197 protein-coding genes, 9 tRNA genes and 3 pseudogenes (1 of these 209 cut by a window edge) are annotated in these 229,084 nt (G+C 63.4%); 78 read left to right on the top strand and 131 right to left on the bottom strand.

Annotation, left to right across the window (positions count from 1 at the left end; translation table 11 throughout):
• Positions 1-354, top strand: partial view of a GNAT family N-acetyltransferase gene (locus tag JAB1_RS13990; protein WP_070280321.1) — the 3' portion only. It extends 126 nt beyond the left edge of the window; 354 of the gene's 480 nt are visible here — the last part of the coding sequence; its start codon lies beyond the left edge, outside the window; its stop codon occupies positions 352-354.
• Positions 355-358: 4 nt separating this feature from the next.
• Here JAB1_RS13990 and JAB1_RS29585 read toward each other — a convergent pair whose 3' ends face one another.
• The 6 genes from JAB1_RS29585 to JAB1_RS13965 form a co-directional block, all read right to left on the bottom strand.
• A complete protein-coding gene (locus JAB1_RS29585) occupies positions 359-547 on the bottom strand; it encodes a hypothetical protein (protein WP_139144553.1) in 189 nt (62 codons plus the stop codon).
• Entirely contained in the window at positions 525-902 is a 378-nt protein-coding gene (locus JAB1_RS13985; protein ID WP_175445061.1) for a DUF2750 domain-containing protein, read from the bottom strand. Before JAB1_RS13985 ends, JAB1_RS29585 begins: the two co-directional genes overlap by 23 nt.
• On the bottom strand, positions 892-1,164 hold the full coding sequence (locus JAB1_RS13980) for a hypothetical protein (RefSeq protein WP_070280319.1): 273 nt from the start codon (positions 1,162-1,164) through the stop codon (positions 892-894). Before JAB1_RS13980 ends, JAB1_RS13985 begins: the two co-directional genes overlap by 11 nt.
• A 1-nt stretch (position 1,165) precedes the next feature.
• On the bottom strand, positions 1,166-1,555 hold the full coding sequence (locus JAB1_RS13975; RefSeq protein WP_083299728.1) for an Imm1 family immunity protein: 390 nt from the start codon (positions 1,553-1,555) through the stop codon (positions 1,166-1,168).
• On the bottom strand, positions 1,552-3,192 hold the full coding sequence (sulP, locus tag JAB1_RS13970; protein WP_070280317.1) for a sulfate permease: 1,641 nt from the start codon (positions 3,190-3,192) through the stop codon (positions 1,552-1,554). The genes JAB1_RS13975 and sulP overlap by 4 nt, the downstream gene beginning before the upstream one ends.
• A gap of 67 nt (positions 3,193-3,259) precedes the next feature.
• Positions 3,260-3,829 (bottom strand): TetR/AcrR family transcriptional regulator, encoded by a 570-nt coding sequence (locus tag JAB1_RS13965; RefSeq protein WP_070280414.1) that lies wholly within the window; start codon positions 3,827-3,829, stop codon positions 3,260-3,262.
• 127 nt (positions 3,830-3,956) lie between these two features.
• On the opposite strand from JAB1_RS13965, the gene JAB1_RS13960 reads away from it, so the two are divergent.
• From JAB1_RS13960 to JAB1_RS13950, 3 genes are all read left to right on the top strand, one after another.
• Positions 3,957-4,943, top strand: coding sequence for an SDR family oxidoreductase (locus tag JAB1_RS13960; RefSeq protein WP_070280316.1), 987 nt, complete (start codon positions 3,957-3,959; stop codon positions 4,941-4,943).
• Between the two features lie 3 nt (positions 4,944-4,946).
• The gene (locus JAB1_RS13955; protein WP_070280315.1) at positions 4,947-5,822 is read left to right on the top strand and encodes a Ku protein; all 876 of its coding nucleotides are present in this window, start codon (positions 4,947-4,949) and stop codon (positions 5,820-5,822) included.
• A gap of 105 nt (positions 5,823-5,927) precedes the next feature.
• Complete coding sequence (locus JAB1_RS13950) at positions 5,928-8,249, top strand: PAS domain S-box protein (RefSeq protein ID WP_070280314.1); 2,322 nt, start codon at positions 5,928-5,930, stop codon at positions 8,247-8,249.
• On the opposite strand, the gene ligD is transcribed toward JAB1_RS13950, so the two are convergent.
• Positions 8,233-10,731 carry a DNA ligase D gene (gene ligD, locus JAB1_RS13945; RefSeq protein WP_070280313.1) on the bottom strand — a complete coding sequence of 833 codons (2,499 nt, stop codon included), beginning with the start codon at positions 10,729-10,731 and terminating at the stop codon, positions 8,233-8,235. The genes JAB1_RS13950 and ligD overlap by 17 nt on opposite strands.
• Before the next feature lie 213 nt (positions 10,732-10,944).
• Between ligD and JAB1_RS13940 the strand changes: the two genes are divergently transcribed.
• From JAB1_RS13940 to JAB1_RS13920, 5 genes are all read left to right on the top strand, one after another.
• Positions 10,945-11,253: a hypothetical protein gene (locus JAB1_RS13940; protein WP_034783132.1), complete on the top strand. Its 309-nt coding sequence runs from the start codon at positions 10,945-10,947 to the stop codon at positions 11,251-11,253.
• Positions 11,254-11,469: 216 nt separating this feature from the next.
• A complete protein-coding gene (locus JAB1_RS13935) occupies positions 11,470-11,811 on the top strand; it encodes a hypothetical protein (protein WP_070280312.1) in 342 nt (113 codons plus the stop codon).
• 223 nt (positions 11,812-12,034) lie between these two features.
• Positions 12,035-13,054 carry a serine hydrolase domain-containing protein gene (locus JAB1_RS13930; RefSeq protein WP_070280311.1) on the top strand — a complete coding sequence of 340 codons (1,020 nt, stop codon included), beginning with the start codon at positions 12,035-12,037 and terminating at the stop codon, positions 13,052-13,054.
• A 115-nt stretch (positions 13,055-13,169) separates the two neighbouring features.
• Positions 13,170-13,508: a hypothetical protein gene (locus JAB1_RS13925; RefSeq protein ID WP_070280310.1), complete on the top strand. Its 339-nt coding sequence runs from the start codon at positions 13,170-13,172 to the stop codon at positions 13,506-13,508.
• A gap of 42 nt (positions 13,509-13,550) precedes the next feature.
• A complete protein-coding gene (locus JAB1_RS13920; RefSeq protein ID WP_070280309.1) occupies positions 13,551-13,814 on the top strand; it encodes a hypothetical protein in 264 nt (87 codons plus the stop codon).
• A gap of 67 nt (positions 13,815-13,881) precedes the next feature.
• Here JAB1_RS13920 and JAB1_RS13915 read toward each other — a convergent pair whose 3' ends face one another.
• The 6 genes from JAB1_RS13915 to JAB1_RS29905 all read right to left on the bottom strand — a co-directional run bounded on the left by JAB1_RS13915 (position 13,882) and on the right by JAB1_RS29905 (position 21,826).
• The gene (locus JAB1_RS13915) at positions 13,882-14,400 is read right to left on the bottom strand and encodes a fasciclin domain-containing protein (protein ID WP_176386255.1); all 519 of its coding nucleotides are present in this window, start codon (positions 14,398-14,400) and stop codon (positions 13,882-13,884) included.
• A 192-nt stretch (positions 14,401-14,592) separates the two neighbouring features.
• Complete coding sequence (locus JAB1_RS13910; RefSeq protein ID WP_070258148.1) at positions 14,593-16,035, bottom strand: efflux transporter outer membrane subunit; 1,443 nt, start codon at positions 16,033-16,035, stop codon at positions 14,593-14,595.
• A gap of 44 nt (positions 16,036-16,079) precedes the next feature.
• Entirely contained in the window at positions 16,080-19,280 is a 3,201-nt protein-coding gene (locus JAB1_RS13905; RefSeq protein WP_034783119.1) for an efflux RND transporter permease subunit, read from the bottom strand.
• A gap of 2 nt (positions 19,281-19,282) precedes the next feature.
• Complete coding sequence (locus tag JAB1_RS13900; RefSeq protein ID WP_034783118.1) at positions 19,283-20,527, bottom strand: efflux RND transporter periplasmic adaptor subunit; 1,245 nt, start codon at positions 20,525-20,527, stop codon at positions 19,283-19,285.
• Between the two features lie 271 nt (positions 20,528-20,798).
• Positions 20,799-21,659 carry an alpha/beta hydrolase gene (locus tag JAB1_RS13895; RefSeq protein WP_070280308.1) on the bottom strand — a complete coding sequence of 287 codons (861 nt, stop codon included), beginning with the start codon at positions 21,657-21,659 and terminating at the stop codon, positions 20,799-20,801.
• The gene (locus JAB1_RS29905; protein ID WP_161789575.1) at positions 21,656-21,826 is read right to left on the bottom strand and encodes a hypothetical protein; all 171 of its coding nucleotides are present in this window, start codon (positions 21,824-21,826) and stop codon (positions 21,656-21,658) included. The genes JAB1_RS13895 and JAB1_RS29905 overlap by 4 nt, the downstream gene beginning before the upstream one ends.
• 189 nt (positions 21,827-22,015) lie before the next feature.
• On the opposite strand from JAB1_RS29905, the gene JAB1_RS13890 reads away from it, so the two are divergent.
• From JAB1_RS13890 to JAB1_RS13880, 3 genes are read left to right on the top strand one after another with little or no spacing between them, the layout of a single operon-like run.
• On the top strand, positions 22,016-22,978 hold the full coding sequence (locus tag JAB1_RS13890) for a LysR family transcriptional regulator (protein WP_034783117.1): 963 nt from the start codon (positions 22,016-22,018) through the stop codon (positions 22,976-22,978).
• The gene (locus JAB1_RS13885; protein WP_070280307.1) at positions 22,975-23,952 is read left to right on the top strand and encodes a D-2-hydroxyacid dehydrogenase; all 978 of its coding nucleotides are present in this window, start codon (positions 22,975-22,977) and stop codon (positions 23,950-23,952) included. Before JAB1_RS13890 ends, JAB1_RS13885 begins: the two co-directional genes overlap by 4 nt.
• The gene (locus JAB1_RS13880; RefSeq protein ID WP_139144551.1) at positions 23,949-24,407 is read left to right on the top strand and encodes a hypothetical protein; all 459 of its coding nucleotides are present in this window, start codon (positions 23,949-23,951) and stop codon (positions 24,405-24,407) included. The genes JAB1_RS13885 and JAB1_RS13880 overlap by 4 nt, the downstream gene beginning before the upstream one ends.
• A 3-nt stretch (positions 24,408-24,410) precedes the next feature.
• On the opposite strand, the gene JAB1_RS13875 is transcribed toward JAB1_RS13880, so the two are convergent.
• The 8 genes from JAB1_RS13875 to JAB1_RS13840 all read right to left on the bottom strand — a co-directional run bounded on the left by JAB1_RS13875 (position 24,411) and on the right by JAB1_RS13840 (position 29,815).
• Complete coding sequence (locus tag JAB1_RS13875; RefSeq protein ID WP_225317359.1) at positions 24,411-24,923, bottom strand: DUF1993 domain-containing protein; 513 nt, start codon at positions 24,921-24,923, stop codon at positions 24,411-24,413.
• Positions 24,920-25,408: a hypothetical protein gene (locus tag JAB1_RS13870; protein WP_139144550.1), complete on the bottom strand. Its 489-nt coding sequence runs from the start codon at positions 25,406-25,408 to the stop codon at positions 24,920-24,922. Before JAB1_RS13870 ends, JAB1_RS13875 begins: the two co-directional genes overlap by 4 nt.
• Positions 25,409-25,473: 65 nt before the next feature.
• Positions 25,474-26,349: a PHB depolymerase family esterase gene (locus JAB1_RS13865; protein WP_070280304.1), complete on the bottom strand. Its 876-nt coding sequence runs from the start codon at positions 26,347-26,349 to the stop codon at positions 25,474-25,476.
• Between the two features lie 76 nt (positions 26,350-26,425).
• The gene (locus JAB1_RS13860; RefSeq protein WP_070280303.1) at positions 26,426-27,649 is read right to left on the bottom strand and encodes a HAMP domain-containing sensor histidine kinase; all 1,224 of its coding nucleotides are present in this window, start codon (positions 27,647-27,649) and stop codon (positions 26,426-26,428) included.
• Positions 27,646-28,356: a response regulator transcription factor gene (locus tag JAB1_RS13855; RefSeq protein ID WP_070280302.1), complete on the bottom strand. Its 711-nt coding sequence runs from the start codon at positions 28,354-28,356 to the stop codon at positions 27,646-27,648. The genes JAB1_RS13860 and JAB1_RS13855 overlap by 4 nt, the downstream gene beginning before the upstream one ends.
• Positions 28,353-28,892 carry a GNAT family N-acetyltransferase gene (locus JAB1_RS13850; RefSeq protein WP_070280301.1) on the bottom strand — a complete coding sequence of 180 codons (540 nt, stop codon included), beginning with the start codon at positions 28,890-28,892 and terminating at the stop codon, positions 28,353-28,355. Before JAB1_RS13850 ends, JAB1_RS13855 begins: the two co-directional genes overlap by 4 nt.
• Before the next feature lie 15 nt (positions 28,893-28,907).
• Complete coding sequence (locus JAB1_RS13845) at positions 28,908-29,255, bottom strand: SMI1/KNR4 family protein (RefSeq protein ID WP_167468683.1); 348 nt, start codon at positions 29,253-29,255, stop codon at positions 28,908-28,910.
• Complete coding sequence (locus tag JAB1_RS13840) at positions 29,252-29,815, bottom strand: GNAT family N-acetyltransferase (protein WP_070280300.1); 564 nt, start codon at positions 29,813-29,815, stop codon at positions 29,252-29,254. Before JAB1_RS13840 ends, JAB1_RS13845 begins: the two co-directional genes overlap by 4 nt.
• 179 nt (positions 29,816-29,994) lie before the next feature.
• On the opposite strand from JAB1_RS13840, the gene JAB1_RS13835 reads away from it, so the two are divergent.
• The 3 genes from JAB1_RS13835 (at position 29,995) to JAB1_RS13825 (ending at position 32,157) form a co-directional block, all read left to right on the top strand.
• Complete coding sequence (locus tag JAB1_RS13835) at positions 29,995-30,762, top strand: CPBP family intramembrane glutamic endopeptidase (RefSeq protein WP_083299726.1); 768 nt, start codon at positions 29,995-29,997, stop codon at positions 30,760-30,762.
• Between the two features lie 41 nt (positions 30,763-30,803).
• Positions 30,804-31,457 (top strand): hypothetical protein, encoded by a 654-nt coding sequence (locus JAB1_RS29255; RefSeq protein ID WP_083299725.1) that lies wholly within the window; start codon positions 30,804-30,806, stop codon positions 31,455-31,457.
• A 193-nt stretch (positions 31,458-31,650) separates the two neighbouring features.
• Positions 31,651-32,157 (top strand): ATP-binding protein, encoded by a 507-nt coding sequence (locus JAB1_RS13825; RefSeq protein ID WP_070280298.1) that lies wholly within the window; start codon positions 31,651-31,653, stop codon positions 32,155-32,157.
• On the opposite strand, the gene JAB1_RS13820 is transcribed toward JAB1_RS13825, so the two are convergent.
• Together JAB1_RS13820 and JAB1_RS13815 are read right to left on the bottom strand one after the other, a co-directional pair.
• Entirely contained in the window at positions 32,154-33,299 is a 1,146-nt protein-coding gene (locus tag JAB1_RS13820; protein WP_070280297.1) for an alpha-hydroxy acid oxidase, read from the bottom strand. The genes JAB1_RS13825 and JAB1_RS13820 overlap by 4 nt on opposite strands.
• A gap of 94 nt (positions 33,300-33,393) precedes the next feature.
• Positions 33,394-34,353 carry a phytanoyl-CoA dioxygenase family protein gene (locus JAB1_RS13815; RefSeq protein WP_070280296.1) on the bottom strand — a complete coding sequence of 320 codons (960 nt, stop codon included), beginning with the start codon at positions 34,351-34,353 and terminating at the stop codon, positions 33,394-33,396.
• Positions 34,354-34,468: 115 nt separating this feature from the next.
• On the opposite strand from JAB1_RS13815, the gene JAB1_RS13810 reads away from it, so the two are divergent.
• Complete coding sequence (locus tag JAB1_RS13810; RefSeq protein ID WP_070280295.1) at positions 34,469-35,341, top strand: AraC family transcriptional regulator; 873 nt, start codon at positions 34,469-34,471, stop codon at positions 35,339-35,341.
• 55 nt (positions 35,342-35,396) lie between these two features.
• Here the strand turns inward: JAB1_RS13810 and JAB1_RS13805 are convergent.
• The 4 genes from JAB1_RS13805 to JAB1_RS13790 form a co-directional block, all read right to left on the bottom strand.
• Positions 35,397-35,473, bottom strand: a tRNA-Arg gene (locus JAB1_RS13805).
• Positions 35,474-35,633: 160 nt separating this feature from the next.
• Positions 35,634-35,710, bottom strand: a tRNA-Arg gene (locus JAB1_RS13800).
• A 78-nt stretch (positions 35,711-35,788) separates the two neighbouring features.
• Positions 35,789-35,865, bottom strand: a tRNA-Arg gene (locus JAB1_RS13795).
• Positions 35,866-35,947: 82 nt separating this feature from the next.
• Positions 35,948-36,024: transfer RNA gene (locus JAB1_RS13790), tRNA-Arg, on the bottom strand.
• 427 nt (positions 36,025-36,451) lie between these two features.
• Here JAB1_RS13790 and JAB1_RS13785 point away from each other — a divergent pair.
• The gene (locus JAB1_RS13785; protein WP_070280294.1) at positions 36,452-38,935 is read left to right on the top strand and encodes an ATP-binding protein; all 2,484 of its coding nucleotides are present in this window, start codon (positions 36,452-36,454) and stop codon (positions 38,933-38,935) included.
• Between the two features lie 351 nt (positions 38,936-39,286).
• A complete protein-coding gene (locus tag JAB1_RS13780; RefSeq protein WP_034783090.1) occupies positions 39,287-40,270 on the top strand; it encodes a diguanylate cyclase in 984 nt (327 codons plus the stop codon).
• A gap of 88 nt (positions 40,271-40,358) precedes the next feature.
• Here JAB1_RS13780 and JAB1_RS13775 read toward each other — a convergent pair whose 3' ends face one another.
• On the bottom strand, positions 40,359-40,754 hold the full coding sequence (locus JAB1_RS13775) for a hypothetical protein (RefSeq protein ID WP_034783088.1): 396 nt from the start codon (positions 40,752-40,754) through the stop codon (positions 40,359-40,361).
• Positions 40,755-41,063: 309 nt separating this feature from the next.
• Between JAB1_RS13775 and JAB1_RS13770 the strand changes: the two genes are divergently transcribed.
• Entirely contained in the window at positions 41,064-41,777 is a 714-nt protein-coding gene (locus tag JAB1_RS13770; protein ID WP_070280293.1) for an ATP-binding protein, read from the top strand.
• A gap of 27 nt (positions 41,778-41,804) precedes the next feature.
• Here the strand turns inward: JAB1_RS13770 and JAB1_RS13765 are convergent, their stop codons facing one another.
• Positions 41,805-42,404, bottom strand: a complete 600-nt coding sequence (locus tag JAB1_RS13765) for a hypothetical protein (protein WP_070280292.1) — start codon at positions 42,402-42,404, stop codon at positions 41,805-41,807.
• A 147-nt stretch (positions 42,405-42,551) separates the two neighbouring features.
• Here JAB1_RS13765 and JAB1_RS13760 point away from each other — a divergent pair, with 147 nt between their 5' ends.
• On the top strand, positions 42,552-43,067 hold the full coding sequence (locus JAB1_RS13760) for a DUF6265 family protein (protein WP_071653355.1): 516 nt from the start codon (positions 42,552-42,554) through the stop codon (positions 43,065-43,067).
• Between the two features lie 41 nt (positions 43,068-43,108).
• Here the strand turns inward: JAB1_RS13760 and JAB1_RS13755 are convergent, their stop codons facing one another.
• The 13 genes from JAB1_RS13755 to JAB1_RS13695 all read right to left on the bottom strand — a co-directional run bounded on the left by JAB1_RS13755 (position 43,109) and on the right by JAB1_RS13695 (position 56,821).
• On the bottom strand, positions 43,109-44,407 hold the full coding sequence (locus JAB1_RS13755; RefSeq protein WP_070280291.1) for an NAD(P)/FAD-dependent oxidoreductase: 1,299 nt from the start codon (positions 44,405-44,407) through the stop codon (positions 43,109-43,111).
• 15 nt (positions 44,408-44,422) lie between these two features.
• A complete protein-coding gene (locus JAB1_RS13750; RefSeq protein WP_070280290.1) occupies positions 44,423-44,914 on the bottom strand; it encodes a hypothetical protein in 492 nt (163 codons plus the stop codon).
• Between the two features lie 92 nt (positions 44,915-45,006).
• Positions 45,007-45,774, bottom strand: a complete 768-nt coding sequence (locus JAB1_RS13745) for a transporter (RefSeq protein WP_244965256.1) — start codon at positions 45,772-45,774, stop codon at positions 45,007-45,009.
• A gap of 77 nt (positions 45,775-45,851) precedes the next feature.
• Positions 45,852-47,507, bottom strand: coding sequence for a methyl-accepting chemotaxis protein (locus JAB1_RS30545; protein ID WP_275527769.1), 1,656 nt, complete (start codon positions 47,505-47,507; stop codon positions 45,852-45,854).
• A gap of 183 nt (positions 47,508-47,690) precedes the next feature.
• Positions 47,691-49,073 carry a copper oxidase gene (locus JAB1_RS13735; RefSeq protein ID WP_070280288.1) on the bottom strand — a complete coding sequence of 461 codons (1,383 nt, stop codon included), beginning with the start codon at positions 49,071-49,073 and terminating at the stop codon, positions 47,691-47,693.
• 2 nt (positions 49,074-49,075) lie between these two features.
• Positions 49,076-50,434, bottom strand: coding sequence for a TolC family protein (locus JAB1_RS13730; protein WP_070280287.1), 1,359 nt, complete (start codon positions 50,432-50,434; stop codon positions 49,076-49,078).
• Position 50,435: 1 nt separating this feature from the next.
• On the bottom strand, positions 50,436-50,777 hold the full coding sequence (locus JAB1_RS13725) for a hypothetical protein (protein ID WP_070280286.1): 342 nt from the start codon (positions 50,775-50,777) through the stop codon (positions 50,436-50,438).
• A 120-nt stretch (positions 50,778-50,897) separates the two neighbouring features.
• Positions 50,898-51,323 carry a hypothetical protein gene (locus tag JAB1_RS13720; protein WP_070280285.1) on the bottom strand — a complete coding sequence of 142 codons (426 nt, stop codon included), beginning with the start codon at positions 51,321-51,323 and terminating at the stop codon, positions 50,898-50,900.
• Between the two features lie 41 nt (positions 51,324-51,364).
• On the bottom strand, positions 51,365-51,901 hold the full coding sequence (locus tag JAB1_RS13715) for a hypothetical protein (RefSeq protein WP_139144549.1): 537 nt from the start codon (positions 51,899-51,901) through the stop codon (positions 51,365-51,367).
• 135 nt (positions 51,902-52,036) lie between these two features.
• Entirely contained in the window at positions 52,037-53,587 is a 1,551-nt protein-coding gene (locus JAB1_RS13710) for a sensor domain-containing diguanylate cyclase (protein WP_244965258.1), read from the bottom strand.
• Positions 53,588-53,753: 166 nt separating this feature from the next.
• On the bottom strand, positions 53,754-54,311 hold the full coding sequence (locus tag JAB1_RS13705) for an NAD(P)H-dependent oxidoreductase (protein WP_070280283.1): 558 nt from the start codon (positions 54,309-54,311) through the stop codon (positions 53,754-53,756).
• Positions 54,312-54,399: 88 nt separating this feature from the next.
• Positions 54,400-55,518 (bottom strand): alanine racemase, encoded by a 1,119-nt coding sequence (alr, locus tag JAB1_RS13700; protein WP_254672088.1) that lies wholly within the window; start codon positions 55,516-55,518, stop codon positions 54,400-54,402.
• Positions 55,519-55,531: 13 nt separating this feature from the next.
• The gene (locus JAB1_RS13695) at positions 55,532-56,821 is read right to left on the bottom strand and encodes a D-amino acid dehydrogenase (RefSeq protein ID WP_034783073.1); all 1,290 of its coding nucleotides are present in this window, start codon (positions 56,819-56,821) and stop codon (positions 55,532-55,534) included.
• A 105-nt stretch (positions 56,822-56,926) separates the two neighbouring features.
• Between JAB1_RS13695 and JAB1_RS13690 the strand changes: the two genes are divergently transcribed.
• Positions 56,927-57,427, top strand: a complete 501-nt coding sequence (locus tag JAB1_RS13690) for an Lrp/AsnC ligand binding domain-containing protein (protein WP_034754979.1) — start codon at positions 56,927-56,929, stop codon at positions 57,425-57,427.
• A gap of 148 nt (positions 57,428-57,575) precedes the next feature.
• Positions 57,576-57,923: a hypothetical protein gene (locus JAB1_RS13685; RefSeq protein ID WP_070280281.1), complete on the top strand. Its 348-nt coding sequence runs from the start codon at positions 57,576-57,578 to the stop codon at positions 57,921-57,923.
• A 25-nt stretch (positions 57,924-57,948) separates the two neighbouring features.
• On the opposite strand, the gene JAB1_RS13680 is transcribed toward JAB1_RS13685, so the two are convergent.
• Positions 57,949-59,601 (bottom strand): methyl-accepting chemotaxis protein, encoded by a 1,653-nt coding sequence (locus tag JAB1_RS13680; protein WP_070280280.1) that lies wholly within the window; start codon positions 59,599-59,601, stop codon positions 57,949-57,951.
• Positions 59,602-59,687: 86 nt separating this feature from the next.
• On the bottom strand, positions 59,688-60,764 hold the full coding sequence (locus JAB1_RS13675) for a GGDEF domain-containing protein (protein ID WP_083299724.1): 1,077 nt from the start codon (positions 60,762-60,764) through the stop codon (positions 59,688-59,690).
• Positions 60,765-60,937: 173 nt separating this feature from the next.
• Between JAB1_RS13675 and JAB1_RS13665 the strand changes: the two genes are divergently transcribed.
• The 3 genes from JAB1_RS13665 (at position 60,938) to JAB1_RS13655 (ending at position 64,638) form a co-directional block, all read left to right on the top strand.
• Complete coding sequence (locus JAB1_RS13665; RefSeq protein WP_139144548.1) at positions 60,938-63,040, top strand: sensor histidine kinase; 2,103 nt, start codon at positions 60,938-60,940, stop codon at positions 63,038-63,040.
• Entirely contained in the window at positions 63,033-63,677 is a 645-nt protein-coding gene (locus JAB1_RS13660) for a response regulator (RefSeq protein WP_070280276.1), read from the top strand. The genes JAB1_RS13665 and JAB1_RS13660 overlap by 8 nt, the downstream gene beginning before the upstream one ends.
• A gap of 100 nt (positions 63,678-63,777) precedes the next feature.
• Entirely contained in the window at positions 63,778-64,638 is an 861-nt protein-coding gene (locus JAB1_RS13655) for a tetratricopeptide repeat protein (RefSeq protein ID WP_070280275.1), read from the top strand.
• Here JAB1_RS13655 and JAB1_RS13650 read toward each other — a convergent pair.
• Positions 64,615-65,613 carry a helix-turn-helix domain-containing protein gene (locus JAB1_RS13650; RefSeq protein ID WP_070280274.1) on the bottom strand — a complete coding sequence of 333 codons (999 nt, stop codon included), beginning with the start codon at positions 65,611-65,613 and terminating at the stop codon, positions 64,615-64,617. The genes JAB1_RS13655 and JAB1_RS13650 overlap by 24 nt on opposite strands.
• A gap of 113 nt (positions 65,614-65,726) precedes the next feature.
• On the opposite strand from JAB1_RS13650, the gene JAB1_RS13645 reads away from it, so the two are divergent.
• A complete protein-coding gene (locus tag JAB1_RS13645; RefSeq protein WP_070280273.1) occupies positions 65,727-66,374 on the top strand; it encodes a cysteine hydrolase family protein in 648 nt (215 codons plus the stop codon).
• A 9-nt stretch (positions 66,375-66,383) separates the two neighbouring features.
• Here the strand turns inward: JAB1_RS13645 and JAB1_RS13640 are convergent, their stop codons facing one another.
• The gene (locus tag JAB1_RS13640; RefSeq protein ID WP_070280272.1) at positions 66,384-66,893 is read right to left on the bottom strand and encodes a hypothetical protein; all 510 of its coding nucleotides are present in this window, start codon (positions 66,891-66,893) and stop codon (positions 66,384-66,386) included.
• A 152-nt stretch (positions 66,894-67,045) separates the two neighbouring features.
• Between JAB1_RS13640 and JAB1_RS13635 the strand changes: the two genes are divergently transcribed.
• Positions 67,046-67,606: a YdcF family protein gene (locus JAB1_RS13635; protein WP_070280271.1), complete on the top strand. Its 561-nt coding sequence runs from the start codon at positions 67,046-67,048 to the stop codon at positions 67,604-67,606.
• Between the two features lie 2 nt (positions 67,607-67,608).
• The gene (locus JAB1_RS13630; protein ID WP_070280270.1) at positions 67,609-67,971 is read left to right on the top strand and encodes a hypothetical protein; all 363 of its coding nucleotides are present in this window, start codon (positions 67,609-67,611) and stop codon (positions 67,969-67,971) included.
• A 4-nt stretch (positions 67,972-67,975) separates the two neighbouring features.
• Here the strand turns inward: JAB1_RS13630 and glpK are convergent, their stop codons facing one another.
• The 8 genes from glpK to glpD all read right to left on the bottom strand — a co-directional run bounded on the left by glpK (position 67,976) and on the right by glpD (position 77,171).
• On the bottom strand, positions 67,976-69,469 hold the full coding sequence (gene glpK, locus JAB1_RS13625) for a glycerol kinase GlpK (protein WP_070280269.1): 1,494 nt from the start codon (positions 69,467-69,469) through the stop codon (positions 67,976-67,978).
• A 77-nt stretch (positions 69,470-69,546) separates the two neighbouring features.
• Entirely contained in the window at positions 69,547-71,274 is a 1,728-nt protein-coding gene (locus tag JAB1_RS13620) for an extracellular solute-binding protein (RefSeq protein ID WP_034779106.1), read from the bottom strand.
• A 72-nt stretch (positions 71,275-71,346) separates the two neighbouring features.
• Positions 71,347-71,649, bottom strand: coding sequence for a DUF2160 domain-containing protein (locus JAB1_RS13615; protein WP_240317573.1), 303 nt, complete (start codon positions 71,647-71,649; stop codon positions 71,347-71,349).
• A gap of 1 nt (position 71,650) precedes the next feature.
• Positions 71,651-72,454, bottom strand: coding sequence for a carbohydrate ABC transporter permease (locus tag JAB1_RS13610; protein WP_170846341.1), 804 nt, complete (start codon positions 72,452-72,454; stop codon positions 71,651-71,653).
• Complete coding sequence (locus JAB1_RS13605) at positions 72,454-73,338, bottom strand: sugar ABC transporter permease (RefSeq protein WP_034754965.1); 885 nt, start codon at positions 73,336-73,338, stop codon at positions 72,454-72,456. Before JAB1_RS13605 ends, JAB1_RS13610 begins: the two co-directional genes overlap by 1 nt.
• Complete coding sequence (locus JAB1_RS13600) at positions 73,338-74,438, bottom strand: ABC transporter ATP-binding protein (RefSeq protein ID WP_034779110.1); 1,101 nt, start codon at positions 74,436-74,438, stop codon at positions 73,338-73,340. Before JAB1_RS13600 ends, JAB1_RS13605 begins: the two co-directional genes overlap by 1 nt.
• Position 74,439: 1 nt before the next feature.
• Positions 74,440-75,528: an ABC transporter ATP-binding protein gene (locus tag JAB1_RS13595; RefSeq protein ID WP_070280268.1), complete on the bottom strand. Its 1,089-nt coding sequence runs from the start codon at positions 75,526-75,528 to the stop codon at positions 74,440-74,442.
• 74 nt (positions 75,529-75,602) lie between these two features.
• Positions 75,603-77,171 (bottom strand): glycerol-3-phosphate dehydrogenase, encoded by a 1,569-nt coding sequence (gene glpD, locus JAB1_RS13590; RefSeq protein ID WP_070280267.1) that lies wholly within the window; start codon positions 77,169-77,171, stop codon positions 75,603-75,605.
• Between the two features lie 192 nt (positions 77,172-77,363).
• Between glpD and JAB1_RS13585 the strand changes: the two genes are divergently transcribed.
• The 3 genes from JAB1_RS13585 to JAB1_RS13575 all read left to right on the top strand — a co-directional run bounded on the left by JAB1_RS13585 (position 77,364) and on the right by JAB1_RS13575 (position 79,985).
• On the top strand, positions 77,364-78,122 hold the full coding sequence (locus JAB1_RS13585) for a DeoR/GlpR family DNA-binding transcription regulator (protein WP_170846299.1): 759 nt from the start codon (positions 77,364-77,366) through the stop codon (positions 78,120-78,122).
• Positions 78,123-78,478: 356 nt separating this feature from the next.
• On the top strand, positions 78,479-78,982 hold the full coding sequence (locus JAB1_RS13580) for a MarR family transcriptional regulator (protein WP_070280266.1): 504 nt from the start codon (positions 78,479-78,481) through the stop codon (positions 78,980-78,982).
• A gap of 85 nt (positions 78,983-79,067) precedes the next feature.
• Entirely contained in the window at positions 79,068-79,985 is a 918-nt protein-coding gene (locus JAB1_RS13575; protein WP_070280265.1) for a pyridoxal-phosphate dependent enzyme, read from the top strand.
• A 3-nt stretch (positions 79,986-79,988) separates the two neighbouring features.
• Here the strand turns inward: JAB1_RS13575 and JAB1_RS13570 are convergent, their stop codons facing one another.
• From JAB1_RS13570 to JAB1_RS13540, 7 genes and pseudogenes are all read right to left on the bottom strand, one after another.
• Complete coding sequence (locus JAB1_RS13570; protein WP_083299721.1) at positions 79,989-82,004, bottom strand: diguanylate cyclase; 2,016 nt, start codon at positions 82,002-82,004, stop codon at positions 79,989-79,991.
• 4 nt (positions 82,005-82,008) lie between these two features.
• Positions 82,009-82,571, bottom strand: a pseudogene (gene cysC / locus JAB1_RS13565) (adenylyl-sulfate kinase).
• Between the two features lie 31 nt (positions 82,572-82,602).
• Positions 82,603-85,272: a nitrate reductase gene (locus tag JAB1_RS13560; protein ID WP_070280263.1), complete on the bottom strand. Its 2,670-nt coding sequence runs from the start codon at positions 85,270-85,272 to the stop codon at positions 82,603-82,605.
• A gap of 22 nt (positions 85,273-85,294) precedes the next feature.
• Positions 85,295-86,521 (bottom strand): FAD-dependent oxidoreductase, encoded by a 1,227-nt coding sequence (locus JAB1_RS13555; RefSeq protein ID WP_052139940.1) that lies wholly within the window; start codon positions 86,519-86,521, stop codon positions 85,295-85,297.
• Positions 86,518-86,871 (bottom strand): nitrite reductase small subunit NirD, encoded by a 354-nt coding sequence (nirD, locus tag JAB1_RS13550; RefSeq protein WP_070256593.1) that lies wholly within the window; start codon positions 86,869-86,871, stop codon positions 86,518-86,520. Before nirD ends, JAB1_RS13555 begins: the two co-directional genes overlap by 4 nt.
• Positions 86,872-86,883: 12 nt before the next feature.
• Positions 86,884-89,436, bottom strand: coding sequence for a nitrite reductase large subunit NirB (gene nirB, locus JAB1_RS13545; protein ID WP_070280261.1), 2,553 nt, complete (start codon positions 89,434-89,436; stop codon positions 86,884-86,886).
• 10 nt (positions 89,437-89,446) lie between these two features.
• A complete protein-coding gene (locus JAB1_RS13540; RefSeq protein ID WP_034779126.1) occupies positions 89,447-90,742 on the bottom strand; it encodes an MFS transporter in 1,296 nt (431 codons plus the stop codon).
• Positions 90,743-91,066: 324 nt separating this feature from the next.
• On the opposite strand from JAB1_RS13540, the gene JAB1_RS13535 reads away from it, so the two are divergent.
• The gene (locus JAB1_RS13535; protein ID WP_070280260.1) at positions 91,067-92,755 is read left to right on the top strand and encodes a CehA/McbA family metallohydrolase; all 1,689 of its coding nucleotides are present in this window, start codon (positions 91,067-91,069) and stop codon (positions 92,753-92,755) included.
• Here the strand turns inward: JAB1_RS13535 and JAB1_RS13530 are convergent.
• A complete protein-coding gene (locus JAB1_RS13530) occupies positions 92,739-93,677 on the bottom strand; it encodes a LysR family transcriptional regulator (protein ID WP_070280259.1) in 939 nt (312 codons plus the stop codon). The genes JAB1_RS13535 and JAB1_RS13530 overlap by 17 nt on opposite strands.
• Positions 93,678-93,805: 128 nt before the next feature.
• On the opposite strand from JAB1_RS13530, the gene JAB1_RS13525 reads away from it, so the two are divergent.
• The 4 genes from JAB1_RS13525 to JAB1_RS13510 all read left to right on the top strand — a co-directional run bounded on the left by JAB1_RS13525 (position 93,806) and on the right by JAB1_RS13510 (position 97,959).
• Positions 93,806-94,234 carry a RidA family protein gene (locus JAB1_RS13525; protein ID WP_070280408.1) on the top strand — a complete coding sequence of 143 codons (429 nt, stop codon included), beginning with the start codon at positions 93,806-93,808 and terminating at the stop codon, positions 94,232-94,234.
• A 129-nt stretch (positions 94,235-94,363) separates the two neighbouring features.
• The gene (locus JAB1_RS13520) at positions 94,364-95,008 is read left to right on the top strand and encodes a DUF4304 domain-containing protein (RefSeq protein WP_070280258.1); all 645 of its coding nucleotides are present in this window, start codon (positions 94,364-94,366) and stop codon (positions 95,006-95,008) included.
• 3 nt (positions 95,009-95,011) lie between these two features.
• Entirely contained in the window at positions 95,012-95,671 is a 660-nt protein-coding gene (locus JAB1_RS13515) for a hypothetical protein (protein ID WP_139144546.1), read from the top strand.
• Positions 95,672-95,853: 182 nt separating this feature from the next.
• Positions 95,854-97,959: a prolyl oligopeptidase family serine peptidase gene (locus JAB1_RS13510; protein WP_070280256.1), complete on the top strand. Its 2,106-nt coding sequence runs from the start codon at positions 95,854-95,856 to the stop codon at positions 97,957-97,959.
• 57 nt (positions 97,960-98,016) lie between these two features.
• On the opposite strand, the gene JAB1_RS13505 is transcribed toward JAB1_RS13510, so the two are convergent.
• Entirely contained in the window at positions 98,017-98,640 is a 624-nt protein-coding gene (locus JAB1_RS13505; protein ID WP_034779137.1) for a glutathione S-transferase family protein, read from the bottom strand.
• Positions 98,641-98,902: 262 nt separating this feature from the next.
• On the opposite strand from JAB1_RS13505, the gene JAB1_RS13500 reads away from it, so the two are divergent.
• Positions 98,903-101,620 (top strand): M1 family metallopeptidase, encoded by a 2,718-nt coding sequence (locus JAB1_RS13500; RefSeq protein ID WP_070280255.1) that lies wholly within the window; start codon positions 98,903-98,905, stop codon positions 101,618-101,620.
• On the opposite strand, the gene JAB1_RS29900 is transcribed toward JAB1_RS13500, so the two are convergent.
• Together JAB1_RS29900 and JAB1_RS13495 are read right to left on the bottom strand one after the other, a co-directional pair.
• Positions 101,617-101,793, bottom strand: a complete 177-nt coding sequence (locus JAB1_RS29900; RefSeq protein WP_175445060.1) for a hypothetical protein — start codon at positions 101,791-101,793, stop codon at positions 101,617-101,619. The genes JAB1_RS13500 and JAB1_RS29900 overlap by 4 nt on opposite strands.
• Before the next feature lie 323 nt (positions 101,794-102,116).
• On the bottom strand, positions 102,117-102,998 hold the full coding sequence (locus JAB1_RS13495; protein WP_070280254.1) for a LysR substrate-binding domain-containing protein: 882 nt from the start codon (positions 102,996-102,998) through the stop codon (positions 102,117-102,119).
• A gap of 111 nt (positions 102,999-103,109) precedes the next feature.
• Here JAB1_RS13495 and JAB1_RS13490 point away from each other — a divergent pair, with 111 nt between their 5' ends.
• A complete protein-coding gene (locus JAB1_RS13490; protein ID WP_070280253.1) occupies positions 103,110-104,006 on the top strand; it encodes an alpha/beta hydrolase in 897 nt (298 codons plus the stop codon).
• A 6-nt stretch (positions 104,007-104,012) separates the two neighbouring features.
• Here the strand turns inward: JAB1_RS13490 and JAB1_RS13485 are convergent, their stop codons facing one another.
• The 3 genes from JAB1_RS13485 to JAB1_RS29580 are packed head-to-tail and all read right to left on the bottom strand — an operon-like array spanning position 104,013 to position 120,086.
• Complete coding sequence (locus JAB1_RS13485; protein WP_070280252.1) at positions 104,013-105,041, bottom strand: OmpA family protein; 1,029 nt, start codon at positions 105,039-105,041, stop codon at positions 104,013-104,015.
• A 53-nt stretch (positions 105,042-105,094) separates the two neighbouring features.
• Positions 105,095-108,400 (bottom strand): hypothetical protein, encoded by a 3,306-nt coding sequence (locus JAB1_RS13480; RefSeq protein WP_139144545.1) that lies wholly within the window; start codon positions 108,398-108,400, stop codon positions 105,095-105,097.
• A 52-nt stretch (positions 108,401-108,452) separates the two neighbouring features.
• The gene (locus JAB1_RS29580) at positions 108,453-120,086 is read right to left on the bottom strand and encodes a DUF11 domain-containing protein (protein ID WP_175445059.1); all 11,634 of its coding nucleotides are present in this window, start codon (positions 120,084-120,086) and stop codon (positions 108,453-108,455) included.
• 587 nt (positions 120,087-120,673) lie between these two features.
• Here JAB1_RS29580 and JAB1_RS13465 point away from each other — a divergent pair.
• Entirely contained in the window at positions 120,674-121,417 is a 744-nt protein-coding gene (locus tag JAB1_RS13465; protein WP_070280248.1) for a YceI family protein, read from the top strand.
• Here the strand turns inward: JAB1_RS13465 and JAB1_RS13460 are convergent.
• Complete coding sequence (locus JAB1_RS13460) at positions 121,380-122,009, bottom strand: LysE family translocator (protein WP_034779141.1); 630 nt, start codon at positions 122,007-122,009, stop codon at positions 121,380-121,382. The two genes, JAB1_RS13465 and JAB1_RS13460, sit on opposite strands and share 38 nt — an antisense overlap.
• On the opposite strand from JAB1_RS13460, the gene JAB1_RS13455 reads away from it, so the two are divergent.
• Positions 122,008-125,058: a hybrid sensor histidine kinase/response regulator gene (locus tag JAB1_RS13455; RefSeq protein WP_254672087.1), complete on the top strand. Its 3,051-nt coding sequence runs from the start codon at positions 122,008-122,010 to the stop codon at positions 125,056-125,058. The genes JAB1_RS13460 and JAB1_RS13455 overlap by 2 nt on opposite strands.
• Here JAB1_RS13455 and JAB1_RS13450 read toward each other — a convergent pair.
• Positions 125,043-125,954 (bottom strand): alpha/beta hydrolase, encoded by a 912-nt coding sequence (locus JAB1_RS13450; RefSeq protein ID WP_070280247.1) that lies wholly within the window; start codon positions 125,952-125,954, stop codon positions 125,043-125,045. The genes JAB1_RS13455 and JAB1_RS13450 overlap by 16 nt on opposite strands.
• Positions 125,955-126,000: 46 nt before the next feature.
• Positions 126,001-129,138 carry an acetoacetate decarboxylase family protein gene (locus JAB1_RS13445; RefSeq protein ID WP_070280246.1) on the bottom strand — a complete coding sequence of 1,046 codons (3,138 nt, stop codon included), beginning with the start codon at positions 129,136-129,138 and terminating at the stop codon, positions 126,001-126,003.
• 210 nt (positions 129,139-129,348) lie between these two features.
• Between JAB1_RS13445 and JAB1_RS13440 the strand changes: the two genes are divergently transcribed.
• Together JAB1_RS13440 and JAB1_RS13435 are read left to right on the top strand one after the other, a co-directional pair.
• Complete coding sequence (locus tag JAB1_RS13440) at positions 129,349-129,897, top strand: phosphohydrolase (RefSeq protein WP_083299716.1); 549 nt, start codon at positions 129,349-129,351, stop codon at positions 129,895-129,897.
• Between the two features lie 363 nt (positions 129,898-130,260).
• Complete coding sequence (locus tag JAB1_RS13435) at positions 130,261-130,860, top strand: response regulator (RefSeq protein WP_083299743.1); 600 nt, start codon at positions 130,261-130,263, stop codon at positions 130,858-130,860.
• Between the two features lie 417 nt (positions 130,861-131,277).
• Here the strand turns inward: JAB1_RS13435 and JAB1_RS13430 are convergent, their stop codons facing one another.
• On the bottom strand, positions 131,278-131,499 hold the full coding sequence (locus JAB1_RS13430; protein ID WP_070280406.1) for a hypothetical protein: 222 nt from the start codon (positions 131,497-131,499) through the stop codon (positions 131,278-131,280).
• A gap of 219 nt (positions 131,500-131,718) precedes the next feature.
• Here JAB1_RS13430 and JAB1_RS13425 point away from each other — a divergent pair, with 219 nt between their 5' ends.
• Complete coding sequence (locus JAB1_RS13425; RefSeq protein WP_052139945.1) at positions 131,719-132,306, top strand: chromate transporter; 588 nt, start codon at positions 131,719-131,721, stop codon at positions 132,304-132,306.
• Positions 132,303-132,887: a chromate transporter gene (locus JAB1_RS13420; RefSeq protein ID WP_034779146.1), complete on the top strand. Its 585-nt coding sequence runs from the start codon at positions 132,303-132,305 to the stop codon at positions 132,885-132,887. The genes JAB1_RS13425 and JAB1_RS13420 overlap by 4 nt, the downstream gene beginning before the upstream one ends.
• 2 nt (positions 132,888-132,889) lie before the next feature.
• Here the strand turns inward: JAB1_RS13420 and urtE are convergent, their stop codons facing one another.
• The 7 genes from urtE to JAB1_RS13385 form a co-directional block, all read right to left on the bottom strand.
• Positions 132,890-133,588, bottom strand: a complete 699-nt coding sequence (gene urtE, locus JAB1_RS13415) for an urea ABC transporter ATP-binding subunit UrtE (RefSeq protein ID WP_070280244.1) — start codon at positions 133,586-133,588, stop codon at positions 132,890-132,892.
• 2 nt (positions 133,589-133,590) lie between these two features.
• The gene (gene urtD / locus JAB1_RS13410) at positions 133,591-134,421 is read right to left on the bottom strand and encodes an urea ABC transporter ATP-binding protein UrtD (protein WP_070280243.1); all 831 of its coding nucleotides are present in this window, start codon (positions 134,419-134,421) and stop codon (positions 133,591-133,593) included.
• Complete coding sequence (gene urtC / locus JAB1_RS13405; RefSeq protein WP_070280242.1) at positions 134,418-135,539, bottom strand: urea ABC transporter permease subunit UrtC; 1,122 nt, start codon at positions 135,537-135,539, stop codon at positions 134,418-134,420. Before urtC ends, urtD begins: the two co-directional genes overlap by 4 nt.
• The gene (gene urtB, locus JAB1_RS13400) at positions 135,536-137,137 is read right to left on the bottom strand and encodes an urea ABC transporter permease subunit UrtB (protein ID WP_254672086.1); all 1,602 of its coding nucleotides are present in this window, start codon (positions 137,135-137,137) and stop codon (positions 135,536-135,538) included. The genes urtC and urtB overlap by 4 nt, the downstream gene beginning before the upstream one ends.
• Before the next feature lie 122 nt (positions 137,138-137,259).
• Positions 137,260-138,513 carry an urea ABC transporter substrate-binding protein gene (urtA, locus tag JAB1_RS13395; protein WP_070280240.1) on the bottom strand — a complete coding sequence of 418 codons (1,254 nt, stop codon included), beginning with the start codon at positions 138,511-138,513 and terminating at the stop codon, positions 137,260-137,262.
• Between the two features lie 198 nt (positions 138,514-138,711).
• Entirely contained in the window at positions 138,712-139,500 is a 789-nt protein-coding gene (locus JAB1_RS13390; RefSeq protein WP_070254544.1) for a DUF4349 domain-containing protein, read from the bottom strand.
• A 16-nt stretch (positions 139,501-139,516) separates the two neighbouring features.
• On the bottom strand, positions 139,517-140,116 hold the full coding sequence (locus JAB1_RS13385; RefSeq protein ID WP_070280405.1) for a transglutaminase family protein: 600 nt from the start codon (positions 140,114-140,116) through the stop codon (positions 139,517-139,519).
• Between the two features lie 265 nt (positions 140,117-140,381).
• Here JAB1_RS13385 and JAB1_RS13380 point away from each other — a divergent pair, with 265 nt between their 5' ends.
• The 3 genes from JAB1_RS13380 to JAB1_RS13370 are packed head-to-tail and all read left to right on the top strand — an operon-like array spanning position 140,382 to position 145,614.
• Positions 140,382-140,960: a DUF2760 domain-containing protein gene (locus JAB1_RS13380; RefSeq protein ID WP_070254543.1), complete on the top strand. Its 579-nt coding sequence runs from the start codon at positions 140,382-140,384 to the stop codon at positions 140,958-140,960.
• Positions 140,957-142,828 (top strand): Hsp70 family protein, encoded by a 1,872-nt coding sequence (locus tag JAB1_RS13375; RefSeq protein ID WP_249936119.1) that lies wholly within the window; start codon positions 140,957-140,959, stop codon positions 142,826-142,828. Before JAB1_RS13380 ends, JAB1_RS13375 begins: the two co-directional genes overlap by 4 nt.
• 2 nt (positions 142,829-142,830) lie before the next feature.
• Positions 142,831-145,614, top strand: coding sequence for an Hsp70 family protein (locus JAB1_RS13370; RefSeq protein WP_070280239.1), 2,784 nt, complete (start codon positions 142,831-142,833; stop codon positions 145,612-145,614).
• A gap of 15 nt (positions 145,615-145,629) precedes the next feature.
• Here the strand turns inward: JAB1_RS13370 and JAB1_RS13365 are convergent, their stop codons facing one another.
• The 3 genes from JAB1_RS13365 to JAB1_RS13355 form a co-directional block, all read right to left on the bottom strand.
• Positions 145,630-147,171: a CHASE2 domain-containing protein gene (locus tag JAB1_RS13365; protein ID WP_070280238.1), complete on the bottom strand. Its 1,542-nt coding sequence runs from the start codon at positions 147,169-147,171 to the stop codon at positions 145,630-145,632.
• A gap of 118 nt (positions 147,172-147,289) precedes the next feature.
• A complete protein-coding gene (locus JAB1_RS13360) occupies positions 147,290-148,609 on the bottom strand; it encodes a serine hydrolase (RefSeq protein ID WP_175445058.1) in 1,320 nt (439 codons plus the stop codon).
• Positions 148,610-148,637: 28 nt separating this feature from the next.
• Positions 148,638-150,134, bottom strand: coding sequence for an alginate export family protein (locus JAB1_RS13355; protein ID WP_083299714.1), 1,497 nt, complete (start codon positions 150,132-150,134; stop codon positions 148,638-148,640).
• 209 nt (positions 150,135-150,343) lie between these two features.
• On the opposite strand from JAB1_RS13355, the gene JAB1_RS13350 reads away from it, so the two are divergent.
• Positions 150,344-151,486, top strand: a complete 1,143-nt coding sequence (locus JAB1_RS13350; protein ID WP_070280237.1) for a helix-turn-helix domain-containing protein — start codon at positions 150,344-150,346, stop codon at positions 151,484-151,486.
• Between the two features lie 142 nt (positions 151,487-151,628).
• The gene (locus JAB1_RS13345; RefSeq protein ID WP_070280236.1) at positions 151,629-153,437 is read left to right on the top strand and encodes an NAD(P)/FAD-dependent oxidoreductase; all 1,809 of its coding nucleotides are present in this window, start codon (positions 151,629-151,631) and stop codon (positions 153,435-153,437) included.
• An 85-nt stretch (positions 153,438-153,522) separates the two neighbouring features.
• Here the strand turns inward: JAB1_RS13345 and JAB1_RS13340 are convergent, their stop codons facing one another.
• Positions 153,523-154,089, bottom strand: a complete 567-nt coding sequence (locus JAB1_RS13340) for a YceI family protein (protein WP_034779171.1) — start codon at positions 154,087-154,089, stop codon at positions 153,523-153,525.
• A 322-nt stretch (positions 154,090-154,411) separates the two neighbouring features.
• Between JAB1_RS13340 and JAB1_RS13335 the strand changes: the two genes are divergently transcribed.
• From JAB1_RS13335 to JAB1_RS13300, 9 genes and pseudogenes are all read left to right on the top strand, one after another.
• The gene (locus JAB1_RS13335; RefSeq protein ID WP_081345513.1) at positions 154,412-154,939 is read left to right on the top strand and encodes a sigma-70 family RNA polymerase sigma factor; all 528 of its coding nucleotides are present in this window, start codon (positions 154,412-154,414) and stop codon (positions 154,937-154,939) included.
• Positions 154,936-155,946, top strand: a complete 1,011-nt coding sequence (locus JAB1_RS13330; RefSeq protein WP_070280235.1) for a FecR domain-containing protein — start codon at positions 154,936-154,938, stop codon at positions 155,944-155,946. Before JAB1_RS13335 ends, JAB1_RS13330 begins: the two co-directional genes overlap by 4 nt.
• Positions 155,947-156,047: 101 nt before the next feature.
• The gene (locus JAB1_RS13325) at positions 156,048-158,969 is read left to right on the top strand and encodes a TonB-dependent receptor (RefSeq protein WP_083299713.1); all 2,922 of its coding nucleotides are present in this window, start codon (positions 156,048-156,050) and stop codon (positions 158,967-158,969) included.
• Between the two features lie 35 nt (positions 158,970-159,004).
• A complete protein-coding gene (locus tag JAB1_RS13320) occupies positions 159,005-159,625 on the top strand; it encodes a biliverdin-producing heme oxygenase (RefSeq protein WP_092605932.1) in 621 nt (206 codons plus the stop codon).
• Positions 159,625-160,035, top strand: a pseudogene (locus JAB1_RS30540) (YbaN family protein); the annotation flags it as partial. The gene JAB1_RS13320 and the pseudogene JAB1_RS30540, both read left to right, overlap by 1 nt.
• Before the next feature lie 69 nt (positions 160,036-160,104).
• Complete coding sequence (locus JAB1_RS30640; protein WP_343215991.1) at positions 160,105-160,776, top strand: energy transducer TonB; 672 nt, start codon at positions 160,105-160,107, stop codon at positions 160,774-160,776.
• Between the two features lie 185 nt (positions 160,777-160,961).
• Positions 160,962-161,771 (top strand): methionine ABC transporter ATP-binding protein, encoded by an 810-nt coding sequence (locus JAB1_RS13310; RefSeq protein WP_034779177.1) that lies wholly within the window; start codon positions 160,962-160,964, stop codon positions 161,769-161,771.
• Complete coding sequence (locus JAB1_RS13305; protein WP_034779179.1) at positions 161,764-162,438, top strand: methionine ABC transporter permease; 675 nt, start codon at positions 161,764-161,766, stop codon at positions 162,436-162,438. Before JAB1_RS13310 ends, JAB1_RS13305 begins: the two co-directional genes overlap by 8 nt.
• A gap of 32 nt (positions 162,439-162,470) precedes the next feature.
• Positions 162,471-163,298, top strand: coding sequence for a MetQ/NlpA family ABC transporter substrate-binding protein (locus JAB1_RS13300; RefSeq protein ID WP_034779181.1), 828 nt, complete (start codon positions 162,471-162,473; stop codon positions 163,296-163,298).
• An 88-nt stretch (positions 163,299-163,386) separates the two neighbouring features.
• On the opposite strand, the gene JAB1_RS13295 is transcribed toward JAB1_RS13300, so the two are convergent.
• Positions 163,387-164,004 carry an OmpW family outer membrane protein gene (locus JAB1_RS13295; RefSeq protein WP_034779183.1) on the bottom strand — a complete coding sequence of 206 codons (618 nt, stop codon included), beginning with the start codon at positions 164,002-164,004 and terminating at the stop codon, positions 163,387-163,389.
• Between the two features lie 157 nt (positions 164,005-164,161).
• Entirely contained in the window at positions 164,162-165,058 is an 897-nt protein-coding gene (locus JAB1_RS13290; RefSeq protein WP_070280234.1) for a LysR family transcriptional regulator, read from the bottom strand.
• A gap of 237 nt (positions 165,059-165,295) precedes the next feature.
• Between JAB1_RS13290 and fur the strand changes: the two genes are divergently transcribed.
• The 7 genes and pseudogenes from fur to JAB1_RS28790 form a co-directional block, all read left to right on the top strand.
• Positions 165,296-165,736, top strand: a complete 441-nt coding sequence (gene fur, locus JAB1_RS13285) for a ferric iron uptake transcriptional regulator (protein WP_034756687.1) — start codon at positions 165,296-165,298, stop codon at positions 165,734-165,736.
• 79 nt (positions 165,737-165,815) lie between these two features.
• Positions 165,816-166,181 carry a MerR family transcriptional regulator gene (locus tag JAB1_RS13280; protein WP_070280233.1) on the top strand — a complete coding sequence of 122 codons (366 nt, stop codon included), beginning with the start codon at positions 165,816-165,818 and terminating at the stop codon, positions 166,179-166,181.
• 59 nt (positions 166,182-166,240) lie between these two features.
• Positions 166,241-166,831 (top strand): NAD(P)H-dependent oxidoreductase, encoded by a 591-nt coding sequence (locus JAB1_RS13275; protein ID WP_070280232.1) that lies wholly within the window; start codon positions 166,241-166,243, stop codon positions 166,829-166,831.
• A 172-nt stretch (positions 166,832-167,003) separates the two neighbouring features.
• Entirely contained in the window at positions 167,004-168,221 is a 1,218-nt protein-coding gene (locus tag JAB1_RS13270; protein ID WP_070280231.1) for a SpoIIE family protein phosphatase, read from the top strand.
• Between the two features lie 65 nt (positions 168,222-168,286).
• The gene (locus JAB1_RS13265; RefSeq protein ID WP_034756676.1) at positions 168,287-168,844 is read left to right on the top strand and encodes a SiaB family protein kinase; all 558 of its coding nucleotides are present in this window, start codon (positions 168,287-168,289) and stop codon (positions 168,842-168,844) included.
• A gap of 22 nt (positions 168,845-168,866) precedes the next feature.
• Complete coding sequence (locus JAB1_RS13260) at positions 168,867-169,265, top strand: DUF1987 domain-containing protein (protein ID WP_034779193.1); 399 nt, start codon at positions 168,867-168,869, stop codon at positions 169,263-169,265.
• Between the two features lie 3 nt (positions 169,266-169,268).
• Positions 169,269-169,991, top strand: a pseudogene (locus tag JAB1_RS28790) (GGDEF domain-containing protein); the annotation flags it as partial.
• 27 nt (positions 169,992-170,018) lie between these two features.
• Here the strand turns inward: JAB1_RS28790 and JAB1_RS13255 are convergent.
• The 9 genes from JAB1_RS13255 to JAB1_RS13210 form a co-directional block, all read right to left on the bottom strand.
• Complete coding sequence (locus JAB1_RS13255) at positions 170,019-170,732, bottom strand: transporter substrate-binding domain-containing protein (protein ID WP_230521042.1); 714 nt, start codon at positions 170,730-170,732, stop codon at positions 170,019-170,021.
• Between the two features lie 157 nt (positions 170,733-170,889).
• A tRNA-Sec gene (locus tag JAB1_RS13250) sits at positions 170,890-170,985 on the bottom strand.
• A 19-nt stretch (positions 170,986-171,004) separates the two neighbouring features.
• On the bottom strand, positions 171,005-172,960 hold the full coding sequence (selB, locus tag JAB1_RS13245; protein WP_070280229.1) for a selenocysteine-specific translation elongation factor: 1,956 nt from the start codon (positions 172,958-172,960) through the stop codon (positions 171,005-171,007).
• The gene (gene selA, locus JAB1_RS13240; RefSeq protein WP_070280228.1) at positions 172,957-174,366 is read right to left on the bottom strand and encodes an L-seryl-tRNA(Sec) selenium transferase; all 1,410 of its coding nucleotides are present in this window, start codon (positions 174,364-174,366) and stop codon (positions 172,957-172,959) included. Before selA ends, selB begins: the two co-directional genes overlap by 4 nt.
• Entirely contained in the window at positions 174,363-175,418 is a 1,056-nt protein-coding gene (fdhE, locus tag JAB1_RS13235) for a formate dehydrogenase accessory protein FdhE (protein WP_070280227.1), read from the bottom strand. The genes selA and fdhE overlap by 4 nt, the downstream gene beginning before the upstream one ends.
• A 109-nt stretch (positions 175,419-175,527) precedes the next feature.
• Positions 175,528-176,199 (bottom strand): formate dehydrogenase subunit gamma, encoded by a 672-nt coding sequence (locus tag JAB1_RS13230; protein ID WP_034779204.1) that lies wholly within the window; start codon positions 176,197-176,199, stop codon positions 175,528-175,530.
• A complete protein-coding gene (fdxH, locus tag JAB1_RS13225; RefSeq protein WP_034779207.1) occupies positions 176,186-177,109 on the bottom strand; it encodes a formate dehydrogenase subunit beta in 924 nt (307 codons plus the stop codon). Before fdxH ends, JAB1_RS13230 begins: the two co-directional genes overlap by 14 nt.
• 13 nt (positions 177,110-177,122) lie before the next feature.
• Positions 177,123-180,194: a formate dehydrogenase-N subunit alpha gene (fdnG, locus tag JAB1_RS13220; RefSeq protein WP_139144543.1), complete on the bottom strand. Its 3,072-nt coding sequence runs from the start codon at positions 180,192-180,194 to the stop codon at positions 177,123-177,125.
• Positions 180,195-180,480: 286 nt separating this feature from the next.
• Positions 180,481-182,625 (bottom strand): TonB-dependent siderophore receptor, encoded by a 2,145-nt coding sequence (locus tag JAB1_RS13210; protein WP_070280225.1) that lies wholly within the window; start codon positions 182,623-182,625, stop codon positions 180,481-180,483.
• 382 nt (positions 182,626-183,007) lie between these two features.
• Between JAB1_RS13210 and JAB1_RS13205 the strand changes: the two genes are divergently transcribed.
• A complete protein-coding gene (locus tag JAB1_RS13205; RefSeq protein ID WP_070280224.1) occupies positions 183,008-184,714 on the top strand; it encodes a methyl-accepting chemotaxis protein in 1,707 nt (568 codons plus the stop codon).
• A gap of 25 nt (positions 184,715-184,739) precedes the next feature.
• Here the strand turns inward: JAB1_RS13205 and JAB1_RS13200 are convergent, their stop codons facing one another.
• From JAB1_RS13200 to JAB1_RS13065, 28 genes are all read right to left on the bottom strand, one after another.
• On the bottom strand, positions 184,740-185,192 hold the full coding sequence (locus JAB1_RS13200) for a hypothetical protein (RefSeq protein WP_070280223.1): 453 nt from the start codon (positions 185,190-185,192) through the stop codon (positions 184,740-184,742).
• Positions 185,193-185,225: 33 nt separating this feature from the next.
• Entirely contained in the window at positions 185,226-186,713 is a 1,488-nt protein-coding gene (locus JAB1_RS13195; RefSeq protein ID WP_070280222.1) for a SulP family inorganic anion transporter, read from the bottom strand.
• Between the two features lie 279 nt (positions 186,714-186,992).
• A tRNA-Cys gene (locus JAB1_RS13190) sits at positions 186,993-187,066 on the bottom strand.
• A 42-nt stretch (positions 187,067-187,108) separates the two neighbouring features.
• Positions 187,109-187,184: transfer RNA gene (locus JAB1_RS13185), tRNA-Gly, on the bottom strand.
• 71 nt (positions 187,185-187,255) lie between these two features.
• Positions 187,256-187,331, bottom strand: a tRNA-Gly gene (locus JAB1_RS13180).
• Positions 187,332-187,423: 92 nt separating this feature from the next.
• Positions 187,424-187,499, bottom strand: a tRNA-Gly gene (locus tag JAB1_RS13175).
• 105 nt (positions 187,500-187,604) lie between these two features.
• Entirely contained in the window at positions 187,605-188,189 is a 585-nt protein-coding gene (gene pgsA, locus JAB1_RS13170) for a CDP-diacylglycerol--glycerol-3-phosphate 3-phosphatidyltransferase (protein ID WP_034749601.1), read from the bottom strand.
• Between the two features lie 127 nt (positions 188,190-188,316).
• Positions 188,317-190,197, bottom strand: coding sequence for an excinuclease ABC subunit UvrC (gene uvrC / locus JAB1_RS13165; RefSeq protein ID WP_070280221.1), 1,881 nt, complete (start codon positions 190,195-190,197; stop codon positions 188,317-188,319).
• Positions 190,198-190,221: 24 nt separating this feature from the next.
• Positions 190,222-190,617: a holo-ACP synthase gene (gene acpS, locus JAB1_RS13160; protein ID WP_070280220.1), complete on the bottom strand. Its 396-nt coding sequence runs from the start codon at positions 190,615-190,617 to the stop codon at positions 190,222-190,224.
• Positions 190,618-190,631: 14 nt separating this feature from the next.
• Positions 190,632-191,393 (bottom strand): pyridoxine 5'-phosphate synthase, encoded by a 762-nt coding sequence (gene pdxJ, locus JAB1_RS13155; protein ID WP_034779221.1) that lies wholly within the window; start codon positions 191,391-191,393, stop codon positions 190,632-190,634.
• A 42-nt stretch (positions 191,394-191,435) separates the two neighbouring features.
• Complete coding sequence (gene recO, locus JAB1_RS13150) at positions 191,436-192,284, bottom strand: DNA repair protein RecO (protein ID WP_070280219.1); 849 nt, start codon at positions 192,282-192,284, stop codon at positions 191,436-191,438.
• A 28-nt stretch (positions 192,285-192,312) separates the two neighbouring features.
• The gene (gene era, locus JAB1_RS13145) at positions 192,313-193,215 is read right to left on the bottom strand and encodes a GTPase Era (protein ID WP_034749612.1); all 903 of its coding nucleotides are present in this window, start codon (positions 193,213-193,215) and stop codon (positions 192,313-192,315) included.
• 1 nt (position 193,216) lies between these two features.
• Positions 193,217-194,032, bottom strand: coding sequence for a ribonuclease III (gene rnc, locus JAB1_RS13140; RefSeq protein WP_034749615.1), 816 nt, complete (start codon positions 194,030-194,032; stop codon positions 193,217-193,219).
• A gap of 92 nt (positions 194,033-194,124) precedes the next feature.
• Positions 194,125-195,042, bottom strand: coding sequence for a signal peptidase I (lepB, locus tag JAB1_RS13135; RefSeq protein ID WP_034749618.1), 918 nt, complete (start codon positions 195,040-195,042; stop codon positions 194,125-194,127).
• Between the two features lie 3 nt (positions 195,043-195,045).
• Positions 195,046-196,836, bottom strand: a complete 1,791-nt coding sequence (lepA, locus tag JAB1_RS13130) for a translation elongation factor 4 (protein WP_034749621.1) — start codon at positions 196,834-196,836, stop codon at positions 195,046-195,048.
• Between the two features lie 318 nt (positions 196,837-197,154).
• Entirely contained in the window at positions 197,155-197,400 is a 246-nt protein-coding gene (locus JAB1_RS13125) for a glutaredoxin family protein (RefSeq protein ID WP_070280218.1), read from the bottom strand.
• A 54-nt stretch (positions 197,401-197,454) separates the two neighbouring features.
• On the bottom strand, positions 197,455-198,957 hold the full coding sequence (locus tag JAB1_RS13120) for a DegQ family serine endoprotease (RefSeq protein WP_070280217.1): 1,503 nt from the start codon (positions 198,955-198,957) through the stop codon (positions 197,455-197,457).
• Positions 198,958-199,203: 246 nt separating this feature from the next.
• Positions 199,204-199,539 carry a sigma-E factor negative regulatory protein gene (locus JAB1_RS13115; RefSeq protein ID WP_070280216.1) on the bottom strand — a complete coding sequence of 112 codons (336 nt, stop codon included), beginning with the start codon at positions 199,537-199,539 and terminating at the stop codon, positions 199,204-199,206.
• 72 nt (positions 199,540-199,611) lie between these two features.
• Positions 199,612-200,235 carry an RNA polymerase sigma factor RpoE gene (rpoE, locus tag JAB1_RS13110; protein ID WP_070280215.1) on the bottom strand — a complete coding sequence of 208 codons (624 nt, stop codon included), beginning with the start codon at positions 200,233-200,235 and terminating at the stop codon, positions 199,612-199,614.
• Between the two features lie 66 nt (positions 200,236-200,301).
• Positions 200,302-200,850, bottom strand: coding sequence for a hypothetical protein (locus JAB1_RS13105; protein WP_070280214.1), 549 nt, complete (start codon positions 200,848-200,850; stop codon positions 200,302-200,304).
• 121 nt (positions 200,851-200,971) lie between these two features.
• Positions 200,972-202,222: a beta-ketoacyl-ACP synthase II gene (gene fabF / locus JAB1_RS13100; RefSeq protein WP_070280213.1), complete on the bottom strand. Its 1,251-nt coding sequence runs from the start codon at positions 202,220-202,222 to the stop codon at positions 200,972-200,974.
• 29 nt (positions 202,223-202,251) lie between these two features.
• Positions 202,252-202,491: an acyl carrier protein gene (acpP, locus tag JAB1_RS13095; protein ID WP_008449912.1), complete on the bottom strand. Its 240-nt coding sequence runs from the start codon at positions 202,489-202,491 to the stop codon at positions 202,252-202,254.
• Between the two features lie 178 nt (positions 202,492-202,669).
• The gene (gene fabG / locus JAB1_RS13090) at positions 202,670-203,413 is read right to left on the bottom strand and encodes a 3-oxoacyl-ACP reductase FabG (protein ID WP_070280212.1); all 744 of its coding nucleotides are present in this window, start codon (positions 203,411-203,413) and stop codon (positions 202,670-202,672) included.
• A 49-nt stretch (positions 203,414-203,462) separates the two neighbouring features.
• On the bottom strand, positions 203,463-204,404 hold the full coding sequence (fabD, locus tag JAB1_RS13085) for an ACP S-malonyltransferase (protein ID WP_035820249.1): 942 nt from the start codon (positions 204,402-204,404) through the stop codon (positions 203,463-203,465).
• Positions 204,405-204,436: 32 nt separating this feature from the next.
• Positions 204,437-205,435: a beta-ketoacyl-ACP synthase III gene (locus JAB1_RS13080; RefSeq protein WP_070280211.1), complete on the bottom strand. Its 999-nt coding sequence runs from the start codon at positions 205,433-205,435 to the stop codon at positions 204,437-204,439.
• A gap of 15 nt (positions 205,436-205,450) precedes the next feature.
• Complete coding sequence (gene plsX, locus JAB1_RS13075; protein WP_034779241.1) at positions 205,451-206,518, bottom strand: phosphate acyltransferase PlsX; 1,068 nt, start codon at positions 206,516-206,518, stop codon at positions 205,451-205,453.
• Between the two features lie 210 nt (positions 206,519-206,728).
• Positions 206,729-206,911: a 50S ribosomal protein L32 gene (gene rpmF, locus JAB1_RS13070; RefSeq protein ID WP_034749653.1), complete on the bottom strand. Its 183-nt coding sequence runs from the start codon at positions 206,909-206,911 to the stop codon at positions 206,729-206,731.
• A gap of 268 nt (positions 206,912-207,179) precedes the next feature.
• The gene (locus JAB1_RS13065) at positions 207,180-207,677 is read right to left on the bottom strand and encodes a DUF177 domain-containing protein (protein ID WP_034779242.1); all 498 of its coding nucleotides are present in this window, start codon (positions 207,675-207,677) and stop codon (positions 207,180-207,182) included.
• A 223-nt stretch (positions 207,678-207,900) separates the two neighbouring features.
• Between JAB1_RS13065 and JAB1_RS13060 the strand changes: the two genes are divergently transcribed.
• Together JAB1_RS13060 and JAB1_RS13055 are read left to right on the top strand one after the other, a co-directional pair.
• Entirely contained in the window at positions 207,901-208,509 is a 609-nt protein-coding gene (locus tag JAB1_RS13060) for a Maf-like protein (protein ID WP_070280399.1), read from the top strand.
• A 27-nt stretch (positions 208,510-208,536) separates the two neighbouring features.
• Entirely contained in the window at positions 208,537-209,286 is a 750-nt protein-coding gene (locus JAB1_RS13055) for an SAM-dependent methyltransferase (RefSeq protein WP_070280210.1), read from the top strand.
• Between the two features lie 70 nt (positions 209,287-209,356).
• Here the strand turns inward: JAB1_RS13055 and rlmJ are convergent, their stop codons facing one another.
• The gene (rlmJ, locus tag JAB1_RS13050) at positions 209,357-210,274 is read right to left on the bottom strand and encodes a 23S rRNA (adenine(2030)-N(6))-methyltransferase RlmJ (RefSeq protein WP_034749665.1); all 918 of its coding nucleotides are present in this window, start codon (positions 210,272-210,274) and stop codon (positions 209,357-209,359) included.
• Positions 210,275-210,551: 277 nt separating this feature from the next.
• Between rlmJ and JAB1_RS13045 the strand changes: the two genes are divergently transcribed.
• Positions 210,552-210,980 (top strand): thioredoxin family protein, encoded by a 429-nt coding sequence (locus tag JAB1_RS13045; RefSeq protein ID WP_070280209.1) that lies wholly within the window; start codon positions 210,552-210,554, stop codon positions 210,978-210,980.
• A gap of 6 nt (positions 210,981-210,986) precedes the next feature.
• Here the strand turns inward: JAB1_RS13045 and JAB1_RS13040 are convergent, their stop codons facing one another.
• A complete protein-coding gene (locus tag JAB1_RS13040; protein ID WP_070280208.1) occupies positions 210,987-213,260 on the bottom strand; it encodes a molybdopterin cofactor-binding domain-containing protein in 2,274 nt (757 codons plus the stop codon).
• A gap of 10 nt (positions 213,261-213,270) precedes the next feature.
• Positions 213,271-216,408, bottom strand: coding sequence for an EAL domain-containing protein (locus tag JAB1_RS13035; protein ID WP_070280207.1), 3,138 nt, complete (start codon positions 216,406-216,408; stop codon positions 213,271-213,273).
• A gap of 259 nt (positions 216,409-216,667) precedes the next feature.
• Between JAB1_RS13035 and JAB1_RS13030 the strand changes: the two genes are divergently transcribed.
• Entirely contained in the window at positions 216,668-217,174 is a 507-nt protein-coding gene (locus JAB1_RS13030; protein WP_034779265.1) for a DUF1993 domain-containing protein, read from the top strand.
• A gap of 107 nt (positions 217,175-217,281) precedes the next feature.
• Here JAB1_RS13030 and JAB1_RS13025 read toward each other — a convergent pair whose 3' ends face one another.
• Both JAB1_RS13025 and JAB1_RS13020 read right to left on the bottom strand, forming a co-directional pair.
• Positions 217,282-217,476: a DUF1289 domain-containing protein gene (locus JAB1_RS13025; protein ID WP_034779267.1), complete on the bottom strand. Its 195-nt coding sequence runs from the start codon at positions 217,474-217,476 to the stop codon at positions 217,282-217,284.
• Positions 217,476-218,048, bottom strand: coding sequence for a DUF1415 domain-containing protein (locus tag JAB1_RS13020; RefSeq protein WP_070280206.1), 573 nt, complete (start codon positions 218,046-218,048; stop codon positions 217,476-217,478). The genes JAB1_RS13025 and JAB1_RS13020 overlap by 1 nt, the downstream gene beginning before the upstream one ends.
• Positions 218,049-218,386: 338 nt before the next feature.
• Between JAB1_RS13020 and JAB1_RS13015 the strand changes: the two genes are divergently transcribed.
• The 5 genes from JAB1_RS13015 to JAB1_RS12995 all read left to right on the top strand — a co-directional run bounded on the left by JAB1_RS13015 (position 218,387) and on the right by JAB1_RS12995 (position 223,355).
• A complete protein-coding gene (locus tag JAB1_RS13015) occupies positions 218,387-219,799 on the top strand; it encodes a transglycosylase SLT domain-containing protein (RefSeq protein WP_034779271.1) in 1,413 nt (470 codons plus the stop codon).
• A gap of 103 nt (positions 219,800-219,902) precedes the next feature.
• The gene (fabI, locus tag JAB1_RS13010; RefSeq protein WP_070280205.1) at positions 219,903-220,691 is read left to right on the top strand and encodes an enoyl-ACP reductase FabI; all 789 of its coding nucleotides are present in this window, start codon (positions 219,903-219,905) and stop codon (positions 220,689-220,691) included.
• Between the two features lie 72 nt (positions 220,692-220,763).
• On the top strand, positions 220,764-221,042 hold the full coding sequence (locus tag JAB1_RS13005) for a hypothetical protein (RefSeq protein WP_070280204.1): 279 nt from the start codon (positions 220,764-220,766) through the stop codon (positions 221,040-221,042).
• A gap of 5 nt (positions 221,043-221,047) precedes the next feature.
• A complete protein-coding gene (locus tag JAB1_RS13000; RefSeq protein ID WP_070280203.1) occupies positions 221,048-221,566 on the top strand; it encodes an AlpA family phage regulatory protein in 519 nt (172 codons plus the stop codon).
• A 382-nt stretch (positions 221,567-221,948) separates the two neighbouring features.
• Entirely contained in the window at positions 221,949-223,355 is a 1,407-nt protein-coding gene (locus JAB1_RS12995; protein ID WP_070280202.1) for a DEAD/DEAH box helicase, read from the top strand.
• Between the two features lie 88 nt (positions 223,356-223,443).
• Here JAB1_RS12995 and JAB1_RS12990 read toward each other — a convergent pair whose 3' ends face one another.
• The 4 genes from JAB1_RS12990 to JAB1_RS29890 form a co-directional block, all read right to left on the bottom strand.
• Positions 223,444-223,902, bottom strand: a complete 459-nt coding sequence (locus tag JAB1_RS12990) for an acyl-CoA thioesterase (RefSeq protein ID WP_034750191.1) — start codon at positions 223,900-223,902, stop codon at positions 223,444-223,446.
• Positions 223,903-223,986: 84 nt separating this feature from the next.
• Positions 223,987-224,355 carry a hypothetical protein gene (locus JAB1_RS12985; protein WP_034779283.1) on the bottom strand — a complete coding sequence of 123 codons (369 nt, stop codon included), beginning with the start codon at positions 224,353-224,355 and terminating at the stop codon, positions 223,987-223,989.
• A 129-nt stretch (positions 224,356-224,484) separates the two neighbouring features.
• Entirely contained in the window at positions 224,485-224,622 is a 138-nt protein-coding gene (locus JAB1_RS29895; RefSeq protein ID WP_162483240.1) for a hypothetical protein, read from the bottom strand.
• 234 nt (positions 224,623-224,856) lie between these two features.
• Complete coding sequence (locus JAB1_RS29890) at positions 224,857-225,027, bottom strand: hypothetical protein (protein ID WP_175445057.1); 171 nt, start codon at positions 225,025-225,027, stop codon at positions 224,857-224,859.
• A 134-nt stretch (positions 225,028-225,161) separates the two neighbouring features.
• On the opposite strand from JAB1_RS29890, the gene JAB1_RS12980 reads away from it, so the two are divergent.
• The 3 genes from JAB1_RS12980 to JAB1_RS12970 all read left to right on the top strand — a co-directional run bounded on the left by JAB1_RS12980 (position 225,162) and on the right by JAB1_RS12970 (position 228,667).
• Positions 225,162-226,394 (top strand): glycosyltransferase, encoded by a 1,233-nt coding sequence (locus tag JAB1_RS12980; protein ID WP_070280201.1) that lies wholly within the window; start codon positions 225,162-225,164, stop codon positions 226,392-226,394.
• A gap of 187 nt (positions 226,395-226,581) precedes the next feature.
• Complete coding sequence (locus tag JAB1_RS12975) at positions 226,582-227,562, top strand: EDSAP-1 family PEP-CTERM protein (protein ID WP_070280200.1); 981 nt, start codon at positions 226,582-226,584, stop codon at positions 227,560-227,562.
• A 109-nt stretch (positions 227,563-227,671) separates the two neighbouring features.
• Positions 227,672-228,667 (top strand): EDSAP-1 family PEP-CTERM protein, encoded by a 996-nt coding sequence (locus JAB1_RS12970; RefSeq protein WP_083299711.1) that lies wholly within the window; start codon positions 227,672-227,674, stop codon positions 228,665-228,667.
• The last annotated feature ends 417 nt before the right edge of the window (positions 228,668-229,084 follow it).

Genomic DNA, 229,084 nt, shown 5'->3' with positions numbered 1-229,084 from the left:
TCACCCGTGCCGGACTCTTATGCCGCCATGCTGGCTGCGGGTGGCGGCATCGTGGCGATGCAGAACGAAACCATCGCTGGCTACGCCATGCTGGATGTAGATAAACACGAAGTAGACGCTGTCTTTGTCGACCCCTCGCGCGCGGGACTCGGCATCGGCAAGCGCCTGCTGGCGGCGCTGGAGCAACTGGCGCGCGGGCACGGCATTGCGCGCCTGCACCTGTCCGCGTCGCTCAATGCCGTGCCGTTTTACGCGGCTGCCGGCTTTACAGCCTTGCGCGAGCAAGCGTATGCGCACCCGAGCGGCATCAGCCTGGCCAGCGTGGCGATGGAAAAGGCGCTGGCGGCCACCTGAGCCGTCAATCGCCCGTCGCAGCAGCTTCGGACTCGGCCAGGCAGTGCTGCAGCTTCGCGATCAGGGCGCGCACTTCATCGCCGCCCAGGTCCAGCGGGTCGCCGTGCGCGCCAATTGCGATCAGGCAGATGGCCGAGCCGTCGTACCAGGCATCCAGGCGTTCCTTGCCCTCATTCATATTGCTCTGATTCATGTTGCAAATCCCTCAGTAAATCAGCCGGCGCCGCGATGCTGGCGCTGCCTTGCGGCACAGGGAAGACGGAAGCCAGCTGGCCATTCTTGTTCATACCGGGCAGCCACTTGGCCAGGAAATCGCCGAGCGCGACGGCGCGCGGCTGAAAATATTCCCAGTCGCCGCTGGCGCACGCCTGCGCAAACGCGGCTTCCGGCCAGAACGGGACGGCGACCTTGCCATCGACTTGCGCCGTGGCCCATCCATCGCGGTGCAAGCCCCACACTTCTTGCGTATCGGCCACCTTGCGCACGAAATAGCCATGGCGTTCGGCGGACGGCAGCCCCACCACCTGCTTGAACTTTTCAGGATGCATGGTCATCCCATACCCGCAATTGCGGCCCGCACCAGCCCGTCACCATGTCGAGGGCGTCCAGTATCACGTCTTCCAGCGGCCCTTCCTGCGCGCTGTCCTTCATAGACGGGCGCAGTTCCTGCAGCAAGGCGGCCACTGGCGCGGCCGTCACGCCGCTGGCCTTGTAACGCAGCAGGATGGCGCGCAGCGTGAGCAAACCTGCCCTGGCATCCAGCGCGGCCAGCAAGTCCCGGTCGATATCAGCGATGATGGTTTGCGGCATGTCAATCCGCCTCCCACGCGATGGCGGCCGGCCGCGCGCCGCCTGTCCTGAAAAACTCGGCAAAGGCACGCTGGCATTGTTCCACGTCCACGCACCATGCCTCGGGATACTCGTCCACCTGGCCATTCGACAGCAGATAGCTGCAGGCACCGTCTGCCTCCTCGTCGCCCAGCGAGTGAAAACTCAGGTCGTCCTGCCCCGACAGATACATCAGCCAGGCATTGCCACCATTGCGCAACATGCACAGGGCCGGGCCCTGCTCCGCGTCCGTGGCCAAGGTCAGCCACAGCTCGCACTGCGCCAGCGCGCGCGCCTCATGCAGCGCTTGCTCCAGCGCAAGAATTCCATCCACCACGCGCGGCTCGCCGTGCAGGTTCAGTTCCATCGTCATGCTTTTTCCCCACTTAAATCGGCCGTCGCCAGCGCCGTGCTCAGGTACAGCTTACCGCTCAGGTCTTGCAATAAACTGCTCTGGCGCAGGCGGTCCATCACGGGGCCTTTTACTTCGGCCAGGTTCAGGCTGATGCCGCGCTTGGCCAGTGTGCTGTTGAGCTCGATCAAGCCCAGCAGGGCCGTGCTGTCGATCTGGTTGACGGCCGACAACACCAGCACCAGATGGCGCGCCGTCGGGTGGCCCCGCAACTCGTCTTCCACGCGCTCCGTGACGGCTTCGACATTGCCGAAGAACAGGCCCGCATCGATGCGCAGCAGCAGGACGTCGGGCAAGGTTTGCGCTTCATAGCGCTCCACGTTGCGGAAGTGCTCGCTATTCGGGATGCGGCCCAGCACGGCGATGTGCGGGCGGCTGGCGCGCCAGATCAGGGTGCCCATCGACAACAGCACGCCGATCACCACGCCCGCTTCCACGCCCAGCACCAGCACGCCGGCCGTCGTCGCCAGCAGGGCCAGCGCATCGCTGCGGTCGTAGCGCCACGACAGTTTCAAGGTGTCCCAATCCAGCAGGCTGCTGACGGCAAAGATGATGGTGGCTGCCAGAACGGGCAGCGGCAGCAGGGCCAGCCAGCCCGTGGGGGCCACCAGCGCCAGCGCCAGCAGGCCGGCCGTGATGATGCTGGCCAGGGGCGTGTTGGCGCCCGCCTGGAAATTGACGGCCGAGCGGGAAATCGATCCCGTGACGGGGAAGCCGCCCGACAGCGCGCTGGCCACGTTGGCCGCGCCCAGCCCCAGCAGTTCGCGGTTCGTCTGCAGCTTTTCACCGCGTTTTTGCGCCAGGGTCTGGGCGGCGGACATGCTCATCAAAAAGATGATGAAGGCGATCAGGAGCGCCGGCGACAGCAGGGTGCGCCAATGGGCGCTCGAGGTGGCCAGGTTCAGGCCCGGCAAGCCGCTGGGCACGTGGCCCGTCGTCTGCACGCCCATCGCTTCCAGGCCGCCATAGGCGACCAGCGCGATGCCGGCCAGCACCAGCGCCATCGGCGCCAGGCGTGCGCCCACGTCGGCCGCCACCTTGTTCAGGCCGCAACGCTGCAGCAGGCGCGACAGATAACGCTTGGCCAACCACAGGAACAACAGGCCGGACAGTCCAAGCACGAGGCTGGGCGTATGCCAGTGGGGCCAGGTGGCACCCAGCAAGGGCGTGATCTGGCCCCAGATGATCAGGATCGCGGCGCCATTGCTGAAACCGCTGATCACGGGGCGCGACAGGAAACTGGCCATGAAGCCCAGGCGCAGCACGCCGCACAGCAACAGGACGAGGCCGCTGATGAAGGCCAGCTGGGCGGCCAGGACGATATACAAGGAGGAGCCGGGGTCGGCCAGCGGCGCCAGGGCGGCGGCCGTCATCAGGGATACGATGGCCATGGGGCCCACCGATTGCGTCATGCTGCTGCCGAACAGGGCGTACAGCACGGGCGGCAAGATGCTGGCATAGATGCCCACCACGGGCGGCAAGCCGGCCACCAGCGCATAAGCCATGCCTTGCGGCACCATCATCATGGCGACAACGATACCGGCAGTGATGTCTCCGGCCAACAGAGGACGCCGGTATTGCCTGAGCCAGAGCAGCATGGATGATCCCGAAATCTGAAAACCGAAGCCTATCATGCGACGAGGCCGGCTGACAGGGGGAACGCGTTCACTCTTGCAGCAATTGCGCCTTCACGGCATCGAGGATTTCCGCCGACAGGGCTTCGTCATCGACGGAACGGGCCAGCACCATGGCCCCCACCATGGCGGCAAACGTGGCGATCGCCTGCTGGCGCCGCTCTTCCGGGGCGCCGTCGGGCAGCAAACCCTGCAGCAAGGCGAACTGCTGCTGCGTGGCCGCCGTAAACGCGGGACGCGCGCCGGGCGACATGCGCGCCACGTCGACGCCCATGGCCGCCGCAGGGCAGCCGCCGCCGGGCTGGTCGCGGTGCCGGGTGGTCAAATAATTGTCGATAATGGCCGGCAACGCCCGCTGCGGGTCGCTGGCGACCTTTGCCTGCCAGCCTTCCAGCGATTTCTCCAGGGCATGCTGGCACGCCTCGATCATCAAGTCTTCCTTGGACGCGAAATGGCCATAGAAACCGCCATGCGTCAGGCCCGCGTTCTTCATCAAATCGGCCACGCCGATGCCGTCATAGCCCTTTTCGCGGAACAACTTGGCCGCCACCTCCACGATGCGCTCGCGGTTCAGCGCTGCCTGTTCCCTGCTTACCTTCATGCTGCCCTCCCACATTTATGTCAATCATCATATAACTTTACGCCTGTTTGCGCCACTCTGTTAGCAAGCGCACCGTTGGATGCGGTTGCCGCGCCGATACTGGACCTTCGTTTCCAGGGAGGCCAGCATGAACGAGAACAAGGACCAGTCCGCCGGTAACTTGCAGCGCAGCATACAGCAGGAGCAGGATCAGGAAGACAAGCAGCGCGATGCCACCAAGCAAGGCAAGGCAAGCAAGCCGCCCGTGCAGACGGGCCACCGCAACCAGCCGACGCCGCCCCTGCCCGCCCAGCACCTGGACAAGCCCGGCCTTGAAGCACAGATGGCATTGAAACCCCGTTTCCTGGCGCCCGACTACTGCGGCAGCGGCAAGCTGGCCGGCATGGTGGCCATCATCACGGGCGGCGATTCGGGCATCGGCCGCGCCGTGGCCGTGCTGTACGCGCGCGAAGGGGCGGATGTCGCCATCATTTACCTGAACGAACACGCGGACGCCCACGAAACCAAGCGCTACGTGGAAGCGGAAGGCCAGAGCTGCCTGTTGATTGCCGGCGACGTGCGCGACCAGGGCTTTTGCCAGCAAGCCGTCAGCCAGGTGCTGGACAAATTCGCGCACATCGACGTGCTGGTCAACAACGCAGCCTTCCAGGAACATGCGGAATCCTTGCTGGACCTGAGCGAAGAACGCTTCGACCTCACCATGAAAACCAATGTCTACGGCTACTTTCATATGGCCAAGGCCGTCCTGCCCCACTTGCAGCGCGGCGCGTCCATCATCAACACGGGCTCCGTGACGGGTTTGCAAGGCTCGAAGCATTTGCTCGACTATTCCACCACCAAGGGTGCCATCCATGCGTTTACGATGGCGCTGGCTGGGAACTTGCTGGATAAGGGCATACGCGTGAACGCCATCGCGCCCGGGCCGGTCTGGACGCCCCTCAACCCGGCCGACAAGTCGCCCGAGGACATCCAGAAATTTGGCCAGGACACGGACATGCGCCGCCCGGCCCAGCCGGAAGAGCTGTCGCCCGCCTACGTCTTCCTGGCCTCGCCCGCCTGTTCCAGCTATATCAGCGGCATCGTCCTGCCCGTCACCGGCAGCGTGGGGGACTAGGCGATGGCGCGCGCACTGTGGAAAGGCGCCATCAGCTTCGGCCTTGTGCACATCCCCGTCGAGCTGATTTCAGCCAGTCTCGACCATGAACTGGACTTGTCCATGCTGGACCGGCGCGACTTTTCACCCATCGGCTACAAGCGCTACAACAAGAAGACGGGCAAGGAAGTCGAGTGGGACGACATCATCAAGGGCTATGAATACAAGACGGATGAGTACGTGGTGCTGTCCGAGGAAGATTTACGGCAAGCCAATGTGAAGGCCACGCAAACCATCGACATACTGACCTTTGTCGATGCGCTTGAGGTGCCGCTGACCTTTTACGAGCACCCGTATTATTTGCTGCCCGCCAAGGGCGGCGAAAAAGTCTATGCGCTGCTGCGCGAAACCTTGCGCAAGGCGAACAAAGTGGGTATCGCCAGCGTGGTCATGCGTACCAAGCAGCATTTGTGCGCACTCGTGTGCGTGGGCGACGCCATCGTGCTCAACACCCTGCGCTACGCCGATGAAATCCGCCCCACAGACGACCTGGACTTGCCCGGCAGCACCCTGAAATCGGCCGGCATTTCCGACAAGGAACTCAAGATGGCCCTGTCGCTGGTGGAAGGCATGAGCGAAGCGTGGGAACCCGGGCAATACCACGACAGCTACCGCGAAGACGTGCTGGCACTGGTCAAGAAGAAAATCAAGGCCAGGCAGACCAAGACCATCACGCCGCCCGCGCCCGAACCAGCAGAAGAGCACGGCAGCAACGTGATCGACCTGGTCGCCCTGCTGCAGCAAAGCCTGGGCAAGAAAGCGTCCGCCGCGCCGGCCCGCAAGCGCGCGACCTCGTCCGCCGCCCGCAAGCCGCCGCCCGCCAGGCGCAAGGCGGCCTGAACCACCCCACCCGTTTAGCGAGACTCTGCCATCATATAAATGCATTGACTTTGATCCGGCTTCTCGCTACGTTATGCACAGGCCTGCCACCCGGCAAGCCCTGTCATGCGTGCGGAAAAAATGGATGCCGAGTTCGATCAGCTTATCCTCAGCAACGCCCCTGGCGGCGTTGTCATCACGAACGAAGAGCATGCCGTCGTGCGCTGGACAGCCGGGGCGCAGCGCATCTTCGGCTATGCCAGCGACGAAGCGCTGGGCCGCACGCTGTGGGAACTGATCTCCTTGCCGGGACAGGCAGAGGCACCCTCCCTGATTGACGAACAGCTGGCCTTGCACGGCAGCTACGACCGCGAATCGCTGCGGCGGCGCAAGGACGATGAGCTCATCTACGTCGACGTGGCATGCCAGGCCGCCCACGCGGCGCCGGACGGCCACCGCTACCTGATTTCCACCATGAAGGACACGACCTTGCTGAAGGCGGCGCGCGACGCCCAGTTCGTTGACGTGCGCTACCGCGTGCTGTTCGAATCGACGCCGGACAGCGTCATCATGGTCAATGCCACGGGCGCCATCGTGCTGGCCAACCAGCAGGCACAGCGCCTGTTCGGCTATGCGGAAGGCGAATTGAGCGGCAGGCAAATCGATAGCCTGCTGCCGCAACGCCTGCGCCATGCGCACGTGGGGCACCGCGCGCGCTATTTCGACCAGCCCCGTACGCGCACCATGGGCGCCGACCTGGAATTGCTGGGCTTGCGCAAGGACAACGTCGAATTCCCTGTGGAAATCAGCCTGTCGCCGATCCAGACGGAAATCGGCACCTTCGTCATCAGCGCCATCCGCGACGTCAGCGACCGCCGCCGGGCCGAGCAGAAGTTCCGCGGCCTGCTTGAATCGGCGCCGGACGCCATCGTCATCGTCAACGGCGATGGCGAGATCGTGCTCGTCAACTCGCAGACGGAACGGCTGTTCGGTTACTCGCGCGCGGAGTTGCTCGGGCGCAATGTGGAAGTGCTGATCCCGGCCCGCTATGCAACTGATCATCCGCATCACCGCCAGTCCTTTTCCGCGGCGCCGCGCGCCCGCTCCATGGGCGCGGGCCTGGAACTGTATGGCTTGCGCCGCGATGGCACCGAGTTTCCCGTCGAAATCAGCCTGTCGCCGCTGGAAACGGAGGAAGGCGTGCTGGTCTCGTCAGCCATCCGCGACATCACGGAGCGCAAGCGCATCGAGCGCACGCTGAACGAACAGAAAATCGAACTGGAACGGGCCAGCCAGGCGAAGGACCGCTTTCTCACCAGCATGTCGCATGAATTGCGCACGCCGCTGAACGCCATCCTCGGCTTCGCCCAGCTGCTGGCCAATGAAGCCCTGCCCGCGACCGTGCTGCAAAAACGCGCTTTCGTGCAAAACATCGTCACCTCGGGCCGCCACCTGCTCACCCTGATCAATGAAATCCTCGACCTGGCGAAGATCGAATCAGGCAGCCTGAGCCTGTCGATCGAGCCGGTGGCGCTGCCCGTGCTGCTCGAGGAAGTGCGCGTCATGGTGGAAGAACAGGCGCAGCAGCGCCAGATTCACCTGGTGTTTCCAGCCTGCGAGGCGCTGACGCTCAGGGCCGACCATACGCGCCTCAAGCAAGTGCTGCTGAACCTGCTGTCAAACGCCATCAAGTACAACCGCCCGGCCGGCAAGGTGGAGCTGGAAGTGTCGCAGCCCGGGGCGCAGCGCGTGCGCATCGCCATCCGCGACACGGGCAAGGGACTGGATGAGACGCAGATGGCGGAACTGTTCCAGCCGTTCAACCGCCTGGGACAGGAGGCAGGCAGCGAGGAAGGTACCGGCATCGGCCTGGTCGTCACCAAGCGCCTGGTTGAGCTGATGGGCGGCAGCATGGGCGTGCACAGCTGCGTCGGCGTGGGCAGCGTGTTCTGGATCGAACTCGACACAATGACCGCCCCGCCCGCCAACCGGCAGCCGGAATACCTGCCCGAGCCCGCCTGCGACGTCCGGGACGATGCCGGCGGCCAGGCCCTGCTGTTGTATGTGGAAGACAATCCGGCCAGCCTGCGGCTGGTGGAAGATATCGTCAGCTTCCTGCCCCATCTGCGCATGATCTCGGCCACCGACGCCCGCCAGGGTATCGCGCTGGCGCTGGAACGCCGCCCCGACGTGATCCTGATGGATATCAACTTGCCCGGCATGAATGGCAACCAGGCGCAGCGCATCCTGCGCAACGATACGCGCACGGCGCACATCCCCGTCATCGCCTTGACGGCCAACGCCATGAAGGGCGATATCCGGCATGGCCTGGCCGCGGGTTTTTTTCGCTACCTGACCAAGCCTGTCGAGATCACCCTGCTCAACGCGGCCATTGAGGAAGCGCTGCAGCTGGCGCGCGCCGTCCTGCCGTTCAAGCCGGAGGAGTAAAGGCTAGCTTTTTCATCGCCGCATCGATGCCCTTCGCGCTGCGCGCGTAGCCGTCCCATGGCGCGTTGCCCACGTCGAGACGGCTGTGGACATTGCCCACATTCCACTGATCGCCCGCCTTCAGTTTGTCGAGCTCATCCCAGGCCAGCGGCACGGAAATGCCCAGCCCCGACCGCGTGCGGGCAGACCACGCGCATACGGTGGTGGCGCCTCGGCCATTGCGCAAATAATCGATGAAAATCTTGCCGACGCGGTTGGCGGGGCCGCTTTTCAGGACGAAGCGCTGCGGAATGAGCTGCGCCATGTGCGCCACGATGGCTTGCGAAAACGCTTTGACCGTATCCCAATCGTGTTTTGGGCGGATCGGCACGACCACATGCAAGCCCTTGCCGCCGCTGGTTTTCAGCCAGGCGGGCAGTCCCAGCTCCGTCAGGAAGGCACGCAGCAATACGGCCGCCTCGCGGATGGCGGGCCAGGCCACGCCCTTGCCCGGGTCCAGGTCGAACACCAGGCGATTCGGCGTGTCATAGGCGCTGGCCAGGGCGTTTTGCGTGTGAAATTCCACCACATTCCACTGCGCCGCAGACAATAAGCCCTGTGTGCTGGCCACTTCCAGCATGCAGGCATGCTCCGGATCGAGGCCGGGATCGAGCTGTTTGACGCCGGGCATGCTGGACGTGTCCGCATGCTTCTGGAAAAACAGCTCGCCGCCCACGCCGGCTGGCGCACGCACCAGCGACACGGGCCGCCCACGCAAGTGCACGAGCATCAGCTTGCCCACCAGCGCGTAGTAGCGCACCAGGTCGATCTTCGTCGCGCCACTGTCCCGGTCGATCACCCGGTCCGCATGGCTGACCTTGAAACTGGCCGGCAAGACGCCGTCCGGCGTGGATTTGCTCTGCATCGTCTTCTCCCTGTCGATTCGCTGCGCCCGCTCGCGCACGATGGCGGCTGGCTGTTTATCCTCGCGCAAGCCGTGAAACACGGCATGGCGCACGGCGCCACCGCTGGTCCATTGCGCAAAGCTCACTTCGGCCACCAGTTGCGGCTTGACCCAGACGGGCTGGCGCACGCCGCCCGCCTTGCCTGCGAACGGACTCGTGCCGGCTGCCAGGGTGTCAAGCCGGCGCCGCAATTCGCGCAGGCAGGCATCGCCGAAGCCGCTGCCCACATTGCCCGCATAGAGCAGCCTGCCCTGGTCATCATGCACGCCCAGCAACAGAGAACCGATGCCTTCGCGCGCGCCCTGCGGCGCCGTATAGCCGCCGATGACGAATTCCTGGCGCAGCCCGCATTTGAGCTTGATCCAGTCGCCCGAGCGCCGCGTGACGTAGGGCGAACCGCGCCGCTTGCCGATCACGCCTTCCAGCCCCAGCCGGCAGGCGTGCGCCAGTATCTGCTGCGGCGTCGCGTCGAGCGCGGCGCTGAAGCGCACCAGGGGCGACGCTGGCAAGCTCTGCAGCAGCTGTTCCAGCAACGCCCTGCGCGCCTCGACAGGCTGGCCCCGCAGATCGTGGCCATCGAAAAACGCCACGTCGAACAGGTAATACACGATCTCGCTGGTCGTTTCCGCATCGAACGCGCGCTGCAATGCGCCAAAATCCGGGTGGCCGTTGGCGTCGTTGACGACGATTTCACCGTCATACCAGCCCGGCGGCAAACTCAACTGTTCCAGCGCCTGCCGCAGCTTCGGCAGTTTTTCCGTCCAGTCATTGCCATTGCGCGTGATCAAATTGATCCGTTCGCCATCGCAACGCGCGAGGATGCGGTAACCGTCGAATTTCACTTCGAAAAGCCACTGCTGCGCGTCTGGCGGCGGCGCATCGACCAGGGTAGCCAGCTGCGGCGACAGGGTGGCGGGCAATTCGGCATCCGGCGCTGCGGAGCGGTCCGCGCTCTTCTTGCGCTTGGGCATGGCCTTGTTCTTGACGCTGTCGGGAAACTCGTCCACGACAGAAAATTCCAGTGCCGGCCGGGCAAATGCGTCCTTTTCCTTGATCAGCAGCCAGGCAGGCTGCTTTGCGCTGCGTTTATCGCCTTTGCCTTTCATGCGCACCAGCACCCAGTTGCCATGCATCTTGTGGCCATGCAGGGTCAATTTCAGTTCGCCGGCCGCCAGCGCCTTGCGCGCATCAGGCGTGGCCGGCTGGGCCTGCCACGTCCCCTTGTCCCAGATGATGACCTTGCCCGCGCCATACTGCTTTTCGGGGATCGTGCCTTCAAAACCGGCATACGCAATCGGATGGTCTTCCACCTGCACCGCCATGCGCTTGTCGCGCGGGTCGTAGCTGGGTCCTTTCGGCACAGCCCAGCTTTTCATCGTGCCGTCCAGTTCCAGGCGAAAGTCATAGTGCAAACGGCTGGCCCAGTGCTTCTGGATGACGAAGGTGAGCGCCTCGCCCGCTTCCTCGCCGCCATCCGCAGGCTCGGGCGTGGCGGCGAAATTGCGCTTGGCTTGATAGGTTTTCAAGGCGGCTTTCATGGCGGACCCATGCGGTGACGATGGCATCGAGTCTAGGCCGCTGCCGTCCCTGGCGCGGTACGCCAGCTAACAGAGTACCTGCCCCGGCAAATGTAAGTGTTTGTAATTAGCCCGAATCGCTGTCAACGCTATTGCCGTACGGCGCGTTTTTGCCTCAGTGACAGGGGAAATGCATCTCCTGAACTACAACCCCACTTCTCGAGGAACTGCACCATGAAAAAAGTAATCGCTACTCTGATCGCCGGCTTGTTCGCTACCGCAGCCTTTGCTCAAACGCCAGCCGTGCCTGCCAAGGCCGAAGCCAAGCACACCAAGGAAGTGGCAAAAGCGGAAGCCAAGGAAACCAAGGCCGTCGTGAAAGCCGATGCGAAAGAAGCCGCCGTCGCCGCCGATGCGAAAGCCGATGTGGCCAGCGCCAAGGCCGACGCCAAAGCCACCAAGGCCAAAGCCCATCACAAAGCCACCAAAGCCAAGGCAAAAGCCGCCGAAGACAAAGCTGAAGCGACCGCAGCAGCGAAGTAATCGCCATCCCGCCATGGCGGGAGGCACCATGCAAAAAGACAGCTTCGGCTGTCTTTTTACATTTTCTCTCCTTCTTCTTCAATTAACGTCGCTCAAATCACCTGATTGTAAGAAAGTGTAAACCAGGTCAACCATTACCTTCCGGGCCGCGTTTTCTGCTCAGTGACACGGGAATCATCCCGGCACACCAGACAAACCACCACCGAGGACTGCACCATGAAAAAAGCAATTGTTACCCTGATCGCCGGCCTGTTCGCTACCGCAGCCTTCGCCCAAACCCCTGCCGCTCCAGCAGCATCGGTTCCCGCCAAGGCGGAAGCGGCCCACACGAAAGCCGTGGCCAAGGCTGAAGCCAAGGAAACCAAGGCCGTCGTGAAAGCCGATGCCAAGGAAGCCGCCGTCGCCGCCGATGCGAAAGCCGCTGTGGCCAGCGCCAAGGCCGACGCCAAAGCCACCAAGGCCAAGGCCCATCACAAGGCCAGCAAAGCCAAAGTGAAAGCGGATGCGGCCAAAGCGGCGGAAACCGTTCCCGCAGTGCCGGCAGCGCCAGCGAAATAAGCGCGAACGACGTCACGGGAGCGCGTCCGCCGGGTCTGCGCTTGCGTGACCACGCCGATTACCAGGGACAGCTTCGGCTGTCCTTTTTGCATGGCGCGGCGCCAAATGACATGGCTTCCTGCGCGCCTTCATGCAAACTTCATCGAACCGGCCAGCTTGCGCGCGACAAAGCGGTGCACATGGAGGACACTGGCACTTCCACCATCGCCGCGAAGCCTATCCCATGCGCCACCTGCCCCTCATCCTGACTACCGCCCTGTATCTGCCTTGCGCCGCCAATGCGCAAGATATCCCTGCCACCCTGGAGCAAGTCCTGCAAGCCCAGGACCGCGACAGCCATGGCGATTTGCGCGCCGTCGTCGTGCTGCGCGATGGCGCCGTCGTGGCCGAACGCTATTACAACGGCGAGACGGCCGATACCCTGCACGACATCCGCTCGGCCGGCAAGAGCATCACCGCCCTGCTGGTGGGCGCGGCCGTGGCGCGCGGCCAGCTGGCGACAACAAAAACGGTGGGCGACTACTGGCCCGATGTCGCCGGCAGCGCGGCAGGCAAGGTCATCCTCGACGACTTGCTGACCATGCGTTCGGGCCTGGCCGCCTTCGATGAAGACGAACAGTCGCCTGGCAATGAAGACAAGCTCGATGCGGCGCCCGACCCGGCCGCCTTCGTGCGTGCGATACCGGCTGCCACGGCGCCGGGCAGCATGTATCGCTACAACTCGCTGGGATCATATGTCGCGGGCAGAGTGGTGGAAAACGCCAGCGGCACCGACCTGGAAGACTACGCCGCCAGGGTGCTGTTCGCGCCAATCGGTATCACCCGCTGGAGCTGGGGCCGCGACGTGGCACGCCACCCGAAAGGCCAGGGCAATCTGTCGCTGCGCCCGCGCGACACGGCAAGGATCGGCCAGATGGTGCTCGACGAAGGCGTATTTGACGGCAAGAGGGTAATCGATGCCGCCTGGCTGCAAGCGGCGCTGGCGCCGCGCGTGGCCATTGGCGCCGTGGACCGCTACGCCGACAGCTACGGCTATTTCTGGTACGCGAAGACGCAGGACGTCGGAGGACAGAAGATTGCCGTGCATTTCGCCTCGGGCAATGGCGGCAACAAGATCTATGTGATACCCGCCCGTCGCATGGTAGTCAGCATCGCATCGAGCGCGTATGGCAAGGGGTATGGGCAGCGCCGTTCGGAAGACATCCTGAAGGCTATCCTGAAAGCGGATGCAACGCAGATGTAAGCGTTTGTAATGACCGTCAACGCAAGCGTCCGGGGGCGCGTTTTATGCTCAGTGACACGGGAATCATCCCGACACAAACAGACATACCAGACAAACCACCACTGAGGACTGCACCATGAAAAAAGTAATTGCTACCCTGATCACCGGCCTGTTCGCAACTGCAGCCTTCGCCCAAACCCCGGCAGCACCTGCGGCCGCTCCGGCAGCGCCCGCCAAAGTGGAAGCGGCCCACACCAAGGCCGTCGTGAAAGCGGACGCCAAGGAAGCGCAAGCCGTCGTGAAGGCGGATGCCAAGGAAGCGAAAGCCGTCGTCGCCGCAAAAACGGACGTCGCCAGCGCAAAAGCGGAAGCGGCCACCACGAAAGCCAAGGCACACCACAAGACCAAGAAAACCAAGGCCAAGGCTGACGAAAAGCTGGCATCGGCTACCGCCGAAGCGGCTCCAGCCAAGTAATTCCGACACACTTTACTGACCACGCATACCAAGGATCTTAAAATGAAAAAAGTTATCGCCACCCTGATCGCCAGCCTGTTCGCCACCGCCGCTTTCGCCCAGACGCCAGCCGTCGCGCCAGTCGCTCCAGTGGCACCGATTCCTGTCGTCGCCCCTGTCGTCAAGGCCGAAGCGCCGGCAGCCGCCGTCAAACCAGCGGCGCACAAGAAAGCCAAGCATCACAAGGCGAAGAAAGCCGCGCCAGCCGACAAGGCAGCGCCTGCGGAAGCAGCAGTACCGGCAACGCCAGCAGCGCCAGCCAAGTAATCGCGGCGGCACCATCAAAAAAGACAGGGTTTTCCCTGTCTTTTTTTTCGTCCGCTTTTTTGTGCGCTTATTTCGGCATCAGCACCGTGTCGATCACATTGATCACGCCATTCGACTGGTACACGTCATAGGTGCTGATATTGGCGCTGTTGCCCCCCTCGTCCATCACGACGATGTTGTGCATGCCGTTCATGGCGAACATCAGCTTGCCGCCGCTGGCCGTGGGCAAGGTGGCTTTACCGTCGTGCATCTTGATTTCCTTCGCCAGCGCCTTGAAGTCGTATTTGCCGGGCACCACGTGATAGGTGAGGATCTTCGTCAGGGTCGCCTTGTTTTCCGGCTTCACCAGGGTCTCGACGGTGCCTGCGGGCAGCTTGCCGAAGGCCGCATTCGTCGGCGCGAACACGGTAAATGGACCCTTGCCTTTCAGGGTGTCGACCAGGCCGGCCGCCTTGACGGCAGCGACCAGGGTCGTGTGGTCGGCCGAATTGACGGCGTTATCGACGATGTCCTTGGACGGATACATGCTCTGGCCACCCACCATGGTCGTCATGTCGGCGGCAAACGGGGCGCTGGCGGCCAGCATGGACGTAATGAACAATGCTGCGGGAACGAAGGTGCGCATGATGATATCTCCTGGATGACTGCGTTTGCGTGATTGCAGGAGTACTTACGCCGTCGTTCCGCAAACGGATTCAACTCGCTGAAAACAGAAAAAACGGCGCCGTGCAATGCACGACGCCGTTCTTGGCAGGCTCCCGCGTCGCGTGCCGGGAAACTAGTTGGCCGCGACCTGCGGCTCCGTTTCGCCCCAGCCGCCGCCCAGGGCGCGGATCAGCGCCACCGTGGTGACGGCGCGGTTGCCGCGCAGCTGCACGGCATTGCGCTCGATGGTGGCCAGGTTGCGCTGCGCGTCCAGCAGATCGAGGTAGCTGGAACGGCCCGCGTCATACAGCTTTTGCGCCAGGTCGGCCGAGCGGCGTGCCGAAACGACGGCTTCGTCGATCTGCTGCGTCTGGCCCGACAGGATGCGCAGGCCGGCCAGGTTGTCTTCCACCTCGGCGAACGCCACCAGCACGCTCTGGCGATACGTCGCCACCGACTCTTCCAGCTGCGCTTCGCTGCGGCTCACGGCAGCTTTATTGCGTCCGCCGTCGATGATCGGCATAGACATCAGGGCGCCCAGCAGCCAGGAGCGGCTGCTCCACTTGAAGATGTCCGAGAAGGTATCGGACGCGCCGCCGCCGGAGGCGTTCAGGGTCAAGGCCGGGAACATGGCCGATTTCGCCACGCCGATGCGCGCATTCGACGCTTCCATGGTGCGCTGCGCCGACGCGATGTCGGGACGGCGCTCCAGCAGGGACGACGGCATGCCGGCCGGGATCACGGGCAGGAAGCCGCTGTCCTGCAGCGGGTTGACGGTCGCCGTGAAACTGGCGGCAGGTTTACCCAGCAGGACGGCCAGCGCATGTTCGCTGGTGGCGCGCTGGCGCTGCAGGCCGATGGCTTCGGCGCGCGTCGTCGACAGCTCCGTGCGGGCACGGGACAGGTCGAATTCGCCGATGTCGCCCAGGTCGTAGCGGCGCTGGTTCACATGCACGCTTTCCTCGCGCAGGCGCACCGTCTGTTCCAGGGTCGCCAGTTCCGCATCCGTGGCGCGCAGCTGGAAATAGGTCTGCGCCACGTCGGCCTGCAAGGACAGCAGCACCGAACGGTATGTCGCTTCCACGGCCAGCGCATCGCTGCGCGAGGCACTGACGTTCGAAGCGACCCTGCCGAACAGGTCGACTTCGTAGCTGGCCGTCAGATTCGCCTGGTAGACATTCGTGGCAGCCACCGGCGCGCCGTTCGGCAAGCCGAGCGACACGGCGGAAGCGCGGTTGCGCTGGCCGCCCACGTTCACGCCCACTTGCGGGATGCGGTCCGCTTCGGCGATGCCGGCAATCGCCCTCGCCTGCTTGACGCGGGCGGCGGCGACGGCCAGGTTGGCGTTGGCCTGCGTGGCTTCGTTGATCAGGCTTGTGAGGGCCGGATCATTGAAGGCCAGCCACCATTCGCCGCGCGCCTGGCGCTCGGCGGGGACGCCCTGTTTCCAGCGCGTGCCGTCCGCCGCCGTCTGCACGGCAGGCGTTTGCGCTTCCTTGAACGCCGTCGGCGTCTCGATCTGCGGCTGCTTGAACTCCGGCGCCGCGCAGGCGGCCAGCAGCACGGCTGCGGCCATGGCGGTCAGCACGGGCTTGACGCGCCAGATGATTTCCTTGGTTTTCAATATATATCTCCTTCCAGGTTCAATGCTGGCGCGGCGGCAGGCTTGGCAGCAGCATCGGCTGGTTTTTTCTCAAAACGCTGCGCCAGGGTGCGCAGCAGTACATAGAACACGGGCGTCAGGAACAGGCCGAAGAAGGTCACGCCCAGCATGCCGGCGAAGACCGCCACGCCCATCGCATGGCGCATTTCCGAACCGGCGCCGTGCGAGAACACCAGGGGCACCACGCCCATGATGAAGGCGATCGACGTCATCAGGATCGGACGCAGACGCAGGCGGCACGCTTCCAGCGCCGCTTGCACGACGGTGCGGCCATGCTCTTCCAGTTCGCGGGCAAATTCCACGATCAGGATCGCATTCTTCGACGCCAGCCCCACCAGCACGAACAGCGCGATCTGGGTGAACACATTGTTGTCGCCGCCGGTCAGTTTGACGCCCAACAAGGCGCACAGGATCGACATCGGCACGATCAGGATCACGGCCAGCGGCAAGGTCCAGCTTTCGTACTGGGCGGCCAGCACGAGGAATACCAGCAGCACGCACAGCGGGAAGACATAGATCATCGTATTGCCGGACAAGATGTCCTGGTAGGTCAGCTCCGTCCATTCATACGCGATCCCCTGCGGCAGCACTTCCTTGGCGATGCGTTCCAGCGCGGCTTGCGCCTGGCCGCTCGATACGCCAGGTGCGGCGCCGCCATTGAAGTCGGCTGCGGCATACGCGTTGTAGCGCTGCACGCGGTCCGGACCATAGCTATCCTTCACGCGCATCAACGACGACAGCGGGATCATTTCGCCCTTGTCATTGCGTACCTTCAGCTGCGCGATATCCTGCGCATGCGAACGGAACGCCGCATCGGCCTGCACGCGCACCTGGTAGGTGCGGCCAAACTGGTTGAAGTCGTTCACGTACAGCGAACCGAGGTTGATCTGCAAGGTCTGGTAAATCGTTTGCAGCTGCACGCCCATCTGCTTTGCTTTCACGCGGTCGACGTCGGCGAACAGCTGCGGCACGTTGATCTGGTAACCCGAGAACACGCCCGCCAGTTCCGGCGTCTGGTACGCCTTGGCGGCCAGTGCCTGGGTGGCGTTGTACAGCGCGTCGTAACCGAGATTGCCACGGTCTTCGATCATCATCTTGAAGCCGCCGATGGTACCGAGGCCGTTGACGGGCGGTGGCGGGAAGACCATGATGAAAGCGTCCTGGATACCGCCCAGGCGCTTGTTGATCTCGGCCGCGATGGCGCCGCCCGACAATTCCTTGCTGCTGCGTTCGTCGAACGGCTTCAGAGTGGCGAAGACGATACCGGCGTTCGGCGCATTGGTGAAGTCGTTGATCGACAGGCCGGGGAAGGCGATGGTCGATTCGACGCCAGGCACCGACTTGATGACGTCGGACATGCGGCGCACGACATCTTCCGTGCGGTCCAGCGAAGCGGCGTCAGGCAATTGCGCAAAGCCCACCAGGTATTGCTTGTCCTGCGCTGGCACGAAGCCGGCCGGCACGGACTTGAAGGTGAAGATGGCGGCAACGACCAGCAGCGCATACACGCCCAGGGAGGCGCTCTTGCGGCCCAACACGCCTTTTACACCCGCTTCATAGCGGTGCGAAGCGCGGCCGAAGAAGCGGTTGAACCAGGCGAAGAAGCGGCCGAAGACCATGTCCATGCCGCGCGTCAGCGCGTCTTTCGGCGCATCGTGCGGTTTCAGCAGCGCGGCCGACAGGGCTGGCGCCAGGGTCAGCGAGCTGAAAGCGGAGATCACGGTCGAAATGGCGATCGTCAGCGCGAACTGGCGATAGAACTCACCCGACAGGCCAGGCACGAAGGCGATCGGCACGAACACGGCGCACAGCACCAGGGCGATGGCGACGATAGGACCGCTGACCTCTTTCATGGCCTGGATGGTGGCGTCGCGCGGCGACAAGCCTTCCTCGATGTTGCGCTCGACGTTTTCCACCACCACGATGGCATCATCGACGACGATACCGATGGCCAGCACGAGGCCGAACAGCGACAGCGTGTTGATCGAGAAGCCAAAGCCCAGCATTACGGCAAAGGTGCCGACGATGGAGACGGGTACGGCCAGCAGCGGAATGATCGATGCGCGCCAGGTTTGCAGGAAGATGATCACCACCAGCACCACCAGGGCGATGGCTTCCAGCAGGGTATGGATCACGGCTTCGATGGACGAGCGCACGAACTGCGTCGGGTCGTACTCGATACGGTATTCCACGCCTTGCGGGAAGTCTTTTTTCAGTTCGTCCATCTTGGCCCGCACGTCGGAAGACAATTGCAGCGCGTTGGCATTCGGCGCTTCGAAAATACCCATGCCGACGGCCGGATTATTGTTCAGGAGCGAACGCAGCGAGTAGCTGTTGGCGCCCATTTCCACGCGCGCCACGTCCTTCAGGTGCGTCACGGCGCCATCGGCATTCGTGCGCACGATGATGGCGCCGAATTCCTCGGGCGTCTGCAGACGGCCCTGGGTATTGACGGTCAGCTGGAAGTCCGAGTTCTTCGCCGGCGAAGCGCCGATGACACCTGCAGCCACCTGCACGTTCTGCTCGCGGATAGCGTCGACGACGTCGTTCGCCGTCATGCCGCGCGCCGCTACCTTTTGCGGGTCGAGCCAGATGCGCATGGCGTAGTCGCCGGCACCGAAGATCTGGATGTCGCCCATGCCGGGCAAGCGTGCCAGCTGGTCCTTGACGTTCAGCACCGCGTAGTTACGCAGATACATGTCGTCATAGCGCTTGTTCGGCGAAACCAGGTGCACGACCATGGTCAGATTGGGCGACGATTTGACGGTCGTCACGCCGATCTGGCGCACTTCCTCGGGCAGGCGCGGCAAGGCGCGCTGCACGCGGTTCTGCACCTGCGTCTCGGCCTGCTCGACGTTGGTGCCGATCTTGAAGGTCACGGTCAGCATCATCGCGCCATCGGACGTGTTTTGCGAGGACATGTAGAGCATGTTCTCGACGCCGTTGATCTGCTCTTCGAGCGGCGCGGCCACGGTTTCGGCGATCACTTTCGGGTTGGCGCCCGGGTATTGCGCGCGCACCACCACGGATGGCGGCACGACGTCGGGATATTCGGAGATGGGCAGGCCGAAAATCGACAGCAGCCCGGCCACGAATATGACGATCGACAGCACCGCCGCGAAAATCGGCTTGTCGATGAAAAAGCGGGAAAAATTCATGTTTATTCCTTGGAGGTCGATGCTGCTTTCGCGGCGATCTTGGCGTCTTTTACTTCAGGTTTTGCAGGGGCGGCAGGCGCGGTCGGATCAAAATCCATGGCCACCATCTGCGGCGTCACCGGGGCGCCGGGGCGCACGCGCTGCAAGCCGTTGACGACGATCTTCTCGCCCGCCTTCAAGCCTTCGCGCACCACGCGCAAGCCATCCGAGGCCGGGCCCAGCTTGACGGCGCGGTATTCGGCCTTGTTGTCGGCACCCACCACGTAGACGTATTTGCGGCTCTGGTCCGTGCCGACGGCGCGGTCGCTGATCAACAGCGCCGTGCTTTGCGCCTGCGGGCCGTTGCCGCCGTCGAGCTGGATGCGCGCGAACAGTCCCGGCACCAGCTGGCGCTCGGCGTTGGCGAAGGTGGCGCGCATGCGCACGCTGCCCGTGGCCGGATCGAGCTGGTTGTCGACGAATTCCAGCTTGCCTTCGTGCGGGAAGCCCGTTTCGTTGGCCAGGCCTACCTTGACGGTGACGGGCGTGCCTTTTTGCGCCGTGCCGGCCACGCGCAGGTAGGTATCTTCATCGCCGTCGAAGCTGGCGTAGATGCGGTCCGTCGACACCACGGAGGTGAGGATGGCGGAAGCGTCGATCAGGTTGCCGACGGTGATTTCCGCCTTGCTGACGCGGCCGCTGATCGGTGCCTGCACCTGCGTGTACGACAGGTTCAGCCTGGCCGCTTCATACGCGGCTTGCGCCGAGCGGGCGTTCGCGTCCAGCTCTTTCAGGCCCGACGCTTTTTCGTCGAATTCGCGCTGGGCGATGGCTTTTTCGGCCAGCAGCTTTTCAGCGCGCGACAGTTCCAGCTTGGCCAGTTCCGCCTTGGCGCGGGCCGAAGCGGCCGTGCCTTCGGCGCGCGAGACTTCGGCCTGGAATGGGCGCGGATCGATGACGAACAGCACGTCACCCTTTTTCACTTCGCTGCCCGGCTTGAAATTGACGGCCGTGATGAAGCCGCCGACCCGCGAGCGGATTTCCACGCGCTCGATCGCTTCCAGGCGGCCCGAGAATTCCTGTGTTTCCGTGATCTGTTTTTCAACGACGGCGGCGGCCGAGATGGGCGGGCCGCCGGCCGCTGGCGCGTCGGGCACCTTGCTATTGGCCGAATCGCAGCCAGCCAGGCTCACGGCCACCAGTCCTGCCAGCGCGAGCGAGGCAGCCAGGGGCTTGAGCAGAGTGGAAAATTGTTGAACGTTTTTCATTTTATTTCCCTGTTTTATGAAAATTTCTAATGGTATGGGCGGCAGGAAGCAACCCAACTGAAAAAGTGAATGGTGGTGCCATGGCGCCCGACGGCGCTCGATCAAAGGTAAACAGGCCGCCAGCTGCTTAAAAGCGGACGGGGACGACGAAGCTGGCTGTGCGAACGCACAACTCAGGCATGAAGGGAACTACACTGCGTAGTGTAGCAACCAAAACTCAAAAAGTAAACTGATTAGTGTAAGTTTTTTTGCGATGCCGCGGATGGCGGCGTCATGACTCGGGCTCCTGCCCCAGTCCGGCGACGAAACTGCTAATTTCGCTCAATACCTGCACCTTGCAAGCGCACTCATTGCGGGCGGTGGCGTCCTGCAGCGGCGCGGCGGCCATGCGCCGCACGGTGGTCTTGATGCCGCAGGCGATCAGTTTGCTGCCGTATTGTTCAGCCTCGTCGCGCAATGGGTCGTCTTCGCTGGACAGGATGAGCGCTGGCGGCAGGTTCTTCAGGCGGCTCGACTGCAATGGCGACGCATACGGATGGGTACGGTCAGCGGCATTCGGCAGGTAGCCGCGGTAGGCGGCGGCGCATTGATCGGCCACTTCCGCCAGGTCAGGACAGGTCGGCAAGTTGCGCATCGAGCAGGTCGACAGGCCGGGATCGAGCATGGGCATGATCAGCACCTGGCCCGCGAGGGGCGGTCCGCCCCGGTCGCGCGACATCATGGCGCATACGGCAGCCAGGTTGGCGCCCGCTTCGATGCCCGACACCACCATCTGCTTGCCCGTCCAGCCCAGCTTGGACTTGTTCTTTTTTGCCCACAGCAGCACGGCATGCGCGTCTTCCACGGCGGCGGGAAATGGCCGCACACGGGCCAGGGTGTAGTTCGCGGCCAGCACCACGTGGTCGGGGTTGCTCAGCACGAGGCAGCGCAGGAAGTCGTCCGCATCGTCCAGGTCGCCGTCGACAAAGCCGCCGCCATGGAAGAAAACCATCAGGTTCGGCTGCCTGGCACCCGGCATGCCGGCCGTGTAGACGCGCGCGCCGAGCGCATCCTGCGCGCCCTGCACCTGGATGTCGCGTATCTTCAACGCCTGGCCAGGTGCCAGTTCGGCCGCGGTGTCGGCAAAGCTCATTGCGCCACCACCGGCTGCACCGCAACATCGAGCACCGTGTCGTTCAGGCACAACAGGGCAACGCCGCCCACTTCATGGGTCAGGGCGCTATAACCGCTGGCTTCGCTTTGCGCCGCCATCGAATATGCATCCGTCGATACCATCGCGGCCAGAGCGAGCGAGCTCATAGCGAGAGCGAGCACTGCAAAGATTCCATTCCGATGACCCATGATTTTTCTCCTGTGAACTTCCTGCGGCAATCAATTTATGCTGCAGTACAACAACTATAGACTTGATCTACAATCTGATAAAGAGTGCAATGACGAATTGATTGTTCAGGATTCTGAATAATCACGCATAAAGTGATAGGAATTCAAGTGAACAAGCTGCAAGCCATGGAAGTTTTCATCCAAGTCGTCGATGCGGGCGGCTTTACGCGCGCGGCGGAAAACATGCAGCTGCCGAAAGCCACCGTGTCGACCCTGATCCAGTCGCTGGAAGCAAGCCTGTCGGTTAAGTTGCTCAACCGCACTACGCGCCATGTCAGCATCACGTCCGACGGCGCCGCCTATTACGAACGCTGCGTGCGCATCCTGTCGGACGTGCGCGAGGCCGAGGAATCGCTGTCGCGCACGCGCTTGAGTCCCAGCGGACGCCTGCGCGTGGATGCGCCCACGGCCCTGGCCAGCGAACTGATCATTCCCGCCCTGCCCGACTTCTTTGCCCGCTACCCGGACATCTCGCTGGAGCTGGGCTGCAGCGACCGTCCCGTCGACCTGATCGAGGAAGGAGTCGATTGCGCCGTGCGCGGCGGCGAATTGGGCGACCTGAACCTGATCGCGCGCCGGGTCGGCGTGCTGCACTTCATGACGTGCGCCTCGCCCGGCTACCTGGCGCAGCACGGCACGCCGCTGCATCCGGACGACCTGGCACAGCACAGGGGCGTGAATTTTTTCTCCGCCAAGACAGGCAAAACGTTTGATTGGGATTTCACGCGCGCCGGCGAACGCATCCAGATCGCCATGCCCAGCCATATCGCCCTGAACGATTCGAACGCCTACACAGCCGCCGGCCTGGCGGGCCTCGGCATCGTGCAAATGACGCATTTCATGCTTGCGCCCCTGATAGAACAGGGCAAAATGGTGGAATTGCTCGGCGAATGGGAATCCGACCCGTTGCCCATCCACGTGATCTATCCGCCCAACCGCCATCTGTCCGCCAAGGTGCGCGTGTTTGTCGAATGGGTCGCCGACATGTTTACCAACCACCCGGCCACGCAGCTCAAGGGCAAGAGCAGTCCCGCGAGCGCGCGCGCCAACCTGACCGAGGTCCAGCCATGACAACAGCAAGCACATCGCCGCAGCCGCACCGCATCGTCTTTCTCGACCGCGACAGCCTGATCGCCACCGTGCGCCCGCCCGCCTTTGCGCACGGCTGGGAAGAGTATCCGCACACCAAGGGCAGCGAACAGACGGTGTCTCGCCTGCAAGGCGCCAGCATCGCCATCACGAACAAGGTGCCGCTGCGCGCGGCCGAGCTGGCGCAGCTGCCGGACCTCCAAATGATCGCCGTGGCCGCCACTGGCACGGACATCCTCGACCTGGCCGCCTGCCGCGAACGGGGCATCGTCGTGGCGAATATCCGCGACTATGCGCGCGCCACCGTGCCCGAGCATACCCTGGCCCTGATGCTGGCCCTGCGCCGCCAGCTGGTCGCCTACCGCGCCGACGTGGAAGCGGGTCTGTGGCAAGCGTCCGACCGCTTCTGCCTGTTCGGCCACCCGATCCGCGACCTGGCCGGCAGCCGCCTGGGTTTGCTCGGCTACGGTGCGCTGGGCAAGTCCGTGGCGCAGCTGGGACGCGCCTTTGGCATGCAGGTGCAGGTACACAACCGCTCCCCTATCGATGAGGACGGCGTGACGCAAGTGACGTTCGACGAATTGCTGGCCACCTCCGATGTGCTGAGCCTGCACCTGCCGTTGACGGACAAGACGCGCAACATCATCGGCGCGGCAGAGCTGGCGCACATGCAGCCCACATCCCTCCTGATCAACACGGCGCGGGGCGGCCTCGTCGACGAGGCGGCACTGGCCGAAGCGTTGACCCGTGGCGTGATCGCCGGCGCCGGTTTCGACGTGTTATCCAAGGAGCCACCGCTGCCCGACAACCCGCTGCTCAATGTGCGCCTGCCCAACTTCATCCTCACGCCGCACACGGCCTGGGCCAGCGGGGAAGCCATGCAGAAGCTGGCCGACATCTTGATCGGCAACGTGGAAGCGTTCGAGCGCGGCGCGCCCACGAACGTGGTGGCATGAGCGTATTGCACGAACTCGATGAGCTGCTAGTCCTGGACAGCGGCGAGTATGACCGCCTCGACCTGTTTCAGGAGGCGGCTGAGCTGATCGGGCAACTGCAGCCCGCCGACGTGCCTGCACTGCTGGCCCTGTGGCAGGCGCGCCCGCTATCCTGGCAGCAGCGCTGCACGCAAGCGAGCACCAGCATCGACGCCGCCGTGCTGCGCGCCCTGCTGGCAGGTTTGCTGCAGATCAAGGAAACCACCCACGGCGTGTTCGAGCTGATGGCGCGCCTGCCGCCCGTGGCCGACGCCTCTGCGCTCAGCGAAGCGCTGCTCGATTACGCCGAGCAAGCCTGGCATGCGCAGGGGCCGGCCCGGCACCGGCAAATCCAGATCAGTTGCTGGAGCTGCGGGCTGTCGGGCCGGCTGTTGCAGCGGCTCGGTTTATCCTCATGGAAAGAAGCGGGCTTGTAGGAACTACGGCGCGGCAGGCCGCTCAAAGGAAAAGCCCGGCGCATACGCGTGATAACCGTCGAAATCGCCCTTGCCGATGGCCGCGCCGCCGCTGCGCGCGATCGCATACGCCATGCTGAAGTGAAAATAGAAATTCGGCAGGATGTACAAATTCAAATACTCATCGGCGGGCAAGGCGATATCGGCAAAGCCGGCGCGGTCGCGGCAGATGCGCCCGGGCGGCCCGTCAAAGCGTTCCGGGGGGATGGTCTTGAGGTAGCGCATGGTCTGCGCGATCTGCTCCTGCAGACTGGCGGCGGCGCTGAAATCGGCCACCTCCAGCCCCGCCAGCGGACAGCAGCCGCGCAGGGAAAAGCTCACGGCCGCGCGCACTTGCTGGGCGAACGGCAGCATGTCCGGGTGCAAACGCGCCGCCAGCATATGCGGCGCGGTGCCGGTCTTGTCGAGCATGGCGGAGAGCTGCGCCAGCGAGCGGCAAAAGATGGCGGCGGGGTGGATATGCGTCGCGTCCCTCATGCCAAGCCTTCCTGCTCGGCGACCTTCTTCAGCACGCGGATCAGCCGGCGTTCATGGCGGCCCACGGCATCCCAGTGCCAGGCGTCGGTCGGACCGAATTCCGGGTAATGCGGCTGCCATTTTTCCGCGCGCTTCTGCGAATTGGCGCCCACATGCGACGCCAGTCCCTTGCCGCTGGACAGGCGCAGGTACACGCGGATGAGGCCCCAGCCTTCGCACACGTAACGGTAGGTGAGGCCATCGCACTTGGCCGGGTCGAGCGCGATACGGCGCGGGGCAAACTGCCCGCCCATGTCCGGGTAATGCACGGCCAGGAACACCTCGCTGGCGCCTTCGGCCTCCAGCCTGGCCGCATACGCGCACAGTTCGGCAGGCGAATGAAAGTGCAGCGTTTCCTGTTCCGCCTCCGAATACGCCTGCGCCACGGCCGCGCCGGGCTTGGCGAAGATCGCCTCGGCCATGGCCGCGATACCTGCTTCTGACATTGCCACCATACTCCCCTCAAGTTGCCGCATAGCACTGCAGCGATGGCCGCCATCCTAGCATGGCGTCAGCGGCGATGGCGGCTGAAAAAGTCCCACATGACTTCATTCGCATCGATGGCGCGCGTGGTCTTGCCGATGGGCAGGCCGATATTGAAGGCATCGGCGCCCGGCCAGGTGTGGCCGCCGTCCTTGATGGTGAGCAAAGCCACCTGCTGCGCGCCATTGCCCTGCGCTACATGCGTCACTTGCGTATCGTCACCTGCCACGGTGGGTAGCAGGCGCGCCGGTGGCGCGGCGCCTTCGATGCCGTTGTGCCTGCGCCAGTAATCGAACGTGCCTGCTGCCGACAGGTAGCTGGCAGCCTTGCCTTCATGCAGCACGACCTTGTCGGCCGTCCCCTGTATCAACAGCATGCCGACCTTGTCCGTCTTTTTATGCTGCTGCAGCACCGGTTCCGGCATCGGCGCCCCCACCGAGGCGACGGCGGCGAAGTGCTGCGGCAGCTCGGCCGCCAGGCGCAGGGCAAAGAAACCGCCACGCGACAAGCCCGTGGCATACACGCGCTTGTCATCGATGCGGTGAGTCTGCTTGAGCTTGGCCAGCATGGCTTGCGTAAAGCCGACATCATCCGTGCCCGCCAGGTAATCCATGCCGAATCCCACGTTCCAGTCCTGCTTGATACCTTGCGGGTACACAACGATGAACTGGTGCCGTTCGGCCGTCTTGTTCATCTGCGTATACAGCATCTGCTCGGCCATGCTCATGCCGCCGCCATGGAAATTGAAGACGACGGGAAAGGCTTGCTGCGGCGCACTGTCGTAGGCGGCGGGCGTATAGACGATGTAGCGGCGCTTGTCTTCCTTGTGCTGCAGCGATTGCACCTGCGCCAGCACTGGCGTACACAGACAGGACAGGACGAACAGGCTGATGGTGATTTTCATGGGCTTCCCTTCAAATAAAAGAGCAGCCAGCATAAGCAAGACGAGGTGAAATCGCGGTGAAATCCGGCGACTTCTTTTATTGCGCCTGGACGGGAAGGATGGCGACACGGTACTGCGTCGCGCCGGGGTGGAAAACAATGTCCCATTGCATGGCTTTTGCCAGGCGCAGCAGCAGGTTCTGGCCATGCGCGAAACCGTGGATGCGCCGTGGATGCCCCGCCTGCACGGTATTGACGATGTTCAGGCGGCCTTGCGCAAACACAATGCTGATGCGGCAGTCGGGGCCGCCATGGAACAGGGCATTCGCCAGGCAATTATTGATGAGCAACATGAGCAGTTGCGGGTTGCCAAGCACCTCCAGCCGCTCGGGCAAGTCCAGGGTCAGCAGGCTGGCATCCCAGCGATGTTCGTCGAGCAGGCGCAGCAGGCATTGCTCGATGCAGGCGCGCAACTCCACCACTACACCCGATAGCTGTTCCGCCCGGGCCAGCGCGAACAGCACGTCGATGGTGGCGCGCATCTCGTCCGTGGACTGCCGCAGCTGCGCCTGCTCTTGCCCGCTTAAGGGCTGCGCATTCGCCAGCGCCAGGGTGTTATGCATCAGGGTGAGCGGCGTGCGCAATTCATGGCTGACGTCGCGGGTGAATGCCTGTTCGCGCCGCAAGACCGACTGCAGTTCGGCAAAAGTGGTTTCCAGGCGGCGCGCCAGGAAACCGATCTCGTCGGGGCGGTCGCGCTCGCTGAAATGGACGGCACTGCCGGGCGCCAGCTGGCGCGCTTCCTGGGCCAGACGCTGCAAGGGCAGCACGAGACGCCGCGCAAGCCAGTATGCCAGCAGCAAGGCCAGGGCGATCAGCGCCAGCGCCACGCCAGCCACGACACCACCCACTTCCCGCGCCAGGCGCGACACCACCAGCACGGGTGCCACGTCGGCCAGCAGATAGCAGCGGGCCGCCTTGCCGCCGGCAAGGACATCGAGCGCCAAGACATGATAATGCTGGCCCGTCGTGGTAAACACTTCCCCGCGCGGGGCGGACGGCGGCACTTGCGCGCGCACCGCCTGAGGCAAGTCAAGGTAACTGCCATAAACCGTGATGAGGTCACTGCCGGAAGGCGTAAGCTTGCCGTGCTGCTGCCAGCGCATGCTGACGGCCGCCGCTTCGCGCTCGAGCAGGCGCTGTACCAGCATGTCTTCCGTCACGTAGGCGATCACCAGCGCCAGGCCCGTGTAGCACAGGCACAGCAAGACGGTGAAGCCGGCCAGGGCGGCGAACAGACGCTGCCGGATCGACTTGCTCATGAAAACGCCGCGGAATCGAAAGCAAGGCGGTAGCCCAGCTGCGGTATGGTCACCAGCATGCCCGCCGCGCCAGCCCCGCCAAGCAACTCCAGCTGCTTGCGCAGCGCATAGATGTGCGATTTGAGGGCGTCGCTGTCGGGTGGCTGACTGCCCCACAAGTGTTGCAGCAGCGCCGAGCGCGAGACGGCATGCGGATGTTCGCGGCACAGCAGCAGCAAGATTTTAAAACCCGTCTGCGTCAATGGCAGAGGTGCGTCGCCATACAGGGCGCGCCCTGCGCGCGTCTGCAAGGTGAATGGCCCCACGCGCATTTCCTGGTGCACGTGCAACTGCTGCCGGCGCGCCAGCGCTTCGCAGCGCAAAGCCACCTCGCGCAGGTCGAACGGCTTGGTCAGGTAATCGTCGGCGCCGTCGCGAAAACCGCGCGCCTTATCTTCATACGCGTCGCGCGCCGTCAGCATCAAAATCGGCACATTGCTGGGAGCGGCTGCCTTGATGGCGCGGCACACTTGCAAGCCATCCATGTCGGGCAAGTTCAGGTCCAGCAGCACCACGTCATAGCTGTTGCACGTGGCCAATTGCACCGCCAGCGCGCCCGTGCCCGCATGGTCCGTCTGCCAGCGCAAGCCGTCGAGAAAATCGAGCACCTGGCGCGCGATGGCCAGGTGGTCTTCCACCAGCAGGATACTCAAGGGTAGCTTGTTCATCGCACGCCGGCAATGCGCGCATACAGCCAGAAATTGCCGGATCTTCCGCGAACTTGCCGGTAACAGCGCAGATAGCCCTCCCGCTCGAAAGCGCAGCGTTCGAGCACGCGGACCGAACGTTCATTGCTTTCCAGCACAGTGGCCTGGATGCGCAGAAAGCCAAGGCGCAGGAAGCCCCAGTCCACGACAGCGTTCACGACGGACGTGGCCACGCCCTGCCCCCATACAGTTGGGGCCAGGTCGTAGGCGATCTCCGCCGTGCGGTGCTGCGGAGAAATGGCGTTGAAGCCGATCGTGCCCACCAGCCGGCCACCCTCGCGCAGCACGACAGCCAGCCGTATGGACGAAGACGGTTCTGCCGATGCGTAGTCATCGAAATTGGCCTGCAGATCGTCGACGCAACGCAAGTTCCAGCTCGTGTGCTCCACGACGGCAGGGTCGGCCAGGTAGGCATACCAGGCGGGCGCGTCGCTACGTTCCAGCGGGCGCAAGGTCACCAGCGGGTGGCCTGAAGCTGGTAAATCAGCAGCTTTCATCGCCTTGCATCCTTTTTAGTCAAGCGGGCAATCGGCGGCCAGCCAGGACACGAAATCATCGGCGGCCAGCTCGAAATCATCGCGCTGCATCGAGCCATGCCCCACCAGGTAGACGGCGCGCTCAGCGCCATCGAGCGCCAGCATGACGGCGCGTCCGCCGCTGTCATCGCCGATGGTCATGTAGCCAGGACAGGATTGCTGCGTGTCATAAGTTTCGTTGCGTTCCCGCAAGCTTTCCACGCCGTACAGCAATACCTGCTCGCCGCGCAAGCCTTCTTGCCCGTCCTGCAGAAAGCGCAGGTAGTGCGCCGGCAAGGCGTGGCCCAGCCAGTGCTGGAACGCGTCGATAGCTTGCCCGCTCACGCGGCGCCCTTGCGCCGCGCTTCCCACTCACGGCGCAGCAAGCCGTACAGGGCCGAATCGCTGACCTGGCCTCCGACGATCCAGCGTTCGGGCAGAAAACCTTCCTTGTTGAAACCCTGGCGTTCCAGGGCGCTGGCCGAACCGGCGTTGTGCGGGTCGATGTCGGCTTCCAGGCGGTTCAGGTCGCGCTCGACAAACGCATACTCGATCAGCGCCGACAGCGCTTCGTGCATATAACCGTTGCCCCAGTACGGACGGCCCAGCGCGTAGCCGATCTCGGCGCGGCGGTTCTGGCGGTGCTCGGAAAACAGGCTGCAGCTGCCCAGGTATTCGCCCGTCGCCTTCAGCTCGACGGCGAAGCGGAAAAATTCCTCTTTCTCGAAAGCGGCGATGTCCTCGGCAATCTGGCGCGCGGCGCGGCTGGCATCGGTCCATGGTGGTTCGCTGAAATAGCGCATCACTTCGGGGTCGGAATGCATGGCGAATTGCGCCGCCTCATCCGATGGTTGCGGCTTGCGCAGGATCAATCGTTCAGTGGTGATGGTCTTGCTGTAGGTCATGGCGCTCCAGTCTGGCGGCAAACGGACGAATGCTTATTATTCCATGCAACTATAACGATGTGGCAATTTTGTCCGCCTGCTTTTAATGTAGTATGGCAATATTTCCACCATATCATTGATGCAACTTCATGATTCGCCCATGTACGCAGTAACCGACGCGGCCAACGCCGAAGCCAACCATGCCCTTCCCTAGAATCGCCCTCACCATGCCCGTCACCCTCATCGCACTGGCCATCTGGCTGGGCTTGAGCCTGGGCGGCCGCTGGCTGGAAGCGGCCGGCTACGCCTTGCCGGGCGCCGCCGTCACCGGCCGCATCGGCCTGTCGTGGGCGCTGGCCGCCCTGTTCGCGCTGGCGCTGCTGCTGGCCTCAAGCCGGCGCCGCGCGGCGGGCCTATGCGCGCCGCAGCCATGGAAAACGCTGTGGCTCGTCTGGCCGCCCCTGCTGTATGCGCTGCTGATGCTGTTGCTGGCCTGGGCCGGCGGCTGGCCGCAGCCGCGCGTGCTGCTGATCGTCGCTTGCAATGCGGCGCTGGTGGCCGTCTCGGAAGAGCTGATGTTCCGCGCCATCTTGCTGCAAGGCATGCTGGAGCGCTACGCCGTCTGGCCGGCCGTCCTGATGTCATCGGCACTGTTCGGCCTGGCCCACACGGCCAACGGCCTGGCCACGGGCGACGTCAGCGGCGCCCTGTGGCAAGCCGTGGCCGCCACCCTGCAGGGCGTCGGCTACGCGGCCATCCGCCTGCGCACCCGCTCCATCTGGCCCATGGTGCTCGTGCATGGCTTGTGGGACTACGCGCTGGTGACGGCCACCTTGCCCAACCCGGCCGAAGACGGCGCATCGATCCTGCCATATATCGCCCTGCTGGCCGTGCTGCCCCTGTGCCTGTACGGCGTCTACCTGCTGCGTCCCAGCCAGCGCGCCCCCATGTCGCAACTGCAACTATAATATTGCAACAAGATTTACCATCCCTATGTTGAGGAGTGTGCATGGCGTTTTTTTCCCGTGATTACGAAGTATTCCTGCTGCTGGCCGCGCCCGATGCGCCGCCGCTGTGGGATGCGGCGCAATGGATGCCGTTTGCCGCCAGCCTCGACGGGCTCATGGCGCAGGCAAGCGCGAGGGGCAAGCCCGGCGTGCGCAGCCATCAATACAATCCCAAGGGCAAGTCAATTCCCTATGGCCGCCTGGGCTGGGACGACAAATCGCACGCCAAGTGGACGCACACGCCGGAAACACGCGACGCCCGCTTCATGAGCCTGGAAGCATGGGCGCCCACCTGGACCATTTGCGAAAAGGACGACCAGGCGCCCGATGTGTTCCTCGCCCTGGCCAACGAATCGCTGCTGGGACGAGCAGGCAAGCCCTTGCAATTTGGCCAGCGCCTGGTGTGCGCCATCGCCACGGACATGGGGCCGGAAGCGAGCGCCACCTTGCGGCACGCCTTGACGCAGTTGGCGGCGCAGCAAGACGCCGTCGTCTTCGCCTGCACGCAACGCCAGTGGGGCCGCGCCGCGTACGGCGGTTTCACGGGCGCCATCCAGGATATGCTGATCGGCGGCCTGTTCCAGCCCGACGACCCGCATGCGCGGCCGCTCGATGCGGCCACGTTCCGCGAGCCATGGACGCGCATCGGCAATTGACAGCGCCAGCCATTCCATGGCATCGTTGCGCCATGCAATCGCCATTTCCTCCCCTGCCATCGATTATTGCCGCCATTCCAACGATGGTGGCTTAGCAGGACAGTGATTGCCAAAGCCGCCTGAAAGGCGGCTTTGATTTGCAGCAACTGGTCAAAACGTCTCGCAGGCTTTATGTCTTTTTTAGCGAGCGACCATGCAAGCCACTCCCCGCACCAGCGTTACCCCCACCCTGCACCTCGTGTGCGGCAAAATTGCCTCGGGCAAATCCACCCTGACCGCCCGGCTGGCCAGCGCGCCACACACCGTGCGCATCAGCGAAGACAGCTTGCTGGCGCAGCTGTATCCGGGCCAGATCGCCAGCCTGGCCGACTACGCGGCTTGCGCTGCGCGGCTGCGCGCGGCCATCGCCCCTTTGGCCCTGCAGATGCTGCAGGCGGGCGTGTCCGTCGTGCTCGATTTCCCCGCGAATACGCCCGCCAGCCGTGCCTGGATGCGCGAACTGTTCCAGCAGGCGGGCACGCCGCACGTGCTGCATTACCTGGACGTGCCGGACGAAGAATGCAAGGCGCGCTTGCGCCAGCGCAATGCCAGCGGACTGCACCCGTTCTCCACCAGCGACGCGCAATTTGATGACATCACGCGCCACTTCGTGCCGCCCCAAGCGTCGGAAGGCTTTGATATTGTGCGGATTACCGCTTAAAACGTGCCCGGCAGCAGGATCTTTTTATCCACGTGCTGCAGGTCGCGCAAGCCGCAAAAGGCCATCGTCAAGTCCAGCTCGTTGCGGATGATGTCCAGGCATTTGGTGACGCCAGGACCGCCCATGGCGCCCAGGCCGTACAGGAAGGGGCGGCCGATGTACACGCCTTTCGCGCCCAGGGCCACGGCCTTGAGCACGTCCTGGCCCGAGCGGATGCCGCCGTCCATGTGCACTTCGATCTGGCTGCCGACGGCGTCGACGATGGCGGGCAAGGCTTCGATCGACGATTGCGCGCCATCGAGCTGGCGCCCGCCGTGGTTCGAGACGATCAGCGCGTCGGCGCCGCTTGCCACGGCCAGGCGCGCGTCTTCCGGGTCCATGATGCCCTTGATGATCAATTTCCCGCCCCAGCGCTGCTTGATCCATTCCACGTCCGCCCACGACAGGCTCAGGTCGAACTGCTGCTGCGTCCAGGCCGACAGGGACGACATGTCCGACACGGATGTGGCATGGCCGACGATATTGCCGAAGCCGCGCCGCTTCGTGCCCAGCATGCCCGCCACCCAGCGCGGCTTGGTGGCCATGTTGATGATGTTGGGAATCGTCAACTTCGGTGGCGCCGACAGGCCGTTGCGCAAGTCCTTGTGGCGCTGCCCCAGCACCTGCAAATCGAGCGTCAATACCAGCGCGCCGCATTTGGCCGCCTTGGCGCGGTCGATCAGGCGGTTGATGAATTCGCGGTCCTTCATCACATACAGCTGGAACCAGAACGGTTTCGTCGTGTTCGCCGCCACATCCTCGATCGAGCAGATGCTCATGGTCGACAGCGTGAACGGCACGCCGAAACGCTCGGCCGCCTGGGCCGCGAGGATTTCGCCATCCGCATGCTGCATGCCCGTCAAGCCCGTGGGCGACAGGGCTACCGGCATCGATACGTGCTGCCCCACCATGGTCGAAGCCAGGCTGCGGTTTTCCAGGTTGACGGCCACGCGCTGGCGGAATTTGATCTTCGCGAAATCGCTGTTGTTGGCGCGGTACGTCGACTCCGTCCAGGAGCCGGAATCGGCGTAGTCGTAAAACATGCGCGGCACCCGTTTCTGGGCCAGCACGCGCAAGTCTTCGATGCAGGTGATGATACTCATGCGTTTCCTCGGTCGATGACAAGTCGAACCATGATCGTGCATTTGCCTGCAATTGTCTATCCGGCAGGCAATGCCACCGGCCCCCGCGCCACACTTACCAGTCGCGCGCGCCGAGGATCTGCTCGCCCAGCGCCGTCAACCGTGCCTGCGGATAACGCAGCTTTTCCTTTTCCTCGGGGTCGCCGGGAAACGCATAGCCCCGCGGCGCGCTGCGCTCGCGCCAGCTTTGCACGCGCCAGTCGCGCAAGGCTTGATTGTCTTCCTGCGCTGGCGTGAAGGAAATATATTGCGCCAGGCGCACCTGGTCCGCCGATGTGTTCGGGCGGATGCCGTGCGCCAGCAAGCTGTTGAAGATCAGCAGCTCTCCTTTCTTCATGGCGATGAATTCCATCGGGTACGGCACCGTCGCCAGGTCCGGCTGCCACGGGTTGCGATCGAGCGGCACCGTCTTGCGCCACGCCAGCAAGTTGTTGAACAATTCTGGATAACACTGGAAACCGCCGCTCTCGGGCGAGGTATCGGACAGGGCCAGCACGCCTTGAACGTTGACGGGCAGCGGGTCGAGCGTGGTGTCGGCATCCCAGTGGATGAAGCCGCCAAACTTGCGCTTACCGTTGTTCGGCGTGTTCAGGTTGGCGCGGTCGATGGTCACCCACAAATCCTGACGGTCCCAGATGTCGACAAAGGCGTCGTACACGCGCTGGGTCTGGCGGTTATCCCACAGGGTCTGGTTGTGGTAGGCCTCGACCATGCCGGAACCGTTGAGCTCTTTCATGGCGTGGTCGCGCAGCTGGTCCCGGTTCCAGGTGGCGGGGTCATGCTGGTCGAGTCCCTGGAATTCCCACAGGAAATCGGTTGTGCGGCGCACCTGTTCCGGCGGCACGGCATGCTTGACGATGACGTAACCGTAGGTTTGCCAGTGCAAAAAGTCGCTGTCGGACAGCACGCGCAGCGGCAGCTGTTTCTGGATGTCGCGCAACTGGGTTTGTTCCGTGTAGGCCACGGACGGGTTGCCGGGACGGTCTTCGCCGTATTGATATCGGTCTTCTTGCATCGCTGTCTCCTGTGTTGGTGTGAGACAGATTGTGCTTCGGCAGTGCCGTGTAAAATGGGTGCGCAGCAACCAATACTGATACTATCCTGACTATCGACTACCTTAAAACGTCACGATGACGCCTTTATTCGAACAAGTCACGATCCCGACGGGCCACTCCTGGGGCTTGCTGTGGCGCGAACTCGATGCCATTCCCTTCATCTGGCACTACCACCCGCAGTTCGAGCTGACCTTGACGGTCAATGCGCGGGGGCAACGCTACATCGGCGACCACCTGGGCGATTTCGAGCCGGGTGACCTGGTGCTGCTGGGGCCGAATTTACCGCACACGTGGTCGGCCAGCGAACGCATCGACGGCACGCAGCCCATGCTGGCCGTCGTCGTATGGTTTTCCCTCGAATGGGTGGAGCAACTGGCGGCCTGTTTTCCGGAGTTGCACAGCGTCCGGCAACTGGCGCGCCGCGCCGGCCCTGCCCTGCATTTTTCGCCGGCAACGAGCGCGCGCAACGCATCCAGACTGCTGCAATTGAATGCGCTGCCCGTACCGCAGCGCTTGCCGCTGCTGCTCGACGTGCTGCTGGATCTGGCGGGCGATGGCAGTGCGCAGCCGCTGGCGTCAACAGCGCAGGCGCCGATGCCCGATGGACAGCAAAAGCGCATGGAAATCGTGTTTGACTTCATGCACGCGCATTTTCGGGAAGAGATTGCACTGGAAACGCTGGCGCAGCGGGCGGCCCTGTCGCTGGGCGCCTTTCACCGCTGTTTCAAGCGCCACGCGCATTGCACGCCGGGCGAATACCTGGCGCGGCTGCGTATCGGCCGCGCCTGCCAACAGCTGATCGAAAGCAATCTCGCCATCGCCGTCATCGCGCAAGAGGCTGGCTACCGCAACCTCGCGCATTTCAACCGCCAGTTCCGCGCCGCCAGGCAAGTCACGCCGCGCGCGTTTCGCCGGCAATACCGGCGTGGCGCCACTGGCGCAGCGTAAATCCATTCAGAAACGAAAAAGGGGATCAGATTTTACAATCTGACCCCCAATATTCTGGTGCGGCTGGCAGGAATTGAACCCACGACCCCTTGGTTCGTAGCCAAGTACTCTATCCAGCTGAGCTACAGCCGCCTAAGACAAGATTATAGCAGGGCTTTGCAGAATGGCAAAGGGCGCCGTGCGGATATTTCACAATTGCCCAGGCCGCCAACATGCACCCTGCCCGCGTCCCGTCAGGACGAAAAAAAACCCGGAAAGCGAACTTTCCGGGTTTTTTCACTACTGCAAATACTGGTGCGGCTGGCAGGAATTGAACCCACGACCCCTTGGTTCGTAGCCAAGTACTCTATCCAGCTGAGCTACAGCCGCAAACTCTGACACACTTCGCCGGACGGCGCGAAGCTTGAAACTTTCATCAACATGAAGCGAACTCCATCTTGGCAATACTGGTGCGGCTGGCAGGAATTGAACCCACGACCCCTTGGTTCGTAGCCAAGTACTCTATCCAGCTGAGCTACAGCCGCAAAACTTCTACAACATTCCATCGACAGCATGGAGGTGAAACTTGTTACAACAAAACCAGGCAAAGTCTGATTTTCAGTATTCTGGTGCGGCTGGCAGGAATTGAACCCACGACCCCTTGGTTCGTAGCCAAGTACTCTATCCAGCTGAGCTACAGCCGCGCAGGCAAACATTATAGCGTATTCATTTCGCTTTGAAAAGTTCGATTTTTCAATCGCTTAGCTGATTTTGCAGAATACCGCCCCGCATGATCGACTACCTTTTCACTGCCAAAAAGCTCACGCCTTTTTATCGATGGACACTTCTGCTTTCACAGGAGCCTCCAGCGAATCGAGAAGTTGCTGTCTCGAAAGAAGCGGGATTATAGGGACTGCTTTCCAGCCTGTCCAGTGCTATCTGCAGGCGGCGCGCAAGCGTGCGGTGGCGGCGCGGCGCTTGGGGCTACAATACCAGTCAGACAGGGGCGCTTGTGCCTCCCCTAATTCATGACGGCGGGCAATTCCATCATGCTCCATTTAACTGAGCTTAGCGGCGGCGGCCCGGCGGGGCAAGCGCCCGTGCGGCAGACTCACTGTTGCAGGATTTCCGATGGCCAAGCATGACCGCGAGCAAGATCTGCTTCCCCCATCAGCGCCGCTGAGCCTATCCGACGAGCGGCTGGCCAACCTGCTGGAGGGCATCACCGATGGCTTTTGCCTGCTCGACCGCGACTGGCGCATCCGCTATATCAATACGCGCGGCACCGACATGCTGGCGCCGCAGCGTCCGCCTGGCGCCAGCCTGGCCGGCAGCAGCCTGTGGCAAGCCTGCCCGGAACTGCTGGGCACGGAACTCGAAACGCAGTATCGGCGCGCCATGGCGCAACAGCACGGCGGCAGCTTCGAACTGCTGTACACGCCGCTGGGGCGCTGGCTGGAAGTGCGCATCTTCCCTTCCAGCGATGGCTTGACCACGTATATCCAGGACATCAGCCAGCGCAAGGCCAGCGAAGAAAGCTTGCGCCACAGCGAGGAAGACTTGCGCGCGCTGGCCAATTCCATCCCGCAACTGGCCTGGATCGCCGGCTTCGATGGCACCATTGCGTGGTACAACCAGCGCTGGCACGACTATACGGGCACCAGCGCCGAACAGATGGCGGGCGATGGCTGGAGCATCGCCTATCACGCGCAGCACCTGCCGCCCATGCTGCATGCCTGGAAGGCCGCCTTGCGCGATGGCACGCCCTTCGAAATGGAGTTCCCCATCCGCGGTGCCGACGGCCAGTTCCGCTGGTTCCTGACGCGCGCCAATCCCGTACGCGACCGGGGCGGCCAGCTGCTGCGCTGGTTTGGCACGAGCACCGATGTCGACCAGGTCAAGCGCGCGCAGGAAGCCCTGCGCGATGAAACGCGCGTACTGGAGTTGCTCAACAATACGGGCGCGGCCCTGGCCGGCACCCTGGACTTGCCGGCCCTGCTGCAGGAAACCGTCGATGCGGCCACGCGCATCAGCGGCGCGCACTTCGGTGCCTTGTATTATGACGATGCGGGCGAGCTCCACGACAGCGCCGCCCCACTGCCCGCGGCGCGCGCCGTCAACGGCATCAGCCTGTGCGAGGCCGATGCCATTGCCACGGAACTGCGCCAGGGACCAGCCATGCGCCAGAACGACTTGCTGGCCGCGCCCGACGCCAGCGCCGGCGGCGCGCCGCCGCTACGCAGCTGCCTGAGCCTGCCCGTCAGTTCGCGCTCGGGCCTGTTGCTGGGGCGCTTGCTGCTCGGTCATCCGCAGGCGGGCATGTTCAGTGCGCGCAGCGAACGCATCGTTTCGGCCATCGCGGCCCAGGCCGCCGTCGCGCTCGACAATACGCGCTTGTACGCGGCCGCCACGCGCGCCGCGGAAGAGCGCAAGGTGCTGCTCGACAGCGAACGCGAGGCGCGCGCCGAGGCCGAGCGCACGAACCAGCTGAAAGACGATTTTCTCACCACCCTGTCGCATGAGCTGCGCACGCCCTTGTCGGCCATCCTGGGCTGGGCCCAGGTGCTGCGGCGCGGCACGCGCGACGAGGCCGACCTGCACCGCGGCTTGCAAAGCATCGAACGCAATGCGCGCGCGCAGGCGCAGCTGATCGAAGACTTGCTCGACATGAGCCGCATCACCTCCGACAAGGTGCTGCTCGACCTGCAAACCATCGTGCCCGCCAGCATCATCGCCTCGGCCATCGAAACCCTGCGCCCGGCGGCCGACGCCAAGCACATCGCCATCCACAGCAATATCGCCAGCGATGCGGGCCGCATCACGGGTGACCCCAGCCGCATCCAGCAAGTGATCTGGAACCTGCTGTCGAATGCCTTGAAGTTCACGCCACAAGGAGGGCGGGTCGATATCGGCGTGCATCGCGAAGCGACCCGCCTGGCCATCACGGTGGCCGACAACGGCGTCGGCATCAAGAAAGATTTCCTGCCCCACGTATTCGACCGCTTCCGCCAGGCCGACGCCTCGACCACGCGCCGGCATGGCGGCCTGGGGCTGGGGCTGGCCATCGTCAAGCACCTGGTGGAGCAGCACGGCGGCACGGTCACCGTCAGCAGCGCCGGCGACATGCAGGGCGCCAGCTTTACCGTGCGCCTGCCCCTGGGGACGCCGGCCGTTGCCGCGCGCCAGGCGGGCAGCGCCCCGTCCGCCAGCCATGACTTGCGCGGTGTCACGGTGCTGCTGGTCGATGACGAAGCCGATGCGCGCGAGCTGACGGAGCGTATCTTGCGCGACAACAATGCCGAAGTGCACAGCGCCGGCAGCGTGGCGCAAGCGCTGCAACTGCTGGAGCAGGTGCGCCCGGATGTGCTGGTCAGCGACATCGGCATGCCCGATGCCGACGGTTTCGACTTGCTGGCGCAAGTCCGTGCGCACGCCTCCCCTGAGGCGGCCCGGCTGCCCGCGCTGGCCCTGACGGCGTTTGCGCAACCGCAGGATCGCCAGCGGGCGCTGGCCAGCGGCTTCCAGGACTGGGTGTCGAAACCGCTCGACCCGGCCGAACTGGTGGCGGCAGTGGCGCAACTGGCCGCGGCGCGCGTGACCGGCTCGCCGCCTTGAACAGCGCCGCCAGGGCGGCAAGATAGTCCGCAAAAAAGATGATGCAAAGAAATACATAGTGCAGAACAAAATAACTATTTTGTGGTTTAGCCTTCCTACTTTCAGACGCGGCACTGTCCTACAAGCAACTAAGCTGAAGTTTGCTACACTGAAATGCAGAAGCACACCTGCATGGCAGGCTGGAGACCGTCGACCTTGGCTGCCGTCATTGGCAGAAGCGAGTTCAAGCGCTGTTGTGCGCCCTATCTTGTTGCAAAGCGCTACTATCATCCGACCGCCGTCAGCCGCGCCGCCAGCCTATTCGCTGCGGTAGAGGCCAGTGTTGCATAGACCGTATAACCGAGACCCTACATGCCCAGCCAAGATGAGATTTTGAAAGCCAAAATTTTGGTCGTTGACGATTCACCCGACAATGTCGACCTGATGCTGGAAATCCTGCGCGATGCCGGCTACACCAATGTTACGGCAACCATGCGTCCGGCGCAGGTCTGCCCCCTGCACCAGGAGCATTGCTACGACCTGATCTTGCTGGATCTGCAGATGCCGGAACTCAATGGTTTCCAGGTCATGAAAGGCTTGAAGGAAATCGAACATGGCGGCTACCTGCCCGTGCTGGCCCTGACGGCGCAGCCGAGTTTCAAGATCGCCGCCCTGGAAGCAGGCGCGCGCGACTTCATCAGCAAGCCCTTCGACCTGATGGAAGTGCACAAACGCATCCACAACATGCTGGAAGTGCGCCTGCTGTACAAGGAACTGGCGCAATACAGCAAGCAGCAGCAGGAACTGGCGCTGCACGATCCGCTGACGGGTTTGCCGAACCGGCGCCTGCTGGAAGACCGCATCGAGCATACCTTGCAGCAATCTGCCCGCAGCCGCGGCAAGTCCGCCATCCTGTACCTGGACCTGGACGGCTTCAAGGCCATCAACGACAGCTACGGCCACGGCTATGGCGACGATATCCTGAAAATGGTGGCGGGCCGCCTGGTGGGCGCATCGCGCAAGGAAGACACGGTGGCGCGCATCGGCGGCGATGAATTCGTCATCGTGCTGGGCAACCTGGCCGGCAAGGGCGACGCGCGCGAACCGGCTGCCAAGCTGATCGAAGTCATTTCCGAGCCGTATTTCATCAACGACCTGACCCTGCGCCTGTCGACCAGCATCGGCATCGCCATCTACCCGGACGACGCCAGCACCGTCGAATCCCTGCTGGGCGCGGCCGACACGGCCCTGTATGAAGCCAAGCGCGCCGGCAAGAACCGCTTTTGCTGCACGCCGCACGAAGTGATCGCCTCGCAGGTCAACATGCAGAAAAGCAGCATCCCGTCGATCGCCTGAAGTTCCGATCGCCTGAAGTTCTTTACTGAGCGGCACGTAAAAAAACCGGCAAGCCTCACGGCCAGCCGTTTTTTTTGCTTTGGATGCTTTATTTCTTGCCAGCGCTCACTTCATGCTGGCCCGCATGCTGGTGATCCGTTTGCGCATTGACGGTTTCGGGCGGCACTTCGATGCGCGTGATGCCGGCATCGACGGAAATCGGGTCGCTGGCAGGGAACGTCATTTCCACGGCGTCATCGAGCAATTCTTCCTTGGCCCGCTCTTCGCCGCTCATGCCCTCCTCATCGGCCAGGATGGCCAGCGCGCTGGCCCATTTGACGAAATTGAGGTTGGACAGTTCGCGCACGGTGTTCACGCCAAACGCTTGCTGCAAGGCCTTGGCATCCTTCGCGCTGACGCCGCGCAGGGCGCTGATGGGCGCATTGACGATGTCGCGGAAGCTTTTGTCGAGGTATTCCTTGTCGACGATGGTATCGATATTCATGGCATGTCCTTTCGTTTCGGTAAGCGGGCCTGTATCGCGCCCTGCGCCGCGGGGCGGCTATGCTGCATGGGGATGCACAGCCCCACTATGGCAGCGCGCAGCGTCCCGGTATGTGCGCAGCCGTACGTAACGACGGGAACTTTGCCCGCTGGCGAAAGCGATAATATTGCCTATCATATAAAAATGATGGAAGGAGATCAAAATTGCCGAAAAGACAGAAATTTTCCATCCATGCGCCCCGCGATGAAATCCTCATGTATGATCCACAACTTGAATTTGGTCCTCACCTTTCACCATTCACGGGGCGCTATGTCCGCACAAACAGATCCGAACAAGGAAGCGGCCCAGGCCGATGCGGAACGCGCCGCCGACCTCAGCGAGTTGCTGGGTCATGTCAACACCAGCTGGGACAATGAACGGCGCGCCCTGTCGCGCCAGTTGCACGACAGCCTGGGCTCCTCGCTGACGGCACTGACCATGCACCTGTCGCTGCTGACGCAAAAGATGCCGCAGGAAGCGGCTCTGCTCGACCGCGCGGCGACGATGAAGCAATTGCTGCTGAATGTGATCGAGACCAACCGCCAGATGCAGATGAAGCTGTGGAACGACAAGCTCGAGTTTCTCGGCGTGAATGTGGCGCTGGGCGAACTGGCCGCGCAATTTGCCGAACAGCACAAGATCACCGTGCGCTGCAGCCTGCCCGAAGATGAACTGATTTGCCCGCGCAACGTGGGCGTGGCCCTGCTGCGCACCCTGGAAGAAGCGCTCGGCAACATCGCCGCGCACGCCCACGCCACGCAAGTGGATATCATCATCGACGACAATGAGGACGCGCTGATGATGACCGTCAAGGATGACGGCGTGGGGCTGCCGAAGAGCGAGCCCGTCGAAATGAGCAAGCACGGCCTGCGTTCCGTGCGCGAGCGCGTGCATTACCTGGGCGGCACCCTGAGCCTGACGGCCAATCCGCAAGGCGGCACGGCCCTGACCGTCGTCTTGCCGCGCATTACGCCAAAAGAATAATTTCCCGCAGCGGGCGCCGTGCCCGCCTCAACGGGGCAGCGGCATCCCCTCTTCCGGCAACAGCAGTTGCGCCCCCAGCACATCGCGGCGCGCGCCATGCCCGGCCAGGCTGGTGCGATCGCCTGCCAGCACCTGCAAGAAATGTCCAACACGCAACACATCCGTCAATTGCGCCGCCAGGGCGGCATCGGCCGGAGAACCCGCCTGCCGCCATCCCAGCGCCAGCAGGGTTTGCCAAACGTCGGGCAATGCCGTGCGCCAGCCGGTCGAGGCGAGGAAGACGCCGACCGGCTGCTCCAGCGCTGCACAGGCCCGCGCCAGCAAGTCCTCGCGCGCCAGTTCGCCGGGCCAGCCGTCAAGCTCGGCGCGCCACAGGGGAAACGTGGCCAACGGCGCCGGCAACGCATCCAGGCTGCTGATGAAGCGGGACTTGCCATAGCCATCCGTGCGGAAACGCGCGACCTGTCGCAGGCTTTCCCCCGCTTCCCCCTTCGCCCTGCAGGCCAGCAGCAGCTGGTAAAAATCGAGCTGCTCCGGGTCCAGGCCCAGGCTTTTCAGGCTGATGTAGCGCTCGTCGAACTGGCCCGGCCTGGCGGCGCCGCGCGGCTGCGTGGAAGTGTCGTGCATGATTGTCCTTGGCGTGATGGTGGTGACGGTCGGCATCTTTCCCGAGTATAAAGTGTTTGCCGTGTGCAGCCCAGCATCGGCTACACTGGTCAGGCACGCCACCGGCGTGCCCTAGTGACCGCTAACATCGCAACGACAGGAGATGGCATGCAACGACTCGCAACGACCTTGCTGGCAGCGCTGCTGGCCATGGGTGCCGCCCAGGCCGCCGACAACACCGTGCCGCCGCCGGAAACCGTGGACAAGCTGGCCTGGCTGGCCGGCTGCTGGAACGTCGATGGCGCCGAGCCCGGCTCCGGCGAACAATGGAGCACGGCCGCCGGCGGCACCATCCTCGGCACCAGCCGCACCGTCAAGGGCGGCAAGACGACAGCCTTTGAATTCGTGCAGATCCGCCTCACGGAACCGGGCCAGCTGGCCTACATCGTGCAGCCGTCGGGCCAGCCGCCCGTGATCTTCAATCTGCTGCGCCAGGACAAGCCGAATGAATTCATCTTCGCCAACCTGGACAATGACTTCCCGAGCCGCATCATCTACCGCCACGACAGCGAGCGCATCCTGCATGCCAGCATCACCGGCACCTTGAAGGGCAAGCTCACCACCATCGATTTCCCAATGACGCGGGGACGCTGCGAAGCGGCGCCCATCGCGCGCGGCAAATAAAAAGGGGCCGCAAGGCCCCTTTTTGATGGGATAGCAACGGCTTAGTGCAGCTTGACCTGTGGCGTGCTGCGCTTGATCAGGAAACGGCCCATGGCCATGACGGCCGTGCGCACGCTGCCCAGCACGGCATTGTGGTGCATCAGGTGCAGGCTGACATACATCATGCGCGCGACAAACCCTTCAACGAACCAGCTCAGGCCCTTCAGGGAACCCATCAGGGTGCCGACCGAGGTGGTGCGGCCAAATGACACGAGCGAACCGTAGTCCAGGTATTCGTACGGCTTCGTTTGCGGCGGCTTGCCCTTCGCTTGCAGCAGGAACGTTTTCAGCAGGTAATCGGCTTGCTGGTGGGCCGCCTGGGCGCGCGGCGGCACCAGCTTGCCATCGGGCCCCGTGCAGGCGGCGCAGTCGCCGAGCGCGAAAATATTCGCGTGGCCCTGCACATTGAGCATGCCCGTCACTTCCAGCTGGCCGGCGCGGTTGGTCGGCAGTCCCAGCGTGGACAGGAATTCCGGCGCGCGGATGCCGGCGGCCCACACGCAGATGTCGGCCGCATAGCTGGTGCCGCTGGCCACCGTCACCTTGTCGGCTTCGATCGTGGTGACGCGCGTGTCGGTCACCACCGTGATGCCATGTTTATACAGCAGTTTCGAGGCGGCGATGGACACGCGCTCGGGCAGCGGCGCGAGGATGCGCGGCGCCCCTTCGAGCAGGGTGATGCGCACATCCTTGATGGCATTGAGATTCTGGAAACCATATGCCGCATACACGCCGCTCGCTTCGCGCAATTCGGCCGCCAGTTCCACGCCCGTGGCGCCGCCGCCGATGATGACGATGTCGACACCGGGGTGGCCCGCGTCGCCCTGGCGCTGCTCGGCCATGGCCAGCAGTTTCAGCAGGGTCAACCGGAAACGTTCGGCATCTTCCGTGGCATTCAGGGAAATCGTGTTTTCCTGGGCGCCGGGCACGCCAAAGTAATTCGAGGTACTGCCCACGGCCAGCACCAGCTGGTCGTAGCTGACAGTTCGCTGCGGCAGCAGCTGCTCATCCTTGTCGGTGGCGATGGCGCCCACGGTGAGGCTGTTCGACGCGGCGTCGAGCCCGATCAACGGACCATAGACATAGGTAAAACCATTGTCATGCGCCAGCATCTGGTACGACAGGCCCTCTTGATGAATGTCCAGGGTACCGGCCGCCACTTCATGCAGCGAAGGCTTCCAGATATGGTACAGCCGGCTGTCGACCAGGGTGACCTGGCCGGCGCCGAGCTTGCGGCTGAGTTTGCAGGCCAGCTCCAGGCCGCCTGCTCCTCCCCCTACGATAACGATTTTACTGTGCAAAGATCCTCCTGCGTGTTAATCCCTGTGCCCGTTGCCATTGCCGTGACCATTGCCATGGCCCTTGCCCGGCTTGTTGTCATGCTTGTCGCGCTTGTCATCATGCTTGTCAAAGTGCTTGTCATGCTTGTTGTCATGACGGCCGCGGTCACCGTAATCGGGACGGCCATGGTCGCCATGCTGCTGGCGGTAACGGGGCACATATTGGTTGTTATACCAACTATCCTGGACGAAATATACCTCTTGGTTACAGGCATTATACTTGCGGCAGTGCTTCGACCAGTTTTTCGCATGGCCGGGCGGCACGCGCAGATAAATGGGGCGCGCCGAATAGTATTGCGGGCGCTGCACGATGACGGGCTGGGCATAGATCAATTGCGGCGCTGGATAGTCGCCTATGTCGATGCGTCCGTAAAAGCCCGGCTGGCCGACGGTGACGGAGACGCCAACCTGGGCGACGGCAGCGGTAGCGGCCGACAGCAGGACGGCGGCGAGAATGAGGGTTTTCATGGGACACTCCTTTTATCAGTTATGCCGCAATTGTAGACCTTGTACAACCAACTGTTTGTTCGCAAGGACACATAAGGAAAGCCGTGGCAATCTCACCACAGCTTACCCAACGGCACGACCAGGCCGCTGAACAGCGACCAGTCCGGCGACGCCGCCGTCACACCGCGCGCCAAGCCGATATCGATGGCCAGCCGCGGCGTGGGACTGTAGGTGGCGGCCAACAAGAGCTGGGCCGTGGCCGGCACACCGCGCAAGCGCGTGCCCGACACTTCCGCCGTGGCGCCCCAGCGGTCGCTGACGGGCGTGGAAAAGGAGGTCGCCCAGCCCGTTTGCACCCTGCCCGCGCCAGGGTCCGATGCCCCCAGGCGCGTGGCGTTCAGGTTGGCATCCACGTGCACGGCGCCCAGGTCGCGGCTGAGAATGCCGTTCAGCGACACGTCGCTCTTGCCGCTGCCGATGCTGTCCTTGGCTGTCGGCAACTTCCAGCCCAGCTCCAGACCCAGGGCCGTGGCGCTGTCGAGCAAAAAGGCCCGCTTGAGCACGACCGTCGTGTCGCCCACGCCCGTTTCGCGCCGGCCCGTTGCGTCGCGCGCGCGCACGAAGCCCTCGCCTTCCAGCAGCACGCCCCATTCGGGCGTAAACGCCAGTTTGAACGTGTACGGCAGGCTGGCGCGGCGCGTGCCGTCCGTTTTCGACAGCAGGCCGCCGGCCTCGAATTCCAGCTGGCCCGGCACGGGCAGCTGGGCGGGACTGGCCACCGAAGGACGGTAAGGCAGGACGGGATCGCTGTCCTGCGCCTGCGCCAGGGGCGCCAGGGACAGCAACAGCAGAGGTAAGCACAGCAAGCAGGAAGACGGCATGAAAGACCCGGAAGTGGTAAACGCGCAATAGCGACAGCCTACCACCGCCGCGCCGATTGCGCCCGATCCCGCCGCCGTCAGGCCAGGCGCCGCACGCCCTGCCTGGCGGGTGGCGCCGGCCGGCGCAGCGGCGTGACGTTGCTGGACGCGGGCACGGCCATCTGTTGCGCCTGGGCATGCAGGCGGAATACGCCCACCAGTTCCGTCAGGGTTTGCGCCTGGTCTTGCAGCGATTCGGCGGCGGCCGCCGCCTCCTCAACCAGGGCCGCGTTTTGCTGCGTCACCTGGTCCATCTGCAGCACGGCCTCGTTGACTTGCTCGATGCCGGCACTTTGCTCGGCGCTGGCGGCCGTGATTTCCTGCATGATGTCGGCCACCTGGCGCACGCTGGCGACCACCTCATCCATCGTCTTGCCCGCGTCATGCACGAGTTTGGAACCGATCTCCACCTGCTCGACGGAGTCGCCGATCAGGGTCTTGATTTCCTTGGCGGCACTGGCAGAGCGCTGCGCCAGGTTGCGCACTTCGGATGCCACGACGGCAAATCCGCGCCCCTCCTCGCCCGCCCTGGCCGCTTCCACGGCCGCGTTCAAGGCCAGGATATTCGTCTGGAAAGCGATGCTGTCGATGACGCTGATGATGTCGACGATCTTGCGCGAAGACGCATTGATCGATTCCATCGTCTGCACCACCTGCCCCACCACGGCGCCGCCCTTGCCGGCCACCTCCGAGGCGGCACCGGCCAAAGCATTCGCCTGGCGCGCATTGTCCGCGTTCTGCCGCACGGCCGACGTCAGTTGTTCCATCGACGATGCCGTTTCTTCCAGCGAACTGGCCTGCTCTTCCGTACGGGACGACAGGTCGAGGTTGCCCTGGGCGATTTCGCCCGAGGCCGTGTTGATGGTGTCCGTTCCCGAGCGCACCTGGCTGACGATGCCCACCAGCTTGTCGCGCATGGTTTTCATGGCAAACAACAGGCTGGCGCTGTCGTGGCTGGCCGTGCGGATATCGACGGTGAGGTCGCCCTCGGCGATGGCGCCGGCGATCTTGACGGCATACGCCGGTTCGCCGCCCAGCTGGCGCGTCAGTCCGCGCGTGATCAGCGCGCCCAGCGCCAGGCCGGCGGCCACGCTGCCCAGCACCAGCGCGATCATGAAACTGCGGCTGGCCTGGTACACGCCCGAGGCTTGCTCGGAAGCGGCCTTGGCGCGCTCTTCTTTCTGCAATGATAATTTGTCGAGCACACCGTCGAGCTCATCGGCATGCAGTCGCGTCTTGTTGAGCAATTCGATCAGCTGCGCGCTGCGCTGGGCCAGCGGTTCGGCCGCGGCCAGCGTGAGCGCCTGCTGCATGGTGACGACGTACTCGGCTTCGACGGCGGCAAAGCGGGCAAACAGTTCCTTGGCGGCCGGCGTGACGAACAGCGGCTGGGCCTTGGCAAGATAGGCCCTGTTTGAATCGAGAAATTTGGCGATGTCGGCCTGGCGCGTGGCGCGTTCCTCGGCGGTCGTCGCCAGCAAGAAATTGCTGCGCGCGCGGCCCACCTTGATCAAGGCGATATTGGCTTCCTTGATATACGACAAGCCCAGCAATTCATGGTTGTACATCTGCCCCGCCATGGTATCGATCTTGCCCATGTTGAAGATACCGATGCCGGCCACGATGGCCCCCATTAGCGCGACGCAAAAAAAAGCCGCCAGCAAACGCGTTCCCACCTTCATCCGGTTCAACATGATTTCTCCCATAAGACTGGCCGATACTCGATGTAACTGGAGCGTACTGGCTTGAATATAAAGAAAAAACACGGAAAAAAATGCTCGGATTGTCACCAAACAACAATTCATTGATTTATAGCAACACACGAAACGGCTTGCCATGCTAGGCAAGCCGTTCAGGACGGTACCTGATTGCCCGCGTTAATGGCCCGAGTGGGCGCCAGGTTTACGCACCGTCATCTCGACGCCGCCTTTCACCACTTGCTTGCCCGCACCCTGGCCGCGCACGGGTTCCGGCAAGGCGCCCGTCCATTCATAGGCCACGCTGCCGGCCGGGTGCTTGTACCAGCCCGGGTCGCGGTAGTCGCCCGGTTTCTGGTCCTTGCGCACCTTGACTGTGGTAAACATGCCGCCCATGCCGATGGCGCCGAAGGGGCCGTCGCCCGCCATCATCGGCAAGGTATTGTCGGTGATCGGCATCTGCATCTCGCCCATGTCGGCCATGCCCCGCTCGCCCATCACCATGTAGCCGGGCACGAGCTGGTTGATCTTTGCGGCCACGCCCTGGTGGTCGACGCCGATCATGGTGGGCACGTCATGCCCCATGGCATTCATCGTGTGGTGCGACTTGTGGCAGTGGAAAGCCCAGTCGCCCAGGTCCGTGGCCGTGAATTCCACGGCCCGCATCTGGCCCACGGCCACGTCCGTCGTCACTTCGGGCCAGCGCGATTCGGGGCGCGTCCAGCCGCCATCCGTGCCCGTCACCTCGAATTCATGGCCATGCATGTGGATCGGGTGGTTCGTCATGGTCAGATTGCCCACGCGCACGCGCACCTTGTCGCCCTGGCGCACGACCATGGGGTCGATGCCGGGGAAGACGCGGCTGTTAAACGTGAAGAGGTTGAAATCCGTCATGGTCATGATCTTCGGCGTGTAGCTGCCCGGATCGATGTCGTAGTTGCTGAGCAAGAAGACGAAATCGCGGTCCACCTTCATGAAGTTCGGGTCTTTCGGGTGCGTCACCCAGAAACCCATCATGCCCATGGCCATCTGCGTCATTTCATCGGCATGCGGGTGGTACATGAAGGTGCCGGGCCGCTTGGCGACGAATTCATAGACGAAGGTCTTGCCCGGGGCGATGCCGGGCTGGGTCAGGCCCGTGACGCCATCCATGCCGTTCGGCAAGCGCTGGCCATGCCAGTGCACACTGGTGTGCTCCGGCAATTTATTGGTGACAAAGATACGCACGCGGTCGCCCTCCACCACTTCGATGGTGGGTCCTGGCGACTGGCCGTTGTAGCCCCATAGATTCGCCATCATGCCGGGCGCCAGTTCGCGCACGACGGGCTCGGCCACCAGATGGAATTCCTTGACGTTGTTGTTCATGCGCCAGGGCAAGGACCAGCCATTCAGGGTGACGACGGGGTTGTATGGACGCCCGTTCGGTGGCGGTGGCGGCGCCTTGGTGTCGGCGCCAGCCATGCTGACGGCTTCCGGCAACGATGCCGCACCGACTCTGCTGACAGCGGCGGCACTCAGGGCGACAGCGCCCGCGTTCATGAAAAAGTTTCTACGTGTAATCATCATTATTCCTTGTTGGCTGGGCCGCTGCCATTGATGGCGCCTTGCAGTTCGGTTTGCGCAATCCAGAAATCGCGCTGGGTCTCGATGGCGCTGTTGACGCTGGCAACCTGTTCGCGCGCATCGGCCAGCAGTTCGAACACGCTGGCCAGCATGCCGTTGTAACGCAGCAATACTTCATGCGAGATCGTCTTGCGCAGCGGCACAACTTCATCGCGGTAGTGGCGCGCCAGGTCATAGGCCGTGCGGTAGCTCGAATAAGCCTCGCGCACTTCCGAGCGGGCCCGTACGGCCGTGCCTGCCGTGCGCTGCAGCGACTGCTCGTACAACGCTTGTGCCTTGGCATTGCGCGCCGAGCCCCAGTCGAACAGGGGCAATTCCAGCGAGACTTCATAGCCATTTTCGCGCGGTGCCTCGCTGCTGCTCTTGTTGGTATAGCCCACGTCGAGCACGTTGACGAATCCCGTCACCTTGGCCAGGCCCAGCGCGTCGGCCGTGGCATGCGCGTCGAGTTTGCTCATCTGCACGTCGAGGCGCTGCTCCATCGCCTGCGCCTCGATATTGCCCGCCTCGGCTGGCTTGGCCGGCAAATCGGGCAAGCGCGACGGCAAGGTGAAGGCCGTTTGCTTGCCCCACAGGCCCAGCAAGCGCGTCAGGTGCTCGCGCGTGGCCGTGGCCTGGTGGCGCGCGCGGGCCAGGTCGCCGACGGCGTCCGCATAAAACACTTGCTGGCGCGCCTGGTCGAGGCGGCTCCAGTTGCCCGCCTGCTGCAAGCGCGTGGCCAGTTCGGCGCCCGCCTCGGCCGACAGCAGCGCCCGCTGCATGAAAGCTTCCGTCTGCACGGCGGCCACGGCATTGAAGTAGGCGCGGCGCGTGTCCGACGCCAGTTGCACGGCGCTATTGGCGGCCTGCAGCTTGGCTTGCTCGAAACGGCCCTTCTCGATGTTGACGCGCATCGGCATGGTCAGCAGGCCGGCCAGGTCGAAGCTGACGCCGCGGTCGATTTCATTGCCGTGACTGCCATGCGAGCGGCCGAACGACAGGCCGGGATTGCGCAAGCGCCCCGCCTGCACCAGGTCCGCTTCGGACGCGCCCAGTTCGGCCAGCGCCACCTTCATGCCGTGGTTGTTCATCAGGGCGATGCGCACGGCGCTGTCGGCATCCAGGGGCTGGGCCAGCAGGGCAGCCAATTTTTCCTCGCCGCCCTTGTCGGCCAGCGCTGCGGGAGCGCCCGTGCGGGCGTCGGCCAGCGCGGACACCGCCTGCATGCCGCCATCCTGGCTGAAGCTGGCGCAGCCGCTGAGCAGCAAGATTGCCGCCAGCGCCAGCGGCGTCAGGCAAGTTGATTTTGTGAAGCGGGCCATGTCAGTGTCCTTCATGCTGGTGTTGCGGGGCGGGCTGGGCATCCGGCTTGGGACCCGGCTTATCCATCGGCATCTTGTGCCCCTCCATCTTGTGGCCATCCATCTTGTGGCCATCCATCTTCATCATGCCCATGTGGCCGCCGGCCTTGCCGACTTTCTCGTTGACGGCGCGCCAGGCCTGGTCGGGCGTGGCGTCATCCTCGGCGGCGGGACGGTAGCCGAGGAAGGCGGAGCGGTAAGTGGTGGCAGGCACGGATGCCTGCGCCTCTTGCGGGGCGGACGGGGATTGCGCTGCGGCGGCCAGCGGCAGTACAGCCAGCGCAAGGCTGAACAGGTGTTTCATGGTATTCCTTGAATGACAGGGTGTGGCGCGGCGGGCGCGCGACTGGAACGCTGGCGCGGCCGGTGCAAGGCTCAAGATGCTGGGACGTGCGACGGCGGCACCGCCAGGTTCAACGGGCGGTCAGGCGGAGCGCGTGCTTCTCGGGGGACGTTCGGGACCAGGCGGGATATGCCCGGCGAACAGGGAATCGGGCGCCAGCGCGGGAGGCGGCGCGCGCAGGGTCAAGGCATGCAAGGCAGGCATGCCGGGCGGCGCCGTGGCGCCCACCGTACACGCGCCATGGTTGCTGCAATCGTGGCCGTGGTGCGTGACGCCGCCATCGTCCATGGCCATTTTCATCGGCTGGTCCTGCATGTGCATGCCGGCCATGTCGCCCATGTCATGGCACTGGGGTGCCGGCATGGCCTCGGCGGCAACCGTGACGGCGGCCACCAGCTCGTCCACGCAGCAGCTGCGCATGGCCGACGCAAAGCCCTGCATGGGCAGCGTGACGGCCAGCAGCCAGAGCAGCGAGCGGACGAGAAAGCGGAAAAAGGCACGGTTCATGGCGCCACTATAAACCTTCCCACATGAGGAAGGTCAAGCCCCTATTTGCGCCGGTAGCCGTGCGTCAGCCAGATGACATAGATGCCGTAGTAGCCCTGCCCTTCGAAGATGGCCTGGCCATCGGCAAAAGACACTTTTTGCACTTCATTGACGGTGAAATACGCGCGGGCATCTGCCGCCTCGACATCACCCCAGTAGCGTGCGCGCAGGGGCCGGTAGCCGCTGGCGCGCCCGATCGCGTCCATCAAATCGCTGATCATGAAGTCGTACAACATTTCGGCCAGCAGCGGCCGGTGGCCCGCCAGCATGGCCGTGATGTCGGGATAGCCGGCCTGCATCAGCTCGGGCAAGTCGCTTTCCTCGTCCTGCAGGTCGTCTTCGCGGCAAGTCTGGATAAAACTGTTAAACGGCTCGTCAAGCAGGCCCGCCAGCGCCGTTTCCGGCACGCTCAGGCGGAACGGATGCAGCGGCAGCACGCTGTGCTGGCCATAGTTGAGTCCGCGGCATCCGAGGAAGGCCAGCGGGTGTGGCCGCCCATTGACGTCGCAGCGGATACCAAGTTCTTGCTCAAACGTCATCAACATCCAACCCTGCCATGTCCGTTATCCTCGTTGTACCTCATCAGGGCTATATGGTAAGCGCTGGCAGGCAAACGGAACAGGCTCAGATGCAATAGAAAACAGCGTATCAGTTCATGCCGCACGGCCCGCCTGTCAGGCGGGCTCCGTGATGCCCACGCAATTGCGCCCATTTTCCTTGGCCACGTACAGGGCCGCATCGGCGGCGCGCAGCACGGCGTCCGTATTGCCCGCCTCCTGTTCCGACGATACGACGCCCAGCGATACCGTGACAAAGCCCGCGCCGGGAATCACGGCGGCGGCTACCTTGGCGCGCAAGCGCTCGGCCACCTGCATGGCCACGTCGAGGTCGGCATCGGGCAGCAGCATGATGAATTCATCGCCGCCATTGCGGCACAGTACGTCGGCATCGCGCGAACAGGCGCGCATCAGCTGCGCCAAGCGCAGGATGACTTCGTCGCCCACGGCATGGCCCCACTGGTCGTTGACTTGCTTGAAATGGTCGATATCGATGGCGATGACGGAAAACGGCCGCGCCTGTGCCTGCCACGCATCCAGCGCCGCCGCCATGCCGCGCCGGTTCGACAGCCCCGTCAGCGGGTCCGTCTGCACGTCGGTCTTCAACTTGCCGATCTTGTTCTGCAACAGCGCCAGGCCCTTCAGCAGAGCTTTCTTGATTTGCGCCGCCTCCACGTACCAGGAGCGGATGGCGGCGATGTGCTCGGCAGTGCCGGGCGCATCCATGCGCCGCGCGCCCTCGGCCAGCTGCACCAGGGGCCGCGAAATCAGGCTGGCCAGCCACCAGATGAATGGCAGGCTCAGCAAGGCAATCGGCAGGGAATGCCATACCGTGTTGGCCATCAGCTGGTTCAGCGGGGCCAGGGTCATGGCCGTGGGGCGCTGCGCCACGATGCCCCAGCCCGTCGACGGCATGATGGCGTAGCCGGCCAGCATGTCCACGCCCAGGCTGTTGTGCATGCGCCGGTTGCCGCCGCCCTGCTGCGCGATGATGGCGTCGATGACTTCATTGCTGCCGGCCACGTCGCCCAGGCGCTCGGGGTCCGGGTGGTACAGCAGGCGCCGGCTCTGGTCGACCACGTACAGGTAGGAACCGTCGCGGTAGTAATGCTGGCCCAGCATGGTGTACAGGATGTTTTTCTGTTTCAGGTAGATGCTGCCGCCCACATAACCCAGGTAGCGGCCATCCTTGCCGAGGATGGGATGCGAAATGAAGACCACCAGGTTGCCGGCCGAGGACACGTACGGCTGCGTCACCAGTGGGCGCCGTTCGCGCAACGCCTGCACGGCACCGGCCGAATCGAGCGTGCGGTTCTTCAAGGCCAGCGTTTCCGGCGACACGCCCAGCACCTTGCCCTGGGCATCGACGATGAGCACGGAATTGAAGCTGTTCGTTTGCAGGCGCAGGCGCTGCGCCTCGTCCGTCAGCCAGTGCTCGTCGCCCATGCGCGATGGCAGGCTGCCAGCGCTGTAGGCCAGTTGCTGGCGCGCCGACTGCAGGAAGTCCTCGGCCGTGCTGGCCAGTTTGCTCGCGTAAGCGTGGTTCGCTTCCAGGGTGGTATCGATCAGCAACTGGCGCTGGACGCTGTAGCTGGCATAGAAGGTATTGGCCAGGGACACCAGGGCGCTGGCGAAGGCCACGAGCACGATCAAACGGCGCAAATTCATGCGCAGAACAGGTTTAGTCCACATGGGTCGGCAAAAAATCGGAAAGTATTGCGCTAAAGAAAGGGCGCATTATACCGAGACACCCGTGCCAATATTGAAATGTTGGCATCCATGGTCAAAGAATGTGTACAAGCGGCAACGCAGAGCGCTGCCGCCTTGATATGCGTCAAGCGTGGATGGCGTGCTTGCGGACCCAGTCCGTGTAGCGCTGCATCCAGCCCTGGAAGAAACCGAGGCTGGCCGGGCCGATGCCGCCATGCTCGTCGAACAGGCCTTCCTTGGCCTGGATGAACATTTCCGGTTGTCCCAGCAGCGGCACGTCCAGGTAAGCGAGCACATTGCGCAAATGCTGCTGCGCCAGCGCCGTGCCCGTGGCGCCCACGGAAACGCCGAGCACTGCGCCCGGCTTGCCGCCCCACACGCTCTGGCCATACGGACGCGAGCCGTGGTCGAGGGCGTTTTTCAGCACGCCGGGGATCGAGCGGTTGTATTCGGGGGTGAGGAAGAGCAAAGCTTGCGAAGCAGAAATATCCGACTTCAGACGCAGCACCTGCTCGGACTGCGCGCCATCGTCATCCTGGTTGTACAACGGCAAGTCGCCAATTTCGATGTGCTTGAAGGAAAATTCGGGCGGCGCCAGCTTGACGAGCGCATCAGCCAGTTTGCGGTTGAAGGAATCCTTGCGCAGGCTGCCGACGATGATAGCAACGTTATATTGACTCATATAAATCCCCGATGATGATTAAAAAGAAGCCCCGGAGTGGAGTTCACACCGGGGCTATCTTGCCACACAATCATCGGTTTTGCGCTGCTTAGCGTGCGCCGCCAGCCAGGCCTCGATACTCGCGGTAATAGCGTCCGCCCAGGTTGGTCAGCACCTCATAGCCGATGGTATTGGCCATGGCCGCCACCGCGTCGACCGGATGTTCGGCGCAGATCAGGTCGACCAGGCTGCCCGGCGCGACGCGGTCGCCGGCGATGGCACTCACGTCGAGCGTGATGGAATCCATCGAGATGGCGCCGATCTGCGGCACTTTCACGCCGTCGACGATGGCCAGGCCCTGGTTGCTCATGCTGCGCAGCCAGCCATCGGCGTAGCCGACGGAAACAGTGGCCACCTGGCGCGGCTCGCTGGCCGTGTAGCGGCGGCTGTAGCCCACGTGGTCGCCGGCGGCAATCGTGCGCGTCTGCATGACCTTGCCTTGCAGGCGCACCACGGAGCGCAGGGGATTCGGTTCGCCGCCCTGCGGCCCGATGCCATACAGGGCCGCACCGGGACGCACCAGGTCAAAGTGGAAATCGGGTGATAAAAAGATGCCCGAGGAATTGGCCAGGCTGGCGCGGTACTGCGGCAAACGGGCGCGGATGGCGGTGAAACGGGCCAGCTGCTCGCCATTCATGGGGTTGCTGCGCTCGTCGGCGCAAGCCAGGTGGCTCATGATGTAGCGCACCTTGATGCCGTCGAGAAAATGCGGGTCCAGCAGCCAGGCGTCGATTTCCTGCGGCGACAGGCCCATGCGCGACATACCCGTGTCGACCTGCACGATGGCGTCCAGTGTGGTGCCCAGCGCCTTCGCATGCGCGCGCCAGCCGGCCACCTGGGGCTCGCTGTTGAGCACTGGCGTCAAGCCATGGGCCGTGAATTCGCCTTCCGTGCCGACGGGCGGGCCGTGCAGCACGAAGATGTCCGCATCCGGCGCCACATGCGGGCGCAGGCTGATCCCCTCTTCCAGGTGGGCCACGAAGAAATGGCGGCAACCTTCTTCATACAGGGCCGCGCCCACTTGCGCGGCGCCGAGGCCATACGCGTCGGACTTCACGACGGCCGAGCAGGCGGCAGGATGCGCCTTGTCGCGCAACAAGCGGTAGTTGGCGCGCACGGCGTCGAGGTCCACCGTCAGGATGGCGCCGCTACGCTCTTTCGGAGGCATGCTGGCCCCCATCTCAGGCCACCGCGTGTTGCAGTTTGCCATTGCCCTGTGCGCCGCTGTAGCGGCTGACGGACAGGTCGTCGGCCAGGATGGCCGGCTTTTTCGACGACATCAGGTCGGCCAGCAATTGGGCCGAACCGCAGGACATGGTCCAGCCCAGGGTGCCGTGGCCCGTATTGAGGAACAGGTTGCGCAGCGGCGTGCGGCCGACGATCGGCGTGCCGTCCGGCGTCATCGGGCGCAAGCCCGTCCAGAACGTGGCTTCGGCCGTGTTGCCGCCGCCGGGGAACAGGTCGTTGACGACCATTTCCAGGGTTTCGCGGCGGCGCGGGTTCAGGTTCAGGTTGTAGCCGGCGATTTCCGCCATGCCCCCCACGCGGATGCGGTCGTCGAAACGCGTCACGGCGATCTTGTAGGTTTCATCGAGGATGGTCGACACGGGCGCCTTGGCCGCGTTGACGATAGGCACGGTGATCGAATAGCCCTTCAGCGGATACACGGGGATGTCGAGCAGCGGCTTCATGAAGCCCGTCGAATAGGAACCGAGCGCCACGACGTAGGAGTCGGCCTTGACGATTTCCGCGCCACATTGCACGCCAGCGATTTCATCGCCCTGCGTCAGCAATGCATCGATGGCGACGCCATAGCGGAACTTCACGCCCAGCGCCACGGCCATTTCGGACAGGCGCGTGGTAAACAGCTGGCAATCGCCCGTTTCATCGTTGGGCAGGCGCAAGCCGCCGAACAGTTTATCCTTGACCGCTTCCAAGGCCGGTTCGGCGCGCGACAATTCGTTGCGCTGCAGCACTTCATACGGCACGCCCGCGTCTTTCAACACTTCGATATCCTTGGCGGCGTCGTTGTATTGCTTTTCGGTGCGGAACAATTGCATCGTGCCTTGCTGGCGGCCTTCATACGTGATGCCGGCCTCGGCGCGCAGCACCTTGAAGCAATCGCGGCTGTATTCGGCCAGGCGCACCATGCGTTCCTTGTTCACCGCATACGCTTCCGGTGTGCAATTACGCAACATCTGCCACATCCATTTGAGCTGGGCAGCGCTGCCGTCGAGCGAGATAGCCAGCGGTGCGTGGCGCTGCATCATCCACTTCACGGCTTTCAGGGGAATGCCGGGCGCAGCCCATGGCGAAGCGTAGCCGGGCGAGATTTGCCCCGCATTCGCGAAGCTGGTTTCCAGTGCCGGGCCCGGCTGGCGGTCGATGACGGTCACCTCATGTCCTGCCTTGGCCAGATAGTAAGCACTGGTGACGCCGATGACGCCGCTACCCAGAATCACGATACGCATAGTTTCCTCATTATATTTTTTAGGCTGACGCCAGATTAACCGCTATCATATTGGGAAAGAGCCAGTATTTGTTCACGTATAAATCGAGATATTCAGCAATAAATCATGAGAATCCTTAAAGAATCGGCACGTGGCCTCGACAAGCTGGATCGCCACATCCTGCGCATCCTGCAACAGGATGGCCGTATCTCGATGAAAGACCTGGGCGAACAGGTGGGACTGTCCATCACGCCCTGCATCGAGCGGGTCAAGCGCATGGAGCGCGACGGCGTCATTACGGGCTACCATGCCAAGGTGAACCCGGCCGCGCTGGGCGCCAAGCTGCTCGTCTTTGTGGAGATTACGCTGAATCAAAAATCCGCGTCCGCCTTCGAGCAATTCCGCCGCGAAGTGCTGCAGATTCCCGAGGTACAGGAATGCCACCTGGTGTCGGGCGACTTCGATTACCTGATCAAGGCGCGCATCCATGAAATGGCCGAGTACCGCAAGCTGCTGGGCGACATGCTGCTGCAGCTGCCCGGCGCCGCGCAATCGAAAAGCTATGTGGTGATGGAAGAAATCAAGGAAACCCTGGCGCTGTCGACCGACGTATTGCAGAGCCGGTAAAGGTACCGCCTGCCGGTACCGACAGCATCAAATTTTGCGCCTTTGTATAATCTTGTAGCACATTCGCGGCGACACAAGCACACTCCTGTCCTGACATCACGCCCGTCCCCTCTGAGATTGGAAGCAGTGATGCACACTGGGAGTCCATATGAACACATTGATAAAACTGGCAGCTTCCTGCCTCGCGGGCCTGGCCGTGGCCATGTGCACCGCCAGTGAATACAAGGTCAACCGCGCGCCGGACAATGGCGCCATCTATCAAAACATCAAGGTGGGCAAGACCACCCGCCTCGACCTCGACGCTGCCCTGGGCAACGCCACCGTCGTCAGCTTCGATCCCGGCTATGAGGTCTGGGTCTACAAGAACCAGCTGCAAGCACCCAAGATGACGCGCCTGATCCCCCTGCTGGGCGAAAAAGGCACGCGCGAAGTGGCCGTCATGTTCGACCAGGCGGGCATCGTCAAGAAATTCCGGATACACGAGCCGCGCAGGTAAACACCTGCTCCCCTGAATAAACGGCTCAGGCCGGGCATGGCGCGGCAACGGCGCCCAGGGCAAGCCTGCGCGCGCCGGCATCGATTGCCTGTGGACTGCCCGCCCCATCGCGCTCGTCGCCGAGCCTGAACGTACCGACCAGCGCCGCCATCTGGATGGCCTGCTCCTTCAACTGCTCGGCGGCGGCCGCCGTCTGCTCCACCATCGCCGCATTCTCCTGTGTCATGCGATCAAGCTGGCTCACCACCACATTGACCTGGCCGATCCCATCACTCTGCTCCCTGGCCGAAGTGCTGATTTCGCCTATCATGGCCATGACATGGCCGACACTGTCGACGATTTCATCCATCGTCACGCCGGCATCCTGCACCAGGCGGCTGCCCGACGCCACGCTGGCCACGGAGGCGTCGATCAACACCTTGATTTCCTTGGCCGCGACGGCACTGCGCTGCGCCAGGTTACGCACCTCGCTGGCCACTACGGCAAAGCCTCGTCCCTCCTCCCCCGCGCGCGCCGCCTCGACGGCCGCGTTCAAGGCCAGGATATTGGTCTGGAAGGCAATGCCGTCAATGGTGCCAAGAATATCGGCAATGCGCTGGGAACCCGCATTGATCGCATTCATGGTCTGCACCACCCGGGCAACGACGTCGGCACCCCGGCTGGCGACCCGCGAGGCGGAGTTGGCCAGCTCGGTAGCTTTCCTGGCCGCGTTGGCCGTATTGCCGACAGCACCAGTCAATTCCTCCATCGAGGCCGCCGTTTGCTCCAGGCTGGACGCCTGCTCCTCCGTACGCATGCTCAGGCTGGTATTGGCCATGGCGATTTCCACTGCCCCCGTGGACATCGCCTGCGACGCTTCGCGCACCTGGCCCACCATCGTCGACAGGGCAGTTTGCATGGCCACCAGCGAGGCCATGACACTGCCGCCCGGCGCCTGCACTTGCTCGCCTGCATGGCTCAAATCCCCTCCGGCAACTTTTTGAGCCGCCGCGCCCAGCAGCGCCGGTTCGCTACCCAAGGAACGGAACAAGGTGCGCACGATCCACAGCCCGGCGCCGCCGGCCGCCATGAAAGCGAGCAGGCAAACGCCGACGAGCAGATTGCGCTGGGCGGCAAACGCCTGCTTACCCGTCAGCAAGCGCGCCTCGGCCCTGGCCGCGGCATAACGCGCGTACTCATTGGTCGTCCTTTCCAGGCGCATCAGCAATGGCTGGCATTCGCGGTTCAACTTGTCGATGGCGGCAGACTTCTGACCAGTCAGCGCCAAATCGACGATGGACAACGCCACCGGCCCATACAGGGCTTCCACCGCTTCCATTTCCCGTATCAGTCTGGTCGCTGTCTCGGTGATCTGGGCCGATTGCGCAGCGCTGCGCTGCAATTGCCGCAACTGCGCCTGCACCCGGGCGTGGGCTTCGGCGACACGCTCCTTTTCCTGCGCGATATCTTGTGCATTCACAAACAGCAGCAAGTTGCGTGCGGCGATGGCCCGGCTATCAACCGCCTCCTGCAGTTTGGCAACCAGGACGGAGCGGGCATTCGTTTCGGACAAATAGGAATCGAAACGCGCATTCGCATCCAGCAGCGAGGTGATGGAAATGCCGGAAACGGCCAGCACCATCAGCGCCAGTCCGGCAAAGGCGATGGCCAATTTGCCCTTGATCGTACGGATATTCATATCATTTCCCCTGTGAATGGTATAGCCACGGTGGCCTGCGCACTTGCACGCGCATCTTCTTGCTTGCATTTCTTGAGGCACGGCGCCTAAGCTGGCGCTGCGTCGGGAAAAAAGACCACGCAATCCTTGCCGGACAGTTTCGCGCTGTACAGCGCCTCATCGGCCCTGCGGAAACTGTCCGCCACGGCATTTCCCTGCATGCGCGCGATACCGACACTGATCGTCACGCCCCGCCTGACAGCCGTCGAGCGCCGCACCGTGTCCAGCAGCTGATCCGCAATGTAGGCCACGCACGCCAGGTCGGCATCGATCAGCATGGCGAATTCCTCGCCGCCGATCCGCCCGTGCGGACAACCTGCCGCCGACGCGGCAATAATCTGGCCCAGCTCCCGCAGGACGATATCGCCGGTATCATGTCCAAATTCATCGTTAATCCTCTTGAAATCATCGACATCGGCCATTAACAGGTATGCAGGCGACGACTTGCCATCTCTCATTGCCGCATGCAGCGCATCGAGAAAACAGCGGCGATTGGGTATGCCAGTCAAATAATCGCGGTAAGCCATGTCTTCCAGGCGCGCCGTGGCGACATGGTGCATATAGCGCAGGCGAAAAAAACAGCTGCTGAAAAGCAGGCCGATCAACACCCCCGCCGCCGCATACATTACCGACCATTCGCCGCTGGCCAGCAATGCCTGCTCGAAACCGCCCAGCCCCAGTAAAAACCACACAACCAGTATCAGCACCAGATACGTCAATGGATCACTGGCGATGGCCGAAATGGAAACCGTCATCAAGACTCCGAGTGGAAACATCCAGTACCCGCTAATGCCGCTTGCCGACATGAGCACGCGAAAGCCGGCACAAGAAAAAATGGCAGTCACCAGGCCGCCAATATTCAGATACCGTAAATTTCCTGCCCTGCAGCTGATCACAATTCCAAGCAAGACTCCGGCTACACAAATCAAATACTCCTGACCCACCGCATAAGATAATCTGCCAGCCAGGAAATATGACGCGAGCATGCCAATAAAGGCCATGCATTGCAATGCCAGACTCGGCGTCTTCAATTCCAGATAAAAGTATCGCTGCTGCGATAAATCATACGCACCGGCATGAGGCACCCTGCATATTTCCGCCATTTTTTTGTGTAATGCACGCATCTCCGCTCCCACATCGCCATTATTTAAAAAATACTTACCGCTTAAGCAAGGGTGCGTTTTTTGTAAATTTTATTTTACTAATATTTCCTTATTCGCCATGCATTCATGATATTTCCACTTGGAAATCTAACCACGACACGGTACATTTATCCTGAAGCAAGCGATACTACACTTTGGTTCTATTGATAGCGGCACCCGAAATCCGTAGCATCTCGCTCGGCAACTTCAACCAAATCGTCTCACTGATGGAGATAACAGCAATGTTGCTATTTAGGGAATGTGAGGGAATTATTTTCAAAAGAAATTACTGGCTTCTCATTACCTATATTGTCTTTTCAATAGCAATCAGTGTCTTGGGATTTGCGGCGCATGTCGGGGCGCAAGGAAGGGAGACGATAGATGCCGCGCAGCCGACGAGCTTAGGTTTGCTCCGGCACTACCAGGCACTGGAAGACAGCAGCTGTGAACAGCCAGTCGATGCCGTCAGGCATAGCCCGCACTGGATCTCCGTGACGGGGGAGCCGCCCAACGTCGGCCTCGCTGGCGCTTGCCGGTGGATCAGGTTCAACCTCGACAATTCTGGCCCGCAGCCGGCGCAGGTGACGGTTGACCTGGGCACGCCCTTGCAGGATTTTGTAGACTGGCATGTGCTTGACAGGGCCGATGGACGCCTCATGACGAGCATCCAGAGCGGCGACCGGCGCAATTTCAACTTCCGCTACCAACAGTCCTGGACCTTGTCATTACCGCTGGCCATCGCTGCCGGACAACAGCTGGCAGTGTATGCCAGGCTTGCCAGCCTGGACGGTTTTCAGGAACCGCTTGCCCTTACCGTGCAGGCCAGCGATACGTTTTTCTTGCAGAAATCCAAGGAAAAACTCTTGATGGGAATGTATTTTGGCTGCCTGCTGGCCTTCTGCATTTACAGCATCTTTCTTTTCATCTCCACCAAAGACAATATTCATATCATCTACGCGGCATTTCTCGCCCTGCTGAGTTCCACCACATTCTTCTATTATGGCGCCAGCGCTGAATTTCTCTTTTATAGCAATCCCGAATTCAACAATTCACTACTGCCATTCCTCTTTTCACTGTGCATGTTCTTTTTTTTCATTTTCGCCAGATCCTATCTGAAAATGTCGGATCTTCCATCCAACAGTTTCATCACAATCTACAACATCATCACTGTCGCCATTTTACTGGAATCGCCGCTGGCATTCCTTATTGGCTATGCAGCCAGCTATACCATCAATACGATACTCGTGCAAACCAATATACTTGTCCTTCTGATTCTACTTATTCCTCTATGCCTGAACAAAAATATGAATGCCATTTTTCTATTGATTGCTTTCTTTCCGCTTGGAACAACACTTTCCTTAAAACTACTTAGCCTGGATAACTTCATTACCTCCCAGCATCTGTTTGAACATAATTTCCATATGGCGGAAAGCACGATTTTCTCCGTGATCGCCTTAAGTTTTTCCATCGCTTACTCCATGAAAATCATGCGGCAGGCGATGCAGGAGGCTAACTCGCGCGAAATGACATCCACGATCGCGCTGCAAGACAACGAGCTCAAACTGATGCACCTGTCGCGCGTCACCCTGGCCGGCGAATTGAGCGGCGCCATCGCCCATGAACTGAGCCAGCCGCTCACTTCCATCCTGGGCAATGCCCAGGCCGCGGAATTCATGATCAGGAACCGGCACTTCAATGAACCCGCACAACTGGCGATCATCCGCGACATCATCGATCAGACCAAGCGGGCTGCCACGGTGCTCACGAAAATCAGGAAACTGCTGTATCCCGGCAAGAAGTGCACGGAACGTATACGCGTCAATGACGTACTGACCAGCGTACGACAATTCATGCGGCACGACCTGGCACTCAAAAATATTCGCTTGACGGAATATTGCGACCACGAAATGCATGTCAGCGGAGACTTGGTGCAGATTCAGCAAGTCCTCATCAATCTGTTGGCCAATGCAATCGACGCGGTCAAGGACTTGCCCGACGAGCGCAAGTGCATCTACCTGTCGGTGCGCCACTATCTGGGCAAATATGCCCTGTTTACCGTCAGCGATACGGGGGTCGGCTTGCCGCCCGACCATCACGACAGGATATTCGATGCTTTCTATAGCACCAAGGAAGGCGGCATGGGCCTGGGCATGAATATTTGCAAGAAAATTATCGCTGCCCACTATGGCGAAATCTGGGCCCGCTCCGCCTATCCCTTCGGCTCCACCATTGAATTCACCATACCCATTGATGAATAACACCAGTGCCGCCGCGCCCTGCGTTTTCCTCGTCGACGATGACCCGTTCATCCTGCGCGCACTGGAAAGAATTCTTTCCTGTACCAGCCACCAGGTACAGTCCTTCTCTTCCGCTGAAGCGTTTCTGGCCGAGGCCGACCTGCAGCAGGCGGGCTGCCTCGTCCTGGACCTGTCCATGCCCGCCATGTCCGGTCCCCTGCTCCAGGAGCACCTGCTGCACTGCGAATCGCTGCTACCGGTGATTTTTCTAACAGGCAATGGCGACGTGGCAAGCAGCGTCAAGGCCATGAAGCTGGGGGCGGTTGATTTCCTGACCAAGCCCGTCGACGCCCTGCGCCTGTTCGATGCCGTGACACTGGCGCTCAAGCTGAATGGCAGGCTCACCGCGGACCGGGCGCTGCTGCGTTCCATCGAGCTGCGCCTGGGCAGGCTGACGAAACGCGAACACCAGGTCATGGAGCTGGTGGTTGCTGGCCGGCTGAACAAGCAAATCGCGGCGGAACTGGGAACGGTGGAACATACGGTCAAATTGCACCGCGCCAGCGTCATGCGCAAGATGCAGGCCGATTCTTTCTCCGACCTGATGACAACGATCAATACCCTGCGCCTGCTCAAGCCGCAAGCCAGCGGACGCTGATCGGGGCGAGTCAGGTGGGCCTGCCGTGCCAAGCCCGCCCTGGCGGACGCCCGGCGGCGTCCTCTTGTTCTACACTGGCGTTTTATTCTCCGGTGCCCCCATGCTATTACCCGCACGCCTCGCCCATATCTCGACAGACAAGGACTGGCAACACGACACGCCTTACCCGCCCCTCGGCTTCACCCCCTTTTCCGAAGGCGCCTTGGGCAATGGCGACACCTTCGGCCTGTACTGGCCCATCGGCCGCGAAGCGGCGGAACCGATCGTCGTCGAGACGTGGCATGACGAGTGGCGCATCCAGCCGCACTTTTCCAGCCTGACGACGTTCTTGCAAGCCTGCGCGGCAGCGGAGGACGAATATGTCGGCGCGCCATCGCTGGCCGACGACCCCGCTTCGCCGCGCGCCGCTTATCTGGAGGCCAAGGAATTGATTGCGCAGCGCAACCCGGACGCGGCCATCGCGCTGCTGGAAGCGGCGCTCGCCATCGTGCCCGAATATACGGATGCGCTGGTGCTGCTGCACGGCCAGTATGTGCGTGCGGGAAGAATCGGTGAAGCCGTCAAGGTGGCCATCCAGGCGATCATTTCGCCGCCGTCATTTGGCGGCCCGCCATTCAAGGCCTTGCAATGGCTGCGCACGCAGGCGGTGCCGGAGGGGGAACTTGACCCCATATGGCGCGCCTGCGGCCAGCTGTCGTTCAACTTTGGCGGCAGCAAGGAAAATGCCGATTACCCCGTGCTGCTGGCCGCCATCGCCACCTACCTGGAGCAAGGCAACCATGTTTCCGCCTCGACCCTGATGCAGACCTACGCCGAACTGATGAGCGCGGAAACCGTCTCCTTCCAGGAGCGCTACGCCTTCGAGCCGGCCGCCTTCCTTGCGCGGCAAATCGCCGTCAGCGCGAAGCTGCCGCAGGGCAGCCGCGACCCGGCGGCGCTATGGTCGTCCGGCAGGAATTAGCTGCTGCCGGAACAGCTTGCGATACGCCGATGGCGACGTCTGCAAGCTGGCGCGGAAATGCTGGCGCAGCGACAGGGCCGTGCCGAAGCCAGCCTCTTGCGCCACGACATCGATCGATGCCGCGCTTTTCTCCAGCAAGCCTTGCGCATGCGCCAGGCGCTGGTTCAGCAGCCACTGCTTGAACGAGGTGCCCATGGCCTGGCGGAAGTGACGCGTAAAGTTGCGCCGGCTCATGGCGGCCTGTTCGGCCAGCGCATCGATGCTGTGCGCCTTCCCCAAATCGGCTGTCACGCTGGCCAATACCTCGGCAAAACGCCCTTCGCTGCCGGACACGGGCAGCGGACGCGCGATGAATTGCGCCTGCCCGCCCTGGCGGTGCGGCGCCACCAGCAGCCGGCGCGCCACCCGGTTGGCCACCTCGGCGCCCGCCAGCTGGCGCAGCAGGTACAGGCAGCAATCGAGGCCGGCCGCCACGCCGGCCGACGTCAATACGCCTCCATCATCCACGTACAGCACTTCCCGGTCCACCCTGACCTTGGGATAACGGGCCGCCAGCCGGTCCGCCATGCCCCAGTGCGTGGCTGCGCTCTTGCCATCCAACAAGCCTGCCTGTGCCAGGGGAAACGCGCCCAGGCACAGGCCCACCATGCGCGCGCCGCGCCGGCTGGCCGCCTGCAGCGCCGCGACCAGGGGCGCCGCCGCATCGCGGCAATCGTCGTGCCAGGCGGGCATGATGACAATATCGGCCCCCTCCAGTCCTTCCAGGCCGAACTCGGGCGTGATGCCGAAGCCGGCCGCCGTGCGCAAGGGCGCGGGATCGGCGGCGCACACGCGCACGTGGAAAGGCGGCAGATCGGCCTCGTCCGTCTGGGCGCCGAACACGAGGCAAGGCACGGACAGGTGAAACGGCGTCATGCCGTCAAAGGCAATCACGGCCACGCTCAAGGGAGAGGCAGAAGCGGGAATAGTAGTCATGGCCCGATTTTATCGTAGATATGCCTTCGGGCCACTTTTTATTGACAGGATACGGGCAGACAATGACGGTATCGGGGAAGCCCTTCCCCGTTCAACCATGCCAGGAGTTATCCATGTCTGCCGCAACATCCACCACCCCGCGCCGCGCCCTGCTCGTCATCGATGTACAAAATGAATACTTCACGGGCGACATGCCCATCGAATATCCGTCCGTCGATATTTCCCTGCCGAACATCGTCACTGCCATGGCCGCCGCCCGCGCCGCCGGCGTGCCCGTGATCGTCGTCCAGCACGATGCGCCGGAAGCCTCGCCCATCTTCGCCAGGGGCAGCGACGGCTGGCAGCTGCATCCGCAAGTGGCCGCGTTTGCCGCCGACCACCGCATCAACAAGGTCATGGGCAGCGTCTTTGCGGGCACGGACCTGCGCGCCTGGCTGGAGGGCCACGGCATCGACACCCTGACGGTGATCGGCTACATGACGCACAATTGCGACGCCGCCACCATCTACCACGCCGCGCACGATGGCTTGCAAGTCGAATTCCTGCAGGACGCCACCGGCACCCTGCCCTACGCCAACGCGGGCGGCACGGCCAGCGCCGAGGAAATCCACCGCGTCTTCAGCGCCGTGTTCCACTCGAATTTCGCCGCCGTCGCCAGCACGCAGGACTGGCTCGCTGCCGTGCGCGAGGGCAAGCCGCTGGAAAAGGACAATATCTACTTGTCGAACCAGCGCGCGCGCAAGGCGGCCAGCGCCGCCTAAGTACGGAGATTAAAAGCGCCGGTGCCCGTCATCGGCGTCGCAGCGGCCGCTGAACTTGATCAAGCCATCGACCGTGATCACGCCGCTGCGGCGGTTGATCACGAGGGTAGGACGATTCAAGGCGTTCAGTTGGAAACGACCGCGGATTTCATCGTGACCGACGACCAGATCCATCACGTCCCACCAGCCATCGTTGCTGCCGGCATGAATCGGTGGAATCAGCTGCTTCGGCAAGCGGATTTGCGCCGCGCTGCCGTGAATGGAAACATTCACGGCCGTATCGAAATTGCTCTTGCCCGTCTCCAGCGTGGATTTCTGCACATACTTGTGCCTGTCGTTGTCCCACTCCATGCCGGAACGGTTTTCCATGGTGATCTTTTCCGCCTCGCCATAGCAAACGAGCTGGATATCGTCGCCGCGCCCGGCGGATCCGGAGCGGTCATACTGGTTCGATGGGTCGGACTGGCCCGCCTGCGCGGCAAAGGCCATGGCGATCAGGATGCTGGATACGGCTGTCATGCGGGTTCTCCAATATAGAGGGGTGGCACACAGGGTTGCCATATCGCCAAGCTTAGCATAGACGAATATCCCCCTGCGCTGGCTTGAGAACGCGCAAGTCATCTGCCATCTGCTACAGTCGCGCTCACGAAAAACCTGCTGGATGCATAGCGATGCGAACAATACGATGGACCGCCCTGCTGGCGCTGATCACTTTCCTGCTGTCAACCACTGCCCTGGTGCTGGCGGGACTCAACGACAAGCTGGCCCCCGCCGACGTGATCGTCGTACCGGGCAATACGATTGCGCCCGACGGCACGCCCAGCCCCCGCCTGCAGGCACGACTCGACGTGGCGCTCAAGCAATTCCAGGAACACCGGGCGCCGCGCATCCTCGTCAGCGGGGCGACTGGCAAGGAAGGTTTTGACGAGGCCGCTTCCATGGCCCGCTACCTGCAGTCGCGTGGGGTGCCGGCCAGCGCCATCCTTGAGGATAATCAAGGCTGGACCACGGACGCCACGGCCCGCAATGCGGCGGCCCTGATGCGCCAGCATGGCTGGCGCACGGCCATGGTTGCCACGCAATATTTCCACGTGCCCCGCTTCCGGCTGGCGCTGGAGCGCAACGGCATCGCCGTCAGCGGCAACGTACACGCGCCCTATTTCGAGCTGCGCGACCTGTATTCCGTTCCCAGGGAAACCGTGGGCTACCTTGTGTATTACGTGAAATCCTGAACATGAAGATACTTGCCTTTGCCGCCAGTTTTGGCCTGGTGGCCGCATGCACAGTGCCATCGATGGCCGCCGCCGATGCGGAGCCGATAGGCGCTGCTGCAAGCCTGTCTCTGTTTGGCGTGCTGATGCTGGGGCTGTGCATCGCCGCCTTTGGCGCACTGGCGCGGCGTGTGGACGTGGCCCATGGCCACTGGCTGTCGGCCTGCGCGGGCGCGCTGTGCGGCGCGGTGCTCTATGGCAGTTTCGCGCTGGCATTTGCAACGCAATCGATCACGGCGGGCCTAGCCTATGCCGCCAGCGCGGCCCTGTTGCTGCCGGGCCTGCTGAAGCGGGCGGCAAGGTTGATGGCAAGGCCAGGCCAGTAAGCAGTCACTCGCTCCAGTCGCGCGAGCGCTCCACGGCGCGCTGCCACTTGTGTAGCCGCGTCAGGCGTTCGTCGGCCGCCATGGCCGGTTCGAAACGGCGTCCCACCTGCCACTGGGCGGCGATTTCTTCCTGCGATTCCCAGAAACCCACGGCCAGGCCCGCCAGGTAGGCGGCGCCCAAGGCCGTCGTTTCCGTCACCACGGGGCGCACCACGGGCACATTCAGGATGTCGGCCTGAAACTGCATCAGCATGTCATTGCGGGCCGCGCCGCCGTCAACGCGCAGCTCGCTCAAGGCGATGCCCGCGTCATCCTGCATGGCCGACAGCACGTCCACGTTCTGGTAAGCCACGCCCTCGAGCGCCGCGCGCGCGATATGCGCCTTGCCCGTGCCGCGCGTGATGCCGATCAGGGTGCCGCGCGCATACGGGTCCCAGTACGGTGCACCGAGGCCCGCGAACGCGGGCACGAAGACGAGGCCACCCGAATCGGGCACGCTGGTGGCCAGCGCTTCCACTTCGGACGAGTCGCGGATGATGCCGATGCCGTCGCGCATCCATTGCACGGCCGCACCGGCGATGAAGGCGCTGCCTTCCAGCAAATAATCTGTCTTGTCGCTGCCCGCGCCCAGGCTCCAGCCCACCGTCGTCAGCAGCCGGTTTTTCGATGGCAAGGGGCGCTTGCCCACGTTCATCAGCATGAAGCAGCCCGTGCCGTAGGTATTCTTCGCCATGCCCGGTTTCAGACAGGCCTGGCCGAAAGTCGCCGCCTGCTGGTCGCCCGCGATGCCGGCGATCGGCACGGAGATACCCAGCAAGTCGGTATAGGTGTGCGCCGCCACGCCGCTCGAGGGTACGACATCGGGCAGCAAGGAGGCGGGAATGTCCAGCAGCGCCAGCAAATCCGTGTCCCACTGCAGGGTGTGGATATTGAACAGCATGGTGCGCGCCGCGTTGCTCGTGTCCGTCAAATGGGCGCCGCTCATTTTGTAGATCAGCCAGCTGTCGACGGTGCCGAAGGCCAGTTCTCCCCGTTCGGCGCGCGCGCGGGCACCGGGAACGTTGTCGAGCAGCCATTTGAGTTTGGTGGCGGAAAAATAGGCGTCCAGCACGAGACCCGTTTTTTGCTGGATCAAGTCCGCCTTGCCATGCTCGACCAGTTGCTCGCAGTAAGCCGCATTTCTGCGGTCTTGCCAGACGATGGCATTGGCGACGGGCTCGCCAGTGGCGCGGTCCCACAGCACCGTCGTTTCGCGCTGGTTGGTCACGCCGATGGCGGCCACGTCGGAAGCGGCCACGCCGCTGTCGCGCAAGACCTGCTGCAGCACGCCCTCTTGCGACGCCCAGATTTCGTTCGCATCATGCTCGACCCAGCCCGGCTGGGGGAAAATCTGGCGAAATTCGCGCTGCGCGCTGGCGTGCGGCCGGCCCGCATGGTCGAACAGGATGGCGCGCGAACTGGTGGTGCCCTGATCTAAAGCAAGTATGTATTTGGTCATTGTCTGGTGGTGCGAAAAGCGGGTAAAAACAGGCACGGAGGGTGTTCGCTCCGTGCCCTCAGGACAGCGCAGGCAGTTTACCTTACCTTGCCTTCTTTCCAGGCTTGCAGCAGCTTGTCGTAGGCAATCGTTTCACCCTTCGGCTTTTCATTCGCCAGCTTTTTCCATGGGGCGTGCTGGTCCGACAGATACTGGTTCGGATCGACCTTCGGATTGAGCTTGGGTGCGCACGCTTTCATGCCGGCCCGTTGCAACCGCGCCATGACCTGGTCCATTTCCTCGGCCAGGTTATCCATGGCGGCTTGCGGCGTTTTTTCCGCCGTGATGGCCGTGGCCACGTTCTTCCACCACAGCTGGGCCAGCTTCGGATAGTCGGGCACGTTGTTGCCGGTCGGCGTCCACGCAACGCGGGCGGGGCTGCGGTAGAACTCGATCAAGCCGCCGTATTCGTTCGCGTGTTTCGTGAAGTAATCGTGGCGGATGTCCGAATCGCGGATGAAGGTCAGGCCGACGATGGATTTCTTCAGCGACACGGTTTTCGACGTGACGAACTGCGCATACAGCCAGGCGGCGGCCTTGCGGTCATCCGGCGTGGACTTGAACAGGAACCAGGAACCGACGTCCTGGTAGCCATTCTGCATGCCTTCTTTCCAGTACGGGCCGTGCGGCGACGGCGCCATGCGCCATTTCGGCGTGCCGTCCTTGTTCACCACCGGCAAGCCCGGTTTCGTCATGCCGGCCGTAAATGCCGTGTACCAGAAGATTTGCTGGGCGATTTCACCCTGTGCCGGCACGGGGCCCGATTCCGAGAAATTCATGCCGTTCGCCTGCGGCGGCGCGTATTTCTTCATCCAGTCGATGTATTTCGTCAGCGCAAAGACGGCCGCCGGCGAATTGGTGGCGCCGCCGCGCGACATCGATGCACCCACGGGCGTGCACTTGTCGGCCGCCACCTTGATGCCCCACTCGTCGACAGGCATGCCGTTCGGAATGCCCTTGTCGGCTGCGCCAGCCATCGACAGCCACGCATCCGTGAAGCGCCAGCCCAGGGATGGGTCTTTCTTGCCGTAATCCATGTGGCCATAGACTTTCTTGCCGTCCAGCTCCTTCACGTCATTCGTGAAGAAATCGGCGATGTCTTCATACGCGGACCAGTTTTGCGGCACGCCCAGTTCGTAGCCATACTTGGCCTTGAACTTGGCTTGCAAATCCTTGCGCGCGAACCAGTCGGCGCGGAACCAGTACAGGTTGGCGAATTGCTGGTCGGGCAACTGGTACACCTTGCCATCGGGCGCAGTCGTGAAACTGATGCCGATGAAATCCTTCAAGTCCAGGCCCGGATTCGTGAATTCCTTGCCCTTGGCGGCCATGTAGTCGGACAGCGGCTCGACCGCGCCATAGCGGTAGTGCGTGCCGATCAGGTCGGAATCGGAAATCCAGCCGTCATAGATACTCTTGCCGGACTGCATGGAGGTCTGCAGCTTTTCCACCACGTCGCCTTCCTGGATGATGTCGTGGCGCACCTTGATGCCCGTGATTTCCTCGAAGGCCTTGGCCAGGGTCTTCGATTCGTAGACGTGGGTGTCGATGGTTTCCGAGACCACGGAAATTTCCTTGATGCCCTTGGCTTTCAGCTTGGCCGCCGCATCGATGAACCATTTCATTTCAGCAAGCTGTTGCTGCTTGCTCAGGCTGGATGGCTGGAATTCCTTGTCGATCCAGGTTTGCGCCTGCTTGGCGTCCGCCAGGGCCGCATTCGACACGAGCATGGCCGCAGCCGCGAAGACCGTGAACTTCAATTTCATCGTGAATCTCCTTTTATAGTTTTTACCGGCCGCCTGCTGGCGGTACGGCATCCATCAACACCGGCAAGCCGGTCATCCCCAACGCATTACAACCAACAACAAGACAAAACTGATCGCAGCCCCGATGGCTTGCTGCATTTCCGTGAACCCCGCCCACGCCAGATTGACATACGCGGCCGTCAACAGCCCGATGAACAAACGGTCGCCGCGCGTGGTCGGCATCGGCAGGAAACCTTTTCGTTCGATGCTGGGCGAACGGATCTGCCACACCGTCATGCCGGCCAGCATCAAGCCGATGCAAATGAAGAAGATGGCCACTTCCGGCGTCCACGCCATCCAGCCGAACAGGCTGGCTGTGCTATCGGTATTTTCCATATCACACCCTCCCCATCGCAAAACCCTTGGCAATGTAATGCCGCACGAACCAGATCACCAGCGCGCCGGGCACGATGGTCAGCACGCCGGCCGCCGCCAGCACGCCCCAGTCCATGCCGGCCGCCGACACGGTGCGCGTCATGGTGGCGGCGATCGGCTTGGCATTGACAGACGTCAAGGTGCGAGCCAATAACAGTTCCACCCAGCTGAACATGAAGCAGAAGAAGGCCGTCACGCCCACGCCCGATTTGATCATTGGCAAGAAAATGCGGATGAAGAAGCGGGGGAAGCTGTAGCCGTCGATATACGCCGTCTCGTCGATTTCCTTCGGCACGCCGGACATGAAGCCTTCCAGTATCCACACGGCCAGCGGCACGTTGAAGACCATGTGCGCCAGCGCCACGGCCAGGTGCGTATCCATCAGGCCCACCGTCGAATACAGCTGGAAGAATGGCACGAGGAAGACGGCGGGCGGCGTCATGCGGTTGGTCAGCAGCCAGAAGAACAGATGCTTGTCGCCCACGAAGTTATAACGCGAAAAGGCATACGCGGCCGGCAAGGCGACCGTGACGGACATCACCATGTTCAAGGCCACGTAAATCATGGAATTGATGTAGCCGCTGTACCAGGACCGGTCGGTGAAGATCGTGTGGTAGTTGGCGAACGTCAGTTGCTGGGGCCACAGGCTCAGCACGCCGACGATTTCCTCGTTGGTCTTGAGCGACATGTTGAGCATCCAGTAGATGGGCAACAATGACGCCAGCAAAAAGACGGCGAGGATGGCACTGCTCATTTTCTTGTGCATCATTTCTGGTCTCCCGTGCCGACGCGCTGCATCCACGTGTACAGCACAAAGCAGAACAGCAGGATGATGAGGAAATAGATCAGGGAAAAAGCGGACGCCGGCCCCAGGTCAAACTGGCCCACGGCCTTTTGCGTCAGGTATTGCGACAGGAACGTGGTGGCATTGCCCGGTCCGCCGCCCGTCAGCACGAACGGTTCCGTATAGATCATGAAACTGTCCATGAAGCGCAGCAACACGGCGATCATCAGCACATTGCGCAGTTTCGGCAGCTGGATGTAGCGGAACACGGCCAGGCGCGAGGCGCCGTCGATACGCGCAGCCTGGTAATACGCGTCGGGAATGGCGCGCAAGCCCGCATAGCACAGCAGCACGACCAGAGGCGTCCAGTGCCAGATATCCATCACCATCACCGTCAGCCAGGCGTCGAGCGAATTGCCGTTGTAATTGTAGTCAAAGCCCAGCTGGTTCAGGGTATAGCCCATCAAGCCGATATCGCCGCGGCCAAAGATTTGCCAGATGGTGCCCACCACGTTCCAGGGAATCAGCAGGGGCAGCGCGATCAGCACCAGCGCCAGCGACGCCTTCCAGCCATCGGCCGGCATGCACAGGGCGATCAGAATGCCCAGCGGAATCTGGATGGCCAGCACGGAGCCGGAAAACAGCAGCTGGCGCAGCAAGGCGCTGTGCAGGTCGCCGTCCAGCATGACCATGCGGAACCACTCCGTGCCCACGAAGACCTTTTGCGTGGGGCTCAGAATATCCTGCACGGAATAGTTCACCACCGTCATCAGCGGCAGGATCGCGGAAAAGGCCACGCACAGCAGCACGGGCAGGATCAATAGCCAGGCGCGGCGGTTGTTATCGGTTTTACCGTTATGTATCATCAGGCCACCCGCTTATCGTTGACATAGAACAAGGTGCGTTGCGGCGGAAAGCGCAGCCGCACGGCATCTCCCGCGACGGCATCGACGGCGCGCAGCTTGGCCGCCACCGTCGCGCCACCCAGCTGGAATTCCGCCAGGTAATGCGTACCCATGTTGCGCACGGCCGTGACCGTGGCATCCAGGCAGTGGTCGCCCCCTTCTTCTCCCGGGTACGCCTTGACGCACTCGACGAATTCGGGCCGCACGCCCACCGTGATTTTCCCTTGCGCACCCGACAGCGCCGCACGCGCGGCGGCGGACACGGCGAGTAGCTGCCCCGCCACGCGCACGCCGCCATCGTCCAAGGTGCAATCGAGCAAGTTCATGCCCGGATTGCCGATGAAATAGCCGACAAAGGTGTGCTCGGGTTCCTCGAACAGGGCTTGCGCGCTGCCCGTCTGCACCACCTCGCCCTGCGTCATGACGACCACCTGGTCGGCAAAGGTCAGCGCTTCCACCTGGTCGTGCGTGACGTAGATCAACGACAATTTCAGTTCGTGGTGGATTTCCTTCAATTTTCTGCGCAACAGCCATTTCAAATGCGGGTCGATCACCGTCAGCGGTTCGTCGAACAGCACGGCCGCCACGTCGGGACGCACGAGGCCCCGTCCCAGTGAAATCTTTTGCTTGGCGTCCACGGACAAGCCACTGGCGCGCAATTTCAGGTCGCCCGTCAATTCCAGCATCTGTGCCACTTGCTGCACGCGCTTTTTCACCTCGCTCTCTTTCCAGCCGCGATTGCGCAGCGGAAACGCCAGGTTGTCGTGCACGGTCATGGTGTCGTAGATCACGGGAAACTGGAACACTTGCGCGATATTCCGCGCCTCAGTCGGCAGCTGCGTCACGTCCTTGCCGTCGAACAGCACCTTGCCGTGCGACGGTTTCACGAGGCCTGAAATGATATTGAGCAAGGTCGTCTTGCCGCAGCCGGACGGTCCCAGCAAGGCATACGCGCCGCCGTCATGCCACTCCATGCTCATGGGCCGCAGCGCGTAGTCGCTTGGTGCCGTGGGGTTTGGTTTGTAGGCGTGGGCCAGGTCGACCAGTTCGATGCGCGCCATGTCAAGCTCCTCCCGGTGCAAACAGCAACCCGCCGTCTTGCGCGAAGATCAGCAAGGCGTGCGGCTGGCAATACACGGTGCAGGCGCTGCCGATCTCCAGGTTGTGCACGCCGCCCAGCTGCGCCACCAGGGCCAGCTCGCCGCGGCGCGCATGCACATAGGTTTCCGAGCCGCTGATTTCCGCCAGGTCCACCTGCGCCGCGATGGGCACGTCGCCATCGGACTGGGGAGACAGATGCAGGCTGTGCGCGCGCACCCCGAGGATCACCTCCGTACTGTCGCCCAGGCGGGCGCGCTGTTCGCCGCTCAGGTGTATCGACAGGCCGTCCGCCGCCTGCGCCACGCCGTGCGCATCCACGCGCGCGGGGATCAGGTTGATGGGCGGGTCGCTGAAGGTGCGCGCCACATCGATGGAATTGGGGGCATTGAAAACGTCCAGGGTCGGCCCCTGCTGCAGCAAGCGTCCCTCGTGCAGCACGGCCACGTGGCCGCCCAGCTGCAGCGCTTCCAGCGGCTCCGTGGTCGCGTACACGACCGTCGTGCTGCCGCTGGAAAACAGTTCCGTCAATTCGCGGCGCAATTCCTCGCGCAACTTATAGTCGAGGTTGACAAGCGGCTCGTCGAGCAGCAGCAACGATGCATCCTTGATCAGCGCGCGCCCCAGCGCCGTGCGCTGCTGCTGCCCGCCCGACAGTTCCCCGGGCGTGCGCTGCAGGTACGGCGTGATGTGCAGGCGCTCGGCCAGCGCCAGCACTTTCGTGCGTATCTGTTCCTCGGGCACCTTGCGCAAGCGCAAGGGCGAGGCGATATTGTCGTAGACGGTGAAGGCCGGATAGTTGATGAATTGCTGGTACACCATGGCCAGGTTGCGGCGGCTGACGGGCACGCCCGTCACGTCGACGCCATCGGCCGTCACGGTGCCCCCGCTGGGCTTGTCCAGGCCCGCCATCACGCGCATCAGGGTCGTCTTGCCGGCACGCGTGGTGCCCAGCAAGACGTTGATGGCGCCCGGCACCAAGGCCAGCGACATCGGATATAAAAAGTCGTCAGCCCCCTGCTTCCTGCTGATCTTGTCCAGTACCAGTTGCACGCGCTTCTCCTCCAGTGATGGTTTCTTATTCTTCGCCGCACCCTCTGCGGGGCGCGGTCGCCAACGTCTTGTGCTTACGGCAAAGGGGGCTGCAACAGCCAGGCATCGAGCCTGTCCGCCGTCTCGCGCGGCAGGTGCAGGCCCAGCTTGGAGCGCCGCCACAGGATGTCGGCCGCGCTGACGGCCCATTCATGGCGCCGCAAATAGTCGACTTCCGCCGCGTACAGGCCGGCGGCGATTTCCTCGCCCATGGCCGCCACGTCCGCCCTGCCCTCGAGCAGCACGTGGATGCGCGTGCCGTAGGCGCGCGCATAGCGCGCCACCAGCGCCGCCGGCAGCCACGCATACTCGCGCTGCAAGCCTTGCACGAACTGGCCGAACTCGCGCACGGCCCTATTCTGCGGCGTGCTGCCGAACACATCGCCGCCGGGCAGGCAAGCCTGCTCCGTCCAGGCCCGCCGCCGCTTGCCCGGCTCGGGCACCAGCAACGGCTCCAGCACATCGAGCGCTTCCTCGGCCAGCTTGCGAAAGGTGGTGATCTTGCCGCCGAAAACACTGAGCAGCGGCGCACCTTCCTGGTCCAGTTCAAAGCGGTAATCGCGCGTGACGGCCTTGGCGTCGGCCGCCGCGTCTTCCACCAGCGGACGCACGCCCGCATACGTCCACACCACATCGGCAGGCACAATGGGCTTGCTGAAATAGTAACTGGAAAGCTCGCACAAGTAACGAATTTCCTCGTCGTCGATTTCCACCTTGCCGCTGTCGCCGTGATAGTCGAGGTCGGTGGTGCCGATCAGGGTGAAATCGTGCTCATATGGAATGGCAAACACGATGCGCCCGTCCGGATGCTGGAAGATATACGCGTGATCATGCTCGAACAGGCGCTTGACGACGATATGGCTGCCCTTGATCAGGCGCAAATGCCGGCCCTGTCCGCCGGGCGCCGCCTGCTGCAGGAATTCGGCCGTCCACGGCCCGGCCGCATTGACGACGCTGCGCGCGCGCACGGACAGCTCACGCCCGTCGCCCCGCAGCAGAGTCGCCTGCCAAGAAGCGTCCGCACCCGCGCCGTCGCGCCACAGGGCCGTGCAGCGCGTCTGCGTCAGCACATGCGCACCGTTGTCCGCCGCATCGATGGCGTTCAGCACTACCAGGCGCGCGTCGTCGACCCAGCCGTCGGAATACACGAAGCCGCGCTTGAACTCGGGTTTTAACGGTTTGCCGGCCGCGTGGCGCGTCAGGTCGATGCCGCTGGAGCCCGGCAGGATTTCCCGCTTCGCCAGCATGTCGTAGAGGAACAGGCCGGCGCGTATCAGCCAGGCGGGGCGCTGGCCCTGCGCATGCGGCATGACGAAGCGCAGCGGCCACATGATGTGCGGCGCCGAGCGCAGCAGCACTTCGCGCTCGATCAGCGCCTTGCGCACGAGGCCGAATTCATAGTATTCGAGGTAGCGCAGGCCGCCGTGTATCAGCTTGGTCGATGCGGATGAGGTGTGCGCGGCCAGGTCGTCCTTTTCGCACAGCAGCACGGACAAGCCCCGCCCGGCCGCATCGCGCGCGATGCCGGCGCCATTGATGCCGCCGCCCACCACCAGCACGTCGCATGCCATCGCTGTCTCCACACCTTGCTGTGCTGCGGTCATCGGGACTCCGTGTATGTCGGGGACACGCTGGCGAGGAAAGACTAGGCATCGCCGGCGACTGTCGTTAAGATCACCATCTGGTAATACGCATGCAATATGAATAAGATACGCCAGAATGCGAACTCATAGCAACATATTTTCATCACTATTTGTTCGTTTCTGTTCGTTTATGATTTTTAAAGAGACAAATCCATGATTTTGAATCCCCGCCAGCGCCGCCTGCTCGAAGTGGTGCGCCAGAAGGTCACCATGTCCGTCGAAGAGCTGGCCCAGCAGCTGGGCGTGACGCCGCAAACCGTGCGCCGCGACGTCAAGCAGATGGAAGAAGCGCGCCTGCTGGCCCGCTACCACGGCGGCGTCGGCTTGCCCTCGTCCGTGGAAAATATCGATTACAGCCAGCGGCAGGTGTTCAACAGCGACGCCAAGCGGCGCATCGCCGCCGCCGTCGCCACGCAGGTGCCGCACGGCTGTTCGCTGCTGATCAATATCGGCACGACCACCGAGGAAGTGGCGCGCGCGCTGGGCCGGCACACGGGCTTGCACGTGGTGACGAACAACCTGAACGTGGCCGCCATCCTGGCCGACAACGCCGCCTGCGAAGTCATCGTGGCCGGCGGCGTGGTGCGCGGGCGCGACCGCGGCATCGTCGGCGAAGCCACCATCGACTTCATCCGCCAGTTCAAGGTCGACATCGGCATCATCGGCATTTCCAGCATCGACGAAGACGGCAGCCTGCGCGACTTCGACGCGCGCGAAGTGAAGGTGGCGCAAGCCATCATCGAGCAGTCGCGCGAAGTGTGGCTGGTGGCCGACCAGCATAAATTCGGCCGCAAGGCGCTGGTGCGCCTGGCCGACCTGGCGCAAATCGACATCTTGTTTACAGATGCGCCGCCACCGCCCCGCTTTGCAGAAGTATTGCGCGACGCGGGCGTGAAGGTGGTGCTGGCCTGAGCGGGCCGCATTTCTGCAAGAAAACCCCGCACTGTCGCGTGGGCAATACGCCGTGTGTGGGCAAGCGCACCGAATGATATGAAATATTTATCAATTCGGCAAAAATGCTGTTACCATTGATGCAACATGAGTTATTTTTTTAATCTTCCTCTCTGGCAATACGATTATTTGCTTGATATTGTTTTTTTATCTCTCCAGAGCAAGAAAAAAGGAAAAACTCTTTGCCGGTAAGTGATTTCCTGTGAAAACAGTGTTAAAACTATCTCAAGCACGATGATTGTTCCCAAACAAACCACTCGACAGCAAGCGTGAAGGCCTTAACCATGCCGGCAACGCCGCCCAGTGAAGGAAAAGAAATGAACCATAATTTTGAAGCGGCCGCCATGCCGCAATCCGCCCATCCCAACAGCGTCCCCGTCAGCGAGCTGGAAGCCCACCTCGGTTATTGGCTGCGTTTCGTTTCCAACCACGTTTCCCACAGCTTCCAGAAAAAAGCCGAAGCCAATGGCGTGACGGTCTCCGAATGGGTGGTGCTGCGCGAAATGTTCCGCCTGGGCTGCACCTCGCCCACGGTGCTGGCGCAAGTGTCCGGCATGAGCAAGGGCGCCGTATCGAAACTGATCGACCGCCTGGAAAGCAAGGGCATGCTCAGCAAGTCCATCCTGCTGGCCGACCGCCGCCAGCACTCGATCGAACTGACCACGGAAGGCGAGGCGCTGGTGCCCGTGCTGGCCGAGATGGCCGACCAGAACGACGAGGAATTCTTTGGCAAGCTGCCGCGCCAGCTGCGCGACGACCTGCTCGAAGCCATGAAGGAAGTGGCGCGCACGCATCAGCTCAAGAGCGCCCCGCTGAATTAACAGCAGCAACACTCCCTGCAAGGGTGACACGGTGGCGCGGGTGCTTCGGCTATGATGCTGGCCTGACTGTCTACCAGGAACACGCATGGCCCTGCACATCGAAACTCCCTTGCTCAACTCACGCGCCCTGAGCCTGCACAGCGAACGCGCCATCTGGCTCAAGCTCGAAGCCCTGCAGCCGCCAGGCTCCTTCAAGATCCGCGGCATCGGCCTCGCCTGCGAAGAATACGCGCGGCGCGGCGCCAGCCGTTTCATCTCCTCTTCCGGCGGCAATGCCGGCATCGCCGTCGCCTATGCGGGACGCCAGCTGGGCATTCCCGTCATCGTCGTCGTGCCGGAAACGACAAGCCAACGGGCCAGGGCCCTGATCGCGCAGGAAGGCGCCGAAGTCATCGTGCACGGCGCCGCGTGGCAGGAAGCGAACGCGCTGGCGCAGTCGATGCTCACGCCGCAGGACGCCTTCTTGCATCCGTTCGACGACCCGCTGCTGTGGCAGGGCCACGCCGGCATGATCGATGAAGTGGCGCGCGCGGGCCTGAAGCCGGACGCGGTGGTGCTGTCGGTGGGCGGCGGCGGCTTGCTGGCCGGCGTGGCCGAAGGCTTGCAGCGCAACGGCTGGGATGATGTGGCCCTGGTGGCCGTGGAAACGCAAGGCGCGGCCTCGCTGGCGGCGGCCGTGGCCGCGCGCGAACACGTGACCCTGCCGGCCGTGACGAGCATCGCCACGTCGCTGGCCGCGCGCCAGGTCTGCGCGCAGGCATTCGCCATCAGCCAGACGCGCCTGCTGCACAGCGTGGTGGTGTCGGACCAGGCCGCCGTCGACGCCTGCCAGCGCTTCATCACCGACCAGCGCCTGGTGGTGGAGCCGGCCTGCGGCGCGGCGCTGGCGGCCGTCTACGGCAAGGCGCCGGAACTGGCCCCCTACCGCAATGTGCTGGTCATCGTGTGCGGCGGCGTGACGGCCACCACGCAGCAGCTCGACCACTGGACTGCCACCCTGTAATACTCAGGGCGCCGCCTCGAGCAGCGCCACGCCATCGCGGCCCTGCCCCTTGGCGGCATACAGGGCCTGGTCGGCCAGGTCCAGCAACTGCGCCGCCGTCAGCGCGCCTTCGCGGAAGATGGCGATGCCGATGCTGGTCGTCACCGGCAGCGGGCCGCTGGCCAGTTCGAAGGGCTGGCGGATGGCGTCGATGATCTTGGCGCCCACGTGGCGCACTTCGGCCGCGCCGTTCACGCCTTCGAGAATGATCACGAATTCATCGCCGGCCAGGCGCGCCACCAGGTCGCTGGCGCGCACGCTGCGCACCAGGCGCGAAGCGAATTCCTTCAGCACCTCGTCGCCCGCCTTGTGTCCCAGGCTGTCGTTGATGGCCTTGAAACGGTCGATATCGAGATAGGCCAGCGCCATCGGCGCGCGCGCAGCCCGCGTGCGCTGCATGCTTTGCGCCAGTTGCTCGTCGAAGCGGCGGCGGTTGGCAATGCCCGTCAGGGTGTCGGTGGCGGCGGCAAACTGCAGCGCCGTGTGCATCGCCTTGGTCTTGGTAATTTCATGAATCAGGCCATACACGCCTTCCACCGTGCCGCTCTCGCCCACGTCAGGCACGTAGCTGGTCTGGAAGGCGCGCCGGCCGGCGTCCCCCTCGCCGCCGATGGTGAATTCATACTCGACCTCCTCGCCCGCGAAGGCGCGCCGCAGGTATTGCTCGCGCAGCTGGTACGCTTCCTCGCCCAGCACGTCGCGGATCGACTGCATCAGGCTTTCCTGCTGCGACCTGCCGAACCATTTTTCAAACGTCGCGTTGATGAACTGGTAGCGGTGCTCGCGGTCGATATAGACGATCACCACGGGCACGTGGTCCGTCAGCAGTTTCAAGCGCCGCTCGCTGTCGCGCGTCTGCGCCTCGGCGATTTCGCGCTCGGCCACCAGCGAGTAAAAGTCGCGGCTCAAGTCGCCGATCTCGTCGCGCCGCTCGATTTGCAGCGCCTCGATGCCCAGGCGCTGGCGGCGGATCTGGTGCACCTGGCGGCGCAAGCGCTCAAGCGGCAGCAACAGGCGCAGCACCACGCGCCAGCCGGCCAAGCCCGCCAGCGCCGCCAGCAGCACGGCGGCCAGCAGGATCTTGCTGCGGATGGCGTGCAGCGGCGCGAAGGCTTCGCTCATGGGATACACGGACGCCAGTATCCAGCCCGTCGAGGCGATGCGGTGGTAGGCGAACAGGGCATCGACGCCTTGCGTGGTGGTGCCCGTCAGCCAGCCCTCGTAACCCTGCATGGCGCGCCGCGTGGGCACGCTGACGGGGCCATGGGCTTCGATATGCTGCATGATGCGCGACTTGTCGGGATGCTCGACGATGACGCCTTCGCTGGTCATGATGTACAGATAGCCGCCCTGCCCCGGCTTGAGGGCGCCCAGACGGCCCAGGAAATCGGGCTGGCGCAGGTTGACGCTGGCCGCCAGCACATAGCGCACGCCGCCCTGCGCGTCGAACACGGGCTGCGTCACCACCACGATGGGCATGCCGGAAATACTGCCGTTCAGCGGCGCGGAAATCACCGAGCGCCGGGTCGCCAGCGTCTGTTCAAAGTACGGACGGCCCTTCACGTTCAGCCCCGCCTGCGGCTTGAAGGGACTCACGCTGGCCAGGACGTCGCCGTCGATGCCGACCACGCCGGCCGAATAGAACTCCATCCCCAGCACCGTTTGCGCGGCCAGGAAACGCTGCAGGCTGGCGCCGTCTTGCGCGCCGCTGGCCGCCAGGCTGTCTGCCATCGCGCGCAGCACATTGCGCTTCGCGTCGAGCTCCTCGTCGATGAAGACGGCGGCGCTGGCCAGCGATACGTACTGCTGGCGCCCCATCACGTCGCGCATGCCGCGTTCGGCCACAGCCAGGGTGGCCAGCGCCAGCGAAGCGACCGCGCCCAGCACGAGCAGGAAGACGACCACGCTCATGCGCGCCTTCAGGCTGGCGGGCAGGCGCCGGCGCAGCCATTTGCGCAATGTCCCTCTTGTCGCCGTCATGCCGTCACGTCCGCCGCTGCAAATACCGGTACAGGCGCTCGACCGACTCGTCCAGCGCCAGGGTGCCCGTGTCCAGGGTCAGCGCGGCCGCCAGCGGCGCTTCGTAAGGGGCGGAAATGCCCGTGAATTGCGCCAACTGCCCCGCGCGCGCCTTTTCATACAGGCCTTTCGGATCGCGCGCCTCGCACACGGCCAGCGGCGTGCTGACGTGGACTTCGATGAAATGCGCCGTGCCGATGATGGCGGCGGCCATGGCCCGGTCGGCGCGATACGGCGAAATGAGGGCGGCGATGACGGTCAGCCCCCCTCCGTTCATCAGGCGCGCCACTTCGGCCGTGCGGCGGATGTTTTCATGCCGGTCTTCGGGCGTAAACCCCAGGTCGCGGTTCAAGCCATGGCGCAGCTGGTCGCCGTCGAGCAGCGCCACGGCGCGGCCCTGCGCCTTGAGCCGGCGCGCCAGCGCATCGGCGATGCTGGACTTGCCGGCGCCGCTCAAGCCCGTCAGCCAGACCGTGTCGTGTTGTCCTGCTGTCATCACACTGCCTCTCCTCTTGTAGAGCTGGCAATATAACAAAGCCGCGCAGGAAAGGACAGATTATCAGGCAGCGCTGCGCGTCTCAAGCAGCAATTGTCGTATCTCCGGCAAGCAGGAGCCGCAATTGCCGCCCGCCTTGACGCAGGCCGTCACCTGCGCCGTCGTCGTCAACTGCTGTTCCACGATGGCCGCGCAAATGGTATTGCGTCCCACGCCAAAGCACGAACACACGGTGGGCCCCGCGTCCACGCCCTTGCCGATGGGCTGCCCCAGCAGCACGCCGGCGCGGTCGGCCGCATCCATTTGCGCGTGCGCAAACAGGCCCGCCAGCCAGCTGCGCGACGGCAGGTCGGGACGCGGCGAGACATACACGCATTGCGCGATGCGCCCCTCGTCCAGGTGCACGGCGCGGTACACGCCGGCACTGGCGTCCGCATAATCGAGCCAGTCGGCATTATCGTCCGTGACGCCCAGCAGCGCGCGCGCCCAGGCGCCCAGGTCTTCGATGCGCTGGCGGCCGGCCAGCTCGTAGCGCAGGAACTGCTCGCCCTGGATGCGCGTCCAGTGCGCCACGCCGTCGAGGTTCAAGGGCGTGCGGCTCAGGACAAACGCATGCCAGTGCACGCGGAACTGCTCGATGCGCACGGGCGTGTGCTTGAATTCCGGCTCGCCCGAGACAGGATCGACGACGGGGTTGACGACGGCGCCCACGCGCGCATCGGACGCATTGGCGTCGCTCCAGTGTATCGGCACGAAGACCTGGCCACGCGCGATGCCGCCGCCATGCACGACGCGCGCCACCATCGCGCCCCAGGCGCTGGAAATGCGCGCCAGCTCGCCTTCGCGCACGCTGTACAGCAGCGCATCCTGCGGGTGGATGTCGATGAAGGCTTCGGCGATGTGGCACGACAGTTTCGCCGCCTTGCCCGTGCGCGTCATCGTGTGCCACTGGTCGCGCACCCGGCCCGTGTTGAGGATCAGCGGATAGTCCTCGTCGGGCATGTTGCGCGGCGCGCGCGGCGCCGTGGGAACGAAGCGCGCGCGCCCGTCCGCATGCGCGAAACGGCCGTCGCCGAACAACCTCGCCTGGCCCTGCGGCCACTGCTGCGGCGCCAGGGCGTCATAGCGCGCCGCATCCAGGCCGGCCAGGTGGCCCAGGTTGAACAGGCGCGCCGTGTCTCCCGCGTTGCGGAAGGCGGACAGGCGCGCGTGTTCGTCGAAGATGGCCTGCGGCGACGTGAAATCGAAGCCGGCATGGCCCATGCGCCGTGCCACGTCGCACAGCACGTCCCAGTCGGCGCGCGCCTCGCCGGGCGCCGGCAAAAACGCCCGCTGGCGCGAGATGCGGCGCTCGGAATTGGTCACCGTGCCATCCTTCTCTCCCCAGCCCAGGGCCGGCAGCAGCACGTCGGCATGGGCATTCGTGTCCGACCCGGCGCTGATGTCCGACACCACCACCAGTTCGCATTTGGCCAGCGCGCGGCGCACCTGGTCGGCGTCCGGCATGCTGACCAGCGGATTGGTGGCGATGACCCACACGGCTTTCACCTTGCCCGCCTCGATGGCCTGGAACAGGTCCACGGCCTTCAGGCCAGGCTTGCTTGCCATGCGCGGGGAGCCCCAGAAGGTTTGCACGGCTTCGCGGTGCAGCGGCTTGTCCAGCTCCAGGTGCGCCGCCAGCATGTTGGCCAGGCCGCCCACTTCGCGCCCGCCCATGGCGTTTGGCTGGCCCGTAAGGGAGAACGGCCCCATGCCGGGCTGGCCGATGCGCCCCGTCGCCAGATGGCAGTTGATGATGCTGTTGACTTTGTCCGTGCCGGAGGACGACTGGTTCACGCCCTGCGAAAACGCCGTGACGACCTTGCGCGTGGCGACAAACGCCTGGTAAAACGCCAGCAAGGCGTGCGGGTCGACCTTGCAGATGGCCGCCACCTGCAAGGGGTCGCCGCAATCCACGTGGGCGGCCGCCAGCGCCTCGTCCAGTCCCGCACTGTGCCGCGTGACGAAAGCGTCATCGATCACGCCTTCGCGTGCCAGGTAACACAGCAAGCCGTTGAACAGCCACACGTCGGTGCCCGGTTTCACGGGCAGGTGCAAATCGGCCAGCTCGCAGGTGGCCGTGCGGCGCGGGTCGATCACCACCAGTTTCATGTGCGGCCGGCTTTCCTTGATACGTGTGATGCGCTGGAACAGGATCGGGTGGCACCAGGCCGTGTTCGAGCCCACCAGCACCACCATGTCGGCCAGTTCCAGGTCTTCATAGCAGCCCGGCACGATATCCTCGCCGAACGCCCGCTTGTGGCCCGCCACGGCCGACGACATGCACAGGCGCGAATTGGTGTCGATATTCGCGCTGCCCACATAGCCCTTCATGAATTTGTTGGCAATGTAATAGTCTTCCGTCAGCAGCTGGCCCGAGACATACAGGGCGACGGCGTCGGGGCCGTGCTCGGCGATGATGGCGCGCAAGCCGCCGGCCACCTGGTCCAGCGCGGCATCCCAGGAAGCGCGCTGCAGCACGCCATCGACACGCACCTGCGGATACAGCAGGCGCTTGTCGAGGTCCAGGGTGTCGCCCAGGGCCGAGCCTTTCACGCACAGCTTGCCCAGATTGGCCGGGTGGCAGCTATCGCCGGCGATGCGGATGGCGCCGTCGGGAAGGCGTGTCGCTTCCACGCCGCAGCCGACGCCGCAATACGGGCAAGTGGTTTTCACGGGCATGCAGCTAGTCATGAAAGTATCCTGTTGGTCGCTGTCAGGCGGCCTGGGCGCACAGCGCCTGGCCAAACAATAAATGGGTGCGCAGTTTGCTGATGTCGCGGCGCTGCTGAATCAGGTCAAAATACCAGGGACCGTCCTGCACGTCGCCATACAGCACGGCGCCGGCCAGGCGGCTGCCCTGCACCACCAGCCGCTTGTAGACGCCGCGGCGCGGGTCGCGCAGCACCAGGTCTTCGCTGCCCTCGCCGCCGATGATGTCGCCGGCCGAGTACAGGTCGATGCCCGTCACTTTCAGTTTGGTGGCGCTGGCCTGCTGCACGTAGCGGCGGTGTCCCGCGCCGGCCAGGTGCGCGCCGCACACGCGCGCCTGTTCCCAGATGGGCGCGACCAGGCCGAAGGTGGCGCGCCGGTGCTGCACGCATTCGCCCACGGCGTACACGCGCGGGTCGTAGCTTTGCAGGCAGTCGTCGACGACGATGGCCCGTTCGCAGTGCAGGCCGGCCGCTTGCGCCAGGGCGATGTTGGGGCGCACGCCGGCCGTCATCACCACCAGGTCGGCGGGGATGCTGCTGCCGTCCGCAAACTGCACGCCTTCCACGCGGGCGCTGCCCATGATGGCGGACGTTTGCGCGTGCATCAGAAAACGCAGGCCGCGCGCTTCCAGCGCCGATTTCAGCAGCATCGATGCGGGCGCATCGAGCTGCTGGTTCATCAGGGCGCCGCTCATGTGCACGACCGTGACGTCCATGCCCTGGCGCTGCAAGCCGTTGGCCGCTTCCAGCCCCAGCAAGCCGCCGCCGATGACCACCGCGTGGCGGTGCGTGCGCGCCGCCTGCAGCATGGTGTCGACGTCGCTGATGTCGCGAAAGCCGATCACGCCGGGCAGCGCATGGCCCGGTACGGGCACGATGAAGGGCGTGGAACCGGTGGCCAGCAGCAGGCGGTCATAGGCAACCGTGATGCCGGACAGCGACTGCACGGTGCGCGCCTTGCGGTCGATGCGCACGACGGGGTCGCCCGCGTGCAGGGTGATGCCGTTGTGCGCATACCAGTCGCGCGTATGCAGCATGATGTCGTCCACCGACTTTTCGCCGGCCAGCACGGGAGAGAGCAGGATGCGGTTGTAATTGCCGTGCGGCTCGGCGCCGAACACGGTGATGTCGTACAGGTCCGGCGCGAGTTTCAACAGTTCCTCGACCGTGCGCATGCCGGCCATGCCGTTGCCGACCACCACGAGCGCGGGACGCCGGGGCGGGTTCACAGGGCCACCCACACCATGTCCGCGAACACGCGCGCGGGCCAGGTGGCCACCGAATGCTCGGGCGCTTCGATGCACTCGCCGCTGGCCAGGTCGAAGTGCTGCTTGTAGATGGGCGACGCCACCACGACGCGCTCGCCGATGCTGCCCACGAGGCCCCGCGACAGCACGGAAGCGCCCGCATTCGGGTCGACATTGTCGATGGCGTACACGCGCGGCGCGGCATCGCCGACGCGGAACACGGCCACGTGGCGGCCACCGAGCAGCGCGCACACGCCCGTGTCGGGCACGATGTCGGTCAAGGGACAGATGGCTACCCAGTTGTCGGCGGTGGCGCCGGAAAGTTCATTCATGGCATTCATGGCTCAAACCTCCACGGCAAGGATGGGGATCACGGTGCTGCGGCGTTCCATCTCGGTGGCGGGGCGGATCTGGCCCCGCTCTTCGACGAACACCACGTTTTCATCGCCTTTGTCGCTGTTGACGAAATGGCGGAAGCGCTGGCGCACGGCGGGGTTGGAAACGGCTTCCTTCCACTCGCAGGCATACGTGTCGACCACGTGCTGCATGTCCGCTTCCAGCTCGTGGGCGATGCCCAGGCGGTCGGCCACGACGACGGCTTTCAGGTAATCGAGGCCCCCTTCGAGGTTGTCGCGCCACACGCTGGTGCGCTGCAGGCGGTCGGCCGTGCGCACGTAAAACATCAGGAAGCGGTCGACGTAGCGCACCAGGGTGGCTTCATCGAGGTCGGACGCCAGCAACTCCGCATGGCGCGGCTTCATGCCACCATTGCCGCACACGTACAGGTTCCAGCCCTTTTCCGTGGCGATCAGGCCGATGTCCTTGCCCTGCGCCTCGGCGCATTCGCGCGTGCAGCCGGAGACGCCGAACTTGATCTTGTGCGGCGTGCGCAGGCCCTTGTAGCGGTTTTCCAGCTGGATCGCAAACCCCACGCTGTCGGCCACGCCATAGCGGCACCAGGTGGAGCCGACGCACGATTTCACCGTGCGCAGCGACTTGCCGTAGGCGTGGCCCGACTCGAAGCCGGCCGCGATCAGTTCTTCCCAGATGGCCGGCAACTGGTCGACGCGCGCGCCGAACAGGTCGACCCGCTGGCCGCCCGTGATTTTCGTGTAGAGACCGTATTTTTTCGCCACCATGCCCACGGCGATCAGGCCGTCGGCCGTCACTTCGCCGCCCGGCATGCGCGGCACGACGGAATACGTGCCATCCTTCTGGATATTGCCGAGAAAATAATCGTTGCTGTCCTGCAGGCTGGCGTGCACGGGAGACAGGACGAAATCGTTCCAGCACGATGCCAGGATGTTCGCCGCCACGGGCTTGCACACGTCGCAACCCAAACCCTGGCCATGCGCGGACAGCAGCGCGCCGAAGCTGCGGATCTTGCCCACGCGGACCAGGTGGTGCAATTCCTGGCGCGAGTACGCAAAGTGTTCGCACACGTGGTTGTTGACGGCCAGGCCCTGCTTCTGCATTTCCGCCTTCATGATCTGCGTCACCAGCGGCACGCAGCCGCCGCACGCGGTGCCGGCTTTCGTGCAGGACTTTAATGCGCCGATGGTGGTGGCGCCATCGGCGACGGCCGCGCACAGCGCGCCTTTGGACACGTCATTGCACGAGCAGATTTGCGCCGACTCGGGCAAGGCATCCACGCCCAGGCCCGCCTTTTGCTGGCCGTCGGCCTGGGGCAGGATCAGGAACTCGGGCGATGCCGGCAGCTCGATTTTATTGAGCATCATCTGCAGCAAGGTGCCGTACTCGCTGGCGTCGCCCACCATCACGCCGCCCAGCAGGTATTTGCCGCAATCGGAAACGACGATCTTCTTGTAGATCTGCTTGCGTTCATCCATGAACTGGTAGGAGCGGCTGCCCGGCGCATTGCCGTGCGGGTCGCCCAGGCTGGCCACGTCCACGCCCATCAGTTTGAGCTTGGTGCTCATGTCGGCGCCCTTGAACGATGCTTCGCCCTCTTCCTGCAGCACGTGGCGCGCCGCGATGCGCGCCATTTCATAGCCGGGCGCCACCAGGCCAAACACCAGGCCGCCCCACAGCGCGCATTCGCCGATCGCGTAGATGTCCGGGTCGGACGTGACGCAGCTGTCATCGATGGCGATGCCGCCCCGCGGTCCCACCTCCAGGCCGCAGGCGCGCGCCAGTTCGTCGCGCGGGCGGATACCGGCCGAGAAGACGATCATGTCCGCTTCCAGGTGGCTGCCGTCGGCGAACTGCATGCGGTGCGTGGCCGCTTCGCCGTCGACGATGGCCAGGGTGTTCTTTTGCGTGTGCACGGTCACGCCCAGTTCCTCGATCTTGCGGCGCAGGACGCGCGCGCCGCCTTCATCGACCTGCACGGCCATCAGGCGCGGCGCGAATTCCACCACGTGGGTGTCCAGCTTCAAATCCCTCAAGGCCTTCGCGCATTCGAGACCCAGCAATCCCCCGCCGATCACCACGCCCGTTTTTGACTTTCCGCCCCAGGCCAGCATGGCTTCCAGGTCTTCGATGGTGCGGTAGACGAAGCAGCCATCGCGCTCCTTGCCCGGCAGCGGCGGCACGAACGGCGTGGAGCCGGTGGCGAACACCAGCTTGTCGTAGCCCAGCACTTCACCCGTGCTGGCGGTGACGGTTTTCGCCGCGCGGTCGATGGACACGGCGCGCGCATTGAGCTTCAGGACGACGTTGCCCTTGTCGAAGAAGCCGGGCGCCACCAGCGACAGGTCCTCGGCCGATTTTCCGCTGAAAAATTCGGACAGGTGCACCCTGTCGTAGGCGGGGCGCGGCTCTTCGCACAAGACCGTCACGGACAGGCGCGTGTTGTTCTCCAGCGCCAGGCGTTCGAGGAATTTGTGTCCGACCATGCCATGGCCAAGGACGACGATGTTCAAGGGGTGGTTCATTGTTCTCTCCTCAGGCCGCGGCCATGTTTGGTTCAGCCGCTTCGCGGGTAAAGCGCACGGCGATGGCGCACAGGGCCGAGATCACCACCAGCGCGCTGAGGATGATCAGGGTCTGGCGGATGTCGCCCGTGCCCTTCATCAGGAAACCGGCCGCCACGGCGCCCACATTGCCGCCGGCGCCGATGATGCCGGCCACGCCACCCAGGGCACGGCTGTCGATGAAAGGCACCAGCGCATAGGTCGCGCCGCACGCCATGTGGGTGAACAGGCCGAAGACCAGCATGGCGATGACGGCGTACGTGACGCTGTCGACCTTGGCAAACCACAGCAGGCCCACGCCTTCGCCGATCATCAGCATGAACAGCAGGGTCACGCGGCTGTTCAGGTTGCCACGCAGGGCCAATTTATCCGACATCCAGCCGCCCAAAGCGCGGGCAAACAGGGCCAGCAAGCCGAAGCTGCCGGCGGCCAGGCCAGCCGATTTCAGGGACAGGCCGAAATGGTCGACGTAGTACACGGCGGCGATGTTGTGGATGAAGATTTCGATGCCGAAGCAGGCACCGTAGGTGACGAACAGCAGCCACACGCGATAATTGCTGCTGGCGGCCTTGAAGCTGTCCCAGCCCCCCTTCTTGCCACCCTCGATAGGCACGCCGGCGGCGCGCAAGTCCGCGTAATTACCTTCCGGGCAATCCTGCGTATAGCGCCAGTAGAGGGCAGCCATCACCAGCATCAGCACGCCCGGCACCAGCAGGGCCACGCGCCAGCCCATCGATTCGGACACGCCCAGCATCAGCACGGCACCGAGCAGCAAGGGCATCAGCGCCTGCGCCGCGCCGCCGCCCGCATTGCCCCAGCCGGCTGCCGCCGCATTCGCCGTCCCCACTACGCGGGGCGCGAACATCACGGAGGTGTGATATTGCGTGATGACAAAGCTGGCGCCGACGGCGCCGATGCCCAGGCGGAAGAACAGAAAGCTTTCATAGCTTTGCGAAGCGGCCACGCCCAGCACGGGAATGGCACCCAGCAGCAGCAAGCCCGTGTAGGTCTTGCGTGGGCCGTAGCGGTCGCACAATGGTCCCACGATCAGGCGCACGAGGATGGTGATGGCGACGGCCGCGATATTGATGTTCGCCACTTGTGCCAAGGAAAGGCCGAACTCGCCCTTGATGACCGGCATCAGGGGGGCGCAGGCGAACCAGGCGAAGAAACACACGAAAAATGCCATCCACGTCAGGTGGAATGCGCGCATGGGTGGCGTGGCGAGGGAGAAGAGCGCGATGCTCGTTGCTTTTTGGCTGGCCATGATAGGTTCCCGAAATATCCCGTTGATAAAACAAAACGGCGCCCGCCCCCGCCGATGAGAAAAATCAGCCTGGGCGGACGCCGTTGTCCATGTGGTCCGTCGTTGGACCGTTGTGCGTTTATTCAGGGGATCGCCGTTGATCCGTACCTTCTGTTTAGCAAGTGCCGTGCCAGCTTGCCTGACGGGCACGCAGCATCATTCACACCGGCTTTGCGCCAGATCATGGCCAATCACGGTGCAAGCATGCCACTTGCTGGTGCATGCGGGAACCAGCAAATGGCATATCTTGTCTAACTGCCATCTGAAGCAGTACGGGAGGCCACGATGGTCAAGACATTGCGTTGGCTACGGCCGCCATGGCTGGCTGGCGTGTGTGCGGGGCTGCTGCTCATTACGTGGAATAACACTGCCGCCGCGCAAGAGCCGAAGGAACACAGCGAACTCGATGCCACCGTCGCCGCGCCCTTTCACGCCGCGCGCGGCGAGCGGGCAACGCAGGCGCGTGCATTTGTCGTGCGCCTCGCCTATCCGGGCGAAGGCCGCACCCATGCGGTGCGCTGGACATTGACCTTGTCCGGCCCGGGGCCGCAAGGCGCCGTGCTGCGGCGCTGGTCGGGCACGCAACAGGTAGGGGCCGGCGGCAAGAGTGTCACCTTGCCATGGGATGGCCGCACCGACGCCGAAGCGCCCAAACGGCGGGGGCTGGCGCCAGACGGCTTGTACCAGTTGCGCCTGCTTGCCGTGGCCGATGCGGGCACGCCGCAGGAAGCGCTGGTGGAGCAGCAATGGCCGATCCAGGTGCGGCGGCGCAGCAGCACGGCGCCCACGGTGCCCGCCTTCCAGGCCGGCTTGCAACAACTGCCCAGCCTGGAAGGCCAGCCCGGCTACCGCATCGTCTACGCCAACCTGCACAGCCAGACGCGCCACAGCGACGGCGGCGCGGCGCTCGATGCCTGCCATGGCGCGCAGGATCCGCAAACGGCGCCCTTCGGCCCCATTGATGCCTACAAGTATGCGCAGCAACATGGGCTCGACGCCCTGCTGACATCCGAGCACAACCATATGTATGACGGTTCCGACGGCACCAACCCAGCTGCCACCGCTGCCGAAGCGACAGCCCTGTACCAGACGGGGCTGGCCGAAGCGGTCGCGTATTCGGCCGCCCACCCCGGTTTCCTGGCCCTGTACGGCATGGAATGGGGCGTCATCAACAAGGGCGGCCATGTGAATATCTTCAATAGCGAGCAGCTGCTGGGCTGGGAACGGAATGCCCTGGGCGAGCTGCTGGCCGACGTGGAAACGCCGAAGGGCGATTACGCGGGCCTGTACGCGCTGATGCGCGAACGGGGCTGGATCGGCCAGTTCAACCACCCGGCCCAAACGGGCCAGTTTCTCGTCAATGGCCAGCCGCTGGGCTACACGCCGGATGGCGACGCGGCCATGGTGCTGTGCGAAGTCATGAACACGTCCGCGTTTTCCACCAACGACCAGGAAACGGAGACGCGGCGCAGCAATTACGAGGCAGCCTGCAACCGCGCCCTGTCGGCCGGCTACCACCTGGCCTTCAGCAGCAACCAGGACAACCACTGCGCCAACTGGGGCGCGTCGTATGGCAACCGCACGGCCGTGCTGGTGACCAGCCCGGCCGCCGGCACGCCTGTTTCACGCGACAGCTTCCTCGAAGCGCTGCGCGCGCGCCGCGTGTTTGCCACCATGGACAAGCATGCGCAGCTGCTGTTCACGGCCAACGGCAAGCTGATGGGCGAGCGTTTCGACAACCATGGCCCCTTGCACCTGGCCACCCATTTCAGCAACAGCGCGGGGCGGCAAGCGGCCGCCATTGCCATCTTCCACGGCGTGCCGGGAAGCAATGGCTCCGTGACACAGGTATCGGACCAGGCCGAGCTCACCCTCACGCCCGCGCCCGGCCCCCATTTTTATTACGCGCGGCTGGTGCAGGACGATGGCAATATCGTCTGGTCGGCGCCCGTGTGGGTCAATCAGCTGCCGTGACGGCGACAGTGACAGCGGGGACAGAATACCGGGCCATCAGTTCGGCCACCCAGTCGATAAAGACGCGCAGTTTCTTGCTGACATGGCGGTTCGGTGGATAGGCAAGATAGAGCGGCATGGCATCGACCGTCCATGCGGGGAACAGCGGCAGCAGCTCGCCCCTGGCCACGTGCGGCCGCGCCATGTAGTCGGGCAGCCACAGCACGCCCAGCCCCGCCACCCCGGCCGCCAGGTAGGCGTTGCCATCGTCGATCGACAGCACGTACTGGCCATGGATCTTGACGCTCTGGTCCTCGCGGTGCATCACGTACGGAAAGCCGTTGCCGCTGCTGGCCCAGCGAAAGCGCACGATACGGTGCGCGCTGTCCTGCAAGTCCAGCGGATGCAAGGGCGTGCCCACCCGCTGCAGATAAGCGGGCGCCGCATACACGCCCAGCGGCAAGTCGGCGAGCTTGCGCGCCATCAGCGACTGGTCGGTGATGTTACCGCCGCGTATCACGCAATCGACATTCTCGCCGATCACGTCGACCATGCGGTCGCTGGCGCCCATGTCGAGCACGATATCGGGATACCGCGCATGGAACCCGGGCAGCGCCGGCACCAGCAGCAAAGCGGCGAGCGGACTGGGCACGTCCACCCGCAACTGGCCCCGCGGCAAGGCGGCGGCGTGCGGCAAGCTCGTTTCGATTTCTTCCAGGGTGTCGAGCACCTGCACGATGCGCTCGTAGTAGGCGGCGCCATCGGCCGTCACATTGACCTTGCGCGTGGTGCGGTTCAGCAGCTTCAGGCGCAGCCTCGCCTCGAGCTGCTGCACCAGCTGCGTCACCGTGGTGCGGCTCATGTGCAAGGTCGCGGCCGCCCGCGTAAAACTGCCCGTCTCGACCACCCGCACGAAAGCCTTCATCGCATCAAACCTGTCCATCTACACCTCCGCCATTCGATTGTTTGGATTATACAAACAGTGCAGGCGATTCTGACCGCTTTATCAGCTGACTGGCAGCAGATAAAGTGTTCCCCAGGCAGCAACTTCGCTGCATCAACAAAGGAAAGCTGATGAAACGCGACGTCGTATTCCCTCCGGGCCGCCAAGCCCTGTATGAACAGAACCGCTATTCCCCGGCCGTGCGCGCCAGCGGCCTGCTGTTCGTCTCCGGCCAGGTCGGCAGCCGCGAAGACGGCACGCCCGAACCCGGGCTCGACGCCCAGGTCCGGCGTGCGTTCGACAACCTGAACGCCATCTTGCAAGCGGCCGGCTGTACCTTCGACGATGTGCAGGACGTGACCATCTTTATCGTCGACCCTCAGGCCAACTTCCAGCGCATCTGGGATATCGTGCAGGCCGGGTACTGGGGTCAGGCGCCGCACCCGACGGTGACGGCCGTGGGCGTGACGTGGCTGTATGGTTTCCAGTTCGAGATCAAGGTGGTGGCCAGGCTGCCTGGCCACCACGCAGACCCTGGAAGCGTGCAGGAAAAATAGCGGCAGGTTGTCCCTCGCACGATTGCCCGCCGCAAGGTGTGCTGGCACTGATCTGTGGCAACATGGCAGCGCCGTTTTGACAGCATGTTGACAGCAAGGCGGCGCAAGCAACCCATGCCAGGAAACCCAATGAAGCCAAAAGCGCTGATCATCGCCCATATCGAAGCGTTCTTGCTGGAGCCGCTGAGCGCAGCAGGCTTCAAGTTCTCGCCAAGCCAGCTGACGTTCAAGCGCACGCAGAACGAATTCGTCCAGGCCATCCATTTCCAGGCCAACCGCCATAACGAAGAGCATCTCTACGTGGCATTCTGGAGCCACTATCAGGTTTCGTCCAGATTCTATACATCGTGGCACAAGGCGCGTTACGCTCACGAACCTGCCAACAATATCGTTGGCGATGTGGCCGACTGGAATATCAGAAACTGGCAATTCCCTGTCATCGATGGCAAGGAGGACAAGGAACACCAGCTCGTCGATCCGTCCCATCGGACAACAGTCATGGCCTGCCTGCGGGACAATCTGCTGAAGTTGGCCATTCCCTGGCTCGAGCACCGGTCCAACTGGGAAAATGCGGCCCTGGCCCTGGTCGAAGCGCAAGGCTCGCATGCCAGGGCCTGCGATTTTTATCTGATGGCCGGCAAGCAGGAAAAAGCCTTGTGGGCCTTGCACGAAAGCATTGCCTACTGGGAAAGAAACCCCAAGGCATCTTATCCGCAAGAAAAAGAGGAGATCGCTTTGCGTATGGAACACTACTTCAATGCGACACCAATCTGAACCATGACAGAGATCACTTGCCCCTACGATGGCGACTGCGGGCACTCATTCGCCCCCAGCGCAATGGCAGCGTCGGATGGCGCGTTCTTAACAACGGCCATCGCCAAAAAGATGACGTTCATGTTCCTGCACTGCCCCGCATGTACAAGGATGTTCCAGTTCAATCCGGTCGCCTGGACAGCGCAGGCTTGCGAAGCCGCCGCGCCCAAGGCTGCCAGGGTCGCGAAGAAAAGCGGCAAGCAGCTGGACAAATTGCTGGCCAGGGACAAAGTGGCCCTGCCCCCCGCCTATCTCGATCACCTCCACAGCGGAAAGTCGCGTCGCGAGGTGGCGATTTGCAGCGATGAAGATCCCTTCACGCTGTACAGCCTGGACGAGCTGTGCAAAGAGGTCGATGTGGATGGAACAAGCTATCTGGCAGTCAGGCAACTGGCAGGCTTTGCCCAGGCCCTGGCGCAAGCGGCGGGAGCCGGCTCGAAGCAGGCAGCACCGTTCAGTCCTGCCGAGCTGGCGGCTTGCCTGGCCATCGGCGAGGAAAATACGCGCATCCTGTTCATCGACAGCCGCGACAACGAGGCATTGTGGATTTATCACCCCGACGGCGGCGATGTCGACAAGACACGGCTCACCGTGACCTCCCTGATTGGGCCTGGCGCCCCCTGAAGGGCGCATCACGCCGCAGATTCTGCGGCCTGCTTCCGTTCCAGCAAACAATATTGGAAAAGCATGTTATTTTTTAAATAGTCGTTTATAGACACTGGTTCCCCGCAGCAATCCATGGCACCATGGGTGCGCCGTTTTGACAGCAACACGGCACAACCGACCATCGTCAAGGAACCCTGTCCATGTCTTTTTATCGCAAGTTTGCCGGCAGCATGCTGCTGGGCCTGGCCACAGCGGGCGTCGCCCATGCCCAAGCCCCGGCGCCCGCCTCCACCCCTACCGATCCCCACCTTTGGCTGGAAGAAGTCCTCGGCGACAAGCCGCTGGCCTGGGTCAGGCAGCACAATGCCGTGAGCACCAGGGAACTGGAAAGCCAGCCCGGTTTCGCCGCCCTGCAGGCGCGCCTGAAAACCATACTCAATTCCAAGGAGCGCATTCCCTACGTGAGCAAGGAAGGCGAGTATTACTACAACTTCTGGCGCGACGCCCAGCACGTGCGCGGCATCTGGCGCCGCACCACCCTGGCGCAATACCAGCTGGCCGAGCCAAATTGGGAAACCGTGATCGACCTCGACCAGCTGGCCGCCGGCGAGAGTGAAAACTGGGTCTGGGGCGGCGCCACCTGCCTGTATCCGAAGGGCGAACGCTGCCTCATTTCCCTGTCGCGCGGCGGCGGCGACGCCAAGGTGGTGCGCGAATACGACGTGGCCAGGCGCGCCTTTGTCGACGGCGGCTTTACCCTGCCCGAAGCAAAAGGCAGCGCCAGCTGGATCGACCAGGATACCCTGTTCGTCTCCACGGATTTCGGCCCCGGCTCGATGACCAGCTCCGGCTACCCGCGCATCATCAAGCAGTGGCAGCGCGGCACGCCGCTGGCGCAGGCGCAAACGCTGTATGAAGCCAAAGCCGACGACCTGAGCGCGGGCGCCTACAAGGATTTCACGCCCGGCCACGAACACCAGTTCATCGAGCGGCAAATCGATTTCTACAGCGGCGAAATGTTCCTGCGCGACGGCGCCGAGTTGAAAAAAGTGCCGAAACCGGATGACGCGACGGCATTCACCGTGCGCGACCAGCTGGTCATCACCCTGCGCTCGGACTGGAAAGTCAACGGCAAGACCTATGCGCAAGGTTCGCTGCTGGCGACCGACTTCAAGTCTTTCATGCAGGGCAAGCAGGAACTGGAAGTGCTGTACGCGCCGACGGCCACGTCTTCGCTGGACAATGTCACGGCGACGAAATCGGCCATCCTCGTGACGACCCTGGACAAGGTCAAGAACCGCCTGACGGAACTGCGCCACGTGAACGGCAAGTGGCAGCGCCGCGCCGTCGATGCGCCCAAGCTGGGCACCCTGGCCGTCAGCGCGCTCGATCCCGTCGATTCGGACCAATACTTCCTGACGGTGACCGACTTCCTCAATCCGACCACCCTGTACCTGGCCACGGCGCAGAGCGACAAGCGCACGAAAATCAAGTCGCTGCCCGCCTACTACGACGCGGCGCCATACAAGGTGGAGCAGTTCGAATCGACGTCGAAGGATGGCACCAGGGTGCCGTATTTCGCCATCATGTCCAAGAAGACGAAGTTCGACGGCAGCAACCCCACCGTGCTGTATGGCTATGGCGGCTTCGAAGTGTCGCTGAAACCCAGCTACAGCGGCACCACGGGCGTGGCGTGGCTGGAAAAGGGCGGCGTGTACGTGCTGGCGAATATCCGCGGCGGCGGCGAATTCGGTCCCCGCTGGCATCAGGCGGCATTGAAGGAAAACCGCCAGCGCGCGTATGACGACTTCATCTCGGTGGCGCAGGATCTGATCAAGCGCAAGGTCACCAGCCCGCGCCACCTGGGCATCATGGGCGGCAGCAATGGCGGCCTGCTGACGGGCGCCGTGCTGGTGCAGCGTCCCGACCTGTTCAACGCCGTCGTCAGCCAGGTGCCGCTGCTCGACATGCGCCGCTATAACAAGATGCTGGCGGGCGCCTCGTGGATGGGAGAGTACGGCGACCCGGACGTGCCGGAACAATGGGCTTATATCAGCAAGTACTCGCCGTACCAGAACGTCTTCAAGGACAAGAAATATCCGCGCGTGCTGTTTACCACTTCGACGCGCGACGACCGGGTCCACCCTGGCCATGCGCGCAAGATGGTGGCGAAGATGGAAGAGCAAGGCCACGACGTGCTGTACTGGGAAAACACGGAAGGCGGCCATGCGGGTGCCGCCAACAACGACCAGCAGGCGCTGATGTGGGCGCTGACCTACACCTTCCTGCTGGAGCAGCTGAAGTAATGGAGTGGTGTCGGATTACGCATCCCGCCAATCCGACCTGCCCGGCTGCAGGATTGCCTACTTCGCCTGCGCGCTGGGGCGTTCGGCGATGCGGTCGCGGTAAGCCTGCAGGTTGGACAAGCCTTCCGCGCCGGGGCGGTACTTCATCAGGCCACGCGCAAATTCCAGCGCACAAAATGCCGTGATGTCGGCAATCGTGAACCGTTCGCCGGCGATGTACGGCTGGCTGCCCAGCACCTGGTCCAGCCATTGCGCCGTTTCGCGCAGCTTGCCCGCCTGCGCCGCGGCGAAATCGGGAAACTGCGGGTTTTCCAGCGCCACCAGGGCCGGATGGCCGTGGCGCACCCAGTTGGCGGTGGCGCTGAACAAATGCAGTTCCACGCGGCGGTCGGCCATTTCGATGAAGGCGCGTTCCTCGAAGCCTTCGCCCATCAGGTTCGGCTGCGGCTGCAAGCCTTCCAGGTAGGTGCAGATGGCGCGCGTCTCGGTCAGCACGCGCCCGTCCGCCAATTCCAGCACGGGCACGCGGCCCAGCGGGTTTTTCGCCAGGAAGGCGGGATCGCGGTGCTGCCCCGCCATCAGGTCGAGCGCCACTTCCTCGATGCCGGTGATGCCCTTCTCTGCGATGAACATGGTGACGCGGCGTGGATTGGGCGTGCGGGGGCTGATAGTCAGTTTCATGTGCAGGTCTCGTCTCGTTGTAGTGGTGGATGGTGGTTGACAATCAGGTGCGGCACCAGCCTGTGGCAATGCAGTCAGGCGCCCATCATACCAGCGCACCGTCGTGGTGCGGCGCTCCTGGCGCGTTGACTTTGCCCCCGTTTCCACTTAGATTGCTGTACGGGAACGCTGGCTTCCAGTTCCAGCGATGTCCCCCAACCGCCATCAACGCCCGCAGCCTACCCGGCCGGCGGGCGTTTTACCCATGAACGAAGGGCATACCATGCATCGCACACCGACTCCGCGTTTCCGCCGCAGCCATCTGGCCGCCGCCGTCCTGGCGCTGACCGCCGTCACCGGCTTCACCCCGGGCCACGCCGCGCCCGCCGCCAAATACGCGTCGGCCAGCCACGCCCTTGGCACCACCACGCAGCTGCCGCGCGGCGTCACGCCTTTGCACTACATCCTGTCGATCACGCCGGATGCCGCCGCCTCGACCTTCAAGGGCGAAGCCGCCATCAAGGTGGCCGTCGACACGCCAACGGCCAGCATCACCTTCAATGCCCTGAACCTGGCGTTTGCCGCCGCCGCCATCGAAGGCGCGGGCGGCAGCAAGCAGGTGACGCGCAAGATCGATATCGATGCGGACAAGCAGACGGCCACCGTGCATTTTGCCGAGCCGCTGGCCAAGGGCGAGTACCTGTTGCGCATCGACTACACCGGCAAGATCGGCACGCAGGCGACGGGCCTGTTCTCGCTCGACTACGATACGCCGCAAGGACGCCAGCGCGCCCTGTACACGCAGTTCGAGAACTCGGATGCGCGCAGCATGCTGCCATCGTGGGATGAACCGGACTACAAGGCCACCTTCGCGCTGGACGTGGTCGTGCCAAGCAACCAGATGGCCGTCGGCAACATGCCGATCGCCCGCAGCGAAGAGCTGGGCAATGGCAAGAAGCACGTGTATTTCGCCACCACGCCGCGCATGTCGACCTATCTGCTGTTCTTCGGCCTGGGCGACTTCGAGCGCGCCACGGCCATGAGCGACGGCACGGAAATAGGCGTCATCACGAAGAAGGGCGCGCTGGCGCAAAGCCGCTTCGCGCTCGACGAATCGGCCGCCCTGCTGCGCGAATACAACGATTATTTCGGCGTGCGCTACCCGCTGCCCAAGCTCGACAACATCGCCGCGCCGGGCCGCAGCCAGTTCTTCGGCGCCATGGAAAACTGGGGCGCCGTCTTCACCTTCGAATACGGCCTGCTGCTCGACCCGACCATCTCGACGCAGACCGACAAGGAAAACATCTACACCACCCTGTCGCATGAAATGGCGCACCAGTGGTTCGGCGACCTGGTCACCATGCGCTGGTGGGACGACCTGTGGCTCAACGAAGGTTTTGCGTCGTGGATGGAAAGCCGCACCACGGAGCGTCTGCACCCGGAATGGAACACGGCCCTGTCCAACGTGGGCGGACGCGAATCGGCGATGAGCCAGGATGCGCTGCGCACCACGCACCCGGTGGTGCAGCGCATCGCCACCGTGGAACAGGCCAGCCAGGCCTTCGACGGCATCACCTACCAGAAGGGCGAAGCGGTGATCCGCATGCTCGAAGCGTACGTGGGCGCCGACACGTGGCGCACGGCCGTGCGCAGCTACATGCGCAAGCATGCGTATGGCAATACGGTGTCGGACGACCTGTGGCGCGAAGTCGATGCGGCCGCGGGCAAGCCCGTCAGCGCCATCGCCCATGACTTCACCCTGCAGCCGGGCGTGCCGATGATCACCGTCGGCGCAGCCGTGTGCAGGAAAGGCAGTACGCGCGTGACCTTGACGCAGACGGAATTTTCCAAGGATCAGCCGGACAAGAAGCCGCTGTCGTGGAAAGTGCCGGTGATCGCTTCGACGGTCGGCAACGGCAAGCTGGCCAAGGTAGTGATCAAGAATGGCAAGGCGACCCTGAACGTGCCCGGTTGCGGCGCCCTGCTGGTGAACGCGGGCCAGAGCGGCTACTACCGCACCCTGTACGCGCCAGCCGGCACGCACGCGCTGGCAGGCAGCTTCGCGCGCCTGGCGCCGATCGACCAGCTGGGCTTGCTGGCGGACAGCCAGTCGCTGGGCATGGCGGGCTTGCAAGACCCGGCGGCTTTCCTGGAACTGGTGAAGGCCACGCCGCTGTCGGCCGACCCGCAAGTGCTGGGCCGGGTGGCCGGGTCGCTGAACGGCCTGTATGAGCAGTATGCGGGCGATAGCGCGGAAAGCAAGGCGCGCCAGCAGGCTTTCGGCCGCTTCGCCATGGCGCGCCTGGCGCCGATGATGGCGCAGACGGGCTGGGAAGCGCGCGCCGGCGAAGCGTCGAGCGTGGCGACCCTGCGCGGACGCCTGATTTCCATCCTCGGCGACATGGGCGAGCCGGGGGTGATCGCCGAAGCGCGCCGCCGCTACGCCGCCAGCGAACAGGCCGGTGAGCAAAATGCGGCCGCCATGCCTGCGCCGCTGCGCCGCACCATCCTGGGCGTGGTGGCGCAGCATGCGGACGCCGCCACCTGGGAGCAGCTGCACGCCAAGGCGCAGCAGGAAAAGACGCCGCTGGTCAAGAACCAGCTGTACGACTTGCTGGCCTCGACCGACGATGCGGCCCTGGCGCAGCGGGCGCTGGCGCTGGCGCTGACGGATGAACCTGGCGTGACCAACAGCCCGGCCATGATCTCGCGCGTTTCGCGCAGGCATCCTGAACTGGCCTTCGACTTCGCGCTGGCACACCTGGAGCAAGTCAATGCGCGCATCGACGCCAGTTCGCGCAGCCGCTACTTCCCGCGCCTGGCGGCCGGTTCGGCGCAGCCGGAAATGATCGCCAAGCTGGAAGCGTATGCGCAGGCCAACCTGCCGGCCAGCGCGCGCGGCGACGCCGACAGTTCCGTGGCCGGCATCAAATACCGCATCAAGGTGCGTGCCGAGCGCCTGCCCGCCGTCGATGCGTGGCTGGCCAAGCAAACGGGCTAAGCGCCCGCGCCCGGCGCCGCATTACGGCGGCGCCGGGTATTTTCCAGCCCTGTACGAAAATCCAGGCAAAAAAAAACCGGCTTCGCAAAGTGCGGTAGCCGGTTGAAACGCTGTTTCAGAGCGCAGGGATAAAGCAGGAAAACACATGAAAAAGTGGAAATCGTGCCGGTCATTGAGGTGTCCGGCAACCTTGCGCCCGGGGTTTCCGTGCGCCATGTATCCACTATGCCAGCCCTTGCCGGAAACAGGCTTAGGACTTCATTAAATCCCCGCCCGATCCCCGCATTTCCCCTGTCCCACCCTGCAATCATTACTATAAAACAAGTTTTACATATCTGGTGCCGATGGTTGAGCTCACCGGCTAAGCTGTTGAGTCATGCCTGCATCCTATCGCTCCCGGAGCGTAGTGATTTGCGCATTGCATGCTGTGTGCCAACAAAAGCATCATAACAGCGCCATATGACCGCCTTATGACGCAGGCTAAACATTGGCGTGCTCACGCGGCATGAAACTGGTGCCGCTGGCCCGCGCCGCGCACCGCATCGACGAGCGCCAGCACGGCGGGCGTCTTGTTGCGAGGAAACGCATAAAAGCGGGCGTCGGGCAGCGCCGGCAAGCCTTCCGCCGTGCCCAGGATGCGCAAGCCGTCACGCATCTGGCTGCGCGCCACCGGGGTGACGGCAAATCCGGCCAGCGCCGCCGCCACGCAGCCGGCCATGCTGGCACTGTCAAACACCAGCCGCCAGGCCTGGCCCGCCTGCGCCAGCGCCGCGATGGCCGCCTCGCGGTAGACGCAGGGTGCGGGAAACAGGGCCAGCGGCAAGGCCTGGCCGGCATCGGGCAGCCGCCCGGCCGCATACGCCCACACCAGCGGTTCGGCCCACAGCAATTCGCCTATGCCTTCCGTGCGGCTGCATTGCTTGCCGAAAATGACATCGATCTGCTCGTGCGCCTGGCGCCGCAGCAAGTCGGCCGTGATGCCCACCTTCAACTCGATCGACGCTTGCGGATGCCAGCGCTGGAAGGTGTGCAGCACTTGCGGCAGCCAGGTGCCCGCGAAATCCTCCGACGCGCCCAAGACCAGCCGGCCCTGCATGGATGCACCGCTGAGCCTGGCACGCGCCTCGCGTTCCAAGTCGACGATATTGCGCGCATACATATACAGCAGCTCGCCGGCGGCCGTCAGTTCCAGGCTGCGCGTCGTGCGCGCCAGCAATTGCTTGCCGGCGCTGTGTTCGAGGCGCTTGATATGGCCGCTGACGGCCGACGGCGTCAAGGCCAGGTTTTGCGCGGCCAGCGCGAAACCGCCCGCGTCCACCACTTCCAGCAGGCTGCGCAAGAGGACAATGTCCAGGGTGTTTGCTGGCAAGGCGTGCATGCTACGCTCCGATTCATCATGATCTACACATAATACTGATGAATTACTCACGAATCAAATGCATTGCCGGCGCTACCATGACTTCCTCACCTCACTTTCGTCAGGAATGCCATGCAAGACTATCAACACATCGCCACCCCGCTGCTGGACGTGGCTTACCTGGAATGGAACCCGGCCGGCAACCGCAGCGCCGTGCTCGTGCACGGCTGGCCCGACAGCCCGGAAAGCTGGACTGGCATGGCCACGCTGCTGGCCGCCGCCGGCTACCGCGTGCTGGCGCCCGCCCTGCGCGGCTTTGCGCCCACGCGCTTTCGCCACGCGGACACGCCGCGCAGCGGCCAGCTGGCCGCACTGGGACACGACCTGCTCGATTTTATCGATGCCATGCAACTGGATCAGCCCTTGCTGGTGGGACACGACTGGGGTGCGCGCGCCGTGGCGAATGCCTGCGGCCTGCGCCACGATGCGGCCTGCGGCCTGGTCATGCTGTCCGTTGGCTATGGCACGAACGACCCGCGACAGGAATTGTCGTATCAGCAGGCGCGCAATTACTGGTACCACTGGTTCATGGCCACGCCGCGCGGCCAGCATGCCGTCGAACACGACCGTCACGCGTTTGCCCGCATGATGTGGGATAGCTGGTCGCCGGCAGGCTGGTACGAGGAAGCCGATTTCGCGCAGGCCGGCCGCGCCTTCGATGGTCCCGACTGGGCCGCGGTGGTGCTGCATTCCTACCGCCACCGCTGGGCGTTTGTCGAAGGCGACCCCGCCTATGCGGCCGACGAAGCGCTGCTGCATCCGGCACCCGTCCTGCACCTTCCCACCCTGGTGCTGCACGGCGCGGCCGACAGCTGCAACCAGCCGGACAGCTCGGCCGGGCGCGAACGCCATTTCAGCGGCCCCTACCAGCGTGTGCTGCTGGAAGGCATCGGCCACTTCCCGCAGCGCGAAGCCCCGCAGGCCGTGGCGGGCGCCATCCTGATGTTTATCGACGGGCAGGTCCGCTAATGCCTGTCAATCCCTGACGGCGCTCTTGATCCCCGTCAATTCGATCTCCACGCGGCGGTTCGGCTGCAGACAGGCGATCAGGGCGGCGCGCGGCGCCACCTTGTCGCAGGCGGCGACGGGTTCCGCCTTGCCCTTGCCATACGCGCTGATGACATTGGCGATGCCTTGCTCGCGCAGCAACTGTTTCACCGTCAGCGCGCGCCGTTCGGACAGGGCCTGGTTGTAGCTGTCCGAACCCAGGCGGTCCGTGTGGCCCGTTACGGAAAGGGTATCGATCTGCACATAGCCCCGCTTCAGGCGCGCCGCCAGTTCCCGGATTTTCTCGACGCCCTGCGGCAGCACGTCGGCCGCACCCGCCTTGTCGAAGCGGAACAAGGCATCCATGTCCAGCGTGATGCGCTCATGCTCGATGCGCGGCGGCAGGATTTCCGGCGGCTTCGGCTTGTCGGCCGGACAAGCCGCGGCGGCGGACCGGGCGGCGGCCTGCGCATCCTCGGCCAGCTGCACGTAAGGGTTCGCGTGGCGCCAGCCCTGCTGCTTGTACTCATTGCCCGCATGCACCAGCTCCACTTCGCCGCACGCCACCTTCTGCGCCGCGCAGGCGAAGCCGGGCGACTCGCGCAACGTTCCAAAGCCGGACCACAGATCGTCGCGCAGGCGCGTGGCATCATTCACCAGCGGCGTGGCGTCGCCGGGATTGGGCGTGCTGCCGTCTTCCAGCGCGGCGACGATCTTTGCCGATTCCTGCAAGGCTTGCAGGGGAAAGGCCGAGCGATCGTTGCGCGTGTACTCATGGAAGGACACGTCGAGCCAGCATTGCGCCTTGGACAGGTAATAATCGCCCACGCGCACGCCGCCGTCGTTGAGCTTCTTGATGCGTTCCTGCAGCAGGCGGTAAGCCTGCTGGTCCGCGGAGACGGCCTGGTCGCTGATGCGCAGCTGGGGCATGGCCAGCGGCGCCGTCGGCAGGGTGGGCGTGGCCGCCTGGGCCAGTCCCATGGCCAGCAGGCTGGCGAGCGGTATCAGTGCGTTCATTGGTATCTTCGTCGGTGTCATCGTCGGTGTCATTTTCGGAGTCATGGTAGTTTTCATGGCCGGGCCAGGGTACGGTTGATGGTGGCGTCTTTGCCTTTGAACAAGTTTTCATCGAACTTGAAGCGCAGGCGCAGATAAGGGCCGCGCGCCGTGTAGTCGGCGCCCGTCAGGTCGCGGTCGGAAAAGCCCGACCAGTTGTGTCCGGCCGACAGCCACAGGTTTTGCGCCAGCAGATAGCCCACTTCGACGCCATTGGCCCACTGGCGGCTGCCCCCTTGCGGGCTGCCCATCACGGCCGCCAGCACGCCGATATCCCAGTGCTTGCTGATGTCGTACACGGTGCGCCCGGAAAACAGCCATGCCGTGTATTTCTCTTGCCCGGCAGGCAGGTTCTTGTCGTTGTTGTGTTTGGCGGCGACCCGGCCCGTGAACCACCACGGACGGCTGGGGTGGTAATCGAGATGCGTGGAAACGATATGCGCGCGGTAATTGTCGCCATCGATCTGCGACTGGTCGCGCACGGTCTTGTACTCGTAGCGGGCCAGGCCGTTGAAACGGTTGTCGTCCACGGGGCGCCAGGCAAAGCCCAGCTGCGCCCTATCCTGCAGCACGTTGCCGACAGGCGCGCCGCTGGCGTCGTCGTTGTTGCGCGTGTACAGCAGGTAATTACGCGCAAGCAAAGTCCAATCGCGGCTCAGCTTGCGCGCCCAGGCGATGGTATTGAGCCATTGATCCTGGCGCTGGTTGCCCGGCGCGATCTCGCTGTCGAACAATCGCCGGTACTCGAGCTTGACGGAGCCACGCCACAGGGGATTGACGGCATAGTCGAATCCCGCCGCCACGGCCACGGCTTGCTGCTGCTGGCCGTTCATGACTTTCAGGTATTCGATATTCGTGTTCGCCGCCAGCCCCTCGCCCAGGTTCCACGTGTTGCGCAAGCCGGACGCCAGCTGCAGGTCGCGCTGGTTGCTGAGGCTGTAATCCATGGCGTCGCGCATGCGGTACTCGCCAAACACGGTGCCGCCCGGCATGTAGCCCGTATCCGCGCCGGCGATGAAACTGGTGCTGCGGTCGGCCGGATTGAGCGAGTAGGCGGATGCCAGCCCCGTCTGGTTTTCATAGCGCGCGTACAGGCGGCTGCGTTCGGCCAGCTGGTATTGCGCGCCCAGGCCATAGCGGTGCTGGTCCGCATCGGAGACGCTTTTTTCCACGTCGCCATTCAGCGTCCAGCGCTCCGTGGCCTTGTATTGCGCCCCCAGGCGCACGGTGGTGGCGTCCAGCGGCGCCGTTGTGCCCGTGCCAGCGCCGGGATTGATCGGCGCAAACGTGGTGATGCTGCCGCCCGTGACGGGGTCGATGGCCGTATTCGCCGTGCCGTTGCCGAAGAAGCCGCCCGTGGGATTGAGGCCCGTGCCCAGCGGCGAGGTATTCGGCGCGATGCCGGCCGTCGACGGCATGCCGCCGCTCTCCTTCATGTGCTGGACGGACACGTCGAGCAGCCAGCGTTCGCTGGCGTTCCACGCCACGCCCAGGCGCTGCGCATCGCGGCGCGCATCCGTGCTGCGCTCGTCGCTGCGGATGGCCTCGCCATACACGGTGACGGCGGGACTGAGCTTGTAGCCCGCCTTCACGCCCGCCTCGCCCCGTCCGCCCGTGATGCCGGCCGCCGTATTGTTGAAATCCCTGTCGGAACGGTTCCAGTAGGCTTTCGCTTCCAGCTTGTCATCCTTGTGCTGCAACTCGACCCGGGCCGCATTGCCGCTGACTTCATCGCGCAGCTCGCCCGCCTGGCCGGATGGCGTCGTGTAGATGCTGCCGCCCGCGCTGTAGCTGGTGGACGTGGTGCGCGCCACTTCGAGCACCAGCAGGCTGTGCTCGCCAAAGCGCAAGCCCGCATTGACGCTGTGCAATTTATACGGCGACAAGGGGTTTTTATCTTCCACGGCCGAGCCGCCGAGCGACACCATCTTGCCCAGTTGCACCTGCCCATCCACGCCCAGGGTCCAGAATTTCTCGCCGCCCTGGTCCACCTCATAGCTGATGCGGATCGATTGCGGGTCGCCATTCGGCGTCAGCGCGGGGATCGCCTGCTTGAACAGGATGCGTCCGCTGAACGGCTCGAAGCTGTAATCCTCGAAACGGCGCAACTGCGTCACTTGCACGATATTGCCGTTCTGGTTCTTGTCGCGCACCACGATCTCGATCTTTTCCGAGTTTTCGATGGCGTTGTTGTTGCGCACGGCAAACGGTCCCGACGTGCCGTTCGCCCGGTATTCCTCGACGACCTGCTTGAGGCTATCGTTGATGGCGAAGGCATTCGCGACGATGCCATCCCGCTCGTAATGGCCGCGCCCGCCCGTGGCCGTGCGGTTGTACTGGCCCAGTTTTCTCTGCTGCAAGTTGGCCACGGCGCCGCCGCCCGTCATCTGGCTGAAGCCGTCGCCGGTGGCAAAGTCGCCGTACAGCACATAGCTTTTCTGCTGGTCGATGCGCACGTACAGGCGGTCGCTGGAGCGGGCGTCGAAATTGCGCACGGAACTGTCGCCGTAGACGGGATAAAACTCTTCCGGATTGACGTCGCGCATGAGACGCGCGCGCGTATCCTTGTCCGAGTCGTAGGCGGCCGTCAGCAAGGCGTCGCCACGGATCGTCCCTTTTAAAAACATCGCCGCGCGGCCCGCCACGTTGGCCTTGCCATTGTTGAAGGCGCGGCTCCAGCGCACGATGTCGCGTTCGAAACCGTCATTGAAACGCGACGGCGAAATGTCGCTGCTCGACAGGCTGCGCTTGCTGATGATGCCGTCGATCAAGCCCACGGCCAGCATGTCGCGCAATTCCGGCAAGAAACTGATCGTGCCCTGCGCCGCCACCTTGCCGGCCGACACGCGCAGCAGCACATCCTGCGGCGTAGCCGGAGCCAGCAGGCTGAAGCTCGCTACACCATCCTCCACCGTCAATTGGGTGCCAGGCGTGACCTTGTCGGCGTCGCGCCGCTCCGGGCCCAGTTCATCGGTCCGCGCGCCGGGCAGCAGGATACGCCCGCCGCTGGCCTCGATGGTCAGCAAGGCCGTGCCCGTCAAGGGCTTGTCCTGCGCGTCATACAGCCTGACCGTCACCTTGACGGGGCTCTGGCCATCGGCCGGTGCCTCGCCGTGATCCGTCTCGACGGCGATGCGCGCCACGCCCCGGTTGATGGCGTAATCGGTGCCGCCGACCTTGCCGGCGAGGAAGGACGGCGCCGCCACGACGGAGCCTGCCGCATGCTCCGGCAAGGGCAGTTGCGCCAGGCTGGCGGCCGGGAATGCCAGCAGGGCCAGCGCGGCGGCCATGCGCCGGGGCGCGGGGAGCGTTCTCTTCATGGCTTGTTTCTCTTTGGCGGCATTGGCAGGCGGCAAGTAGGGTAAAAGAGGCTTATTGCGCATGGCTGCCTCCATCGGCTGGCGTGACCAGGCGGGGCGCGACGACAGGCTGGTTGGCGCTGTCCGTCGCCTGGGCCGGTGCGGCGGCCGGCTGGCTGCTGAAACTCAGTCCCGGTCCCCTGCCCTCCCTTTCCACGCTGCGCACTTCGCCCTGGGCACGGCGCGCCTTGACTTGCTCGAGCACGGGATTCGAGCACGAGCCCTCGATGAAGTCGGCGCGCAGCAGTTCGCCGTTCTTGGTATCGAGGAACAGGCTGTGCGGGTCGCCGAGGTTGCGGTTCGACGCTTCCATCATGCGGCTCAGACGTGGCAGGGTCGCGCCATCGACCTTGATCACATGGCTGTTCGGCGTGATGCCGCAATAGCTGTACTTGCCTTCCACGTCCGTGGTGAAGTTCGTGCCATCTTCCATGTACAGGCGCACGCCCGGAATGCCCAGTTCCTCGCCGTCCTGCACGTGGTTGTTGTTGCAGTCGACAAACACCTTGCCGGCGAGGCAGGCATCCGTGGTGAACACGCCGCCCGTGACTTTCACTTTCGCGCGCGCCTCGTTCGACGGCGGGCCGTTGGTGGTCGTTGCCTGGGCGCGATTGACGCCGTCGCCCTGCAGCGAACCGACGCCCACGCGCAGGCGGTAGCGGAAGCTGGCGCTGGCATTCGGCGCCAGGGATTCCAGCTTGAAGCTCAGCTGCGGCCCCGGCTTGCCGGACGGATCGGGTTGCACCACGTTGTTGCGCGTGGTGGTGCCATCGATGTAGCGGAAACCGGCCGGCAGTTTATCGAGCACGCTGACGCCGAATGCCGTCGCCACGCCCGTGTTCTTCACCTCGATCGTGTATTGCAGGCTGTCGCCGATCTCGGCTTGGGTCTTGTTGACGCTCTTGCTGATCAACAACATCGGCTTGTCCGTCGTGTTGAACACCACGGGCGTAAAGCTCGGCGGCGTCGCGCCGGGCGTGGCCGGCAGCAGCAAGGTATCGGCCGAACTGGCCAGGGCCAGCACGCTGGCGGGGGCCACCGGCGTCGTCGACGTACCCGTGCCGCTGTAGCTGTGGCCGATGTTCATGCCTCCGCCATCCGTGCCGAACATGGTGCTCGCATACACCTGGTTCAATTGCGGCACCGTGGGAATCGCCGCCACGCTGCCGAAGTCGACCAGCACGGTGAAGCCGATGCTGCAGCTTTCCTGCGGCTGCAAGTCACCCTTGCCATTCAACAAGCCAAACACGGTGGCACCGTTGAAGTCGGGATTGGCGACGCAGGCCGTGGCGCTGGCGGGCCGCGCCGTGACGGCCAGGCTGCCCGGCTTGAGGGTGACGCTGGTGGCCGTGGGGAAGACGGCCCTCAGGTTTTCCGCCACCTGCACCATGGTCGAGGTCGGGTAACCGGCAGGATAGCGGTTGGCCGCCTGCACCGTGTAGCTGATCTCGAACTTGCTGGCATCGACTTGCTGCTGGGCCGAAACCGCCTTGATGACATCGACCACCTGGCGCAGCAAGACCACGGGCGTGGGCGTGTCTTCACCCGTGAACGGCACGCCGCCCACGGTTTCCGACGCATTGCCGTTGCGGTTCGGGTCGACCTTTTCCGCCAGTGCGGCCACGTCGGCGGCCGTGGCCACGGCGCCCGCATGGCCGCCGCCATTGTTGGAAGCGTCAAACACCAGGCTGCCCGCCGGCGGCGTGTAGCCCGGATTGGCGGCGATGACACCTGCCGCCGGCGCCGGCGGCACGCTGATGCTGCCGCCGCCGTTGGCGATGTTGCCGCCCAGGGCGCTGGCAAACACGCTGTTGTTGTACTGCGGCGCGCTGCTGTCTTGCACGGTGATTTCCACGGTGAAAGTAATGACGCTCAGTTCGCCTTCGGCCAGGGCCGCATCACCGCTGAGCAAACGCAGATCGCTGCCGCCGCAACCGCCCGTGAAGCCCGGGTTGACGGCCAGTTGCCTGCTGCCGCCGATGGCCGGAGCGGCAGGCGGCGTGACGATGCGGCACGCCACCGGCTCTGGGAAGGCGGCGCGCAGGCTGTCGAGCGCCTGCACGTTCGATGCCGTGCCCTTGCCCACATTCTTGACGACCACCGTGTACGGCACGTTGAAGACCTTGGCCGACAGCTGGGTCACCTTGCCCACGCCCAGCGCCGCGCCGATGGCCGGATTCGCCACTTCCGTGACGGCCGTGCAATCGGATGCTTGCGCGCAACGCGGCAAGTCCGTGCCGGTCGGCACGATGGTATTGCTCAAGCTGCCGCTGGCGGCCACTTTCGCGCTGACGGTGACGGCGGCCACGGCATTGGGCGCCAGGCCGGCCGGCACCGTGCAGACCAGTTTATTTGCAGCCAGCGGTGCGCACACGGTGGGGGCCGCTGGCGTGACGGCGATGTCCGTCAGGCTGGTAGCCAGGTCATCCGTCAGGACGATGGCCGCCGTGGTGGCGCCGCTGCCACCGTTGGCGGCCGTGATCGTCCAACTGACGGTGTCGCCGATGCTGGCGTTGGCCTTGTCCGCCACTTTCTTCACCATCACGCTGGGGCTGGTGACATTGGTGCTGGTCTGGCAATCGCCTGGGGTCAGGCACAGCGGCGCATCGGGCCCCGATGGCACGACGCTGTTGCGCGCGCTGCCTGCCTGGGTGACGGTGGCCGACACTTCCACGCTGGCTTCGCCGCCATTGCCGATCAGGCCGGCAGGCACGCTGCAGGTGAGCACATTGCCGGCCACGGGCGCGCAGGTGGCGCGCAGCGGCGTCACCACCACATTCGTCAAGCCGGCCGGCAAGGTATCGACCAGGATCATGGCGGCGCGCGTGGGACCACTGCCCGAGTTGGTGGCGCTGATCGTCCACACCACGGTCTCGCCCACGTTGGCGGCCGCGCGGTTGGCGATTTTCTTGACGGCCACTTTCGGCCCCGTCAGCACCACGCTCGATTCGCAGCTGCTGGCCTGCGCGCAGGCCGGATTGTCCGGACCGCTCGGCATGACACGGTTCGACAGATTGCCTTCCAGGGTGCCGGTGGCCGTCACGCGCACGCTGCGCGCGCCATTCACGGCTGCCAATTGACCCGCCGCAATGCGGCAGCTTTGCACGCTGTTCGCGACCCAGCTGGCCAGCGGCGGACACGTCACGCCGGCGTCGGCATTGACGGCCAGCACGGAGATATTCGCCGGCAGGATATCGGCCAGGGTCACGATGCCCGCGTTGGCCACGCCGCCGCTGTTGACGGCCGTGATGGTCCAGACGATGCTGTCGCCCACGTTGGCGTTGACCGTGCTGGTGCTCTTCGTGACGCGGATCACGGGACCCGGCATGGTCACCGTTGCCGTATTCGGCAAGTCGTTCGCCACTTCCGTGGAACTGGTGGCGATGATGCTGACAATGGTCGACACATTGCTGGCCGGCTGGATATAGGACAGGCCAAAGCTGTGCACGTCGTTCAGCGCCAGGCTGGACGGCAAACCCTGTACCGTCAGCATGCCGCTGACGGCGTCATAGTTGCCCACGGCGCCGCTCAAGGTCACCCCCATCAGGCCCTGCGCCAGTTTCAGGTTGTACGTCACGTTCTCGGCGGTGCCAGGGCCCGCATTGCTGAAGGTCACGATGCCGTTGATCTGGTCGCCCGCATTGGTGGCGCCGGGGAAACCGTTCAAGGTGGTCGTCACGTCGACCAGCAGTTTGATGGCCGTGGTGCTGGTAGTGCAATCGGCCGCCTGGATACACACGGGGTTGTCGGGACCGGCAGGCAACACCGTGTTTTGCAGCACGCCGGCGGCGCTTATTGTGGCGCGCAGCACGACTTGCGCCTGTCCACCTGGCGCCAGCCCAGCCGTCACGCTGCAGGTGACGATATTGCCGGCCACTGGCGCGCAGGTGGCCAGTTGCGTCGACAACACCTGTACGCCGCTGACGCCGGCTGGCAAGTTGTCGGTCAGCACGATGGCGGACTTGGTCGCGCCCGTGCCGCCATTGCTGGCGGTAATGGTCCAGGTCAGCAAGTCGCCCACGTTGGCGCTGCTCTTGTCGACGCTCTTGCGCACCGCGACTTGCGGCGCCACCAGGGTACTCGTGGCTTGGCAGGCGCTGGCAGTGTCGCAGGCGGGATTGTCGCCGCCGGAGGGCACGACGCGGTTCGACAGGTTGCCGCCCACCGATCCACGGCCCGTGACGACGATCTTGCGGCTGCCATTGCTGGCGGCCAATTGACCTGCCGCCACCGTGCACGCCTGCACGCTGCCCGGCGTCCAGCTGGCCGCCGGCGGACACGTGACGCCCGCATCGGGCGTCACGCTGACGATGACGATGTTGGCGGGCAGCACGTCGCTGACGACGACCGGGTTTTGATTCGGCAAGTTGCCCGTGTTGACCGCCGTGATGGTCCAGGTCAGGATATCGCCCACAGCTGCGTTCACTTTATCGACCGTCTTGCTGGCGCGGATCACGGGGCCTGGCAAATTCGTCGTCGCCGTGTTCGGCAAGTCATTGACGATTTCCGTGGAACTGGTGCCCACCACGCTGCTGATGCGCGAACTGTTGCTGGCCGGCTGGGTGTAGAACAGGTTGAAACTGGCGCTCTGCCCCGCGATCAGGGTGGCCGGCAAGCCGCTCAGCACGAACAGGCCCGTGCTGCTGTTGTAGGCGCCGCTGATGCCGGGCGCGCCGCTGATGGCGCTGAGCGATACGCCGGCCAGGCCCGTTTCCAGCTGCAGGCTGTAAGTAACATTTTCCGCCACGCCCGGCCCCGTATTGGCAAAGGTCACCACGCCACGGATGGCGTCGCCCGCATTGCTGCTGGCGGGGAAGCCGTTCAAGGTCGTGGTCACGTCGACCAGCAGTTTCGACACCACCGTGGTGGTCTGGCAATCGCCGGGAACGGCGCAGGCGGGATTGTCCGGCCCGCCGGGTACCAGCGCGTTGACAAGGCTGCCTGATGCGGTGGCCGTGGCGCTCAGCTTGACGCTGGCGGCGCTGCCTGCGGCCAGGCCGGCCGGCACGCTGCACGTGACGACATTGCCCACCGGTACGGCGCAAGTGACGGGCGCCACCGGCGTGACCAGCACGTTCGCCAGGCCCGCAGGCAAGGTATCGCTGAGGGTAGCGATGGCCGTGCTGGGCCCCGTGCCGGTATTGCGCAAGCTCAGGCTCCATATCAGGGTGTCGCCCACGTTGGCCACGGTCTTGTCGACGGTTTTGCTCGCCGTTAACAGGGGCGAACTGACCGTGCTGGTGGTGCCGCAATCGCCCGCCTGCAGGCAAACGGGGGTATCCGGACCGCTGACGCTGACGCTATTGGCCAGACTGCCGGCGGCGACGGCGCGCGCCGTCACTTGCAGCGTGGCGGCACTGCCTGCGGCCAGGCCGGCCGGCACGCTGCACGTCAGGATATTGCCAGCCAGCGGCGCGCAGGTGACGGGCGCGGCGGGCGTGACGACGATATCCGCCAGGCCGGCCGGCAAGGTGTCCGTTACGGTGGCAACGGCCGTGCTGGCACCCGTGCCCGTGTTGGCCAGGGTGATGCTCCAGCTCAGGCTATCGCCGATATTCAGCGCAATCTTGTCGACGGTCTTCTTCAGCGCCAGAGCCGGGCTGGTGATGGTGGTATTGGTCTGGCAACTGCTGGCCTGGAAGCAGGCCGGATTGTCCGGACCGCTCGGCATCAGCTGGTTGGCCAGGCTGCCGCCCGCGCTGGCCTTGCCGGTCAGCACGATCTGGCGTTGGCCATTGCCCGCCGCCAGCTGGCCGATAGCCACGCTGCAGCTCTGGCTGCTGTTGGCGACCCAGCTGGCCAGCGGCGGACACGTCACGCCGCTGTCCGGCGTCACTGCCGTGATGACAATATTTGGCGGCAGCAAGTCCGTCAGCACCACGGCGCCCTGGTTGGCCAGGCTGCCCGTGTTGCTGGCCGTAATCGTCCAGATGATTTCCTCGTTCACGTTCGCCACGGCCTTGTTGGCCGTCTTGCTGACGCGGATGATGGAACCAGGCATGGTGACGGTCGCCACGTTCGGCTGGTCATTCGCCACTTCCGTCGATGTCGTGGCGATGCGGCTGACCACGGTCGACAGATTGCTGGCCGGCTGGGTGTAGCCAAGCTGGAAGCTGAAGCCCTGCCCCAGCGCCAGGGTCGCGGGTACGCCGGTGAACGTCACCAGGCCCGACCCTGCATTATAGTTGCCTGTCACGCCATTCAAGGTGACGCCGGCAAGGCCGGGCGCCAGCTGCAGGCTGTAGCTCACGCCTTCGGCCGCGCCGGGACCGATATTGCTGAAGGTCACCGTGCCGGCAATCGTGTCGCCGGCGTGCGTGCTGCCGGGGAAGCCGTTCAGGGTGGTGGTCACGTCGACCAGCAGTTTCACGGCCGTGCTGGTGGTGCTGCAATCGCCGGGCTGCAGACAGGCCGGGTTGTCCGGACCGCTCGGCACCACCGTATTGAAGAAGGCGCCGGCCGCCGTGGCCAGGCCCTTGACGATGATATTCAAGGTGGAACCTGCGGCCATGCCGGCGGGAATCGCGCACACCAGCTGGTTGCCATTCGGCACGGCGCAGGTGGCCGGCGCCGATGGCAAGACCTGCCATAAGGTCAGGTTGGCGGGCAAGGTATCGGTCAGGGTGATGACGCCGCGCGTCGCACCCGTGCCCGTGTTCGCCACGGCAATGGTCCACGTCAGCGCGTCGCCGACATTGATGCTGCTCTTGTCGACGGTCTTGCGCACGGCCACCTGCGGACTGAGGATGGTAGTCGTGGTCTGGCACGAGGCGGCCTGCGCGCAGGCAGGATTGTCCGGTCCGCTCGGCAGCACTTTATTGCCCAGGCTGCCGCCTGCCGTTCCCGTGGCGCTGATGGTGATGCTGCGACTGCCATTCACGGCGGCCAATTGGCCGGGGGCGATGGTGCACGCTTGCGCGCTGTTGGCCAGCCAGCTGGCCAGCGGCGGACACGTCACGCCAGCGCCCGGCGTCACGGCCAGTACCGTCACGTTGGCCGGCAGGATATCCGTCAGGGTCACCACGCCCAGGTTGCCCAGGCTGCCCGTGTTCGTCGCCGTGATGGTCCACGTCACCGTCTCGCCCACGTTGGCCGTCGTCTTGTCGGCCAGTTTCGTCACGCGGATGATGGGACCGGGCACGGTCGCCATGGCCGTGTTCGGCAAGTCGTTCGCCACTTCCACCGAGGTGGTGGCGATCGTCGACGTCACCGTCGACAGGTTGTCGGCCGGCTGCGTATAGCCGACATTGAAGCTCGTGCTCTGGCCATTCGCCAGGGTCGCAGGCAAGCCGCTGAGGGTCACGACGCCCGTGGCGGGATTGTAGCTGCCCACGGCGCCCGTCAAGGTGACGTTGGCCAGGCCCGGCGTCAGCTGCAGGGTGTACGTCACGCCTTCGGCCGGGCCCGGTCCCACGTTGGCGTAGGTGACGGTGCCGGAAATGCTGTCGCCCGCCAGCGTATTCGGCGGGAAATTATTCAGGGTGGTGGTGACGTCGACCAGCAGCTTGACCACCGTGGTGGTGGTGCCGCAATCGCCGGGCTGCACGCAGGCCGGGTTATCGGGACCGCCCGGCACCACGCTGTTGACGGCGGCGCCGGCCAGGGTGGCCGTGGCGCTCACGAACACCTTGGCGGAAGCGCCGGCGGCCAGGCCGGCCGGCACGCTGCACGTCAGGGTAGCGCCGGCCAGCGGGGTGCAGGTGGCGGGCGACTGCGGGCTGACGACGACATTCGTCAAGCCGGCCGGCAAGGTATCGTTCAAGGTCACCGCGCCCGTGCTGGCGCCCGTGCCGCTATTGCTGACATTCAAGGTCCAGGTGATCGTTTCGCCCACGTTGACCGTGGCCTTGTCGACGGTTTTCTTCACGCTCACGTTCGGGCTGGTGACGGTCGTCGTTGTCTGGCACACGCCCGGCGTGGCGCAGGCCGGATTGTCGGGGCCGGACGGCGCGAGGCTGTTGGCCACCGTGCCCGGCGCATTGGCCACGGCTTTCACGACGATGCTCGCTTCCGTGTTGGCGGCCAGGCCAGCCGGCACGCTGCACGTGAGCGTGGTGCCGACCGGCACGCCGCATGATGCTGGCGCAACGGGCAATATTTGCAGCGCGCCCACATTGGCGGGCAAGCTGTCCGTCAAGGTAATGACCGCGTTCGTCGGACCGCTGCCGTTATTGCGCGCTTTCAAGGTCCAGGTGATGGTGTCGCCCAGGTTGACGGTGGTCTTGTCGACGCTTTTCGTCACGGCCACGCTGGGGCTGGTCACCGTGCTGGTGGTGGCGCAATCGCCGGCCGTGGCGCACGTCGGGTTGTCGGGACCGGACGGCACGACGGTATTGGCATAGGTGCCGGCAGCCGTGGGCTGGGCCGTGACGGTAAAGCCGCCAATGCCGCCGTTCGCGGCCAGGCCGGCTGGCACCGTGCAGGTGAGGATATTACCCGCTGGCACGGCGCAGGTGGCGCTGCCGACGAGCGCCACGTTCAGGCTCGCCAGATTGGCCGGCAAGGTATCGGTCAGGGTGATGGGCGCGGTACTCACCCCATCGCCGCTGTTCGTCACCACGACGCTCCAGCTCAGGGACGCGCCGATATTCACGCTGGCATGGTCAACGGTTTTCTTCACCGCCACTTTCGGACTGGTGATGGTGCTCGTCGTCTGGCATACGCTGGCCGAGCTGCAAGCCGGGTTGTCCGGACCGCTGGGCATGATGCGGTTCGACAGGCTGCCAGCGGCCGTGGCGTGTGCGGTGATGATGACCGTGCGGCTGCCATTCAGGGCAGCCAGCTGGCCGGCAGCGACCGTACACGTCTGCGTGCTCGACGCCACCCAGCTGGCCAGCGGCGGGCACGTCACGCCCGGTGCGGCCACCACGCTGGTCACCACCAGGTTCGGCGGCAGCAAATCGGCGAGGCTGACGACGCCCTGGTTGGCGACATTGCCCGTATTGCTGGCCGTGATCGTCCAGACGATATTCTCACCCACGTTGGCCGTGGCCTTGTCGGCCGTCTTGGTGACGCGCACGTTCGGTCCCGGCACCGTCACCGTGGCCGTGTTCGGATAATCGTTCGCCACCTCGGTGGAAGTGGTGGCGATGATGCTGGTTACCGAGGAAATATTGCTGCCCGGCTGGGTATACGACAGGTTGAAACTGACGCTCTGTCCCGGCGCCAGGGTCGCGGGCAAGCCCGTGAACGTGATCAGGCCGGTACCCGCGTCATACGTGCCGCTCACGCCAGTGACCGACACCCCGGCCAGGCCTGTGGCCAGTTGCAGGCTGTACGTCACGCCTTCGGCCGCGCCCGGTCCCAGGTTGGCATAGGTCACGATGCCAGCGATGACATCGCCCGCGTTCGAGGTGCCGGGGAAACCGTTCAGTGTCGTGGTCACGTCGACCAGCGGCTTGCTGACGACGGTCGTCGTCTGGCAGGCGGCCGGCGTGACGCAGCCGGCGCCGTTGCCTCCCGACGGCAGCACGCTGTTGATGAAATTGCCTGCCGCCGTGGGGCTGGCGCTGACGATCACCTGGGCGCTGGCGCCCGGCGCCAGGCCGGACGGTACCGTGCAGGTGAGCGTGTTGCCGGCCAGCGCCGCGCAGGTGGTGGGCGCCGTGGGCGTGACGACGATGCTGGCCAGGTTGGCCGGCAGGGTATCGGCGAGGGTCAGGGCCGCCGTGGTGGCGCCCGTGCCCGTGTTAGCGGCGCTCAAGGTCCACTGCACGGTGTCGCCCACCGTGGCGGCCGCCTTGTCGACGGTTTTCTGCACGCGCACGAGCGGGCTGACGATGCCCAGCGGCTCGCTGTCGACGTTATTCGCGGGGATCGGGTCCAGCGTAGTCGAGCCGGCCGTCGTGGTGATCGTCAGGCTGCCGCTGGCGGGCAGGTTGAAGGTCGAACTGCAATTGATGCGCGAGCCGGGAATGAAGGGCGACACGGGCGCGCTGCAGCTGGGCGTGGCGCCGGCCGGCAAGCCGCTCATCACGCAGGTGGGCGCGGCCGCGTTGTCGGGGCCGTTATTCGTGCACACGCCCGTGACGGTGATGGCGCTGCCCGCATTGTAGGGGCCGGGCGGCACGGTGGTGACCGCCTGCATGTCCGCCTGCAGGCGGCGATTGCTGATGGTACACGTGACGGGGGCTTCCGGCATGGTGAGGTTGCCCGCGCTGGCAGCGCCGCTGGAAATGACGGCTGCCGTATCCGTGCGCGCGCAGCTGTAGCTGCTCTGGTACTGGGCCAGGATGGTGGCCGTGCCCGCGCTTTCCGCGAACGTCGCGAGGTTGCCAACTCGCACTACGGCGCTGGCCGTGGCGCCGTTGCCGCCCTGCGCGCCAGCCGTACCGTTGGCATTCATGATGAACAGACCGCTGTCGCCGGCGGGCGCCAGCACCTTGAGCACCGTCAAGGTATTCGTCCTGACCGTGGCCGTGGTGCTGCTGCTGTTGTTGCTGAGATCGCTATCCGTTTCATTGGGCGAGACGATCACATTGGCCGTATTCACGATGCTGGCGGCGTCGCCCGGCGTGGCCGTGATCGTCACGGTCAGATAAGAACCCGTGGCGGGGTCGCTGACGGCCGCATTCACAGGCAAATTACCCAAGGTAATACCGACGCTGTTGCTGCCCGAACCCGAGGTTTTCGTGCCGCAGGAAGCGCTGCCGCTGGCGGCGCAAGTCCAGCTGACATTGCTCAAGCTGGCTGGCAATATATCGTTGAAGGCAGCGCCCGTGCTGAGGGCCGGGCCGCGGTTCCAGATTTTCACGGTATAGCTCAAGGGCTTGCCGACAGAGAACTGCGCCGGGCCCACCTTGCCGACGGCCAGGTCGGCCTTGCTATTGGTGCAATTGGCATAGGAACTGGCCAGGCTGGGATCGCGCAATTGCGCTGCGGGAATAATTTCCGTCACATTGTCAGGACGCGTCCAACGCATGTGCAAATAATTGATGCCGCCCACGTTATTCCACAGGACGCGGGCCAGATAACAGCCGCCCGGCGTGGCGCTATTGAAATTGCCGGCCAGATTCTGAAAATCCGTTTCATTATTCGAATATTCGGCCACGCTGCCCACGGGCACGTTGTACACGGTATTGCGGTAATTCGTCGAATACTGGGTCGAGAAATCGACTTTCACGTCATCATCATGCGCAACGCTGAATTTGTAATTTCCCGCCTGTGGAAAGACCACCAGCGTGTACATCACCCGGCCCATGATCCAGGCCCGGCAGGCAGCCGACGTTTGCTGTGTGTCGAGGTTGCATAATTGCGCAGGATTGCCGGCCGTGCCATTGGCCCAGTCCAGCTGCGGCGAGGTACCCATGCGCGCCGCGTTGGCGGGAGGATTGGTGGCCAGCGCCGCCAAACTGGCGAGCCGGCCAGCGCTGCCCGCGTTGAAGCCATTGTTGTAATTGGGCGCGAGCGGATTGGCCGGCACCCGCTCGACGCCCCGGTAATCCTCCCACAGCACTTGCGCACTGGCGGGCGCGGCGGCGCCCAGCAGCAGGGAAGCCAGGGCCAGCGGAACGACATGACACTTGGAAAACTGGGGCAAGCGGGTGCGGCGGACTATCGCGGCCAGCATCCCCGTGTAGCGCCCGGAGGACGAAAAAGCTGCATGGCGGCCGGAACGGCCTGCCGTTTCCTGTGGTGTTTTGATCATGTTGTTCGCTAAGAAGTGTACTGCGGCCAGCACAGATACATATAAAAATGACATTTAATTGTCATGATTATATGAACAAGTAACAGTTCAAGCGTACGACAACAGTGACTTTTTTGTTTCCAACAAAGAAATTAAATTATCTCGTTGATATTTCACAACACAATCATCAAATTAATCGTGTAGTTACGCTGACATTTTATTTTCTGCCGCATACTGATTAGCTCGACATAATATTTAAATTATCATTTACATAATCATGCGAAACTATCAAAGGCATAGTTTGTTTTTCAAAAGAAATTATTAATTCTGATTATCACTAATTATTTCAATACACATTCCTCTTCCATTATCAGTATTCCATCATTCGATCCTGCGCTGCCCCCCATTCATTCTCAAACGCCTGCTTCAATACCAATTTCACTTTATTCACGCATGCCGCCCTGCGAAACAGGGTACCCAGAAGGCCGAATTGGTCTTGCAAAACGGCCGCGCACACGATCCTGCTATCGCGCCGGTGCCCGGATCGCTTACTATCGCCCCATTGCGCCCTGCGCCACACCGTTGCCATCCACTGCCAGGAGTCCTCATTGACGCCACACGCCCACCGCCGCACGCTGCTGGCCTGCGCCTGCGCCTGCGCCTTGCTCGCGGCCTGCACCCCGTTCGCGCCGCCGCCCGCCGCCTCGCTGCCAGCCGCGCCAGTTCCGGCACCAGCCATGCAAGCGCCAGCGTGGCAACAGCAGGGCGTGCAGGTGCTGCATATCGTCCCGCAAGAATCCCTGCTGACCATCACCGTGCGCCGCGGCGGCGCGCTAGCGCGGCTCGGACATGACCACGTGATCGCCAGCCGCAGCCTGCAGGGCGTGGTGGCGCCCGCGCCGGGACGCGCACAATTTCGCTTTCGGCTAGACGAGATGAGTGTGGATGAAGAAAGCCTGCGCCAGGCGGCCGGCTTGACGACGACGCCGTCGGCCGACGCCATCGCCGGCACGCGCCACAACATGCTGGTGCGCGTGCTCGAGGCGGAACGCTATCCGTGGGTGCGCATCGACGCCCGGCGCACGGGCAACAAGGAAGTGCTCGAGGCCGACATCACCCTGCATGGCGTGACGCGCACGGTGCAGCTGCCGGTACGGATCGAACAAGCGGCCGACGGACGCCGCCTGCAAGCCAGCGGCAGCCTGCTGCTGAAACAGAGCGACTTCGGCATCGTGCCCTTCGCCGTCCTGGGCGGGGCCATGGCCGTGCAGGATCAGATGGAACTGGCGTTCCGCATCACCGCCCGGCAAGACGTCAGCGCGCCAAGATCAGGCGCAAGCCCAGGCCGATGAAGATGGTGCCGGCCACCCGGTCCAGCCACAGGCCGGCACGCGGGCGGCGGTTCAGCCACTTGCCGACGGCGCCGGAAAAATAGCCGAGCAGGCCGAACAGCACGCAAGCCTGCGCCGTGAAGACCAGGCCCAGCTGCGCCGTCTGCCAGCTGGCATTGCCCTGGCCAGCAACGATGAACTGCGGCAGGAACGAGAGGAAAAACAGCACGACTTTCGGATTGATACTGTTGGCAAACAAGCCCTTGCCGAACAGGCGCAGCAAGGACTCGTCGGGCAAGGCCGCCGCGCCATCGACCCTGGCGCCGCCACGGCTGCGCAAGGCGCCGATGCCCAGCCACACGAGGTACAGGCCGCCAGCCACTTTCAGCAGGGTAAATGCGGTGGGCGAGGCGGCCAGCAGGGCCGACACGCCGATGGTCGCCAGCACGGTGTGCGTAAGGCAGCCGAGGGCGCAACCGAGGCCGAACGCCATGCCCTGGCGGCGCCCGCGCGACATGCCGACGCCCAGCACCATCAGGTTGTCGGGGCCGGGACTGGCGGTAATGACGACGGCGGCGGCCAGGAAGGCCAGGAACTGGTCAGGACTGAGCATGAAGATCTCGCAAGCAAAAGGCGCCATGATACCGGAGCGCTCGCCATGCCGGCAGGACATGAAATTGCCCGTGTGCCACCGAGAGTCGATTAAAATGGGTACTCCACAGCAAACGGCGTTGCCGCCATTTCCCGCGCGACCATCACCAAACCCATCGATGCCAGCCCACCCGCCCCCATCCAGCCACCGCGCTTCCAGCTCCCGCGTCAGCGCCTGGCTATGCGGCTGGCCGCTTCTGTTCAGCTTGCTGATCAGCCTGCTGGGCCTGGCGGGTGCGGCGCAGGCGACACCCTTGCCCCTGAACAAACAAGGCATCCAGCACCTGGGCAACGGTGGGCAACTGTTTCTCGCCGGAAGTGAGGCCGCACCTGCCGATGCGGCCGCCCTACCCGCCTGGCTGGCGCGCCAGCGCCCGGCCGAACAGGTCGACCTGTTCGGCGGCGCCTACTGGCTGCATGCGCAAGTGCGCAACGACAGCAGCGTAGCAGCCTGGGTCATCGACCCGAACGATACCCTGATCGACCTGGTCGATCTGCACGTGTATGGCCCCGGGCCACAGACGGCGCCGCAGACCCTGCTGACGGGCTACCAGCGTCCGCACGAATATCTGCTGCACTACGGCAGGAACGTGCAGCTGGCGCCGGGCGCCACATATGACATCCTGATCCGCTTTTCCAGCCCCTACTATGCGCGCGCGCCCATGTTCGGCGTGAAGACGCAGCAGGATTACCGCAAGCTGGTGGGCAAGGAAAACTTCCTGATGGTGGCATCCATCGGCGCCCTGCTGGCGCTGGGCCTGTTCAATTTCTTCATCTTTTCCATCACCCTGGAAAAAGCCTCGGCCTATTACGCGCTGTACGTGCTGACCTATGGCCTGGCCTGGGCCATGACCTTCCACGTCTTTGCCGACCTGTTCGACTGGCACATGCTGCAGCTGCATTACGTGCCGTTTTTCCTGCTGCCCGTCTTCAGCACCCTGTTCTACACGCATTTCCTGCGCCTGCGCGACTACTCGCCCCTGCTGTACCGGATCAGCAAGGTCAACCTGGTGCTGCCCTTGCTGCTCTTGCCCAGCTGCTTCTTCGCCCTGTCGTATGCCCACACCCTGGCCACCATCGCCATCAGCATCTGGATGCTGCTGGCGCTCATCTGCGGCATCGTCGTCTGGTGCCGCGGCTACCAGCCGGCGCGCTTCTTCGTGCTGGCCTTCGTCGCCCTGATGCTGCCCGGCTTTCTGATCCTGCCGGCCAACCTGGGCCTGATGCCCGCCATGGTGGCCAACGCCCAGCTGGTGACCCTGCTCGGCGGCACCTTCGACGGCTTGCTGCTGGCGTTTGCCCTGGCCGACCAGATCCGCCTGCTGCGCAACAACCTGGAACAGCGCGTGCAGGAACGGACTTTGGCGCTCACCCTCAGCAACGACGCCCTGCTGAAGGCCAAGGAACACGCGGAAGTGGTCAGCCGCCACCGCATCGATTTTCTGTCCGCCATGAGCCACGACATCCGCACGCCGCTGGCCGGAGTCATCGGCATGCTGAAATTCGCCCTGCGCGACCAGTCCGTACGTGGCCGTACGCAGGAATACCTGCGCATCGGCCTGCACAATGGCGTGTCGCTCTTGACCATCCTCAACGACATCCTCGATTTCTCGAAGATCGACGCGGGCAAGCTGACCCTGGAAACCGTGGACTTCGACCTGCTGGCGCTGATCGGCGACGCGGCCGGCATCGTGCAGGGCCAGGCCGATGCGAAAAGCCTGCTGCTGCGCCGCGAACTGGCGCTGGACCTGCCGCGCTACGTGCGCGCGGACCCCACGCGCCTGCGGCAAATCCTCATCAACCTGCTGGGGAACGCGCTGAAATTCACGGCCAATGGCGAAGTGCTGCTGGAAGTGCGGCGCGCCCGCACGCCGCCGCGCCACGATGGCCGCAGCGCCATCGAATTCATCATCAGCGATACGGGTCCCGGCATCGACGCGGACACCTTGCCCCGCTTGTTCCAGAAATTCGAGCAGGCCGACCATTCCACCACGCGCCGCTACGGCGGCACGGGCCTGGGCCTGGCCATCTGCAAGGAACTGGTCGAACTGATGGGTGGCACCATCGGCGTGGAAAGCCGCGTCGGCATCGGCTCGCGCTTCCATTTCACCTTGCCGCTGCAAGACGGCAGCGCGCCGGCGGCCGACGCGCGCCGGCCCGCACGCCACGCGCGCCACGCCTGCCGCCTGCGCATCCTGTGCGCCGAAGACGTGCGCACCAACCAGATCATCATCGGCACCCTTCTGGAAGGCATGGGACATGACGTGACCATCGTGGAAAACGGCGAGCAGGCGCTGCGCGCGCTGGGATCCGGCGCCTACGATTGCGTGCTGATGGATGGCCGCATGCCGCAGATGGATGGCGAACAGGCCGCGCGCCTGATCCGCGACGGCGGCAACGCCCAATTCCCCATTCCCGACGCGCACATCCCCATCCTCGCGCTGACGGCCAACGCCAGCGAACATGACCGGCAACGCTACCTGGCAGCCGGCATGGACGACTTCCTCAGCAAGCCGGTCGACGAAGCGCTGCTGTTCGAGAAAATCGACGCCATCATCGACCTGCTGCTGGCGCGCGGTCACGCGCTGCCGCCTGCCACGCCCACCGAAGACGACGCCCTGGCGCGCCAGTTCGGTCTGGAAGGCGCCGCCGACGAGCCACCGGCGCCGGCCGATCCCATGACGGCGCCCGTGCACATCCTGCCGCTGGCAGGCCTGTCGCCGCAGCACTTGCAGCGCATCGCGCAAGCGTTCCTGACGGAAGCGCCGCGGCGCCTGGACCTGGCCTGCCACGCCGTGCGCGACGGCAACGCCAGCGCTGCCGCTGCCGCCTTCCACGCCTTGAAGGGCAGCGCCGGCTACCTGAGCCGCCCTACCCTGCACGGCCTGTGCCACCAGATGGAAACCCTGGCATCGAACGGCCAGCTCGATAACGTGGAGCAGTTCCTGCCGCAGCTCCAGGCGGCGCTGGATGCGGCGCGGCGCGACCTGGAAGCTCAGCCTGCCGGCTGAGCCATCCAGCCATGCGCCCGCAGCCACGCCAGCAGCAGCTGCGGCCAGGCGGCCGGCTCGCTGCCCGGCTTGCCCAGGCCCCAGCCATGGCCGCCGTGCTGGAATAAATGCAGCTCGACGGGCACGCCTGCGCGGCGCAGGGCTGCTGCCATCAGCCGGCTGTTCTCGGGCGGGGAAATGGGATCGTCCAGCGCATGCGCGATGAAAGCGGGCGGCGTGCGCGCATCGACATGCAGCTCCACCGACAAGGCGTCGCGCGCCGCCTGCGTGGGATCGGCGCCCAGCAACTGCTTCTTCGCGTGCGTCGTGTCAAATGGCGCTTGCATGGTCAGCACGGGGTACAGCAGCACGGCAAAGTCGGGCCGCGCGGAGACGCCATCCATGGCGTCGACGGGCGCGTAGCGGGAAGCGTCAGGCTGCACGGCCGTCATGCCGGCCAGGTGCCCGCCGGCGGAAAAACCGAGCATGCCGATGCGCGCCGGATCGATGCCCCATTCGGCCGCCCGCGCGCGGATCACGCGCATGGCGCGCTGGCCATCCTGGAACGGCGCGCTGACGCCTCCGCCCTCCTGCGGCAAGCGGTACACAAGCTCAAACGCCGTGATGCCCTGCGCCTGCAGCCAGTTGGCGGCCGGGCCGCTCTCCTTGCCCGCCTCGATATGCGCATAGCCGCCGCCGCTGACAAGCAGGATGGCCATGCCGTTCGGCTGTGCCGGGCGGTGGGCGATCAGGTAAGGCTGATCAACCTGCGTGATGGAGCCCTTGGCGCTGTCGCGCTGCGGGCCCGGCGCCGCGCCGCCGGGCGGCGCGCCGGGCCATAGCACAATCGCGCCGGGCGGCGCGGCGCCCGCGTACAGGTGGACAAGGACAAGACTCAACAGCATCAGGCGTTGCATGGCTCGCTCGCGCAGGGAACAATGAAACGCCATCATAGCGAAATAACTAAAAATCCGTCTCCCCCTGGATCACGGCCGGATAGCCCGTCATGGCACGCGAGGTCTGCATGCCGGCCATCACGGCCGCCTCCACGCAGCCCGCATTGATGCCCGTCTTGATCCAGTCGCCCGTGAGGAACAGGTTGCTGAAGCCCGACTGGTCGGTGGCCAGCCGGTACTGCGTGCTGCCCACCACCGACATCACGTAGCGCTCGGACGGGTCGACATTCGCGCGCCAGTACTGGCTGTCGAAGCGCGCCGGCCCCGCCCCCTCCTTCGCATCGACCAGCCATTGCCACGGAAACGCGCCCGGCCCGCCCGCCTCGGGCCACAGCGCGCCGATCTCACGCTCCAGCTGGTGCAGCGCGCCCTGCTTCGCCCTGGCCGCGCAGCGGGCCGGGAAATCCGTGTCGGTGACGGGCGGGTAGCTGTCGACGGGGAAGGCGCTGCAAAAATACGAGACATTTTTAGGTTCATGCCCCGCCGGCCAGTCTTCGTGCGCCAATAATTGATCCATCGGCGCCCATGTGTCGTACGGCTCCGTGAAGGCCGACAGCACCGGCTGCTGGCCTTTCGGCTGCGTGGTCCAGCCCATCTGCCCCAGATTCTTGTTGAGCCATACCTGATAGGCCTGCGTGGCCACGGTTTGGACCTTGTCGGTCGCCAGTTGCAGGGCAGGGCTTTGCGCCAGCAGTTGCGGGCACAGGGCCTGCAGCGAGCCGATGGAAATGCCGAACACCACCTTGTCGAAGTCGACGCCCTTCTTCAATACCGTGGCGGGCAGCGCGCGCCCGAACGCTTGCTGGTACTGCTGCGGCCAGGCGCTCCAGTACGACTCCAGGTTGACTTCCTGCGCTTGCAGCAGGGCCGCTTGCGCTGGATCAAGCTGCGCATAATCGGGTGCGCTGGGCCAGCAAGCCAGTCCCTTGACGTCCACCAGCGGCGCGTAGCCGGCGGCGGGGTCCTTCAATTGCACCTGCTGCGTGATGCGGATGCTGTCGATGTCGCCCGCGCCCGGCACCAGCTCTTCCACGCGCTGGAAGAATTTGAATTCCACGCCGCGGTTGCGCAGCACTTCGTACAGCGGCGTGAAAATCGTGTCGCCCATGCCGGCCTGCATCTTGAACATGATGCCGCCCTTGTAGGCCAGGCCGATGCGCGCCATCGCCCGCAAGAGCGTTCCCGCCTCGATATTCGGTTTCGCAAAATCGCCGCCCTCGTAGGCGAACACCAGGTCATAGAAGCCGCGCACGGGCGCCGAATTGACGCTGAACTGCTCGTCGCCGCCATGTTTTTTCAGCCAGGCGCGGAAGTCGATATCGTTGATGACGTCGAAGCCGTTCTTGAACACGCCATCCTCGAACATGCCCTTCATGACCGTGATGCCCAGGTCCAGGCAAATGAACAGGCGGCGCAATTCATCGTCGCCATCGATCAGGGCGCGGTAGCGCAGGCGCAGCCACGCGCGGATGCCGTTCAGGGTACTGGCCAGCAGCTGGTGGCGCGCCTGGTCGTGGCGCGTGGAATCGGGCGCCAGGTCGGCCACCAGCGCCACCAGCGCGCCCACGGACAGGCCCACGTCCAGGCCCAGTTCATCGGCCTGCCCCACCACTTCGTCGGCCAGCCGGCGCAGCCAGCCCGGCCACACGCCTTCGCCTTGCGACGCGCTGGCGCGCACGATGCGCGCGTCGGCGTCCGCCACTTGCCGGATCTGGCGGATCCACTGCTCGATCCAGCCCACCATGGCGATGGCCATCTGCCACAGGGTGATGTCTTCGCCGCCCTCGCCCGGCTCGCCCGGCAAGGTGGGAAAGACGATGGACCAGTTGCGCCACTTGCCCTTGACGTCTTCCGACAGGGCCACGTAATCGTGCTGTTTGAAAGCGTCGCGCCAGGTGGCCAGCGGCGCGCCGGGCGGACGCTCCAGGCTCGCGTACGCTTCCTTGATCATCTTGAAGGCGTTCGCGTAGAAGCCGAACCAGATGTGCAGGCCGTGTTCCTCGATGCGCTGGCCCACCTGTGCATTTCGCCCGCCGGCCCCCTTGCCGCCCAGGCGCCAGCCCAGCTGGTAGACGGTGATGGCATGCCGGTTTTGCCAGCCCGGCTGGTTCGTCAGATAATACGCCGTGGTCATGGCCGCCACGCCGCCACCGAGGATGGCGATCTTTTCCGGCGCGATGCGGGAATTGTCGACCAGCTCCTCGCCCGGCATGGCCGTGAAGTCGAAATTCACCTGGAACGGCAATATCGCCGCCTGCGGCCCCAGTTTGAGACCCAGGGTCTGGTCCAGCGGGAAGCTGTCGAACGCATGCAGCGTGCATTCATATTCGTAGCCGAGCAGGCGCGCGCTGTGCAGGCGGTTGATCTCGGCGGGCGCGGCCACCAGGGCCTGGTACACGGCTTTCACACCGGCGCTGTCGGGGAATTGCTTGAGGAAAATCTGGTCGATGCGGGGGTTGCGCAGCAAGGACAAGATATCGGCCCAGCCGGCCTGGTCCATGTCGAAGAAATCGGGGATGGAGAGGAAAATCTGGAACGCCTGCTCGATGAGTTCCAGGAAACTGTTGACGCTCTTGTGCTGCCCTGTCTGCACGGTGGCGTTGACTTCCAGCAACGGATGCAGGGCCAGTTTCGTTTCCGGTGAAAAATGCTGGAAGCCCTTGGCAGCCACGGAACAGCGCAGCGGCTCGCTGCCGGCGGCGGGAATCTCGTAGTCGCACAGGTATTTCGGATAGCCGAACAGCTCGCGCCCGTTGATCAGGGCCATCGCGTCATCGACGAAAATGTGGCACGGGTACCAATAGATATGCGCAAGCTTGCCCTGGGCATCCATCTGGCCGACCATGATCCAGGTGACGATGTCGACTTCCGTGATCCAGCCCTTGGCCTGGTCGACGGGGTTGGCGGAGTCCGCATGGTTGACGCGCGTAAACGTCAGCATGACATACGGCGACAGGGCTTTCAGGGTCATCTTGCTGCCCGCCACCTGGTTCAGGGTGGTATTCACGGTCGCTTGCAGTTTCGCCAGCTCGCCCCTGACGAAATAACCGTACATTTCCGACTGTTTCAATTGCAGCGGCGAGTGCATCATCACCGAACCGCCCTGATAGATATACGAAGGTCTTGCCGAAGGTGTCGCCGTCATTGCCCTGTCCCCTTTAAGTTTCAGTCAAACAAGATTTCTACAGTGTATTTGAGAAATATCAATGAATGATATGAAATAAATTAAAGGATTTGCCAAGATGCATAGGGTTGGAGGCGATCCCGGCAGAAAGCCGCTTGCGCACGGCAGCCGGGGCAAGCCCATGCCATCGGGTGTACGATGAAGCATCTTGAGCATTCCGAGCAACATGCCATGGCAATGATTACCACCGATTACGTTTCCACCTATTCAGGCAACCGTTTTTATCCCTTGCGCCCGCATATCGACAAGGTAGCCATCGAGGACATCGCCCACGGTCTCGCCTACCAGTGCCGCTTCAATGGGCAGACGCAAGTGTTTTACTCGGTCGCCCAGCACAGCCTGATCGTCGCCGAACTGGTGCCATCCCATTTGCGCCTGGCCGCCCTGCTGCACGACGCGGCCGAAGCCTACCTGGGCGACATGGTGAAACCCTTGAAAGTGTTGCTGCCGGAATTTGCCGTACTGGAAGACAAGGTCAGCGCCATCATCGCCGCCACGTATGGGCTGGATTTTTCCGATTACGCGCCCATCAAGCGGGCAGACCTGATCGCGCTGGCCACGGAAAAGCGCGACCTGATGCCGCACTCGGCCGAACGCTGGGCTTACCTTGACGGCATCGCCCCCTTGCCCGGTATAATCGAGGCCATGGGTCCGGCCGAAGCCAAGCAGCGCTTCCTGCATGCCTTTGCCCAACTGGGCGGGATTGGGCTGGCCGCATGAATGCTTCCACCCCGCCGTACGAATCGGCGCTAAGCCCCGGTTTTTTCACGGCTTTTTTAGATATCCACAGCAACTGTGGATAAAGTTGTTGATAAGCCCCTCTTGACAAGCCGCAACGCCAGTATTGATGCGGGTTTCAATAATTTGCTGATTTCACAGGCAATTTTTTACCCCAATGAAATCAATGACTTGCAATCATGAATTTGCGCTGGCGCAAACTTAATCTGCCACCATGAAAATATATTTTTGCTGTGCATAAGCCGATGTGGCGCGAGGCCGTCTTGCTTGAACAGCATTGTTTTGACAAACCCCGCAGACTGGCATAGTGTGGAGTAGCGAGTACGATCAACGGTGGATAAACGCATGAATATAGATAGCGATAGCGCCGCCAAGGAGGCGGACGAACCCGACTGGCTGGTCGACGAACCGCTGGGACGGACAGACGCGGCGGCAGAACCGTCCACTGCGGCGCCTTGGCGCGTGCTGATTGTCGATGACGATGTCGACGTGCATGTGGTGACCAAGTTCGCCCTCAGCCAGGCCAGCTTCCAGGGACGCAGGCTGAGCTTTTTGCACGCGTATTCGGGCGCCGAGGCGCTGGCCTTGCTGCGCAGCACGCCTGATATCGCCGTGGTGCTGCTCGATGTCATCATGGAAACCCAGGATGCCGGGCTGCAAGTGGCGCGCCAGGTCCGTGAAGAACTGCACAACAGCGCCGTGCGCATCATCCTGCGCACGGGCCAGCCCGGCCAGGCCCTGGAACACCGCATCATCATCGATTACGACATCAATGACTTCTGGTGCAAGACCGACCTCACCACGCGCAAGTTGTTTACCACCGTGATCGCCTCGCTGCGCACCTATGCCACCTTGCGCGAAGCGCAGCAGCAGGTTACCGAACTCGCTGCCGCCCTGGCCCAGTGCGGCGACACGCCGGCGGCACCGGCCAGCGGCACACCCTGACCATCGGCCGCTACTTTCAGTCATAAAAACAAGAGCACTGGATAGGCATACAGGCTTGTGGAATGCCCCGTTTTGGCCCATCTTGCCCGCCGATTGCATGGTGTGGGCGGCTCCCATTTCCTAAGTGGCGGATTGTTAAGCGCTTTTTCAGATATCCACACGGACTGTGGATATCTTTGTGGATAAGGGCCTATTGACAGGCCTCAAAGCCACAGCCCGTGCGGCTTTCAATAAACTGCTCAATCAAACAGCAAAAATAAAACACATTAAAATCAAGCACTTAGAAACTCACACATAATCACAAGAAAATTATTTCGCCAATTTCGTTAACTCATCATTTGTGCATAACTGAGCCGTAATGATCAATCCGACAACAGCGGATCGCGGCCTCCGGCAACACAGTTGCCGTGGGGATACTCAATGCACGGTCTGGCGGCGCTGCTCGGGATGCAGCAGCACGCGCTCGATCAGTTCCGGGGCGACATTGTATGACTTCAGGTATTCCAGTGCGCACAAGGTACTGAAGGCCGCCTGCACGGCGATGCCCAGATTGACGATATCGCACATCTTCTGGTCGACCCGGGCATGCAGCACCACGGTTTTGACGGGTATATGCAGCGTTTCTGTGGAATGAGGCATGATGAACAACTCCTGCGAAGGGGACGGAGGGAGGAGACGGCGTAGCGGTGCGACCCGCGACAGCCCGGACAGGGACAGCGGTCATGTTGCCGATAAAAGTATTGCCGATAAACTCTCGATGTCAATGGCAGGGAAACATGAGCCACGGTTTTTTTCTTGCAGGCACAAGCGCAGCCGAAAGCGATGGACAAGCGCGATCGGCCACGGCGATAATCAGCCATGCCCTCCCCCTCCTCCATCCAGCCCGACCTGCCCCGCCCGCAGCCCGCCTCGCTTGCCGACCTGTTCTTCTCGTTCACCTGGCTGGCCCTGCAGGGATTCGGCGGCGTGCTGGCCGTGATCCAGCGCGAGATGGTCGAGCGCAAGCGCTGGCTGACGCAGGAAGAATTCCTGGAAGACTGGGCCGTGGCGCAAATCATGCCCGGGCCAAATGTCGTCAACCTGTCGCTGATGGTGGGCGGGCGCTATTTCGGTTTGAAAGGCGCGCTGACGGCGCTGGCCGGCATGCTGGCCGTGCCCCTCCTCATCGTGCTCGTGCTGGGCGTGCTGTACACGCGCTTTGGCGACAATGCGCAGATGGCGGGCGCCTTGCGCGGCATGGCGGCCGTCTCGGCCGGCATGATCGCCGCCACGGGCGTGAAACTGGCTGCCGCGCTGGGCAAGCATCCGCTGCCCTTGTGGCTGACCTTGTCCATCACCGTGCTCGGCGTGCTGATGGTGGCGATCTTCCGCTGGCCCCTGCTGTACATCCTGCTGGGCCTGGGCGGCATCGGCTGCCTGCTGACCTACCGAAAGCTGTCCGCATGAATCCGCCCTTGCAACTGGTGTTGAGCGCGGGCGACTGGCTGAACTTGTTCGGCCACTACCTGATGCTGTCGCTGATGTCGATCGGCGGCGCCATTTCCACCACGTCCGAAATGCACCGCTTCCTCGTCGAACAGCATGGCTGGCTGACACAGGCGCAATTCAACGAATCGATCGCCATCGCCCAGGCCGCGCCCGGCCCCAACGTGCTGTTCGTCGCCCTGATGGGCTGGAACGTGGGCATGAACGCGGGCAGCTACGCGGCGGCCTACCTCGGCGTGCTGGTGACCATGGTGGGCATCATGCTGCCCAGCACCACCCTCACCTACGTGGCGGCCCAGTGGGGCTACCGCAACCGCGACCTGCGCCCCGTGCGCGCCTTCAAGCAAGGCATGGCGCCCATCGTCGTCGCCCTGCTGATTTCCACGGGCATGATACTGGGCGGCGCCAACCATGACATCCGCACGGACTGGCCCCTGTGGAGCCTGTCCATCGTGGCTGGCCTGATCATCTGGCGCACGAAGATCCATTTATTGTGGCTGCTGGCGGCCGGCGCCGTGCTGGGCTGGTTCCAGCTCGTCTGACCTTACACGGCCAGGTGCCGCTTCACGTCCTCGCCATCCATCTGTTCCGCCTTGCCGCTGGCGACGACACTGCCGCGCGACAGGACGATGAATTCGTCGGCCAGTTCGCGGGCAAAATCAAAATACTGTTCGCACAGCACGATGGCCATGTCGCCCCGCTGTTTCAACAGGCTGATCACGCGGCCGATATCCTTGATGACGGAGGGCTGGATGCCTTCCGTCGGCTCGTCGAAGATGATCAGCTGCGGCTCGGCCAGCAGGGCGCGGGCGATGGCCAGTTGCTGCTGTTGCCCGCCCGATAAATCTCCGCCGCGCCGCTGCAGCATCTCCTTGAGCACCGGAAACAGCTCATACACGTGGGGATCGATGCGCGCAGCTTGCCGGCCGCCCTTGCTCGCCATACCCATCAGCAAGTTTTCCTCGACCGTCAGGCGCGCAAAGATGTCGCGGCCCTGCGGCACGTAAGCGATGCCCAGCTTTGCCCGCGCATGGGGCGCCAGCCTGGTAATGTCGCGTCCATGGAACACCACCTTGCCCTGCGCCACGGGCAGCACGCCCATCAGGCATTTCAGCAAGGTTGTCTTGCCCACGCCATTCCTGCCCAGCAAGGCCAGGCATTCGCCCTTGCGCGCCGACAGGTTGATGCCGCGCAAGGTGTGCGAGGAGCCATAGTATTGATTCAATTGTTCGACTTCCAGCATGCTTACCTTCCCAGATAGACTTCGATGACCCGCTCGTCCGCTTGCACCTCGTCCATGCGGCCCTGCGCCAGCACGGCGCCTTCATGCAGCACGGTAACGATGCCTTGCCGGGCGATTTCCGTCACAAAACCCATGTCGTGTTCGACCACCATGATCGAATGCTTGCCGCGCAATTCATTGAGCAACTCGGCCGTGCGCGCCGTTTCCGCATCCGACATGCCGGCCACGGGTTCGTCCAGCAAAATCAGCTGCGGCTCCTGCATCAGCAGCATGCCGATTTCCAGCCACTGCTTTTGCCCGTGCGACAGCAAACCCGCCGGCCGCGCCTCCTGGCCGTTGAGGCGGATCAGGCGCAATATCGCGTCGATCCTGCCTTCCTGCTCGGACGTGAGGCGCGCAAACAGGGTGGGCGCCACGCGCTTGTCCATCTTCATCGCCAGTTCCAGGTTGTCGAACACCGTGTGCTGCTCGAACACGGTGGGGCGCTGAAACTTGCGGCCGATACCTGCGTGGGCGATCTGCGCTTCCGTCATGGTGGCCAGGTTCATGGTCTGGCCAAACCAGGCCGTGCCGGACGTGGGCCGCGTCTTGCCCGTGATCACATCCATCATCGTCGTCTTGCCCGCCCCGTTCGGGCCGATGATGCAGCGCAATTCGCCCACGGAAATATCGAGGCTGAGCTTGTTGATGGCCTTGAAGCCGTCGAAGGACACGCTGATGTCTTCCAGGTACAAAATGGCGCCATGCGTAGTATCGACGCCCTCGCCTTTCACGCGCGAGTACGTCGGCCCCGCTTCCGCGCTGGCCATGCCGGGCAACATGCGGATACTCATGCGGCCTCCTCTGCCATGGCGGCGATTTTTTTACGTTTGAGCTTGTTCAGCACGCCCAGCATGCCCTGCTGCATGAACAGCGTGACGACGATGAACAACAGGCCCAGCGCGAACAGCCACAGTTCCGGCAAGGCAGCCGTGAACCAGCTTTTCAAGCCGTTGACGGTGAAGGCGCCCAGGATGGGACCGATCAAGGTGCCACGTCCGCCCACGGCCACCCACACGACCATTTCGATGGAGTTCGCCGGCGACATTTCGGACGGGTTGATGATGCCCACCTGCGGCACGTACAGGGCGCCGGCGATGCCGCACAGCACGGCCGACAAGGTCCAGACAAACAGCTTGAACCACAGCGGGTTGTAGCCGAGGAACATCAAGCGCGCCTCGCTGTCGCGCACGCCCTGCAGCACCCGGCCCAGTTTCGAGCGGACGATGGCGCGCGCGCCGATCAAGGCCGCCAGCAGGAAGGCCAAAGTCAGCAGGAACAGCACGGCCCGCGTGGCGGGCGCCGTGATGCTGTGGCCCAATATCGTCTTGAAATCCGTGAAACCGTTGTTGCCGCCAAAGCCAGTGTCATTGCGGAAGAACAAGAGCATGAACGCATACGTCATCGCCTGGGTGATGATGGAAAAATACACGCCCTTGATGCGCGAGCGAAAGGCAAAGTAGCCAAACACAAAGGCGAGCACGCCCGGCACCAGCACGACGAGCGCCATGCAGTACCAGAAATGTTCCGTAAACGCCCAGTACCAGGGGTAGGTTTTCCAGTCGAGAAAGACCATGAAGTCGGGCAGGCTGCTGCGGTACTGGCCCTGGTCGCCGATGGCGCGCATCAGATACATGCCGTGCGCATACGCCCCCAGGGCAAAGAACACGCCGTGGCCCAGGGACAATATGCCCGTGTAGCCCCAGACGAGGTCCAGCGCCAGCGCGGCCAGCGCATAGCACATGAACTTGCCCACCAGCGCCACCGTGTAGGCGGACACGTGCAACGCATGCCCTTCGGCAAACGCCAGGTTAAATACCGGCAACAACGCCGCCAGCACCGTGCATCCGGCGATGGCCAGCCAGACGGGCCGCGTGAACAGGCCAGGCTTGATTTGATAGGAGGTAGTCATTCGACGCTGCGTCCCTTCATGGCAAACAGGCCCTGCGGCCGGCGCTGGATGAAAATGATGATGAACACCAGAATGGCGATCTTCGCCAGCACGGCGCCCGCCACCGGTTCGAGGAATTTGTTGACTTCACCCAGCCCCAGCGCGGCAATCACGGTGCCGGCCAGCTGGCCCACACCGCCCAGCACCACCACCATGAAGGAATCGACGATGTAGCTTTGGCCCAGGTCCGGCCCCACATTGCCCAGCTGCGACAGGGCCACGCCACCGAGCCCCGCGATGCCGGAACCGAGACCGAAGGTCAGCATGTCGACCTTGCCCGTGGCCACGCCCACGCAATCGGCCATGCGGCGGTTTTGCGTGACGGCCCGCACGAACAGGCCCAGGCGCGTCTTGTTCAGGATCAGCCATACGGCCGCCACGACGACGATGGCAAAGGCGATGATGGCCAGGCGGTTGTACGGCAGCACGAGGCCGCCCAGCACGGTGACGCCGCCCGACATCCAGGCGGGATTGGCCACTTCCACGTTTTGCGCGCCGAAGACCGTGCGCACCGTCTGCATGAGGATCAGGCTGATGCCCCAGGTGGCCAGCAGGGTTTCCAGCGGCCGGCCATACAGCCAGCGGATCACCGTGCGCTCCAGCATCACGCCCACCAGTCCCGCGACCAAAAAGGCGGCCGGCAAGGCGGCCAGCAGATACGCATCCTGCAAGCCAGGCAGGTAGCTGCGGAAGAACAGCTGGCACAGGTAGGTCGTGTAAGCGCCTATCATCAGCAATTCGCCATGCGCCATGTTGATGATGCCCATCAATCCAAACGTGATGGCCAGCCCCAGCGCGGCCAGCAGCAGCACGCTGCCCAGCGAAATGCCGTAGAACACATTGCCGGCGAACTCCATGCGCGCCACCCGTCCCTTGATCTGGCGCATGGTCTCGATGGCGGCCAGCTGCACGGCCTCGTCCGGCTCGCCGGCCTTGCCATCTGGCCCTTTCTCCAGCATGGCTTGCAGCACGGGCAGCAAGCGCGCATCGCTGCTGCCCGCCAGCGCCTGCACGGCGGCCTCGCGCGTGGCGGCGTCGGGCGCATGCAGGTTGGCGCTGGCGATCAGCACCTGCAATATCTGTTTGATGTCAGCATCGTTTTCCTGCGCCAGCGCAGTGCGTATCAGGGGGACCTGTGCGGAATCGACGGATTGCTGCAGCGCCTGCGCGGCGGCCAGGCGCGTGGCCCGCTCGGGCGCCAGCAGTTTCAACCCCGACAAGGCGCCCGCCACGGCCGCGCGCAAGCGATTATTGACCATCACGCCGTCGATGCCATCGGGCAGCGGTACGCCTTGGCCGCTTGCCGGATCATATGCCTGTTCACCGTCGACGATATACACCTTGCCGTCGGGGGCCGCATATAACTGATCGTCCTGCAAGGCTTGCAGCACCCGGGCGGCCTCGGGCGTGGCCAGGGCGGCGATCTGGGCGACGGCCGCGATCCTGGTATCGGGATCGTCGCCGGATAGCGCTTTGAGCAGATCGGGAGGGATGGCAGCCTGCGCGAACGAGGATAGCAACAGGCAGGCGAGGACCAGCAGTTTGGAGATGAACCTCATTGTAAGTTCCATGGAAAAACTGCACGGGGCGAGCGCTTACCCCAAAGGCGAGGACTGGGGTCGGATGGGGACGCCTAGTCCCTGAGGGTCCGACCCCGGCATTTGCTGGTGGGTGATAGCGCCTACAACTTCTGCTTGCCCTCATTCCCCTTGATAAACGGGCTCCACGGCTGGGCGCGTATCGGTTCCTTGGTTTTCCACACGACATTGAATTGCCCGTCGGCCTTGATCTCGCCGATCATCACGGGCTTGTGCAGGTGGTGGTTGGTCGGGTCCATGGTCAGGGTAAAGCCGGACGGCGCCTTCACGCTCTGGCCTGCCATGGCGGCGATCACCTTGTCCGTGTCCGTCGATTTCGCTTTTTCCACGGCTTGCGCCCACATGTGGATGCCGACATAGGTCGCTTCCATCGGGTCGTTCGTCACGACCGAACCCGCGTTCGGCAGCTTTTGCGCCACGGCATACGCTTTCCACTGCTTGATGAAGGCCGTATTCACGGGGTTCTTGACGGATTCAAAGTAATTCCACGCCGCCAAGTGCCCCAGCAAGGGCTTGGTATCGATGCCGCGCAATTCTTCCTCGCCCACGGAAAACGCGACGACGGGCACGTCCGTGGCTTTCAAGCCCGCATTGCCCAGTTCCTTGTAGAACGGCACGTTGGAATCGCCATTGATGGTGGAAATGACGGCCGTCTTGCCGCCCGTGGAAAATTTCTTGATGTTGGCGACGATGGTTTGATAGTCGGCATGGCCGAACGGCGTGTAGACCTCGCTGATATCGCTATCCTTGACGCCTTTGCTTTTCAGGAAGGCGCGCAGGATCTTGTTGGTGGTGCGCGGATACACGTAATCCGTGCCCAGCAGCACGAAGCGTTTGGCGCCGCCACCATCCTTGCTCATCAGGTATTCCACGGCAGGAATCGCCTGCTGGTTCGGTGCGGCGCCCGTATAAAACACATTCTTTTCCAGCTCCTCGCCCTCGTACTGGACCGGGTAAAACAGCAGGCTGTTGAGTTCCTTGAACACCGGCAAGACGGATTTGCGGGACACGGATGTCCAGCAGCCAAACACGACAGCCACTTTATCCTGCGCCACCAGCTGGCGCGCTTTTTCCGCGAACAAGGGCCAGTTCGACGCGGGATCGACGACGACGGCTTCCAGCTTCTTGCCCAGCACGCCGCCCTTGGCATTGATCTCGGCGATCGTCATCAGCGCCACATCCTTGAGCGACGTTTCGGAAATGGCCATGGTGCCCGACAGGGAGTGCAAGATGCCCACCTTGATCGTGTCGGCGGCCAAGGCTGCCTGCATGGTGGTGGACATGGCCAGGGCCAGTGCGCCGGCGGCGGCCGCTTTCAGGATGATGCGTCGTGTCATGGGGACTCCTGTGATGGGTTCGTGGGGGTCGAGCTGGGTCTGCCATGTTGTTAAAGCAGAATGCATGCCAGCACCGGCAGGCGTCCGCCATGGTGCAAGCGGCGCTCGCCGCACGAAAAAAAACCTGGCTGCACAAGGACTGTGCAGCCAGGTTTCAAATTGCCGTAAAACGGTGCGCAGGATGCAGCAATCCCGGCATCAATCCTTGCGCGGAGCTCCACGCAGGCGGCGCCAGCCCTTGCGGCCCAGCGGGAACAGCAGCACGAAAGCGATCAGCCACGGCAGGATGTAGGCCATGGCAGTGATGGCGTTGGCCACGCCTTCCGACAGGTTTTCCGTGAAATTGCCCAGCGCGCGCTTGACGGGCCGCCAGAACGATTGCCTGCCTTCGGCGCTGATGGCCACGTTCAACAAGTCCGTATCGATACGCTGCATCAACAGCGCATTGGCGGCCGTCGCCTGCTCCAGTTCCACTTGCACGGTGGCCAGTTCCTTGGTCACCTTGATGAGGGCATCGACGTTGGTGCCCGAACGTTTTTCCAGGTCTTGCAATTGCGCCTGGTATTGCTTGAGCATTTCCAGGCGTTTCTTGCTGTCGAGCACGGGACGGCCCAGGTCTTCCACCTTGGTGCCCTGGCTGGTGACGTCGCCTTCGGCCGCGACCAGCGCGACGAGCTTCTTGATGCCGGCCGGCTTGGCGCGCATGCTGATGCGCGCATGCACGTAGCGGCCGCTGTCGACGCTGGAATCGAGCAGCAGGCAGCCGTTTTCCGTATCGGCCTTGCAGGCGGCGACCACTTTTTCATACAGGGGCCGCACTTGCGCCTCGCGCGTATCGACGCTGACATTATGTTCATAGGCAAGGAACTCGCTGCCCTTTTCCTTGCCTTCGAGACGCGCGGCGCTCGACTGCCCGCCGCTCTCGCCCTTGCTGCCGCAGCCGGCCAGCAGCAACAGTCCAAACAGGCATATGGATATTTTTTTCATGATTTCTTTCTTTGGATTATTTTTGCAGCGGCAACAATTCGATATCGGGCAAGTGCGCCGCCACATCCTGCACGGTCGCATGGCAGGTCAAGGACGCCACCACCTGCGACAACGGTTCCGGCCAGATTTCCGGCAAGTCGCGCTCTTCGGGCGCGAGCACGGGAAAGGCCAGCTGTTCCCGTGGCGGCGTGAAGGCGGCAGCGACGCCGGGCTTGTTGCCGCGCGCATCGATGCGGTACCAGCCAAACTCCTGCAGATACACGGCATTCAAGCCATGCAGGCAGAACGACGGCCCCACCTCACCCACGGCCAGGCGCTGGTAGCACAGGCCGGCAGGAATGCCGTTGGCGCGCAGCAGCGCCGCCAGCAAATGGCTCTTCGCATAGCAATAGCCCGTGCCGTGCTGCAAGACATCGGAAGCGCGGCAGGTGACGGGATTGCGCTGGTAGTCCCAGCTATGCGCGATCTCGTCGCGCACGAAGGCAAAGCAGCGGGCCGCGATGGCGGCGTCGCCCACCGCGCCTGCCGCCAGTGCAGTCGCCTTGGCGCGCACGGCAGGATGGTCGCTGTCGATGTAAGTGCTGCTGGCTAGATACGGGGAAAAGTCGGTAGACATGGCGTCAAGGTCATGCGAAAAGATAATGCGCGATTCTAGTCGAAACGGCACGAAATCGAGCGTTTCCTTGCGCAGGAACAAAGAAAATCCACGCCTCAGCCTTACTGCGCGGGGGGCGGCGACTTTGGCGGCGGCCCGGTAGCTGGTATCATGCGGGCAAACGCAGCCGGCCATATTGGCGCGGCACATGCACTACCCTGCGAAGCGGACCTGCCCTCCGGCGCGCCGCCGACGCCTCCCTACAGATCAGAGAAACGAGTTTCCTATGAGCACATCATCGTCGCACCCATCGTTCTGGCGCCGTGTCCCGCTGGCCTTCGGCGCCTTCTTCAGCACCCTGTCGGACGCCGCCTATGCGGCCCGCGTGGAAAAGCTGGCCTTGCCCGAGGCGGCGCCCGCCGCTCCCGTCGCGCCAGTGGCCCCTGCCCCGGCGCCAGCCGCCGCGCCCGTCATTTTGAAGGAAGCGACGCCGGACGCGGCCCTGCAATTGCTGGCCCTGCTGCAACGCGAAGCGCGATTGATCGATTTCACCCAGGAAAACCTGGGCAGCCATGCCGATGCCGATATCGGCGCGGCCGCCCGCGTGGTGCATGAAGGCTGCGCCAAGGTCATGCGCGAGTATTTCACCATCGAGGCCGTGCGCCAGGAAGCCGAAGGCAGCCGCATCGTCCTGCAGGAAGGTTTTGATAGCGCCCAAGTACGCCTGACGGGCAACGTCGTCGGCTCCGCGCCGTTCACGGGTACCCTCAGCCACCGCGGCTGGCGCGCCTCCAGCGTGCGCCTGCCGAAACTGAGCGAGCAGCACGACGCCGCCATCCTGGCACCGGCCGAGGTGGAACTGTGAGCGACACGATCAACCCTACCCCGCGCTACGCCATCGGCATCGACCTGGGCACCACCCACAGCGCCCTGTCATATGTCAACCTGGTCGAGAGCGACGGCGAAAAGTCCAGCCATGGCGTGCTGAAAGTGCCGCAGCTGTCGGCGCCGGGCACCGTCGAAGAGCTGTCGCTGCTGCCATCGTTCGTCTACCTGCCGCACGCCGATGAAGTGGCGGCGGGCGACCTGGCCCTGCCCTGGGTCACCGAGGAAGCCGAAGCGCCGTTCGTCGTTGGCGAAATGGCCCGCAGCCGCGGCGCCACCACGCCGATCCGTTTGGTGTCGAGCGCGAAAAGCTGGCTGTGCCACCCGGGCGTGGACCGCCGCGCGGCGATCTTGCCGAACGACGCGCCGGCCGAAGTCGCGCGCATTTCGCCCATCACGGCCGCCACGCGCTACCTGACGCACTTGCGCCAGGCCTGGGACAACGCCCACCCGCAAGCGCCGTTCGCCGAGCAGGAAATCACCGTCACCATTCCCGCCTCGTTCGACCCGGCAGCGCGCGAGCTGACGATGGAAGCGGCGCAGGCGGCCGGCTACACCTCGCTGACCCTGCTGGAAGAGCCGCAAGCGGCCCTGTACAGCTGGATCCAGACCAGCGAAGGCCGCTGGCGCAAGGAAGTCAAGCCGGGCGACATCATCCTGGTGGTCGACGTGGGCGGCGGCACCAGCGACTTTTCGCTGATCGCCGTACTCGAGCGCGACGGCGTGCTGGAACCGCACCGCGTGGCCGTCGGCGAACACATCCTGCTGGGCGGCGACAATATGGACCTGGCGCTGGCCCACCTGGTGGCCCGCAAGCTGGCCGCCAACGGCACCCAGCTCGACGCCTGGCAGATGCGCGCGCTGACCTACGGCTGCCGCAGCGCCAAGGAAAGCCTGCTGGCCGACAGCGGCCTCGATGTGGCGCCCATCGTCGTGCCGAGCCGCGGTTCAAAACTGATCGGCGGCTCCATCCGCACGGAACTGACGCGCGCGGAAGTGTCCACCTTCATCCTCGACGGCTTCTTCCCGCAAGTGGAAGCATCGAGCCGTCCTGCCGTGCGCACGCGCGCCGGCCTGACGCAACTGGGCTTGCCGTATGCGCAGGATGCGGCCATCACGCGCCACCTGGCCGCGTTCCTGGGCCGCCAGGTGGCGGCCACCAGCGAGCTGGAAGGCTTTGCCGGCCGCCAGGCGGACGGCGCCAGCTTCCTGCACCCGACGGCCGTGCTGTTCAACGGCGGCGTCTTCAAGTCGGACCTGCTGGTGCAGCGCATCATGGCCACCGTCAACGACTGGCTGTACATGGAAGGCGCGGAACCGGCGCGCATGCTGGCCGGGGCCGACCTGGACCTGGCCGTGGCGCGCGGCGCGGCCTACTACAGCTACGTGCGGCGCGGCCATGGCGTACGCATCCGCGGCGGCACGGCCAGCGCCTTTTATGTCGCCATCGAATCGGCCATGCCGGCCATCCCCGGCATGGAACCGCCTATCCAGGCCCTGTGCGTGGCGCCGTTCGGCATGGAAGAAGGCAGCGAACTGGAACTGCCAGGCCAGCAATTCGGCCTGGTCGTGGGCGAGCCTGTGCACTTCCGCTTCTTCGCCTCGTCCACGCGGCGCAACGACCAGATCGGCGACTTGCTCGATTTCTGGGGCCCCGATGAATTGCAGGAGCTGAGCGAAATCCAGGCGACCTTGTCCGCCGAAGGCCGTCAGGCCGGCGACGTGGTGCAAGTCAAGCTGCACGCGCGCGTGACGGAAGCGGGCACGCTGGAGCTGCTGGCCGTCTCCCCTGATGGCGCCGAGCGCTGGAAGGTGGAATTCGACGTGCGCGGCACGCCGCAGCAATAGGCATGCGCAGCGCTGTGGGCAAGCCGGCCTTCCTGGTCGGCATCGACCTGGGCACCACCAACACGGTGGTCGCCTATGCCAATGCCGCCAATGCAGCCGATATGCAGGCGGGCATCGAGCTGTTCGCCATCGAGCAGCTGGTCGCTCCCGGCGAAGTGGGCGCACGCCCCCTGCTGCCGTCCTTGCGCTACCACCCTGCCGCCGGCGAACTGGCGGCGGGCGACTTGCAGCTGCCCTGGCCGCAGCAGGACCTGGAGCATGCCGTGCTGGGCGCTCTGGCGCGCCAGCTCGGCGCCCAGGTGCCGGGCCGCCTCGTTTCCAGCGCGAAGAGCTGGCTGTCGCACGCGAACGTGGACCGCCAGGCGCCCATCCTGCCGTGGGGCGCCGAGGCCGACGTGGCCAAGGTATCGCCTGTCGCGGCCAGCGCCAGCTATCTCGCGTATGTACGCGCCGCGTGGAATCACCGCTTCCCGGATTCTCCGCTGGAAGAGCAGGAACTGGTGCTGACCATCCCCGCCTCGTTCGACGAGGGTGCGCGCGCACTCACCCTGGAAGCGGCCCGCATGGCGGGCTTGCCTGCGCTGCGGCTGGTGGAAGAACCGCAGGCGGCCTTTTATGACTTCCTGCAGCGCCGGCGCGCCACCCTGCGCGAGGACCTGGCCAACACGCGCCGCATTCTGGTGTGCGACGTGGGCGGCGGCACCACGGATTTCAGCCTGATCGACGTGGACTTCGATGACGACGGCGAACCGCAGCTCACGCGCAGCAGCGTGGGCAACCATTTGATCCTCGGCGGCGACAATATGGACCTGGCGCTGGCCCACCTGGTGGAAACGCGCATGGCGGCAGGCAGCGAAGGCGGCATGAAGCTATCGGCCGCGCGCCTGTCGCAGCTGATGGAACGCTGCCGCGCCGCCAAGGAATTGCTGCTGTCGAACGATGCGCCGGAAAGCGCCACCGTCACCCTGCTGGGCGCCGGTTCGCGCCTGATCGGCGGCAGCCGTTCCGCCGACGTCACGCGCGAGGAAGTGGCGGCCATGGTGGTCGATGGCTTCTTCCCGAAGGTGGAACTGAGCGAGGTGGCGAGAAAAGGCCGCGCCGGCATCGTGGAATTCGGCCTGCCGTATGCGCAGGACGCGGCCATCACGCGCCACCTGGCCGGCTTTTTACAACAACATCAGGGCGCACTGCCCGATACCCTGCTGCTCAATGGCGGGGTGTTCCGCGCCGACGCGCTGGCGCGCCGCCTGGCCGAGACCCTGGCGCACTGGCGTGGTCAGCCCTTGACCATCCTGCACAATGACAATCCCGACGTGGCCGTGGCCCGTGGCGCCGTCGCCTACGCGCTGGCCCAGCGCGGCCAGGCGCCGCGCATCGGCGGCGGCTCGCCGCGCAGCTATTTCCTCGTGCTGGGCGAAGCGGGCAAGGACAAGCGCGCCGTCTGCATCCTGCCCCGTGGCAGCGCCAGCGGCGAGGAAATCCGCCTGACCGAACGGCTGTTCGCGCTGCGCCTGGGCAGGCCCGTGCGCTTCCACCTGGCCACGTCCCTCTTTGAGGCGGGCACGCCGCCGCAACTGGGCGAAATCGTCGACCTGGACGCCGGAGAATACTTGCGCCTGCCGCCGCTGGCCAGCGTGCTGCACGACAAACAGGATGCCAGTGACAAGCGCGAAATCACCGTGCAGCTGGCGACAGTCATGACCGAGGTAGGGACTTTGGAAGTGCATTGCGTGGCCGCAGCGGATGCCGGCCAGCGCTGGCTGCTGGAATTCCAGTTGCGCGCTGATAAGGAAGAGCAAGGAGATGGCGAGGCTCAAGCCGTTTCGCCGCGCGTGAAAGAAGCGGTCGAGAAGATTGAGCGCATCTTCGGCGGCAAGGCGCAAAAGGTCGAAGCCAAGGAAGTGCGGCAGCTGCGCCAGCACCTGGAACGGGGGCTGGGCGGACGTGAAAGCTGGGAGACTCCCCTGCTGCGCCAGCTGTTCGACGCCCTGCTGCTGCGCGCCCGTGGCCGGCGCCGCTCCGCCGAGCATGAATGTGTCTGGCTGAACCTGGCCGGCTACTGTTTGCGGCCCGGCTATGGCGACGCGCTGGACCCGTGGCGCATCGAGCAGCTGTGGGCCATGTTCGACGCGGGCGCACAGCATCACAAGGACAACCAGGTGTGCGCCGAATGGTGGACCCTGTGGCGCCGGGTGGCCGGCGGCTTGAACCCCGAGCAGCAATTGCGCCTGCTCGACGACTTCGCCTTCAACCTGCAAGCCGATGCGGCCCAGCGCGGCAGCCGCCCCGTCACCCTGGTCAACGGCAGCGACGACGACATGCTGCGCCTGGGTGCGTCGCTCGAGCGCATCCCCGGCGCCTACAAGGCCGAAGTGGGCGCCTGGCTGATCAAGCGGCTGGAGAAAGCCGGCAAGAAGGGTGAAGCGGCCGATACGAATACCCTGTGGGCGCTGGCCAGGGTCGGCGCGCGCCAGCCCTTCCACGGCAGCGCGCACGAAGTGGTCGACAGCGCCAGCGTGGCCGACTGGCTGCACGTGCTGCTGGCGCTGGACTGGAAAAAAGTGGAACCGGCCGCCTTCGCCGCCACCCACCTGGCACGCATGACGGGCGACCGCTCGCGCGACATCGGCGACGAGCTGCGCGCCACCATCCTGGCCCGCCTGAAAGCCGTGGGCGCCCCGCCCCTGTGGCAGGCCATGGTCAGCGAAGTGACGCAGCTGGACGAAGCGAACACGAAACGAATGCTGGGCGAGGCGCTGCCGCCGGGGTTGAAGCTGATCAATTAATCAACTGCCATCTCGCTACACCAGCGCCACCACCAACAGCACCACCGCCAGCGGCGCCTGCACCAGCACGATGCCAGGATGCGTACGGCGCAGCTGGGCCCACACGGACAGGCCCGGCACTTCCTCGTGCGGATGGTGGGCTTCGTCGCGCAGCGACATCGCGTGCAGGAACATGCCGGCGATCAGGGGGCCGGGGTTGACCCACCAGCCCTGTTCGAGCAAGCCGCGCGACAGGTAGATGGCCAGTGCGCCGATGGCAAACGGCGAGGCCCACACCAGCACCAGCATCAGACGGATGCCATAGAATTCCGCCAGGGTGCCCATGCGGTGCAGGCGGCTGAAATCGTGGTCTTCCATGCGCCGGTCGATGGCCAGCTCGGCGCGGCCGTACAAGGTCCACAGGCCGCCGAACAGGCAGCCCAGCAGCACGCCGATGACGATGTCGGCCACGAACACCGCATATTTGTTGACGTCGGCCGTGCCGATGCCCAGCGACGTGTGGGCGGCCGCATGCAGGTGCAGGCTGGCCTGCTCGCCTTCGGCCGTCGTGTAGCGGTCGCGCACGTCATACGTGCTGCCGATATACACGACATTCTTGCGCAATGCCACGGCCTCCACGCCAGCCTGGCCATCGATTAGTTTGACGCGCGTGCGCGTGGGATTCAGGAATGCCGGCGCCACGGCGGCCGGGTGAAACGGTGCGGTGACGGCGTTCTGTTCGGCCGCCGCCTTGGCGTCGCCGCGGATGACGGGCTCGAACGCCCAGCGCGCCAACTCCTTTTCGCTGCCCGTACGCCGCGCCAGTTCGCACACGCGGCCAGCCAGCGCCACCACTTCCTTTTGCTCGGACAGGGCGGCCGGCATGGGTTGCTTCTGCTCCTGCTCGTCGGCGCCATGCGCCAGCTCGAAGGCCACGGCCGCCAGCACGGGGCTTTTCAGCTCGATGCGCGTGACGGCGCCCATGCGTTCGCGGATCCGCGGGCTGGCAAAGTGGATGCCGGCGGCGCAGCGCGCACGTATCCACGGCAGGTTCGCATTGCGGTCCGATTGCTCGGGCAGGATCAGCACCAGTCGCCGGCCATCGGCGGCCAGCCGGTCGAGCAGGCGGTCCAGCGGCCGCTCGCCCGCCTTGTGCTGCTCGTACACGGCTGGCGCCAGGTCCAGGTCGATGGCCAGCACCTTGCTGCCGCGCGCTGCGGCGCTGGCGATCAATTGTTCCAGGCGCGTGCGTTCCAGTGGTTCACGCTCGTCGAAGACCTGTTCGAACGCGGGCTGGTCGATTTCGATGATGCCGGGCCGATAGGCGGCGCCCGGGTCCTTGCCCCGGTTTAGCAGTTGCCCCTGTTCCGCGCTGGCGCGCAGCATGGCCGCATCGAGCCATTCGAGCACGTGAAAACCTTCCAGCGCCAGCATCAGCGCGGCGATCAGGCTGGCGCCGATCACGTGGTGCAGCAGGTGCGTGCCCGTCAGCTTGAAGGCCGAGCCCAGCTGGGTGACCGGCCACAGCAGGCGCCGCCAGAGCGGCGGGCGCGGTTGATCCTGCTGGCTGGTTTCCACGGTGCTTCCCCTTGCGTGCGCTGCATGAATACCATTCAAGCAACAAATAATGACGAAAGGATAGTGTATTGCAGTTGCGCCCGTTCCGCCGCACGGCTGGCACGGGCCCGCCCGCAGATTACTTCGGCTTGGCCAGCAACAGCTTGCCCAGCGCCTCGAAGGCCGGCGTGGTGGTCGGGTCGTTGGCCGCATTGGCCGCCGTCGGCGTGGAGGCGAAACGCACGATCACCATTTCCGCCTTCGGGTCGATGTAGATACGCTGGCCGTACACGCCGCGCGCCATGTAGGCGCCATGGTCGTTATGCGTGACCCACCACATGTCGCGGTAGCTCCAGCCCTTGAGCAAATCATAGCCGCCCTTGGCGAACAGCTGTTTGTCGCCGCCGCGGCGGATATCGTCGACGGCCGCCTTGGGCAAAATCTGCTGGCCGTTGTAGCGGCCATCGTTGCGCAGCATCTCGCCGAAGCGGGCCAGGTCGCGCAAGCCCGCATTCAAGCCGCCGCCGGCAAACGGCGTGCCGGTCGAATCGACCGTCATGTAGGCATCCTGCTCGGCGCCCAGCTTTTGCCAGATATGCTCGGACAGGTATTCGTTGACGTTCTGCCCCGTGACGCGGGCGATGATCCAGCCCAGCACGTCGGAGTTGACCGTACGGTAGCCGAAGCCCTCGCCATGCCGGCCCTCGTGCCGCACCGTCTGCAGATACTCGAAATAACTGCGCGGCCCCGTGTAATCCTTCGGCTTGGGCAGCGGGCTGCCGGCCGCCGCGTGCTGCCATACTTCCGCTTTCGGGTCCGCGTAATCTTCGCTGAATTTCAGGCCCGTGGTCATGTCGAGCACCTGGCGCACGGTGGCGTCGCCAAATGCGGACTTCGCCAGTTCCGGCACATACTCGGCCACTTTCTTGCCTGGATCGAGCTTGCCTTCGGCCACCAGGGCCGCGCCGATGGTGCCCATGACGGACTTCGTCACGGACATGGCGCCGTGCTGGCCGCTCTCCTTCAATACGCCGAAATAGCGTTCATACACGATGCGGCCCCGGTGCAGCACGACGATGCCGTCCGTGTAGTTGGCAGCCAGCGACTGCTCCCAGGTCATCGCGTCCTGCGCGCCCAGGGGCGTGAAGCGCAGGCTGTCGATATCCTTGCGCAGCGCGCGCGGCAAAGGCACGGGCGCTTTCAGGCCGCGCGCCACTTCCACCGTCGGCATCAGCTGGCGGAAGTGCGACACGCTCCAGCGCAGCTGGGGGAAATTGAAATAGCTGCCATCGTCGAAGCGGATGATCTTATCGGCCGGCGGCGGCGCGCCCACCATCCATTGCAGTGTAGCCGGGTCGCTGGCGGCGGCCGACAGCGGCGCTGCCGCATGGGCGCTGGCAGCCAATGCAAGGCAGGCTGCGGCCAGGGCCATGCGTTTCATGCTGGGGAAATCGTTCATGTGATGCTCTCCTTGATAAACGGAATACTTAATATACCCATACGACGTTGGCCAGCCATCCCGTCCAGGTCCGGGCCTGTCCGTTCACCAACTGGTTCACGCCGGACTGCGCGAACGAGGCGCTGAAGCCCAGGGTCAGGTAGGTATTCGGGTTGACGACGCGCACATACTTGACGAAGACATCGTTCGCCAGCATCGGGCGCAGCACGCCGGAGATCACCACGGGCGCGTCGCCCGGCACGTCGAGGCGCGTCGCCTGGCCGAACTGCAACGGGCTGCCCATCCGGTTGGCGCGTACCTGGGCCAGGTAAGCGGTCACGGTGTCTTTAGGCGTCGGGTGAAGCTCGATGGTGGCCTGCAGCGCATTCACGTTGGCATTGACAAAGACCCAGGTCGCCTTGCTGCCCGAAGCCCAGGCGCCCGGCGTGCCTTCGAAAAACAGCGGATCGAAGCGCTCGTTGCGCGCCGTGCGCGGATCGTCGCCGGAAAAGCTCTGGTAGCCAAGGGTGAACTTCGGCGTCCACGCCACGTCGGGCAGCGAAAAGCCCCCTTCCGTGCGCCAGCCCCAGGCCCGCATCGGCTCGCGCGTATTCCATTCGCGCGCCGCGTCCACGCCGAACCAGCCTTTCGGCAGCACGGTGGGCAGTAAGGGCACGCGCGCGTAGCCATACACGAACTGCAGGTCCTTGCGGCCGTCAGGCACGGCCAGCGGCGCGCCGATGCCGCCCGGCGCCGCCTGCGGATACGCGGCATGCGAACGGGGCGCCTTGCCATACGCGATGCCCGCCTTGCGGTCGTTCGCGGGCGCGTAGCTGACGTCAACGCCCACGACGCGCGTGCCCGAATCGTTGTCGGGGTTTTCATTCGGGTCGAGATAGAATGCCTGGGCGCTGAGCGCGTCCTGGCTTATTTTGGCCACCACGGAATTCTGGAAGGCCTTGCGCGGCCCCAGTTTCAGCGCGCCACGGTCAAAGCCGTTCGAGCCGCCATTGGCGATCAGCATGCCTGTGCCCAGCGTGAAATTCTGCGCGCCGGCCGACAGGTCGAGGGTGGCGCGCGTGCCGCCGATCGGCATGCGGATGCCGGCGACGAATTCCTCGATCGAGATGCGGCCCGTATCGCCCGCGCCAAAAGGGTCATGGCGCAAGGTGCCCGAGCCGACGGCGGAAACGCGCGCATACAGTTGCTTGCCGTCGCCCAGATTGCGCTTGAAGCCGAGCGCCGGCTTGACATAGAACTCGTACCAGTAGGGATGGAAATCAAAGCCGGGATTGCGCGCCGGCGTATTCGACAGCTTCCAGAACAGATTGCTCTCGCCTGCCACCTGCACGCCCGCTTCGACGGAACGCGTCACCTGCCAGTCGGCGCCGAGGGCCGGCTCGACGGCGGCGCGCCGGGCCACTTCCTTTTCCATGCTGCTCTGGCCATCGGGATCGAGCTGGCCGGCGGCGCCGCAGGCGGTGCTCCAGCCCAGCATCGCCAGCACCATCGTTCTGCGTACCAGGAACATCGCTTGCATTGCCATAGATATCCCTTGCGCTGGCTGACTGTATATTTGAGCGAATGTTATCAGAGATGCTCTTGTTGTAAGGCATCCTATCGTGCGGTGCGGCCGAGGTGAGACAAACGTCTCGCGGCAGTCCCATGCTGCAATGCGGCATGCATGTGCCGGCGCTTCGTGCTACAAACGGAAAGACCATCACAACACCAGATACCGAGACACTGGAGAGCGCCATGCCCTACGTCCGCCAGACCAGCCATATCGACCGCGTGCGCGACCTGATCGCCGGCCGTATCGTCAATCCGGGAGCCGATACGGCCAGGCTGGCCTCGTCGTACCGGCGCTCGCTGGACGACTACCGGCTCGACCCCGCCTCGACGACAGGGCCGCGCATCCTGACAAGCGCCGAACTGCGCGCCATCCAGCAGTCCGAGGAAAATTTTCTGCGCTCCACGGGCCAGTGCCTGCCGCGCCTGCACGCCATGGTGCGCGAAGCGGGCTACTGCGTCATCCTCGCCAATGCGCGCGGCGTGACCATCGACTACGCGGTCGACACGGACCAGCGCAAGGATTTCAAGAAGGCGGGCCTGTATCCCGGTTCGTGCTGGTCGGAAGAAGAGGAAGGCACGTGCGGCATCGCCTCCGTGCTGCTCGACCACGAAGCCATCACCGTGCACAAGACCGACCATTTCCGCGCCGCGTTCACGGGCCTGACCTGCAGCGCCGCGCCGATTTTTTCGCCGCACGGCGACTTGATCGGCGTGCTCGATGCGTCGGCCCTGAGTTCGCCCGACGCGCGCGACAGCCAGCGCCTGGTGAAACAACTGGTGCGGCAAGGCGCGACGCTGATCGAGGACGGATTTTTCCTGAAGTCCTACGGCCATTGCTGCATCCTGCTGGCCCACCGCAACCGCCACTTCGTGGAAGTGCAGCCGGAGATGCTGCTCGCCATCGACGAGCATGGCGACATCGTCGCCGCCAACCGCTGCGCGCGCGATGTCATCGGGGGCCTGGACGTCCTGCCGCGTCCCGTCGGCGAGGTGCTCGAAGTGCGCGCCGAGCGGCTGTTCGATGCGCGCGCGGGACACAATCTGCTGTCCCTGCGCCTGGCCGGCGGCAGCACCTGGCTGCACGCCCGCGTGCGCGCGCCGCTGCGCCAGGCCAGCGCGCGAACACGCGACAAGAACACGGCCCCTGTGACGGAGGGCGTGCTGGCCTGCACGCCGCCGGAGCTGGCCGAGCGCACGCGCATCGCCCACGCCATGAACGCCGCCAAATGGCGTCCGCTGCAGGCTGCCGCCATGCTGGGCATCTCGCGCGCCACCCTGTACCGCCGCCTCAAGCACTTGAAAATCGTGCCGCCGCACCGCCAGTAACCGATTGAAAAGCTGAGATTTCCGTCTCAACTTCAGCCATGCTGCGCTGCGGGATGCGGCGCCGGAACGCCAGTGTTACAACATCGTCAGCGGCAAGACAGCCGCATCCCATCATAAAGTCAGCAGACTTGGAGGAGACACGATGCAAACCGAAATCAACCCGCACGACCTGGCTGTGGCCGGCATCCTGGAGCAGCTCGAAGGCGCTCTGCGCGCCAGCGACAGCACGGGCGCCGCGCAACTGTTCGAACAGGACGGCTACTGGCGCGACCTGGTGCTGTTTACCTGGAACCTGAAAACCCTGGAGGGCCGCGAGCAGATCGCCGCCATGCTGGCCGCCCAGCTGGGCGCCGTGCAGCCCGTTTCCATCCGCATCGCCGATGGCGAACATGCGGTGGAAGCCGGTGGCGTGCTGCAAAGCTGGATCACGGTGGAAACGAACGTGGCGCGCGGCGTGGGCTTCATCCGCATCCGCGACGGCAAGATCTGGACCCTGCTTACCACCATGAGCGAATTGAAGGGTTTTGAGGAAGCCAAGGGCGGCCGGCGGCCCATGGGCGCGGAACACGGCGCGCGCACGAACCGCAGCAGCTGGCTGGAGCACCGCGAGCAGGAAGCGGCGGAACTGGGCTACGCGCGCCAGCCCTACTGCGTCATCATCGGCGGCGGCCAGGGGGGCATCGCGCTCGGCGCGCGGCTGCGCCAGCTGAATGTCCCCACCATCATCATCGAGAAAAATGCGCGTCCCGGCGACAGCTGGCGCAAGCGCTACAAATCGCTGTGCCTGCACGACCCCGTCTGGTACGACCACATGCCGTATATCCCCTTCCCCGACAACTGGCCCGTCTTCACGCCCAAGGACAAGGTCGGCGACTGGCTCGAGATGTACACCAAGGTAATGGAGCTCAATTACTGGGGTTCGACTTCATGCGAATCGGCCAGCTTCGACGAGGCCAGCGGCGAGTGGACGGTGCAGGTCCTGCGCGACGGCCAGCCCGTCACCCTCAAGCCAAAACAGCTGGTGCTGGCCACCGGCATGTCGGGCAAGGCGAACATGCCGAAGTTCAAGGGCATGGACATATTTCAGGGCGAGCAGCAGCACTCGTCGCAGCATCCGGGGCCGGATGCGTATGCCGGCAAGAAGGTGGTGGTCATCGGCGCGAACAATTCCGCGCACGATATCTGCGCCGCCCTGTGGGAGGCGGGCGTGGACGTGACCATGGTGCAGCGCTCGTCGACGCACATCGTCAAGTCCGATTCCTTGATGGACCTGGCGCTGGGCGACCTGTACTCGGAACGGGCGCTGGCCGCCGGCATGACGACGGCCAAGGCCGACCTGACGTTCGCCTCGATCCCGTACAAGATACTGGCCGACTTCCAGAAGCCCGTCTTCAAGGCCATCCGCGAGCGCGACGCGGACTTTTATGCGCGCCTGGAAGAACGGGGCTTCATGCTCGATTTCGGCGACGACGATTCCGGCCTGTTCATGAAATACCTGCGCCGCGGCTCCGGCTACTACATCGACGTGGGCGCCTCCGAGCTGGTCGCCGAGGGCAAGATCAAGCTGAAAAGCGGCGTCGGCGTGCAGGAATTGAAAAGCCACTCCATCGTGCTGTCCGACGGCACGGAACTGCCGGCCGACCTGGTGGTGTACGCCACCGGCTACGGTTCCATGAATGGCTGGGCGGCCGACCTGATCTCGCCCGAGGTGGCGAATAAAGTGGGCAAGGTGTGGGGCCTCGGTTCCGCCACGACGAAGGACCCGGGGCCGTGGGAAGGCGAGCAGCGCAATATGTGGAAACCCACGCAGCAGCAAGCCCTGTGGTTCCACGGCGGTAACCTGCACCAGTCGCGCCACTACTCGCAATACCTGTCGCTGCAGCTGAAGGCGCGCATGGAGGGATTAACTACCCCCGTGTATGGGCAGCAGGAGGTGCATCACCTGGCGTGATCCTAACCAGCAATCCGACCTACCAATGACAAAAAAATGGCGACGGACCGAAGTCCGCCGCCATCTTGCATCATGCAGCCAACAATTACTGCTTGATGGCTTCGATGGCAAACGTCAGGGTCACATCATCGCTGACAGCTGGCGCATATTTGCCGGCGTTGAATTCCGAGCGCTTGATCTTGGCCGTGGCGTTGGCGCCGCAAGCGTCTTTTTTCAGCATCGGGTGCGGTGCGCAGGTGAACGAGGTGACGGTCAGGGTAACTGGCTTGGTCACGCCTTTCAGGGTCAGGTTGCCGTCGACGGACGCCAGCTTGTCGCCGTCAAAATTGAACTTGGTCGATTTGTAGGTGGCGACCGGGAACTTGGCCGTGTCGAGGAAATCTTCGCCCTGGATGTGCGAGTTGAACAGGGTCGAACCCGTATCGACGGACTTGGTGTCGATCAGCACTTCGACGGCGCCCGTCTTGGCGGCGCGGTCCAGGGTGACCTTGCCGGTGGTGTTATTGAAACGGCTTTGCTGCGTCGAGAAACCCATGTGGGTGTACTCGAAACGGGGGAAGGTGTGGCTGCCATCGATGACATAGACTTCAGGAGCGGCAAACGCGGACAGCGAGAAGCCGGCGGCGGCGATAAAAGCGAGCAGTTTTTTCATTGTAGGTTCCTGATAGAAAGTGGAGGATATCAAAACCGCAAGCAGCTGCAGGCGAATGGCACATGCGGCTGATTGTCTGGCTTCAGTTGCAACAGATTATGCATGGCATGAAGATCGATGTAAAACGGAAAATATACCTAGTTAGCATCGATAAAATCGATAATACCCGCCAATAAGGTCCGCCACAGCGCCTTCTGTTGCCGATTATTGTCTGCATTACCAAAAATATCCAGCGTTATCCAGCAATACAGATGAGAATGATTCTTGTTATTATTTGATGGGCTTGCTATCATTGCCGGCTTTGATAACGAGGAAACGCGCGGTGCTTGAACGCTATTACCAGGAATTGCTGCGCTTGATTTCGCGCTCCACCGGCTGCCGCGACAAGGCGCAGGACGTGGTGCAGGAAGCCTACGCCCGCATCCTGGCGCGCAAGCCGCTCGGCGGCGCAGCTCCCCTGCAAGGGGGCATGGCACCCGATAGCGGCCAGCGCGCACTGCTGTACGTGACGGCAAAGAACATCGCCATCGACGAACAGCGCTTGCGCCAGCGCCGCCCCCACGACGACATCGACACACCGCATTTCCAGCTGCGCGCGCCACGCGCCGACGAACCCGAACAACGGCTGCACGACCGGCAAACCATGGAACGTCTGCTGGCCATCATCGAAGCCTTGCCGCCGCGCTGCCGACAGGCTTTCGCGCTGTACAAATTCGAAGGTATGAGCCAGATCGAGATCGCCGCCCAGATGGACATCTCCGTCAACATGGTGGAAAAACATATCATCAATGGCATGCTCGCCTGTAAAAAAGGCATGCCCGAACGCGATACTGGAAAAGACCGCGCATGACACCCAACCCGACTCCGGCAGACGACATCGATTTCCAGGCCGCGCAGTGGCTGCTGCGCCACGACGCCGGCCTGGCCGCGCCTGAACTGGCGGCGCTGCGGCAATGGCTGGAAGCGGACGCGCGCCACCAGCATGCCTGGGATGCGCTGGCGCGCACCGACGCGCTGCTGGCCAGCCTGCCCGCCCAGCGCGTGGCCGCCTTCAGCCAGCCCGCCCTGCCCTCATCCGCCGCAGCACCTGTTTCGCTGCTACAGCGATTGGCGCATTTACCGCTGGCGGCGAGCCGGCTGCCGCGCGGCGCGCTGGCCGGCGGCTGCCTGCTGCTGTGCGGCCTGCTGGCCTGGCCGCTGGCCAGCCATCTGCAGCAGCCCGGCTTCCAGCACGATTACAGCACGGCGCGCGGCCAGTTCGCCACGCAAGTCCTGCCCGACGGCAGCCGCATCGAACTCGATAGCGGCAGCGCCATCGACGTGGCCCTGTACCGCGACAGGCGCACCGTGCGCCTGCTGCGCGGCCAGGCCATGTTCCATGTGCAGGCCGACCCGGCGCGTCCATTCCAGGTGCTGGCGGGGCCGGCCACGGCCACGGTGCTGGGCACGCATTTTTCCGTGCGCCATGTAGGGGCCGCCACGCAAGTCAGCGTGGCGCAAGGCACGGTGCGCGTGGAAGGGGAAGGCGACGCGCGCGCTGAAGTGCTGCAGGCGGGCGACGCTGTCACCGTCACGCCGCAGGGCTTGAAAACGCTGGCCCGGGTCAGCGCGCAAGCGGTGGGCAACTGGCGTGCCGGGCGCCTCGATTTCGAGGACGCCACCCTGGCCGAAGCGCTGGCCGAATTCGAGCGCTATGGCGACACAAACCTCGTGCTCGGCGATCCGGCCCTGGCCGGCCTGCGCCTGAACGGCAGCTTCGACGCGAAGCTGCCGGCGCAATTTGCCGCCGCCCTGCCGTTGGCGCTACCCGTGCGCCTGCTGCGCCAGGACGGCAAGCTGCATATCGTCGCCCGCTGATTGCCGGAACATGCAGCGAAATAAAATCAATCCGCACGTCAGGGTAAATGATACTCATTCGTTTTAACTATGAATGATCACCACATCACCATAGGAAAAACATGCACATGACTCCACCGCGCCATCCCTTGCACGCCCGCCTGTCTCCCCTGTTCCTGGCCATCGGCCTGGCCTTCGCCACACCCGCCACGCATGCCGCCACCGCGCCGGTGGCGCAGGTGGAATGGCAGATCCCCGCGCAACCGTTGAACCGCGCGCTGAACGAACTGGCGCGCCAGGCAGGCATGGTGCTGCTGGCCGATGCGCGCCTGACCGAAGGCCGGCACAGCGCCCCGCTGCAAGGCCGGCATTCGCTGCCCGAGGCGCTGCGCCAGCTGCTGGCCGGCAGCGGCCTGCAAGCACAGCTGCAGGGCGGCACGACCATCATCATCAGCGCACCCGCGCCTGTCGCCGCCGGCGCGGTGCAGATCGGCACCCTGCGCGTGAATGGCCAGCGCGGCAGCGGCACGTTCGAGGCGGACGACACGGATCCGGCCGACCTGCCCTACCTGACGCCGGCCGCCTCCGTGTACATCGGACGCGAACAGATCGAGCGCTTCCGCGGCACCTCGCCGGCCGATATCTTCAAGGGCGTGGCCGGCGTGCAGGTGGGCGACAGCCGCAACAGCGGCGCCGTCGACGTCAACGTGCGCGGCATGCAGGGCCAGGGCCGCGTGCCCGTGCTGATCGACGGCAGCCTGCAATCGTCGACCGTCTACCGCGGCTACGCGGGCATCGCCGACCGCAGCTACATCGACCCGGACCTGATCAGCGCCATCCGCATCGACAAGGGGCCGAACCTGTCGGCGCAGGGCGCCGGCGCTATCGGCGGCATGGTCAGCATGCAGACCCTGCGCCCGGAAGACATTCTGCTGCCAGGCCAGCGCACGGGCGTACGCCTGCGCGGCGGCATCCAGGACAACAGCGTCACGGCACCCGGCGATTTCGGCAGCGCGCCGCGCACGCACCGCAACAAGCTGGCCGACCCGCGCAGCGGCTTTGGCAGCATCGCCGTGGCGACGCGCCAGGACGACTACGACCTGGTGGCGGCCATCAGCCACCGCAGCATCGGCAATTATTTTTCCGGCACCCGCGGTTTCGAACGCTATCAGCTGCTCAACGAATGGGGCGACGACAATGGCGTGACGCAGTTCTTCAAGCGCGGCGATGAGGTGCTGAACACGGCCAACCGCACCACCTCGGCCCTGCTGAAGGCCAACCTGCGCCTGCCGCGCGAGCAGAAGCTGGAACTGGGCTACCGCTATTTCGACAGCAGCTATGGCGAAATCATGCCCTCGCAAATCTACCGCAACAGCACCGGCAGCATCCCCCAGTGGGACCCCAGCCAGGTGCGCACCAACGCGCTGACGGCGCGCTACGAGTGGAAGCCGGAAGGCCAGAACCTCATCGACCTGAAGGCCAACCTGTGGCTGACGGACATGCAGAGCAAGTCGCGCAACGGCGACATCTTCAGCAATCCGCTGGAAGGCAAGGCCAATCCGGGCGACCATGAATGCAAGGAGTGCGTGGAGGTGCTGTACCTGGCGAAGAACCAGGCGCGCCGCGTTGGCGCCGACCTGACGAACACCTCGCGCTTCACCACCGGCATGGGCGCGCTCAAGCTCGATTACGGCTTGTCCCTGCAGAACGAGGATATCGGTCCGGCCGACAGCGTGCGCATCCTCGATGAAGACTTGAACGCCAATCACACCCTGCGCAACGGCAAGCGCCACGAGCAAAGCGTATTCGCGTCGCTGCAGTGGCAGGCACGCGACTGGCTGACCGTTGACGCGGGCGGACGCTTCCAGCGCTTCGATTCCCGCGACCGCAACCGCCGCGCGGAACAGCAGTACCAGCCGCAGGGCTGGCAATGGGTCACCATGTGGGACAAGGACGGCGATCAGCTCGGCGCCGCGAAATGGTACCAGGATGCGCAGGGCCAGTTCACGGCGGCCACCAATCCCGCGCTCGTGGGCGGCATGGTGGAACGCTATGGCGAGGAACCGGCGCCGCTGGACATCTCGCAGGTGGACCAGTGGAGCGGCAACGATTATGTCTTCCGCGACGCCATCCCCGGCCTGTTCAAGTACAGCACGCCGATCCGCCGCAAGGACCACGGTTTCTCGCCCACCTTCGCCCTGACGGCGCGCCTGTCCGACAGCGTCAGCCTGTTCCTGCGCGACGCGCGCGGCCTGCGCATGCCCAGCCTGTACGAATCGACGATGGGCTTTTCCGCCACGTATTCGTCGCCGCTCAAGCCGGAGCGCAGCCATAACCGCGAAATCGGCGTCAGCCTGGTCAAGGACGGCGTATGGAGCGCCGCCGACAAGCTGCGCCTGCGCGTGTCCTACTTCGACAACGTCACGCACGGCTACATCACGCGCCGCCCGATCCCGGACCTGCCGGCCTATGCGCAGAACTTCTCGATGGCGAACACGGACAAATACAGCGTCTCGGGGATCGAACTGCAATCGTCATATGACCGGGGTAGCGTGTTTGCCGATTTTTCCGGCACCTGGAACCGCAAGACCCTGATCTGCGACGCGGCCACGGCAGCGTATTTGCGCAAGGCCAGCAAGTGGCAATCGGATATCTGGAACACGCCAGACTGCTCGCCCATCGGTTTTTCCAGCTCGTATGTCAGCAACCATATCCAGCCCAAGCTGAGCGCCAACCTGACCCTGGGTACGCGCTGGCTGCAGGAAAAGCTCACGGTGGGCACGCGCCTCACGCACGTGGGCCATCCGCTCGCGCGCCAGGACGACAAGGCCGTCTGGCAGTCGTGGACAGGCACCTCGCCGCAAGTGCTGACGCAGGCCTACACCCTGGCTGACCTGTTTGCCAGCTACAAGATCACGCCCAACGCCACCCTGGACGTGGCGGTGGACAACCTGACGGACCGCTACTACCTCGATCCGCTGACCCTGAGCCTGATGCCGGGACCGGGCCGCACGGCGCGCGTCACGCTTGGCCTTCGTTTCTGATTTGATTCATCCTTATAATAGAGAGCAGATATTCCATGCATGCAGCAAGCGACACCAGCAGCACCTTGAACGCCATTCCGATTAACGCGGCCCCAACCCGCAGCCAGCGCCTGAAAGCCGACACCATGGCCACCCACGAATTGCTGGACCAGCGCATCATGGCCAGCGCACCGTTTTCCAGCCGCGAGAACTATGCGCGCTTTTTGCAGGCGCAGTACGCGTTCCTGCGCGACGTCGACGCGCTGTACGACAACGCGCAGCTGGCGGCCCTGCTGCCGGACCTGGAACAGCGCCGCCGCTACGCCAGCATCGCCGCCGACCTGCGCGACCTGGACACCGCGCTGCCGTCCGATGCGGCCACGCCGCCGTTCGACGCGCAGCTGGACCTGGCCACGGCGCTGGGCTGGCTGTATGTGAGCGAAGGCTCGAAGCTGGGCGCGGCCATCCTGTATAAACTGGCCGGCAAGATCGGCCTGGACGAGCATCACGGCGCGCGCCACCTGGCCGGCCACCCTGACGGACGCGCGCGGCACTGGCGCGAGTTTACCTCCGTGCTCGATACGGCCATCCTCGATGAGGCGGGTGAAGCGCGCATGATCGACGGCGCGCGCGCCGCTTTCCTGCGCATGCACGGCCACGTGGAGGCCTGCGCCTGATGGAAGAGCCAGTCATCCAGGCCGGCGCGGAAGCGCACACGGCACGCCTGCGCCGCTGGGCGTGGACGGCCGCCGGCATGCTGATGGTGGCGCTGGGCGTGATCGGCGCCATGCTGCCCGTCATGCCGACAACGATCTTCCTGATCCTGGCGCTGGCCTGCTTCAGCCGTGCCTCGCCGCGCCTGGAGCACTGGCTGCTGCATCACCCCCGCTTCGGCGCGCCCCTGCGGCAGTGGCGCGAACACCGCGCCGTGTCGCGGCGCGGCAAGGCCATGGCCTGCCTGGGCATGGCCATCGGCTTTGTCGCCATGTGCCTCGGCCATCCGCCCTGGTGGGTGATCGCCATGGTGGGCGCGGTGGAAATCGCCGTCCTCATCTATCTGCTGCGCCGCCCGGAAGGGCCGGCGCCGACGGCGGCCGCCGACAAGACGCCGCCGACCGACTGGCGCCGTCCGCTGACGATAGCCGCCGTCTTCGCCATGCATGGCGCCCTGCTGGGATGGGCGCTGTACCACCGCGCGCCGGCTGCGCCCGTGCTGGCCATCGTGCCCGACGCCGCGCAACCGGCCATGCTGCTGTTCCTGCCGGCCGCCGCCCCGCCCCGCCCTTTGGAGCAGAATCTTGCTGAACGGGTCAGCGCCGCCGCCGCGCCATCCGCCGCCATTGCCAAAAAGGCAGCGCCGGCAATCCAACAATTGGTACTGCCGCAGCCGGATGCCGCACCCATGCCGCCGCAAGCCGAGAGCATCGCGGCCGTCGCCGAGGTGCGGCATGCCCCCGTGACACCGGCACCGGCGGCGGCGCCGTCCATCGCGGCGGCGCCGCCTTCGCCCGCCCTGCCGCCCGCGCCGCAGGAGCTGCGCAGCGGCGTATCGAGCTGGGAAGGCAAGGTTTTGGCGCGCATGGAGCGCTTCCGCCGCTACCCGACGGCATCGCGCGCCAAGCAGGAACAGGGCGTGGTGTACCTGCGCTGCCGCATCGACCGCGATGGCCAGGTGCTGGCCGCCGCCATCGAGCGCAGTTCCGGTTCCGCGGCGCTGGATCAGGCCGCGCTCGATACTTTGCAACGGGCCGCGCCACTGCCGCGCATTCCCAAGGAACGGCCGGACCCGCTGGAATTATCGATTCCCGTCGAATTTTCCATTGGCTGATCGCACAAAAACCGCTTTTACTCTCGCCAAACACCCATATAGACATTATTTGCATATTCAAAGCAAGATTCTGTCGTAGGAGTAATAACACGATCGGAGGTATACTACGCAACCGACGTGGCAGGCTGGGCGATTTGGCCCCTGCAAGCAAGCCTGTCACGGTCCAATAAAAAAGGAAACACTGCATGACCACACCACACCGTACGCCGGTGATTCGCATCGATGGCGCAAACAAGACCTTCGCGCTGCCCAAAGGCGAACAATTCCACGCGGTCAAATCGGTCACGCTGGAAGTCTATCCCGGTGATATTTTCGGCCTGATCGGCAAGAGCGGCGCCGGCAAATCGACCTTGCTGCGCCTGATTAACCTGCTCGAGCGCCCCGACAGCGGCACCATTACCGTGGCCGGGCGCGAATTGACACGCCTGGGCAAGAGCGAATTGCGCGACGCGCGCCAGAACATCGGCATGATTTTCCAGCAATTCAACCTGCTGCAAAACGCCAGCGTGTTCGACAACGTCGCCTTCCCGCTGAAAATCCATGGCACGGCCAAGGGCGAGCAGATCGCCGCCCGCGTCGAGGAATGTCTGGCGCTGGTGGGCCTGTCCGACAAGCTGCACAGCTATCCGGCACAATTGTCCGGCGGGCAGAAACAGCGCGTGGCCATTGCCCGCGCCCTGGCCAGCCATCCCGACGTGCTGCTGTGCGACGAGCCGACGTCCGCGCTGGACGCGGAAACCACGCGCGCCCTGCTCGACACCCTGCGCGACATCAATGCGCGCCTGGGAGTGACGATCGTCATCGTCAGCCATGAGCTGTCGGTGCTGGGCGCCATCTGCAACCGCGTGGCTGTCGTGGAAAACGGCGCCATCGCCGAACAGTTCGATTTGAGCGACACGGCCACCCCGCGCAAGACGGCGCTGGGACGCGAGCTGGCTTATTACGGCACCGAGGCGTTTGAAGCCACCGCATGGAAGGATGCAACACATGTTTGAAGAATCGATCAATAACGTCATCAACCTGCTGCCGGAAATCTGGGTGGCGCTGGGCCAGACCATGACCATGCTGGGCATCGGCCTGACCGCCGCCATCCTGATCGGCGGCCCGCTGGGCATCCTGCTGTTCCTCGTCTCGGAAGGCCAGTCGCTGGAAAACCGTCCGCTGTCGACGATCCTGGGCTGGCTGGTGAATACCGTGCGCAGCTTCCCGTTCATCATCCTGCTGGTCGCCCTGACGCCGTTTACACGCGTCATCGCCGGCACCTCGATCGGTCCGCTGGCGGCCAGCGTGCCGCTGTCGTTTGCCGCCATTCCCTACCTGGCGCGCCTGGTGGAACAGAACCTGCGCGAAGTACCGCGCGGCGTGATCGAGGCGGCGCATGCCATGGGCGCATCGGAAATGCAGATCATCTTCCGCGTGCTGCTGGTGGAGGCGCGCTCCGGCCTGGTGCTGGCCCTGACCGTGCTGTCGATCAGCTTCCTGTCGTATTCGGCCGTGGCCGGCGTGGTGGGCGGCGGCGGTATCGGCGACCTGGCCATCCGCTACGGCTACTACCGCTTCGAGACGGACATCATGATCGCCACCGTGGCCATCCTGATCGTGCTGGTGCAAACCATCCAGTTCGCCGGCACGCGCATCGCCAAGCGCCTCGACAAACGTTAATTCATATTCAGTATTTCAGTACAAGGAAAAGCATGAACCACATTCGCCGCAACCTGCTCCTGGCCGCCGCCAGCCTGGCCTTCGCCACCGCCGCCCACGCCAAGGACCCGAAAGAACTCGTCATCGGCACCAGCTCCGGCCCGTATTCGGACCAGCTGAAGCTGGGCATCAAGCCTATCCTGGAAAAACAGGGCTACAAGGTCAAGATCGTGGAATTCAACGACTACGTGCAGCCGAACTACGCGCTGGCCGAAGGTTCGCTGGACGCCAACGTGTTCCAGCACATCGTCTATCTGACCAAGTTCGCCACCGATAACAAGCTGCCACTGAGCTCATTGATCACCGTGCCGACCATGCCGATCGGCCTGTACGGCGGCAAGCAAAAGTCCTTGGCCGACGTGAAGAACGGCGCCACCATCACCATGCCGAACGATCCGACCAACCAGGCGCGCGCGCTGGTGATGCTGGCCAAGATGGGCTGGATCAAGCTCAAACCGAACGTCGATCCGCTGCGCGCTTCCGAGCGCGACGTGCTGGAAAACCCGAAGAAGCTGAAACTGGTGCCGCTGGAAGCGGCGCAGCTGCCACGTTCGCTGGCCGATGCCGACTACGCTTTTGTCAACGGTAACTTCGCCCTGGCCGCCGGCATGAAGCTGACGTCGGCCCTCGCCGTGGAAAAGATTTCGGATAGCTACATCAACCTGGTCGCCATCCGCACGGCCGACAAGGCCAAGCCATGGGTCAAGGACCTGGAAGCGGCCTACCGCTCGCGCGCCTTCCTCGACGCGACCAACAAATACCTGGCCGGCTACGAAAAGACGGACTACCAGCTGGCGCTGGAAAAGACGCTGAAAAAATAAAGCAAAGCGCTGCACGCAAAAAAACGGCCAGGTTTACACCTGGCCGTTTTTTTATTGCCCGCGCCGCGTGGACGCCGTCATGCCATGCTTAGAAACGGTAACCCACACCGACGCCGATCAGGAGTGGATCCACCTTGACTTCGCTGATCTTGGCGCCACCGGCCAATACGTCGCTGCGGATCTGCACTTTCTTGATGTCGAAGTTCAAGGACCAGTTTTTGTCCAGTTTGTAATCGACACCGGCTTGCAGCGAGAAGCCCCAGCTGTCATGTTCCAGGCGGCCGGCGCCGTTCAGCAATTTCACGTCCGAGATATTCGTGTAGTTCACGCCCGCACCCACGTATGGGCTGAACTGTTTTTCAGGCATGAAGTGGTATTGCAGCGACAGGGTCGGCGGCAAATGCTTGAAGCTGCCGATCTTCGTGCCGGACAAGGTGACGTCATGCTTTTGCGGATACGTCAGGATCAGCTCGGCAGCGATATTTGGCGTGAAGAAGTAGGAAATATCGATTTCAGGAATCGTCTTGCTGCTGACGTGAATCAGGTCGGATGCGCCGACGCCACCAACGGGAGCAGATTTGTTGGCCGGATCGATATGCACGGCGCGCGCACGGACCAGCCATGGGCTTTCCTGTGCCATTGCGTTGCCGGCGAATGCGCCGATGGCGGCCAGGACGATTGCTGCTGCAGTTGCGGACTTTTTCATTTTATTTCCCTCTGTCGTTAAGTAACGCTGCGAAGTCTAAGAGTGCAGTGCAACAAAAACTTTGATCCACATCAAATAGTGCTAGATGGCATCATCAGAGGGATTTTTTCCTTTGCCCAGGTCAAGAAAATGCGGCAGCGCAGCGCACGCATACGTATCAATGCACGCCGTCAAACAGGCTGGCGACCCAGTCGGCAAACACGCGCACACGGGGCGACAATTGCCGGTGGTGGGGATACAGCACGGACACGGGCAGCGGGTCGGGACGCAAGTCCCGCAGCACTTCCACCAGGTCGCCGGCCGCCAGCGCCCGCTCCAGATGGTAGCGGGGCGCCTGGATCAAGCCCATGCCCGCGCGGCAGCAGGCGTGGTACGCATCCGCATTGTTAACGGACACCGTGCCCGGCAAGGCCACGCTGTGCCGCTGCCCGTCCACCTTGAAATCGAAGGGCCAGACCTTGCCCGTCTGGGTGGAAAAGAAATTGACGGCGCGGTGGCCCGCCAGTTGCGCCAGAGTCTCCGGCGTGCCGTGCGCGGCCAGGTAGGCGGGGCTGGCGCACGTCACCTGCTCCAGCAACGCCACGCGGCGCGCCACCATGGACGAATCGCCCAGCTCGCCCACGCGTAGCACGCAATCGACGCCTTCGCGCACCAGGTCGACGAGGCGGTCACCCATGCCGATTTCCAGTTCGATCAGCGGATAGCGGGCGCAGAACTGGTCCAGCACGGGCATGACGAAATGCATGGCCAGGGTCGCGTGCAGGTCGATGCGCAGCTTGCCGGCCGGCTGCTGGGCCGCCGAACTGAACACGGCTTCCGTTTCTTCCAGGTCCGCCAGCAGGCGCACGCAGCGCTGGTAGTACGCCTCGCCATCGGGCGTGGGCGTCACTTGCCGCGTGGTCCGCTGCAGCAGGCGCACGCGCAGCCGCGCTTCAAGCTGCTTGATCGCATGCGTGACGGTCGCCTTCGGGTAGCCAAGGTCATGCGCCGCCTGGGTGAAACTGCGCAGTTCGACGATGCGGGTAAAAATGCGCATCGCATCAAATCGGTCCATCTTCCTGCCCCATTGTTATTCCTTGCTGCACAGTGTAGCGATATCACCGTTGGTTTTGCAATTGCAACGCAAGATGCGTGCAACGCAATCGACGCTTGCGCCGATGTCACTGGTCTGCCGGTCGGCTAGCCAGCATAATATTTCCACTCCGCACAATACAAATGAGAATAGTAATGATTATCATTTGCGATATAATGCACTACCTCGCTCAAGCGACTACAAAAAGGAATGGGAGACATGGATATATTGAGGGAACTGCGTGAATCGGGCTTGAAAGTAACCATCCCCCGCTTGCGGATTCTGCAGCTGTTTCAAGAAGGCACGATCAAGCACCTGAGTGCGGACGATGTCTACAAACTCTTGCTGGCCGAAAAAATCGACGTGGGCCTGGCCACCATCTACCGCGTGCTGATGCAGTTTGCCGAAGCGGGCATTTTGTTTCGCCGGCACTTCGAATCCGGCCACGCCGTGTTCGAACTGAACGAAGGCCAGCACCACGACCACCTGGTCTGCACGGGCTGCGGCAAGGTCGATGAATTCGTCGACGAAGGCATTGAACTGCGCCAGAACGAGATCGCCGCCGAGCGGGGCTTCGTGCTGCACGAGCACGCGCTGTCGCTGTACGGCACCTGCGCCGAGTGCACGGCGAAGAAAGTCCCGCCGCGCAAAGCGTCCTGAGGCAGCGCGCAGCGTAGCGCCTGGCAAGCCACCTGCGCTACACTGCGTGCGCCGCAACTCAGCTCAACAAAGGACCAGCATGTACATCGGAGAAATCGCCCGCCTGGCGGGCACCTCGCCCAAGGCCTTGCGCCACTATGAAGCGCTGGGCTTGCTGGGCGACGTGCGCCGCTCGGGCGCCTACCGCGTCTACACACAGCAAGACCTGGCGCAAGTGAGGCTGATACGCCAGGCGCAGGCCCTGGGCTTCCGCCTGGCCGAACTGCTGCCCATCCTGGCCGGCGACGATACCGACTGGGCCGCCCTGTCGCAGCACATCGCCGCCAAGCGCGCACAGGTGCGGCAGGATATCGCCCGCCTGCGCCAGCTCGATGCGCAATTGGCCGACATCGACACGGAAATCCGCGACTGCCTGGCGCAGGAGCGTCTGCAAGAGGCCGCTTGACTCTGCCCTCAGGGGCAGGCTTTAGCATGCAAGCTCTTCTTTAACGGACAGCCTGCATCATGACCAAGACGACACCCAAGCGCATTTTGATACTCCTCGGCCACCCGTCGGGCGACAGCTTTTGCGCCGCCCTGGCCGAGGCCTATGCCGCCACGGCCCGCAGCGCAGGCCACATCGTGCGCGAACTGCGCCTGGGCCAACTGGACTTCGATCCCATCCTGCACGAAGGCTACCGCCAGGTGCAGCCGCTGGAAGCGGACTTGCTGGCGGCGCAGGAAGCCATCAGCTGGGCCGAACACCTGGTGTTCGCCTACCCGATCTGGTGGGGCGGCGCACCGGCCCTGCTGAAGGGCTTTGTCGACCGCGTCTTCCTGCCCGGCTACGCTTTCAAATATCGCCCCGGCAAGGCTTTCCCGGCGCAACTGCTGAAAGGCCGCACGGCCCAGCTGCTGGTGACGATGGATACGCCGCCCTGGTATTTCCGCTGGGTCTACCGCATGCCCGGCATCCACCAGCTGCGCAAGACGACGCTGGAATTTTGCGGCATCAAACCCGTCAGGGTGGCCAGCTTCGGCCCCATCCTGCACTCCACCGAGCCGCAGCGCGCGCGCTGGCTGGCGCAGGCACAGGTGCTGGCCCGGCGCCTGTAAGTTGCTTGCCATGCAGCCATCTTGCATACGGTTTTGACAAGCTGGTAATCAAGCCGTCATATTCCAAGGCTACCATGATGATATTGCCTGTTTGTCAGTCGCCTTGCCGTCGCGACAACAAGGGTCCGATCGTCATGTAAAGGTAGCCGCTGTGGAGTTCAACGCTTCTCGATTGCATCTTCCCCGTTATCGCACGTCCGTGGCGTCCGACCTGTGCATTCCCACGGAATCCGTGCAGGCCGACGCCAGCAACTTCGCCGTGCTGGAATTGTTCACGGAACGGCGCGACATGATGAGCCTGCCCGTCACGGAGCAGCAGAAGCCCATCGGCCTGATCAGCCGCAACATCTTCATGTCGCAGATGTCCAAGCCCTTCTATCACGAGGTGTACGGCAAGAAGAGCTGCATCGCCTTCATGGACAAGGAACCGCTGATCGTCGATGGCGCCATGAGCATCGAAGACCTCACCTTCCGCGCCGTGGAAGCGGGCGAAAAGGCGCTGGCCGACGGCTTCATCATCACTGCCGATGGCGCGCTGGCCGGCGTGGGCTTCGGCTTGCAGCTGATGAACGTCGTGGCCACCATGCAGGCGGAAAAGAACCGGCAAATCATGCACAGCATCGATTACGCCAGCGTGATCCAGCGCGCCCTGCTGCGCACCTCCGATGCGGAATTGCGCGCCACCCTGCCCGACGCCCACCTGGAATGGCAGCCGCGCGACGTCGTCGGCGGCGATTTCTACTTCTTCGAGCGCCACGCGGGCGGCTGGTTCGCCGCCATCGCCGACTGCACCGGCCACGGCGTGCCGGGCGCCTTCATGACCCTGATCGCCTCGTCGGCCCTGAGCCAGGCCTTGCGCGAGCTGGGGCCGCACGACCCGGCCGCCCTGATCGGCGCCGTCAGCCGCGCCATCAAGACCCTGCTGGGCCAGGACGGCACCGGCAGCGGTGAAGCCACCGGCCACGCCGGCTCGAACGACGGCATGGATTGCGCCTTCCTGTGCTACGACACGGCCAGCGCCAGCCTGCGTTTCGCGGGCGCGAAACTGGCGCTGCATGTGGTCGCGCCGGGCGAAGAGAGCGTGCGCGCCATCGACGGCGCGCGCATGGGCGTGGGCTATGTCGACACGCCAGCCGGCTACTGCTGGCACAACGAGACGCTCGCCATTCCCGCCGGCAGCCTGCTGTTCCTCACCACCGACGGCTTGCTCGACCAGATCGGCGGCGCGCGCGACATCGCCTACGGCAAGCGGCGCATGCGCGAGCAATTGCTGGCGCGGCGCGACGCTTCCGCCGGCGACGTGGCGGCGGCGCTGCTGCAGGACAGCGCCGCATGGCAAGGCAAGCAGCCGCGCCGCGACGACCTGACCTTTTTCTGTTTCCGCCTGTAGTTTTGGCGCCATCGAGCCACCTTATCAACAAGAAACCGGGTCACCGGCTAGCCAGGAGCACGGACGTGCTGTACGAAGAATTCAACGAGTTTTGGGATGTGGCCCGCAAGCGCAACATCATCTTTTTTTACGTGGGCTATTTCTCGCAGCACGTGGTGAATGCCATTTCCGAAACCATCAAGGCGCGCCTCGATACGGCCGGCGCTGCCGGGCCCACGCGGCGGCGCATCTTTTCCTCGTTCATCGAGATGTCGCAAAACATCATGCATTATTCCGCCGACAGCCTGACGCCCGATGCGCAGCTGGACCAGCAGATGCGGCGCGGCTCGTTCTGCATCGGTACGCGCGGCGACAGCTTTTTCCTGCTGTGCGCCAACCCCGTCTCGACGGACAACGTGGCGCAGATCCGCGCCCGATTGGAACCGCTGCATACGATGACGATGGAGGAAATCCGCCTGGCGTATAAAAAGGCCCTGCGCGAGGAAGCGCCCGCCGACAGCAAGGGCGCCGGCCTGGGCTTTCTCACCATGGCGCGCGACGCCAGCGAGCCGTTGGAATTCGAATTCGTCCAGGATCCCCAGGAACCGGGCCACACCATCTTCTGCATCAAAGCCATCATTTGAAAGAGCCGACTCAGGAAAGCATATGCAATTACCGTCACCACTGTTCATCGCCGCGACCCCGAGTTCGCCCGAAATCGACTTCCGTTTCGAGCAGCACACCCTGTCGATCAAGGGCGAGTCGTACCCGGAAAACGCGGCCGCCTTCTATGGCCCGCTGATCGCCGCCGTGCGCGCCTACCTGGAAGGCTGCCGCGAAGCAGCCATCACCGTCAACGTCTCGCTGGCCTACTTCAACAGCTCCAGCACGAAGATGCTGTTTACCCTGTTCGACACCCTGAACCAGGCGGCCGTGGACGGCAACCAGGTGCGCCTGAACTGGTATCACGACGAGGACGACGACACCATCCTGGAATTCGGCCAGGAGCTGCAGCAGGACTTCACTGCGCTGGACTTCCGCGACCATCCCGTGCAGGGCAGCTAGGACATGCGCGCCGCCATCTCCGAGTCCGGACTGGAGCCCGACCTGTTCACCGTGGAAGCGGCGGCGCTGGCTGCCGCGCGCCGCATGCATGCCGACGCCAGCGCGTCGAGCGCGGAACAGCGGCGCGTGCTCGGTGAACTGATCAATCACTACGAGCGGCTGATGCGCGAGACGCGGCGCCTGATCGGCCGCAGCGACCGCGCCGAGCGCGACATGCATCTGCTGAACCGGCAATTGCAAACCCTGGCCGGCCAGCTCGAATACCGCGCCACGCACGACCCGTTGACGGGCGCCCTGAATCGCGGCGCCGTGATCGACCACGCCTCGCGCTGCCTGGCGCAGGGCGACATGGCGCTGATCGTGCTCGACATCGACCTGTTCAAGCAGGTCAACGACGATTTCGGCCACCCTGCAGGCGATGGCGTGATCCAGGCCGTGGTCGACTGCCTGAAAGGATTGCTGGGACAGGAGACGGCCATCGGCCGGGTCGGCGGCGAAGAGTTTTCCGTGGTCTGGCCCACCTCCTCGCGCGACGACGCGGCGCAAGTGGCGCAGCGCATCTGCGAGACTGTCGGCCGCCAGCGCCATGCCGCGCCCATCACGCGTGCCATCACCGTCAGCGTGGGCCTGAGCTGGAACCGCGCCGGCACGGCATTTGAAACGGCCTACAGCCACGCGGACCAGGCCCTGTACCAGGCCAAGCGCGAAGGACGCAATTGCATGCGCCAGTGGCTGGAAAAGCTGAAGCGGCCCTTAGCGGATATGTTCGCGCGCCATGCTGCCGTCGCGGCGCATGGCCGCCGCCGCCCGCTGCATGGCCAAGGCCTGCGTCTCGGGCAATTGCCTGTTGCAGGCGAGGTAAGTCTGCACCCGGTTGAAGGTCAGCAGCGGCACCACCTTGCCCTCCCACTCCTTGCCGGCAAACGGCTTGCTGCCCACCGCCATGCCGACGGCCCACAAGTCGATGCGTCCGAGCAGCAGCTTTTGCGGATTGAGCCACTCCTGCGTCACGGGCGCCACGTTCAGGCCGCGCTGGCGCAGGTAATCGTCGCGCGCGTCGCCCAGCACAGTGCCGATTACCAGGCCGCGCGCATCGGCCAGCGTGCGCAACGCCAGGTGCCGTTCGGCCAGGCCGTAGAGTATCCATTCAGCTTCGTTGAGGGGACCGATCCAGCGAAATTGCGCTTCGCGCTCCTGCGTGCGGCTGGTGGAAAAGATGCAGGTATCACGCTCGCGCAGCGCCTGCGCATACGCGCGCTTCCACGGCAGCAGCTCGATGCTGTAGGAAAGGCCCGCGCGCGCCATGATGTCGCGCACCTTGAGCGTTTCACGTCCCACGACGACATTGCCTTCCATCATGCTCGACGGCGGCAAATGCTCGCCGACGATGCGCACGTCCGCCGCCGCGGCCAGCGCCGGCATCAGCAGCGCCACTGCCAGCAGCCGTGCCATGCTTGCTTGTTTCATGCTTGCTTTCATCTGCCACAGGGGATACAAGCCGATGTTACCATCGGCTCACCCTGGCATTGCCGGATATTGTCAATTTCGGGACATACTTTCCACAACGTGGCAACAGGCCAACGCCAGCGGAGGATGATGCAAGGGAGGAGGAGAGAGAAATGATTGGCGGAAAACAGTAGGAGTCGAACCTACGGGAGAACGTCTGACGCCCTCCACCGGGTTTGAAGCCCGGCCACATCACCGGATGAGTGTGCTTTCCGCGGTACCTGAACTAGTACTTAGCTCTTGGGCAAGGCTGTGGTGTAGGACCACAACGCTTGCGGGCGTAATAGATGCCCATTGCCAACACGGCGAGTATAACCGACGCGGTCAAAAAATTCCAAAACCTGGATCGCCCGCTTGCGGCCCAGGCCGCTGGCGTCGCGGAAGGTGGCCGCGCCCACGGCGCCATTACCGGCCGGCAAGCCTGCATCCCCTTCCGCCTTGTGCGCCAGTTCCCGCACCAGCTGCGCCAGCTCGGCCAGCGCCGCCTGGTGATAAAACAGGTCGTGCACGACCTGGCTGATCTGCCCTGCCTTGGCAAGTTTGCGCAACAGCCGGCGCGTTTCATCCTCGGCCAGGCCGAAGCCGCGCGCCAGGTCGCGCGTCCACGGGGGATCGGATCGCCCCTGCTCCAGGGCGGCCAGCAAGGGCTCGGCCACCGCCTGCTCCTGCGGCGTCAGTTCCACGCTGTGCGTCGGCAAGTGCAGGCTGGCGCCGCGCGCCAGCACCTCGCCGCGCGCCAGCAAGCCTTCGACCAGGTGGCTCCACAAGGCGTCTTCCATCTCCGCGTCGACGATGCGTTTCAAACGCCACAGTTCCGGCCCCGCCTCATCGGGCGCGCGCGCGTGGAAGGTTTCCAATTCTGCCAGCACCCGCCCTTCCAGCGCCAGCAACGCCGGCGGCGCCACCAGCAGGGCGTCGCCACCGCGCAGGGCGATACGCCGCGTGTCGGGCGGCAGCGCCAGGGCGTCCGCCGGCAGCAGGGACAGGCGCACCAGCAGCGATTCGCGCAAGCCCAGCGGGCCTTGCGCCAGCAGGGCCGCATAGTCGCCGTGCGCGACAAACGCGGCCAGCGCATCGAGCCAGGCCAGCCTGGCCGGGCTGCGCCGCTTGCGCGCGGGCCCGAACGGATCGAGCACCATGCCGCCGCCCACCGTTTGCGTCGCCTGCGCGTTGCGCACGACGAAACGGTCGCCCGGCACGCCGTGCATGGGAGACTCGAATACCAGTTGTACCCTGCCCGTCTGTCCCGGCGACAGGGTTTCGCCATCGAGCATGACGGCGCGCGCCAGCTGGTGCGCCGCGCCCAGGTGCACGTGCAGCGGCGACCAGGCTTTCAGGTGTACTCCCGCGTCGGGCAGCAGGGTCAGTTCCACGTCGAGGCGCTCGGCACACTGCGCCAGCTCGGGCGCGACGATCCAGTTGCCCCGCTCGATGCGCTCGCGGTCGATGCCGGCCAGGTTCAGCGCCAATCTCTGGCCCGCCATGCCCGTCCCGGCTGCGCGGTTCTGCGCATGGATGCTGCGCACCCGCGCTTGCGCGCCACCGGGCGCCAGTTGCAGCATGTCGCCCACTTGCACCCTTCCCGCCAGCGCCGTGCCGGTGACGATCGTGCCCTGCCCCGACAAGGTGAACACCCGGTCCACGCCGAGGCGGAACAAGCGCCGTTCATCACGCTGCGGCAGGCTGCGCGCCGCTTGCGTCAGGTGCGCCAGCAAAGCGGCCACGCCGGCATCATTGTCGCGATTGGCGGCCGTGGGGAAAATCGGGCTGCCCGCCAGCGGCGTGCCGGCCAGCAGCACTTCGATATCCGCTTCCACCTGCGCCACGCGGGCGCCATCGGCGCGGTCGATCTTCGTCAGCGCCACGGCGCCCTGCGTCACGCCCAGCAGCTGCAAGATGGCCAGGTGCTCGTGCGTCTGCGGCATGACGCCATCGTCGGCGGCCACCACCAGCAGCGCGAAATCGATGCCCGTCACGCCGGAGGCCATGGTGCGGATGAATTTTTCGTGGCCGGGCACGTCGATCACGCCCAGCACCGTGCCGTCCGCCAGCGGCAGATAGGCATAACCGAGTTCTATCGAAATGCCGCGCGCCTGCTCTTCCTTCAGGCGGTCCGTGTGCACGCCCGTCAGCGCGCGCGTCAGCGTCGTCTTGCCATGGTCGATATGGCCTGCGGTGCCGACGATCATGCGGACAACCCGGCAAGCTGCGCGATGAAGGTCGTCTCGTGCGCCGCTTCCAGGCAGCGCAAGTCGAGCCATAGCGTATCTTGCCCGATGCGCCCGATCACGGGGCACGGCAAAGCGCGCAAACGCTGCTCCAGCACGCCCAGCGGATTGCTCAGGCGCGAACCGGGCGCGCTGCGGATGGCCAGGCCAAAGCTGGGCAGCTGGTCGACGGGCAAGGCGCCGCTGCCGATCTGGCTTTTCATGGCTTCGGCGGTAACCATATAGGTGGCGCCGAGTACGCTTTGCAACAGCGGCAGCAGGGTTTGCGCCTGCGCGCGCATGGCGGCGGCGGGACGCGTCAAGAGGCGCAAGGTGGTCAGGCGTTCGGCCAGCAAGTCCGGCGCGCGGTACAGCTGCAATACGGGTTCCAAGGCGGCCAGCGTCAGCTTGCCGACCCGCAGCGCGCGTTTCAAGGGGTTGCGCTTGATCTTTGCGATCAGATCGGCGCGCCCGACGATGACGCCGCATTGCGGGCCACCGAGCAGCTTGTCGCCGCTGAAGGTGACCAGGTCGGCCCCCGCTGCTATGGTTTCGCGCACCGTCGTTTCATGCGGCAGGCCGTATTGCGCCAGGTCGACCAGGGTCCCGCTGCCCAGGTCCACGGCGGTCGGCACATGGTGTTTTGCCGCCAGCGGCACCAATTCGTCGAGCTCCACGCTCTTGGTAAAGCCGGTGATCGCGTAATTGCTGCAATGGACCTTCATCAACAGGGCCGTGTCTTCACTCACGCCATTCGCATAGTCGGCCAGGTGCGTGCGGTTGGTGCTGCCCACTTCGCGCAGCACGGCGCCGGCTCGCGTCATGACGTCGGGGATGCGGAAGGCGCCGCCGATTTCCACAAGTTCGCCGCGCGAGACGATGACTTCCCTGTTCTGCGCCAGGGTGTTCAGCATCAGCAGCACGGCGGCCGCATTGTTGTTGACGACGGTGGCCGCTTCGGCCCCCGTCAGTTCGCGCAGCAGTTCCTCGACGAGGTCGTCGCGGTCGCCGCGCTTGCCCGTTTCCAGGTCGAATTCCAGGTTCATCGGCCACTGCAGCGCTTCCACCACGGCTTGCACGGCGGCGTCGGGCAGCAGCGCGCGGCCCAGGTTCGTGTGCAGCACGGTGCCCGTCAGGTTGAACACGGCGCGCAGTTGCGAACGCGACTGCGATTGCAGCCGTTCTTCCATGTGCGCGGCGATGGCGGCAATCGACGCACCCTCTTCGCACACGGCACCGGCCAGCATGGTCGTACGCAATTCGGCCAGCACGGCGCGCGCACAGGCCAGCGTTTGCACGCGGCCATGGTGCGCAATCAGGGCCAGGCAAGCCGTGTCGCCCAGGATGCGGTCTACCGATGGCAGGCGCACGGTTTGCCCCGTCGTCATGACTGCTGGCCCTCGCTGCTGTCGCTCTTCCCCAGCCACAGCAGCGGATTGCCGCTGGCGCGCTGGTAGCCCGCTTCGCCCACCAGCAGGTCGAGCATCAGGCTGGCCAGGTCGTCGGCCAGCGGTTCGACGTTGTAATCGTGTTCCTGGTTGAAGACCTTGCGGTAGGTGTGGCAGTCGTCGCAGGTTTCCGCGCGCGCCACCTTCTTCGGATCGTTCGCCTTGTTGGGCAATTTGTCGTCCTTCGCCGTCACGGGGTCGAACGGCGCGGCGTCGGCAGCGTCCAGGCCCTGGTAGGCGATCTTGCCATTCTGTTCGCAGGTCGAGCACTTCACGCGCACCATATGCCATTCGCTTTCGCAAATGCCGCAGTGCAGATAGCGGTAGCCCTGCGCCCCGCCGCCGATGCGAATCACGCTGGCGACGGGATGCGAACCGCAGACGGGGCACAGGGCGCCCGTTTCCAGGTCCGGCACGCGCGCGGCGCGCAATTCGCTGGCCGACACCGACCATAAAATTTGCAGGGCGGCCGCGACGAACGGCGCATGCATGGGATTGAGGTTGTCGCCGTTTTCATCGAGCACGGCATCGGCGCAGGCGTCCAGCGCTGGCGCATCGAGCGCGCGCAGCTGGGCCAGCACCTGCGTCAGGCCGCCGGACAATGCCGGCTGGCTTGTCGCCGTGGCGGCCAGTTCATCGAGCAGGCTGGCAAAGATGTCGCGCCAGACGGGCGGACGGGCGCCGCTGACGGGCAGCACGGGCATGCGGTGCTGGATGGCGCGGCGCAGCGCGTCCGGGTCGGCGGCAGGCACGGCGCCGGGCGCCAGTTTTCCCACCACGGCGGCCTGCGCATCGGCCAGCGCGGCCATCAGCACCAGGTAGCCCTGCATGCCCGCATCGACGGGAATGCCCTTGATTTTTCCCTGCGCCAGTTCGCGCAAGCGCAAGGCGCGCGCCTTAAACAGGCTGTCAGGCTGCGGCAGCAGCAGGCGCGGAATCGCGTTGTGGTCCAGGCCTTCGATTTCGCCTGGCTGAAGAATGCGTTGTACCAATGGAGTTTCCCATCAAAAAAGGGGCTGTAAAGTATTCTAATCGATAAAAAGAAAGGGGTCAGTCCTGGGACTGACCCCGGGTAATGCCGGTGTCATCAATATCAAGAACTTAGTCTTTTGTATTGCGAATGACAGCCTCAAACCACTTCGGATGGTGCTTGCGCGCCCAGCCGTAGGTGACGGTGCCGCGCACCATGGCGCCGATCGAACCCTTGACCCACAGGGCCGCATAGATGTGCACGATGATGGAGCAGATGATGCCGAACGCGCACACGGCATGCAGCAAGGCGGCCGCGCGGATGACGGGAATCGGGAAATAGAACGCAAAGTACGCGCGCCAGATCACGATGCCCGACAGCAGCAAGCCCACCATGCAAGCGAGCAGCACGAAGAACAGGATCTTCTGGCCGGCATTGTATTTGCCGATCTTCGGAAGCTTTTCTTCGCGGTTGTTGAGCACGTCGTCCATCTGTTTCAGCCACTGCTTGTCGCCGTCCTCGAACTTGTTGTGGTGCCAGAAGCGCACCACCAGGATCGCGAACGAGACAAACATCACCAGGCCGGCAAACGGATGCAGGATGCGCGTCCATTGCCCGCCGCCGAACAGGTTCGCCAGCCACGCCATCGAGGGATGGAACATGGCCAGGCCGGACAGGGCCAGCATGACGAAGGTGATGGCGGTCACCCAGTGATTCGTGCGCTCGTTCGGGTCGTAGCGCTGGATCAGCGGGTTGCCATCCTTGTCGCGCAGCTTTCCATCATGCAGATCACTGTGGCTCATGGTCTTCCTCCCGGATGCGTTTGGCCTCTTCCAGCGCTTCGTGCTCTTCGTCCTTGCTCACTTCGTTCGGACCGACACGCGTGTAATGGAAGAAGCCTGCCAGGGCCGTGGCGGCCATGCCGGCCACCGCCAGCGGCTTGGACCAGCCCTTCCAGAAGCCCACCATCGGGCTGATGCGCGGACGTTCCGGCAAGTTCGAATACAGCTTCGGCTTGTCCGCATGGTGCAGCACGTACATCACGTGCGTGCCGCCCACGCCCAGCGGGTCGTACAGGCCCGCATTCTCGAAACCGCGCGACTTCAGGTCGACGATGCGCTCTTCCGCATGCACCTTCATGTCTTCCTTGGTGCCGAAAACGATGGCGCCCGTCGGGCAGGTTTTCACGCAGGCCGGTTCCTGGCCCACGGCCACGCGGTCCGAGCAGAGCGTGCACTTGTAGGCGCGGTCGTCCTTTTTCGAAATGCGGGGCACGTCGAAAGGACAGCCGGCCACGCAGTAGCCGCAGCCGATACAGTTTTCCTGGTGGAAATCGACGATGCCGTTCGTGTACTGCACGATGGCGCCCGGCGCCGGACAGGCTTTCAGACAGCCCGGGTCCTCGCAGTGCATGCAGCCATCCTTGCGGATCAGCCACTCGAGGTTGCCGTCGTTGTTTTCGTGTTCGGCAAAACGCATCACCGTCCACGATTGCGGCGTCAGGTCCGTCGGATTGTCATAGGTGCCATGGTTTTCGCCGACTTCATCGCGCAAGTCGTTCCATTCCATGCACGCCGTCTGGCAAGCCTTGCAGCCGATGCATTTCGACACATCGATCAGCTTGGCCACGGTGCCCGTCACCGGGCTGCGCGCTTGCGGCGGCGTTACCGTGGTAGCCGACAGGCGCCGGATATCTAAGGATTGCAGTGCCATTATTGAGCTCCCATCATGCTTTTTCCACCTTCACGAGGAAGGACTTGAATTCCGGCGTTTGCGAATTCGCATCCCCCACGCCCGGTGTCAGGGTATTGATCAGATACCCAGGCTTGGCCACGCCCGTGAAGCCCCAGTGCAGCGGCAGGCCCACGGTATGCACCGGCTTGCCCTCGATCATCAAAGCCTTGATGCGCTTGGTGACGACGGCCTTGGCGATGATGTGTCCCCGCTTGGAACTGACGCGCACTTCACCGCCGGCAACGACGCCGATGCTCTTGGCCAGCTCTTCGCCGATTTCAACGAATTGCTGCGGCTGGATGATGGCATTCAGGCGTGCATGCTTGGTCCAGTAATGGAAATGCTCGGTCAGGCGGTAGCTGGTGGCCACATGCGGATATTCCTCATGCGTGCCGAACATTTTCCGGTCATCGGCGAACACGCGCGCGGCCGGATTGCTGGTCGCTTGCGGGTTTTTCGGATGCATCGGGTTGTAGCCCAGCGGATTTTCGAACGGCTCGTAATGCTCGGGGAACGGCCCTTCGGCCATGGCGCCACGCGCAAAGAAACGCGCCACGCCCTCGCCCAGCATGATGAACGGGCCCATGCCGTTTTCCGGCGGTTCGTCGACCTTGAAGTCGGGAATATCGGCCCCGCTCCAGTTCGTGCCATTCCACTCGATGAGCTTGCGGGTCGGATCGAAAGGCTTGCCCTTCAAGTCGCACGAGGCGCGGTTGTACAGCACGCGGCGGTTCGCCGGCCACGCCCAGGCCCAGCCCAACGTCTGGCCGATGCCGGTCGGGTCGCTATTGTCGCGCCGTCCCATCTGGTTTCCCGCCTGCGTCCAGCTGCCGGCGAAGATCCAGCAACCGCTGGTGGTCGTGCCGTCGTCGCGCAATTGCGCAAACGAAGCCAGCTGCTCGCCCTTTTTCACCAGCAGCTTGGTCGCGTCCTTCGGATCGTACAGGTCGGCCAGCGCACGGCCGTTGAATTCGCGGGCGATTTCTTCCGGCTGCGGATTATGCGGCTGCGCATAATTCCACGTCAGGTTGACGATAGGATCGGGGAACTTGCCGCCCTCCTTCTTGTACATGTTGCGCATGCGCAAGAACAGGCCGGACATGATCTCCAGGTCGCTGCGCGCCTGGCCCGGCGGTTCGGCCGCCTGCCAGTGCCATTGCAGCACGCGCGAAGAGCTCACCAGCGAACCGCGTTCTTCGGCGAAGCAGCTGGTCGGCAGGCGGAACACTTCCGTCATGATCTTGGTGGGATCGACTTCGTGGTACTGCCCGTGCGCCTTCCAGAATTCGCCCGTTTCCACGGCCAGCGGATCCATGATGACGAGGAACTTCAGCTTCGACAGCGCTTCCGTGACCTTCTGCTTGTTCGGCGCGGACGCCAGCACATTGAAGCCCTGGCAGATATAGCCCGTCATCTTGCCTTGGTGCATGTTCTCGATGGCTTGCATCAAGTCATACGGCTTGTCGAGTTTCGGCAGGTAGTCGAAGGCATAGTTATTCTCCGCCGTGGCAAAGTCGCCCCACCACGTCTTCATGAAACTGACGTGGAATTTGCGGTAATTGCTCCAGTAGCTGAGCTGGTTCGGCCGCAGCGGCTTGGTGGCGCGCGCGGCGATGTAGGCGTCGAAGTCCTGCTCGCCCTCGTTGGGCAGGGTCATGTAACCTGGCAACAGGTTCGACATCAGGCCCAGATCGGTCAAGCCCTGGATGTTCGAGTGGCCGCGCAAGGCGTTCATGCCGCCGCCGGCGATTCCCATATTGCCCAGCAACAGCTGCACCATGGCGCCCGTGCGGATGGTTTGCGCGCCCGTCGAGTGGTGCGTCCAGCCCAGCGCGTACAGGATGGTGCCGGCGCGTCCCGGCACGGCGGTCGAAGCCAACGCCTCAGCCACCTTGTGGAACTTGTCGGCCGACACGCCGCACGTACGTTCGACCATCTCGGTCGTGTAGCGCGCATAGTGCTTCTTCATCATCTGGTAGACGCAGCGCGGGTGTTCCAGGGTCGGATCGACCTTGGCATAGCCGTCGTCGCCGATCTCGTAATCCCAGGTGGCCTTGTCCGTGTACTTGCCTTTTTCCTTGTCGAAACCCGAGAACAGGCCATCCTCGAACGCATAGTCTTCGCGCACGATGAAAGGCATGTCCGTGTAGTTGCGCACGTACTCATGCTGGATCTTGTCGTTCGTCAGCAGGTAATTGATGATCGCGCCGAGGAAGACGATGTCCGTGCCGGTACGCGTGGCGCAGTAGTAATCTGCCACGGATGCGGTACGGGTAAAGCGCGGATCGACAACGATCAGCTTGGCCTTGTTATGCGCCTTCGCTTCCGTTACCCATTTGAATCCGCAAGGATGTGCTTCTGCTGCATTGCCGCCCATGACCAAAATCACATCGGCATTCTTGATATCGACCCAATGATTCGTCATCGCGCCACGGCCAAACGTCGGGGCAAGACCTGCCACCGTCGGTCCGTGTCATACACGCGCCTGATTATCAAAGGTCAGCATCCCCATGCTGCGCACTGTCTTGTGGGTCAGATACCCCACCTCGTTGCTGCCGGCGGACGCGGCAAGCATGCCGGTGGAGAGCCAGCGGTTGACGGTCTTGCCGTCGGCATTCTTTTCGATCAGGTTGGCATCGCGGTCATCCTTCATCAGGCGCGCGATCTTGTCGAGCGCCACATCCCAGGAGATCGGTTGCCATTCCGTGCCGCCCGGTGCGCGGTATTCGGGCACTTTCAGGCGGTTCGGGCTGTGGATGAAGTCGACCAGGCTGGCGCCTTTCGGGCACAGCGTGCCGCGGTTCACCGGGTGATCGGCATCGCCTTCCACGTGGATGATGCTGGAAACGGCATTTTTCGCGCCGTCGCCCAGCCCATACAGCAGGACGCCGCATCCTACCGAACAGTAGGGACAGGTATTGCGTGTCTCGGTCGTGCGAGACAGCTTGTATTGCCGCACTTCCGCCATCGCCTGGCCCGGTGCGAAACCGAGCAGGGCGAGGCTGGAACCAGCAATGGTCGCGCCAGTTACCCGAAGGAACTGGCGCCTGGACATCTGAACCATATTCAGGCCTCTATGATGTGAGTAAATAAAAAGTCATACGGCGTCGTGGTCGTGTCATATCACCAAGATATAAGCACCATGCCTGTGCCGTATGACAGTATTTTACCCCTCAAACTCCGACAAGGCTTAGTCCGCTGGAAAAAATTGCCTTTAGTCAACATTAATTTGACGATACCGAATATTCCCTCTAAACAATGCCAGTCTGCCCGGCACGCTTGCACATCGCTACCCACCATGAAAAAACCCGCTCGCGAGCGGGTTTGGTATGCGTCAGAAAAATGACAAATTACAAGCTGTAGCGCAAGGTCAGCGCCACATTACGCGGCGCGCCCGGCAAGCTCAGGTTCGGGCTGGAACCGTGGCCCGAGACGATGTAGCGCGTGTCGCCGATATTGTTGACGTTCAGTTGCACTTCATAGCGGCCCGTGCGGTAAGCGGCCATGGCGTCGGCCGTCACGTAGCCTGGCAGCACGACGGTGTTGCCAGGGTTGGCGAAGCGGCTGCCGACGGCATTCGCGCCGCCACCCACCGTGAAGCCGTGGCCCAGGTCTTTCGTCAGCCACAGATTGGCCGTGTTGCGCGCCGTCAAAGTGGCGCGCTTGCCCTTGATGGCGACGGAACTGGCCGTCGTCGTGCCCGGCGCATTCACGCTGCGGTCGACGGCGATGGAATCGGTGATGGTGGCGTCCAGGTAAGCGTAGCCGGCCATCATCTTCCAGCCATCGTGCAAGTCCGCGTTGAAGGTCAGCTCCAGGCCGTCCGTGCGCTGCGTGCCGACGGGCACGATGCGGTTCGTGATCGGGTCGCTGGTCTTGATGTTGTCGCGCTCCAGGCGGAACAGCGACACGGTGGCGTTGGCGCGGCCGCCCCACAGGTCGTACTTGGCGCCCACTTCCGTGTTGCGCGTGGTTTCCGGCGCCAGGTCGGCATTGTTGGCGGCCAGGGCGAAGTTCTCGCCACTCGGCTGGAACGAACGGCTCCACGACGCGTAATACGATTGCGCAGCGCTCGGTTGCCAGACGAGGCCGGCGCGGGGGCTGTAGGCCGAATCCGTGCGCGACAGGTCCGCCGTCGTCACGCCAAGCGCATTGGCCAGGCGCGACTGCTGCTTGTAGCGGTCGTAGCGCAGGCCGGCCAGCGCCTTCCACTCGTCGCTGAAACTGATGGCGTCCTGCACGTAGGCAGCGGCCGTGTCATAGGTGCCGAAAGTATCGCTGCGCACGCCCAGCTTGCTGCGGTTGACCTGCGGCAGGACGGGATTGAAGATCGATACATTCGTCGCCACCACGGTCGAAGCCCAGCTCGACGCATCCTTGTTTTGCTTGCCGAATTCGGCGCCGTACAGCACTTCGTGGCGCAAGGTGCCCGTGACCAGCTTTTGCGTCAGTTCCGTCTGGTTAAACCAGCCGCTCTCGTCGCGGTTGAGCTTGGCGTGACCCAGGCTCATCGTGCCCTTGACTTCGTTGACGTTGCCGGAAATATTAGTGTTGTTGCGGTCCAGGTGGTAATCGTAGTAGCGGAAGGCATTGCGCAGCGACAGAGTATCGCTGAACTTGTGCGTCAGTGTCGCGGCCGTGGACACCACGCGCGACTGGCTGAAGTCCGCATCGCGGGCGTTGGCGGCGCCATAATAGGTGCCCGCATCGACGGCGACGGGGCGGCCCTGGTAGGATGGAATACCGAAGTCCGTCAGGCGGCGGTCTTCCAGGTAATCGCCCTGCAGCAGCAGTTTCGTCGCGCTCGACAAGCGGATGGCCACGGAAGGGGCCAGCGCCGTGCGGTTGATGAATTGCTGGTCGCGGTAACTGTCCGACAATTCGCGCGCACCCGTGACACGCCAGTCCACCGTCTCGCCGACACGGCCGACGTCGACTTCGCCGCGGCGCCCTTTTGTGTTCGTCAGGCTCAGGGCCACGTCCGTGATATCCACGCCCGGTTTTTTGGTGATGCGATTGACCAGGCCACCCGAGGAACCGCGGCCGTACAGCACGGCGGCCGGTCCCTTGATCACTTCCAGGCGCTCCACATTCGACAGGTCGCGGAAATACAGCGCGTCATCGCGGAAGCCGTCGACGAACTGGTCGCCAATGGCCGTGAAGCCGCGGATGAACACCTGGTCGCGCTGGCCGTCGCCCGTGGACAAGCCCACGCCCGGGATATTCTTCATGATGTCCTGGATCGACATGGCGTTCTGGTCGCGGATGACGGCGGCCGGCACCACGTTGATCGTCTGCGGCACGTCGCGCAAAGCCATTTCCGTCTTGGTGCCGCTGGCGGAGGTGGCGGCAACATAGCCATCCTTGTCCTTAGCCGCCGTCACGGTGACGGCGGGCAAGCTTTCCTGTGCCCAAGTAGCCAATGGCGTGGCGCCAAAGGTCAAGGCGCCCAGTACTGCGATGGTGATCGGTTTGAATCCTGGCTTGCGCTGCATACAATTCCCTGGTCGATGTTTTAATACGAATGATTATCATTAGTATTTTATCAGGCGGCCAAGCGATAAGTCAGCACTTATGTAAGTGATAGTACTTATAGCACAGGTACTTGATGTAAAAACACAACAGGAAATCAATATCAAAAAACAATTAAAATTGCTTTGAAAAACTATTTCTCTGCGTCAATGCTATACTTGCGGCTTGCTGGGCAGCGGTCAGCCTGACCGACATGCCCCTTGCTTCACCTCCATCGCCACGCTCAGCGTGGCGCGCCGCACAGCCATCACGCGGCACCCGAAGACCCCGATCCCCTGCGCCTTGCGGCGCCTGTCCGCCCCTGCTGGCGGCGGCGATCATGACTATTAAACTGTTAGGAATTACATGAAAAACCTGAACATCGGCAGCCGCCTTGGCGTCGGCTTTGCTGTCGTATTGCTGTTGCTTGCCGCCTTGACCATCACCGCCCTCGTGCGCATGCAAACGGCCAGCGACCTGACTTACCGTCTCATCAATACCAGCATCAAGAACCAGCGCATGGTGGCCGAATGGTCGAAGATCATTGAACTCAACAGCGTGCGCGGCGTCGCCTCGTTCGAGATCACCGATCCTGTCGTGCGCGCCAAGATCGAGGAAGACTTGAAAGTCGATGCGGAGCGTTCCAGCAAGCTGCAGGACGACATCATCGCGTCCTTGCTCAATCCTGCCGTGATCGAGCAATTCAAGGTCGTGCGCAAGGTCCGCACCGACTACGTGACGACGCGCGCGCGCGCCTTCAAGATGAAGGCCGACGGGGACGTGGCAGGCGCCAAGGTCGTGTTCGACAAGGAAGTGGCGCCGATCACCGTGGCCTACCTGGCCGAAGTCAAACGCTTTGCCAACATGCAGATCAAGGCCGCCGACGGCGTCGGCGCCAGCATCATCGAAGCCTACAGCGGCACCCGCATCTTCCTGATCACCATGGGCGTGCTGGCCGTGCTGATGGGCATCGGTTTCGCGTGGTGGATCACGCGCTCGATCACCGGCCCCATCCGCGCCGCCGTGAAAGTGGCGGAAACCGTGGCAGCGGGCGACCTCACCAGCACCATCACGGCCCAGGGCCGCGATGAAACGGGCCAGCTGATGCATGCCCTGAAAACCATGAACGACAGCCTGGTGGGTATCGTGGGCCAGGTGCGCAGCGGCACCGACACCATCGCCACGGCCTCCGCGGAAATCGCCGCCGGCAACCAGGACCTGTCGTCGCGTACGGAACAGCAAGCCAGCTCGCTGGAAGAAACGGCGTCGTCGATGGAAGAACTGACCTCGACCGTGAAACAGAACGCCGACAATGCGCGCCAGGCGAATAAACTGGCCGGCGACGCGGCCGGCATCGCCAGCCGCGGTGGCGCCGTGGTGGCCGAAGTGGTCGCCACCATGGGCGAAATCAATACCTCATCGAAGAAAATCGTCGACATCATTTCCGTCATCGACGGCATCGCCTTCCAGACGAATATCCTGGCCCTGAACGCGGCCGTGGAAGCGGCGCGCGCCGGCGAACAGGGCCGCGGCTTCGCCGTGGTGGCCACGGAAGTGCGCAACCTGGCGCAGCGCTCGGCAGCGGCGGCAAAAGAGATCAAGGGCTTGATCGACGACTCCGTGCAAAAGGTCGACGTGGGCACGGACCTGGTCGACAAGGCCGGCAAGACGATGGAAGAAATCGTGCAAAGCATCGGCTTTGTCACGTCCATCATGAGCGAGATCAGCAACGCCAGCGAAGAGCAGAGCGCGGGCATCGAGCAAGTCAACCAGGCCATTTCCGAAATGGACCAGGTGACCCAGCAAAATGCGGCCCTGGTGGAAGAAGCCTCGGCAGCGGCCGAAGCGATGCAGGAACAGGCGAGCGAACTGGCGCAGGTGGTCAGCGTCTTCCGCCTCGATGCCAATGCAGTAGCGACCGACCGTTTCAGCGTAAAAGCGGCACAGCGCAGCGCAACGCCAACTGCTGCCGCACCAGCCCGCAAGGCCTCGCCCCCTGCCCTGCGCCTGCCCGCGACGCGCGCCAGCAGCAAGGCAACTGCGCCGGCCGAAGGCGAGTGGGAAGAGTTTTAAATCTGCTTAAGCAAGCCGTGCGGCATCAAGCCGCACGGGCTTGCGCTTTGGCGATCAGTACCGCCAGCTCGCGTGGCACGGATTGCCCCAGAAATTCCAGCGCCAGCACCTCCGGATCGATGGCGGCGTCCGCTGGCAAGCCATGCTCGAAGCCGCCCACCATGGTGCGGCAAAAATGCGGCGACTCCGGCCGCGTTTCCACATACCAGCAGCCCGCATGGCCTTGCACGAAGTATTCGCCGATAAAATAGCCGAGCATGGTTTTTACCCACTGCCAGCTCTCGTCGCGAATGACGATGGTGCGCATGGCCGCGTCGATATATGGCAGGTATTCGGCCGCGCTGGTCAGCACTTCGTGCGCCGGCTGGATGCCCAGGCGCTCGACGAAATTCACCAGCGAGGCGCCCAGCGCGTCATAGTAGGCGTCGAATCCCGCCTGGCTTTGTTGCAACAATTGTTCTTGTTCGTTCGACAGCATTCACACTCCACAGACATTCAACAATCCCCTATTTTACGCCACGCCGACATCCACCCCGGCCCGCTGCAGCAAGGCCTGGTTGCGGGTGGATAGATGCGTCACCTGCAGATGCTTGCCCGCCTTGTCATAGCGTTCATACAAGGATTCGATGGCGGCAATGGCCGAGTGGTCGGCCATGTGCAGGTGCCGGCAGTCAAGGATGACGCGGGCCGGGTCCGACGCTGGCTGGAACAGTTCCTGAAAATGCGTGGTGGAAGCAAAAAACAGCGTGCCATGCGGCAGGTACACGCGCGCGCCGGCGCTGCTGTCATCGATATCGGCACGCATTTCACGCGCATGCTGCCAGGCAAAATTCAAGGCGGCGATGACGATGCCGCACAGCACGGCCATCGCCAGGTCCGTGAATACGGTAATGACCGTCACGGCAACGATCACCAGCGCATCCTGCAACGGCACCTTGCCCAGTACGCGCAAGGAACCCCAGGCAAACGTCTGCTGCGCCACGACGAACATCACGCCCACCAGGGCGGCCAGCGGGATGCGCTCGATCAGCGGCGACAGGAACAGGATGAACAGCAAAATCATCACGCCGGCCGTCACGCCCGACAGGCGCGAACGGCCGCCCGAGCTCAGGTTGATCATGGTCTGCCCGATCATGGCGCAGCCGCCCATGCCGCCAAACAGGCCGGAAACGACATTCGATGCGCCGAGGGCGATGCATTCGCGGTTCGGCTGGCCCCGCGTTTCAGTCATCTCATCGGTAAGATTAAAAGTGAGCAGTGTTTCCAGCAAGCCCACCATGGCCATCAGGGCTGCATATGGAAAAATGATGTGCAAGGTCGCCATGTCCAGCGGCACGGTGGGCCAATGCAGGGCCGGCAGGCCGCCGGCGATATGCGCGAGGTCGCCCAGGGTGCGCGTGGGCAGGTGCAAGAAATGGCTGAGCACGCCCACGCCGAGGATGGCCACCAGCGCGGGAGGCACGGCCTTCGTGACGCGCGGCAGCACGTAGACGATGGCCATGGTCAGCGCCACCAGCGCGCCCATCACATACAAGGGCATGCCTTGCAGCCAGGTTTCACCCTGCGGCGTGGCCTGGCGAAAGTGTTCCAGCTGGGCCATGGCGATGACGATGGCCAGGCCATTCACAAAGCCCAGCATCACCGGATAGGGCACCATGCGGATCAGCTTACCCAGCCGCAAGATGCCGAACAAGGCCATCAGGATGCCGCTCAGCACCACGGTGGCCAGCAGATACTGCACGCCATGCTGAGCCACCAGTGCCACGATGACGACGGCCATGGAGCCGGCGGCGCCGGAAATCATGCCGGGGCGTCCGCCAAAGATGGCCGTGAATGCGCAAATGATGAAGGCGCCATACAGGCCCATCAGGGGATTCAATTGCGCCACCAGGGCAAAGGCGATGCATTCAGGCACCAGGGCAAAGGAAGTGGTCAAGCCCGCCAGGACGTTCTTTTGCAGGTTCGAGAACCACTCATCCCGAAAAGTTGTGTTGATCATTGATGCGTATCCAAAGTCGGAACAGGAAAATGCCGGCCTGATGGACAATCATCAGGCACAGCCATACCAGCGGGCGTCACAAAAAAGCTGCGCTGAGGTCGAACGGAGCAGGAAAGTCGTCAGTGACTACATCGGTATGGCGGAAAGGGGAAGTTTCATCAAGGCGCCAGGCGGCGCGGCTGAGCTTGCCGGCATTATACAAGATGCGCAGCCGGCAAAAGTCAGGCAAATGCGCGGACAAAAAAATAGCCCACTCGAAAGTGGGCTATTTTTTTCATCTGGAGGCGAGGACGGGAATCGAACCCGTCTAAACGGCTTTGCAGGCCGCTGCATAACCTCTTTGCTACCTCGCCAGAGGAACTGCTTGGATGGGCCTTGCGGCACACCTTGAAAACTGGAGCGGGAGAAGAGTCTCGAACTCTCGACCTCAACCTTGGCAAGGTTGCGCTCTACCAACTGAGCTACTCCCGCATACGAACCGCTATTTTACTGCTTTTTGCTACCGTTTACCAGTGCTGCTTTACTGCTGATCCAGTATTCACTGGAGCGGGAGAAGAGTCTCGAACTCTCGACCTCAACCTTGGCAAGGTTGCGCTCTACCAACTGAGCTACTCCCGCAGTGGACAACATTGTATCAGAAGCTCTACTACATCGCCAGTACTACTTTTTACTGCATTCGCTGTTTTTACCTATGACACGATCCAGAAAACTGGAGCGGGAGAAGAGTCTCGAACTCTCGACCTCAACCTTGGCAAGGTTGCGCTCTACCAACTGAGCTACTCCCGCGTCATCAACAACAGGCCAGCATTATAGAGGGATTACAGGGGCTGTCAACGGGCAATATCTGGTGTTTTGCAAAATATTCCGCACAAAGCAGCCGCCTGCCTATTCTTAGTGCAAATTTCCCGCTTTTTCTTTAATCAGCGGCCATGCCAGACGCAAATAATAGAACATCGACCACACTGTCAGCACGCAGGCGATCCACAGCAGCTTCTCGCCCCACACGTGCGTGTCGATCGCGCCAAAGATCACTTCGTGGTACAGCAGCAGGGGAATGGCCGTCATTTGCGCGGCCGTCTTGATCTTGCCGATCGAGCTGACGGCCACCGATTTCGATGCACCGATCTGCGCCATCCATTCGCGCAACGCGGAAATCGTGATTTCGCGGCCGATGATGATGAAGGCCAGCACGGCATTCACACGGTCCAGCTGCACCAGCACCAGCAAGGCACCCGCCACCATCAGCTTGTCTGCGACCGGGTCGAGGAAGGCGCCAAAGGCCGAAGTCTGGTTCCAGCGCCGCGCGAGGAAACCATCGAACCAGTCGGTGACGGCAGCAACAATGAAGACCAGGGTGGCAACCAGGTTCTGGTCGCCATGCAGCAGCATCGACGGCGGCAGATAAAACACGCCGACGACGAGTGGTATCAGGGCCACGCGCAGCCACGTCAAAAGGATGGGGATATTAAAAGGCATAAGGAAGCAATCGGCCGACAGGTAAATTGAATATGAAGAAAGTATGAAGAAAGCGCCACTAGTCTACATGGCCCAGGGGTATTAGCCTAGTCCGGTTGCCGCAGCACCGGACCAGGCCATCTATCCATCAATGCAGCTGCTTGTATATTTCTTCTGCCAACTGCGTGGAAATCCCCTCCACCGACATCAGATCCTCGATGCTGGCGTCGACCACGCCGCGCAAGCCGCCAAAGCGCGACAGCAATTTCTGGCGGCGCTTGGCGCCGATGCCCTCGATCTCTTCCAGGCGCGACGTCTGGCGCGTCTTGGCCCGCTTGGCACGCATGCCGGTAATGGCGAAGCGGTGCGCTTCGTCGCGGATCTGCGCGATCAGCATCAGGGCCGCCGATTCCTTGCCCAGTTCCTGCGCCGCGCGGCCATCGACGAACAGCAGGGTTTCCAGGCCCACCTTGCGCCCCTCCCCCTTGGCCACGCCGACGATCAGGCTGATATCGAGTCCCAGCTCGGCGAACACCTGGCGCGCCATTTCGATCTGTCCCTTGCCGCCGTCGATCAAGACCACGTCGGGCATCACGCCATCGCCATTCGCCACTTTCTCGTAACGGCGCATGAGGACCTGGCGCATGGCCGCGTAATCATCGCCGGGCGTGATGTCGTTGATGTTATAGCGCCGGTATTCGCCATTCTGCATGGCGTGATGGTGGAACACGACGCACGACGCCTGCGTCGCCTCGCCCTGCGTGTGGCTGATGTCGAAACACTCCACGCGCAGGCTGTCGAGGTCTTCCGTTTCCAGGCGCAGCGCCTCCGCCAGCGCGCGCGTGCGCGACTGCTGTGAACCCTGCTCGGACAACAAGCGCGCCAGCGAAATCTCGGCGCCCTTCTGCGCCATTTCCAGCCACTGGCGGCGCTGCCCCTGCGGCTGGAAGATCAGGTTGATGCGGTGGCCACACTGCTCCATCAGCGCCACCATCAGGGCTGGCTGGTCGAATTCGATATTCAGGATCAGGGTGCCGGGAATGAATTTTTCCGTGTAGTGCTGGGCCAGGAAGGCGGCCAGCACTTCCACCTCGATCGGTTCCTCGGCAATCGCCGCCGCATCGCTGAGCTGGCTGGGGAAATAAGCACGGTCGCCCAGATGGCGTCCGCCGCGCACCATGGCCAGGTTGACGCAGGCGCGCCCGCCCTGCACCAGCACGGCGAGGATGTCGACATCGGCGTCACCCGTCGTCTCCATGCTTTGCTGGTGCAGCACGCGCGACAGCGAGGCGATCTGGTTGCGCACCACCACGGCCTGCTCGAATTTTAATTCAGCGGCAAACGCGTGCATCTTCTTTTCCAGGTCGGCCAGCACTTCGCTCTGGCGCCCGCGCAGGAAGCGCGCCGCGTTTTCCACGTCGTTCTTGTAGTCTTCCTTGCTGATCAGGTCCACGCAGGGCGCACTGCAGCGGCCGATCTGGTGCAGCAGGCAGGGACGCGTACGGTTCGCATACACGCTGTCCTCACAGGTACGGATCAGAAACACCTTTTGCAGAATCTGCATCGATTCCTTGACGGCCCAGGAGCTGGGGAACGGCCCGAAATACTGATTTTTCTTGTCCACCGCGCCCCGGTAATACACCATGCGCGGCGCATCGCCATTCGTGATTTTCAAATAGGGATACGACTTGTCGTCGCGGAACAGGATGTTGTAGCGCGGCTGCAGCGCCTTGATCAGGTTGTTTTCCAGGATCAAGGCTTCCGCTTCGCTGTGCGTGACCGTCGTTTCCAGGCGCGCGATGCGCTCGACCATCATGGCGATGCGGGGACTGGCCAGGTTCTTCTGGAAGTAGCTGGAGACGCGTTTTTTCAGGTCGCGCGCCTTGCCGACATACAGCACCTTGTCGGCGGCGTCGAAATAGCGGTACACGCCGGGCAAATTCGGCAGCTTGGCGACGGTCGCCAGCACTTGCGCGCGGGGATCGGGTGGCGTTTCCGCCAAGGAAGATTCTGGGCTTGCTTCGGTCATTGCTGGCTCATTGCGCACTTATAGTTACACTGCCTGTTCCACGATCACGAACGCGACCGCATATTCTTCTTCATCGCTGATGGTCACTTGCGCGCTCAGGCGATTTTTCTCCATGAACTGCGCCAGCACGCCGCTGCAGACAATCATCGGCTTGCCGCTGGGGTGGTTCAGCATCTGCGCGGCGGGCCAGGTCATCGGCATGCGCAAGCCCAGGCCGATGGCCTTGGAAAACGCTTCCTTTGCCGCGAAGCGCGTGGCAAGGAAGCGCACGCCGCGCGCGGCATTCTTGGCGCTGCGGGCGCGGAATTTTTCCAGCTCCTGCGGCCCCAGTATCTTTTTCGCGAAACGCTCGCCGTGCCGCGCCAGCGCCGCCTCGATGCGGGGTATCTTGCAGATATCGGTACCGATGCCGTAGATCATGCCCTACTCCCCTGTCAGGCCCTGTGACCGAGGCGCGTGGCCACCATGATGGCCTTCATTTCGCGCACGGCGTTTTCCCAGCCGACAAACACGGCATGCGCGACAATGGCGTGGCCGATGTTCAGCTCAGCAATATCGGGAATGGCGGCGATGGCCTGCACATTGGTGTAATGCAAACCGTGACCCGCGTTGACTTTCAAGCCGCGGCCCACGCCAAACAGCACGCCCGCCTTGATGCGCTCCAGCTCCGCCAGCTGCTCGGCGCCTTGCGTATCGGCATAGCGCCCCGTGTGCAGCTCGATCACGGGCGCGCCGAGCTCGGCGGCGGCAGCGATCTGCTGCTCGTCCGCATCGATGAACAGGCTCACGCGGATGCCCTCGCCTTGCAATTGTTGCACCGCCGCCTGCACTTCCTTGAAGTAGCGCACCACGTCCAGGCCCCCTTCGGTCGTCACTTCCGTGCGCTTTTCCGGCACCAGGCAGACGTCCGCCGGCTTGATGCGGCAGGCGAAATCGATCATCTCGGCCGTGACGGCCGCTTCCAGGTTCATGCGCGTCAGTAATTGCGGTGCGATGGCGATCACGTCCGCATCCTTGATGTGGCGGCGGTCTTCGCGCAAATGCAGGGTGATGGCGTCGGCGCCGGCCTGTTCGGCCAGCAGGGCCGCGCGGATCGGGTCCGGATACGCGGTGCCGCGCGCATTGCGCAAGGTGGCCACGTGGTCGATGTTGACGCCCAGGTCGATGACGGGGCCGGAAGGCTGCAAAAAGCTCATATAAAAGGTATCCGTAAAGTGCTGTCCTGCTGCAAACTTCAGCTACAGCTGCATTAAATCAATCAGTATCTGGCGCGTGTTCAAGGTGGCGCCGCCCAGTTGATGGGCCAGCAAAAAGCGCATCAGCAGCTTGCTTTGCGCCTGCGTGGCCACGTCAAGATAATCTTCGCGCTCCATGTCGAGCAGGGTCTTGCCCGTGATCCTGGGCCAGGCGTCGGCGGCGCGCGCCGGGCGCGGCCCCCGCTCCGGGTCGACCACGTACACCTGCCCTGCCTCGACGGCCTGGCGCGTGCCCGTGCAGCGCGTCAGGTCGGCCGCCACGCCCGTTTCCTTGAGCAGGGCGCGCTCGAACTTGCGCAGCACGATGGGCGGGGGCTCATTGTGCGCCAGTTGATTCAAGGTAGCAACGTAGTGGTCGAACAGGACGGGATGCGGGTCGTCGCGCGCGAGCAATTTGACCAGCAATTCGTTCAAATAAAAGCCGCACAGCAAGGCGGTCTTTTCCAGCGGCAACATGCCACCCACCCATTCCGCACCGGTGAGGATGCGCAGCTCGGACTTGCCCGTCCAGCCCGCTTGCAGCGGCTGGAACGTCTGCAGCACGCCGCGCAACTGCGAATGGGGCCGCTTGGCGCCCTTGGCAACGAGCGCGATGCGGCCATACTCGCGCGTAAACACGTCGACGATGAGGCTGGTTTCTTTATGCGGGTAGCTGTGCAGCACAAAGGCTGGCTGGCCCGTGATGCGGCCGTCGCGCGTGGGCGGACGGCTGCGCCGGGGTGCTGTGGGAGGTACGGCCGGCGGCGCGATGGCCACCGGCGCGGGGACAGGTGCGGAAACAGCAGGTGAAGCTGGCGCAGGATGGTGCAGCGCTGGCGTGGTGGTGCTCATGCGTGTGGCGTCGCCCCCGGGTTGCGGATTACTCGTAGCCGTAGGCGCGCAAGCCCGCCTCGTTGTCGGCCCAGCCCGACTTGACCTTGACCCAGATTTCCAGGTACACGGGACCGCCGAACAGCTTTTCCATATCCAGGCGGGCCTGTGTGGAGACTTCCTTCAGGCGCGCGCCCTTGTTGCCGATAATCATGGACTTGTGCGTATCGCGCTCGACCAGGATGGCGGCAAACACGCGGCGCAGATCGCCTTCCTGCTCGAATTTCTCGATCAGCACGGTGCTCGTGTACGGCAGTTCGTCGCCGACAAAGCGGAAGAGTTTTTCACGCACGATTTCCGAGGCGAGGAATTTCTCGCTGCGGTCCGTGATGTCGTCCGGTCCAAAGATCGGCTGGTTTTCCGGCAAGAAGCGCTTGATTTCGTTCTGCAAGCCTTCCAGCTGGAAGTGCAGCTTGGCGGAAACAGGCACGATGGCGGCGAAGTCGCGCATGGCGGCGATCTTTTGCGCGAACGGCAGCAGCACGGCCTTGTCCTTCACGCGGTCGGATTTATTGATGACGAGGATGCATGGCACTTCCTTCGGCAACAGGTCCATCACTTGCTGGTCGGCCGGGCCGAACGTGCCCGCTTCGATCACGTACAGGATGACGTCCGAGGAAATCAGGGTGTTCGTGACGGTCTTGTTCAGCGTCTTGTTCAGCGCGTTCGAGTGGCGCGTCTGGAAGCCTGGCGTGTCGACGTAGATGAACTGCGCATCCGGCACCGTCTGGATACCCGTGATGCGGTGGCGCGTGGTTTGCGCCTTGCGCGAAGTGATGCTGACCTTCGCGCCGATCAGCACGTTCATCAGGGTCGATTTGCCCACGTTGGGGCGGCCCACGATGGCGATATAGCCACAGCGGAAGTTGTCGGGCATTTTGGTGGCTGTCATGCTAGTGTCGATTCTGTTTAGTGTGAGCGGCGATCGCCGGGGCTGCAGGAGCTTGCGCGTCGTCGCTCTGGATGGTGGCAATGCCGGCCAGCTTGAGCTGGGCGGCGCGCGGTTTGGGCTTGCGGCTGGCGGCAGGCGACTTCAACAGCGCCTGCTCGGCCACGTCCAGCGCCAGTTTGGCGGCGGCTTGCTCACCGGCGCGGCGGCTTCCGCCACGGCCGTAGACCTGGATGTTCAATTTCGGCACCAGGCATTCGATCTCGAATTCCTGGCTGTGGGCGGCGCCGTGGGTGGCCACCACGTTGTACTGTGGCAGCGAAATTTTCTTGCTTTGCAAAAACTCCTGCAGCAGGGTCTTGGCATCCTTGCCCAGGGTTTGCGGATCGACCGAATCGAGGATGGGGATGTAGAAGGCGCGGATCACCGTGCTGGCGGCATCGAAGCCCGTGTCGAGGAAAATCGCGCCCAGCAAGGCTTCCAGGGTGTCGGCGAGGATCGATGGACGGCGGAAGCCGCCCGATTTGAGTTCGCCTTCGCCCAGGCGCAGGAATTGCGACAGTTCCAGCTTTTGCGCGATTTCATACAGCGACTGCTGCTTGACCAGATTGGCGCGCAGGCGCGACAGGTCGCCCTCGTCGATGGACTTGAAGCGTTCGTACAGGATGGAAGCGACCACGCAGTTGAGGATGGAGTCGCCGAGGAATTCCAGCCGCTCATTATGCAAACTGCTGTGGCTACGATGCGTCAAGGCTTGCTGCAACAGGCCAGCATCCTGGAACGTATAGCCTAAACGGGTTTGCAATAGCTGAAGATTCATTGTTGTTTCTGTGTCATCTGAGTAATTCGGCTGGCCGCCACGCGGGGAATCGGCGCGACAGCCATGGCTGGTCTTTTACAGACCAGACCGGCTTAGTGTATGCCGCCCACGCGTTTCGGATTGCTGAAGTTCATCCACACCAGGAAAGCCTTGCCGACGATGTTCTCGTTCGGCACGAAGCCCCAGTAGCGGCTGTCCGCACTATTGTCGCGGTTGTCGCCCATCATGAAGTAATTGCCTTGTGGCACTACACACGTAAAACCGTCTTCGTTGTAGTTGCACGCATCCTTGTGCGGGAAATCCTTCACTTCGCGCAAGTTCAACGTTGGAGCAGGCTCGTCGTTGAGGATGCGGTGGCTCACGCCCGTCAGGTTTTCTTCCAGCTGCTTGTGGTAGACCGTGCTTTCATCGTCCAGGTAGTCGTCCAGCGGCGTGTAGGCCACTTCCTTGCCGTTGACCGTCAAGCGCTTGTTTTCATAGGTGATTTTATCACCGGGCACACCGATCACGCGCTTGATATAGTCTTGCGACATATCTTTCGGATACTTGAACACCATCACGTCGCCGCGCTGCGGATCGTTGACTTCAATGATGCGCTTGTTGACGATCGGCAAACGGATACCATAGGTGAACTTGTTCACCAGGATCAGGTCGCCCACCAGCAAGGTCGGCACCATCGAGCTCGACGGGATCTTGAATGGCTCGTACAGGAACGAGCGCAGGCAGAACACGAGCGCGATGACGGGGAAGAAGCTGCCCGAATACTCGACCCAGGTCGGCTGGCGCAACAGGGCCGCCTCGATGCTGGCGCGGCTGCCGCCCGCATCGGACTTGATGCCCTCGGCGGCCAGCTTGGACTGGCGTGCGTCGAACTCGGCCAGGGCGCGGTCGGCCGCCTTGCGGCGCTGCTTGGACAGATAAAACACATCCAGGCACCAGACCAGGCCCGTCAACACCATCAGCACGAACAGGATTAAAGCGAAATTTCCTAAAATCACTTGCAGGTTCATTGATTAACCATCCACTTGTAAAATTGCCAGGAATGCCTCTTGCGGGATCTCCACGGAACCCACTTGCTTCATGCGTTTCTTACCCGCCTTTTGTTTTTCCAGCAATTTTTTCTTGCGGCTGATATCGCCGCCATAGCACTTGGCCAGCACGTTCTTGCGCAAGGCTTTCACGTTCTCGCGCGAGATGATGTTGGCGCCGATGGTGGCTTGAATGGCCACGTCGAACATCTGGCGCGGGATCAGTTCACGCATCTTGGCAGCCACCTGGCGGCCACGGTACTGGCTGTTCGAGCGGTGGACGATAATCGCCAGCGCATCGACTTTTTCGCTGTTGATCAGCATGTCGACCTTGACCACGTCGGCCGCGCGGTATTCCTTGAACTCGTAATCCATCGAGGCATAGCCGCGCGACGTCGATTTCAGGCGGTCGAAGAAGTCCAGCACGATTTCGGCCATCGGCATTTCATACACGAGCTTGACCTGGCGGCCGTGGTAGCTCATGTCCATCTGAATGCCGCGCTTGCCGATACACAGGGTGATCACGGAGCCCACGTATTCCTGCGGCATGTACAGATTGACCGTGACGATAGGCTCGCGCACTTCCTCGATGCGCGACGGATCGGGCATCTTCGATGGATTGTCGACGTTGATCATGGTGCCGTCGCGCTGGATCACTTCGTACACCACGGTTGGCGCCGTCGTGATCAGATCCATGTCGAATTCGCGCTCGAGGCGTTCCTGCACGATTTCCATGTGCAGCAAGCCCAGGAAGCCGCAGCGGAAGCCGAAGCCCAGCGCCTGCGACACTTCCGGCTCGTACATCAGGGCCGCGTCATTCAGTTTCAGCTTTTCCAGCGAGTCGCGCAGCGCGTCATACTGGTTCGCTTCCACGGGGAACAGGCCGGCGAACACTTGCGGCTGTACTTCCTTGAAGCCGGGTAATGGCGCGGCGGCAGGACGGTTGGCCAGGGTGACGGTGTCGCCCACTTTCGCCGCTTTCAATTCCTTGATGCCGGCGATGATGAAGCCCACCTGGCCTGCCGACAATTGCGGCAAGGATTGCGAACGGGGCGAAAACACGCCGATGTCTTCCACCAGCTGCACCGAATCGGTGGCCATCAGGCGGATCTTGTCTTTCGGTTTCAGGGTGCCGTTGATGACGCGCACCAGCATGACCACGCCCACATAGGCGTCATACCAGGAGTCGACGATCAGCGCCTGCAGCGGCGCATCGGGGTCGCCCTTCGGTGGTGGCACCTTGACGATCAGCTGCTCGAGCACGTCCAGCACGCCGAAGCCCGTCTTGGCCGAGCAATGCACGGCGTCGCCCGCGTCGATGCCGATCACGTCTTCGATCTCGGCAATGGCGCTCGGAGGATCCGCGTTCGGCAAGTCGATCTTGTTCAGGACGGGCACCACTTCCACGCCCAGGTCCAGCGCCGTGTAGCAGTTGGCGACCGTTTGCGCTTCCACGCCTTGCGACGCGTCAACAACCAGCAGCGCGCCTTCGCACGCCGACAGCGAGCGCGACACTTCATAGCTGAAGTCGACGTGGCCTGGCGTATCGATCAGGTTCAGATTGTAGATCTGGCCATCGCGCGCCTTGTAGTGCAAGGCCGCCGTTTGCGCCTTGATGGTAATGCCGCGCTCGCGCTCCAGATCCATCGAATCGAGCACCTGCGCCTCCATCTCGCGGTCGGACAAGCCGCCGCACAATTGAATGATGCGGTCAGCCAGGGTCGATTTACCGTGGTCAATATGGGCGATGATGGAGAAATTGCGTATGTTGTTCATTAACTAATATAAGTGCGAAGTTGACGACACTGCTTTAACAGGAATCATGGGGATCATGCTCGGGCCAAACAGGGCCAAAACCGGGCGCCCCACTCATGATGAAAAAAAGCGCTCCGAGCAGGACATCTGCATGCCCAGGCGAGCGCTTTTGAAGCGACAGAAGCTGCTGCCTCGGACAGTAGCTTTTTCGACCTCCCCATTTTACCGGATTTCAGAGTAGAAAGCCCGTCTTATGAGGCCGGCACCGGGGCAAGCCGACATTTTCGGCTGTTTTCGGCACCAGAATGGTGCATTGCAGTGTCAATATTAACAGTTAAGCTACACCAGGCAGCGCCGCACAGCCTCTTCGTCAAGAAAATAATGACATAGCTCGGGCTGCGCCAGGTCGCCAAACAGCACCGGCACCAGTTCATCGAAACGGGCCAGCAGCGAGGCATCGGGCGAGGCATCGATATCGATCACGTCCACGGTAAACGGTTTTTCAGGCGGCTGCTGCAGAAGCAAGGCATCGAGCATATCCTGGCATAAATGGCAATAACTGCGGGAATAGAGGGTGAAGTGCATAGCGGGAAGAATACCGCATCCCGGCTGCGGCCGGAATGCGGGATGATCACATAGTTACTTCGCTGATGGACGCAGCGAAACGAATTGCGCCACGTCGCCACGGCGCACCAGCACGGCCGATGTCTTTTTCGGATCGAGCTTGGCGACCAGGGCGTTGAATTGCTTGGCGTCTTTCACGGCAACGTTATTCAATTGCAAAATCACGTCGCCAGGCTGCAGGCCAGCCAGGGCCGCCACGCCATCCGCCTCGTCGACCAGCACGCCCGCGTCGATCTTCAATTCCAGCTTCTTCGCGGCCGGCACGTCGCTGACCTTCAGTCCCAGTGCGTTGACGGCTTGCGCTTCCGGCTCCTTGGCGCCCTTCTTCGCCGTCTTCTCGCTTTCCAGCTCGACGACGGTGACGGGAATATCCTGCTGCACGCCCTTGCGCCAGACCGTTATCGTGGATTTGCCGTTGACGGCGGCACCGCCTACCAGGCGCGGCAGATCGGATGAACGCTCGATCTGAGCACCGTTGAATTTCAGGATGATATCGCCCGGCTTGATGCCCGCCTTGTCGGCCGGGCCACCCGGCTCCACCATCGATACTTGCGCGCCCTTGGCGTTCGGCAAGCCCAGCGATTCCGCCACGTCCTTGCTCACTTCGCCGATCTGCACGCCGATGCGCCCGCGCACAACTTTACCCGTCTTTTTCAGCTGCTCGCCCACGCGCATGGCTTCATCGATGGGCACGGCAAACGAAATGCCATTGTAGGCGCCGGACAAGGTGGCGATCTGCGAATTGATGCCGATCACTTCGCCGCGCATATTGATCAGCGGACCGCCCGAGTTGCCAGGGTTGACGGCCACGTCGCTCTGGATCAGCGGCAAGTAGTCGCCCGTGTCGCGCGACTTGGCGGAAATGATGCCGGCCGTCACCGTATTTTCCAGGTTGAACGGCGAACCGATGGCGATGACCCACTCGCCCACGCGGATCTTGTCCGAGTCGCCGATGGTCAGGCGCGGCAGGTTGCCGCCCTCGATTTTCAGCAGAGCAACGTCGGTACGCGCATCGGCGCCAATCACCTTGGCCTTGAATTCGCGCTTGTCCGTCAAGGTCACGTACACCTCGTCGGCGCCATCGACCACGTGGGCATTGCTCAGCACATAGCCATCGGCCGAGATGATGAAGCCGGAACCGACGCCGCGCTGCACTTCCTGCTCCTGCGGCACGGCGCGGCGGCCGCCGCGTGGCGCCTGCTGGCGCGGCGTGGGCATGGCGCCGCCAAAAAAGCGGCGCAGGAATTCCTGCATTTCCTGTTCATCCTGGCCGCCCACGCCAGCCCCGGCGGCGCCCATTTTCAGGCGCTCGGTGGTGCGGATATTCACCACGGCCGGGCCGACGGCATCGACCAGGTCAGAAAAATCAGGCAGTTTCACGGAAGGCACGGCGGCCTGCGCCTGCGGCGCAAGGCCCAGCATGGTGGGAGCAAGGAAGACGCCAGCCGTACCGAACAATAAGGCGGAAAGCGTCTTCACTGAAAACGACTTGCTGGCGGCACACATGTTTTTTTTCATGGAAAGGATCTTTTCGAGTATATATAAACGGTAAACGGATCAAAACGCGGATCAGGCAATTGCCTGCGCGCATGATTGGCCGTCATGACGGAAAACCAGGGGCAAACCCACCTGACAGCGCGCATGGCAGCAACAATATATCGTAAAAGCAAGATATTGCCTGTGCACAGTGTCAATCGTACCGAAGGCCAGTGTCAAGAGGGTGACAGGAACGTTAAGCCTGGCATAAGATGGAAAACGCGACAGCTAGCGCTGCGCCAGCGGCCCCGCCTCCAGCGGTTCGGCCGTGCCCGGCGGCACGATGCCGGCGGCAAGAGGTGGCAGCGGCTCCGCATGGGCAGCCGGCTCATCGGGCGCCGGCTCGGCGGCCAGGCGGCTGGCCAGGCGCGCATCGAATTGGGCGCTCAAGGCATGGCCGTACTGCTCCGAGCGCAGCACGTCACCGATATGGCGATAGGCATCCCAGGCTTGCCGTCCCGATGGCGTATCGAGGGCGGCAAAAGCCAGTTCGAGTTCGTTCGCCGCCAGCTCGCCGTCGGCCAGCGCGGAAATAGTCTCGTGCAATCGTGTGTGCGTATCCATGATGGATCCTGCCATTTCAAGAGGGTCGGTGCGGAAAACGGACGCAGCCATGCCAACCTCATACTCTCCAGATTACCAGCGCTTGTCAATCGGCATGTCCAGCAATGGCTTCAATTTCTCCGCAATCACTTCGCGCGCGCGAAAAATCCGGCTGCGCACGGTGCCGATGGGGCACGCCATGATCTCCGATATTTCCTCATAGCTCAGGCCCTCGATCTCGCGCAGCACGATGGCCGTGCGCAACTCGATGGGCAGCACATCCATGGCCGCATTGACGGTGGCGGCAATCTGCTTGCTGGCCAGCACCGATTCGGGTGTATTGTTATCGCGCAATTTATTACCGTCATCGAAAGACTCCGCCTGCTCGGCGTCGGTATCGCTGGACGTGGCGGCGCGCCGCCCCTGCGTGACGAGATAATTCTTGGCCGTATTGATGCCGATGCGGTACAACCAGGTATAAAAGGCAGCCTCGCCGCGGAAATGGCGCAGCGCCCGGTAGGCCTTGATAAAGGTTTCCTGCACCACATCTTCGGCCTCCGCCGGGTCATGCACGAGGCGCGACACCAGGCGCATCAAGCGGCGCTGATATTTCGATACCAGCACATCAAATGCCCGTTTGTCGCCAGCCTGTACCCGCTCGACCAGCAACTGATCATACTCGCGCTCTGTCCTCACGCCCGATGTCCCTGTAGTCATGCAGCGTGGGCGTCTGTATGGATATAGAGTTGGCCCGCTGCAAGAAGTTCAGTGTTCGCCGCACTTTTATTCTTCCCTGTTCCGCGCCGCGATCGCCCGGCAAGCCACGGCCAGCGGACGGAAGGCGGCGCAGTTGCCGCCACGCTGCACCAGCACATCCGTGCGCCGCCCGGCCGCATCGGCCAGGCACAGCACGAGCAGCGACGGCCACAAGGTCGAGCCCGGCAACAGGCGCAGCCCCTGCACCCCCGCAAGCCCCGGCCCGGCCGTCTCCGCTCCCCCGTCAGCAATAGCCCCTGGCACCTCGCCATGCTCCAGATATACCGCCAGGCGCACCTGGCCAACCGGCGAAATATCAAGCGCCTGCGGCTTTCTGCGCCGGCGCAGCAAAGCCAGCAAAAACACGCCGCCAGCCGCGCTCAGCAGCGCAGCACTCCAGCCAAGCGCGTAGCCGCCCACCAGCTGACCAGGGCCGGAAGCAGTCCCGGACACGGCAGCAACGCGCCACGCACCGCTCAAGGGCCAGGCGGCCAGCACCGCGCACAGCCCCAGCACCGCTTGCAACAGGCGCAAACAGACAGGCGTGCGAATGACAGCCGCTACCGCGATCGACATACTTCATGGGAAAAAAAAGGCGCGCCGGCACCATGCCGGGCAAATTCAGGCGCCAACGAACGTTGGCGCCGAATCAGCGCTCACTACAGTTTGACCGTAGCGAGCGCTTGAAAGTTCCTGCTTATTTCGCTTTACCGAAAATCAGCGTGCCATTCGTTCCGCCGAAGCCGAACGAATTCTTCACTGCATAATCGATCTTCATATCACGTGCCGTGTTGGCACAGAAATCGAGATCGCAAGCCGGATCCTGGTTGAAGATGTTGATGGTCGGTGGCGACACCTGATGGTGCAATGCCAGGACCGTAAACACCGCTTCCAGACCGCCCGCGCCGCCCAGCAAATGGCCCGTCATCGACTTGGTCGAGTTGACGACCAAATTCTTGGCGTGCTCGCCGAAGGTGCGCTTGATGCCCATCACTTCCGCCACGTCGCCTTGCGGGGTCGACGTGCCGTGCGCGTTCAGGTACTGAATCTGATCCGCGTTCAAGCCAGCGTTGTTGAGGGCCGCGATCACCGATTTGCTGCCGCCGCTACCATCTTCCAGAGGCGAGGTCATGTGATAAGCGTCTGCGCTCATCCCGAAACCATGCACTTCAGCATAGATCTTGGCACCACGGGCCACCGCGTGCTCGTACTCTTCCAGCACCATGACGCCAGCGCCCTCGCCCAGCACGAAGCCGTCGCGGTCGGTATCCCACGGACGCGATGCCGTTGCCGGATCGTCGTTGCGGGTCGACAAGGCACGCGCCGAAGCGAAACCGCCCAGACCCAGTGGCGACACGGTCGATTCAGCACCGCCGGCGATCATGACGTCGGCATCGCCGTACTCGATCATGCGCGCTGCGGCACCGATGCTGTGCAAACCGGTGGTACACGCTGTAACGATCGCCAGGTTCGGGCCCTTCAGACCATATTTGATCGAAAGGTTGCCAGAGATCATGTTAATGATCGAGGCAGGCACGAAAAATGGCGAGATACGGCGCGGACCGCGCTTTTCGTACTCGGACTTGGTCTCTTCGATCAGCGGCAAGCCACCGATACCGGAACCGATGATCACGCCGATACGCTCGGCGTTCTCTTCAGTGACTTCCAGACCGGAATCCTGCATCGCCTGGATGCCTGCAGCCATGCCGTAATGGATAAAGGTATCCATGTGGCGGGCTTCCTTACCGGAGATGTACTCTTCGATATTGAAGCCTTTGACTTCACCAGCAAAATGCGTGGTGAATGGCAGTGCATCGAACTTGGTAATCGTGGCAATGCCGGATTTACCTTCAATGATTGCGCCCCACGCCTCGGCAATAGTATTGCCGACAGGTGAAACGCAGCCCAGGCCGGTGACAACAACACGACGGTTTTTAGAACGGCTCAAGCGATTCTCCTGAAGTCGGTCAGACAGGCTTAGGCCTTGACGTGTGCAGTGGCGTAGTCGATCGCCTGTTGCACGGTGGTGATTTTTTCAGCTTGTTCGTCAGGGATTTCCATTTCGAATTCGTCTTCCAGGGCCATGACCAGTTCCACGGTGTCCAGGGAATCGGCGCCGAGATCGTCGACGAAGGAGGATTCGATTTTGATGTCTGCTTCTGCAACGCCCAGTTGCTCAGCGACGATTTTCTTAACGCGTTGTTCGATATCCGACATGTTATGGCTCCAAAGTGTGTGTTACGGAAAGTGCGCGCATTTTATCAGGTTTGCGCGTCCGAATACTAATTTCGGTGTCTGCTGCTAATTCGACCGAAGCTGCTGCTAAAAGATGCGATTATAGACAAAAACGGCCGTTGAATCATGCCACAAACGCCCGCCCCGTCTAGCTTTCACATCAATTCATGTACATTCCACCGTTCACGTGCAAGGTCGTGCCCGTGATATACGCCGCTTGCGGCGAAGCCAAAAAGGCTACCGCCGCTGCCACGTCTTCCGGCTTGCCCAGGCGGGACAGGGGAATTTGCGTCAACAGGGCCGCGTGCTGCTCTTCGCTCAGCGCCTTGGTCATGTCGGTATCGATGAAGCCCGGGGCGATGCAGTTCACGGTAATGTTGCGGCTGCCGATTTCGCGCGCCAGGGCGCGGCTCATGCCTTCCACGCCGGCCTTGGCCGCCGCGTAATTCATTTGCCCAGGATTACCCGACGAAGCCACCACCGACGTGATGTTGATGATACGCCCAGTTTTGGCTTTCATCATGCCGCGCAGCACGGCGCGCGACAGGCGGCCGACGGCCGACAGGTTGGTGGAAATGACGCTGTCCCACTCTTCGTCCTTCATGCGCATGGCCAGCTGGTCTTGCGTGATGCCTGCATTGTTGACCAGGATCGACAGGCTGCCGTAGGTTTTCTGCACCTCATCGACGACGGCAGCGCAGCGCGCCGCATCGGTCACGTTCAGGACCAGACCCTTGCCCGTCACGCCTTCGGCGGCCAGGTAATCGGTGATAGCTTGCGCGCCGCTTTCCGAGGTGGCGGTGCCGACCACGGTGGCACCCTGCTTGCCCAGTTCGGTGGCGATGGCGCGGCCGATGCCGCGCGAGGCGCCCGTGACCAGCACGACTTGATTTACTAAATTCATGAGTATCCTTAAGAGCAACCGCGGCAGGCAGGCTGCCGCGGTCTGATGTTTATTTGAGCTGCGTCAAAATGCGTTCCAGCGAGGCCTGGTCGACGATGGCGTCGCCCACCAGTACCGGATCGATGCGCTTGGCCAGGCCCATCAGGACCTTGCCCGGACCGCACTCGATCACTTGCGTGATGCCGTCGGCCGCCACTTTTTGCATGGTTTCCACCCAGCGCACGGGGCTGGCTGCCTGGCGCACCAGCGCATCCTTGATGCCGGCCACATCGTTGACGATGGCCACGTCGACGTTGTTGATCAGGGCGATCTGCGGCGCCGAGAACGTCAAGCCGGCCATGTATTCGCGCAAACGGTCCGATGCGGGCTTCAGCAGCGACGAGTGGAATGGCGCGGAGACGGGCAGCTTCATGGCGCGCTTGGCGCCCTTGGCCTTGGCCAGTTCGCAGGCGCGCTCGACGGCCGCCGTATGGCCGGCGATGACGACTTGTGCTGGCGCATTGAAATTGACGGGCTCGACCACCAGGGCCGGGTTTTCCGCCGCCGCTTCCGCACAGGCGGCGCGCACGTCGTCATCCGACAGGCCCAGCACGACAGCCATCGTGCCCTGCCCGACGGGCACGGCTTCCTGCATGGCTTGCGCGCGGAAACGCACGAGCGGCACGGCATCCTTGAACGAGATGACGCCGGCGGCGACCAGCGCCGAGTATTCACCGAGGCTGTGACCGGCCACGACCGTCGGCACGGGGCCGCCGGCCGCCAGCCAGGCGCGGTAGAAAGCCACGGCCGCCGTCAGCATCACCGGCTGCGTATTGGTGGTGAGATCGAGTTCTTCCTTCGGACCTTCGGCGATCAGCTTGCCCAGGTCGAATTGCAGGGCGTCCGACGCTTCGGCAACGGTCTGCGCAACCACGGGGTTGCCGGCGAAACCGTCGAGCATCGCAATCGCTTGCGAGCCTTGACCTGGGAAAACAAATGCAAATTGTGTCATGTCGACTCCGTTTTTTTAATAGTGTTGCGGGATTACATGCGCGCCAGCACGGCGCCCCAGGTAAAGCCGCCGCCCACGCCTTCCATCATGACGTTGTCGCCCTTCTTGACGCGGCCATCGCGCACGGCGATGTCCAGCGCCAGCGGGATCGAGGCGGCCGAGGTGTTGCCATGCTGGTCGACGGTAACAACCATCTTCTCCAGCGGCAAGCCAAGTTTCTTGGCCGTGCTGTTCATGATGCGGATATTCGCCTGGTGCGGGATCAGCCAGTCGATCTGGTCCGACGTCATGTTGGCGTGTTCCAGCGCTTCGTGCGCGACCTTTTCCAGCACGGACACGGCCAGCTTGAATACGGCCGGGCCATCCATGTAGAGGAAGGCGCTGCCGTCCAGCGCGCCGCCAGCCAGGCTGCCCGGCACGCTGAGGATGTTCGAGTGGCGGCCATCCGCGTGCAGCTTGGTGGCCAGGATGCCCGGCTCATTGGAGGCCGTCATGACGATGGCGCCGGCGCCGTCGCCGAACAGCACGCAGGTGCCGCGGTCGTCGAAATTGAGGATGCGCGAAAACACTTCGGCGCCGATCACCAGCACATTCTTGTGCATGCCCGACTGGATGAAGCTGTCGGCCGTGGCGACCGCATACACGAAACCGCTGCAGACGGCTTGCACGTCGACGGCAGCGCAGTTGTTCGTGATGCCCAGCTTGTTTTGCACGATGCAGGCCGTGCTGGGGAAGCTGCCGAAGAAATCGGGAGTCGAGCTGGCAACGATGATCAGGTCCAGGTCATTGCCGTTCAGGCCAGCCATTTCCAGGGCCTTTTTGGCCGCTTCCACGCCCAGGTCCGAGGAGTTTTGCGACGGCGCCGCGTAATGGCGCGCCGAAATGCCGCTGCGCGACACGATCCATTCATCCGACGTCTCGATGCCCTTGGCAGCGAGCTGTTCGGTCAAATCCTGGTTGGTGACGCGCTTCTCCGGCAAGTAGCTGCCGGTACCGATAATTTTGCTGTAAGTTTTGCTAAAAACAGTCATGCAAATACCCGTCCACTAAATGGTAGAGCTTGTTGATGTAGGTTCGTCCGGTACTGGCGTGCGCGGCATCAGCTCGGCGATCAGGCTGGCCAGGTGCGCTTGCACGTCATTTTTTGCCGCATCAAAGGCGCGGCGCAAGGCCCATTCGAACGAATAGGCATCGGCGCTGCCATGGCTCTTGAAGACGAGGCCACGCAAGCCCAGCAGGCTGGCGCCGTTGTAACGCGATGGATTCAAACGGTTGCCGATGGCTTTCAGGGCCCCGCGGGCGATCAGCGCGCCCAGCATGGTAATCGGATTGCGCTTGAATTCGGAAGTGAGCACGTCTTTCATGAAGCGCGCCAGGCCTTCGATGGCTTTCAGGGTGACATTGCCGACAAAACCGTCGCAGACGACGATATCGGTCGTGCCCTTGAAGATATCGTTGCCTTCCACGTTGCCGTAGAAGTTCAGCGCGCCACGCTCGTGGTCGGCCTGCAGCAGCTTCGAGGTGAGCTTGACCACTTCATTGCCCTTGATATCTTCCGTGCCCACGTTCAGCAAGCCGATCGTCGGGCGTGCGATGCCTTCCATGGCGGACACCAGCACGGAACCCATGATGGCGAACTGGTGCAAGTGATGCGGTTCGCAATCGACGTTGGCGCCCAGGTCCAGCATGTAGGTGGGGCCGTTCTTTTGATTCGGCAAGATGCTGCAGATGGCCGGGCGGTCGACGCCGGACATGGTTTTCAATACATAGCGCGACACGGCCATCAGGGCTGCCGTATTACCGGCGGAAACGGAGGCTTGCGCCACGCCGTTCTTGACCTGTTCGATGGCCACGCGCATGGAGGAATCCTTCTTGCGGCGCAGGGCCACTTCCAGGGGATCGTCCATGGTAACTTGTTCGGAGGCATGCAATACCGACAGGCGCGGGTGCGTGTCGGCTTTATGTTTTTTCAGTTCGGCACGAATCACGTCTTCCAATCCAACAAGGATCAGTTCAGCTTCAGGCTCATGTTTTACGAAGGAAATTGCTGCGGGGATAGTGACTGAGGGACCGTGATCTCCGCCCATGCAGTCGATAGAAATTTTGATTGTCATTTGTGTTGATTCAATACCGCTGCGGGCGTGCGGCAAGATGTGAATCGGACTGGAGCATATGCAGGGCGCAGCATGTCATGCACCGCCTGAGCAAGCTTGATTCAAAATGACGGGTGCGCAAGATGAATTGCAGCCGATAAAAAAGAAGAAGCGGCGCCACGCCGAATAACCACGCAACACCGCTTTCATCTTACCCAACAAAAACGTCGATTACTCGTCGTTTTTGGTCTTCAACACTTTACGGCCACGATAGAAGCCGTTAGGGCTGATATGGTGACGCATGTGTGTTTCGCCGGTAACTGGCTCGACGCTCAATTGCGGCGCGACCAGGAAGTCGTGCGAACGGTGCATGCCGCGCTTGGAAGGGGTTTTCTTGTTCTGTTGAACTGCCATGATGACTCCTAATACATAAGTTCTAAAATTTTAGCACAATCGATTAGCAAATACATGCGAATCGAGTATCCCAGCGGCAAAGACTACCCGAAAATAGCCCGGACCGACATCGTTTATTACAATTACATTTCACTACACTTGCCATACTCGATTACTACACGCGTTTGACACGTTCTTTACTCGGAACCTCACAAACCTGCTGCGCTGACCGCTCGCTACGGTTTTTGAGCCCCCCCTACAAACTACCACTACTACTTATTCTCTTAACTTATTCTGGCTTCAAGTCTTTCAGGGCCGCAAACGGCGACTTCTTTTCAGTCTTGAGAGCATCGAGCTGCGCCGTATCGGGGCAGACGTCGTGTTTGGGTACCTGCGGCAGGGCCAGCAAGGCTTCATCTTCGATCAGGGCCGCGGCATCCATGCTGCGGCTGCCGACGATCACGTCGATCGATTCATCGTTGATGATTTCTTCGATCTCGTCCGCGTGCTCGTCATCCTTGCCCAGCATCAGAGTGGTCGTCGAATCAATTGCGTAAGCATACGGAGTCAGGCAGCGCTGGCAAACCAGCTGAACGGTGCCGTTGACCGACAAGGTCAGTTGTGGGTAGCCCAGCTTGCTGGTGCCGCCGACGATCTTCCAGGCGATCTCGCCGGAACTATCTGCACAATCCTTGGTCAACCGGGTCATTTCAGCGACAGGAGTTACACCCTCGCGGCTCCCGCTGATACGACAAAAATCAAAGGCGTCGATCACAAAAGCATTCATTGGTAGAAAATTTCCCCGGAAAACCTGCGATAATAACAGGGTTTTTAGCACGGAGTCAAAGGCTAAGCATCTTTTTTGACGCAATCATTGCCATAAACATGACAACTTCATCAACACCGTCATGCCGCATGGAGCCTCAGTTGTGGGCTCTGCGCCCTGGAATTTGCGTGAAATTCCACTGACATCGACCAGCGCGGCCATGCCGGCCGCCATCCACTACCGAATGATACCAACTTCCGTCCCATTGCGCTTGATTCTTGCATCGAGTTCGACCTACCGCAAGGAATTGCTGGAACGCCTGCGCCTGCCTTTCGAGGTCGCCGTGCCCGATCTCGACGAAAGCCCGCTGCCAGGAGAAAGCCCCAGCACCACGGCCCTGCGCCTGGCCCAGGCAAAGGCGCAGGCCGTGCTCGATCGCTACCCTGGCAGCCTCGTCATCGGCTCCGACCAGGTCGCCACCCTGGATGGCGCGCAGATCGGCAAGCCGGGCAACCATGCCAACGCCCTGCTGCAGCTGCAAACCATGCGCGGGCGCCAGACCGTGTTCCACACGGCCCTGTGCCTGCTCGACGGTCGCCAGAGTCCGCCTGTGGCGCAAGTGGAAGATATCCAGACCCTCGTCACCGTGCGCGACTTGTCCGATGCCGAGCTGGACGCCTACCTGCGCATCGAGCAGCCTTACGATTGCGCCGGCAGCGCCAAGAACGAGGGCCTGGGCATCGCCCTGCTCGAGCGCATCGACAGCACCGACCCGACCGCCCTGACCGGTTTGCCGCTGATCGCCCTCACCGGCATGCTGCGCAAGGCGGGCGTCGCGTTCTTCACCCTTTAATTCATTGAATATACCGACAATAACAATATGACCGGCATCCTGTACCTGATTCCCAACCACCTCGGCCTTTCCGACAGCCCAGCCGACCCGCTGGCCCACATCATTCCCGAGCAAGTACGGCAGATCACGTCGCAGCTCGATTATTTCGTGGCAGAAAACGCCAAGACGGCGCGCGCCTTTTTGAAATTGATCGGCAACCAGCATCCGCTGGCCAAGCCGCTGCAGGAAATCACGATTTCCGAACTTAACGTAAATACCCCGGCGCAAGCGCTGGCCGGCTTGCTGGCACCCCTGCTGGCGGGGCGCGATGCGGGCCTCGTCTCGGAAGCGGGCGTGCCCGCCGTGGCCGACCCCGGTGCCGACCTGGTGCGCCTGGCGCATCAGCACGGCATCAAGGTGCGCCCGCTGGTGGGGCCATCGTCGATCCTGCTGGCCGTGATGGCCAGCGGCTTGAACGGCCAGAGCTTCGCCTTCAACGGCTACCTGCCCACGGACGCGGCCCTGCGCGCCAAGCGCATCAAGGAACTGGAAGTGCGTTCGCGCACGGAAAAGCAGACCCAGCTGTTCATCGAAACGCCGTACCGCAATGCGGCCATGCTCGAAGCGCTGGTGGCGCAATGCGCGCCATCGACCCTGATCTGCGTTGCCACCGACCTGAGCCTGGACACGGAAAGCGTGCAAACGTGGAATGGCGGCCAGTGGAAGAAGCAATTGGCTGCCGGCAAGGCACCTGACTTCCACAAGAAACCGACCGTGTTCCTGCTGCTGGGACAGTAATCCCCCGCCCATAAAAAAACGCCACGGTCAAATGCACCGTGGCGTTTGCATTACCCCGCTACACCAGTCACTACACGCGACGGGTACCGGTATTTTTCTGTCCGCCCTTGCCCGTTTCCAATACGAACTTCGCGCCATCGTCGCGGCCCAGCACCTTCACCAGGTACGGCATGACTTCGCGCAACATCGGCTCCAGCGTGTACGGCGGGTTCAAAATGAACATGCCGCTGCTGTGCAAGCCAAAACCGTCCGGCGACGGGGTGTTGACCGTCAGGGTCACGTGCAGCCAGTCCGAGCTGGGCAATTGCTTGAGCTTGTCGGCAAACTGGCGCGATTCCATGCGCTGCAGCACGGGGTACCAGACGGCATACATGCCCGAAGGGAAGCGCACGAGGGCGTCGGCCAGGGTGTCCTTGACCTTGCGGTAATCCATCTTGTCTTCATATGGCGGGTCGATCAGCACCAGCGCGCGGCGCGATGGCGGCGGCAGCAGGGCTTTCAGGCTCTGGAAACCGTCCGCCTTGGTGATCAGCACGCGCTTGCCGCGCACGGTCGGACGCTCGCCCTGGGCCAGCGCATGCGCCTCGACCTTGCGGAAGTTGTCGGCCAGAATCTTTGCGTCCGCCGGATGCAGCTCGAACAGGCGCAGACGGTCTTGCTCGCGGCTGACCTTGTCCGCGCAGTACGGCGAACCCGGGTAGTAGCGCATCTTGCCGCTCGGATTCATTTCCTTGATCAGCTTCATGTACTCGGCCAGCGAGGCCGGCAAGTCCGTGCGGTCCCACAGGGGCGCGATGCCCGTTTCGTACTCGGCATTTTTCGACGCATAGCCGCCGTCGAGCGCATACACGCCCGCGCCGGAGTGGGTATCGATATAGCTATAGGCGGTATCTTTTTGATTCAGATATTGCAACAACTGAATCTGCACATAATGTTTCAACACATCGGCGTGATTACCCGCGTGAAAGGCGTGGCGGTAACTCAACATAAGCTGGCTAATTCCATAATAAAAATAAATAAAGGCGGGAGCGCTGACACCGGGCAGGGCATGAAAACAGACTGGAGGGGTCAGGCTGCGGGGCCAGGAAACAGCATGGACCAGCGTAATCAGCGCGCAATAACCAGCATTATCCACCAGAAAGGTGTATTGCATCAAAAAACACGGATAAACAAGCCCATGCATTCCCGGGACTGCGGTGGCCGGGCGCGGTAGAATACGCGCATCGGGCGCCCGGCGCCCATCGCCCTACTAACCAGATACGACCATGCACAGCCTGACCCTCACGACCGATAACCGCGCCGACGTCGCGGCAGCCCTGGCCGGCCCGCGCTGGACGGTGGCCTGCCTGTGCGCGCTGTGGTGCGGCACTTGCGGCAGCTACCGCGCCACATTCGAGGAACTGGCCGCGCGCCATCCTGACACCGTCTTCGTCTGGGTCGACATCGAAGACCAGGCCGACGTGGTGGGCGACCTCGACATCGACAACTTCCCCACCCTGCTGATCCAGCACGAGGACAACGTGGCCTTCTTCGGCACCGTGCTGCCCGACGGCGGCCTGGCGCACCGCATGGTGCAGGCGCAGCAGGCGCTCAGCGGGGCTGAACTGGCGGCGCTGGCCACCAGCACGCAGGAGCGGCGCGACTGGCAGCGCGACTGCAATCTGCGCAACCTCCTCGCCGCCACCCTGGCTTGATGTAAATTAACCCAGGCGCAGCGGCAGGCTGCGCAGCCGTTTTCCCGTCAGGATGAACACGGCGTTGGCCACGGCCGGCGCAATCGGCGGCGTACCGGGCTCTCCCACGCCTTCGGGGTGTTCCGCGCTGGCGATGATGACGGTTTCCACCTCGGGCGTTTGCCCCATGCGCAGCACGGGATAGTCGTGGAAGTTAGCCTGCTCGACCTTCCCCTCCTTGAAGGTGATCTCGCCGCCCAGCGCCGCCGACAGGCCAAACAGCACGGCCGACTCCATCTGCTGGGCGATGATGTTCGGATTGACGGCGATGCCGCAATCGATGGCGCACACCACGCGCTGCACGCGGATTTCTCCGTTTTCCACGGACACCTGCGCCACTTGCGCCACGATGCTGCCGAACGACTGGTGCAAGGCCACGCCATGCGCATGGCCGGGCGGAGGCGTTCCCGCCTTGGCAACTGCCGCATCGAGCACAGCCAGGTGGCGCGGGTGCCGCACCAGCATGGCACGGCGGAAAGCAATGCCATCCTGCCCCGCCGCATGGGCCAGTTCGTCGATAAAGCTTTCCTTGAAAAAAGCGTTGTGCGAGTGCCCCACCGAGCGCCAGTAACCGATGGGCACGGGACTGTCCGCGATCACGTGGGCGATGCGCTGGCTGGCAATTTCATACGGCATGTCGAATTCGCCTTCGGCCGTGGTCTTGTCCGGCCCCGCACCGGGCAAGCCGAAATTACGCTGCAAAAACTGGTGCGTGATGGAGCCGCTGACGGATTTGTTGTCCCAGGAAGCGATGCGGCCGTGTTCATCAAGGCGGGCCGCAAAGCGGGCCAGCGCGGCGGGACGGTACATATCGTGCTGCGTATCCTGTTCGCGCGTCCACACCAGCTGCACGGGCGCGCCGCCGCACTGCAGTGCGATGGCCACGGCCTGGGCGATCATGTCCACTTCCAGGCGGCGGCCGAAACCGCCACCGAGCAGCAGCACCTCGATGACGACGTCCTTCGCAGCGACGCCTGCCACTTTCGCCGCCACGTCGACGGCGATGCCGGGCGCCTGCGTCGAGACCCACAGCATCACCTTGCCATCCTTGACTTGCGCGGTGCAATTGACGGGTTCCATGGCGGCGTGCGCAAGGAATGGCGCGCGGTACTCGGCGCTAACCTGCCGCATGCCCTGCACGGCCTTGCTTTCCACCTGGCCGCTGGCGTGATAGGCATAGCCCGCTTCGCTATCGAGCAGGCGGGCAAACTCCGCATACACGCCGGCGCTGGACAAATTCGCCTGCGGGCCGGCCTTCCACTGCGTCGGCAAGGCGGCCGCCGCCTGCCTGGCGCGCCACCAGGTGTCGGCCACCACGGCAACACACGAGACGCTGCGCTGAGCCAGGTGCGGCGTCAGGTCCAGCACCTTTTTCACCCCGGGCATGGCCAGCACGGGCGCCGCGTCGAACGCGGACAGGATATCGCCCAGGCGCGGCGGCAGATGCAGGGCCGCATACAGCATGCCGGGCGGGCGCGCATCGATGCCGAAACGCGCGCTGCCATTGACTTTGGATGGCGTGTCGCGGCGCGGCGCCGGCTGGCCGATCAATTTGAAATCCTTGGGCAGCTTCAGCACGGGCGTGCCCGGGTCGATTGCGGCGGCGCGCTGCGCCAGGCTGGCGTAGCTGGCGCGCCGCCCATCCGGGTGCAGCACTGCGCCATTTTCCGTGCGGCACTGCGCAGCCGGCACCTGCCACAACGCGGCGGCGGCCCCCACCAGCATGGCGCGCGCCGACGCGCCCGCTTCGCGCATGGGACCCCAGCCATCCTTCACGCTCGACGAGCCGCCCGTGACGATCACGCCCAGCTCGCGCGCCGCCTTGGCCACCGTCCACTGGGCCAGCGCTTTTACGCGGCCCTGGTCGTCCGGGTGGAAAGGCAAGCCGTCCTGGAGCATGGCGACATTGCCGAAGATCTTGTCCATGGGCGCCTGGATCAGTTTCACGCTGGACAGCGGCACGTCGAGCTCCTCTGCGACCAGCATCGGCAAGGCCGTGTGCACGCCCTGCCCCATCTCGCTGCGCGGCATGGCCAGGGTCACCGCGCCGTCGGTGCCGATGGCCAGCCAGCCGTTCAGCGCCACGGCGCCATCCTGCAGCGGCAGCGGCACGCTGCCATGCAGGCGCTGGCGCGGCGGCAGCACGCCCCAGCCCAGCACCAGGGCACCCACGCCGGCCACGCCGAGACCCAGGCCGCGGAGCAGGAAGCGGCGGCGCGACGTATTTTTTTCTCCGGCCATGGGATACCCTTTAATTGGTTAGTGGTTGATCCAGCGGGTCGATCCAGCGCTCCAGCATATCCTGTGCCAGCACCGGGCGACTATAAAAATAACCTTGCGCCAGCTTGCAGCCATGGCGCAGCAGGAAAGCCGCCTGCTCTTCCGTCTCCACGCCTTCGGCGATCACGGACAATTGCATGCTCTTGCCCAGCTGGATGATGGCAATCGCAATCGCTTCGTCATTGACGTCCGTCGAGATATCCTTGATGAAGGAGCGGTCGATCTTCAGGGTTTGCACGGGCAGCTGCTTCAGATACGCGAGCGAGGAATAGCCGGTGCCGAAATCGTCGATGGCCAGGCCCACGCCGATGGCGTGCAAGTCGTTGATGAAACCAAGCGCGTCGCCCGTGTTCATGATGACGGACTCCGTCACTTCCAGCTGCAGGCGCTGCGGCTCGAGACCCGTTTCCTTCAGAATGTCGGCCACCATGCCGGCGATGCTGCCCCGCTCGAACTGCTTTACCGACAGATTCACGGCCATCTTCGGCACGTGCAAGCCCTGCGCCTGCCAGCGCATCATCTGGCGGCATGCTTCGTCGAGCACCCATTTGCCCAGCTGGTTGATGAAGCCGCTATCCTCGGCCAGCGGGATGAAGCGCGCGGGCGGCACCAGGCCCAGTTCCGGGTGGTTCCAGCGCACCAGCGCCTCGACGCCGACCAGGCGGCCCGTGTCGATTTCCACCTGCGGCTGGTAATTGAGGAACATCTCGTTCTTTTCCAGCGAACGGCGCAAAAAGGTTTCCAGGCGCAGCCGCTCGACGCCTTCGCCCGTCATCGACGGCGCATAGAAGCGGTAGCCATTGCGCCCGCGCGCCTTGGCCTGGTACATGGCCACGTCGGCATTGCGGATCAACATGTTCAAGTCCAGCGCGTCGTCCGGATACAGGCTGATGCCCACGCTGCAGGTGACGAACAGTTCGTGGTCAGCCACCGTGAACGGCTGGTCGAACATGGTCATCAGCTTTTCCGCCACCTGCGTCGCACCGTACTCGCCGTCGACGCGTTCGAGCAGCACGATGAACTCGTCGCCGCCCAGGCGCGCCAGGGTGTCGCCCTCGCGCAGGCGGGCCGCCAGCTGGCCGGCCACCTTTTGCAGCAGTTCGTCGCCCACATGGTGGCCCAGGGTGTCGTTGACGTTCTTGAAGCGGTCCAGGTCGATGAACAGCACGGCCAGCTGCTCCTGGTCGCGCGCGGCGCGCAGCAAGGCGTGCTGCAGGCGGTCGTGGAACAGCAAACGGTTCGGCAGGGCCGTCAGCGGATCGTGGTGGGCCATGTGGTCGAGCTTTTCCTGCGACTCCTTGATCAGGGTGATGTCGCTGAACACGCCCACGTAATGCGTGGTGCCGGCGCGCGCGTCGCGCACGGCGCTGATCGTCAGCCACTCCAGATACAGCTCGCCATTCTTGCGCTGATGCCAGATTTCGCCGCGCCAGAAGCCGCTGCCCTTCAGCTCGTTCCACATGGCTTCGTAGAACGCAGAGTCGTGGCGCGCCGAGCGGGTCAGCGAAGAGTGCTGGCCCACCGCCTCCGCTTCGGCATAGCCGGTGATCTGCGTGAAGGCGGGATTGACGGTGACGATGATGCCGCTGGCATCGACCACCATCACGCCGTCGGCGATATGTTCGAGCACGGTGGCCGACAGGCGCAGTTTTTCCTCGGCTTCCTTGCGCGCCGTGATGTCGGCATACACCCAAATGCTGCCTTCATTGGGGCGCAGCGGATCGAGCGCGCAGCCGCTGACCAACGCCCAGAACAGGCTGCCGTCGCGGCGCTTGTACTGGCGCTCCTCGCTGAAGTCGCCGCCCATGGCCAGCGCCGGATACTGGCGCTCGCCCGCCTCCTCGAAGTCATACGAACTCATAAACACCATGGCCGTCGAATTACCCGTCATCTCGGCATGCTCGTAGCCGAACAGTTCCTCGCAGCGGCGGTTGACGGAAATGATGCGGCGGTGGCGCACGAACATCACGCCGAACATCACGTTGTCGAGAATCGCGCTCTGCTCCGTCAGCAGCGCTTCGATGCGCATCTCGTGGTGCTTGCGCTGGCTGATGTCGGCAATGATGCCGTCGACCCAGATGACGCCCTGCTCGCCCGCCTGCGGCTGGCCATTCTCGGCCACCCAGCGCTCGATGCCGAAAGCGTCGATGATGCGGTATTCCAGCGCATATGGACGCACCTCGGCCACCGCCTGGCGGACGGCGCGGCGGTGCTCGCGGCGGTCTTCCGGGCAGATCAGGTCGGCCCAGGCATGCGTGGTGCCGCGCATGAACTGGCGCGCCGAATAGCCGGAAATCTCTTCGATGGCATCGCTGACAAAATCGATGGGGCCGTCGGGCCGGTAGCGGAAGACGGCGCCCGGCACCTGCGTGACGATGGTGCGGAAACGCTCTTCGCGCTGGCCCACATCCTCGAACAGCTGGCCGATGGCCGCGCGCATTTGCTCAAGCTGGGCCGTCAGGCGGCCCAGCTCGTCAGTGCTGTGCGAGGTCAGGGGCGTGTCGAAATCGCCGTGCGACAGGCGGTCGGAAAAGCGCGTCAGGCGGCGCAGGGGCTTCAACAGGCGGCGGTTCAGGAACAGCACGATCAGCGCCATCGACACGGCCAGTTGCGCGCCCAGCACGAAAATATAGGAGATCTGCTTTTCGCGCAGCTCCTGCTGGCTGCGCGCATCGTCCATCTCGACGACGACGTGGCCGATGCGTTCGCCGCGCACGAGGATGTCGCGCTCGGCGCGGTACAGATTGCCCACGGGCCGCTGCGGCGCCTGCAGGCGGATGAATTCCGTGTCGCCCTGCCCCAGCACCTTCACCAGCAGCACGGAACGGTCGCGCATCACCGACTCGACCAGCGAATGGGCCGATTCCGCGTTCATGTTCCACAGCGACTCCTGCATGCCCAGCGCCAGGATATCGGCATTGCGCTGCAAGGCTTCGTTCAGGCTGGTGCGCGCCGACTGGCGCTCATGCACGCCGACCAGCACATAGCTGCCGAAGATGGCGGGAACGACGAGGCCGCCAAATACCACCAGCAGCAAGGCGCCATAGATAGACGAGCCGTACAGCACACGCAGGCTGGCGCGCAGGCGCTGGTAAGGTGAATTAAACATGCGGCAACAGGGCAACAGGGATCAGGCGGGCGATCATTGACTTTACAGGGGAATCGGGTGGTGAGGCGGGAAGAAACTTTATCAGGAGCAATTATGCATGGAAAAAGCGGGGGAAGTCACCAATAAACACACGCCAACGGCTACCTCATGTCATATAAACAGGGTTGAAAAACCACACGCCTCCCGGCGCGCCCGGCCGGCGCCAGCAGAAAAGCGCGCAGCTTGCTATCATCGCGCCACTTTACCTAGAGGAACCACCATGACCTTCTCCATCTACTCCGCTTCGATCCCCGTCTTCAAACAGATCCTGGGCAGCCTGGCCGCCATCCTGGACAAGGCGGAAACGCACGCGCAAGACAAGAAAATCGACCCGAACGCCCTGCTGCAATTCCGCCTGTTCCCGGACATGCTGCCGTTCGTGCGCCAGATCCAGATCGCCACCGACTTCGCCAAGGGCTGCGGCGCGCGCCTGGCCGGCGTGGCCGTGCCACCGTATGAAGACAGCGAACAGAGCTTTGCGGAACTGAAAGCGCGCATCGTGAAAACCATCGCTTTCCTGGAAAGCCTGCCGCAAGCGGACATCGACGGCAGCGAAACGCGCGCCATCACCACCGGCAGCGGCGAAAAGACCAAGCACTTCACGGGCCAGACCTATCTGTTCCACTACGCGCTGCCGCACTTCTTCTTCCACGCGACGACGGCGTACGACATCCTGCGCCACAATGGCATTGAAGTGGGTAAAAAGGATTTTATTGGTAGCTACTGATCGTTAGCGCCAAAAGTACCGGGGTCAGTTCCTTCGGAATCGAAATGCTTCCCATTGGGAAGCATTCCCCCGTCTGGTCTGACCCCGACAGTTGCAGCTGGGTTAAATCAAGTATTCCGGCGCGGATACCCCTGCGCCAGAATCCTCACCCACACCACTTCCTTCTCTTCATCCGTCATCGACACCCAGTGGGCCACTTCCACTACGCTGCGGCCGCAGCCGCGGCAGATTTCATCAAAGGTTGTCGAGCACACGGCCACACAGGGCGTGTCTGGACGCGGCGGCAATTCCTTGTCCGCCATCAGGACACCTTCGGCAAGCCGAGCTTTTCCCAGCCTTCGGTGCCCAACGCTTCCAGCGTGGCAATATTCTTGTCAAAGATTTCCGACGCTTCCGGGAACGCCTCGACGGCGCGCTCGATGCTGTCTTCGCGCAGCAGGTGCAGGGTCGGGTACGGCGAGCGGTTGGTGTAGTTGCTGATGTCGTCCTCGAACGTTTCGGCAAACTGGTAATTCGGATGGAAACTGGCCACTTGCAGTTCGCCGGCCAGGTGCATGTCTTCCACGGCCGCGTCGGCCACGTCGAGAAACTCGTTGTAGTCGAGGAAATCGTTCAAGGTGTACGGATGGATCAGCAGGGTCGTGTCGATCTGTTCGGGATCCGTGTCGGCCAGGGTTTGCAGCTCGTCCATCAGCATCGCCAGCAGATCTTCCGGATTGCCCGATTCGCACACCACATAACGGATCTGCTTCTTGACGTGCACGGCCTTGGCGAACGGGCACAGGTTCAGGCCGATCACGGCCTTTTCCAGCCAGGCAACGGTATTGGCGATGATGACGGCGTTGTCGTCTTCGTGGCGCGGCGGGGTGTTCATATACTTGACTCTCTATTAATAAGGCGGCCGGCGGCTGAATGGCCGGCCAAAGCCAAATTGTACGCACTTTTGCGCAGCCTCATACCGGGCGCCATCCAGGCTTGCGCCAGCCTCTTCCCCATGTATGCTATAACAGCGGCCGAATCACGCATCGGGCAAATTAAATTTGCAATAATGACAGCATTTGCGAATGGAAACTCAGCCGTTACCCACTTATTGCCGCTTATTTCCTGTCATCATGCTGACATAATTCTTGACTCCGGCATGTGGATATACGTACACTCGCTGCTTGATCATGGGTCTGTCCGATGTTTCTCCGACGACAACAATGGAACACTATGCACGAAAACTCCTTTAAATCTACCGTCCTGGCGGCGTTGGCCCTGGCGCTTGCGCCCGCCCTCAGCCAGGCGTACGAAGCCGGTGTTGAGAGCGATAACGCGCCAGTCGCCGCCGCCGCACCCGCCCTGATCCCGATGACCGCCCAGGTCACGGCGAAACTCCCCACTCTCGACAACCGCCTGCAAAAGACCGACCGTCTGCTGAAAAACCTCAGCGACAATTCCGATCCGCTGCGCGAAGCCGACGTCTGGGGCCGCATCCGCAGCGGCTATGCGATTCCCGACATCAACAACCAGCTGGTGGCGAACCACGTCAACTGGTACGCCACCCGCCCCGACTACATCGCCCGCACCACGGCGCGCGCATCGCGCTACATCTTCCACGTGGTGCAGGAACTGGAAAAGCGCGGCATGCCGACGGAACTGGCCTTGCTGCCGTTCATCGAGTCCGCCTTCAACCCGCAAGCATTCTCCAGCGCCAATGCGGCCGGCATGTGGCAATTCGTGCCCGCCACCGGGCGTGATTTCAACCTCAAGCAAAACATGTTCAAGGACGAGCGCCGCGGCGTGCTGGCCTCGACCGATGCGGCCCTGACCTACCTGCAGCGCCTGTATGACATGTTTGGCGACTGGCAACTGGCCCTGGCCGCCTATAACTGGGGCGAAGGCTCCGTGCAGCGCGCCATCAAGAAAAACCAGGCGCTGGGCAAGCCGACCGACTTCGAAAGCCTGGCCGACCTGATGCCGGCCGAAACGCGCAACTACGTGCCGAAACTGCAAGCGGTGAAAAACATCATCGCCAATCCAGCCCAGTTCGGCCTGACCCTGCCCGTGGTCGACAACCAGCCGTATTTCACGGCCATCGACAAGACCAGCGACATCGACATCACCGTTGCCGCCCAGCTGGCCGAGCTGTCAATGGATGAATTCAAGGCCTTGAATCCGCAATTTAACCGCCCCGTCATCATCGGCGGCGAAAAGACCAAGATTCTATTGCCACAGGAAAACGCCGCCAAGTTCACCACCAACCTGGCGCAATGGGGCCATGCCTTGTCCAGCTGGACGACGCACAAGATCACCAATGCGCGCGAACGCATCGAAACCCTGGCGTCGAAATTCGGCACCACGGCCGACGTGCTGCGCCAGGCCAACAATATTCCCCAGCGCACCAGCCTGCGCGCCGGCTCCACCATCCTCGTGCCGAAAACTTCGGCCACGATGAACAAGGACATCACCCAGGAAATCGCCGACAGCGCCACCATGCTGCTGGAAGCGGACCGTCCGGAACGGGCCGCCAAGGCACTGCGCCGCGCCGCCAAGGGTGGCAAGGTGCAAGCCGCGCCAATTTCCCTGGTGAAACCGCGCATCCAGCGCGGCGGTGGCAACAGTCGCGCCAAGGCCCGTCACTGATCGCCTGAGCTGTATTGACCTACCTCACCGGCCGCCACAGCTTTGCTGTCGCGGCCGGTTGTACATCCGCCCACCCCGCCCACCTACCCAGACAGGAGTCGTCATGGCTTTCTTGCAAGGCAAAAAAATCCTCATCACGGGCTTGCTGTCGAACCGCTCCATCGCCTATGGCATCGCCAAGGCTTGCCACCGCGAAGGCGCCACCCTCGCCTTCACGTATGTGGGTGTACGCTTCAAGGAACGCATCACGGAATTTGCGGCGGAATTCGGCAGCGAACTGGTATTCGACTGCGACGTTTCCAGCGATGAACAGATCAGCGCCGTCTTCAGCGACCTGGCGCGCCACTGGGAACATCTCGATGGCCTGGTGCACGCCATCGGTTTTGCACCGCGCGAAGCGATCGCCGGCGACTTCCTCGATGGCCTGTCGCGCGACAGCTTCCGTATCGCGCACGACATTTCCGCCTACAGCTTTCCCGCCATGGCCAAGGCCGCCCTGCCCCTGCTGCACCCGGGCGCTTCGGTGCTGACCCTGACCTACCTGGGCGCCGTGCGCGCCGTGCCCTACTACAACACCATGGGCCTGGCCAAGGCGTCGCTGGAAGCATCCGTGCGCTACCTGGCCGAATCGCTGGGTCCGCGCGGCATCCGCGCCAACGGCATCTCGGCCGGCCCCATCAAGACCCTGGCCGCTTCCGGCATCAAGGATTTCAGCAAACTCCTGGGCTTTGTGGCCGAACACGCCCCGCTGCGCCGCAACGTCACCATCGAGGAAGTGGGCAACACGGCCGCCTTCCTGCTGTCCGACCTGGCCTCGGGCATCACGGGCGAGATTACCTACGTCGACGGCGGCTTTTCGCAAGTGATGGCCGTCAATCCCGAAGTAGAGTAATGCGGTGGCGGCCGATATTCTGCGGTTGTCACTTGACAACCGCAAAATATCGACCTACATTGGAGGCATCGCATGGCGCGCTCCCCGCATCCGAAGAAGGACATCGAAGCGGCGCTGCGCCACGCGGAAAGCCAGGGCTGGCGCGTGGAAACGGGTGGCAGCCATGCCTGGGGCAAGATCTACTGCCCGTACAACGATGCCGGCTGCCGTTGCGGCGAATTCTGCATCGCCTGCATCTGGAGCACGCCGAAAAATCCCGGCAACCATGCGCGGGCGATACGGCGGGTGGTCGACAACTGCACTTTCAATAAGCTGATGCACGACTGCATGCAACGCAAATCCAGGGGGTAGCCATCATGGATTACATCTTTACTCTCAAATACCGCCTGCCCGATAACGAAACCGACCTCGATGCGCTGACCGAGCGCCTGGGCGGCGGCTGCGACGATGCCCTGGCCGGCATCGGGCAAGCGGGACGCCTGGCGCTGGAATTCACGCGCGAGGCCAGCAATGCCAGCGAAGCACTGCTGAGCGCCATGGCCGATGTGAAAGCCATCGTGCCCGGGGCCGTGCTGGTCGAGGCCGCCCCCGACTTCGTGGGACTGACGGACGTGGCGCAGGTGCTGGGCTTGTCTCGCCAAAACCTGCACAAGCTGATGAACAAACACCGCCACAACTTCCCCGCGCCCGTGCATGAGGGCAGCGCCACCATCTGGCACCTGGCCGACGTGCTGGCCTGGCTGCAGGCCAAGGGGACTTACCAGCTGGAACGCAGCCTGGTCGACGTGGCGCAAGCGGCCCGGCAAATCAACCTGGCCAGGGAAACGCGACAGGCGCCGCCGCTGCCCGCCGACATCGTGGCCATGCTCCATTAAACGGAAGAAAACTACGTATTCTTACTGATTTCACATAGGAAACATGATCAAAACGTGGTAGGACTGTCGTTTCTTCCCATTTAAGCCGTGCAAAACGGCTGCAAATACGGTATAGTGTCGTTGTGCGCTGCAATATGTTTCCTTGAAGCGATGGCAACACCGCAGTTACATGCACTACAAACTTAGCAGCTTCGCAAGCCTTAGCGCATCCACAGGATGCCGCTTATAAAGCCCTCCCGCCTTGTGTGTCGCACCTGACACCGTCCCGGCGCAAAGCTTTTGTGCCGAAATTTCTTTCTAGTTGAGTCATTTCGTTTTGGTTGGCGTTGCTATTTTGCGTTCTGCTTTTTGCAAGAACGCTGATTTTCACGAAAGAAAAAGAATGACATTTGAATCCTTAGGCCTGCATCCGTCCATCATCGCCGCTCTGACCGAATCGGGCTACACCGCGCCAACCGCGGTACAGTCGCAAGCGATTCCAGCCGCGATCGAAGGCCGTGACCTGCTGGTCTCGTCGCAGACCGGTTCGGGCAAGACGGCAGCTTTCATGCTGCCATCGCTGCACAAACTGGCCAGCGCCGAACAAAGCGCCGCCGGCAAGACGCCGAACCAGGAAATGCAAGCATCGCGCGCCCGCGGCGAGCGTCCACGTTTCAAGGCTGCCCAGCCAAAAATTCTGGTGCTGACGCCAACGCGCGAACTGGCCCTGCAAGTGACCACCAATACCGACAAGTACAGCACCGGCATCCGCCGCATCAAGGCTGTGTCGATCCTGGGCGGCATGCCTTACCCTAAACAGATGCAATTGCTGGCCAAGAATCCTGAGATCCTGGTCGCTACCCCCGGCCGTCTGATCGACCACATGGACTCGGGCAAGATCGACTTCTCGCAACTGGAAATCCTGGTGCTGGACGAAGCCGACCGCATGCTGGACATGGGTTTCATCGACGACATCGAAAAGATCGTGGAAGCGACGCCGGAAGGCCGTCAAACCATGCTGTTCTCGGCAACGCTGGACGGCGTCGTCGGCAACATGGCTCGCCGCATCACGAAGAACCCGCTGGTCATCCAGGTGGCAAGCTCGAGCAACAAGCATGAAAACATCACCCAGCGCGTTCACTTCGTCGACGACCTGTCGCACAAGAATCGCCTGCTGGACCACCTGCTGCGCGACGAATCGCTGGACCAGGCTGTTGTGTTTACCGCCACCAAGCGTGACGCCGACACCATCGCCGACCGTCTGAACATCGCCGGCTTCTCGGCTGCCGCCTTGCACGGCGACATGCATCAGGGCGCGCGTAACCGCACCCTGGACGGCATGCGCCGCGGCCAGGTCAAGGTGCTGGTTGCCACCGACGTTGCCGCCCGCGGCATCGACGTGCCAACGATCACCCACGTGTTCAACTACGATCTGCCGAAGTTCCCGGAAGACTACGTCCACCGCATCGGCCGTACCGGCCGCGCTGGCCGCAATGGCCTGGCCATCTCGCTGGTGAACCACGCTGAAGGCATGAACGTCAAGCGTATCGAACGCTTCACCAAGCAATTGATCCCGGTCAATGTCATCGAAGGTTTCGAGCCTAAGAAAACGGCATCGGCTCCACGTTCGAGCGCCCGTCCAGGCGGCTGGAAACCAGGCGACAACCGTGGCGGCGCGAAGCCAGGTCAACGCACGTTCAGCAAGCCAGGCGCACCACGCAAAGACGGCGCACCGAGCACCGGCGGCGGCTACAAGGGTTCCAACCCGCGCAGCACCGACGGCGCACGCCGCAGCTACGGCGACCGTTAATCACGGCGCCATGCCGCCCACGGGCGGCAAGCAATAAAAAACGGCCACCAGATCGCTCTGGTGGCCGTTTTTTTATGTCCGCAACGACTTATTTCTTCGACACTTTCTGGCGCGAAAGCTTGCGCAGCTTGGCCTGCTCGAAGCGCGCGTGCTGTTCCGGCGTTTCCAGTACCAGCGGCGGCACGGCCACCGGTTTGCGGTTGGCATCCACAGCCACCATCGTGAAATAGCAGCTGTTGGCGTGGCGTACCAGGCGCTGCTGGATGTTTTCCGTCACCACGCGGATACCCACTTCCATCGACGTCGTGCCCGTGTAATTGATCGACGCGAGGAACGTCACCAGTTCGCCCACGTGGATAGGCTGCAGGAACATCACCTGGTCCACCGACAGGGTCACCACATAGCTGCCCGAATAGCGGCTGGCGCAGGCATAGGCGACGCTGTCGAGGTATTTCAGGATGGTGCCGCCGTGCACGTTGCCGGAAAAATTGGCCATATCGGGCGTCATCAAGACCGTCATCGTCAGTTCGTGGGCCGACCAGTTCATCGCGCTGTCCAAAGTATTCTCCAAAGGGGGAAATTAAAAGTGAGGGGAGATGTGAAAACCGGCCACGAGGGCCGGTTGTGAGCCTTACAGACCCAGGGTGTCGATGTCGGCCAGCGACTCGCGGCCCTTGTCGGAAATGTCGTAGCCTTCGCCTTCGGCGCGCGCCACGATGTGGGCTTTCTTGCCCAGGAAGTAAGCCACATCCGATTCCAGCTTGGTCAGGGGATCAGTGGCGACGGCGCGCAGCCCCATGATGCAGCGGCGCAGGAACAGCAGTTGCTGTGCTTTCTCGGTGATGGACAGACGGCCATCGCGTGCATAGCTGAGCAGCTTCAGGCCGGACAGGCGCTTGGCATTGCGGGCAACGCAAGCGCTGGGGCGCTCGGTCTTGATGCCGCGTGCAACTTGCTCCAGCGCGTCATATTCATCGGTTGTTAATTTCTCGTTCTTCATTACTTTTCCATAAAAGGCCAGGTGTTCGGCCCCCATGGTACGCGCCCCGCTGCGCATCGGCAACAGGCAACGTGAATCAGTCACCGCCCGCGCGGCGGACGGCTGACTGGAAGACGGGCAGGACAGCCCTTATTTATAGTTGCGCAGCAGCAGCCAGGCCAGGCCGCAACCCGCCACGGCGCCCGCCAGGGCCAGCGCCACGAGGTTTTTGCTGGTCATCACAGGCCGCCGGCCCAGGTAGATTTTGTTATGCAAGGAATTGCCCATGATGGTCTCCTGTACAAGAATTTTTATGATGTCTCATTATAAGAACAGAATCGTGACGGCCGCATGACACTCGACAGTTAGAGTTTGATTTGTATCCACTCGGCAACATTTATTGACGTTTTTGTTGTTTAAATGGCGTGGCGCCGGCGGCCACCGCGCAGTCCATTTCCGATCGGAAATAAACACGGCGCACATCTCCCCGTCACCGCCATGTCGGCGGCGCACCGCGCCCCGTCACTGCATTTTCACGGGCGGTGGCGGCGGCGTCGGTTCCTCGACGGGCACGGGCTCGATGTGGGGCGGCGTTTCCGGCGGCGGCGTGACGGGATCGCCTTCCGGCGGCGGCATATCGGGTTCGGGCGTGCTGTGCGCACGCAACAGGGCAGGACGGAATTGGGTTTGCATGTGACCTCCTTTGCCCCACTCTAGCCGATGCGGCCAAATCCTGGCGCCCGCCAGTGGCACGCGACGGGGGAACTAAACGGCGTGGCGCCACTCCAACCTGGCAGGTCTCTCTCCTGCGAGTGCAAGCGATCCCCATGGCGCGCAAGAAAATCCTCTTTATGGCCGAGGCAGTGACCCTGGCCCACGTTGGCCGCCCCCTGAGCCTGGCCCAGGGACTCGACGAGGACAAATATGAGGTGCATTTTGCCTGCGCCGATGGCTATGACTTTTGTTTCAAGCAAGCCTCCTTCCGGCGCTGGCGCATCGATAGCATTTCATCGCTGCAATTCCTGCAGGCGCTGGCCCACGGCAAGCCTGTCTACACGGAAAGCACCCTGCACGCGTACGTGGAAGACGACTTGCGCCTGCTCAATGCGGTCCAGCCCGATCTCGTGATCGGCGACTTCCGCCTGTCGCTGTCGGTCAGCGCGCGCCTGCAGCGCATTCCCTACATTACGCTCAGCAATGCCTATTGGAGTCCGTACGTGCGCCAGCACTACACGGTGCCCAGCCTGCCCCTGACAAGCCTGCTGCCGATCTGGCTGGCCGCCCCCCTGTTCCGCCTGATCCGCCCGCTGGCCTTCGCCTCGCATGCCGTGCCCCTGAACCGCGTGCGCCGCCGCCATGGCCTGCCATCCTTGGGCAGCGACTTGCGGCGCATCTATACGGATGCCGACCGCACCTTGTATGCGGATATTCCGCAACTGTTCCCGCCGCACGCCATGCCGTCCACGCACGACTACCTGGGCGCCATCATCTGGGCGCCGCCGCTCGACTTGCCGGACTGGTGGCAGCGTCCGGAACTGAGCAGCGGACGGCCCATCATCTATGTCACCCTGGGCAGTTCCGGCCAGGGGCAATTGCTGCCGCGCGTGCTGCGCGCGCTGGCGCCCCTGCCTGTCACCGTATTGGCAGCCACGGCCGGCACCATCCGCGTCGACGCCGTGCCGCCGAATGCCTATGTCGCGCCCTTTCTGCCGGGCGATGTGGCCGCACGGCGCGCCAGCCTGGTGATCTGCAACGGCGGCAGCCCCACCAGCCAGCAGGCGCTGACGGCGGGCGTACCCGTCATCGGTATCGCCGGCAACCTCGATCAATTCCTCAACATGCACGGCATCACGGGGGCCGGGGCCGGCCTGCTGCTGCGCGCCGACCGCTTCCAGGAAACCGCCCTGCGCCATGCCGCCACGCGCATGCTCGACGATGGCAGGGCCAAGCTGGCGGCGCGCCAGCTGGCCACGGCCATGCGCGACTATGTGCCAGGGCAACGCTTGCTACCCCATCTGCACGCCCTGCTGGGCTCGTTGCCTCTAGGCAGCCAGCCTTGACGGGCAGCGTCGGTTTTTCTTACAGCGAGTCCGGCAAAGCCTGCACCGCATCAACAAAAACACGCCAAGTCATTGATTTCAAAAGGGCCTCATGCGTTGGCATGGAAGTCGCTAGGTACTGGCCATGAGCACCTGCCGACAGGACTCAGCAAGACTTCCAGACTCACTCAACCACGAGGTGAATACAATGAAACTCTCGAAACTGAAACTGCTCCCGGCCGCAGCGGCACTGGCCATGCTGTGCGCCGCAGGTAGCGCACAGGCGGGCGCCTACGGCTATTCCTACAACAACATCTTCGGCCTTGTGATCGGCGTGCCAACGGGTCAGATCACGGTGGCCAACAGCACCACCATCTCGCGCAGCACGGCCACCCTGAATGGGGTAAGCGTCATCAATGGCGGCGCCGGCTCGCTCGATGCCCTCCGCGCCAACGTCGGCGCCGTCACCAAAGGCGAGAACGACTTCACGCAGCAAGGCCCCACCAACACCTATTCGCGCGGCGATGCGCAGATCGTCAGCACGCAGTTCCCTTCGTTCCCGCCCGGCTCCACCTCCACCCAGGTGGTGAACGTGGCCGAAGCCCACCTGGACGGCCCCGCCGGCACGGCCGATGCGTCCGGGCGCAATGGCTCGACCACGGGCTTCTCCGTCGATTTCATCGTCGGTTCGCCCACGGCAACGCTGAGCTTTGATTTCCTGGCCTCGCCCTTCATGCAGGTCTTCCTGCAAAGCACGGTCGGGCAGCTGTCCACCGCCACGGCCAATCTGGTCGTCACCTTCACCATCACGGATGCGACCGGCGCAACGGTGTTCAACTGGACGCCCGATGGCGTGATCGGCTCGGGCATCTCGGGCGGCACGGAAAACGCCGATGGCGCCAACCTGAACACCAGCCTGGCGACCAATTTCCTCACGCGCGGCAATCTGTTCACCTACGACCCATCCGGCTGCGGCACGCCCACGGGCACCGGTGTCGGCACCGCGTGCGGCAGCAACTTCAGCTCCGTCAGCAATGCTTTGACAGCCGGCAACTACACCTTGACCCTGAATGCGGTGGAAAGCGTGGATCTGGTGAAACAGGCCGCGCCTGAGCCCGGCACCCTGGCTCTGCTGGGCCTGGGTCTGGCTGGCCTGGGCTATGCCCGTCGCCGCAAGGTTGCCGCCTGAACCAGGCAACAGGGGGATTCACAGGCGGGGAGGCTCTCCTCGCCTTTTTTATGTAGCAAGCCTGTCGGTTTTCCTTACAACGCGGCCGATCAGGAGATGAGGATTTTTCATGACGACATTTTCTTGCACCCGACTGCCAACGGTCTTGTTCGCCTTTCTGCTGCTGGCCAGCAGCGGCACCGCCAGCGCCGCCGCCTACGGCTATTCGTACACCAGTGTCTTTGGCCTGGTCATCAGCAATCCCTCCGGCTCCGTCTCCCTGCTCAGCAACATCGACCTGTCGCGCACCACCGCCACGCTCAACGGCAGCAGCATCATCAACGGCGGCAGCAATGAGATCGACGCGCCGCAAGCGACACGCGGCGCCGTCACCAAGGGAGAAAACGACTTTACCCGGCAAGGCATGGGCAATGCCTCGTATGCGCGCGGCGAGGCGCAAATCGTCACCTCGCAAATCCCCCCCTTTCCACCGGGCTCGACCAGCACACACACCGTAAACGCGGCAGAAACCTTCCTGGCGGGCGGCGGCAGCGCCGACGCCTCGGGACGCAATGGTTCCAGCACCGCGATGACCGTCAATTTTGTCGTCGGCCAACCGGGCGCAACCATGGCCTTCGACTTCCAGGCCCTGCCCTTCATGCAGCTGTACCTGGACGCCTTGGCCGGCACAGGCTCGGCGGCCACCACGAATATGGCGATGACGTTTAGCATCATCGATGAACATGGCCAGATCGTCTTCAGCTGGGCGCCCGACGGCAACCTCGGCTCCGGCATCCTGGGCGGCACCGAACTGGCCGATGCCGCCAACCTCAATACCGGCTACGCGCAAACGCCGCTCACCAGCGGCAGCATGTTCACCTACGACCCCAGCGGCTGCGGCGCACCCACAGGCACCGGCATCGGCACGACGTGCGGCGGGCAGTACAGTGCCGTCACGGATCACCTGGTGGCGGGCAACTACACGCTGGTGTTAAACATGCTGAACAGTTCCGAACTGGTCTACGTGCCAGGCGTCACGCCAGTGGCGCTGCCGGGAACCTTGCCGCTATTGGCGGCTGGCCTGGCAGCGCTGGCCAGCCTGGCGCCACGGCGCCGACAAGGCTGAGGCGCGCGCATGGCGTCACGCGCGCCTTACTGCCCCGCCGTTGGCGCCACCAGCAAGTCTTGCAGCGGACGGCGCAGCGAGCGCGCACTGGCCGCCGGCCCGGCGCCTATGCGCCCGAGAAACACGGCCCGCTCAACCGCCGTGGCGCCCAGCACGGCCTGGCATTGCGCGGCCAGCTCCTGCGCCAGCTCCTGCATGCCATCGGTGCGCGAAAAAGTGCGCCGTTCGCGCACATAGCGGGCAAAGATCAGCGGCGTCAATTCCGGCNGCAATTGCAGGCCCAGCTGCGTGGCCGCGCCATGCAGCGCTTCTGGCTGACGGCCACGCAGCTGGGCCTGCAATTGCAGCCGGAATTGACGCCGCTGATCTTTGCCCGCTATGTGCGCGAACGGCGCACTTTTTCGCGCACCGATGGCA

Source organism: Janthinobacterium sp. MP5059B (assembly GCF_001758645.1).
Classification (GTDB): domain Bacteria; phylum Pseudomonadota; class Gammaproteobacteria; order Burkholderiales; family Burkholderiaceae_D; genus Janthinobacterium; species Janthinobacterium lividum.
Note: the sequence above shows the minus strand (reverse complement) of the source record. Positions and strands in the feature narration are given on the sequence as shown.

What these genes read in the sequence shown, in the direction of transcription:
- JAB1_RS13855 (WP_070280302.1), bottom strand. Translation starts at nt 28,356, where the DNA reads ATGAACAAGCTACCCTTGAGTATCCTGCTGGTGGAAGACCACCTGGCC.
- JAB1_RS13940 (WP_034783132.1), top strand. Translation starts at nt 10,945, where the DNA reads ATGAAAAAAGTAATCGCTACTCTGATCGCCGGCTTGTTCGCTACCGCA.
- JAB1_RS13040 (WP_070280208.1), bottom strand. Translation starts at nt 213,260, where the DNA reads ATGGCCGGAGAAAAAAATACGTCGCGCCGCCGCTTCCTGCTCCGCGGC.
- JAB1_RS13055 (WP_070280210.1), top strand. Translation starts at nt 208,537, where the DNA reads ATGACCGGCATCCTGTACCTGATTCCCAACCACCTCGGCCTTTCCGAC.
- uvrC (WP_070280221.1), bottom strand. Translation starts at nt 190,197, where the DNA reads ATGACCGAAGCAAGCCCAGAATCTTCCTTGGCGGAAACGCCACCCGAT.
- JAB1_RS13325 (WP_083299713.1), top strand. Translation starts at nt 156,048, where the DNA reads ATGCACATGACTCCACCGCGCCATCCCTTGCACGCCCGCCTGTCTCCC.
- JAB1_RS13510 (WP_070280256.1), top strand. Translation starts at nt 95,854, where the DNA reads ATGTCTTTTTATCGCAAGTTTGCCGGCAGCATGCTGCTGGGCCTGGCC.
- selB (WP_070280229.1), bottom strand. Translation starts at nt 172,960, where the DNA reads ATGATCGTCGGCACCGCAGGCCATATCGACCATGGCAAGACGACGCTG.
- JAB1_RS13735 (WP_070280288.1), bottom strand. Translation starts at nt 49,073, where the DNA reads ATGATTACACGTAGAAACTTTTTCATGAACGCGGGCGCTGTCGCCCTG.
- JAB1_RS13660 (WP_070280276.1), top strand. Translation starts at nt 63,033, where the DNA reads ATGAATAACACCAGTGCCGCCGCGCCCTGCGTTTTCCTCGTCGACGAT.
- JAB1_RS13865 (WP_070280304.1), bottom strand. Translation starts at nt 26,349, where the DNA reads ATGAAAATCACCATCAGCCTGTTCGTCCTGTCCTGTCTGTGTACGCCA.
- JAB1_RS13380 (WP_070254543.1), top strand. Translation starts at nt 140,382, where the DNA reads ATGAGCACATCATCGTCGCACCCATCGTTCTGGCGCCGTGTCCCGCTG.
- JAB1_RS13015 (WP_034779271.1), top strand. Translation starts at nt 218,387, where the DNA reads ATGCACGAAAACTCCTTTAAATCTACCGTCCTGGCGGCGTTGGCCCTG.
- JAB1_RS13930 (WP_070280311.1), top strand. Translation starts at nt 12,035, where the DNA reads ATGCGCCACCTGCCCCTCATCCTGACTACCGCCCTGTATCTGCCTTGC.
- JAB1_RS13025 (WP_034779267.1), bottom strand. Translation starts at nt 217,476, where the DNA reads ATGGCGGACAAGGAATTGCCGCCGCGTCCAGACACGCCCTGTGTGGCC.
- fabG (WP_070280212.1), bottom strand. Translation starts at nt 203,413, where the DNA reads ATGAATTTAGTAAATCAAGTCGTGCTGGTCACGGGCGCCTCGCGCGGC.
- JAB1_RS13045 (WP_070280209.1), top strand. Translation starts at nt 210,552, where the DNA reads ATGCACAGCCTGACCCTCACGACCGATAACCGCGCCGACGTCGCGGCA.
- JAB1_RS13860 (WP_070280303.1), bottom strand. Translation starts at nt 27,649, where the DNA reads ATGAGCAAGTCGATCCGGCAGCGTCTGTTCGCCGCCCTGGCCGGCTTC.
- JAB1_RS13390 (WP_070254544.1), bottom strand. Translation starts at nt 139,500, where the DNA reads ATGAAAAAAATATCCATATGCCTGTTTGGACTGTTGCTGCTGGCCGGC.
- JAB1_RS13210 (WP_070280225.1), bottom strand. Translation starts at nt 182,625, where the DNA reads ATGCAGCGCAAGCCAGGATTCAAACCGATCACCATCGCAGTACTGGGC.
- JAB1_RS12985 (WP_034779283.1), bottom strand. Translation starts at nt 224,355, where the DNA reads ATGAAGAACGAGAAATTAACAACCGATGAATATGACGCGCTGGAGCAA.
- JAB1_RS13640 (WP_070280272.1), bottom strand. Translation starts at nt 66,893, where the DNA reads ATGACAGCCGTATCCAGCATCCTGATCGCCATGGCCTTTGCCGCGCAG.
- JAB1_RS29255 (WP_083299725.1), top strand. Translation starts at nt 30,804, where the DNA reads ATGGCGTTTTTTTCCCGTGATTACGAAGTATTCCTGCTGCTGGCCGCG.
- JAB1_RS13370 (WP_070280239.1), top strand. Translation starts at nt 142,831, where the DNA reads ATGCGCAGCGCTGTGGGCAAGCCGGCCTTCCTGGTCGGCATCGACCTG.
- JAB1_RS13950 (WP_070280314.1), top strand. Translation starts at nt 5,928, where the DNA reads ATGCGTGCGGAAAAAATGGATGCCGAGTTCGATCAGCTTATCCTCAGC.
- JAB1_RS13815 (WP_070280296.1), bottom strand. Translation starts at nt 34,353, where the DNA reads ATGCAAGAAGACCGATATCAATACGGCGAAGACCGTCCCGGCAACCCG.
- JAB1_RS13745 (WP_244965256.1), bottom strand. Translation starts at nt 45,774, where the DNA reads ATGCCGTCTTCCTGCTTGCTGTGCTTACCTCTGCTGTTGCTGTCCCTG.
- JAB1_RS13445 (WP_070280246.1), bottom strand. Translation starts at nt 129,138, where the DNA reads ATGACGGCGACACCTTCGGCAAGACCTTCGTATATCTATCAGGGCGGT.
- fur (WP_034756687.1), top strand. Translation starts at nt 165,296, where the DNA reads ATGGATATATTGAGGGAACTGCGTGAATCGGGCTTGAAAGTAACCATC.
- nirB (WP_070280261.1), bottom strand. Translation starts at nt 89,436, where the DNA reads ATGAACCACCCCTTGAACATCGTCGTCCTTGGCCATGGCATGGTCGGA.
- JAB1_RS13440 (WP_083299716.1), top strand. Translation starts at nt 129,349, where the DNA reads ATGGCAATGATTACCACCGATTACGTTTCCACCTATTCAGGCAACCGT.
- JAB1_RS13880 (WP_139144551.1), top strand. Translation starts at nt 23,949, where the DNA reads ATGAGCGTATTGCACGAACTCGATGAGCTGCTAGTCCTGGACAGCGGC.
- JAB1_RS13915 (WP_176386255.1), bottom strand. Translation starts at nt 14,400, where the DNA reads ATGCTGGCCGCCAGCGCCCCGTTTGCCGCCGACATGACGACCATGGTG.
- JAB1_RS13020 (WP_070280206.1), bottom strand. Translation starts at nt 218,048, where the DNA reads ATGAACACCCCGCCGCGCCACGAAGACGACAACGCCGTCATCATCGCC.
- JAB1_RS13340 (WP_034779171.1), bottom strand. Translation starts at nt 154,089, where the DNA reads ATGAAAAAACTGCTCGCTTTTATCGCCGCCGCCGGCTTCTCGCTGTCC.
- JAB1_RS13505 (WP_034779137.1), bottom strand. Translation starts at nt 98,640, where the DNA reads ATGAAACTGACTATCAGCCCCCGCACGCCCAATCCACGCCGCGTCACC.
- JAB1_RS13195 (WP_070280222.1), bottom strand. Translation starts at nt 186,713, where the DNA reads ATGATCAACACAACTTTTCGGGATGAGTGGTTCTCGAACCTGCAAAAG.
- JAB1_RS13120 (WP_070280217.1), bottom strand. Translation starts at nt 198,957, where the DNA reads ATGAAAAAAAACATGTGTGCCGCCAGCAAGTCGTTTTCAGTGAAGACG.
- era (WP_034749612.1), bottom strand. Translation starts at nt 193,215, where the DNA reads ATGACAGCCACCAAAATGCCCGACAACTTCCGCTGTGGCTATATCGCC.
- JAB1_RS13820 (WP_070280297.1), bottom strand. Translation starts at nt 33,299, where the DNA reads ATGAGTATCATCACCTGCATCGAAGACTTGCGCGTGCTGGCCCAGAAA.
- JAB1_RS13985 (WP_175445061.1), bottom strand. Translation starts at nt 902, where the DNA reads ATGCATCCTGAAAAGTTCAAGCAGGTGGTGGGGCTGCCGTCCGCCGAA.
- acpP (WP_008449912.1), bottom strand. Translation starts at nt 202,491, where the DNA reads ATGTCGGATATCGAACAACGCGTTAAGAAAATCGTCGCTGAGCAACTG.
- JAB1_RS13725 (WP_070280286.1), bottom strand. Translation starts at nt 50,777, where the DNA reads ATGAAACACCTGTTCAGCCTTGCGCTGGCTGTACTGCCGCTGGCCGCC.
- JAB1_RS13115 (WP_070280216.1), bottom strand. Translation starts at nt 199,539, where the DNA reads ATGGATACGCACACACGATTGCACGAGACTATTTCCGCGCTGGCCGAC.
- JAB1_RS13810 (WP_070280295.1), top strand. Translation starts at nt 34,469, where the DNA reads ATGACGCCTTTATTCGAACAAGTCACGATCCCGACGGGCCACTCCTGG.
- urtC (WP_070280242.1), bottom strand. Translation starts at nt 135,539, where the DNA reads ATGACTACCTCCTATCAAATCAAGCCTGGCCTGTTCACGCGGCCCGTC.
- rnc (WP_034749615.1), bottom strand. Translation starts at nt 194,032, where the DNA reads ATGAATCTTCAGCTATTGCAAACCCGTTTAGGCTATACGTTCCAGGAT.
- JAB1_RS13350 (WP_070280237.1), top strand. Translation starts at nt 150,344, where the DNA reads ATGCCCTACGTCCGCCAGACCAGCCATATCGACCGCGTGCGCGACCTG.
- fabI (WP_070280205.1), top strand. Translation starts at nt 219,903, where the DNA reads ATGGCTTTCTTGCAAGGCAAAAAAATCCTCATCACGGGCTTGCTGTCG.
- JAB1_RS30545 (WP_275527769.1), bottom strand. Translation starts at nt 47,507, where the DNA reads ATGTTGAACCGGATGAAGGTGGGAACGCGTTTGCTGGCGGCTTTTTTT.
- JAB1_RS13255 (WP_230521042.1), bottom strand. Translation starts at nt 170,732, where the DNA reads ATGAAACAAGCAAGCATGGCACGGCTGCTGGCAGTGGCGCTGCTGATG.
- lepB (WP_034749618.1), bottom strand. Translation starts at nt 195,042, where the DNA reads ATGAACCTGCAAGTGATTTTAGGAAATTTCGCTTTAATCCTGTTCGTG.
- JAB1_RS13720 (WP_070280285.1), bottom strand. Translation starts at nt 51,323, where the DNA reads ATGAACCGTGCCTTTTTCCGCTTTCTCGTCCGCTCGCTGCTCTGGCTG.
- JAB1_RS13345 (WP_070280236.1), top strand. Translation starts at nt 151,629, where the DNA reads ATGCAAACCGAAATCAACCCGCACGACCTGGCTGTGGCCGGCATCCTG.
- JAB1_RS13200 (WP_070280223.1), bottom strand. Translation starts at nt 185,192, where the DNA reads ATGCTGTCGAACGAACAAGAACAATTGTTGCAACAAAGCCAGGCGGGA.
- JAB1_RS13630 (WP_070280270.1), top strand. Translation starts at nt 67,609, where the DNA reads ATGAAGATACTTGCCTTTGCCGCCAGTTTTGGCCTGGTGGCCGCATGC.
- JAB1_RS13920 (WP_070280309.1), top strand. Translation starts at nt 13,551, where the DNA reads ATGAAAAAAGTTATCGCCACCCTGATCGCCAGCCTGTTCGCCACCGCC.
- glpD (WP_070280267.1), bottom strand. Translation starts at nt 77,171, where the DNA reads ATGACCGCAGCACAGCAAGGTGTGGAGACAGCGATGGCATGCGACGTG.
- JAB1_RS13355 (WP_083299714.1), bottom strand. Translation starts at nt 150,134, where the DNA reads ATGGCAATGCAAGCGATGTTCCTGGTACGCAGAACGATGGTGCTGGCG.
- JAB1_RS13305 (WP_034779179.1), top strand. Translation starts at nt 161,764, where the DNA reads ATGTTTGAAGAATCGATCAATAACGTCATCAACCTGCTGCCGGAAATC.
- JAB1_RS13645 (WP_070280273.1), top strand. Translation starts at nt 65,727, where the DNA reads ATGTCTGCCGCAACATCCACCACCCCGCGCCGCGCCCTGCTCGTCATC.
- JAB1_RS13385 (WP_070280405.1), bottom strand. Translation starts at nt 140,116, where the DNA reads ATGTCTACCGACTTTTCCCCGTATCTAGCCAGCAGCACTTACATCGAC.
- JAB1_RS13030 (WP_034779265.1), top strand. Translation starts at nt 216,668, where the DNA reads ATGACCTTCTCCATCTACTCCGCTTCGATCCCCGTCTTCAAACAGATC.
- JAB1_RS13005 (WP_070280204.1), top strand. Translation starts at nt 220,764, where the DNA reads ATGGCGCGCTCCCCGCATCCGAAGAAGGACATCGAAGCGGCGCTGCGC.
- JAB1_RS13360 (WP_175445058.1), bottom strand. Translation starts at nt 148,609, where the DNA reads ATGAACGATTTCCCCAGCATGAAACGCATGGCCCTGGCCGCAGCCTGC.
- JAB1_RS30640 (WP_343215991.1), top strand. Translation starts at nt 160,105, where the DNA reads ATGCATGGCGCCCTGCTGGGATGGGCGCTGTACCACCGCGCGCCGGCT.
- JAB1_RS13205 (WP_070280224.1), top strand. Translation starts at nt 183,008, where the DNA reads ATGAAAAACCTGAACATCGGCAGCCGCCTTGGCGTCGGCTTTGCTGTC.
- JAB1_RS13870 (WP_139144550.1), bottom strand. Translation starts at nt 25,408, where the DNA reads ATGTCAGAAGCAGGTATCGCGGCCATGGCCGAGGCGATCTTCGCCAAG.
- JAB1_RS13105 (WP_070280214.1), bottom strand. Translation starts at nt 200,850, where the DNA reads ATGTCGATCGCGGTAGCGGCTGTCATTCGCACGCCTGTCTGTTTGCGC.
- JAB1_RS13710 (WP_244965258.1), bottom strand. Translation starts at nt 53,587, where the DNA reads ATGAATTTGCGCCGTTTGATCGTGCTCGTGGCCTTCGCCAGCGCCCTG.
- pgsA (WP_034749601.1), bottom strand. Translation starts at nt 188,189, where the DNA reads ATGCCTTTTAATATCCCCATCCTTTTGACGTGGCTGCGCGTGGCCCTG.
- pdxJ (WP_034779221.1), bottom strand. Translation starts at nt 191,393, where the DNA reads ATGAGCTTTTTGCAGCCTTCCGGCCCCGTCATCGACCTGGGCGTCAAC.
- plsX (WP_034779241.1), bottom strand. Translation starts at nt 206,518, where the DNA reads ATGACAATCAAAATTTCTATCGACTGCATGGGCGGAGATCACGGTCCC.
- JAB1_RS13650 (WP_070280274.1), bottom strand. Translation starts at nt 65,613, where the DNA reads ATGACTACTATTCCCGCTTCTGCCTCTCCCTTGAGCGTGGCCGTGATT.
- JAB1_RS13785 (WP_070280294.1), top strand. Translation starts at nt 36,452, where the DNA reads ATGGCCAAGCATGACCGCGAGCAAGATCTGCTTCCCCCATCAGCGCCG.
- ligD (WP_070280313.1), bottom strand. Translation starts at nt 10,731, where the DNA reads ATGAAAGCCGCCTTGAAAACCTATCAAGCCAAGCGCAATTTCGCCGCC.
- JAB1_RS13760 (WP_071653355.1), top strand. Translation starts at nt 42,552, where the DNA reads ATGCAACGACTCGCAACGACCTTGCTGGCAGCGCTGCTGGCCATGGGT.
- JAB1_RS29585 (WP_139144553.1), bottom strand. Translation starts at nt 547, where the DNA reads ATGAATCAGAGCAATATGAATGAGGGCAAGGAACGCCTGGATGCCTGG.
- urtB (WP_254672086.1), bottom strand. Translation starts at nt 137,137, where the DNA reads ATGAGGTTCATCTCCAAACTGCTGGTCCTCGCCTGCCTGTTGCTATCC.
- JAB1_RS13260 (WP_034779193.1), top strand. Translation starts at nt 168,867, where the DNA reads ATGCAATTACCGTCACCACTGTTCATCGCCGCGACCCCGAGTTCGCCC.
- recO (WP_070280219.1), bottom strand. Translation starts at nt 192,284, where the DNA reads ATGAGCACCACCACGCCAGCGCTGCACCATCCTGCGCCAGCTTCACCT.
- JAB1_RS13000 (WP_070280203.1), top strand. Translation starts at nt 221,048, where the DNA reads ATGGATTACATCTTTACTCTCAAATACCGCCTGCCCGATAACGAAACC.
- JAB1_RS13295 (WP_034779183.1), bottom strand. Translation starts at nt 164,004, where the DNA reads ATGAAAAAGTCCGCAACTGCAGCAGCAATCGTCCTGGCCGCCATCGGC.
- JAB1_RS13675 (WP_083299724.1), bottom strand. Translation starts at nt 60,764, where the DNA reads ATGCGTGCATTACACAAAAAAATGGCGGAAATATGCAGGGTGCCTCAT.
- alr (WP_254672088.1), bottom strand. Translation starts at nt 55,518, where the DNA reads ATGCCTCCGAAAGAGCGTAGCGGCGCCATCCTGACGGTGGACCTCGAC.
- JAB1_RS13935 (WP_070280312.1), top strand. Translation starts at nt 11,470, where the DNA reads ATGAAAAAAGCAATTGTTACCCTGATCGCCGGCCTGTTCGCTACCGCA.
- JAB1_RS13850 (WP_070280301.1), bottom strand. Translation starts at nt 28,892, where the DNA reads ATGAAAGCTGCTGATTTACCAGCTTCAGGCCACCCGCTGGTGACCTTG.
- JAB1_RS13770 (WP_070280293.1), top strand. Translation starts at nt 41,064, where the DNA reads ATGTCCGCACAAACAGATCCGAACAAGGAAGCGGCCCAGGCCGATGCG.
- JAB1_RS13925 (WP_070280310.1), top strand. Translation starts at nt 13,170, where the DNA reads ATGAAAAAAGTAATTGCTACCCTGATCACCGGCCTGTTCGCAACTGCA.
- JAB1_RS13500 (WP_070280255.1), top strand. Translation starts at nt 98,903, where the DNA reads ATGCATCGCACACCGACTCCGCGTTTCCGCCGCAGCCATCTGGCCGCC.
- urtA (WP_070280240.1), bottom strand. Translation starts at nt 138,513, where the DNA reads ATGACACGACGCATCATCCTGAAAGCGGCCGCCGCCGGCGCACTGGCC.
- urtE (WP_070280244.1), bottom strand. Translation starts at nt 133,588, where the DNA reads ATGCTGGAAGTCGAACAATTGAATCAATACTATGGCTCCTCGCACACC.
- JAB1_RS13495 (WP_070280254.1), bottom strand. Translation starts at nt 102,998, where the DNA reads ATGCACGCCTTGCCAGCAAACACCCTGGACATTGTCCTCTTGCGCAGC.
- JAB1_RS13230 (WP_034779204.1), bottom strand. Translation starts at nt 176,199, where the DNA reads ATGAGCCACAGTGATCTGCATGATGGAAAGCTGCGCGACAAGGATGGC.
- JAB1_RS29580 (WP_175445059.1), bottom strand. Translation starts at nt 120,086, where the DNA reads ATGATCAAAACACCACAGGAAACGGCAGGCCGTTCCGGCCGCCATGCA.
- JAB1_RS13310 (WP_034779177.1), top strand. Translation starts at nt 160,962, where the DNA reads ATGACCACACCACACCGTACGCCGGTGATTCGCATCGATGGCGCAAAC.
- JAB1_RS13585 (WP_170846299.1), top strand. Translation starts at nt 77,364, where the DNA reads ATGATTTTGAATCCCCGCCAGCGCCGCCTGCTCGAAGTGGTGCGCCAG.
- JAB1_RS13635 (WP_070280271.1), top strand. Translation starts at nt 67,046, where the DNA reads ATGCGAACAATACGATGGACCGCCCTGCTGGCGCTGATCACTTTCCTG.
- JAB1_RS13900 (WP_034783118.1), bottom strand. Translation starts at nt 20,527, where the DNA reads ATGAAAAACGTTCAACAATTTTCCACTCTGCTCAAGCCCCTGGCTGCC.
- JAB1_RS12995 (WP_070280202.1), top strand. Translation starts at nt 221,949, where the DNA reads ATGACATTTGAATCCTTAGGCCTGCATCCGTCCATCATCGCCGCTCTG.
- JAB1_RS13570 (WP_083299721.1), bottom strand. Translation starts at nt 82,004, where the DNA reads ATGACGGCGACAAGAGGGACATTGCGCAAATGGCTGCGCCGGCGCCTG.
- JAB1_RS13965 (WP_070280414.1), bottom strand. Translation starts at nt 3,829, where the DNA reads ATGAAGGTAAGCAGGGAACAGGCAGCGCTGAACCGCGAGCGCATCGTG.
- lepA (WP_034749621.1), bottom strand. Translation starts at nt 196,836, where the DNA reads ATGAACAACATACGCAATTTCTCCATCATCGCCCATATTGACCACGGT.
- JAB1_RS12970 (WP_083299711.1), top strand. Translation starts at nt 227,672, where the DNA reads ATGACGACATTTTCTTGCACCCGACTGCCAACGGTCTTGTTCGCCTTT.
- JAB1_RS13515 (WP_139144546.1), top strand. Translation starts at nt 95,012, where the DNA reads ATGACAGAGATCACTTGCCCCTACGATGGCGACTGCGGGCACTCATTC.
- JAB1_RS13450 (WP_070280247.1), bottom strand. Translation starts at nt 125,954, where the DNA reads ATGCAACGCCTGATGCTGTTGAGTCTTGTCCTTGTCCACCTGTACGCG.
- JAB1_RS13330 (WP_070280235.1), top strand. Translation starts at nt 154,936, where the DNA reads ATGACACCCAACCCGACTCCGGCAGACGACATCGATTTCCAGGCCGCG.
- JAB1_RS13435 (WP_083299743.1), top strand. Translation starts at nt 130,261, where the DNA reads ATGAATATAGATAGCGATAGCGCCGCCAAGGAGGCGGACGAACCCGAC.
- JAB1_RS13530 (WP_070280259.1), bottom strand. Translation starts at nt 93,677, where the DNA reads ATGGACAGGTTTGATGCGATGAAGGCTTTCGTGCGGGTGGTCGAGACG.
- rpmF (WP_034749653.1), bottom strand. Translation starts at nt 206,911, where the DNA reads ATGGCAGTTCAACAGAACAAGAAAACCCCTTCCAAGCGCGGCATGCAC.
- JAB1_RS13535 (WP_070280260.1), top strand. Translation starts at nt 91,067, where the DNA reads ATGGTCAAGACATTGCGTTGGCTACGGCCGCCATGGCTGGCTGGCGTG.
- rpoE (WP_070280215.1), bottom strand. Translation starts at nt 200,235, where the DNA reads ATGACTACAGGGACATCGGGCGTGAGGACAGAGCGCGAGTATGATCAG.
- JAB1_RS13825 (WP_070280298.1), top strand. Translation starts at nt 31,651, where the DNA reads ATGCAAGCCACTCCCCGCACCAGCGTTACCCCCACCCTGCACCTCGTG.
- JAB1_RS13750 (WP_070280290.1), bottom strand. Translation starts at nt 44,914, where the DNA reads ATGAAAACCCTCATTCTCGCCGCCGTCCTGCTGTCGGCCGCTACCGCT.
- JAB1_RS13320 (WP_092605932.1), top strand. Translation starts at nt 159,005, where the DNA reads ATGCATGCAGCAAGCGACACCAGCAGCACCTTGAACGCCATTCCGATT.
- JAB1_RS13540 (WP_034779126.1), bottom strand. Translation starts at nt 90,742, where the DNA reads ATGGCCAGCCAAAAAGCAACGAGCATCGCGCTCTTCTCCCTCGCCACG.
- JAB1_RS13275 (WP_070280232.1), top strand. Translation starts at nt 166,241, where the DNA reads ATGACCAAGACGACACCCAAGCGCATTTTGATACTCCTCGGCCACCCG.
- JAB1_RS13690 (WP_034754979.1), top strand. Translation starts at nt 56,927, where the DNA reads ATGAGAATCCTTAAAGAATCGGCACGTGGCCTCGACAAGCTGGATCGC.
- rlmJ (WP_034749665.1), bottom strand. Translation starts at nt 210,274, where the DNA reads ATGTTGAGTTACCGCCACGCCTTTCACGCGGGTAATCACGCCGATGTG.
- JAB1_RS13600 (WP_034779110.1), bottom strand. Translation starts at nt 74,438, where the DNA reads ATGGCGCGCATCGAACTGGTCGACCTGGCCCACGCCTACAAACCAAAC.
- JAB1_RS13835 (WP_083299726.1), top strand. Translation starts at nt 29,995, where the DNA reads ATGCCCTTCCCTAGAATCGCCCTCACCATGCCCGTCACCCTCATCGCA.
- fabD (WP_035820249.1), bottom strand. Translation starts at nt 204,404, where the DNA reads ATGACACAATTTGCATTTGTTTTCCCAGGTCAAGGCTCGCAAGCGATT.
- JAB1_RS13775 (WP_034783088.1), bottom strand. Translation starts at nt 40,754, where the DNA reads ATGAATATCGATACCATCGTCGACAAGGAATACCTCGACAAAAGCTTC.
- JAB1_RS13580 (WP_070280266.1), top strand. Translation starts at nt 78,479, where the DNA reads ATGAACCATAATTTTGAAGCGGCCGCCATGCCGCAATCCGCCCATCCC.
- JAB1_RS13610 (WP_170846341.1), bottom strand. Translation starts at nt 72,454, where the DNA reads ATGCACAAGAAAATGAGCAGTGCCATCCTCGCCGTCTTTTTGCTGGCG.
- JAB1_RS13765 (WP_070280292.1), bottom strand. Translation starts at nt 42,404, where the DNA reads ATGCACGACACTTCCACGCAGCCGCGCGGCGCCGCCAGGCCGGGCCAG.
- JAB1_RS13685 (WP_070280281.1), top strand. Translation starts at nt 57,576, where the DNA reads ATGAACACATTGATAAAACTGGCAGCTTCCTGCCTCGCGGGCCTGGCC.
- JAB1_RS13905 (WP_034783119.1), bottom strand. Translation starts at nt 19,280, where the DNA reads ATGAATTTTTCCCGCTTTTTCATCGACAAGCCGATTTTCGCGGCGGTG.
- JAB1_RS13575 (WP_070280265.1), top strand. Translation starts at nt 79,068, where the DNA reads ATGGCCCTGCACATCGAAACTCCCTTGCTCAACTCACGCGCCCTGAGC.
- JAB1_RS12990 (WP_034750191.1), bottom strand. Translation starts at nt 223,902, where the DNA reads ATGAACTGGTCGGCCCACGAACTGACGATGACGGTCTTGATGACGCCC.
- JAB1_RS29890 (WP_175445057.1), bottom strand. Translation starts at nt 225,027, where the DNA reads ATGCAAACCCAATTCCGTCCTGCCCTGTTGCGTGCGCACAGCACGCCC.
- nirD (WP_070256593.1), bottom strand. Translation starts at nt 86,871, where the DNA reads ATGAATGAACTTTCCGGCGCCACCGCCGACAACTGGGTAGCCATCTGT.
- JAB1_RS13300 (WP_034779181.1), top strand. Translation starts at nt 162,471, where the DNA reads ATGAACCACATTCGCCGCAACCTGCTCCTGGCCGCCGCCAGCCTGGCC.
- JAB1_RS13615 (WP_240317573.1), bottom strand. Translation starts at nt 71,649, where the DNA reads ATGGAAAATACCGATAGCACAGCCAGCCTGTTCGGCTGGATGGCGTGG.
- JAB1_RS13840 (WP_070280300.1), bottom strand. Translation starts at nt 29,815, where the DNA reads ATGACCTACAGCAAGACCATCACCACTGAACGATTGATCCTGCGCAAG.
- acpS (WP_070280220.1), bottom strand. Translation starts at nt 190,617, where the DNA reads ATGATCTACGGCATCGGTACCGATATCTGCAAGATACCCCGCATCGAG.
- JAB1_RS29905 (WP_161789575.1), bottom strand. Translation starts at nt 21,826, where the DNA reads ATGAGCTCGCTCGCTCTGGCCGCGATGGTATCGACGGATGCATATTCG.
- JAB1_RS13560 (WP_070280263.1), bottom strand. Translation starts at nt 85,272, where the DNA reads ATGACTAGCTGCATGCCCGTGAAAACCACTTGCCCGTATTGCGGCGTC.
- JAB1_RS29900 (WP_175445060.1), bottom strand. Translation starts at nt 101,793, where the DNA reads ATGACCGGCACGATTTCCACTTTTTCATGTGTTTTCCTGCTTTATCCC.
- JAB1_RS13960 (WP_070280316.1), top strand. Translation starts at nt 3,957, where the DNA reads ATGAACGAGAACAAGGACCAGTCCGCCGGTAACTTGCAGCGCAGCATA.
- JAB1_RS13485 (WP_070280252.1), bottom strand. Translation starts at nt 105,041, where the DNA reads ATGAACGCACTGATACCGCTCGCCAGCCTGCTGGCCATGGGACTGGCC.
- JAB1_RS13715 (WP_139144549.1), bottom strand. Translation starts at nt 51,901, where the DNA reads ATGACGTTTGAGCAAGAACTTGGTATCCGCTGCGACGTCAATGGGCGG.
- JAB1_RS13060 (WP_070280399.1), top strand. Translation starts at nt 207,901, where the DNA reads ATGATACCAACTTCCGTCCCATTGCGCTTGATTCTTGCATCGAGTTCG.
- JAB1_RS13520 (WP_070280258.1), top strand. Translation starts at nt 94,364, where the DNA reads ATGAAGCCAAAAGCGCTGATCATCGCCCATATCGAAGCGTTCTTGCTG.
- JAB1_RS13605 (WP_034754965.1), bottom strand. Translation starts at nt 73,338, where the DNA reads ATGATACATAACGGTAAAACCGATAACAACCGCCGCGCCTGGCTATTG.
- JAB1_RS13910 (WP_070258148.1), bottom strand. Translation starts at nt 16,035, where the DNA reads ATGGCCGCAGCCGTGCTGCTGGCCGCCTGCGCGGCGCCGGAGTTCAAG.
- JAB1_RS12975 (WP_070280200.1), top strand. Translation starts at nt 226,582, where the DNA reads ATGAAACTCTCGAAACTGAAACTGCTCCCGGCCGCAGCGGCACTGGCC.
- JAB1_RS13980 (WP_070280319.1), bottom strand. Translation starts at nt 1,164, where the DNA reads ATGCCGCAAACCATCATCGCTGATATCGACCGGGACTTGCTGGCCGCG.
- JAB1_RS13065 (WP_034779242.1), bottom strand. Translation starts at nt 207,677, where the DNA reads ATGAATGCTTTTGTGATCGACGCCTTTGATTTTTGTCGTATCAGCGGG.
- glpK (WP_070280269.1), bottom strand. Translation starts at nt 69,469, where the DNA reads ATGACCAAATACATACTTGCTTTAGATCAGGGCACCACCAGTTCGCGC.
- JAB1_RS13080 (WP_070280211.1), bottom strand. Translation starts at nt 205,435, where the DNA reads ATGACTGTTTTTAGCAAAACTTACAGCAAAATTATCGGTACCGGCAGC.
- JAB1_RS13480 (WP_139144545.1), bottom strand. Translation starts at nt 108,400, where the DNA reads ATGAAGAGAACGCTCCCCGCGCCCCGGCGCATGGCCGCCGCGCTGGCC.
- JAB1_RS13490 (WP_070280253.1), top strand. Translation starts at nt 103,110, where the DNA reads ATGCAAGACTATCAACACATCGCCACCCCGCTGCTGGACGTGGCTTAC.
- JAB1_RS13730 (WP_070280287.1), bottom strand. Translation starts at nt 50,434, where the DNA reads ATGGCCCGCTTCACAAAATCAACTTGCCTGACGCCGCTGGCGCTGGCG.
- JAB1_RS13420 (WP_034779146.1), top strand. Translation starts at nt 132,303, where the DNA reads ATGAATCCGCCCTTGCAACTGGTGTTGAGCGCGGGCGACTGGCTGAAC.
- JAB1_RS13975 (WP_083299728.1), bottom strand. Translation starts at nt 1,555, where the DNA reads ATGACGATGGAACTGAACCTGCACGGCGAGCCGCGCGTGGTGGATGGA.
- JAB1_RS13290 (WP_070280234.1), bottom strand. Translation starts at nt 165,058, where the DNA reads ATGGACCGATTTGATGCGATGCGCATTTTTACCCGCATCGTCGAACTG.
- JAB1_RS13455 (WP_254672087.1), top strand. Translation starts at nt 122,008, where the DNA reads ATGAAGATCTCGCAAGCAAAAGGCGCCATGATACCGGAGCGCTCGCCA.
- JAB1_RS13780 (WP_034783090.1), top strand. Translation starts at nt 39,287, where the DNA reads ATGCCCAGCCAAGATGAGATTTTGAAAGCCAAAATTTTGGTCGTTGAC.
- JAB1_RS13035 (WP_070280207.1), bottom strand. Translation starts at nt 216,408, where the DNA reads ATGTTTAATTCACCTTACCAGCGCCTGCGCGCCAGCCTGCGTGTGCTG.
- JAB1_RS13125 (WP_070280218.1), bottom strand. Translation starts at nt 197,400, where the DNA reads ATGCACTTCACCCTCTATTCCCGCAGTTATTGCCATTTATGCCAGGAT.
- JAB1_RS13955 (WP_070280315.1), top strand. Translation starts at nt 4,947, where the DNA reads ATGGCGCGCGCACTGTGGAAAGGCGCCATCAGCTTCGGCCTTGTGCAC.
- JAB1_RS13885 (WP_070280307.1), top strand. Translation starts at nt 22,975, where the DNA reads ATGACAACAGCAAGCACATCGCCGCAGCCGCACCGCATCGTCTTTCTC.
- JAB1_RS13895 (WP_070280308.1), bottom strand. Translation starts at nt 21,659, where the DNA reads ATGAGCTTTGCCGACACCGCGGCCGAACTGGCACCTGGCCAGGCGTTG.
- JAB1_RS13460 (WP_034779141.1), bottom strand. Translation starts at nt 122,009, where the DNA reads ATGCTCAGTCCTGACCAGTTCCTGGCCTTCCTGGCCGCCGCCGTCGTC.
- JAB1_RS29895 (WP_162483240.1), bottom strand. Translation starts at nt 224,622, where the DNA reads ATGGGCAATTCCTTGCATAACAAAATCTACCTGGGCCGGCGGCCTGTG.
- fdxH (WP_034779207.1), bottom strand. Translation starts at nt 177,109, where the DNA reads ATGGCACTGCAATCCTTAGATATCCGGCGCCTGTCGGCTACCACGGTA.
- JAB1_RS13425 (WP_052139945.1), top strand. Translation starts at nt 131,719, where the DNA reads ATGCCCTCCCCCTCCTCCATCCAGCCCGACCTGCCCCGCCCGCAGCCC.
- JAB1_RS13655 (WP_070280275.1), top strand. Translation starts at nt 63,778, where the DNA reads ATGCTATTACCCGCACGCCTCGCCCATATCTCGACAGACAAGGACTGG.
- JAB1_RS13875 (WP_225317359.1), bottom strand. Translation starts at nt 24,923, where the DNA reads ATGAGGGACGCGACGCATATCCACCCCGCCGCCATCTTTTGCCGCTCG.
- JAB1_RS13430 (WP_070280406.1), bottom strand. Translation starts at nt 131,499, where the DNA reads ATGCCTCATTCCACAGAAACGCTGCATATACCCGTCAAAACCGTGGTG.
- selA (WP_070280228.1), bottom strand. Translation starts at nt 174,366, where the DNA reads ATGACGACGGGGCAAACCGTGCGCCTGCCATCGGTAGACCGCATCCTG.
- JAB1_RS13680 (WP_070280280.1), bottom strand. Translation starts at nt 59,601, where the DNA reads ATGAATATCCGTACGATCAAGGGCAAATTGGCCATCGCCTTTGCCGGA.
- JAB1_RS13695 (WP_034783073.1), bottom strand. Translation starts at nt 56,821, where the DNA reads ATGCGTATCGTGATTCTGGGTAGCGGCGTCATCGGCGTCACCAGTGCT.
- sulP (WP_070280317.1), bottom strand. Translation starts at nt 3,192, where the DNA reads ATGCTGCTCTGGCTCAGGCAATACCGGCGTCCTCTGTTGGCCGGAGAC.
- JAB1_RS13705 (WP_070280283.1), bottom strand. Translation starts at nt 54,311, where the DNA reads ATGAGTCAATATAACGTTGCTATCATCGTCGGCAGCCTGCGCAAGGAT.
- urtD (WP_070280243.1), bottom strand. Translation starts at nt 134,421, where the DNA reads ATGAGTATCCGCATGTTGCCCGGCATGGCCAGCGCGGAAGCGGGGCCG.
- JAB1_RS13280 (WP_070280233.1), top strand. Translation starts at nt 165,816, where the DNA reads ATGTACATCGGAGAAATCGCCCGCCTGGCGGGCACCTCGCCCAAGGCC.
- JAB1_RS13620 (WP_034779106.1), bottom strand. Translation starts at nt 71,274, where the DNA reads ATGAAATTGAAGTTCACGGTCTTCGCGGCTGCGGCCATGCTCGTGTCG.
- JAB1_RS12980 (WP_070280201.1), top strand. Translation starts at nt 225,162, where the DNA reads ATGGCGCGCAAGAAAATCCTCTTTATGGCCGAGGCAGTGACCCTGGCC.